200 protein-coding genes and 2 tRNA genes (2 of these 202 only partly in view) are annotated in these 230,686 nt (G+C 38.0%); 73 read left to right on the top strand and 129 right to left on the bottom strand.

Annotation, left to right across the window (positions count from 1 at the left end):
• The 6 genes from G521_RS0114725 to G521_RS0114700 form a co-directional block, all read right to left on the bottom strand.
• A protein-coding gene (locus G521_RS0114725) for a bifunctional metallophosphatase/5'-nucleotidase (protein ID WP_026899201.1) crosses the window boundary here: on the bottom strand, positions 1-841 show its 5' portion. It extends 701 nt beyond the left edge of the window; 841 of the gene's 1,542 nt are visible here — the first part of the coding sequence; its start codon is at positions 839-841; its stop codon lies off the left edge, out of view.
• A gap of 273 nt (positions 842-1,114) precedes the next feature.
• The gene (locus G521_RS0114720) at positions 1,115-1,357 is read right to left on the bottom strand and encodes a YtxH domain-containing protein (RefSeq protein WP_026899200.1); all 243 of its coding nucleotides are present in this window, start codon (positions 1,355-1,357) and stop codon (positions 1,115-1,117) included.
• Between the two features lie 120 nt (positions 1,358-1,477).
• Positions 1,478-1,864 carry a hypothetical protein gene (locus tag G521_RS0114715; RefSeq protein ID WP_026899199.1) on the bottom strand — a complete coding sequence of 129 codons (387 nt, stop codon included), beginning with the start codon at positions 1,862-1,864 and terminating at the stop codon, positions 1,478-1,480.
• 142 nt (positions 1,865-2,006) lie between these two features.
• Positions 2,007-2,129, bottom strand: a complete 123-nt coding sequence (locus tag G521_RS18445; RefSeq protein WP_262496289.1) for a hypothetical protein — start codon at positions 2,127-2,129, stop codon at positions 2,007-2,009.
• 78 nt (positions 2,130-2,207) lie between these two features.
• Positions 2,208-2,417, bottom strand: coding sequence for a DUF1456 family protein (locus G521_RS0114705; protein ID WP_245580881.1), 210 nt, complete (start codon positions 2,415-2,417; stop codon positions 2,208-2,210).
• Positions 2,418-2,445: 28 nt separating this feature from the next.
• Complete coding sequence (locus tag G521_RS0114700; RefSeq protein ID WP_026899197.1) at positions 2,446-3,747, bottom strand: DEAD/DEAH box helicase; 1,302 nt, start codon at positions 3,745-3,747, stop codon at positions 2,446-2,448.
• A gap of 183 nt (positions 3,748-3,930) precedes the next feature.
• Here G521_RS0114700 and G521_RS0114690 point away from each other — a divergent pair, with 183 nt between their 5' ends.
• From G521_RS0114690 to G521_RS0114670, 5 genes are all read left to right on the top strand, one after another.
• A complete protein-coding gene (locus G521_RS0114690) occupies positions 3,931-4,797 on the top strand; it encodes a polysaccharide deacetylase family protein (protein ID WP_026899196.1) in 867 nt (288 codons plus the stop codon).
• A gap of 73 nt (positions 4,798-4,870) precedes the next feature.
• Positions 4,871-5,386 (top strand): DUF2911 domain-containing protein, encoded by a 516-nt coding sequence (locus G521_RS0114685; protein WP_026899195.1) that lies wholly within the window; start codon positions 4,871-4,873, stop codon positions 5,384-5,386.
• A gap of 111 nt (positions 5,387-5,497) precedes the next feature.
• On the top strand, positions 5,498-6,385 hold the full coding sequence (locus tag G521_RS17900) for an alpha/beta hydrolase family protein (RefSeq protein ID WP_051189783.1): 888 nt from the start codon (positions 5,498-5,500) through the stop codon (positions 6,383-6,385).
• 26 nt (positions 6,386-6,411) lie between these two features.
• A complete protein-coding gene (gene rluF / locus G521_RS17420; protein WP_081675093.1) occupies positions 6,412-7,170 on the top strand; it encodes a 23S rRNA pseudouridine(2604) synthase RluF in 759 nt (252 codons plus the stop codon).
• Between the two features lie 60 nt (positions 7,171-7,230).
• Complete coding sequence (locus G521_RS0114670; protein ID WP_026899194.1) at positions 7,231-7,746, top strand: pyridoxamine 5'-phosphate oxidase family protein; 516 nt, start codon at positions 7,231-7,233, stop codon at positions 7,744-7,746.
• A gap of 34 nt (positions 7,747-7,780) precedes the next feature.
• Here the strand turns inward: G521_RS0114670 and G521_RS0114665 are convergent, their stop codons facing one another.
• Complete coding sequence (locus G521_RS0114665) at positions 7,781-8,233, bottom strand: hypothetical protein (RefSeq protein WP_026899193.1); 453 nt, start codon at positions 8,231-8,233, stop codon at positions 7,781-7,783.
• 84 nt (positions 8,234-8,317) lie between these two features.
• On the opposite strand from G521_RS0114665, the gene G521_RS0114660 reads away from it, so the two are divergent.
• Positions 8,318-8,890, top strand: coding sequence for a HupE/UreJ family protein (locus G521_RS0114660; protein WP_036679456.1), 573 nt, complete (start codon positions 8,318-8,320; stop codon positions 8,888-8,890).
• A gap of 144 nt (positions 8,891-9,034) precedes the next feature.
• Positions 9,035-10,663 carry an ABC-F family ATP-binding cassette domain-containing protein gene (locus tag G521_RS0114655; RefSeq protein WP_026899191.1) on the top strand — a complete coding sequence of 543 codons (1,629 nt, stop codon included), beginning with the start codon at positions 9,035-9,037 and terminating at the stop codon, positions 10,661-10,663.
• A 212-nt stretch (positions 10,664-10,875) separates the two neighbouring features.
• Here the strand turns inward: G521_RS0114655 and G521_RS17415 are convergent, their stop codons facing one another.
• The 3 genes from G521_RS17415 to G521_RS0114640 all read right to left on the bottom strand — a co-directional run bounded on the left by G521_RS17415 (position 10,876) and on the right by G521_RS0114640 (position 15,233).
• Positions 10,876-12,297 carry a PQQ-dependent sugar dehydrogenase gene (locus G521_RS17415; protein ID WP_051189782.1) on the bottom strand — a complete coding sequence of 474 codons (1,422 nt, stop codon included), beginning with the start codon at positions 12,295-12,297 and terminating at the stop codon, positions 10,876-10,878.
• A gap of 363 nt (positions 12,298-12,660) precedes the next feature.
• Complete coding sequence (locus tag G521_RS0114645) at positions 12,661-13,158, bottom strand: FKBP-type peptidyl-prolyl cis-trans isomerase (protein WP_026899190.1); 498 nt, start codon at positions 13,156-13,158, stop codon at positions 12,661-12,663.
• Positions 13,159-13,208: 50 nt separating this feature from the next.
• Positions 13,209-15,233 (bottom strand): thioredoxin domain-containing protein, encoded by a 2,025-nt coding sequence (locus tag G521_RS0114640; RefSeq protein ID WP_026899189.1) that lies wholly within the window; start codon positions 15,231-15,233, stop codon positions 13,209-13,211.
• An 81-nt stretch (positions 15,234-15,314) separates the two neighbouring features.
• Here G521_RS0114640 and G521_RS0114635 point away from each other — a divergent pair, with 81 nt between their 5' ends.
• Complete coding sequence (locus G521_RS0114635; protein ID WP_026899188.1) at positions 15,315-16,412, top strand: mandelate racemase/muconate lactonizing enzyme family protein; 1,098 nt, start codon at positions 15,315-15,317, stop codon at positions 16,410-16,412.
• Positions 16,413-16,454: 42 nt separating this feature from the next.
• Here G521_RS0114635 and G521_RS0114630 read toward each other — a convergent pair whose 3' ends face one another.
• The 6 genes from G521_RS0114630 to G521_RS18180 form a co-directional block, all read right to left on the bottom strand.
• Positions 16,455-17,306: a glycoside hydrolase family 25 protein gene (locus G521_RS0114630; RefSeq protein ID WP_026899187.1), complete on the bottom strand. Its 852-nt coding sequence runs from the start codon at positions 17,304-17,306 to the stop codon at positions 16,455-16,457.
• A gap of 38 nt (positions 17,307-17,344) precedes the next feature.
• Positions 17,345-18,715 (bottom strand): dipeptidase, encoded by a 1,371-nt coding sequence (locus tag G521_RS0114625; protein WP_026899186.1) that lies wholly within the window; start codon positions 18,713-18,715, stop codon positions 17,345-17,347.
• Positions 18,716-18,798: 83 nt separating this feature from the next.
• A complete protein-coding gene (locus tag G521_RS0114620) occupies positions 18,799-18,999 on the bottom strand; it encodes a hypothetical protein (RefSeq protein ID WP_026899185.1) in 201 nt (66 codons plus the stop codon).
• A gap of 56 nt (positions 19,000-19,055) precedes the next feature.
• Positions 19,056-19,193 (bottom strand): hypothetical protein, encoded by a 138-nt coding sequence (locus G521_RS18190; protein ID WP_155975817.1) that lies wholly within the window; start codon positions 19,191-19,193, stop codon positions 19,056-19,058.
• A 54-nt stretch (positions 19,194-19,247) separates the two neighbouring features.
• Positions 19,248-19,385: a hypothetical protein gene (locus tag G521_RS18185; protein ID WP_155975815.1), complete on the bottom strand. Its 138-nt coding sequence runs from the start codon at positions 19,383-19,385 to the stop codon at positions 19,248-19,250.
• 54 nt (positions 19,386-19,439) lie between these two features.
• On the bottom strand, positions 19,440-19,577 hold the full coding sequence (locus G521_RS18180; protein ID WP_155975815.1) for a hypothetical protein: 138 nt from the start codon (positions 19,575-19,577) through the stop codon (positions 19,440-19,442).
• 189 nt (positions 19,578-19,766) lie between these two features.
• On the opposite strand from G521_RS18180, the gene G521_RS0114600 reads away from it, so the two are divergent.
• From G521_RS0114600 to G521_RS0114535, 13 genes are all read left to right on the top strand, one after another.
• Entirely contained in the window at positions 19,767-20,183 is a 417-nt protein-coding gene (locus G521_RS0114600) for a hypothetical protein (RefSeq protein WP_026899184.1), read from the top strand.
• A gap of 158 nt (positions 20,184-20,341) precedes the next feature.
• Entirely contained in the window at positions 20,342-21,787 is a 1,446-nt protein-coding gene (locus tag G521_RS0114595) for a tetratricopeptide repeat protein (RefSeq protein WP_026899183.1), read from the top strand.
• Between the two features lie 110 nt (positions 21,788-21,897).
• A complete protein-coding gene (locus G521_RS0114590; RefSeq protein WP_026899182.1) occupies positions 21,898-24,174 on the top strand; it encodes an ATP-dependent helicase in 2,277 nt (758 codons plus the stop codon).
• An 84-nt stretch (positions 24,175-24,258) separates the two neighbouring features.
• Positions 24,259-25,215: a CvpA family protein gene (locus G521_RS0114585; RefSeq protein ID WP_026899181.1), complete on the top strand. Its 957-nt coding sequence runs from the start codon at positions 24,259-24,261 to the stop codon at positions 25,213-25,215.
• A gap of 274 nt (positions 25,216-25,489) precedes the next feature.
• Positions 25,490-26,164: a DUF4290 domain-containing protein gene (locus G521_RS0114575; RefSeq protein WP_026899180.1), complete on the top strand. Its 675-nt coding sequence runs from the start codon at positions 25,490-25,492 to the stop codon at positions 26,162-26,164.
• Between the two features lie 12 nt (positions 26,165-26,176).
• On the top strand, positions 26,177-26,710 hold the full coding sequence (locus tag G521_RS0114570) for a GNAT family N-acetyltransferase (protein ID WP_026899179.1): 534 nt from the start codon (positions 26,177-26,179) through the stop codon (positions 26,708-26,710).
• A gap of 22 nt (positions 26,711-26,732) precedes the next feature.
• Positions 26,733-28,058, top strand: a complete 1,326-nt coding sequence (gene murA / locus G521_RS0114565; RefSeq protein ID WP_026899178.1) for a UDP-N-acetylglucosamine 1-carboxyvinyltransferase — start codon at positions 26,733-26,735, stop codon at positions 28,056-28,058.
• 78 nt (positions 28,059-28,136) lie between these two features.
• On the top strand, positions 28,137-29,681 hold the full coding sequence (locus tag G521_RS0114560; RefSeq protein WP_026899177.1) for a glycosyltransferase family 39 protein: 1,545 nt from the start codon (positions 28,137-28,139) through the stop codon (positions 29,679-29,681).
• A 120-nt stretch (positions 29,682-29,801) separates the two neighbouring features.
• Complete coding sequence (locus tag G521_RS0114555; RefSeq protein ID WP_026899176.1) at positions 29,802-30,578, top strand: DUF547 domain-containing protein; 777 nt, start codon at positions 29,802-29,804, stop codon at positions 30,576-30,578.
• 54 nt (positions 30,579-30,632) lie between these two features.
• Positions 30,633-31,928 (top strand): NAD(P)/FAD-dependent oxidoreductase, encoded by a 1,296-nt coding sequence (locus G521_RS17410; RefSeq protein WP_036679453.1) that lies wholly within the window; start codon positions 30,633-30,635, stop codon positions 31,926-31,928.
• 16 nt (positions 31,929-31,944) lie between these two features.
• The gene (locus tag G521_RS17405) at positions 31,945-33,267 is read left to right on the top strand and encodes a 4Fe-4S binding protein (protein WP_036679450.1); all 1,323 of its coding nucleotides are present in this window, start codon (positions 31,945-31,947) and stop codon (positions 33,265-33,267) included.
• A 42-nt stretch (positions 33,268-33,309) separates the two neighbouring features.
• Positions 33,310-33,996 carry a glycosyltransferase family 2 protein gene (locus G521_RS0114540; protein ID WP_026899175.1) on the top strand — a complete coding sequence of 229 codons (687 nt, stop codon included), beginning with the start codon at positions 33,310-33,312 and terminating at the stop codon, positions 33,994-33,996.
• A gap of 174 nt (positions 33,997-34,170) precedes the next feature.
• Positions 34,171-35,487 carry a cellulose synthase family protein gene (locus G521_RS0114535; protein WP_245580880.1) on the top strand — a complete coding sequence of 439 codons (1,317 nt, stop codon included), beginning with the start codon at positions 34,171-34,173 and terminating at the stop codon, positions 35,485-35,487.
• 52 nt (positions 35,488-35,539) lie between these two features.
• Here the strand turns inward: G521_RS0114535 and G521_RS0114530 are convergent, their stop codons facing one another.
• The 8 genes from G521_RS0114530 to G521_RS0114495 all read right to left on the bottom strand — a co-directional run bounded on the left by G521_RS0114530 (position 35,540) and on the right by G521_RS0114495 (position 42,758).
• Positions 35,540-36,901, bottom strand: a complete 1,362-nt coding sequence (locus G521_RS0114530) for a pyridoxal-phosphate dependent enzyme (protein ID WP_026899173.1) — start codon at positions 36,899-36,901, stop codon at positions 35,540-35,542.
• Positions 36,902-36,987: 86 nt separating this feature from the next.
• Positions 36,988-37,851 (bottom strand): AMP nucleosidase, encoded by an 864-nt coding sequence (locus G521_RS0114525; protein WP_026899172.1) that lies wholly within the window; start codon positions 37,849-37,851, stop codon positions 36,988-36,990.
• 93 nt (positions 37,852-37,944) lie between these two features.
• Positions 37,945-39,180 (bottom strand): ATP-dependent Clp protease ATP-binding subunit ClpX, encoded by a 1,236-nt coding sequence (gene clpX, locus G521_RS0114520; protein WP_026899171.1) that lies wholly within the window; start codon positions 39,178-39,180, stop codon positions 37,945-37,947.
• Positions 39,180-39,878, bottom strand: coding sequence for an ATP-dependent Clp protease proteolytic subunit (locus tag G521_RS0114515; protein WP_026899170.1), 699 nt, complete (start codon positions 39,876-39,878; stop codon positions 39,180-39,182). Before G521_RS0114515 ends, clpX begins: the two co-directional genes overlap by 1 nt.
• A gap of 170 nt (positions 39,879-40,048) precedes the next feature.
• Positions 40,049-41,395, bottom strand: coding sequence for a trigger factor (tig, locus tag G521_RS0114510; protein WP_026899169.1), 1,347 nt, complete (start codon positions 41,393-41,395; stop codon positions 40,049-40,051).
• A gap of 70 nt (positions 41,396-41,465) precedes the next feature.
• Positions 41,466-41,550 (bottom strand) — tRNA-Leu (locus tag G521_RS0114505).
• A gap of 132 nt (positions 41,551-41,682) precedes the next feature.
• A complete protein-coding gene (locus G521_RS0114500; RefSeq protein WP_026899168.1) occupies positions 41,683-41,931 on the bottom strand; it encodes a putative signal transducing protein in 249 nt (82 codons plus the stop codon).
• A gap of 20 nt (positions 41,932-41,951) precedes the next feature.
• On the bottom strand, positions 41,952-42,758 hold the full coding sequence (locus G521_RS0114495; RefSeq protein ID WP_026899167.1) for a helical backbone metal receptor: 807 nt from the start codon (positions 42,756-42,758) through the stop codon (positions 41,952-41,954).
• 30 nt (positions 42,759-42,788) lie between these two features.
• Between G521_RS0114495 and mptB the strand changes: the two genes are divergently transcribed.
• Positions 42,789-44,135, top strand: a complete 1,347-nt coding sequence (gene mptB / locus G521_RS17400; protein ID WP_051189781.1) for a polyprenol phosphomannose-dependent alpha 1,6 mannosyltransferase MptB — start codon at positions 42,789-42,791, stop codon at positions 44,133-44,135.
• On the opposite strand, the gene G521_RS0114485 is transcribed toward mptB, so the two are convergent.
• From G521_RS0114485 to G521_RS0114455, 7 genes are all read right to left on the bottom strand, one after another.
• On the bottom strand, positions 44,132-44,980 hold the full coding sequence (locus tag G521_RS0114485; protein ID WP_026899166.1) for a hypothetical protein: 849 nt from the start codon (positions 44,978-44,980) through the stop codon (positions 44,132-44,134). The two genes, mptB and G521_RS0114485, sit on opposite strands and share 4 nt — an antisense overlap.
• Positions 44,981-45,010: 30 nt before the next feature.
• Complete coding sequence (locus tag G521_RS0114480) at positions 45,011-46,630, bottom strand: response regulator (RefSeq protein WP_026899165.1); 1,620 nt, start codon at positions 46,628-46,630, stop codon at positions 45,011-45,013.
• 2 nt (positions 46,631-46,632) lie between these two features.
• Complete coding sequence (locus tag G521_RS0114475; RefSeq protein WP_051189780.1) at positions 46,633-47,250, bottom strand: chemotaxis protein CheB; 618 nt, start codon at positions 47,248-47,250, stop codon at positions 46,633-46,635.
• Entirely contained in the window at positions 47,243-48,067 is an 825-nt protein-coding gene (locus G521_RS0114470) for a CheR family methyltransferase (RefSeq protein ID WP_026899163.1), read from the bottom strand. Before G521_RS0114470 ends, G521_RS0114475 begins: the two co-directional genes overlap by 8 nt.
• A gap of 13 nt (positions 48,068-48,080) precedes the next feature.
• The gene (locus G521_RS0114465) at positions 48,081-51,560 is read right to left on the bottom strand and encodes a response regulator (RefSeq protein WP_026899162.1); all 3,480 of its coding nucleotides are present in this window, start codon (positions 51,558-51,560) and stop codon (positions 48,081-48,083) included.
• A gap of 51 nt (positions 51,561-51,611) precedes the next feature.
• Complete coding sequence (locus G521_RS0114460; RefSeq protein ID WP_220096079.1) at positions 51,612-53,618, bottom strand: penicillin acylase family protein; 2,007 nt, start codon at positions 53,616-53,618, stop codon at positions 51,612-51,614.
• Between the two features lie 68 nt (positions 53,619-53,686).
• Positions 53,687-54,067, bottom strand: a complete 381-nt coding sequence (locus G521_RS0114455; RefSeq protein ID WP_026899160.1) for an SRPBCC domain-containing protein — start codon at positions 54,065-54,067, stop codon at positions 53,687-53,689.
• Between the two features lie 165 nt (positions 54,068-54,232).
• On the opposite strand from G521_RS0114455, the gene G521_RS0114450 reads away from it, so the two are divergent.
• Positions 54,233-54,526: a hypothetical protein gene (locus tag G521_RS0114450; protein ID WP_026899159.1), complete on the top strand. Its 294-nt coding sequence runs from the start codon at positions 54,233-54,235 to the stop codon at positions 54,524-54,526.
• A gap of 149 nt (positions 54,527-54,675) precedes the next feature.
• Here the strand turns inward: G521_RS0114450 and G521_RS0114445 are convergent, their stop codons facing one another.
• From G521_RS0114445 to G521_RS0114430, 4 genes are all read right to left on the bottom strand, one after another.
• A complete protein-coding gene (locus tag G521_RS0114445; RefSeq protein WP_026899158.1) occupies positions 54,676-55,518 on the bottom strand; it encodes a universal stress protein in 843 nt (280 codons plus the stop codon).
• 4 nt (positions 55,519-55,522) lie between these two features.
• A complete protein-coding gene (locus tag G521_RS17395) occupies positions 55,523-58,249 on the bottom strand; it encodes a cation-translocating P-type ATPase (RefSeq protein WP_036679446.1) in 2,727 nt (908 codons plus the stop codon).
• A gap of 150 nt (positions 58,250-58,399) precedes the next feature.
• The gene (locus G521_RS0114435) at positions 58,400-59,155 is read right to left on the bottom strand and encodes a carbonic anhydrase family protein (RefSeq protein WP_026899157.1); all 756 of its coding nucleotides are present in this window, start codon (positions 59,153-59,155) and stop codon (positions 58,400-58,402) included.
• Between the two features lie 54 nt (positions 59,156-59,209).
• Positions 59,210-59,914, bottom strand: coding sequence for a DUF2490 domain-containing protein (locus G521_RS0114430; protein ID WP_220096078.1), 705 nt, complete (start codon positions 59,912-59,914; stop codon positions 59,210-59,212).
• A 280-nt stretch (positions 59,915-60,194) separates the two neighbouring features.
• Here G521_RS0114430 and G521_RS0114425 point away from each other — a divergent pair, with 280 nt between their 5' ends.
• On the top strand, positions 60,195-60,872 hold the full coding sequence (locus tag G521_RS0114425; protein WP_026899155.1) for a TetR/AcrR family transcriptional regulator: 678 nt from the start codon (positions 60,195-60,197) through the stop codon (positions 60,870-60,872).
• A gap of 418 nt (positions 60,873-61,290) precedes the next feature.
• Here the strand turns inward: G521_RS0114425 and G521_RS0114420 are convergent.
• The 12 genes from G521_RS0114420 to G521_RS0114365 form a co-directional block, all read right to left on the bottom strand.
• A tRNA-Leu gene (locus tag G521_RS0114420) sits at positions 61,291-61,370 on the bottom strand.
• Positions 61,371-61,377: 7 nt separating this feature from the next.
• Positions 61,378-61,911, bottom strand: coding sequence for a Fe-S protein assembly co-chaperone HscB (hscB, locus tag G521_RS0114415; RefSeq protein ID WP_026899154.1), 534 nt, complete (start codon positions 61,909-61,911; stop codon positions 61,378-61,380).
• 104 nt (positions 61,912-62,015) lie between these two features.
• Positions 62,016-63,341 carry an RIP metalloprotease RseP gene (gene rseP / locus G521_RS0114410; protein ID WP_026899153.1) on the bottom strand — a complete coding sequence of 442 codons (1,326 nt, stop codon included), beginning with the start codon at positions 63,339-63,341 and terminating at the stop codon, positions 62,016-62,018.
• 30 nt (positions 63,342-63,371) lie between these two features.
• The gene (locus G521_RS0114405; protein WP_245580879.1) at positions 63,372-64,577 is read right to left on the bottom strand and encodes a 1-deoxy-D-xylulose-5-phosphate reductoisomerase; all 1,206 of its coding nucleotides are present in this window, start codon (positions 64,575-64,577) and stop codon (positions 63,372-63,374) included.
• 4 nt (positions 64,578-64,581) lie between these two features.
• A complete protein-coding gene (locus G521_RS0114400; protein WP_026899151.1) occupies positions 64,582-66,084 on the bottom strand; it encodes a GH3 auxin-responsive promoter family protein in 1,503 nt (500 codons plus the stop codon).
• Between the two features lie 18 nt (positions 66,085-66,102).
• Positions 66,103-66,852 carry a DUF975 family protein gene (locus G521_RS0114395; RefSeq protein ID WP_026899150.1) on the bottom strand — a complete coding sequence of 250 codons (750 nt, stop codon included), beginning with the start codon at positions 66,850-66,852 and terminating at the stop codon, positions 66,103-66,105.
• 6 nt (positions 66,853-66,858) lie between these two features.
• Positions 66,859-67,827, bottom strand: coding sequence for a glycosyltransferase (locus G521_RS0114390; protein ID WP_026899149.1), 969 nt, complete (start codon positions 67,825-67,827; stop codon positions 66,859-66,861).
• A 61-nt stretch (positions 67,828-67,888) separates the two neighbouring features.
• Complete coding sequence (locus G521_RS0114385) at positions 67,889-68,842, bottom strand: glycosyltransferase family 2 protein (RefSeq protein ID WP_026899148.1); 954 nt, start codon at positions 68,840-68,842, stop codon at positions 67,889-67,891.
• 139 nt (positions 68,843-68,981) lie between these two features.
• Positions 68,982-69,554, bottom strand: a complete 573-nt coding sequence (locus G521_RS17390) for a DUF4199 domain-containing protein (RefSeq protein ID WP_051189779.1) — start codon at positions 69,552-69,554, stop codon at positions 68,982-68,984.
• Between the two features lie 48 nt (positions 69,555-69,602).
• Positions 69,603-70,271, bottom strand: coding sequence for a hypothetical protein (locus G521_RS0114375; protein WP_026899147.1), 669 nt, complete (start codon positions 70,269-70,271; stop codon positions 69,603-69,605).
• 11 nt (positions 70,272-70,282) lie between these two features.
• Positions 70,283-71,548, bottom strand: coding sequence for a dihydroorotase (locus tag G521_RS0114370; protein ID WP_026899146.1), 1,266 nt, complete (start codon positions 71,546-71,548; stop codon positions 70,283-70,285).
• Positions 71,508-73,601 carry a BatA domain-containing protein gene (locus G521_RS0114365; RefSeq protein WP_026899145.1) on the bottom strand — a complete coding sequence of 698 codons (2,094 nt, stop codon included), beginning with the start codon at positions 73,599-73,601 and terminating at the stop codon, positions 71,508-71,510. The genes G521_RS0114370 and G521_RS0114365 overlap by 41 nt, the downstream gene beginning before the upstream one ends.
• Positions 73,602-73,893: 292 nt before the next feature.
• Here G521_RS0114365 and hisG point away from each other — a divergent pair, with 292 nt between their 5' ends.
• From hisG to G521_RS0114315, 10 genes are all read left to right on the top strand, one after another.
• On the top strand, positions 73,894-74,745 hold the full coding sequence (gene hisG / locus G521_RS0114360; RefSeq protein WP_026899144.1) for an ATP phosphoribosyltransferase: 852 nt from the start codon (positions 73,894-73,896) through the stop codon (positions 74,743-74,745).
• Positions 74,746-74,781: 36 nt separating this feature from the next.
• Positions 74,782-76,068, top strand: coding sequence for a histidinol dehydrogenase (gene hisD / locus G521_RS0114355; protein ID WP_026899143.1), 1,287 nt, complete (start codon positions 74,782-74,784; stop codon positions 76,066-76,068).
• A 28-nt stretch (positions 76,069-76,096) separates the two neighbouring features.
• A complete protein-coding gene (gene hisC, locus G521_RS0114350) occupies positions 76,097-77,167 on the top strand; it encodes a histidinol-phosphate transaminase (protein WP_026899142.1) in 1,071 nt (356 codons plus the stop codon).
• The gene (hisB, locus tag G521_RS0114345; RefSeq protein ID WP_026899141.1) at positions 77,164-78,255 is read left to right on the top strand and encodes a bifunctional histidinol-phosphatase/imidazoleglycerol-phosphate dehydratase HisB; all 1,092 of its coding nucleotides are present in this window, start codon (positions 77,164-77,166) and stop codon (positions 78,253-78,255) included. Before hisC ends, hisB begins: the two co-directional genes overlap by 4 nt.
• Before the next feature lie 21 nt (positions 78,256-78,276).
• Complete coding sequence (gene hisH / locus G521_RS0114340) at positions 78,277-78,870, top strand: imidazole glycerol phosphate synthase subunit HisH (protein WP_026899140.1); 594 nt, start codon at positions 78,277-78,279, stop codon at positions 78,868-78,870.
• Positions 78,871-78,874: 4 nt separating this feature from the next.
• A complete protein-coding gene (gene hisA / locus G521_RS0114335; protein ID WP_026899139.1) occupies positions 78,875-79,624 on the top strand; it encodes a 1-(5-phosphoribosyl)-5-[(5-phosphoribosylamino)methylideneamino]imidazole-4-carboxamide isomerase in 750 nt (249 codons plus the stop codon).
• 86 nt (positions 79,625-79,710) lie between these two features.
• Entirely contained in the window at positions 79,711-80,466 is a 756-nt protein-coding gene (gene hisF / locus G521_RS0114330; protein ID WP_026899138.1) for an imidazole glycerol phosphate synthase subunit HisF, read from the top strand.
• Positions 80,467-80,476: 10 nt separating this feature from the next.
• Positions 80,477-81,070 carry a bifunctional phosphoribosyl-AMP cyclohydrolase/phosphoribosyl-ATP diphosphatase HisIE gene (gene hisIE / locus G521_RS0114325; protein ID WP_026899137.1) on the top strand — a complete coding sequence of 198 codons (594 nt, stop codon included), beginning with the start codon at positions 80,477-80,479 and terminating at the stop codon, positions 81,068-81,070.
• 10 nt (positions 81,071-81,080) lie between these two features.
• A complete protein-coding gene (locus G521_RS0114320) occupies positions 81,081-82,007 on the top strand; it encodes a WD40 repeat domain-containing protein (RefSeq protein WP_026899136.1) in 927 nt (308 codons plus the stop codon).
• A gap of 15 nt (positions 82,008-82,022) precedes the next feature.
• Positions 82,023-82,313 carry a hypothetical protein gene (locus G521_RS0114315; RefSeq protein ID WP_026899135.1) on the top strand — a complete coding sequence of 97 codons (291 nt, stop codon included), beginning with the start codon at positions 82,023-82,025 and terminating at the stop codon, positions 82,311-82,313.
• Here the strand turns inward: G521_RS0114315 and G521_RS0114310 are convergent, their stop codons facing one another.
• On the bottom strand, positions 82,314-83,105 hold the full coding sequence (locus G521_RS0114310; protein ID WP_051189777.1) for a C40 family peptidase: 792 nt from the start codon (positions 83,103-83,105) through the stop codon (positions 82,314-82,316).
• Positions 83,106-83,198: 93 nt separating this feature from the next.
• Here G521_RS0114310 and G521_RS0114305 point away from each other — a divergent pair, with 93 nt between their 5' ends.
• Complete coding sequence (locus tag G521_RS0114305; protein ID WP_026899133.1) at positions 83,199-83,687, top strand: universal stress protein; 489 nt, start codon at positions 83,199-83,201, stop codon at positions 83,685-83,687.
• 62 nt (positions 83,688-83,749) lie between these two features.
• Here the strand turns inward: G521_RS0114305 and G521_RS0114300 are convergent, their stop codons facing one another.
• On the bottom strand, positions 83,750-84,100 hold the full coding sequence (locus G521_RS0114300) for a 4Fe-4S binding protein (RefSeq protein ID WP_026899132.1): 351 nt from the start codon (positions 84,098-84,100) through the stop codon (positions 83,750-83,752).
• Between the two features lie 107 nt (positions 84,101-84,207).
• On the opposite strand from G521_RS0114300, the gene G521_RS0114295 reads away from it, so the two are divergent.
• The 5 genes from G521_RS0114295 to dnaJ all read left to right on the top strand — a co-directional run bounded on the left by G521_RS0114295 (position 84,208) and on the right by dnaJ (position 88,373).
• Positions 84,208-85,251 carry an acyl-CoA reductase gene (locus G521_RS0114295; protein WP_185095053.1) on the top strand — a complete coding sequence of 348 codons (1,044 nt, stop codon included), beginning with the start codon at positions 84,208-84,210 and terminating at the stop codon, positions 85,249-85,251.
• Positions 85,252-85,326: 75 nt separating this feature from the next.
• Positions 85,327-85,530 (top strand): hypothetical protein, encoded by a 204-nt coding sequence (locus G521_RS0114290; RefSeq protein ID WP_026899130.1) that lies wholly within the window; start codon positions 85,327-85,329, stop codon positions 85,528-85,530.
• 2 nt (positions 85,531-85,532) lie between these two features.
• The gene (locus G521_RS0114285) at positions 85,533-86,216 is read left to right on the top strand and encodes a cell division ATP-binding protein FtsE (protein ID WP_026899129.1); all 684 of its coding nucleotides are present in this window, start codon (positions 85,533-85,535) and stop codon (positions 86,214-86,216) included.
• A gap of 232 nt (positions 86,217-86,448) precedes the next feature.
• Positions 86,449-87,072, top strand: coding sequence for a nucleotide exchange factor GrpE (locus tag G521_RS0114280; RefSeq protein WP_245580878.1), 624 nt, complete (start codon positions 86,449-86,451; stop codon positions 87,070-87,072).
• Between the two features lie 131 nt (positions 87,073-87,203).
• Complete coding sequence (gene dnaJ / locus G521_RS0114275; RefSeq protein WP_026899127.1) at positions 87,204-88,373, top strand: molecular chaperone DnaJ; 1,170 nt, start codon at positions 87,204-87,206, stop codon at positions 88,371-88,373.
• Positions 88,374-88,428: 55 nt separating this feature from the next.
• Here dnaJ and G521_RS0114270 read toward each other — a convergent pair whose 3' ends face one another.
• Both G521_RS0114270 and G521_RS0114265 read right to left on the bottom strand, forming a co-directional pair.
• Positions 88,429-88,740: a protease inhibitor I42 family protein gene (locus G521_RS0114270; protein WP_026899126.1), complete on the bottom strand. Its 312-nt coding sequence runs from the start codon at positions 88,738-88,740 to the stop codon at positions 88,429-88,431.
• 13 nt (positions 88,741-88,753) lie between these two features.
• Positions 88,754-89,647 (bottom strand): C1 family peptidase, encoded by an 894-nt coding sequence (locus G521_RS0114265; protein WP_026899125.1) that lies wholly within the window; start codon positions 89,645-89,647, stop codon positions 88,754-88,756.
• Positions 89,648-89,936: 289 nt separating this feature from the next.
• Here G521_RS0114265 and G521_RS0114260 point away from each other — a divergent pair, with 289 nt between their 5' ends.
• From G521_RS0114260 to G521_RS0114245, 4 genes are all read left to right on the top strand, one after another.
• A complete protein-coding gene (locus G521_RS0114260) occupies positions 89,937-90,689 on the top strand; it encodes a DUF5995 family protein (protein ID WP_026899124.1) in 753 nt (250 codons plus the stop codon).
• Positions 90,690-90,769: 80 nt separating this feature from the next.
• Entirely contained in the window at positions 90,770-91,678 is a 909-nt protein-coding gene (locus G521_RS0114255; RefSeq protein WP_026899123.1) for an ABC transporter ATP-binding protein, read from the top strand.
• A gap of 6 nt (positions 91,679-91,684) precedes the next feature.
• Positions 91,685-93,001 (top strand): ABC transporter permease, encoded by a 1,317-nt coding sequence (locus G521_RS0114250; protein ID WP_026899122.1) that lies wholly within the window; start codon positions 91,685-91,687, stop codon positions 92,999-93,001.
• Positions 93,002-93,016: 15 nt separating this feature from the next.
• Positions 93,017-93,940, top strand: a complete 924-nt coding sequence (locus G521_RS0114245; protein ID WP_026899121.1) for a Ppx/GppA phosphatase family protein — start codon at positions 93,017-93,019, stop codon at positions 93,938-93,940.
• Here G521_RS0114245 and G521_RS0114240 read toward each other — a convergent pair.
• From G521_RS0114240 to G521_RS0114185, 12 genes are all read right to left on the bottom strand, one after another.
• Entirely contained in the window at positions 93,925-94,608 is a 684-nt protein-coding gene (locus G521_RS0114240) for a hypothetical protein (protein ID WP_026899120.1), read from the bottom strand. The two genes, G521_RS0114245 and G521_RS0114240, sit on opposite strands and share 16 nt — an antisense overlap.
• A 21-nt stretch (positions 94,609-94,629) precedes the next feature.
• Positions 94,630-95,205: a Maf family protein gene (locus G521_RS0114235; RefSeq protein ID WP_026899119.1), complete on the bottom strand. Its 576-nt coding sequence runs from the start codon at positions 95,203-95,205 to the stop codon at positions 94,630-94,632.
• Positions 95,206-95,223: 18 nt separating this feature from the next.
• Positions 95,224-95,757: a KdsC family phosphatase gene (locus G521_RS0114230; RefSeq protein WP_026899118.1), complete on the bottom strand. Its 534-nt coding sequence runs from the start codon at positions 95,755-95,757 to the stop codon at positions 95,224-95,226.
• A 45-nt stretch (positions 95,758-95,802) separates the two neighbouring features.
• Positions 95,803-96,048 carry a Fe-S cluster assembly protein IscX gene (gene iscX / locus G521_RS0114225; RefSeq protein ID WP_026899117.1) on the bottom strand — a complete coding sequence of 82 codons (246 nt, stop codon included), beginning with the start codon at positions 96,046-96,048 and terminating at the stop codon, positions 95,803-95,805.
• Positions 96,049-96,090: 42 nt separating this feature from the next.
• Positions 96,091-96,423 (bottom strand): 2Fe-2S iron-sulfur cluster-binding protein, encoded by a 333-nt coding sequence (locus G521_RS0114220; protein WP_026899116.1) that lies wholly within the window; start codon positions 96,421-96,423, stop codon positions 96,091-96,093.
• Between the two features lie 33 nt (positions 96,424-96,456).
• Positions 96,457-97,227: a Rossmann-like and DUF2520 domain-containing protein gene (locus G521_RS0114215; RefSeq protein WP_026899115.1), complete on the bottom strand. Its 771-nt coding sequence runs from the start codon at positions 97,225-97,227 to the stop codon at positions 96,457-96,459.
• Positions 97,228-97,296: 69 nt separating this feature from the next.
• Positions 97,297-99,768: a heme lyase CcmF/NrfE family subunit gene (locus G521_RS0114210; RefSeq protein ID WP_026899114.1), complete on the bottom strand. Its 2,472-nt coding sequence runs from the start codon at positions 99,766-99,768 to the stop codon at positions 97,297-97,299.
• Between the two features lie 7 nt (positions 99,769-99,775).
• Complete coding sequence (locus G521_RS0114205) at positions 99,776-100,186, bottom strand: cytochrome c maturation protein CcmE domain-containing protein (protein WP_026899113.1); 411 nt, start codon at positions 100,184-100,186, stop codon at positions 99,776-99,778.
• A 171-nt stretch (positions 100,187-100,357) separates the two neighbouring features.
• Complete coding sequence (locus tag G521_RS0114200; protein WP_026899112.1) at positions 100,358-101,794, bottom strand: Glu/Leu/Phe/Val family dehydrogenase; 1,437 nt, start codon at positions 101,792-101,794, stop codon at positions 100,358-100,360.
• A 156-nt stretch (positions 101,795-101,950) separates the two neighbouring features.
• Entirely contained in the window at positions 101,951-102,166 is a 216-nt protein-coding gene (locus G521_RS0114195; RefSeq protein WP_026899111.1) for a CcmD family protein, read from the bottom strand.
• 79 nt (positions 102,167-102,245) lie between these two features.
• Entirely contained in the window at positions 102,246-102,908 is a 663-nt protein-coding gene (gene ccsA, locus G521_RS0114190) for a cytochrome c biogenesis protein CcsA (protein WP_026899110.1), read from the bottom strand.
• 126 nt (positions 102,909-103,034) lie between these two features.
• Positions 103,035-103,694 (bottom strand): heme exporter protein CcmB, encoded by a 660-nt coding sequence (locus G521_RS0114185; protein ID WP_026899109.1) that lies wholly within the window; start codon positions 103,692-103,694, stop codon positions 103,035-103,037.
• Between the two features lie 99 nt (positions 103,695-103,793).
• Between G521_RS0114185 and G521_RS0114180 the strand changes: the two genes are divergently transcribed.
• Positions 103,794-104,273, top strand: coding sequence for a methylated-DNA--[protein]-cysteine S-methyltransferase (locus tag G521_RS0114180; protein WP_026899108.1), 480 nt, complete (start codon positions 103,794-103,796; stop codon positions 104,271-104,273).
• 3 nt (positions 104,274-104,276) lie between these two features.
• Here the strand turns inward: G521_RS0114180 and G521_RS17385 are convergent, their stop codons facing one another.
• From G521_RS17385 to G521_RS0114145, 7 genes are all read right to left on the bottom strand, one after another.
• A complete protein-coding gene (locus G521_RS17385) occupies positions 104,277-105,305 on the bottom strand; it encodes an alkane 1-monooxygenase (protein WP_051189776.1) in 1,029 nt (342 codons plus the stop codon).
• A gap of 63 nt (positions 105,306-105,368) precedes the next feature.
• Positions 105,369-105,731 (bottom strand): DoxX family membrane protein, encoded by a 363-nt coding sequence (locus tag G521_RS0114170; RefSeq protein ID WP_026899107.1) that lies wholly within the window; start codon positions 105,729-105,731, stop codon positions 105,369-105,371.
• Positions 105,732-105,787: 56 nt separating this feature from the next.
• Entirely contained in the window at positions 105,788-106,201 is a 414-nt protein-coding gene (locus G521_RS0114165; protein ID WP_026899106.1) for a hypothetical protein, read from the bottom strand.
• A 7-nt stretch (positions 106,202-106,208) separates the two neighbouring features.
• Complete coding sequence (gene gldC / locus G521_RS0114160) at positions 106,209-106,571, bottom strand: gliding motility protein GldC (RefSeq protein ID WP_026899105.1); 363 nt, start codon at positions 106,569-106,571, stop codon at positions 106,209-106,211.
• Between the two features lie 75 nt (positions 106,572-106,646).
• Positions 106,647-106,907, bottom strand: coding sequence for a hypothetical protein (locus tag G521_RS18320; RefSeq protein WP_026899104.1), 261 nt, complete (start codon positions 106,905-106,907; stop codon positions 106,647-106,649).
• A complete protein-coding gene (locus tag G521_RS17380; protein WP_051189775.1) occupies positions 106,904-108,274 on the bottom strand; it encodes a DEAD/DEAH box helicase in 1,371 nt (456 codons plus the stop codon). Before G521_RS17380 ends, G521_RS18320 begins: the two co-directional genes overlap by 4 nt.
• Before the next feature lie 223 nt (positions 108,275-108,497).
• Positions 108,498-109,955, bottom strand: a complete 1,458-nt coding sequence (locus G521_RS0114145; protein ID WP_245580877.1) for a PQQ-dependent sugar dehydrogenase — start codon at positions 109,953-109,955, stop codon at positions 108,498-108,500.
• 248 nt (positions 109,956-110,203) lie between these two features.
• Between G521_RS0114145 and G521_RS0114140 the strand changes: the two genes are divergently transcribed.
• A complete protein-coding gene (locus tag G521_RS0114140) occupies positions 110,204-111,538 on the top strand; it encodes a dihydroorotase (RefSeq protein WP_026899102.1) in 1,335 nt (444 codons plus the stop codon).
• Here the strand turns inward: G521_RS0114140 and G521_RS0114135 are convergent.
• Positions 111,521-112,036 carry a DinB family protein gene (locus G521_RS0114135; protein WP_026899101.1) on the bottom strand — a complete coding sequence of 172 codons (516 nt, stop codon included), beginning with the start codon at positions 112,034-112,036 and terminating at the stop codon, positions 111,521-111,523. The two genes, G521_RS0114140 and G521_RS0114135, sit on opposite strands and share 18 nt — an antisense overlap.
• Positions 112,037-112,331: 295 nt before the next feature.
• Here G521_RS0114135 and hscA point away from each other — a divergent pair, with 295 nt between their 5' ends.
• Positions 112,332-114,188 carry a Fe-S protein assembly chaperone HscA gene (gene hscA, locus G521_RS0114130; protein WP_026899100.1) on the top strand — a complete coding sequence of 619 codons (1,857 nt, stop codon included), beginning with the start codon at positions 112,332-112,334 and terminating at the stop codon, positions 114,186-114,188.
• Between the two features lie 64 nt (positions 114,189-114,252).
• Here hscA and G521_RS0114125 read toward each other — a convergent pair whose 3' ends face one another.
• From G521_RS0114125 to G521_RS0114105, 5 genes are all read right to left on the bottom strand, one after another.
• Positions 114,253-114,567, bottom strand: a complete 315-nt coding sequence (locus G521_RS0114125) for a hypothetical protein (protein ID WP_026899099.1) — start codon at positions 114,565-114,567, stop codon at positions 114,253-114,255.
• Between the two features lie 88 nt (positions 114,568-114,655).
• Positions 114,656-115,246, bottom strand: coding sequence for a riboflavin synthase (locus G521_RS0114120; RefSeq protein WP_026899098.1), 591 nt, complete (start codon positions 115,244-115,246; stop codon positions 114,656-114,658).
• 59 nt (positions 115,247-115,305) lie between these two features.
• Positions 115,306-116,787: an acetyl-CoA carboxylase biotin carboxylase subunit gene (accC, locus tag G521_RS17375; protein ID WP_036679579.1), complete on the bottom strand. Its 1,482-nt coding sequence runs from the start codon at positions 116,785-116,787 to the stop codon at positions 115,306-115,308.
• A 105-nt stretch (positions 116,788-116,892) separates the two neighbouring features.
• Entirely contained in the window at positions 116,893-117,921 is a 1,029-nt protein-coding gene (locus G521_RS0114110; protein WP_026899097.1) for a threonine aldolase family protein, read from the bottom strand.
• Positions 117,922-118,067: 146 nt separating this feature from the next.
• Positions 118,068-119,120, bottom strand: a complete 1,053-nt coding sequence (locus G521_RS0114105; RefSeq protein WP_162141798.1) for an alpha/beta hydrolase — start codon at positions 119,118-119,120, stop codon at positions 118,068-118,070.
• Positions 119,121-119,330: 210 nt separating this feature from the next.
• On the opposite strand from G521_RS0114105, the gene G521_RS0114100 reads away from it, so the two are divergent.
• The 5 genes from G521_RS0114100 (at position 119,331) to G521_RS0114075 (ending at position 127,663) form a co-directional block, all read left to right on the top strand.
• A complete protein-coding gene (locus G521_RS0114100; protein ID WP_026899095.1) occupies positions 119,331-120,344 on the top strand; it encodes a LacI family DNA-binding transcriptional regulator in 1,014 nt (337 codons plus the stop codon).
• A gap of 605 nt (positions 120,345-120,949) precedes the next feature.
• The gene (locus G521_RS0114090; RefSeq protein ID WP_026899093.1) at positions 120,950-123,973 is read left to right on the top strand and encodes a SusC/RagA family TonB-linked outer membrane protein; all 3,024 of its coding nucleotides are present in this window, start codon (positions 120,950-120,952) and stop codon (positions 123,971-123,973) included.
• A gap of 23 nt (positions 123,974-123,996) precedes the next feature.
• The gene (locus tag G521_RS0114085; protein WP_026899092.1) at positions 123,997-125,583 is read left to right on the top strand and encodes a RagB/SusD family nutrient uptake outer membrane protein; all 1,587 of its coding nucleotides are present in this window, start codon (positions 123,997-123,999) and stop codon (positions 125,581-125,583) included.
• 67 nt (positions 125,584-125,650) lie between these two features.
• On the top strand, positions 125,651-126,682 hold the full coding sequence (locus G521_RS0114080; RefSeq protein ID WP_026899091.1) for a SusE domain-containing protein: 1,032 nt from the start codon (positions 125,651-125,653) through the stop codon (positions 126,680-126,682).
• A gap of 126 nt (positions 126,683-126,808) precedes the next feature.
• Positions 126,809-127,663 carry an N-acetylglucosamine kinase gene (locus G521_RS0114075; protein ID WP_026899090.1) on the top strand — a complete coding sequence of 285 codons (855 nt, stop codon included), beginning with the start codon at positions 126,809-126,811 and terminating at the stop codon, positions 127,661-127,663.
• A 52-nt stretch (positions 127,664-127,715) separates the two neighbouring features.
• Here the strand turns inward: G521_RS0114075 and G521_RS0114070 are convergent, their stop codons facing one another.
• From G521_RS0114070 to G521_RS17365, 4 genes are all read right to left on the bottom strand, one after another.
• Positions 127,716-130,571, bottom strand: coding sequence for an alpha-amylase family glycosyl hydrolase (locus G521_RS0114070; RefSeq protein ID WP_026899089.1), 2,856 nt, complete (start codon positions 130,569-130,571; stop codon positions 127,716-127,718).
• 90 nt (positions 130,572-130,661) lie between these two features.
• On the bottom strand, positions 130,662-131,570 hold the full coding sequence (locus G521_RS17370; protein WP_051189773.1) for a carbohydrate kinase family protein: 909 nt from the start codon (positions 131,568-131,570) through the stop codon (positions 130,662-130,664).
• 1 nt (position 131,571) lies between these two features.
• Positions 131,572-132,768 (bottom strand): glycoside hydrolase 100 family protein, encoded by a 1,197-nt coding sequence (locus G521_RS0114060; protein ID WP_026899088.1) that lies wholly within the window; start codon positions 132,766-132,768, stop codon positions 131,572-131,574.
• 3 nt (positions 132,769-132,771) lie between these two features.
• A complete protein-coding gene (locus tag G521_RS17365) occupies positions 132,772-134,085 on the bottom strand; it encodes an MFS transporter (protein WP_245580876.1) in 1,314 nt (437 codons plus the stop codon).
• Positions 134,086-134,343: 258 nt separating this feature from the next.
• Here G521_RS17365 and G521_RS0114050 point away from each other — a divergent pair, with 258 nt between their 5' ends.
• On the top strand, positions 134,344-136,530 hold the full coding sequence (locus G521_RS0114050) for a bifunctional alpha,alpha-trehalose-phosphate synthase (UDP-forming)/trehalose-phosphatase (protein ID WP_026899087.1): 2,187 nt from the start codon (positions 134,344-134,346) through the stop codon (positions 136,528-136,530).
• Positions 136,531-136,575: 45 nt separating this feature from the next.
• On the opposite strand, the gene G521_RS0114045 is transcribed toward G521_RS0114050, so the two are convergent.
• The 9 genes from G521_RS0114045 to G521_RS0114010 form a co-directional block, all read right to left on the bottom strand.
• On the bottom strand, positions 136,576-138,357 hold the full coding sequence (locus G521_RS0114045; protein WP_026899086.1) for a glycoside hydrolase family 15 protein: 1,782 nt from the start codon (positions 138,355-138,357) through the stop codon (positions 136,576-136,578).
• A 111-nt stretch (positions 138,358-138,468) separates the two neighbouring features.
• Positions 138,469-138,669 carry a hypothetical protein gene (locus G521_RS18375; protein ID WP_245580875.1) on the bottom strand — a complete coding sequence of 67 codons (201 nt, stop codon included), beginning with the start codon at positions 138,667-138,669 and terminating at the stop codon, positions 138,469-138,471.
• Positions 138,669-139,550, bottom strand: a complete 882-nt coding sequence (locus G521_RS17360) for a mechanosensitive ion channel family protein (protein ID WP_245580874.1) — start codon at positions 139,548-139,550, stop codon at positions 138,669-138,671. Before G521_RS17360 ends, G521_RS18375 begins: the two co-directional genes overlap by 1 nt.
• A gap of 174 nt (positions 139,551-139,724) precedes the next feature.
• Positions 139,725-141,296, bottom strand: coding sequence for an alpha,alpha-trehalase TreF (gene treF, locus G521_RS0114035; RefSeq protein ID WP_026899085.1), 1,572 nt, complete (start codon positions 141,294-141,296; stop codon positions 139,725-139,727).
• Between the two features lie 190 nt (positions 141,297-141,486).
• Positions 141,487-143,031, bottom strand: coding sequence for a phosphatase PAP2 family protein (locus G521_RS0114030; RefSeq protein ID WP_026899084.1), 1,545 nt, complete (start codon positions 143,029-143,031; stop codon positions 141,487-141,489).
• 5 nt (positions 143,032-143,036) lie between these two features.
• Positions 143,037-143,966 carry a hypothetical protein gene (locus G521_RS0114025; protein WP_036679436.1) on the bottom strand — a complete coding sequence of 310 codons (930 nt, stop codon included), beginning with the start codon at positions 143,964-143,966 and terminating at the stop codon, positions 143,037-143,039.
• A 33-nt stretch (positions 143,967-143,999) separates the two neighbouring features.
• Complete coding sequence (locus G521_RS0114020) at positions 144,000-145,325, bottom strand: vanadium-dependent haloperoxidase (protein ID WP_036679433.1); 1,326 nt, start codon at positions 145,323-145,325, stop codon at positions 144,000-144,002.
• A gap of 55 nt (positions 145,326-145,380) precedes the next feature.
• Positions 145,381-145,920 (bottom strand): hypothetical protein, encoded by a 540-nt coding sequence (locus G521_RS0114015; protein ID WP_026899081.1) that lies wholly within the window; start codon positions 145,918-145,920, stop codon positions 145,381-145,383.
• Between the two features lie 18 nt (positions 145,921-145,938).
• Positions 145,939-147,981 carry a glycoside hydrolase family 65 protein gene (locus tag G521_RS0114010; RefSeq protein WP_036679430.1) on the bottom strand — a complete coding sequence of 681 codons (2,043 nt, stop codon included), beginning with the start codon at positions 147,979-147,981 and terminating at the stop codon, positions 145,939-145,941.
• Between the two features lie 169 nt (positions 147,982-148,150).
• Between G521_RS0114010 and G521_RS0114005 the strand changes: the two genes are divergently transcribed.
• Positions 148,151-149,098 (top strand): hypothetical protein, encoded by a 948-nt coding sequence (locus tag G521_RS0114005; protein WP_026899079.1) that lies wholly within the window; start codon positions 148,151-148,153, stop codon positions 149,096-149,098.
• Positions 149,099-149,101: 3 nt separating this feature from the next.
• On the opposite strand, the gene G521_RS0114000 is transcribed toward G521_RS0114005, so the two are convergent.
• The 5 genes from G521_RS0114000 to G521_RS0113975 form a co-directional block, all read right to left on the bottom strand.
• Positions 149,102-152,446 carry a VCBS repeat-containing protein gene (locus G521_RS0114000; protein WP_026899078.1) on the bottom strand — a complete coding sequence of 1,115 codons (3,345 nt, stop codon included), beginning with the start codon at positions 152,444-152,446 and terminating at the stop codon, positions 149,102-149,104.
• Between the two features lie 61 nt (positions 152,447-152,507).
• Entirely contained in the window at positions 152,508-155,810 is a 3,303-nt protein-coding gene (locus tag G521_RS0113995) for a VCBS repeat-containing protein (protein WP_026899077.1), read from the bottom strand.
• A 90-nt stretch (positions 155,811-155,900) separates the two neighbouring features.
• The gene (locus tag G521_RS0113990) at positions 155,901-157,445 is read right to left on the bottom strand and encodes a RagB/SusD family nutrient uptake outer membrane protein (protein ID WP_026899076.1); all 1,545 of its coding nucleotides are present in this window, start codon (positions 157,443-157,445) and stop codon (positions 155,901-155,903) included.
• A gap of 18 nt (positions 157,446-157,463) precedes the next feature.
• Entirely contained in the window at positions 157,464-160,445 is a 2,982-nt protein-coding gene (locus tag G521_RS0113985; RefSeq protein WP_051189771.1) for a SusC/RagA family TonB-linked outer membrane protein, read from the bottom strand.
• A 435-nt stretch (positions 160,446-160,880) separates the two neighbouring features.
• A complete protein-coding gene (locus G521_RS0113975; protein WP_051189770.1) occupies positions 160,881-161,576 on the bottom strand; it encodes an NUDIX hydrolase in 696 nt (231 codons plus the stop codon).
• Positions 161,577-161,693: 117 nt separating this feature from the next.
• On the opposite strand from G521_RS0113975, the gene pfkA reads away from it, so the two are divergent.
• From pfkA to gap (G521_RS0113960), 3 genes are read left to right on the top strand one after another with little or no spacing between them, the layout of a single operon-like run.
• Entirely contained in the window at positions 161,694-162,677 is a 984-nt protein-coding gene (gene pfkA / locus G521_RS0113970) for a 6-phosphofructokinase (RefSeq protein ID WP_026899073.1), read from the top strand.
• Position 162,678: 1 nt separating this feature from the next.
• Complete coding sequence (locus G521_RS0113965; RefSeq protein ID WP_026899072.1) at positions 162,679-163,527, top strand: hypothetical protein; 849 nt, start codon at positions 162,679-162,681, stop codon at positions 163,525-163,527.
• Position 163,528: 1 nt separating this feature from the next.
• Entirely contained in the window at positions 163,529-164,527 is a 999-nt protein-coding gene (gap, locus tag G521_RS0113960) for a type I glyceraldehyde-3-phosphate dehydrogenase (RefSeq protein ID WP_026899071.1), read from the top strand.
• A gap of 111 nt (positions 164,528-164,638) precedes the next feature.
• Here gap (G521_RS0113960) and G521_RS0113955 read toward each other — a convergent pair whose 3' ends face one another.
• From G521_RS0113955 to G521_RS0113910, 10 genes are all read right to left on the bottom strand, one after another.
• Complete coding sequence (locus G521_RS0113955; RefSeq protein ID WP_026899070.1) at positions 164,639-165,664, bottom strand: proline iminopeptidase-family hydrolase; 1,026 nt, start codon at positions 165,662-165,664, stop codon at positions 164,639-164,641.
• A gap of 74 nt (positions 165,665-165,738) precedes the next feature.
• Complete coding sequence (gene glgB, locus G521_RS0113950) at positions 165,739-167,700, bottom strand: 1,4-alpha-glucan branching protein GlgB (protein WP_026899069.1); 1,962 nt, start codon at positions 167,698-167,700, stop codon at positions 165,739-165,741.
• A 131-nt stretch (positions 167,701-167,831) separates the two neighbouring features.
• On the bottom strand, positions 167,832-170,288 hold the full coding sequence (locus G521_RS0113945; protein WP_026899068.1) for a glycoside hydrolase family 31 protein: 2,457 nt from the start codon (positions 170,286-170,288) through the stop codon (positions 167,832-167,834).
• Positions 170,289-170,293: 5 nt separating this feature from the next.
• Positions 170,294-171,643, bottom strand: a complete 1,350-nt coding sequence (locus tag G521_RS0113940; protein ID WP_026899067.1) for an MFS transporter — start codon at positions 171,641-171,643, stop codon at positions 170,294-170,296.
• Between the two features lie 50 nt (positions 171,644-171,693).
• Complete coding sequence (locus G521_RS17355; protein WP_036679427.1) at positions 171,694-173,508, bottom strand: alpha-amylase family protein; 1,815 nt, start codon at positions 173,506-173,508, stop codon at positions 171,694-171,696.
• Positions 173,509-173,518: 10 nt separating this feature from the next.
• Positions 173,519-174,235: an SDR family oxidoreductase gene (locus G521_RS0113930; RefSeq protein WP_026899066.1), complete on the bottom strand. Its 717-nt coding sequence runs from the start codon at positions 174,233-174,235 to the stop codon at positions 173,519-173,521.
• Positions 174,219-176,540, bottom strand: coding sequence for a glycoside hydrolase family 65 protein (locus G521_RS0113925; protein WP_026899065.1), 2,322 nt, complete (start codon positions 176,538-176,540; stop codon positions 174,219-174,221). Before G521_RS0113925 ends, G521_RS0113930 begins: the two co-directional genes overlap by 17 nt.
• A 90-nt stretch (positions 176,541-176,630) precedes the next feature.
• Positions 176,631-177,281, bottom strand: a complete 651-nt coding sequence (gene pgmB, locus G521_RS0113920) for a beta-phosphoglucomutase (protein WP_026899064.1) — start codon at positions 177,279-177,281, stop codon at positions 176,631-176,633.
• Between the two features lie 129 nt (positions 177,282-177,410).
• Positions 177,411-179,264, bottom strand: coding sequence for a glycoside hydrolase family 13 protein (locus G521_RS0113915; protein WP_081675089.1), 1,854 nt, complete (start codon positions 179,262-179,264; stop codon positions 177,411-177,413).
• 174 nt (positions 179,265-179,438) lie between these two features.
• Entirely contained in the window at positions 179,439-182,336 is a 2,898-nt protein-coding gene (locus G521_RS0113910) for a TonB-dependent receptor (RefSeq protein WP_036679421.1), read from the bottom strand.
• A gap of 230 nt (positions 182,337-182,566) precedes the next feature.
• On the opposite strand from G521_RS0113910, the gene G521_RS0113905 reads away from it, so the two are divergent.
• From G521_RS0113905 to G521_RS0113895, 3 genes are all read left to right on the top strand, one after another.
• Positions 182,567-185,011 carry a penicillin acylase family protein gene (locus G521_RS0113905; protein ID WP_026899061.1) on the top strand — a complete coding sequence of 815 codons (2,445 nt, stop codon included), beginning with the start codon at positions 182,567-182,569 and terminating at the stop codon, positions 185,009-185,011.
• Between the two features lie 71 nt (positions 185,012-185,082).
• On the top strand, positions 185,083-185,442 hold the full coding sequence (locus G521_RS0113900; protein ID WP_026899060.1) for a hypothetical protein: 360 nt from the start codon (positions 185,083-185,085) through the stop codon (positions 185,440-185,442).
• A 33-nt stretch (positions 185,443-185,475) separates the two neighbouring features.
• Positions 185,476-186,462, top strand: coding sequence for a LuxE/PaaK family acyltransferase (locus G521_RS0113895; protein ID WP_026899059.1), 987 nt, complete (start codon positions 185,476-185,478; stop codon positions 186,460-186,462).
• Positions 186,463-186,546: 84 nt separating this feature from the next.
• Here the strand turns inward: G521_RS0113895 and G521_RS0113890 are convergent, their stop codons facing one another.
• The 5 genes from G521_RS0113890 to G521_RS0113870 form a co-directional block, all read right to left on the bottom strand.
• On the bottom strand, positions 186,547-187,989 hold the full coding sequence (locus G521_RS0113890) for a Gfo/Idh/MocA family protein (RefSeq protein ID WP_026899058.1): 1,443 nt from the start codon (positions 187,987-187,989) through the stop codon (positions 186,547-186,549).
• Between the two features lie 48 nt (positions 187,990-188,037).
• A complete protein-coding gene (locus tag G521_RS0113885; protein ID WP_026899057.1) occupies positions 188,038-188,613 on the bottom strand; it encodes a gluconate 2-dehydrogenase subunit 3 family protein in 576 nt (191 codons plus the stop codon).
• A 30-nt stretch (positions 188,614-188,643) separates the two neighbouring features.
• Positions 188,644-190,323: a GMC oxidoreductase gene (locus G521_RS0113880; protein WP_026899056.1), complete on the bottom strand. Its 1,680-nt coding sequence runs from the start codon at positions 190,321-190,323 to the stop codon at positions 188,644-188,646.
• Between the two features lie 77 nt (positions 190,324-190,400).
• Entirely contained in the window at positions 190,401-191,297 is an 897-nt protein-coding gene (locus G521_RS0113875; RefSeq protein WP_309425082.1) for a hydroxypyruvate isomerase family protein, read from the bottom strand.
• A 62-nt stretch (positions 191,298-191,359) separates the two neighbouring features.
• Complete coding sequence (locus tag G521_RS0113870; protein WP_026899054.1) at positions 191,360-192,622, bottom strand: nucleoside permease; 1,263 nt, start codon at positions 192,620-192,622, stop codon at positions 191,360-191,362.
• Between the two features lie 273 nt (positions 192,623-192,895).
• Here G521_RS0113870 and G521_RS0113865 point away from each other — a divergent pair, with 273 nt between their 5' ends.
• The 4 genes from G521_RS0113865 (at position 192,896) to G521_RS0113850 (ending at position 196,417) form a co-directional block, all read left to right on the top strand.
• A complete protein-coding gene (locus tag G521_RS0113865) occupies positions 192,896-194,062 on the top strand; it encodes a Gfo/Idh/MocA family protein (protein WP_026899053.1) in 1,167 nt (388 codons plus the stop codon).
• A 23-nt stretch (positions 194,063-194,085) separates the two neighbouring features.
• Positions 194,086-195,138 carry a sugar phosphate isomerase/epimerase family protein gene (locus tag G521_RS0113860; protein WP_026899052.1) on the top strand — a complete coding sequence of 351 codons (1,053 nt, stop codon included), beginning with the start codon at positions 194,086-194,088 and terminating at the stop codon, positions 195,136-195,138.
• A gap of 78 nt (positions 195,139-195,216) precedes the next feature.
• Positions 195,217-195,666: a c-type cytochrome gene (locus tag G521_RS0113855; RefSeq protein WP_026899051.1), complete on the top strand. Its 450-nt coding sequence runs from the start codon at positions 195,217-195,219 to the stop codon at positions 195,664-195,666.
• A gap of 1 nt (position 195,667) precedes the next feature.
• Positions 195,668-196,417 (top strand): 3-keto-disaccharide hydrolase, encoded by a 750-nt coding sequence (locus G521_RS0113850; protein ID WP_026899050.1) that lies wholly within the window; start codon positions 195,668-195,670, stop codon positions 196,415-196,417.
• A 42-nt stretch (positions 196,418-196,459) separates the two neighbouring features.
• Here G521_RS0113850 and G521_RS0113845 read toward each other — a convergent pair whose 3' ends face one another.
• Positions 196,460-197,338 carry a sugar phosphate isomerase/epimerase family protein gene (locus G521_RS0113845; protein WP_026899049.1) on the bottom strand — a complete coding sequence of 293 codons (879 nt, stop codon included), beginning with the start codon at positions 197,336-197,338 and terminating at the stop codon, positions 196,460-196,462.
• 147 nt (positions 197,339-197,485) lie between these two features.
• Positions 197,486-198,769, bottom strand: coding sequence for a tyrosine--tRNA ligase (gene tyrS, locus G521_RS0113840; RefSeq protein WP_026899048.1), 1,284 nt, complete (start codon positions 198,767-198,769; stop codon positions 197,486-197,488).
• A gap of 169 nt (positions 198,770-198,938) precedes the next feature.
• Between tyrS and G521_RS0113835 the strand changes: the two genes are divergently transcribed.
• From G521_RS0113835 to dapA, 4 genes are read left to right on the top strand one after another with little or no spacing between them, the layout of a single operon-like run.
• Positions 198,939-199,499, top strand: coding sequence for an NUDIX domain-containing protein (locus G521_RS0113835; RefSeq protein ID WP_026899047.1), 561 nt, complete (start codon positions 198,939-198,941; stop codon positions 199,497-199,499).
• Positions 199,500-199,557: 58 nt separating this feature from the next.
• Positions 199,558-200,268 carry an ACP phosphodiesterase gene (locus tag G521_RS17350; protein ID WP_051189769.1) on the top strand — a complete coding sequence of 237 codons (711 nt, stop codon included), beginning with the start codon at positions 199,558-199,560 and terminating at the stop codon, positions 200,266-200,268.
• A gap of 43 nt (positions 200,269-200,311) precedes the next feature.
• Complete coding sequence (ligA, locus tag G521_RS0113825) at positions 200,312-202,324, top strand: NAD-dependent DNA ligase LigA (RefSeq protein ID WP_026899046.1); 2,013 nt, start codon at positions 200,312-200,314, stop codon at positions 202,322-202,324.
• 58 nt (positions 202,325-202,382) lie between these two features.
• On the top strand, positions 202,383-203,270 hold the full coding sequence (gene dapA / locus G521_RS0113820) for a 4-hydroxy-tetrahydrodipicolinate synthase (RefSeq protein ID WP_026899045.1): 888 nt from the start codon (positions 202,383-202,385) through the stop codon (positions 203,268-203,270).
• Positions 203,271-203,486: 216 nt separating this feature from the next.
• On the opposite strand, the gene G521_RS0113815 is transcribed toward dapA, so the two are convergent.
• The 18 genes from G521_RS0113815 to gap (G521_RS0113725) all read right to left on the bottom strand — a co-directional run bounded on the left by G521_RS0113815 (position 203,487) and on the right by gap (G521_RS0113725) (position 224,240).
• A complete protein-coding gene (locus G521_RS0113815; RefSeq protein ID WP_026899044.1) occupies positions 203,487-203,684 on the bottom strand; it encodes a hypothetical protein in 198 nt (65 codons plus the stop codon).
• A 256-nt stretch (positions 203,685-203,940) separates the two neighbouring features.
• Positions 203,941-205,182 (bottom strand): aminotransferase class I/II-fold pyridoxal phosphate-dependent enzyme, encoded by a 1,242-nt coding sequence (locus tag G521_RS0113805; RefSeq protein WP_026899043.1) that lies wholly within the window; start codon positions 205,180-205,182, stop codon positions 203,941-203,943.
• Between the two features lie 171 nt (positions 205,183-205,353).
• The gene (gene ftsZ / locus G521_RS0113800) at positions 205,354-207,015 is read right to left on the bottom strand and encodes a cell division protein FtsZ (RefSeq protein WP_026899042.1); all 1,662 of its coding nucleotides are present in this window, start codon (positions 207,013-207,015) and stop codon (positions 205,354-205,356) included.
• 126 nt (positions 207,016-207,141) lie between these two features.
• Positions 207,142-208,491, bottom strand: a complete 1,350-nt coding sequence (gene ftsA, locus G521_RS0113795) for a cell division protein FtsA (protein ID WP_026899041.1) — start codon at positions 208,489-208,491, stop codon at positions 207,142-207,144.
• A 1-nt stretch (position 208,492) separates the two neighbouring features.
• Entirely contained in the window at positions 208,493-209,377 is an 885-nt protein-coding gene (locus G521_RS0113790; RefSeq protein WP_026899040.1) for a cell division protein FtsQ/DivIB, read from the bottom strand.
• Positions 209,370-210,725, bottom strand: coding sequence for a UDP-N-acetylmuramate--L-alanine ligase (gene murC / locus G521_RS0113785; protein WP_026899039.1), 1,356 nt, complete (start codon positions 210,723-210,725; stop codon positions 209,370-209,372). Before murC ends, G521_RS0113790 begins: the two co-directional genes overlap by 8 nt.
• A gap of 6 nt (positions 210,726-210,731) precedes the next feature.
• Positions 210,732-211,841, bottom strand: coding sequence for an undecaprenyldiphospho-muramoylpentapeptide beta-N-acetylglucosaminyltransferase (gene murG / locus G521_RS0113780; protein ID WP_026899038.1), 1,110 nt, complete (start codon positions 211,839-211,841; stop codon positions 210,732-210,734).
• Between the two features lie 2 nt (positions 211,842-211,843).
• Positions 211,844-213,016, bottom strand: a complete 1,173-nt coding sequence (locus G521_RS0113775) for an FtsW/RodA/SpoVE family cell cycle protein (protein WP_026899037.1) — start codon at positions 213,014-213,016, stop codon at positions 211,844-211,846.
• A 38-nt stretch (positions 213,017-213,054) separates the two neighbouring features.
• Positions 213,055-214,401, bottom strand: a complete 1,347-nt coding sequence (gene murD / locus G521_RS0113770; RefSeq protein ID WP_026899036.1) for a UDP-N-acetylmuramoyl-L-alanine--D-glutamate ligase — start codon at positions 214,399-214,401, stop codon at positions 213,055-213,057.
• Positions 214,401-215,642: a phospho-N-acetylmuramoyl-pentapeptide-transferase gene (gene mraY, locus G521_RS0113765; RefSeq protein WP_026899035.1), complete on the bottom strand. Its 1,242-nt coding sequence runs from the start codon at positions 215,640-215,642 to the stop codon at positions 214,401-214,403. Before mraY ends, murD begins: the two co-directional genes overlap by 1 nt.
• A complete protein-coding gene (locus tag G521_RS0113760; protein WP_026899034.1) occupies positions 215,642-217,102 on the bottom strand; it encodes a UDP-N-acetylmuramoyl-L-alanyl-D-glutamate--2,6-diaminopimelate ligase in 1,461 nt (486 codons plus the stop codon). The genes mraY and G521_RS0113760 overlap by 1 nt, the downstream gene beginning before the upstream one ends.
• Positions 217,102-219,204: a penicillin-binding protein gene (locus tag G521_RS0113755; protein ID WP_026899033.1), complete on the bottom strand. Its 2,103-nt coding sequence runs from the start codon at positions 219,202-219,204 to the stop codon at positions 217,102-217,104. The genes G521_RS0113760 and G521_RS0113755 overlap by 1 nt, the downstream gene beginning before the upstream one ends.
• Positions 219,194-219,601 (bottom strand): FtsL-like putative cell division protein, encoded by a 408-nt coding sequence (locus G521_RS0113750; protein ID WP_026899032.1) that lies wholly within the window; start codon positions 219,599-219,601, stop codon positions 219,194-219,196. The genes G521_RS0113755 and G521_RS0113750 overlap by 11 nt, the downstream gene beginning before the upstream one ends.
• Entirely contained in the window at positions 219,598-220,500 is a 903-nt protein-coding gene (gene rsmH, locus G521_RS0113745) for a 16S rRNA (cytosine(1402)-N(4))-methyltransferase RsmH (protein WP_036679556.1), read from the bottom strand. Before rsmH ends, G521_RS0113750 begins: the two co-directional genes overlap by 4 nt.
• Complete coding sequence (mraZ, locus tag G521_RS0113740; RefSeq protein WP_026899030.1) at positions 220,493-220,957, bottom strand: division/cell wall cluster transcriptional repressor MraZ; 465 nt, start codon at positions 220,955-220,957, stop codon at positions 220,493-220,495. Before mraZ ends, rsmH begins: the two co-directional genes overlap by 8 nt.
• A 420-nt stretch (positions 220,958-221,377) precedes the next feature.
• On the bottom strand, positions 221,378-222,568 hold the full coding sequence (locus tag G521_RS0113735) for a phosphoglycerate kinase (protein WP_026899029.1): 1,191 nt from the start codon (positions 222,566-222,568) through the stop codon (positions 221,378-221,380).
• 218 nt (positions 222,569-222,786) lie between these two features.
• Positions 222,787-223,218 (bottom strand): GNAT family N-acetyltransferase, encoded by a 432-nt coding sequence (locus tag G521_RS0113730; RefSeq protein WP_026899028.1) that lies wholly within the window; start codon positions 223,216-223,218, stop codon positions 222,787-222,789.
• Positions 223,215-224,240, bottom strand: a complete 1,026-nt coding sequence (gap, locus tag G521_RS0113725) for a type I glyceraldehyde-3-phosphate dehydrogenase (protein ID WP_026899027.1) — start codon at positions 224,238-224,240, stop codon at positions 223,215-223,217. The genes G521_RS0113730 and gap (G521_RS0113725) overlap by 4 nt, the downstream gene beginning before the upstream one ends.
• Before the next feature lie 201 nt (positions 224,241-224,441).
• Between gap (G521_RS0113725) and G521_RS0113720 the strand changes: the two genes are divergently transcribed.
• The 5 genes in view from G521_RS0113720 to G521_RS0113700 are tightly spaced (at most 51 nt apart) and all read left to right on the top strand, a layout consistent with a single transcriptional unit that may run on beyond the window.
• Positions 224,442-225,557, top strand: a complete 1,116-nt coding sequence (locus G521_RS0113720; protein WP_026899026.1) for an ATP-binding response regulator — start codon at positions 224,442-224,444, stop codon at positions 225,555-225,557.
• Positions 225,558-225,608: 51 nt separating this feature from the next.
• A complete protein-coding gene (locus tag G521_RS0113715; protein ID WP_026899025.1) occupies positions 225,609-229,208 on the top strand; it encodes a response regulator in 3,600 nt (1,199 codons plus the stop codon).
• A gap of 42 nt (positions 229,209-229,250) precedes the next feature.
• Positions 229,251-229,625, top strand: coding sequence for a response regulator (locus G521_RS0113710; RefSeq protein WP_026899024.1), 375 nt, complete (start codon positions 229,251-229,253; stop codon positions 229,623-229,625).
• A gap of 16 nt (positions 229,626-229,641) precedes the next feature.
• Positions 229,642-230,451 (top strand): CheR family methyltransferase, encoded by an 810-nt coding sequence (locus G521_RS0113705; RefSeq protein ID WP_407637175.1) that lies wholly within the window; start codon positions 229,642-229,644, stop codon positions 230,449-230,451.
• Positions 230,433-230,686, top strand: the beginning of a protein-coding gene (locus G521_RS0113700) for a chemotaxis protein CheB (protein ID WP_026899022.1). The gene runs 331 nt beyond the window's last position; the window shows 254 of its 585 coding nt (coding positions 1-254); its start codon is at positions 230,433-230,435; its stop codon lies off the right edge, out of view. The genes G521_RS0113705 and G521_RS0113700 overlap by 19 nt, the downstream gene beginning before the upstream one ends.

Below are 230,686 nucleotides of genomic sequence, written 5' to 3'. Positions count from 1 at the left end.
TATTAATTACATATGCTGATTTTGCATTTGCATGAGCTTTTGTGATGTATACATTCCCCTCTTTCTGAAAACGCATATCATGTTCATGACCGCCTGCAATAACCTGTAAGCCGGGAATCTGACGGGCAAGTTCAACATCATCTTCCATCAGCTGGTGAGTTAAGGCAACAACTGCATCAACCGAATCTTTAATTTGATTATAAACTTTTTTAGCAGTTATTAACGGATCAGTATAACTTACAAAAGAGGCTTTATTAAAAGGCAAAGTAATTCCTATAAATCCGATTTTGGCTGTGGTACCATCGGTATCTCTTACAGATAAAATATAGGATTCTGGAAATTTTTCAGAAGTGATACTGGTACGTTTCTCAAAAGGCTGAACTGTACTATTTTTAACTTGAAAAGTATTTGAAGAAACCCATTTAAAAGTGGATTCATTTATACGATCCTGCAATTCATCTTCTTTAATATCAAATTCATGGTTGCCGAAAACAGCCAGATCTACACCAGCAATATTCATAGCTTCAACCATTTGCCGTCCGCGGATTGATTTGCCTTCGTATTTTAAACTATTGTAAACCGATGGACTGAGAAAATCTCCTGCCATGAGCATATAAGTGTTGGGATTAGTTTGCTTCAATTCCTTTTTCAATTGTCCTACACGTGCCATTCCTCCTATGGAACCATTAGCTAGCGGAGCAATTTCATACACATCATTAATCTGAATAAAAACCACGTTAATTTTTCCGTCGTCCTTAATCAAAGGCAATTTTCTGGTTCCGCATGCGCTTGCAAGCAAAAATACAGGCAGCAAAAGTTTTGTTAAAATTTGAAATTTCATATCCGAAGGTAAAAATAGTTATAATCAGTGTACTGAAAAATAGCATTTCACAAGGGATGATTAAGGAAGAATCATAAACAGTTTTTATAATTAAAAAATCTAAGCGAAGCTACAATGAAATGTAATCTAAAAAGATTTTGATAGATGCTCTAGTATTAAGGGAGAATTGCAATCAAGAAACAACTGTTTCAGAAATAATCAAAACTGAAAAATCAGGCATAAAAAAAACCATCAGAAAAATATTCCTGATGGTTTTTTTATCTTTTTAAAAGCTTAAACGTTGCTTGTTCTGGCTTTCAGATTATCAATTACAGTTTTTGCCTGCTCGGTAACCTGGTTAATGCTATCAGAAGCTTTTTCTTTAAAAGTATTACTTAACTCATTGAAAGTATCTAACAACGTATCTTTCGTTTCTCTCCCTTTTTCAGTTTTTAGCAAATACCAGGCTGCTGCACCTGCTGCTAATCCGATTAATAATATTGGTGCTAATGCTGAATTATCTCTTTTGTTGCTCATGGTGTTAAATTTTGGTTTATACTGTGTTACTGAATAAATACCCTGCCAAAAAACTCATATTCATAATTTTTTTTTAATATTTTATGATTAAAATTCATCTGGCAAATAGTTAAGAAGTATCTACTCTTCTTTAAGACCAGTCTTTCCATTTTCCAAATCTTCCTGAGAAGTTCCGCCGGCATTAGTTACATGGTTTGCTGCTTGATTTTGCTGAGATCCGTTGCTGAGATTTTGATCTCTGAATCCATCAGCACTTCCGGAACCATGCATATTAGAACTTTTCTGTCCATAATTACCTGTCCAGTGATTTTTCTGATTTTCTCCAACACCTTCTTCATTAACCGGTTTTTCAGAATCATCAGTTGATTTACCATCACTACTAAAAGCAGGTTCAGAATCTTCTTCTTTGCCAGATTGGCGGCCAATGTTTCCATTATTATTCTGAGATTGTGATTCATGAGAATCCTGATTATTCACATTTTCCTCTTTATTTTCCTCTGGTATCATAATTATCTTTTTTAATTAACCGATAATTACTTAACAAGTCTGTATCCCCTTTGTTCTGATAAAGGTATTTATACAGGAATCGGAAAGAGTAGAATTAGAATAAGTAGAAATAAACCGGGAAAAAATAAATTTAAAAGGGAGGCTAATTAAATGAGCGGAACAACAAAAAATCATCTGTATCTTCAAGCTCGTCTTCATTAATATAATACCATAATGCTAAGCCCGAAAAGAATCCCGCCACCCCCATGTGCATATATGTTTTCATAATAAAAAGGTTTACCTAAACTTACAAAAACAGAATGATAAACAATCAAAAAAAATTAATAAAATAATGCATTAATACTTAATTAGAAGGCATGGGTCCCCTTTTATAAATAATTAAACCATTTAGAAAATTCCTTAATAACTGATCGCCGCAAGGCTTAAAATTGGGGTGATCTTCCTTACGAAAAATCGCTCCGAGTTCACTTTTTGTAATTGCAAAATTGGCGAGCTTCAGAATTTCAACAATCTCCTCATCATTTAATTTAAGCGCCACGCGGAGCTTTTTCATTATATCATTATTACTCATGGATTTGAATTTAACGGGATATTTCTATTTTGATTTTTTTATTTTTAATTTTTTCATCCTTTAACAGAGATACTAATTTCTCTATTTTATTCCTTTTAACTGCCGCGTAAGATGAATTATCCAATACTTCAATAATTCCTAATTCATCCTTATTCAAACCTCCTTTTTTCAATAAAAGCCCAACTATATCAACTTTATTGATTTTATCTTTTTTCCCTGCAGCAATATATAAGGTAACCCAATCAGACTTCTGGGGTAAGGTATCCTGCTCATTTACTTCAATAATTTCGGGATTAATTTTAAGATATGCAGGCTGCTCATCAGGACTTAAAATTAAATAAGAAGTTCCTGAAGAATGCATCCGGGCGGTACGTCCATTACGATGCAAAAATGCCATTTCATTATGAGGCATCTGGTAATGAATTATATTTTCAATTTCAGGAATATCCAGGCCACGGGAAGCCAAATCGGTTGTGATCAGCAAGTGAAAACTGCCGTTTCGAAATTTCAACAGCGCTCTTTCACGATCCTCCTGCTCCATGCCGCCATGAAAAATATCGTGTCTTAATCCTTTTTCAAATAAAAGATCGCTGATGCGTTCTACAGCATCCCGATGATTGCAAAAAATCAATGTTGGTTTATTTCCAATCTGACAGATTAAGGAAAATAATGTGTCCAGTTTATCTGCCGCCGGAGAGATTACCGCTTTGATTTTCAGATCAGGAGAACTTCTGGCATCCTTTAAAAAATCTATTTCTACCGGATTTTTAACACCGGTAAAAGTAGGAATTTCATCCATTCTGGTTGCCGAGGTGAGCACCCGCTTTTTTAATCCGCTTAATTGACGGATAATGTATGACATATCATTTTCAAACCCAAACTCAAGTGATTTATCAAATTCATCTAAAATAAGAGTATGTATGGAAGAAGGATCAAAATTTTCATTTCTGAGATGATAAGCCAGACGACCCGGCGTACCTATAAGGACTGCCGGAGGATGATTAAAATTATTCTTTTCGATTTTTGTAGAATGACCTCCATAGCAGCAATTCACTTTAAAACCTGTTTGCATAGATTTAAAAACCTGCTCTATTTGCAAAGCCAGCTCCCGCGAAGGAACCAATACCAGAACCTGCACCATAGAACTATCTGCATTAAGCATTTTTAAAACTGGAAGGAGAAAGCCTATTGTTTTACCAGAACCTGTTGGTGAGAGCAAAATAACATCCCGGTTTGATTCTACGTTCTGGGATGCGATTTGCATTTCATTTAAAGATTCGATGTTCAAATTTTCTAATACTTTTTTAGTCATCAGGCTGCTTAATTTAGAGTGCAAAGGTAATGGAATATTAACCGGAATAATAAAGTACTGCGAAACCCCAAATTGGGGTAAATTTATTTTTATTTAATCAAATCGGACTTTATTCATCTGATACCTTTTACGTAATTTAGCCGATAGAAAAACAACAGTCAAACTTTAAAATCCCCTCCATAAATGTTTAAAATTTCTATTCCCGGTTTACTACTGGTTGCTGCGCTATGTAATTCATCATGCCAGTCAACAACAGATGCGAAAACAAGTGCAACTACTAACGCGAAAGACACTTCCAGTAATTTAAAAACAGAAACAGAACTGATCCAGTCTCCTACTGATAAAATTGCTTCTGCAGCTACTATTTTAGCACGCCCGCAGGTACCCATTTTATGTTATCATCAGATTAGAGATTGGAAGGCTAAAGATTCAAAAGCCGCAAAAGATTATATTGTGCCTATTGATCAATTTAAAGCACATTTAAAAATGCTCGCCGACAGCGGCTATCATACAATCTTACCAGATCAGCTTTACAATTATTTAAACAACGGTGCAAAGTTACCCAGCAAACCCATCATGCTTACGTTTGATGATACAGACCTGGATCAATTTACTGTTGCAGCTCCGGAGATGAAAAAATACGGGTTTAAGGGAGTATTTTTTATCATGACAGTTTCATTAGGCCGACCAAATTATATGTCAAAAGCTCAGGTAAAAGAACTATCAGATGATGGGCATGTTATAGGCTCCCATACCTGGGATCATCACAACGTAAAAAAATATCAGGGCGAAGATTGGGTAACACAAATTGAAAAACCTACTAAAACTTTAAAAGAAATTACCGGAAAAGATATAAAATATTTCGCCTATCCATTCGGTTTATGGAACCCGCAAGCTATTCCTGAATTAAAAAAGAGAGGTTTTATCGGCGCCTTTATACTTGCAGAGAAACGGGATGAAAACGATCCGTTATTTACAATCCGTAGAATAATTGCAAGTGGTTACTGGAGTCCGAAAACTTTACATACAAGTATTATCCGGAGCTTTTAAAACTTAGATTTAAATGAGTAATGGTATCAATATTTCTCAATTTTATGCGTTAAATTAATTAAAACCATATTTTATGAAAAAGATAGTAGTATTAACTTTGATTGCAGGCTTGTTTACAGGCATGAGCGCATCATCACAGCAAGATAAAAGTAAAAGACCAAGTCCTCCTGCTAAAGTTTCAGAGACCATTGCCTCTGGCGCAACAATTACGATTAATTACAGTCAGCCTTCTTTAAAAGGGAGAAAAATAGGGACCGATATTGCCCCTTACGGAGTAGTATGGCGTACAGGTGCAAATGAAGCTACTGTATTTGAAACTTCTAAAGATTTGAAGATTGAGGGGAAAACGTTGCCTGCAGGTAAATACAGTTTGTACTCAATCCCCGGCACTGACAAATGGACTTTTATCTTTAATAAAATCTGGGATCAGTGGGGAACTTTATATGAAGAAAACCAGGATGCTTTACGCGTTGATGTGAAGCCCTTAAAATCTGCGGCGAACATGGAAAAAATGACCTTTAAAATTGCTAAAGAAGGAAAAATTTCATTAATGTGGGCTGATGTTCAAGCCGATTTGAATGTAAAGTAATAATTAAATAATTTATAATTTAAAGCTTAGGCTGCATTAGCAGCTTGAGCTTTTTTTATTATATTTTGTTTAATTGATAGATATATTGCTATTTTTCCTAAAAAAAGGAATATGGTGAAAATTTACCCTCAGTTAATTTCTCTGTTTGCATTGATTGCTTTCTGCACTTATTCATGCACTCATAAAGCTAAAGACCCGGGCAAATCCTCCATAAATTTTATAGTTGTTGACGAAAAACCAGATTCAATTAATCCGGCAGGAATTGAAGAACTAAAATTCAACTCTTCCGGCTCCACTATTTACGGCTTTGAATATAAGGCCAATGGTGCAGGGCCCCATCCTACTGTAATTTTATTGCACGGGTTGCCCGGCAATGAACGAAATTTAGATCTGGCCCAGAATTTAAGAAGGGCAGGTTATAATGTTGTTTTCTTTAATTACAGAGGTTCCTGGGGGAGTGAGGGGATTTATAGCTTTTCAAACAGTCTGGCCGATATTGGTTCTGTTATAGACCATCTTACAGATCCGAAGAATCAAGAGCTTTTAAGAATAGATGTCAACCGGATTGCCCTTATTGGCCATAGTCAGGGTGCTGGTTTAGCTTTGATTGAAGGAATCAACGATCCCCGCGTCAAAGCCATTGCCGGCATTTCGGTTTTTAATCCATACACAATTTTTAAAGGCAATGAGACGAAAGGAAATTTAACAAGCCTTAAAGAATATATTTCTTCATTAGGCGTATTAAACTGTGATCCTAACACATATTTAAAAGAACTTTTATCTAATGTAATCAGTTATAATATTGAGGAGCTTGTTAAAAAAACAAAAAAGCCGATTCTAATTATTGATGAGCATAAAAACAATATGTATCTGAACAAGTACAAGGATAAAGAAACTTTAAAATATCAAATCTGGAGTACCGATCATGCATTTACTAATAAACGAATTGCTTTAAGTGTAGAATTAAATAACTGGCTTCTTAAAAATCTATCCCGCTAAATTTTACGATCTCCCTCTTACAACAAATGATTATCCCCGAACAAAAACAAACCCGTTTAAATAAATTCATAAGTGAAACCGGCTTCTGCTCCCGCAGAGAAGCTGACAAATTAATTGAGCAGGGCCGTGTTCTTTTAAATGGAATAATCCCCGAAATGGGCACTAAAGTGAATGATGGAGATGTGGTGCATATTGATGGCAAACCTTTAAAAGCTAAAAAAGAGCCCATTTACATCGCATTTAATAAACCCATTGGTATAACCTGCACCACCGAAAGGGACATAAAAGGAAATATCATTGATTATATAAGCCATAAAGAACGGATTTTTCCTATCGGCCGGTTAGATAAGCAGTCAGAAGGATTGATTTTTTTAACCAGCGACGGAGATATTGTAAACAAGATTTTAAGAGCCGGAAATAATCACGAAAAGGAATATATTGTTACTGTAGACCGGATTATTACCCGTGATTTTATAAAAAAGATGGCCAATGGGGTTGCTATTTTAAACACGGTAACTCAGAAATGCAAGGTTTATCAGGAAAATAAACAAAGGTTTCGTATCATTTTAACTCAGGGACTTAACAGACAGATTCGCCGAATGTGCGAAGTATTGGGCTATCATGTTCTTAAGTTGAAACGTATCCGCATTATGAATGTAAATGTAGCCGGTTTGAGTGCCGGTAAATGGAGATATTTAAGTACAGAGGAAATTACAAATATCAATCAGATGATTTCAACATCTGTAAAAACTGAAGAAGCATCCGTTTTAAACCAATCCGAATAATTTTCCACAAATGATTTAAACAATTCCATTAAAAATGCTGTAGTTATAACAAAACAGACTATGGAAAATCAACAGGATTCGAATTTAAAACATGAGGGCAATATTCAAATGCTTGCCGATAAAATCAAAGATGTAAAGTTGTGTATGCTGGCAACAATTAATGAAGAAGGCAAAATTCATAGCCGTCCGATGTACACCCAGCCAATTAAAGAAGATGGATTAATTTGGTTTTTTATAGATATCAAATCACATAAAGTAGATGAGATTCGTAAAAACCCTATTGTGAATTTAAATTACAGTGATCCCGGAAAAGATTTATTTATTTCGGCCAGTGGCGTTGCTTCTGTAAATCAGGATAAGGCTAAAATAGACGAATTATGGAATCCATTTTTAAAAGCCTGGTTTCCCGAAGGAAAAGATGATCCCTCTGTAGCTTTGTTAAAGGTTGATTTAGACCAGGCAGAAATCTGGGATACGCCCGACACTAAAATTTCTCAACTGATTGGCTTTGTTAAAGCAACAATAACCGGTACAGAATATCATCCGGGAGAAAATGTAAAGATAAATTTGAAATAAAAAAATCAAGCCGGCTAACAGCCGGTTTTTTTATTTACAGAATATCAAGAACAGTAAATTTTTTACCATTGAAATCAAATGTGTCGCCCAAACCAGATTTGATTAGAATCGCTCCTATCGGAGATGACGTCGATACTGCAAAGTAATCTGTACCGTCTATCACCAGGTGGCCTGCACTTATAGAGATATAAAAATTACCATGGTTTGTAATGACCAGGCTTCCGTTACGAATAAAACCTGCAGAATGTTCAGGATTTATAGATTGTAGAATCTGCTGAAGCTTACGTGCTTCATGCAATTGCAGCGTATTTCTGTTAATCTCCTGCTGCATCATTTCTCTGCCCGTTTCATACTTATCTCCCGCACTGCTTTTGGTATCATCATTAGCAGATTCTCTTGCAGCTTCAATCGCATTCTCTGCGGTTTTAATCCGTTCGTTGATATATGTATTGCAAAGTTCGTAAAGCTGTAGTTTTATCAGATTCATAGTACAAAGAAGCAAATTAAAAAAGAGGATTACTAAAATGATATTTATGCTTATAAACAAAGGGATTTTATATTTTCGCCGCGGATGCTAAGCGAATTTTATATTTTTCTGGAACAGGGCTTTTTTCATATTCTGGATCTTCAGGGATATGATCATATTTTATTTCTATTGGCTATATGCGCCATATATTCATTAAATGACTGGAAGACAATACTTTGGATTATTACATCTTTTACAATTGCTCATTCTTTAACGCTTGCGCTCAGTGTTTTAAATTTTATATTCGTCAGCCCTGAATTAGTTGAATTTCTGATAGCATTTACCATTTTTTTTACTTGCCTGGAAAATTTATTTTTCAGGAAGCTGCATCCCTACCGCATGGGATTTTCGTTTGTTTTTGGTCTGATCCACGGCATGGGTTTTTCCAGATTGCTTAAAGACCTTTTTATGGGAATGGAATTTAATGTACTGAATACCCTGCTGCCATTTAATCTGGGATTAGAAGCCGGACAATTTATAATTATCTTATTTATTATGAGCTTTTTAATGATACTGAGAACGTTTCTAAAAGTAAATAAGCAAACAATCAATTATCTAATCTCAATTCCTGTATTGGCTCAGGCCACTTTCTGGATGCTGCAGCGATGGCCTTTTTAAAGCCCTAACTGGCTATATTCAGATTTTATAAACCGGCCGCCATGCCATACTATCAAATTCTGATAAGTTACCTTATTGTCAAAACCTCAAATTGCTTTCATATGTACTTGAGAATCCGTACTTTTGCACCTCATTTTACAAAGCATGATTACAGTATCCAATTTATCTCTGCGTTACGGAAAACGCACTCTTTTTGAAGACGTTAACTTAAAATTTACGCAGGGCAATTGTTATGGAGTTATTGGTGCTAACGGCGCTGGTAAGTCTACATTTTTAAAAATATTATCCAAAGAAATAGATCCATCTACTGGTTCGGTAGCTTTTACACCGGGCGAACGTATGGCTGTATTAACACAGAATCACTACGCTTTCGATGAATTCCCTGTAATCGAAACTGTATTAATCGGGCATAAAGAATTATTCAGCATCATGAAAGAAAAAGATGCTTTATACGCCAAGGAAGATTTTACAGAGAAAGATGGTGAGCGTGCCGGTGAACTGGAAAATTTGTTTGCTGAAATGGACGGCTGGAATGCAGAAAATAACGCTGCCACCATGCTTAGTAACCTTGGAATAAAAGAAGAATCCCACTATAAATTATTAAAAGAGCTGGATGGTAACCAAAAGGTAAGGGTTTTATTAGCCCAGGCTTTATTTGGAAAACCTGACATTCTGCTGTTGGATGAGCCAACCAACGACCTGGATATTCAGACTATTGCCTGGCTGGAAGATTTCCTGGCAAGTTATGAAGGAATAATTCTGGTTGTATCTCACGACAGACACTTTCTGGATACTGTTTGTACCCATGTGGTAGATATTGATTTTAGTAGAATGACCATATACTCTGGTAACTATTCTTTCTGGTATGAATCCAGCCAGCTAGCATCCAGACAAAAATCAGATCAAAATAAAAAATTAGAAGACCGGGTTAAAGAACTTCAGGAATTTATTCGCCGGTTCTCAGCCAATGCTTCTAAATCCAAGCAGGCTACCAGTCGTAAAAAAGCATTGGATAAAATCAATATTGAAGACATTAAACCTTCTAACCGGAAATATCCCGCTATTATTTTTAATCACCAGGGACGCGAAGCCGGCGATCAGATTTTGCAGATTGAAAATCTGAAAAAGGAATTGAACGGAGAGGTTTTGTTTTCGGGCATTAACCTGATGGTTAATAAAGGAGATAAAATTGCTATTCTTTCTGAAAACAGCTTAGCAACCACAGCCTTTTATGATATCCTTACCGGTAGAGATACTGATTATTCCGGGTCTTTCAAATTTGGTGTAACTATTAATATTGCAGATATTCCAAATGATAATTCGGGATATTTTAACGGAAAAGACATGAACCTGATTGATTGGTTACGTGACTATTCTGAAGGCGATAAGGATGAGCAGTTTGTTCGCAGCTTTTTAGGTCGTATGTTATTTTCAGGTGAAGAAGTACTAAAGCAATCATCTGTTTTGTCGGGAGGTGAAAAAATGCGTTGTATGTTTTCGCGAATGATGCTTCAGCAGGCCAATATGCTTTTGTTTGATGAGCCTACCAATCACCTTGATCTGGAATCAATTACCGCTCTGAACAACGGAATGAAAGATTTTAAAGGCGTAATCTTGTTTACCTCCCGTGACCATGAGCTTACTGAAACAGTTGCCAACCGTATTATTGAACTAACACCCGGCGGAATTATTGATAAGCTGATGACTTATGATGAGTATATAAACAGTGATGTAGTAAAGCAGCAAAGAGAAGAACTATATGCTCTTGCATAAGAGACGCAAATAATTTTATAAAAGCCATCTTATTGAAGATGGCTTTTTTTTTAGGACGACTCGGATAAAAGCTGAGATTACAATCCCAGAAGCTAACTTTTCCAAAATCTCATTTTTTTTTGACAACCTCATCCGGACTAGATTTTAAGGTTTCAGAATATTTACCCTTGTTAACAAAAAAATCCTTTAACTCTTTAAAACGTTAACCTTACTCATTCAACCATGGCCAGTTTATAAACCTTACCGCTGTTACCCGAAGGACCCAGCTGGGTAGATCCAACTATATATATCTCTCCCTTCAAATCCTGACCAAATCCTTTTAGAAACAATCCTAAATTATTACTGAAATCTTTAAGGACTATTTCTTCATATGACCAAAGGCCTGAAGATGCAGATTCTGAAACAAAAATCTTTCCGTTTGGGGTAGTAAATCCTGAAGAAAATATCCCGAAAATATACTTTCCCTGAAATTGCGGAATGGTTTTTCCCCGATATACGTTCCCTCCTACAATTGTTGTCGCTATTCCCCCATTAGGATTTGCCACATTATTTACTTCTATTATGGGATCTATTAATTTCCGACCGTCGGGATCTGTATCCGGACACGTAGGTCTTACTACTGAATTATTATCGGTATTAAAACAATGCGTACCTTCTTTAACGTTCCAGCCATAATTTCCTCCCTTGCTAACTATGTCAATTTCTTCATATAAGCCTTGTCCGGCATCACCTGCATAAAGCTGATGCTTGCCTCCTAAATCGAAAGAAAACCGGTAGGGATTTCTAAAACCAAAGGCCCAAATCTCATCCAATCCAGGTTTACCCACAAAAGGATTACTTTTTGGGATTAGATATCCTGTAGCACAGTTGACGTCTATCCGCAGAATATTGCCCTGGAGATTAGCCAGAATATCCTGTCCGTTTCCTCCGGCATTCACTTCATACCAATCAGGTACATGTCCGGCTCCCACATCATCCGCATTGCCGCCGTCTCCAACAGATATGTACAGATATCCATCAGCACAAAAAGCAATCGTACCTCCATTATGATTTCCTTGCGGATGATCAATTTCCATTACCACCCGTTCAGATGCCATATCTGCTTTATTGGGATTTCCAGATAGAACTTTAAATTCGGAAATTCTGTTTAAATGATTCCAGTTTACCCCCGGTGCAGGTCCACCAGCTCGGGGAGAAGTTGTATAAAACAAATAGAATTTCCCATTATTCTTATATTCAGGATGGAAAGCAATGCTTAACAATCCCCTTTCATCATATTGGGGAGAAAGAGAAATTAGCTTAGAACTCACATCCGCAAAAGGCTCGGCCAGCTTTTGTCCATCTGCACCTATAATCCATACCTTACCAACCTGATCAAGTATAAATAATCGATTACTTGAGTCGGGCGCTTGTACCGCAGATAATGGTGAAACTAAATTATCTGCTATCAACTCCAGACCGATGGATGCCGTATTAGTCAATGGCCCGTCTGAGGGAATGCCAGAAAACTTTTCACATCCTGTGATGAACATTACAGCGATTAAAAATGCAAAAGCATACCTTATGCTTTTGGATTTCCTGTCAGAGACCACGTCATTGATCAGGAGTTCTGGTGTTTTGGCTTTCGTTTTCATAGGATATTATTTAAATAATTAATATGTTGAACTACAGATGTTAATCTAATCAGCTAACTATTAAATAATCTTCAACAAAAATTGAAACAGGGTAAAGGATACAACGAGGGGCTCTCAGACTACGACGGATTTTCAAAAAATAACCCGCAATTAATACTTGCAGATTTACGTATGTGGATAATTGTTATAATAATTACGAACATTTAATGTAATGGTTGCCATTAAATATTTTTTTATAATCAGACGTTCGTTTTCACACGCAAGCTATTTGTATTGCCTTCAGTTGGGTTTGTATCTATTGCTATAAACAAAAAGCGCCGGACAAAATATTGACCGGCGCTTTTTTAAAAAATGTAATGAAACTTAGTGAGCAGCATGGCCATCAGCTCCGTGAGCATGACCATGAGCTAATTCATCTTCGGTAGCTTCTCTAACACTAAGAATAAGACCTTTAAAATGAAGATCTTGTCCAGCCATAGGGTGATTTAAATCTACGGTTACAACAGTTTCAGAAACTTCGGTAACGCGGGCACTAAACTGATTGCCATTATTATCCTGTAAAGGTAAAATAGAATCAACCTGAGGTTTTTCCATATCACCAAACATATCTATTGGTAAATCAGTAACCGCATTTTCATCCTTATCGCCATAGGCATCAGCGGCAATCAGATGAAAATCATAACTGTCACCTGCAGCCAGACCTGTTAAATTCTCTTCAAATTTGGGTAGCATCATACTTACACCATATAAAAACACCAATGGATTTTCTTCATTTGCCTGTTCTACAAATTCTTCTTCACCATTCGTTTTAGTGTAAAGATCATAAGTTAGCGCAACAACGCTATTGGGTTGAATATTCATATTGATAATTTGTTGTTTAAAGCAGGATTTATATTAAAATCCGGTAACGCTTAACTGTGGTTAAAAATTTGTTTAATTGCTTCTTCAGTAGTATTAACGGGTAATTTGCATGTTCTGTTTTCACAAACAAAAATCTTGGTTTCTTTTACCCATTTATCCTGGAGCAAAGGTAAACTTCCTGATTTACCGCCCAAAACAATTTTATTGGGAATATAATGTTTTTCTAATTCTGCTCTTCTTAATTCTGCATGGCTGCCGGTTATTGCAATTTCAAATACACCAAAAACTTCATTTAATAATAAGGATGCCCAGTTTGAATATCCCGATGGATACGTTTTTATATGGGGTTTAACATTTCTGAGCATTTGAATGGCCTTGCTGTAATATGTTTCGTTATCGTAAAAGCGAGCTAATTTTATAAGATTATGTGCCATTACCGAATTAGAAGCAGGAATTACATTATCCATTATTTCTTGCTTGCGGGCTATTAACTGTTCTCCACGAGCAGAAGTATAAAAGAACATCCCGCTTTCTTCATCAAAATAATTCTGAATGCTGTAATCCAGATATGATTTGGCATGTTCGAGCCATTTTTCATCAAAGGTGACTTCATATAATCCGATTAAAGCTTCAATTACAAATGCATAATCATCCAAAAAAGCATTTTCTCTAGTGGGATTAACTTTGTTTTTTCGGGGGTCAAAAACCCGTTTCAGCTGCTGATTGTCAGATAAATTCTGAATAATAAAATCTGCATTCCGCAGAGCGAGATCTAAAAAATCTGCAGTATTAAAAACTCTGAAAGCATCTGTTAAAGCCTTCAGCATCATCCCGTTCCATGCAGCCAGGATCTTATTATCTAAACCCGGCCGAATTCTTTTGGAGCGTGCCTTAAAAACTTTTTCCCGGGAAACAGCAATTTTTTCCTTCAATTCCTCCACCGGTATGCCTAATTTCTCTGCAAGCTCCGTGTCCTCCGATTTGCGAAGTAAGATATTTGTATTTTCCTCTTCCCAGTTTCCATCTTCAGTAACATGATAGTAAATACAAAATAATTCAGATTCGTCCTCCAGAATAAGATCAAGTTCATCTTTTGTAAACGTGTAAAACTTACCTTCAACCCCTTCACTATCGGCATCTAAAGCGGAATAAAATCCGCCTTCGGTGGAAGTTAACTCTCTCTTTACAAACTCAATCGTTTCATCAACTACATTTTTAAAAAGTTCATGCGGAGAATATTGAAATGCTTCGGAATACAAAGAAATTAGCTGAGCATTATCATACAGCATTTTTTCAAAATGCGGAACATGCCATTTTTCATCAACCGAATATCTGGCAAAGCCACCGCCTAACTGATCATAAATTCCACCGAAAGCCATTTTCTGAAGCGTTAACCGGCTGATTACATGAGCTGCATCATCATTCATCAAATGAGCATACCTGATTAAAAACTGCCAGTTATTGGGAAGCGGGAATTTGGGAGCACGGTTATAACCACCTTCAGATATATCAAAAGATCTTTTTAGAGGTTCCATAATTTCTTCAAGATCTTTTTTAGAAAACTCCGTTAGATCTTTTACTAAAATCAGCTTCTCACTTTGCCTAACCCCTTCAGTTAATCTTTCTGCATAAGTAATTGCCTCTTCCGGTTTTTCATTCCAGAAGTTAGCTAGGTTTAACAGCAAGCTGCTCCAGTCCGGCTTTTTAAAATAAGTACCGCCGTATATTGGTCTTTGATCCGGCAAACAAAAACAGTTTAAGGGCCAGCCTCCTCTTTCGGTCATCAATTGAACCGCATTCATGTAAATCTGGTCAATATCCGGACGCTCTTCCCTATCAATCTTAATGCATACAAAATGACGGTTCATAATTTCAGCAACCTGGCCATCTTCAAAACTTTCATGTTCCATCACATGGCACCAATGACAGGCAGAATAGCCAATGCTGACGAGGATCAACTTATTTTCAGCTTTAGCTTTCTCCAAAGCCTCATCGCCCCAGGGAAACCATTCTACCGGATTATTTGAATGCTGCAATAAATAGGGAGAAGTTTCATGTATCAGTCTGTTTGCCATAATCAAAGGTTTATGTAAAGTTAAAGGTTGTGAGGTCTAAAAGTTTTTTTAGATTTAAAATTTCAACGAATTGACCGTTTTATGAAGATAACGCACACCGAGATTTACAGATTTAGTATTCCGATGATTCCATTTGTAATTGCAACCGGAACCATGCACTTTGCCCAAAATGTTTTTATCAGGGTTTATACAGATGAAGGAATTTACGGAGTTGGAGAATGTTCCGCGTTTCCGATGATTGTTGGCGAAACCCAGGAAACCTGTCTGGCGATGGCACGTGATTTTGCCGCAATCTGGAAGGGAAAAGACGCATTGGATATGAAAGCACGTATGAAAGATCTGGATAATTTTACTTCTCACAATCATACTATTAAAAGTGCCTTTGATCTGGCCTTGTATGATATTGCATCTAAAGCGGAGAATAAACCGCTTTACAAATATCTTGGCGGAGAAAAAAAACCGGTTGAAACTGATATTACCATTGGAATTGGAAGTGTAAACGAAATGGTTGCAGCTGCTTTGAAATTTAAAGCAAATGGCGCCAGCTTGCTAAAGGTTAAACTTGGTAAAAATGTTCATGATGATGTGAGCAGAATTAAAGCCATCCGCAATGCGGTTGGTACAGAAATAATAATTCGGATTGATGCCAATCAGGGCTGGACTTTTGAGGAAGCGCTACAAGCTTTACAAGCAATGGAAGACGTGAATATCCAGTTTTGCGAACAACCCATGCGCACATGGCATGATGATTTATTACCCGAGCTTCGCCGCAAATCTCCTGTTAAAATTATGGCCGATGAAAGTTGTTTTAATCACCACGACGCCAGAAAACAAATCAATTCCGGCTCATGCGATTATATCAATATCAAATTCTCCAAATCGGGAGGAATTGCAGAAGCATTAAAGATTCATCAGGTTGCTACTGAGGCCGGAATCCCCTGTATGATGGGCGGAATGCTCGAAAGCCGGATTGCTTTAAGTGCTAAATTGCATTTGGTGTATGCCTGTCCAAACATTCAGTTTTATGATTTGGATACCTGCATGATCGGTCACCTTATTGATCCGGTTATTGGCGGGGTAGAATACAAGGGTTATTTTCTGGATTTGCCGGATAAGCCGGGTATTGGTGCAGATGCTGATGAAAATTTTCTGAAGGATTGCGAAAAATGGATCATATAAATTAAAATTGCTCCTGATATTAATCAGGACAATTTTAACATTTTACTTTATCAGCATTTGGCTTAATTCTTCAACAGAACCGTTAAAAACATTCATATCTACCCGATGTTGAATTCCATCAACGCGGCCCCTGTCTGAATGCTGCCAGAATCTTAAATTCACATCGCCCGAAAGCTTCTTTAATTTAGGCCGGTAATAATGAGCTACCCACAATGGATATTCATCAAAATCCCCAGAAAGATAATCCTCATAAAACTTATAACCTGAATAAATAATAGGTTTTACACCTAACTCCCTTTCAATTTCATCCAAGTAAGCTTTTAGATTTGCCTGGAATTCCTGCCTTGATTTTGCACCACGTTCTTCAACATCCACAACAGGCAACAAATCTCCTTTTTTAAAATTAACGGTTTGCAAAAAAAATCTTGCTTGCCAGTAACCAGATTTTGATGGTTTGAAATAGTGATAAGCTCCGCGTATAATTCCTGCTTTGGCCGATTCTTTCCAGTTTCGCTGGAAATGCCTATCTGCTATAAATACTCCTTCTGATGCTTTTATAAATGAAAAATGAATTTTTATCCCATCATCTTCCATACGGGAAACATTTTCCCAGTTTATTTTACCCTGATACCAGCTTACATCAATACCATGGATCTGATAACCCTGTGGAATTCGGATAGTGTAAGAATCGTAATGGGGATAATCTTTGCTTGAGAATGGCTTAAAAAACCACTGATATGCAGCAACTGCTTTTGAATAAATAGTTCCGTAATAGAAAGGAATTAACAATAATAAAGGCAGTATAAGCAGCCAACGGGGAAACCGGATATTCCGTTTCTTTTTACTTCTGCTTTTTTTTCGGGATTCTACGGATTTCTTTTTCAGAAACAGCATATAAAACCTGCCGGAATTACCGGCAGGGATAATTTTAATTATTTACTTAATTCGGCAAAATATTTATGAAATAAAGGGATTGTCTCAATACCCTTATAGTAATTGGCAATATCATATTTTTCGTTTGGAGAGTGAAGATTATCACTATCAAGCCCAAAACCCATTAATACAGTTTTAATTCCCAGTTCCTTTTCAAATAAAGCTACAATTGGAATACTTCCACCGCCTCGGGTTGGAATTGGCTCTTTTCCAAATGAATCGAAAATAGCCTTTTGAGCAGCTTTGTAAGCAATACTGTCTGTAGGTGTTACAACAGGCTCCCCACCATGATGGGGCGTAACTGTAACTTTTACATTTTTGGGAGCAATTTTCTGAAAATGATCGGTAAATAGTTTTGTGATTTTCTCAGACTGCTGATTAGGAACCAAACGCATAGAAATTTTTGCATTGGCCTTTGATGGAAGTACAGTTTTGGCACCTTCTCCAATATACCCTCCCCAAATTCCATTTACTTCCAAAGTTGGGCGGGTTCCGGTACGCTCTAATGTTGTATATCCTTTTTCTCCCCACAATTCATCAACGCCGAGATCTTTTTTATATTCCTCTTCATCGTATGGAGCTTTATTCAGGTCTTCACGTTCCTGTTCGCTCAAAGCAAGTACATCATCATAAAATCCTGGAATTTGAATGTGATTATTTTCGTCATGCAAGGAGGCGATCAGTTTAGCCAGAATGGTTGCAGGGTTAGCAACCGCACCCCCATATACACCTGAGTGCAGGTCCCGGTTCGGACCGGTTACTTCAACTTCAATGTAAGACAAACCTCTCAGACCTGTTTCAAGGGAAGGGTGATCCAGACTGATCATAGAAGTATCTGAAATTAAAACCACATCTGATTTTAATCTTTCTTTGTTATCTTTTACAAAGATCCCAAGATTATTAGATCCCACTTCTTCTTCCCCTTCAATCATAAATTTGATATTGCAGGGCAGAGTATTCGTTCTCATCATCAGTTCAAATGCCTTAACATGCATATAGAACTGACCTTTATCATCGCATGCACCGCGGGCATAAATTTTTCCGTCGCGAACGGTTGGTTCGAAAGGCGGTGTTTTCCATAATTCCAATGGATCCGGCGGCTGAACATCGTAATGTCCGTAAACCAAAACTGTTGGCTTGTCAGGATCTATAATTTTTTCTCCGTAAATAATCGGATATCCGGCTGTCTGGCAAACTTCTACCTGATCAGCTCCGGCTTCTTTTAATTTATCAGCAACATAATCCGCTGTTTTTAATACGTCCTCTTTATATTTAGGATCAGCGCTTACTGAAGGGTAACGCAACAACTCAAATAATTCATCTAAGAAACGTTGCTGGTTATCACTTACATATTTTTTAATTTCTTGCATCGTAAAAGATTTAATAAGCAAATATATAAATCTTAAACTATGAGAAATTTACAATTCTTTTAAAAAGCCAATGGCTATGATAATTAGTCGAAGCTTGCTAATTCTTTACCTTCTTTACGTCCCTGAACCTGATCTGACTGAGACATTTCTGAAACCATTTTTTCTGTAGATACCGCAGATCCTTTCACTTCTGATTTTGGCGACTGGCCTTCGATCATGGTAAATCCTAATGAAGCAAATCCTAAAACAACTAATGCAATTATGGCTAATGTTAAATTTTTCATGTGTATTATATACGTTATAAATTAAATTTTAAATGATTATTGGATTGCGTTTTAAATCAATCGAAACTTCCTAAGGTTTTAGCAGATATCTTATTAGAATCACTTTTACTCTCCGGTTTAATAACTTCTTCTTTTTTACAAGAACTGATACTGATTACGGATAAGGCTACTAAGGATAAGATTAACTTTTTCATGTGCTTTATAATTCTTTTTAGATTTAATTAGTGAGTTTAAATTTCTGATCAAAATCAATCAAAACTGCCAAGTGTTTTTGCTGCTACTTTAGAAGTGTCGTTTTTAATTTCTGGCTTTGCTCCTTCTTCTTTTTTACAAGAACTAATACTGATTACGGATAAGGCTACTAAGGATAAGATTAACTTTTTCATGTGCTTTATAATTCTTTTTAGATTTAATTAGTGAGTTTAAATTTCTGATCAAAATCAATCAAAACTGCCAAGTGTTTTTGCTGCTACTTTAGAAGTGTCGTTTTTAATTTCTGGCTTTGCTCCTTCTTCTTTTTTACAAGAACTGATACTGATTACGGATAAGGCTACTAAGGATAGGATTAACTTTTTCATGTGTGAGTGTTTGATTATATAAGGGTTTAGAGTTTAAATCTTCAATGTTTATTTGGCTACTATTTTGTTTTACTATAACATATTTTAAATAATAAGTTAACCAAATATATAAATTTAAAATACTTCAAAGAAAAAATTTAAAATTTTAACTAACCAATATGTAAATATATATATTTGGTTAGTTATAATATGTCTATAAAGTTAACAGATAAGCAATACGAACTTCTCTCAGATGCAATAAAAAATCGCATTAGTGAGCTTACTGACCTCCTAAACCCCATATTAAGGGAGTTGAAAGAGCATGAGAATTTTCTTACAGAATACAACAAAAAAAAGTTAACCTCCTCCAAGTTAATTAGCTCATCTCAATCATTCGAGCTTCTCACCTGGTCCAAAAAAATTATAAAAGTTTTAGAAGACAATAATAAATCGATGTCGGCAAATGAAATTGTTGCAGAAATTGTTAACCGCATACCGGGTTTAGCAGAGGAAAGCAGTACACGTTCATCAGTTGCATCATTATTAAGCAGAAGAACCGGAAAATTATTCAGAAAATTAAATGGACGATTTGGATTGATAGACTGGCATACGAACCAATTTCAATAAAAGCATATCAATAAGAATACCTTCTTGATTAATATTAAATATATAAGCAAGTATGAAAAGTTCTAAACCAGTCATTCGACTGAAATAACCGAATATTTTTTTGCTTTATATTTTATTTTATATGTAAACTTACCTCTGAATGTTTACAAAATAACCCGATGAAATTTTTTCCATTATTAGCTCTACTCCTTTTAATAAATCTTTCTGCTTTTTCACAATCCTCTTTAGAATCACCGAATGATTCCGTTGAAGTAAATAAGCTAAATAAATTGGGTTATGATATTAGATTAACTGACGCCGAACAAGCTATAGTATATTCTGAAAGAGCCATGGAAATGGCAAAAAAAATTAATTATATAAATGGTATAGCAGAGGCTTACCGAGTAAAGGGTATTGGAAAGTATTATCACGATCAAAGTGAAAGTGCTATCGAGAATTATCTGGATGCACTAAGATATTTTAAGCAAAGTAATAATCAGGAGGGAATTGCTAAAGTCTACAATAACATAGGCAACTTATATTTAGACGTTGATTTTGATAAATCTTTAGAATACCTGCGTCAATCACAGCAAATAGCTGAAAAACTGCAAATCAGAGATTTATTAGCTGGTATTTATGGAAACTTGGGTAATATTCATCAGCGAAAAAAAAATTACAACCTCGCTTTAGCTAATTACGAAAAAAGCGTTGAACTTTTTACCAAACTCAATAACCCCACAGGTTTAACGCAAATTTTACAAAATATTGGTGTGGCCTATTTCAGTCTTAATAAATTTGAAAAAGCAGAAAGCTATTTATTACAGGCTGTTAAAAAAGCAAAAGAGAATGATTTAAATAATACAATTGCAAGAAGTAATATCACTCTGGCTTCTTTATATATAGCAAAAAACAAATTTGCAGAAGCTAAAAATTCAATTCTTGAGGGTATAACTTATTCTAAAATTGTGAAAGATCCCAGATTAGAATATGATTACTTATACATCTCATACAAATTAGAACATAAACAGAAAAATTATCAAAAAGCGTTAGATTATTTGCAGCAGGTTTATACGCAAGACAGTATTGTATATGCAAATAACGTGTCTACCAAAGTTGGCCTTCGTGAAAAGCAATACCGACAAGAGCAAAAGCAAAGGGAAAGCGAGTTAACCATCGCAAGGCAAAGGTATACACAAATACTATTTTGGGCGAGCACCATTGTAGCCTTACTAGCGTTTGGCGTTATTTTCTTGCTGATCCGAAACGTAAAGAGATCCACCAGAGATAATAAAAAACTAACCACCTTAAACGAAGAGGTTTCCAGGCAAAAAGAGGATCTGGATCGAATTAATCATAATCTCGAAGAGATAATTGATGTCAGGACGAAAGATCTTAAGATAAAAAATAAAAAGCTATCTGAATATTCCTCTCACCTCTCCCACCAGATCAGAGGACCGATTGCAACTTTAAAAGGCTTAATGATCCTTGAAAAAGACATGTTAATAGAACAGGAAGAATTTGTTGAACAGCTTAATAAATGCATTCACAATATTGATGATAAAATCATACATATCAACAAAACATTGAATGATGACAGCATCCCAAGTTTAGTAAAAGCCGATTAAAATCCCGCAAAAGACACACAAACGCAAAAAGATACAAGCTTTTCCACAACCTTGCCTTTATTCTATTCCTGTTTTTTAATTTAGCAGAATTAAAAAACAGGAGCAGAATTTTGAATTACTTACAAGGATTAAATCCTTCACAACAGGCGGCCGTTAAACAAACTGCAGGACCAGTGATGATTGTAGCAGGTGCGGGTTCAGGTAAAACACGGGTCATTACGTGCAGGGTAGCATATTTAATTGAAAAAGGAGTCGACCCTTTTAATATATTAGTATTAACCTTTACCAATAAAGCGGCTAAAGAAATGCGGGAACGTATTATGAAAGCCGTGGGACCCGAGGCCAAAAACCTGTGGATGGGGACTTTCCACTCCGTTTTTGCTAAAATCTTAAGAATAGAAGCAACCAAAATCGGATATCCCAGCAATTTTACTATTTATGATACGGATGACAGCAAAAGCCTGATCAGGGCTATACTTAAAGAACAGCAGTTGGACGATAAGCTTTATAATGCAAATTTTGTTTATAACCGAATATCCAACGCCAAGAATAATCTCATCTCTCCTGCAGAATATTTAAAGAATGAACACATTCAGGCAGAAGACAATTCGACCGGCAGAGGAAAATTAGGAGAACTTTATCAGATTTATGCGCAGCGCTGTTTTAAAGCTGGAGCCATGGATTTTGATGATCTCCTTTTCAAAACCAACGTTCTTTTAAGAGAGCATGCTGATGTATTATATAAATACCAGAACAAGTTTAAATTTTTAATGGTAGATGAGTATCAGGATACTAACTTTTCCCAATACTTAATTGTTAAAAGGCTGGCTGCAATTAATGAAAATATTTGCGTTGTGGGCGATGATGCTCAGAGTATCTATGCTTTCAGGGGAGCAAACATTCAAAATATTTTAAATTTTGAAAAAGATTATCCTGATTTAAAGGTTTTCAAACTTGAGCAAAACTACCGTTCGACGCAAAACATCGTTAATGTTGCCAATAGTATTATCGCAAATAATAAAAATCAGCTTAAGAAAAATGTATTCTCCGAGAATGAAACAGGGGATAAAATTAAAGTTGCCAGAGCATTTAGCGATAATGAAGAAGGCAAAATTGTTGCCGAAGCCATTGTTCAACAAAGAGCAACCAGTGGTTGCGCTTACCATGACTTTGCCATATTATACCGCACAAATGCACAATCCAGATCTATGGAAGAAGCTTTGCGTAAACTTAATGTACCTTACAAAATCTACGGAGGTCTCTCATTTTATCAGCGCAAAGAAATAAAAGATCTGATAGCCTATTTCAGGCTAACCTTTAATCCCAATGACGAAGAAGCAATAAAAAGGGTAATTAATTACCCGCGACGTGGAATTGGAGATACCACCATGGATAGAATTATGATTGCCGCAGATCAGCATAATTTAACTATCTGGGATATTATCTGCGAAGCTGACAAATATCTCGATGCCAGAAGTGCGACCTCGGTAGGAAATTTTGCAACGCTAATCCAGAGTTTCCAGGTGATGGCCAAACAACATTCTGCCTACGACACGGCATTGCACATTGCACAGCATTCAACCTTATTAAAAGATTTATATGCAGATAAATCTGTAGAGGGACTAAGCCGGTATGAAAATATCCAGGAATTGTTAAACGGTATCAAAGAATTTAGTGAACGTGAGGACATTGAAGATCGCGGACTGGATATATTTATGCAGGACGTTGCTTTGCTCACAAATGATGATAATGACAAAAATCCAAATGCAGATACGGTTTCATTAATGACCATTCACGCCGCAAAGGGATTAGAATTCGACAATGTTTTTGTGGTGGGATTAGAAGAAAACTTGTTCCCTTCTCAGATGTCATTAAATTCCCGCACGGATCTGGAGGAGGAACGGCGTTTATTTTATGTAGCCACCACACGGGCCGGAAAAAAATTACACCTTTCCTACGCTACTTCAAGATATCGCTGGGGAACTTTAACAAGCTGCGAACCAAGCAGATTTCTGGAGGAAATTGATGCTAAATATCTCGAACTTGATTACAAACCGCAGCAAAAACCTACCGGGAATCCATTTTTTGATGATGAACGATCTGCATGGCAACAGAAAGAAACATTTTCAAAACCTAAACCAGCTGCCGCAATTCCTAAAACAACTTCCATATTGCCTAAGGCACATGTTCCGAGTGAAGGCTTTGCTCCTTCTGACACCTCTGGATTACAGGTAGGAATGGAAGTAGAACATGAGCGCTTCGGCTACGGAAAAGTACTTAATCTGGAAGGCAGCAAACCAGATTTAAAAGCAACTATCTTTTTTAAAGATCTGGGACAGAAGCAGCTTCTCTTAAAGTTTGCAAAGCTCAGAGTTATTCATTCATAAAAATTTTAATTGATCAGTTAGATGATTTTAGCTGATCAATTTTATAATTCAGAACGCTGTATTTCGTTAAGCTATTGAAGTCTCATGAATTTTATTGATGTTCTGTTAATTGTAATTATTTTGCTTTCAGCCTTTTCGGGTTGGAGAAGAGGTTTTATTTTCTCTTTTACAGAATTGGTAAGCTGGATAGGAAGTATTATGATCGGATTTTTAATCTATCCGAATATCACCTCGTTTTTGTCTAAAATTATCTCTGATACTAATTTCTGGACAATTCCCCTGGCATTTTTAATATCCATCATTTTAGCCAGAGGCTTATTATCACTTATTTTAAACAGCCTCTTAAAACAGTTTCCTGAAGATATTCACCATCGTTTTTCAAATAAACTATTAGGTGTTATACCCGGATTTATAAACGGGATACTATTTGCGGCCTTGCTGGCGATCATATTATCAGGCATTCCATTGGGTAACAGTTTTTCTGAACAAGCACAGGAGAGTTCTATAGCTTATAAATTTACATCTCAAACCAAATGGATTGAAAACAAGGTACGTCCAGTTTTTAGCGAAATAATGAACAATCCCGGAAGTATGATCACCATACATCCTGAAACCAATAAACTGATTAAACTGCCCTTTAAAGCCAGTAAAACTTCAATCAGGCCTGACCTCGAAAAACAAATGCTTGAATTAATTAATCGGGAAAGATCAGAAAGAAATTTAGGACCTCTAAAGGCTGACCCTGAATTAAGAGAAGTTGCCAGAAGTCATTCCCGTGATATGTTTAGCCGGGGATATTTCTCCCATTACAGTATTGAAGGAAAAGATCCGTTTGACAGGATAAAAAAAGCAGAAATTATTTTTCTGACTGCAGGAGAAAATCTTGCTCTTTCTCCAAATCTTAAAACTGCTCATAATGGATTAATGGAATCGCCCGGCCACAAAGCAAATATTCTCCATCCTGGTTTTGGACGTGTGGGTATAGGAATTCTGGATGGCGGAAGCTATGGGATTATGGTTACTCAAAACTTTAGAAACTGAATGAAGATAGTTTTAGCCTTATTTTCAACAGAATTTTTGCTGTCTCGCAATTTCCTTTATATTTACAAAATAAAGGAGTAAAAACAACATTACTTAATTAATTCTGCACTGCTGTTCAAGCAGTTTTCTCTCTGAAAATAAGCCTGGAATTGATAATCAAGTTTCCTTATCATTACAAAACACATTAGGAACCCGGTTCCTTTATTAATAGATATTTTCCCCATTCGGCTGTTAGCATTAAAAATTAGACTGCAGGCCGATATAATTTACACAAATGACATTTGATTATAATACCACGCGAAGAAAACTAATTCTTGCCGAATACGGCAGGAACGTTCAGAATATGGTTAAATATATTGTGGAGCTTCCTACTAAAGAGGAACGCAACCGGTATGCGCAGGTTGTGATAGACCTGATGGGCTTCTTAAATCCACACCTTCGGGATGTAGCTGATTTTAAGCATAAGCTCTGGGATCATCTGCATATCATCTCTGATTTTAAAATTGATGTTGATTCGCCCTATCCCAAACCATCCGAAGACGCAATTAAATATAAACCTGCGCCTCTTCCTTATCCGCAGCAGCGAATCAGGTATAAGCATTATGGCAAAACCGTAGAGCTTATGATCAGTAAAGCCAAAGCAATTGAAGAGCCCGAGCGAAAACAACTTATGGTGCAGTCTATTGCCAATTTCATGAAAATGGCTTATGTAACCTGGAATAAAGACACGGTTTCTGATGATACGATTATCAAAGATCTGCGGGAAATGTCTAACGGAGAACTTCAGCTTGAAGAAAATGTAAATTTAAATCGTGTGGAATACAGGGCACCAAACCCGGTTAACCGCCAGCGAAATAATCCGGGTAATAAAAACCGGCAGAATACAAACCGCAATACTCCGGGCAGTAACCGGCAGCGGAATACAAATCCGGGCGGTAAACGTTATTAAAGAGGAAAGGTATTGATCAAGCTCAGACCTGCTGTAAAAGATGACATTGAATTGCTAACCAACCTTGGCCGAACAACCTTCATGGAATCATTTTCTCACCTTAATAATCCCATACATTTTCAAAAGTATTTGGATGAGAATCACGTGCAGAAAGTTATTGAAGCTGAATTCAACAATGAAAAAAATTATTTTTTCATTGCTGAATATGACAATGAACCCGCTGGTTTTTTCAAGATCGTATTCGACGAACATGAAGATCAGCCGTTATTAAAAGACAAAAAATGTCTGGAACTTGAACGGATTTATATCCTGAATAAATTTCAGGGTTTAAAAATAAGCAGTGAAATAATAGATAAAACATTTAAAATCGCTGCTGATCATCAATTTGAATTAGTTTGGTTAGGTGTTTGGGAGAATAATATAAAAGCAATTACAATTTATAAAAAGTGGGGTTTCGAAATATTCGGAAGCCATATTTTTAATTTAGGAGGAGATTTGCAAACAGACCTTCTGATGAGAAAAAATGTAAACCCGCATAAAAATTAAATATTTAAATTTTATTAAATAGATGAACGCATTTGAAATCATTGGCGGAAAACCTTTAAAAGGAGAAATAATCCCGCAAGGAGCAAAAAACGAAGCATTGCAGATTATTGCTGCTGTTCTTTTGACAAAAGAAAAAATGACCATAAGCAATGTACCAGACATTGCCGATGTAAATAAATTGATTGAACTGGTTGGAGACCTGGGTGTTATTGTTGAAAGAATTTCTAAAGACACATATACTTTTGAAGCCCGTGATATCAATCTGGATTTTTTCCGTTCTGATACATTTAAATCCAAAGGTGGAAGTTTAAGAGGTTCTATCATGATAGTTGGTCCTTTACTGGCACGGTTTGGTAAAGCCGCAATTCCAAAGCCGGGAGGCGATAAAATTGGCCGACGCAGATTAGACACCCATTTTTTAGGTTTCGAAAAACTGGGAGCCCGCTTTGATTACGATCAAAAAACTAATTTTTTCAATGTTGACGCAAGCGATTTAAAGGGTGCATACATTCTTTTAGATGAGGCATCAGTTACCGGAACGGCAAATGTCGTTATGGCGGCGGTTTTAGCTAAAGGAAAAACCACGCTTTACAATGCAGCCTGCGAGCCATATTTACAGCAATTGTGCAAAATGCTTAACCGCATGGGCGCAAAAATTACAGGCATCGGTTCCAACCTGTTACATATTGAAGGTGTAACAGAGCTTGGCGGAACTGAACATCGTATGCTGCCTGATATGATCGAAATTGGTTCTTTTATTGGTTTAGCTGCCATGACCGAATCTGAAATCACCATTAAAGACGTGCATTTTCAGGAGCTGGGAATGATTCCTGATGTGTTCAGAAAATTAGGAATTCAGTTTGAACTTCGCGGAGATGATATTTACATTCCTTCTCAAAAACATTATGAAGTAGATACTTTTATTGATGGATCTATAATGACGCTTTCTGATGCGCCATGGCCCGGCTTTACTCCAGACTTACTTAGTATTATGCTGGTGGTAGCAACACAGGCAAAAGGAAATGTATTAATTCATCAGAAAATGTTCGAAAGCAGACTATTTTTTGTGGATAAACTGATAGACATGGGTGCACAAATTATTTTATGCGATCCGCATCGTGCAACCGTTATCGGCCTGGATAAAAAAGTTAAATTAAGAGGTATACAAATGACTTCCCCGGACATCAGAGCGGGAGTATCACTGCTAATTGCTGCTCTTTCTGCACAGGGAGAATCAGTGATTCACAATATTGAGCAAATTGAACGCGGTTATCAGGATATCGATATTCGCCTGCGTGCTTTGGGAGCAGATATTCGCCGGATTACAGCGGTTTCTCCTTCTCATTAATTCTTTAAAACTAAAAGTTATTTCAGCCCTGCAATTCGCAGGGCTTTTTTTATGTAGATTTAATTAAAAAAAATCTATATGTCGTTTTACAGACGAAACAAGAAAAATATCAGGCTTATTATCTTTTTCACCCTTGTAAAAGTCACCCTTCATTTTATTGCGAATAATAACTACGGTTTTCACCGGGATGAATTACTATATAAAGCTCTCGGGGAACATGTGGACTGGGGCTTTAAGGAAGTTCCTCCTTTTGTTGCAGGCTTATCCTGGATAACAACACACCTTTTTGGCGACAGCTTATTTGCAACGCGATTATTTTCTACCTTGTTTGGTGCAGCAATTGTATTTTTAACAGGTTTAATTGTTTTAAATCTGGGTGGAAAACGTTTGGCAATAATCATTGCCTGCACAGCAGTAATTGTGTCTCCCTCTTTTTTAGCATCTCAATATTTATTTCAACCGGTAGTTTTTGACCAGTTTTTCTGGACTTTGACAGCCTATTTTTTTATACGATATATACGTACCCGCGAAGCTGTTAATATTTATTATTCAGGTATTTCAATTGGGTTTGGAATGCTTAATAAATACTCAATGGCATTTTTCGCACTTGCGCTAATTGTTGCCTTGATGATCTCAGCGCAAAGAAAATTATTAGTTAACAGGGCCTGGTTGATAGGCGCATTAATTGCTTTCCTGATTTTTCTTCCCAACCTTTTATGGCAAATAAATAACGGCCTGCCCGTTTTCAGACACATGAAAGAATTGAGAGGAACTCAGCTGAATTATATTAGTCCAGTTGACTTCGGTCTTCAACAGCTGCTGATTCATGCCAGTGTATTATTTATCTGGCTGCCCGGCCTGGTTTACCTTTTCCTATCCAGAACTAACAGGCAATATCGGTTTTTAGGAATAGCCTTCTTTCTGACGCTCATTATGCTGATTGTGTTAAAAGGTAAAGTATATTACAGTTTCGGCGCTTATCCCATGTTGTTTGCAGCTGGGGGAATTGCTTTTTATAAATTGATGAAAAACCTAAAGCCCGTTTTAAATTATACAATCCTGGCGTTTATATTTATTCCATCATTCCTATTTTTACCTATAGTGATTCCCATACTCCCTTTAGCAAATACTTTAAAATTTTTTAAATTCAGCGCCGAAAAATTAAACCTGAAATTCGCCTTAAAATGGGAAGATCAGAAAGAACATGCAACAACGCAGGATTACGCCGATATGCTGGGATGGAATGAAATTGCCGAAAATGTAACTAAAGCTTACAAAACAATTCCTGCTGATGATAAAGATTCATCCACAATCTTTGCTAATAATTACGGTCAGGCCGGAGCCATTGATCATTACCGGAAAAAATATCAGTTGCCGGCGGCTGTCTGTTTAAGCAGCAGTTACGCTTTATGGTCTCCTGCAAGTTTTCCGGTTAAACATATTGTGTATGTTGATGATGAATATCCCGACACATTAGGCACCTTTTACAAATCTGTAGTTAAAATTGGAGAAGTAGAAAATCAGTTTGCCCGTGAAAAAGGAACTGCAATTTATCTATTATCGTATCCGGTTAAAGATATAATGCCGATATATCAGGCTCAGCGAAAGTTGATGTTTGATTAATGGGCACCTTGAAAATCTCTTAAACCGTATTTTACGTAATTTAGCATCAACCAAACCTGCTGCAAGCCGGGTCAACTAAACCTCAAACTGTTAAACTATTCTATTATAAATGATCTAAGAATGATAAAAACATATTTATACATCTTCCTGCTGATTTTAATAAGTAGTCAAAGCTGCATTTCTAATTCTAAGGAATCTACCACTTCCTCCAAGCCGGTGGATCATAAAATCTGGAACGAATTATTAAAAATGCATGTTTCTTCTAATGGAAATGTAAACTACAAGGGATTTAAAAAGGACCGAAATAAACTCGATTCGTATTTAAAATTATTAAGCAGTGCCAATGTTTCCGGTCAATCTAAAAATGAGCGGTTGGCATACTGGATCAATGCATACAATGCATTTACAATTGATCTGATAATTTCTAATTATCCTGTTAAGTCTATTAAAGACATCCGCAACGCCAAATCTCTTGTAGCAAAAGCTACTGGAGACAGTCAGGTTTGGGTAGAAAAACTTCGTTATCCATTTAATGGAGAAGAATTATCATTACATTCTATTGAAAGCAAAAAATTATTAAAAGATCTTTTTGATCCGCGAATTCATTTTGCAATCAATTGCGCTTCTTATTCTTGTCCCCGATTATGGAATCAGGCTTTTACGGCAGCGAATGTGCAGCAGGCGATGGATAATATGGCAGTTGACTTTATAAATGATCCACGCAAAAATAAGCTGAGTGCTAAAAATGTTCAGCTTTCTGAAATATTTAAATGGTATAAAAATGATTTCACACGTACAGGGTCATTAATTGATTTCATCAATAAATTTTCAAAAACGAAAATAAGTAGGGATGCTGAAATCAATTACATACCTTATAACTGGAATCTGAATGAATAAAAACCAATTATTGCAAACTGGTATTTCCTCAGGATCTAAAGCTTAAATCAAAAAATGCACATTGTAATTATAGGAAACGGGATTACGGGAATCACCTGCGCCAGGAACATTCGCAAAGCTGATCCGGAAGCCGAAATTTCTGTAATCTCTTCAGAGAGCGAGCATTTTTTTTCCCGCACTGCGCTGATGTATATTTATATGGGTCATATGAAGTATGAACATACAAAGCCCTATGAAGATTGGTTTTGGAAGAAAAACAGAATCAAACTCATCAGAGGACATGTGCGTTACATTGGTACAGAATTTAAAACTCTTTCGCTGGTAGATGGCAGCATGATTCACTACAGCAAACTGATTATAGCCACGGGCTCAAAACCCAATAAATTTGGCTGGCCAGGTCAGGATCTTAAAGGAGTTCAGGGATTATATTCTTTACAGGATCTGGAATCCATGAACGTTCATACTTCCGGAATTGAACACGCAGTAGTTGTGGGAGGTGGATTAATTGGCATTGAAATGGCCGAAATGTTACTGAGCAGAAATATTCAAGTTACTTTTCTGGTTCGTGAAAAAGCGTACTGGGATAATGTTCTACCTGCGGAAGAAGCCAGCCTGATTAGTCGCCATATACAAAAACACCATATTAATTTATTAGTAGAAACGGAGCTTAAGGAAATAATTTCTGATGAAAATGGCAGAGTAAAAAGCATTATTACAAGCCGGGGCGAAGAAATCAATTGTCAGTTTGTAGGACTTACTGCCGGTGTTAATCCCAATATTGATTTTTTAAAGGATAGCGGTATACAAACAAATAAAGGAATTCTGGTGAATGAATTTTTAGAAACCAATATCCAGAATGTGTTTGCGGCAGGAGATTGCGCTGAATTTAGAAATCCAAAACCAAATCATCCGGCTGTAGAACAATTATGGTATACCGGTAAATTACAGGCAGAAGCCCTCTCAAAAACAATATCAGGAAAAAGAACCGTTTATGAACGAGGAATCTGGTTTAACTCTGCCAAGTTTTTGGATATCGAATACCAGACATACGGATTGATATTTTCAAAACTCAATCAGGATGAGGCTAGCTTTTACTGGGAACATCCAAACGGTCAAATAGCATTTCGTGCGACTTATAAAAAAGCAAGCCGTGAGTTAATCGGCTTTAATTTTTTAGGGCTCAGATTCAGGCAAAATGTTGCGGAGAGATGGATTAATAGTAAAATATCTGTTGACCAGGCTATCAGGAATTTGAAAGAAGGCTGGTTTGATGCAGAATTTTCCAAACCTCATTACATTGAAATTCTGGATGCTTTTTCGGCTTGTACCGATTTTAAAAAAGTAAATTAAAGTTGAACTGATTAGAATGAAAGCAGAAGACTCTTTATCTATAGCCGCACCATCAGAAAGCCATCCTTTACAAAAAGCAGGAACTACGCTGGTAGCTTTAGCTATATTATCGGCATTTATAGCTGCATTCGGCGCCGGGATACAATATCCGGTTTTGTTCTTCTGGCTTATTATATCTCTCTCCGTTTCCGGAGGAATTTTGTATTCAATTCCTGTTTATAAATCCTTAGCGGGGATCAAAAACAATGGAGTTATGTTTGCCAAATCTACCAGTCGCGGGGCTATCGCATGGGGAATTGCTATACTTTTTACCGGCTTTTATATTATACTTTACTGGTTCCCGTCTTTGTTAGAAGGTCTGATTCGGATAATGGATCCGCTTAGTTACGTTTTACGGGGGATTAAGGCTGATCACTGGTTTTTATACGGAACCTTTTACAGTCTTGCCATATTGATAATGGGAATAAAATTTATCGGTAAATACAGGCACAGCCGATATCATGTTATCCGTACATTTTCAGTCATGTTTTTTCAGCTGGGTTTTGCTTTCCTGATTCCGGCATTTCTAATTAAATTAAATCAGCCTGAATTTTACTTCTCTTATTTCTGGCCCTTAAAGTATTCTTATTTATTTCCTAATGATGTACAAAGCCTCATTTCTTCAGGCAACGTGGGATTCTTTATGGTTTTCTGGGGAGCGGTGATGACTTTCATAGCAACACCCATATTAACCTATAATTATGGCAAAAGATGGTATTGCTCCTGGGTTTGCGGTTGCGGAGGTTTAGCAGAAACTTTAGGAGATCCGTATCGTCATCTGTCTGATAAATCATTAAAAGCATGGAAAATAGAACGCTGGATGGTATACTCGGTTTTAGTTTTTGTAACTGTAACCACCCTGCTCCTCTGGTTAAATTCCTGGAAAGGGGGCGCTATCCTCGGTGACTTATCAGGCAGTTTTGCCAAATGGTATGGTTTCCTCATCGGCTCCGTATTTTCGGGTGTTATTGGAACAGGATTTTATCCCCTTATGGGCGGAAGAGTTTGGTGCCGTTTCGGTTGCCCGATGGCTGCCATATTGGGAATCTTTCAGCGTTTCAAATCCAAATTCAGAATTACTACCAATGGCGGACAATGTATTTCCTGCGGAAATTGTTCTACTTATTGCGAAATGGGAATTGATGTCCGGGCTTATGCCCAAAAAGGCGAAAACGTAATCCGGGCCTCCTGTGTAGGCTGTGGAATTTGCGCTTCAGTTTGCCCGAGGGGCGTATTAAAACTAGAGAATCTTGCCGAAGAGGGACGTTTTGATCCGTATATTCGCCCCGAAGACAAATAAATAATTTCATTCAGGAGATGAAATTTTTCGCAAATAACTTTCATGCATAATTTTAAAGTTTTCGCAATAATCCCTGCTTTTAATGAAAGTAAATCCATTGGAAAAGTAATCTACGATATTCCCCAACACCTTATTACCGAGATTATTGTGGTGAATAATGGCTCAACAGACGATACCGCACAGGTTGCTGAGGATGCCGGCGCAACCGTTTTAACTGAACCCCGGAAAGGATATGGCTACGCCTGTTTAAAAGGTATTAATTATTTAAATTCAACAGCAGCGGATAATGATGTTATTATTTTTCTGGATGGTGATTATTCTGATTTTCCGAAAGAAATGGAATTGCTTCTTAAGCCCGTAAAAGAGCAAAATTATCAACTGGTTATAGGATCACGTGCAAATCGCGAGGCCGGTTCTATGATGCCGCAGCAAATTTTCGGGAACTGGCTTGCAACCCGGCTGATCAAACTTTTTTACGGAATACATTTCTCAGATCTCGGACCATTTCGGGCAATTACCTGGAGAGCACTACAACAGATTGATATGCAGGACAAAACTTTTGGCTGGACAGTTGAAATGCAGGTTAAGGCAGCAAAGCATAAGTTGAAATGTACAGAAGTTAAAGTCAGTTATCGTAAAAGAATTGGTGTAAGCAAAGTTTCGGGCACAATTAAAGGAACAATACTTGCAGGTTATAAAATTCTGTTTACCATTTTTAAAAATTTATAATGCATTGATAGTGTTTTAAGTATGTGGGAGATTAGCATTGTTATTTTATATTCAATTTCAGTTTTTTTTGTCATTCTGTTTAGTGTTGGACAACTGGCATTGCTATATAAATTTTTTAAAAATCGGCATAAAAAACAGCCGAAGTTAAAAAGGCAGTTTCTCCCGCTTTTAACTGTGCAGCTACCTTTATACAATGAAAAATTTGTTATCGAACGCTTATTGGATGCAGTTTCAAAACTTAATTATCCTAAAGAAAAATTAGAAATTCAGGTTTTGGATGATTCTACAGATGAATCTGTTTTAATTTGCAGCAATAAAATTAAGCAGTTACAAAAATCAGGTTTCAACATCCGGCATATTAAAAGAGCAAATCGAATAGGCTTTAAAGCCGGAGCTTTACAGGAAGGATTGCTGATTGCCAAAGGCGACTTCCTTGCGATTTTTGACGCTGATTTTATTCCTGAACCTGATTTCTTACTCAAAGCACTACCCTATTTCAGCACGCCGAATATCGGGCTTGTTCAAACACGTTGGGGACATATTAACGGAAATCAGTCCTGGCTAACACGTGCTCAGGAACTGGGCTTAAACGGGCATTTTATCATTGACCAGGAAGGGCGTAATAAATCTAACCTCTTCATTAATTTTAACGGAACAGCGGGCATATGGCGTAAATCCTGCATTGTTGATGCGGGAGGCTGGCAATATGACACACTTACAGAAGATCTGGACTTAAGTTACCGTGCTCAAATGAAAGGATGGAAACTTTGCTATTGTCCTCATATAGTTACACCGGCTGAGCTCCCATTTTTATTAAATGGAGTAAAAACTCAGCAATTCCGGTGGATTAAAGGTGGTATTGAAACCTCTAAAAAAATTATTACCGACCTCTGGAAATCAGAGGTATCTTTAAGCGTAAAGATTTTCGGCTCCTTTCACCTGCTTAGTAACTATGTATATCTGTTTATATTAATGAGCAGTGTTTTGAGTGTTCCGGCTATGTTTGTGAAAAACCTCGATCCCGATTTCGACTTATTTTTTAAACTGAATGCAATCTTCTTTTCTGTATTTATTATAAATTTCAGTTATTGTTTAACAACCATCTGGACAGAAAAAAATACGTTGAGGGAAGCTTTGAGAGAAATAGTTCAGGTGTTCCCTATTGCTATTTTAGTTTCTCTGGGATTATCATATCATAATACCACGGCCATATTTCAGGGCGTTATCGGGAAGAAAACATCATTTATCCGCACGCCTAAATTCAGTATTGATACGGGGAAAAATGCGTTGATCAGCAATCAATATCTCAGTAAAAAAAGCATATTTAAAGAACTCCCGGAGATCATTTTATTTATCTATTTTCTCTTTGCTGTTTTTGCCGGAATCTATTTTATGGATTTTGGTTTCCTGCCTTATCATTTGATCATGTTATCCGGATTCGGGCTGATTTTATATTATGCTTTCAGTCAATCCAAATTAAAAACGGAATAAAAAAGCCCGGAATCGTTTTCACGAAACCAGGCTTAATAAATTTATAAATTTTTTATTCTGAAATAGCACTGATAACATCACATTGCGTGATGATCTGAATCTGGCCATTTTCATCTTCAACCAAAACCGCTGAATTTTCACGGTTAATCAATCCTGAGATTTTTTCAATGGACGTATTGATATCAACAAAAGGAAAAGAAGCGGTCATTATATCTTTAACGCTGCTCGATTTTAATGAAGGATTCTCAATCAAAGCATGAAGAATATCATTTTCTGTGATCTTGCCCACAAACATTCCCTGCTGAGTAACCGGCATTTGAGAAATATTAAGGCTTCTGATGGTGTTTACTGCTTCCAAAACAGATTTCTCACAGTCAATGGTTACAATTTCATGGCTCTCTCTTTTAGATAAGATAGAACCTGCCGTAAGTTTTTCATCCTTTAAAAAACCACGCTCACGCAACCAATCATCATTATACATTTTCCCCATGTAACGCGATCCGTGATCATGAAAAATAATTACCACAACGTCATCTTCTTTCAATTCATTTTTAAGCTGCAGTAATCCGGCGACAGCTGAACCTGCTGAATTTCCGGCGAATATGCCTTCTTTTCTAGCAATTTCTCTGGTCATCAGTGCTGCATCTTTATCAGTAACCTTTTCAAAACGGTCAATAACATCAAAGTTTACGTTCTGAGGTAAGAAATCCTCTCCTATACCTTCGGTTATGTATGGATAGATCTCATTTTTATCCATTACACCGGTTTCTTTATATTTTTTAAAAACCGAACCGTAAGTATCAATTCCCCAAACTTTAATGTTCGGATTTTTCTCTTTCAGATATTTTCCTGCTCCGGAAATTGTTCCTCCGGTACCCACACCTACCACCAAATGCGTTATTTTACCTTCTGTCTGCTCCCATATTTCCGGACCGGTTTGTTCGTAGTGCGCCTGTGAATTAGATAAATTATCATACTGATTGGGTTTCCATGAATTTTTCACTTCTTTCTCCAATCGGCTGGAAACTGAATAATAAGAACGTGGATCTTCAGGTTCTACATTGGTGGGACAAACAATAACTTCGGCGCCGAAAGCACGCAAAGCATCTACTTTCTCTTTTGACTGCTTATCAGTAGTAGTGAAAATACATTTATATCCTCTAACCACAGCTGCAATGGCCAGTCCCATACCAGTATTTCCTGAAGTTCCTTCGATAATTGTTCCACCCGGTTTAAGTAAACCGGCTTTTTCCGCATCGTCAATCATTTTGATCGCCATACGATCTTTAATAGAATTACCGGGATTTGTTGTTTCAATTTTAGCCAGAACAGTAGCTTTTACATCCTTTGTAATTTTGTTTAGCTTAACCAGGGGCGTATTGCCAATGGTTTCTAAAATATTATTATACCACATTTTTTTAAGATTTAAGATGTGAGATGTGAGATATAGAAATTGAAATCCAAGGGCTCCAATCTCATATTACAAATCTCCTATCTATTTTAGAATTTCAAATGTTTAACGGTTAAACCGTGATTAATAAGTTGCTTTAATGAATCTATTCCAACTTTTAAATGCGTTTCTACATACACTTCAGTTACTTTAGAATCACTCTCAGCAGTTTTTACGCCTTCCGGAATCATCGGCTGATCTGAAACAAGCAATAATGCACCTGTAGGAATTTTATTAGCAAATCCCGTAGTGAAAATAGTTGCTGTTTCCATGTCTACCGCCATGGCTCGCAAACTTTTTAAATATTTTTTAAAGCTTTTATCATGCTCCCATACCCTTCTGTTGGTGGTATAAACCGTTCCAGTCCAATAATCTCTTGAAAGATCGCGAATGGTGGTTGAAATCGCCTTTTGCAAAGCAAATGCAGGAAGCGCCGGAACCTCAGGCGGAAAATAATCATTGGAAGTTCCCTCCCCCCTGATCGCCGCAATAGGCAAAATTAAATCGCCAATATTATTTTTCTTTTTTAAACCTCCGCATTTACCTAAAAACAAAACGGCTTTAGGATGAATAGCGGTTAATAAATCCATCATGGTAGCCGCCATTGGGCTTCCCATTCCAAAATTAATTAAGGTAATTCCATCCGCAGAGACACTTTGCATAGGTTTATCTAAGCCAATGATAGGCGCATTATCATGCCATTCAGAAAAGAGTTTTAAGTATCCTGAAAAATTGGTCAGCAGAATAAAGCCGGTAAAGTCTTTCAAAGGACGCCCGGTATATCGCGGAAGCCAGTTTTCTACAATATCTTCTTTTTTCTTTAACCCTTTTTTAACGGGAGAATTTACCTCTTTAATCTTTTTAGAGATTTTCTCAATTTCAGGATCTTGTTTTACCTCTTTTTCTTCATTCATATTTATTCATTTAGGTTAATAAGCAAATCCTGTATGAACTTGCCTGCAAAATATTTAATTATACAAAAAACCCCGGTATTTCCGGGGCTCTTTTTATGCTACTTTTAATTTTTTGAGATCGGATTTTTCAAATTTATTCATTGCATAATCGAGCGTTATGAAAAGCTCCTTGCCATTTTTTTCTGAAGGAGATTCATACATCGCGTCAATCATGATGGCTTCACAGATGGATCTTAATCCTCTGGCTCCAAGCATAAATTCCATTGCCTTATCTACAATAAAGTTTAATACTTCTTCATCAAATTCAAGCTTTACATTTTCGTATTCAAAAAGCTTTTTATATTGCTTGATTAACGAGTTTTTAGGCTCTTTTAAAATGCTCAGTAACGTTTCGCGATCCAATGGATTTAAGTGCGTAATTACCGGCAAACGTCCGATAAGTTCAGGAATCAATCCGAAGGATTTTAAATCCTGAGGAGTAATGTATTTATAGAGATTATCCATATCTATATCCTCATCTTCCTTATCAACTTTATATCCAACGGTCTGGGTGCGCAAACGATTGGCAATTTTTTTCTCAATCCCATCAAAAGCTCCTCCGGCAATAAATAAAATATTGCTGGTATTAACCGCAATCATTTTCTGATCAGGATGCTTACGCCCACCCTGAGGCGGAACATTTACCATTGTACCTTCCAGAATTTTCAGCAAAGCCTGCTGAACACCTTCTCCGGATACGTCACGCGTTATGGAAGGATTGTCACTTTTGCGGGCAATTTTGTCAACCTCATCAATGTACACAATACCTCTTTCTGCAGCAGCAACATCATAATCCGCAGCCTGTAATAAACGGGTTAAAATACTTTCCACATCTTCTCCCACATATCCGGCTTCGGTAAGAACCGTTGCATCACAAATACAGAAAGGAACATTTAATATTTTGGAGATGGTTTTGGCTAATAATGTTTTACCTGTACCTGTTTCTCCAACCATGATGATATTGGACTTTTCAATTTCCACTTCATCCTTCTCAACTTTCTGGTTAAGTCTTTTGTAGTGATTGTAAACAGATACAGATAATATTTTCTTCGCCTGATCCTGACCAATAACGTACTGATCCAGGTGAGATTTAATCTCCATCGGTTTCAGTAAAGTTACTGCAGTAGTCGACTTAGTTTTACGAACATTCAGCTCTTCGGCCAGAATCTGATTAGCCTGGGTTACACATTTGTCGCAAATGTGAGCGTCCAGACCGGCAATCAGCATAAGTGTATCCTGCTTGCCCGAACCGCAAAATGAACATTTAATCTCTTTATTACTTTTACTCATTATTTTTTATCTGCAGTACTCCCAAGCACCTCATCAATCATACCAAATTCCTTTGCTTCTGTAGAGATCATCCAGTAATCGCGGTCCGAAGCTTTTTCCACCCACTCATACGACTGTCCCGAATGCTTGGAAATAATATCGTATAATTCCTTTTTAATCTTAAGCATTTCACGAAGATTAATCTCCATATCTGATGCTACTCCCTGAGCACCTCCGGAAGGCTGGTGAATCATCACACGAGAGTGCGGTAAAGCTGCTCTTTTTCCTTTAGTACCTGCACATAGTAAAACTGCAGCCATAGAAGCCGCCATACCAGTACAGATAGTCGCTACATCCGGAGTGATGTATTGCATGGTATCATAAATACCTAATCCGGCATAAACCGAACCTCCGGGAGAATTAATGTAAATCTGGATATCGCGTTTATTATCTGTTGACTGCAGAAATAATAACTGAGCCTGTATAATGTTTGCAATTCCCTCATGAACAGCATCGCCTAAAAAGATAATGCGATCCATCATTAATCTGGAAAAAACATCCATTTGAGCAACGTTTAACTGACGTTCCTCAATTATATATGGTGTCATAGAGGTTGGCATTGCACTTTCTACTCTGCCAATAAAACTATCTACATGCTGGCTGCCAATACGGTGATGTTTGACAGCATATTTACGGAATTCGTTTTTATCAATATTCATATTTCTGCGTGGAGCATGGCGCAAGCGCCTGTTTAATTAATATAAAATTTAAAATGTTTTAAAACTTAAATCTTGCAAGCCAATTTAACTAATTCCTGAAAAGATTTCTGAACTTAAATGTCAAATTATTAAAATCTTTTTGCTCAGGCTATACTCCTCTCCCGCTATGCTTAAGCCAATTCGTTAAATCTATTGTAAGCTATTTCTTTGTTATCTAATGTTACTACAGTTTTCAGATGATCAAATACTTTTTGTGCCTTCACTTCTTCGAAAATACGATTAGCATTTTCCTTGTCCTGAAGAAACTGAACAGTGTATTGCCCTAATTGTTCTTCTGATACCGGCTGAGGACTATACATTTTGAATTGGGCTTCCAGCCGTTTTTTAGCAGTCTGGAAAACTTCTTCATATTTTATTTCAATGCTGTTGTCTTTTATAATCTTGTTTTCTATCAGCGTCCATCTCAGGTTACGGGCAAAATCCTCATATCCGTTTTCTAATTCTTCTGCAGATATTTTTTCATTGGTAGCCTTTAACCAACGTTTCAAAAACTCGTCAGGTAAATCCATATTCACTTTATCTAAGCTGAATTTGAACAAATCATTCTGAAGTTTTTGTTCTGAATTCTGAACCATCATTGATTCTAATTCTTCAGTAATCTTCGCTCTGAATTCCTCTTCAGATTTAACGATATCTGCCCCAAATAATTTATCGTAGAACTCCTGATTTAAATCTCCTTCTTCTAAACGATTTATATTTTCTACCGTTAACTGGAATTGTGATTTAAGTTCTGCGGCATCTTCCTCAGAAATACCTAATACTTTGGCTACCTGAACGGCATCATTGTTAAATGCTTTCTGAATATCAAAAGTTACCACGTCTCCTTTTTTCAAACCAATTAACGATTTGTTAATAGTTTCGTCATTAATCAGATCCAGTCTTACCGATCCTTTATTGCTAATGCCATCTTCAAAAACAGAACCATCTGCAGAAAGCTGTTTTAATTCAGAATAAATAACATCATTTTCTGCCGATACGTCCGGGTTAGACATTTTGCCATAACTTTTTCGCAGGTTTGTAATACGGGATGCCAGTGTTTCTTCATCCACTTTAATGGTATATTGATCAATCTTATCTTTATCAGAGAAATCCAAAGTAAACTCCGGAGCCAGACCTAATTCATAAATAAACTCAAACTCGTCATTATAATCCCAGTTGAATTCTTTACTATCATCAAGTCTGGGTAATGGCTGACCTAAAACCTCAAGTTTATTTTCTTTAATATAATTAGTTAAAGAATCATTCAGCATATTATTAATCTCATCCACTAAAATGCTTTTACCATACATTCTCTTGATATGAGCAGGAGGAACCATTCCCGGGCGAAAGCCTGGAAGTTTTGCTTTCTTAGCCTGATCTTTAATCGCTTTTTCAACTCGAGCTTTGTAGTCTTCAGGGTTTATTTTTACAGTTACCACCGAATTCAGGTTGTCAATTTTGTCCTGTGTGATGTTCATCTTTTGAGGTTTATATATCGTTTGCGTTTATACAAAAATTCCCCGGTTTTGAAGCCGGGGAATTATTTCATGGTGCGGATGGAGGGACTCGAACCCACACGCCTCTCAGCGCCAGATCCTAAGTCTGGTGCGGCTACCAATTACGCCACATCCGCATTATTAGGATTATTTCAGGTCGGCAAAACTAACATAATTCTCTATTAATGCCAAATGTTATGTTGTATTAATTTGGCAATTTGCCGGAAGAGTGGATTCTAAAAAGATAAGACACAATCATCCAGCTATTTCTAGTTTTCAGAATCAGCTTTATTGGCCAGATATTTTTCTACTATGATGCTTGATGCAGCATAATCCTCGGCGTCAACCATTATTTTAACGGCCGCAGTTCCAGACTCTGTAACATCAAACGGAAAAACCGTTCCGGCATTATTTATCAGAAATCCGTTAATCCCCTCACTTTCCAGTAAAGACTTTACCATTTCTGATTCCCAGATTGTTCCGGAAAAAACTTCGATCGGTTCCTTTTCAATATTCATGATGTGTAATTATAAGTAAGCTATAACTTAAATTCATTAATAAGGTTTTTATAATATGATGTCGCTTGTAGCAAGCGGCTTCCATACCATGAAAACATTTCTCCGTCAACAATCCTGATTTCGGCCTGAGGGCAAATTTCCCTGAACTCTTTAATATGTTTATCCTTAAAGGGATAAGGTTCTGACGATAAAAATATAACATCCGGATTTGAATACGCCAGATCAGATATTTTAATCTCAGGATATCTTTTCAGATCAAATGCATTTTCAAATCCCAGTCTATGTAAAATATCATTTATAAATGTTCCGGAAGCCGCAACCATATATGGATCTTTCCAGATAAAATAAGCAACCCGCACTGACTTTGTAGAAACGGAAAGCTGATTGAAATTAAATTCATCAAATTGGGACCGGATTCCGGAAGCAAGATTTTCTGATTCAGCAGATTTATTAACCAGCTTACCTGTTCTAACAATCATATCCAGTGCATCATCCAACGTATAAATATCGCTCATCCACACCGGAAATTCCTTAATTAATTCTTCAATCTGAGCCTGATCATTTTCCTCTTTATTCCCGATGACCAGATCAGGCTTCAATTTACTGATCATCTCAAGATTGAGTTTTTTTGTTCCTCCAACCTTTGAAACGGTTTTAAATTTTTCTGCGGGATGGATGCAAAACTTGGTAATGCCCACTATTTCTTTATCCAAACCAAGGTAAAACAACAATTCTGATTGTGATGGAACTAAAGATATTATCCGGACCGGAGGATAGGAAATTGAAACCTGCCGATTCATTTGATCGGTAAATGTTCTGTTTTGCATACTTTTACAAATCTAAAGCAAAATTTACGAATGCCTCAAAGGCTTAGCTATTCCCTTTTATTATTATCTCTGCCGGCTTATATTCTGATGGGATATGATTTAGAAAGAAGCAATTTTCTCTATCTGTTTAGTATATACGGCAGCTTATTTATCATCTACTTTTACCTCATACGTTTTCCGGAATGCTTAAATTTAAAAACAGCAGTTTTTGCCGGGATGATTTTCAGAGTTGTTTTTTTGTTCTGTATCCCTAACCTTTCTGATGACATTTACAGATTTATCTGGGATGGACGAATACAGCAACTGGGCATTAATCCTTTTACGTATACGCCGCGGCAACTAATCAGTATTCAGCAGGATACGTATTTGCAAAGCATTTTCCCCCATTTAAATTCTCCGGATTATCATAGTGTTTACCCTCAAATTCTGCAGGCATTTTTCAGAATCGCAGTAGAAATTGCAGGTGATAGTATGGCGGCAACTTCCTTTATTCTAAAGTTAATTATCTTATTTTTTGAAGCGGGATCCATATTTCTAATAATTAAGCTGCTTAAGCTCAATAATTTAAATCCCAATGGGGTTTATATATACCTTTTGAATCCGCTTGTAATTATTGAATTAACGGGCAACATTCATTTCGAAGCAATCATGATCTTCTTCATACTGCTTGCAGCTATTTTCATCAGCCAGAAAAAATATAAAACCTCTATTGCAGCGATGGTGATGGCTATTCAGGCCAAACTGATTCCTGCTATTGGAATACCTCTTTTAATTCGTGAGATCGGGTTTTGGAAAACTTTGCTTTACGGATTGGCTTGTTTGATTTTATTTTTGGTTATAAGCCCGTATTTGTGGGGCGGACCTGAAAGTTATCTCAACTTCCTGACAAGCCTGAAATTATATTATGGCAAATTTGAATTTAACGGAAGTATATACAGCATTTTGCGAGGAATTGGCTGGTATAAAATCGGGCATAATCCAATTGAAACGGTCAGCAAAATCATGATTGGTTTAAGCCTGGGAGGTTTTGCCCTGGTCTACTATAAAAATAGGCATTTCCTTTCCGGGATGTTCTGGCTCTTAATCGTATATCTGTTGTTCTCAGCAATAGTCCATCCCTGGTATCTCGCTGCATTAATTGCTTTAAGTCCCTTTGTACGTTTTAGATTTGCCTTGCTGTGGACAGCATTAATACCCCTGACGTATATAACTTATCAAACCCGTAACTACCAGCAAAATTATTGGATTATTGCCTTTGAATATAGCATGGTGCTTATTTTCCTTGTGTACGAATGGCAAATAATGAACAAGGAAAAAAGTTCATTAAGGGGAGTAAAAATCTGTACAATTGAACCCTCTGCGAAAACACTAAATTAATTCTGCCAGTAAGCATATCTGGATGTTTTTTTCAAAACCAGATCCTGCTTATCCCATGAAGTTTTTTTCAACAGAATATTAGGGTATTCTTTCTTAAACTCGTATACATTCCTTTTTTCCCGATCCAGCTGAACCGTTACTTTCCATGAACTGTCGCTTTCAGACACCCTGAAATCTGCGTCATACAATTCTAGTTTTCCTACTTTACTGCTAACCTGTGAAGCCAAAACCCGGGCAGAAAACTTAAGGTCGTTTTTAAAATTCAGACTCCGTAAAGTATAAATAAGCTGATCTTCAAAAAGGACATTGGCCGGAATTTTCTTTTCTCCATCTCCTTCCCCATCCCAGTAACTATGGTAAAGTAATTTAAACCCATTGGCTTGATTTAGAAATTCCTTAAACGAATTACCGCACCATTCCTGAGAACCCATGGTCATTTTTTGTAAAAACAAGGGATCATTTCTCAATACGAAAATGCTGCTTAAAAAGTGATAAGGATAATTATCGGTTTGAATCTCCGCGAAAGCATTAATTTTCATCACCCTAATGAGATCTTTACGGCTATAATCATCTGTTTTAACCATAAACTCTTTATTAAAATCTTCTGAGACGGTAATAAAAGTATAATCAAAAAGCCGCTTCTTTTTATAAATTTCCCTGCTGGCATCGTAATGGGCTACCTCGGCCTTGCCGTCATCCCAATACGAGCTATCTGCCCACTGATTATTAAAATTTTGTTCAATGCTTTTGAAACTCACAGATTCATCTGCAGATGATTCAGCAGCTTGTTTACAGCCCTGAAAAATGAAAAGCACAACTAAAAAACTAAAAAAAACAGGTTTCATATCAGCCTTTTTTTAAATTTAATATTCCTCTCAGGAAAGTACCGAAAGGTTTTTTTGAACAAGCTGAATAATCTTTTGACGAAGTACATCGGGATCAAAAGGCTTGGTCAGCACATCATTTACTCCCGCATCCATAGCGGCCTGCTGTTCATCTTCCATAACAGCAGCAGAAAGTGATATAATCGGGGTATTTCTTTTCGGCTCCTCAAATTCGCTCCTGATTTTTACGGTAGCTTCCAAACCATTCATTACTGGCATGTGCATATCCATTAAAATCACATCGTAATTATTATTCCTTAAACTCTCTACTGCCTTGCTCCCGTTATCCACTACTTCGACATTTACACCCCAGTTTTTAAGCATTTTGGTGATCATGAACTGATTGATTTTATTATCCTCAGCAACTAAAACAAATAGATTTTCAAGCATTGGTATATAATTTTCAGATGGAGTTGATTCAGATAATTCTTGATTTACAAATTGGTAGGTATTACTGAAAGAAAAAGTGCTTCCCTTATTTAATTCGGTAGTTAAAGACAGTGTGCCTCCTTTGAGTTCAACCATTTTTTTAACAATAGAAAGTCCCAAACCTGTTCCTCCAAACTTTCTTGCGGTATCCTCATCAGCCTGTTCAAAGGAATTAAAAACATTATTAACATGATTGGGTGCTATACCAATTCCGGTATCGCTAACTAAAAATTTGAGGTCTACAGTATCCTGCTTTTTATCAAGAAGCATGACGCTGAGATCAACATTTCCTGCTTCAGTAAATTTAATGGCATTACTAAGCAGGTTCATTAATATCTGGTTTAAGCGCAATGAATCTGCCAGAATAAGTTTGGGGATTGCCGGATCTACATGAAGAGTTAATTCGATACCTTTCTCAATTGCACGATATTTCATTAATCCGGTAACCGATTTACATAATTCATTCAGATCTATTTGAGACCTTACAATTTTAAATTTTCCGGCTTCTATTTTAGAAATATCCAAAATATCATTAATAACTCCTAAAAGTGATTTTGAAGATACATCGAGCAGATCTACCATATCAGACTGTTCTGAATTTAAGTCTGTCTTCTTAAGCAAATGTGTTAATCCGATAATCCCGCCTATAGGCGTTCTTATTTCGTGGCTCATATTGGCAAGAAAATTTTCCTTAATTCTTTTTTCACGCTCGGCCAGTTCTTTAGCGGCAATCAGCTGCTTCTGAAAAATCTCTAATTCGCTATTCTTCTTTTTTATTTCACGCTGAGTTTTAACGATGGTAATTAAGGAATCAATTTTTGCGATCGTTACATACGGATCCAGTGGTTTGTATAAATAATCTATTGCTCCTGAGCCAAGACCTTTAACCACGTATTTAGTTTCTTTAGATATGGCGGTTACAAAAACAACGATAATATCTTTGGTTTTGGGATTACTTTTTAAGATTTCAACTAGTTCAAAACCATCCATTTCGGGCATCTGAACATCTATTAACGCAATAGAGATATCATTTTCCCAGCATAATTTCAAAGCATGATTTGGTGACGTTGTACTAATCAGGTTCACCTGATCACTTTTTAACAAAGCTTCTAATGAAATGATATTTTCTGGTCGGTCATCAACCAGCAAAATATTCACAATATCGGTTTCGTCTCGGCTCATAATTATAGTATAGTTGTATTAATCTTATTTATTGTATTCATTATTCCGGCAATCTGTTCATTATTCAATATCAAATCGACATTGGCTTTATTTATTGCGGCTTGGGGCATCACCTTTACTTCGGCAACCTGCGGATCCTGCACTATGGTTAATCCATTAAGTTCTGAAACATACGCAATTCCTTCGGCACCATCTTCATTTGCCCCTGAAAGTAATACAGCAATGACATTTTTTTTATAAACATCGGCAGCAGCCTGAAATGTAGCATCAATAGCGGGCCGGGAATAATGAACCGGCTCCGAATTATCTAAAGATAATGAACCATCCTGCTCAACCAGCAAGTGGTAATCCGGAGGAGCAAAATACACAGTTCCTTTTTGTATCCGTTCCTTATCTTCCGCCATTTTCACTCTCAGCTTGCCTTTTATATCTAACTGCTCTTCAATTACAGACTTGTATTTTTTACTTCGGTGAATAACCACCAAAACCGGTAAGGGAAAACTTTGCGGAAGCCGAAGCAGCAAATCATAAATAATAGCAAAACCGCCTGCTGAACCGCCTATTAACAGGATCTTCGCATTCTTTATTTTGGCGCTTATGGCTGGATTTAAATTATTCAATTTTTTGATAAATATTTTCGGTTTTGTCGATTATTCTAAATTTACGGGCCAGGTTTTCATCCCTCAGAAATTCTTTGGAACCCAGACAAAGAAAGCCCAGCGGACATAAACTTTCGTAAAAAAGGTTTAAAACTTTTTCCTGAAGTTCTACATTAAAATAGATTAATACATTTCTGCATGATATGATTTGAAACTCATTAAAAACGCTGTCGCTAACTAAATTATGAATAGAAAATAAAGTATTCTTTTTTAAAGAACTGTTGATAATTGCTGCATCGTATTTTGCCACATAGTAATCAGCCAGTGTATTAATTGATCCGGAAGCAATGTAATTCTCAGAATTCTGTTTCATTTTGCGGAGGTCATAAATTCCCTTTCGGGCAGTTTCCAGAACTTCAGAATTGATATCTGTTCCATACAAAAATGATCTGCCGTAAAGTTTCTCTTCATCAAGCAAAATAGCAAAAGAATACAACTCTTCGCCGGATGAGCAGCCTGCATTCCACACTTTTATTCTTGGATAAGATGATAGATATGGCAATACCTTTTCTCTAACTGCTTTGTAAAATCCTGCATCGCGAAACATCTCCGTTACATTCACAGTAATTTCGAGTAAAAATTCTTCGAAAAAATCGCTGTCATTTATGATCTGAGATTTAAGATCAAACACCGAAAGGTTTTTCAAAATCATAATTCTGACCATGCGGCGCTTTAAGGATGCACGGGAATATCCTCCAAAATCGAAACCATAAACTTTGCGTACCAGGTCAATTATTTCTTCGACCAGCTCGAGAGTTAACAGGTTATTTAATGGCATACTTTTATAGAATTTAGCTTAGCCATACCCGCATCATAGAAACCAATTTATTAATATCCACCGGTTTTGATATATAATCATTTGCACCTGCTTCGATGCATTTTTCACGGTCGTTTTTCATTGCCTTGGCCGTTAAAGCCATAAGCGGCAGTTTTGCAAAGCGACTTTGCTTCCTGATTTCCTGCATGGCTTCATATCCATCCATTTCGGGCATCATAATATCCATCAGCACCAAATTGATATCCGGATTTTCATCCAGCTTTTGAAGCGCTTCCAATCCGTTATTGGCAATCTCTATCTGCATATTGTAATCCTGCAATGCGCTGGATAATGCAAAAATGTTCCGCATATCGTCATCAACTATCAGAACAGTTTTATTCATCAATGATTTCTCTAAAGTGAGAGCGCTTTTAACAACAACCGCCGAACTTTTGGGAGTAGTATTTTTTGATGAATTCAGCTTATTCATAAACAGGTTTACTTCATCAAGCAGGCGCTCATTTGATTTATTATTTTTAAGAACCATGGCGTGCGTATGCTTTAAAACCTGTGCCATCGTATCCTTATCCAGTTCCATTGCTGTATTAATTATGACCGGAATTTTTTCAAGATCCGGGTCCTTCTTAATTTTATCCAGCAATTCCAGGCCTGAAATATCCGGAAGATTCATGTCCAGAATGATGCAGTCAAACTGATTATCTATTCCCAAAGCCTGCAGAGCCTGCCGGCCATCAAATGCCTGAACGACTTCTACCGAATGCTCACTTAATTGCCGCCTCAGATTTTCACTCTGTATCTCATGATCCTCGATAATCAAAACTTTGGTGAGCTTGAAATCAGAATTTCTGATAAGCTTATCAAACGCTTCATCCAGTTTCTCCTTTTCTACAGGTTTTTTAAGAAAGCCAATAGCTCCATTTTGTTTCACACTTGCCGGCATTTCATCACTTGCCGACATCATATGCACCGGGATATTTTTGGTTGCCGGATTCTCTTTCAATTTCTTCAAAACCGCCCAGCCATCCATTACCGGAAGCATGATATCCAATACAATAGCATCCGGCAAATGTTGCAGGGCCATTTCCAGACCTGTATCTCCCTGGAATGCTACCATAGGTTTAAAGCCACGGTTAATGGCATAATCCTTTAATACTTCTGCAAAATTTTCATCATCTTCAATAATCAGCATCACGTGTTCCTTTTCGGGTTCTGAAAACTGAGCAGGTTCTGCAAAATGAATATCCAATGATTCCAGGCTCTTCACTTCTGAATCTGCAGAAGGCTGCAAATCATAATCTTTACTAAAATCAACCGGTACGAACAAAGAGAAGGAGCTGCCTTCGCCCGCTTTACTCTCTATCTGAATTTCACCGCCCAAAATATTGGTTAGTTCACGACTTATAGACAAGCCTAAACCGGTACCTCCGTATTTTCTGCTGGTAGAGCCATCGGCTTGCTGAAATGCCTCGAAAATTACTTTTTGCTTATCTGCAGGAATGCCGATACCTGAATCTTTAACCTCAAACTTTAAAACTTTTTTATCTTTTAATAAATTCAAATTATCGCTGAGGTAGTTTGCAGCAGAATTTGATGCAGTGATATTTACAGAGACTGAACCCTGATGCGGTGTAAATTTAAATGCGTTTGAAAGCAGGTTCTTAAGAATCTGCTGCAATCTCATTCTGTCAGTGGTTAAAAATGAGGGAACATCATCCCCAATAGTAATCTGATATTCTATTTTTTTATTGTTGGCTACTTCGCTGAACAAAAGCTCCAGATCAGTTTTAATTGAATCTACCTGAACCTGTTCAATGTCCAGATCAATTTTTCCGGATTCAATTTTAGACAGATCCAGAATATCATTAATCAGCGTAAGCAAGTCATTTCCTGCATTGTAAATCACGCTTGAATATTTCAGCTGTTCTTCATTTAAATTATCTGTTTTATTATCGCTAAGAATACGGGCCAGAATTAAAATACTATTCAGCGGAGTTCTTAATTCGTGACTCATATTGGCCAAAAATTCAGACTTATATTTACTCGTTTGCTCCAGCTCCAAAGCTTTTAAGCTGATTGCTTCACGGGCCTGCTCAATAGAATTATTTTTCTCTTCAAGCTGTTCGGCTTTTTCTTCCAGCTCAGAGTTAATTTGTCTTAACTCTTCCTGCTGAACACGCAATTCTTCTTCGGAAGCCTGCAGTGCGGCAGTTTTAACAATCAAATCATCGTTTGTAGTTCTGAGCTCTTCCTGCTGACTTTCCAGTTCTTCAGCCTGCTGCTGAGTTTCTTCAAGCAGAATATTTAATTGCAGCCTGGATTGTGCAGTATTAATTGCCACACCCAATCCATCAAGAACCATGGTGATAAAATCCATTTTAAGCTGACTAAGTTCAGATACAAATCCAAATTCAATAACGCCTTTTACATGGCCGTTAAACAAAAACGGCTGAACTAATATGGTATGCGGAGTCACTTCTCCCAAACCTGAACAAACTTTTACATAATTTGCCGGCACATCGGTAAAAACGAATGGTTTTTTATCTAAAGCTGCCTGCCCGACAAACCCGTCGCCAATCTTAATTACCGCATTATTTCCTTTTTGAAATCTGAAGGCATAACTTCCCGATAGATGCAAACTGCTGTCATTCTCATTATATACATAGATTGCCGCAACGTGAGCATCCACATAATCAGAGATTTTTTCAATGATGGTTGTAGCCAGCGACTGAACACTCTGCTCTCCACGCATACTGTCATCCAAGGCGGCAGTTCCTTTTAACAACCAGTTCTGATCTTCATTTTCTTTGGATATTTTAAGTAGCTGAGAATTAGTATGCCTAACCCGCTCCTCAACCATTTTTTGTTTTTTAAATGTTTTGTTGATAAAGTACAATAGGATCAGCACCAGCGTTAAAATTATTACAGAACCCGCAATAATGATTGCTATAGTTTTACGGGTATTTGCATCACTTTTCAACTTAAGCTGAGCAGACTGAAGTGATTCTTCCTGTTTGATTTGCTTTATAACGTTTCTGGTTTGGTTCATTAATAACCTGCCTACTCCTGATGAAACCTTTACTCTGGCTAGTTCATAATTCTGTTTACGCAGTTCAATTAAACCCCGCATATCCACCATCTTTTGTCCGGAATATACATCCAGAGAATCCAGACGCTTTAATTGTGCGGGTTTGCTTTTAAGCATCTGCCGTAACTCCTGCATTATAAAGGGCACTTTACCAACCGAATTATTATAAGGATCTAAAAATGCAGGATTTCCCGTTATAACAAATCCTCTTACAGAAGTTTCGGAATTTACCAGGGCTTCAAAAACATCGTATGATCGGGTCACAATTTGTTCTGTATCGTAAACTTCTGAAGCAGAGCTCTGAAGCTCTTTTATGCTGAGGTAAGAAACAATGGCCATGAAAAAAACGAAGGCCAGGGTGAAAGCAAAACCAGCCAGAACTCGTTGCTGGAAATTAAATTTAGACATAAAAGCGTTAATAAATTTTTATTTATAGAGCGGCGTTAAGATTATAAAAGATTAGCGGGGATGATACACTTTAACGGCTTCGCGTAAAACCTGTTCTTTATTTAGGGTCATTTTCTTCGTTTTCTGCTGTACAAAAAGTTCCATCTGATCGTCATAATGCTTAGTACCCGGATTATTAGAAGCTCCGTAACAATTTATAGTTTCTATTTCCGGACCATCTTTAGTAAAGCGAACCAATTCAATATATGATTCTCCTTGTCGGGCTTTTACGCGGCCGCCGGTAAAAGGTTCAGATTCCATAGAAGCAATTACATCGGGCAAACCGGGAACAGCCAGACTTTTGTTTCCTCTAACCAATCGCTGATATTGCCCCAGGGGAACATGTATTGCTTTAAAATTTTGCTGCAATTCTGATTTGATTTCCAATAATACGCGGTAGCAATCGGCTATGGTGGGAATTGATTTTTCTCCTTTCAGCCTGGTATAAGCCATCACAAACACAGTTGCACCTGCACTCAGTGTATCGGCTTTTTTATCCCAGGAATTTAATAAGTTGATTAAATCCGCCGCAGCGGGATATTTTTTCTCATCCAGCATAAACAAGCTGTCGAGTTTCACCGCATAAGCCAGTTTTTGAGGAAGCTGCAGATCATACTTAATCTGTTTAAAATCACTGTACGAAATCTTATCTCTGGAAGAAATCAGTTCCATAAAGCGATTGCTGCGGTTGTTATTATATGTCTCATAATTCATGCTCTGATCATAATCAGATGCTTTGATATTGTCGTTTTTGGCCGTGGCATTAAAAGGCGAATGATTGGAATTAAAAAGATAACCGGAAGGTGGATTTAAAACCTGCGGCAGATCTGCTACCGGATGATACGTTGTCCATAAAGTTTTTGAGGTGTTGCCCGGTAACGTTCCGATCCAGTTATAAGCCGAATCACGTACAGGCAGTTTTCCGTTGCTTAAATAATAGATTGTATCAAATTTATCGGCATAAACTACATTATATCCGGGTATAGCGCCCATATCCAGGGCGGCTTTAAATTCAGTAAAGTTCCTCGCTTTATTCATCCGATACCATTCTTCCAGTCCGCGGATATCTTCCTGCGCACCCAGACGAATGCTATAGGTTCCTTTTTTGGTAATTACAGTAGGTCCATATTTACTCCAATACGTTTTCTTTGTGATTCCCAGAGGAATGCCTGCCAGCTTAAACTTTAACTTCGCTTTTTGCACTTCCAGGTTGATCCAGTTTCCGTCAAACTTATATTGAAGACGATTTTTGGGATTCATCTCCAGTTGATAAGTATCCACTTTATCGGGATAATTTACCGTATGAGCCCAGCCAAGGTTTTCATTTACGCCGTGTAAAATGCTGGGTGCTCCGGGAAATAATGCACCCAGAATATTCCACCCTTCTTCACTGTTTAAATGTGCCTCGTACCAGGAGACCGGTCCTTCTAATGGCTGATGTGAATTAATGTTGAGATACACACTGCCATCAGCGGTTTTATTAGAGTTAAAAGCATAGGCGTTTGAGCCGCCCGGTTTCAGGAAATCAGTGTTGAGCACAGAATTGTCAAAAATGCTTTTCAGGGCCTGATCAGCTCCGGAAAGAACACACAACTGCAATACAGAGAAAGTCAAAATATCTTTCGGACTTACCGGAAAAAGTCTTTTAACCAATACTTCATTGGGATGTTTGGCTGCATAACTGTTAAAACCCTGCACATATCCTTCGAGCACTTTTTTATAATCAGATGAAATATCCGTTTCATAGCGGGCTTCTACCAATTCGCGGGCTCTTAAAAGCTGAACTACATAATCGATACTTAATCCTTCTTTACCTTTAAGAAGACCTAAAATACCTTTACCTGCCAGGTAAGATGTCTGAATAGTAGCAAAATCATCTTCAGAATGCGCCCATGCCAGACCATAAGCTACATCGGCATCAGTTTTCCCAAAAATATGTGGAACACCCCATGAATCTCTGGCTATCTGAACATTCTGCGGATCAATTGTTTGCGCCGCGGAGGAAATTCCGCAAAGCATTATAAACACTATAAAGCAGCGGAACATTAAAAAATGAAATTAAGAAGGAACATGTTGAAAATGACAATCTAGTCTTCGTAAAATTCCTGCAGTGCGCCGAAGTAGCTATCGTTCCAGCCTTCCACAATATCCTCATAATCCTCATCCGGAATATTGGTGTGTTTCAGTTCCACCGAAGTTCCTTTCATGTCCGGGTGCAGAATAATGGTTACAATAGAATCTTCTGGCTGATCTCCGAAATGCCATTTCTGGACAATCTTTCGGTTCTCTTCAAAAGAGATGTTTTGACCGGTTATACTGTCATCCCATAAGGAAAATTCAGAACCGGGCTCGGTACTCATCACCGCTTCAGAACCGGTCCACAAATGCAGCGTTAAAGGGTTTGTTAAAGCCAGATATACTTCTGCCGGGCTTGCTGGAATCGTATAATAATTTTTAAAGTCTTTCATCGAAATTGCTGAGGCTTAAATATACTAAAAGAATTAAAATGCGGGCAAGTGGCACTAATAAACCCGGCTTTGCTTTGATTATTGAACTGAATGTCTTTGCAATGCAAGCTTTAAGATTATAAAGTGGGTTCAGTCTCTTTTGTCATATATTTAAAAAAATTCCATGTGACAACTATAGAAAATATTCAACCATTAAGTGCAGAAACATTATTCGACCTTTTAAAAAAGGAATTTGCAGACTACATCAATGCGAAGTTAGATTCCAACCTGACTATTGAGTATGGTCACGTATACGATGTGATTAACATACTCTTTCCGGAAGTTTTAGAAGGAAATGCATTTACGGTTACCGTTTCTGATAATGAAATTACTTTATTAAATAATGCTGAAGAATCTGAATACAATACCGAATTGCTTGAGCAGCATTTAATTAATTTTCTGAACGAAAAGGCCGGATAATCAATTAGAAAATCTACTATTAAATAAGAGCCTGTAAAGAATATTTACAGGCTTTTTTATTAAAACCCCGATCACTTTAAATAATCCTCTTCAAAATCCAATTCAATTTTCGAAAAGCAATAACCTAGGAAGAGGATGGATAAGCACGATCACTTAAGTTTATTTTTTCTGTAAACCAGCATGGGCGTTTTGCTGTCAAAAGCTATCTCGGCAGCGTCGCTTGATAGAAAAAAACGATCAAACCAACTACGATCTTGTTTTGTAAACAATATTAATAATGACGGTTTAGCTTTCTTAATATCTCTTTGTATATGGTAAGTTAAAGGATATTCGATATCCAATTTTTTGAACTGAAAATGGATAACTTCTGATGAATATTTTGACTCTAATTCCGCAAATTTGTCTTTATTTTCTTTTAAGTGCAGCAAAATTTCGTAATGAAGCACTTTAATTTTTGCTTTTAAAGCACTTGCAAATTTACCAACGCTTTTAATCTCCAACTCAAAATTTTGCAAATCTGAAGCGTACCAGATATTATTAATTGATTTTACGCGGTAAGTGTATGGAACCACAATTACGGGTACACTTGATGTGGCAATAAGTGTTGAAGCGTTGGTGCCAAAAAGCTTTTCTATTTTTCCGGCACCTCTGGTACTTATACAAATAAAATCAGCTTTGATTTTTTCTGCATAAGAAACTACATAACTTCCAAATTCTACCGCGATTTGGACTACGCAAGTATATTTAACCGGAGATAGATTGCTTTTTTTGCAGATTACCGCTATAAATTGTTCAAGTTTTTTCTGATGCCGGGCAATTTCGCTTGCAGCGTAGTTTTTATATCTTTCGGGGCTCCACGATGTTGGTTTGAGGATTTCAGCGGCATAGTAAAAAACCAGTTCGTGCCCGGCCTGAGATGCTAATTGTATCGCAAAGCGGATACCGGCCTTTGAGTTTGACGAAAAATCGGTTGTTACAAGTATTTTGCCCATAATATTAATGTTTTTGATAATATTTTTGCCTTAGCCATTTCTCAATACCAATAATGATCATAATGGAAAAAGCTACAACAGTTGATAATCCCCAGGCGTCGGCCTTTAATGGTGATGAGTGAAACCAGCGATTCATGAATGGTGCGTATACAAAGGCTATCTGCGCCAGCAATACCAGGCTAATTCCAAGGTAAATTGTTGGATTAGAGAAAATTCCGATTTTCCTGACCGAAAACTTAAGCGAACGGCAATCAATCAGATAGAATACCTGGAATAGAACCATTGAGGTTACAGCCATCGTTTGAGCTTCTGAAACGGCCAGAGATTGTTCCGTCCCTCTTGAAAGTTCGATATGATATTCCCAAAGAAATAGCCCAATGGTTCCCCCTGCCATAATCATAGAGACGAGAATCATTCTGAAAATTATAAACGGACTCAAAAGCGGTTTGTCAGGTTTACGTGGCGGACGGTTCATCACATCAGGTTCCATTACCTCCATTGCCAGTGGTAATGCCAGTGACACAGCAGTAATCAGGTTAATCCATAATACCTGCACGGGCTGCATTGGCAACAATAAGAGGCCATTTTCAGAAGGGAAAAATAACACGGCGATAAAAATGACGAGACCCAGTCCGATGCTGGTGGGCAGCACAAAAATGATAGATTTTAAAAGATTATCAAATACCCGGCGACCTTCCTCCACGGCTGCTTTAATACTTTCAAAATTATCATTGGCCAGAATCATATCTGACGCTTCTTTGGAAACAGCTGTTCCTGTAATGCCCATTGCCACGCCAATATCAGCCCGCTTAAGTGCAGGTGCATCATTCACCCCGTCGCCAGTCATCGCAACAACTTGACCATCAGACTGGAGTGCTTTAACCAGGTTCAGCTTATCTTCCGGAGATACACGTGCAAAGATATTGGTATTTTTTACCTCATAAGCAAGTTCTTCTTCGCTCATATTCTGAAGCTCTTTCCCTGTAACTACACGCTCTGGATTTATCAAACGAAGCTCTTTTCCTATGGCTACGGCCGTTGCCGGGTGATCGCCGGTGATCATTTTTACTGTAATTCCGGCATGATGACAGGCATTAATCGCCTCTTTTACTTCCAGCCTGGTCGGGTCGCTCATAGCCTGAATTCCCAAAAAATCAAATTCATTAAGCTCATCTTCCGTAATGACTGATGAATTGGCATTCTGTAGTTTTTTTGAAGCAAAGGCTAATACTCTCATCCCGGTTTCTGCCAGTCTGAGGGACTCTGCCCTCACCTCATCTTTTATAGCTCTTCCGGATAATTTTTCAGAATGCTTTAACAGCGGAATAACAGACTCGGGTGCGCCTTTGAGGTAAATTATTTTTTCTCCTGAAGGAGACTTGTGGAGTGTAGCCATTATTTTTCTTGCGGAGTCAAAAGGTAATTCATCCAGCCGCTGCCACTCATTCTTCAGATGTTCTTCTTTTAGTCCAAACTTTCCGGCGGCGGCTATCAGAGCCACTTCCGTCGGATCTCCAACTGCTGTCCAATGGCCTTCTTTATATTGTAGTGTAGAGTCATTGCACAAAGCAGCCGCCCGTATAAGTTCTTCTATTTCTTCCCCAGTAGCAACCTGGTCCGTATCTAAATTTATAATTTTTCCATCGGGATTAATGCCTGCTCCACTGACTTTGAATTTCTGCTTTCCATTCCAGAGTTCGCGGACGGTCATTTCATTGAGAGTGAGCGTTCCGGTTTTGTCAGAACAGATAACCGTGGTGCTTCCCAGGGTTTCAACGGCAGATAAGTGCCGGATGATCGCCTGCCTTTTGGCCATTCTCATCACACCAATTGCTGATGCAATGGTAATTATTGCCGGTAGTCCTTCAGGAATAGCGGCTACAGCAAGTGTTATTGCAGAAAATACCGCATCGATAATGGTATGTCCACGAAAGATACCGATGAGGGTGACTAAAATACCAACCAGTAATATTGAATAGGTAATTCCTTTAGCAATCTTTTCCAAAGATTTGGTAAGTGGAGATTTTACTGAAGTCGTGTTTTGCAGGAGTTTGGAGATTTTACCGATCTCTGTTTCAGAGCCTGTTGCTACTACCACGCCTTCCGCTGTTCCTGAAGTCACTAATGTCCCGCTAAAAACCATGCACTTTCGATCTGCGATTCCAGCATCCGCATTCGTCGCCTCCGTGTATTTCTCCACCGGCAAAGATTCTCCGGTAAGAATAGACTCATTACACTGCATGTTTTTTACAAATGTGAGCCTCATGTCTGCAGACACCTTGTCGCCCGCCTGAAGCAAAATATAATCCCCCGGTACTATTTCCGCAGCTGCACTGTTTTTCTTCTTGCCATCCCGCATAACGGTTGCATTTTCTGGCACCAGCTTTAGCAAACCCTCAATGGTCTTCCCGGCCTGGTACTCCTGAATAAACCCGATGATGGCATTAACCATGATTACTGTAAACACCACGATGCCATCGGTAACCTTACCCAGCGAAAAGGCCAGAACTGTTGAAGCAAGTAGAATATAGATTAAAGGATTAAAAAATTGCCTTAGAAAGATCTTAATGGCGCTTTCCCCACCTTGCCTCATCAGAATGTTTGGTCCGGTCTTCTTTAACCGTATAGCAGCTTCATTTGAAGAAAGACCATTCGAAGAGGTGTTGAGAATTTCTAACACCTGACTGTATGGAAGCCGATGCCAGTCTTCGCTTTGCTGCACACTATTCATGATTACTAAATTGCTAACTCTTTAATTCACAAAAACAGGTCTTACTAGTTATTCATTTAACTGATTCAATCTACGCATTCTATGTCAATCTGAGTTAAATAATTTGAGTCACATCTGTGCCTTTTCGAACTCATATCGTACGTGGAAGGTTTAATTTAAAAATTCTATAGTTCCATCTGTTAGTCTGTAAAATACCCCCACAATTTTTACCTGGCCTTTTTCTTCCAATTCTTTGATGATGGGACTCTTTTCGCGAATTTGATTCATCGCATAGCGTACATTATTCTCAGAAACATATTTCACAAATTCCTCATTTTTTGATGTTTTTTCCCCTTTAAAATCCTGACTCATTGCTACAGCTGGCTTGATTTTAGAAAGCATCACTGTAATATTTCCTAACTTAACATCATCTATAGCAGCTTTTACAGCACCGCAATGTTGATGACCCATTACCAAAATGAGTTTAGCGCCAGCCACTTTAGAAGCAAATTCCAAACTTCCCAAGAGGTCCTCATTAATAAAATTTCCTGCCACTCTGCCTACAAAAACATCCCCAATTCCCTGATCGAATACATCTTCAACCGTGACTCGACTGTCCAGGCAACTTAATACTACTGCTTTTGGAAACTGGCCTACAGCAGATTTTCGAACTTGCTCCGAGTGGTCTCTTTTAGTGATATCTTTATTGTGAAAGCGGGTATTGCCGGCCTTAAAGTCCTGCAATACTACATCAGGTGTGAGTTTTTCTTGTTCTTCTTTTGTCATTACGCTGTTCACCACCCTATCTTCATTAGATACTATGGTTTCGGCTGAGGAAACGTTCTGTTTGTTCGTGCCCGAATTACAAGCACTTAAAGTTGATGCTATTGTTAGCATCATTCCGAATGTAACTGCTGCATTTTTCACTTTTCTTAAAATTTAATCTACCTATTACCTAATCGGGTTTCCGGCCTTTCTGCATTATTTCTTATTAAATGGTAAATTGTTAAAAAGTATTATCTGAAATTGATTACGGTTTGTGTTTTCCAGAGTTTGTGCCATAAACCCACCTTCTACTCTAAAATTTTTGTTAATTATATATCCCAATCCTCCATACAAGCGGTTTCTGTCGAAAATGGCATTCTGAGCATTCAGAAAAATCTCATTATAAGCCGAAGCATAAATTGTTTTTTCAGTCATCGTTTTTTTATTGACCGGGATATTTATCGATAAAAAATACCGGAAGCGCGTTTGAAAATCATCTGGTAAAAATCGTTCTTCAACCCTGTACCGATGTTGTACAAAGGCTCTCCCGAAGTTTTGCCGCGTGATAAACTGCTGGTAAATTCTATGTTCTTTTATACCGATTTTTTCATCTGAATCCGGCAGATAATTTTGAGAATTAATAAAAGCATAACCCAGTAAAACATTATTGTTGTCTTCGGTAAGGTTATAACCAATTCCAGTTCTTAAAAGCAATTGCTGCAAATCGCCGGCAAAATTGTAATTGCGGTATTGGGCTTCATTCCACCAATTCCATTTGCTATTTATTTTTTGATTGCCAAAGTAGATAAACCAATTTCCAACATCTGATTTTTGGGCATGGGCAAAATTAGACAACAGTAGAAATGAAATTAGAATTAATGTTTTCGGGAATTGTATTCGCATAGAGCAATCGGATTTCATAAATATTTACTTTAAATGTTTAGCAGCGTAAAGATTAGGTTCATTTCTTTTGTTCATAAATTTCTGTTGCTGAAGCCTCCCAAACAACTTTTACCTTATTGAAAATGCAATAGAAAAGGATTCATTTATTCAGTAACATTCTTTTAATTTATTTCTGTAAATATATGATTACTATTTTTAATAGTAGTAATACTATTGTAAATAATTGTTTTTATATCTTTTATAAAACAATTACTTTTTAAATTATATATTATAGTATCTTTGGGTAAAAAATGTTTATATGGATTTTCAGGTAATTTTTAAAGTAAATGAAAAGATCTATTTACGGGATCCGGAAAGCAGCGAATTAGGTAAGCATATAATAAAAAGTGCCATTGACCTGATTTATGAATTGGGGTTTGAACACTTTACTTTTAAAAAACTGGCGCTCGAAATAAAAACTACCGAAGCAACTATTTACAGGTATTTTGAAAATAAGCATCGCCTGCTTTTGTACATTCTTAACTGGTACTGGTCTTATCTGGCCTATTTAGTTATGTTTCAGCTTCAGAACGTAAGCGATACAAAAGCTAAACTGAAAACTATTGTTCATTTACTCACCCATGAACTCCCGGATAGCGGTGGCAGGCTCGACTATAACAAAAATTATCTTAACAAAATTGTAATTGCCGAGAGCAGCAAAGTTTATTTGGTTAAAGAAGTAAGGGAGATTAATAAAAATGAAGTATTTAAACCCTATAAAGATTTATGCGCTAATATTGCTGATGTAATAACTGCTTACAACCCGGATTACCAATATCCCAAATCGTTGAGCAGCACACTGATTGAAACTGCACATCATCAGCAGTTTTTCAGTAATTTCCTCCCGAGACTTACAGATGTGGGAACAGTAGAAAATAAGGAATTCACAGCATTATTTATGGATGATATGCTGTTTAAAATTCTGGATAAGTCCTAATTATCCAGTTAGATTTGAGAAGGCGAAACCAGCTACGAAAACTAATTTCACTAATTACCTGAAAAATTAATGGTGGGATGACTTAGCAACGGGCCGACTGGCGCAATAAGACATCTGCATCCCAAATCCCTGAACATAAAATCTTAATGCCACTACCGCATATCCCTTTAGGCGATGCATGTGTCAGATCCTAATTACCCCAGTTTGGCGGCTCTATTTGGCAACAGCGGAAATTTTTGAAAATTCGAGTGTTATTATACTTTCAAAGCCTTGCCATCATGCAGGGCTTTTTAGATAAGCCCTTTATAAATGGAAGTCTTTCTTGTAGGTATTGCCGACTACATAGAGAATCCATTAAATAGTATGTCTTCCGTAGAAAATAAAAACCGCCTTCAGATAATTCTAAAGGCGGTTAATGTACCCAGCGCCGGAATCGAACCGGCACAGTTTCCTATCGGTGTTTGAGACCGACGCGTCTACCAGTTCCGCCAGCTGGGCATTTTCCTTATATGCGGGTTGCAAACTTATGTAAACTCTCTCTAATTCGCAACAAATACTTTTGCCGATACCAGATGTCTTTGATTTTCAGCAAAGTGTTTTCATGCTGCTCCAAAGGTTCGCGGTCAAAACTCTCTGTATTGACCTTTAATTCATCAAACAATTTCTTTTCAATTTCATCCACCTGACGGCTTATTGAATCAAGAGCTGCAGCATCAGGCTCGAATTCCTGTTCCATCAAGGCTTCATTCACATCCATCATATCCATCAGAAAATCCTGCGGAAGCTGGTACTTATCACCTTCGGCCATCAGGTTATTTAATCCCAATATATATTCTATTCTTTTTAAGGGATGCGATAGAACCTGGTAAGCTTTATTATTTAATGTAGAGAGCTCGAGTATTTCCTGTTGCCTGGCTTCACTTTCATTGGCAAAAAAGTCGGGATGATATTTTTTGCTCAATTCGTAAAACTTCTTTTTCACCTCTGTTTCATTTACATGGAACAAAACCGGCAACTCGTAAAACTCAAAATAATTCATTCTTTAAAATAGAAATTTGAGAAGCAGATTCAGGAAATCAAATCTGCTTCTTATTATAAGTGGATGAACCAGCTTAAAATACCAATCGAACCGATCGGATACTATTAGTTGATTACGTGTTTAATAATATCATTACCGAACACAAATACCATGAGGGTAATCAGGATTACAAAACCTACCATTTGTGCCCGCTCCATAAATTTATCACTTAAAGGCTTTCCTTTAACCATTTCAATTAATAAAAATACAGCATGTCCGCCATCCAGAGCAGGAATAGGCAATAAGTTCATTAAAGCTAGCGCCATAGAAAGCAATCCTACCAAACTCCAGAATTTAACCCAGTCAACCGTTTTACCAAACATAGTGGCAATACCAATCGGACCGGTAAATGCTTTATTCGCTTTCACTTCGCCGCTCACGACCTTGCCCAAACCTTTGGCATTATCCATAAATGAACCCCATGCTTTGGACGCTCCTACCGGCAATGCGGCCAGAAAACCATATTGCTGATTTTCATGCGGAACACCTAATTGCGGAATTACCACTCCTAAAGTTCCCTCATCGGTAACGCGGGAGTTTAGAGCAATCGGCTGGTTATTACGTAAAACTGACAGCGCAACTGATTTACCACTTTGTGCCTGCACCTCGGTTTGAAATTCATCAAAGAATTTTACAGGCTTGGCGTTTACAGCTAAAATACTGTCGCCAACCTGAATACCAGCTTTCTCGGCATTACTTGCAGGAGCAATTGCAGATACTTTACCTATAATAGCACGCGGACTGATAAACTGGTTGATTCCATAATCAGAAAGTTCTTCAATAATATCACCTGGAACAGTAATCATTTTAGTCTTTCCGCCCCTGTTCACTGTTAACTCGGTATTACCGAACAACACTTTGGAGCTGATCAATTCTTCAAATCGTACAATTTTTTTTCCATTAACTGCCGTTATATTATCTCCGGCCTGTAAACCAATGTTTCTGCCGATTATGCCGGGAGCAATTCCATATTCAAGTTTATCATTCGGTGTAAAGGTTTCACCAAATTTCAAGGTAAGCATCCAGAAAATGAAAATACCTAATACAATATTTACAGTTACACCTCCAAGCATGACAATAAGTCGTTGCCAGGCTGGTTTAGATCTGAACTCCCATGGTTGCGCCGGGCCTGCCAGCTGATCGGTATCCATAGATTCATCTATCATTCCGGCAATTTTCACATAGCCGCCCAGAGGCAACCATCCGATGCCGTATTCACAACCTTTATAATTGAAACTGAAAAGTTTAAAACCCCAGGCATCAAAAAACAAATAGAACTTCTCTACTTTGATTCCGAAAGCACGGGCTGCAAAAAAGTGCCCTGCTTCATGTAAAATAATTAAAATAGATAATCCAAGCAGCAGTTGTCCTGCCATTACTAATCCGTCCATGCGTTTATTTAAATTTTATATTGGATATTTTTACCAACGATTTGTTACTAATTCTTGTGCGTAGATCCGGGTCTCGCGGTCGGTTTCAAGGTAATCTTCTAATGAAGGATTTTTAACCAATGAGGCCTTTGCCATGCAGCTCTCTATCACATCGCTCATTTGTAAAAACCCAACCCGATTGTTCAAAAACTCTGCCACAACCACCTCATTGGCAGCATTTATGACACAAGGCATGTTTCCGCCCGAGTGCAGCGCCTCGAAGGCAAGACTTAAATTCCTGAATGTTTTGCTGTCGGCCTGCTCAAAAGTAAGATTGGGATAATTCAGAAAATTAAAGCGTGGAAATGTATTTTCTATCCTTTCGGGGTAAGCTAAAGCATATTGAATGGGCAGTTTCATATCGGGAAGTCCCATCTGTGCTTTCATGGAACCATCTTTAAACTGAACGATAGAATGAACGATAGATTGCGGATGAACGATGACATCAATCTGCGAAACATCCAGATCGAACAGCCATTTGGCTTCGATAACTTCCAGCCCTTTATTCATCAGCGTAGCCGAGTCAATGGTAATTTTAGCTCCCATTACCCAGTTGGGATGCTTTAAAGCTTCAGTTTTAGTTACTGTTGACAAAAATTCAGAGGTTTTGCCACGGAAAGGTCCGCCGGAAGCGGTGAGATAAATCTTTTCGATCGGATTATTTTCTTCGCCGGCAAGGCACTGAAAAATTGCCGAATGCTCAGAATCAACCGGAAGAATCCTGACATTATATTTTGAAGCCATGGATGTAACCAGTTCGCCGGCTACCACTAATGTTTCCTTATTTGCTAACGCGATATCTTTGCCGGCCCGGATGGCGGATAATGTGGGTTGTAAGCCTGCAAAACCTACCAGGGCGGTAAGAACAATATCTATTTCGGGACTGGTTACTACAGCGGCCAGTTCATTCAAACCACACAGAACTTTTGAATTTGTGCCAGCAAGTGCAGTTTCAATTTCGCGGCATTTAGACTCATCACCGATAACTACATACGCCGGATGAAATTCCAGAGCCTGCTGAATAAGTAATGCTGCATTAGACTGGGCGGTAAGCACAAAAACCGAAAACCGATCCGGATTTTGCCTGATCACTTCTAAAGCTTGTGTTCCTATACTCCCGGTAGAACCCAGGATCGCTATATTCCTTTTTATCAAAATTGTATTTTCTATTTCATTCCCGGCGTTAATGAACGGCAAATGATTATTTTATTATATACGGTTTCAGCTCGTTTGCAATTTTTCGGTCATTGCTGAGTCTGGGGACTTTATTCTGGCCACCAAGCTTTCCCTGCGATCTCATGTAATTAATAAACGCATCTTTTTCAAGATTACGAATAATTAATGGCTGTAGAATTTTTCCTTCTATCAGATCAAAGTAATAACTATTTTTCTTTTGCAATGCAGCATCTACTTTTAAGCGAAATGCTTCTGCATTTTCCGGAGCTTTTGCAAACTCAACAAACCATTCGTGATATGGCAAGGATCCATCTTCCGGATTCACCTGTGGAGCCACTGTAAATTCTGTTATTTCAATTCCTTCTTTTTTTGCTTCAGTTAAAAGGGCATGTTCCACTTCTTCGGCAATAACATGTTCGCCGAATGCGGAAATATAATGTTTAATACGGCCGGTTACCAAAATTCTATAGGGATCCTTTGAAATAAACTTTATTGTATCGCCAATACTATATCCCCATAAACCTGCACTGGTATTTAAAATAAGCGCATAATTTTTATCCAGTTCTACATCCTGCAAAGATAAACGAGCTGGGTTTTCATTAAAATATTCATCTGTTGGAATAAATTCGTAAAAAATCCCTGCATCTGCCAACAGTAATAATCCCGGCTCTTTTTGCGAATCCTGGAAAGCAATAAAGCCTTCTGAAGCAGGATAAGTTTCTATAGAATCTACCTTTCGACCAATACTTTCCTCAAGTTTTGCCCGGTAAGGTTCAAAATTTACTCCTCCGTATACAAAGAGTTTTAAATTCGGGAAAATATCCTTGATCTTTTTAGAACCTGATTTGGAGATGAGCTTATCGAAATACATTTGAACCCATGGCGGAATTCCTCCGATCAGACTCATGTCTGAATGAAGAGTTTCATCCACAATTGCTTCAACCTTTTGTTCCCAATCTTCGATACAATTGGTTTTATAGGATGGCATCCTGTTTTTTTGGAGATAATCCGGAACATGATGAGCTACAATACCAGATAAACGACCTGTTTGAATACCGGCAGTTTCATCCATAATCGGGCTTCCCTGCAGAAAGATCATTTTGCGGTTCACAAAATCAGCTTTACCCGTCTCATTGATGTAACATAAAAGCGCATTGCGTGCAGCTTTAATATGCTCGGGCATAGATTCTTTGGATATGGGAATATATTTCATTCCGGAAGTAGTACCCGAAGTTTTTGCGAAATACAGCGGTTTACCCGGCCATAAAATATTTTTTTCGCCTTTTACGACCCGATCAATATATGGCCGCAGATCTTCATATTCACGAATCGGGACTGCCTTTTTAAAATCGTCGTACGTTTTTATATTTTCAAAACCATGATCCTTACCAAATTCTGTTGATTTGGCTGTAATGAGCAGCATTTTGAAAACATTCTGCTGAGCAGTAAGCGCATTTTTCTTCCATTTGTTAATTTGCCATACTACAAAGGCAGCAAACGGTTTACTTAAAGCCGATTTGATGTTCATCATTATATGTTAAACACACTATTTGTTTTCTGGATTTTCCAGTAAAACCTCTTCTTCATCTGTATAATTATTTACCATATGTCGATAAGCGATGATAATGATAAGGCTAGAGAAAGGAACAGTAAATAACAATCCGACAAAAAGTGCCATAGCTCCTAAAATATTTAATCCAAGAATCACCAGGAATAAAACCAGAATCATCCAAAAATTTCCGCTTGTAAGCGTCCAGCTCTGACTGATGGATTCTGATGAACCGGAATCCTGATCAACAATAAAGCAAACCACAAAGCACAAACGAACTGTAAAATAAGCGATAGGAATTGCAATCAGGATGAATACCGGAAGTAATTCCCAGCTAAACGTATTTGTCGTATCAATATGAGGCGTATTGAAAAAATAAACAGAGCTGATGATGGCAATAATAAAAACCAGTATCAGTCCTATAATTAATTTTACAAGGAGAAAGTTTAACGCTTTCATCAGGTTGGGAATGAAATCCGGGAGTTCGGGTTCGCCTTCCTCGTCAATTAATTTAAAAATAACCTGATAAAATGCAACTGTAAAAAATGCATCGAATAAGGCCAGTATTAAGTTCTGAGCTATTACGCCCGCCCCCGTTTCGCCACCAAAAATGCCTCTCAGCAGGGTGGTTATCATAATAATTACTACGAACTGTACGGCTGTAAACCCAATTAAAATCCAAATATTCTTTTTTGCAAAGCTCCAGGCATCTGCTAAAATCTCGTTCACCGAGAAGGGCTTATTCATAGTAATTTATCCTTGTTTTAATATAATGCGCTTCCAAAAATCCTGCAAAAAACCCAAGCCGTAAGCAGTTAGCTGAACAAATGCAGCTATAATGCTCAAAAATGCAACTTTTGCTGATTTGTTTGTACTCCAGGAGTGAAAAAATATCAACAAAATATAAATTGCCAGAAAAACATTGCATAATTCGGCCAAAGGGCTTTTAACCAGATTGAGAACTATGCTTGCTGCAAGGAAGAGAGTAAATAATGCAGGAAAAAAATGCACCATCTTTAATTCGGAAGGAAAATGTTTATAAATATTTATGCGTGCTCTGCCGAAAAAATGTAATTGCTTAAAAAATTGCGGGAAATCTGTACGTCGCTTATGGTAAACTATCGCATCGGCAATTAAACCAATTTTAAATCCCAGAGAATGGATGCGAATACTAAATTCAATATCCTCACCCAGACGGGTTAAAATAAAGCCATGACTTTTTTCCCATACTTCCCGTGATATACCCATATTAAAGCTTCTGGGATGAAAAGTTCCGATATGTTTTTTATTTCCGCGAATTCCTCCTGTTGTAAAAGGAGAAGTCATGGAATAACTGATTGCTTTTTGTGTGGGAGTAAAAGATTCATGCGCTGCATCCGGACCACCAAATGCATCGAGGTGATTGTTCAGGAGCGAATTTTTAACAGTTTCCAGATAGTTTTTCGGAATCAGGCAATCAGAATCAAATACAATAAAATAATCTCCCTTGGCTCGCTCAAAACCATAATTGCGGGCAAATCCCTGTCCGGCATTTTCTTTAAAATAATAACTGATATCCAGTTTATCGCTGTAGCTTTCTACAATTCCCCTGGCGTCTGTTGTAGATCCGTCTTCAATAATCAGCACCTCAAACTGAGTGTATTCCTGCTGGGTTAATGTATGGAGTAATTCATCAATTTCCTGCGGACGATTATATAAAGGGATAATGATGGAAAAAAACATTCTTGATTCGGGTATTATAGAAATTGATTAAGGAAGAAACTGAATTAAACTGCTAATATTTTTATACTGTTTTTGCAATTTGATATGAATTACGCTCGGGTGCATTTCTGGAAACTAATTCAGCAATAAAGCCCGTCAGGAAAAGTTGAAAACCAACAATTATAGCAACAAGAGCTATAAAAAATAAAGGTTGTGAAGTTACTTCCCGGCTGTATTTTATATGATTTGCAATATGAAACAACTTTTCGCCGATAATCCATAAGGCGATAACCGTTCCGGTGAAGAAACTTAAAACACCCAGAGTTCCAAAAAAGTGCATTGGCCTTTTGGCGAATTTACCGACAAAGAATATGGAAAGAAGATCCAGAAATCCGTTTACAAAGCGACTGAAACCGAACTTTGTTTTTCCGTATTTCCGTGCACGGTGCTCTACCACCTGCTCTCCAATATTTTTAAAACCTGCCCATTTCGCAATTACCGGAATGTAGCGGTGCATTTCTCCGTAAACCTCTATGCTTTTAACAACCTCACTGCGATAAGCTTTTAATCCGCAATTGAAATCATGCAGATTATGAATGCCGGACATCTGGCGTGTTACCGAATTGAAAAATTTGGTTGGGATAGTTTTGGTTAAAGGATCATATCTTTTTTGCTTCCATCCGGATATAAGATCAAATTTTTCTTCGCGAATGCGTCGGTAAAGTTCCGGTATTTCATCCGGGCTGTCCTGAAGATCGGCATCCATGGTAATTATAACATCACCCTGTGAAGCCTCAAACCCTACATTCAGAGCTGCAGATTTACCGTAGTTGCGCCTGAATTTAATTCCCAGAATATTGGGGTGATTATATTTTAATTCCTCGATCTTTTCCCAGGAACCGTCATCACTGCCATCATCAACCAGGATTATTTCATAACTAAAACCGGCTTTATTCATTACCCTTCTGATCCACTCAGTAAGTTCGGGCAAAGATTCAACCTCATTATATAAAGGCACTATTACAGAAATATCCATTTAAGGGCTGTGAAAATTTAAGACCCGCCCTGCGGCAGGCAGTTTATCAGAAAGGAGACCATTCTCCTTTACAAACAAAAACGTGCAAATTTCATCAATAAAATTGATAAAATCTGCACGGGAAAATATTGAAAATATATTATTCTTCGGGACTATTTAAAAATACAGGCCGATCCTTTTTAAAAATCGCTGCAAAAATCAGGGCTCCCACAAAATACATAATTGCTACCGTAGCCAGACCAATTAATATTTGCTTGATACCCGGGTTAAATTGTTCCTCCAGGCGCTTATCACTTTCTGCCATAGCTTCATCAATCTTATCCTGATCCATACCCATCTTTTCAAGCATTTCCTGGGTGCTTACAGAAACAATTTCTTTCATTTTAACAGCATAATCAGGCTCTAAAAATTTTGCAAAAATAATTGTGAAAAAGAAAACGATGATTGCCTGTACAAAAAACATCAAAAATATACTCCCTAAAGCTTCTTTAAAAGACCAGTATCCTCCCACCTGCTTGCGCATATCTAAGCAAAAATAAACTGCCAGACCAATACCTATCAAAATTTGAATTCCGGTGAAGACAAATGAGCCCATCAATTCCGGCTTTACATAATAGATCAGTAAAAAAATAGCAATGTTAATAGCGGCCCAAATAAGTGCATTATTAATGGCAAGTTTCTTTGGATTAATAGTTTGTTCGGTTAATTCCATTTGTTTAGGGTTTGGTTAAGGTTTATGATTGGTTAAGTTGATTAAAATTTATTTATTATAAGAGATCAGCAAGGAATAAACAGCAGCATCGAAAGCGGCGTTCTGACTGTATTTTTTAAAGCTTTCAAACTCTGCGTCAGCAGGTTTTTGATCCCGGAAGAAACTGATTAAAGGATAAAATAATTCTTTAAGCTCTGAAAATTCAGGAAGATCATTGGCAACACGGGCAACTTCTTCCAAAGAACTGTCTACCAATACCTGATTGGCAATTACATCTTCATATATGCGGTGCTCGTCCTGAAATTCATCCTCATCCACCAACAAAAATTCTTTCAGAAAATCTCCCAGTTCCGGCTCCAGATCTTCATCTTCACATTCTTTAATGTATAAAAGAACATTTAAAAGTTCTGTACCACGATCAAGCGTTTCCTCTTCGATGTCTTCCCATTCCTCAGAATCTAGATAATCTTCTTCCAATTTCTGGACGTCTTCTGTAAAAAAATTAATGAGTAAAAGGTCAAATACAACTTCGCGTAAAGCCTCAAATGCAGGTTGGTCATCAAATGCGTCGTCCATTTCGGCAACTTTATCAAGATAAGAAGCATCCTTGTCAAAAACCATTTGCAATCTGGTATATAAGTCAGCACTATCCTGACCACCTATTTCTGCAAACTGCTTTAAAGCAGCTTTCAAGGCACTTTCTACTTTTGTATTCATAATATTAATAGTTAAAATAATATATATTCATCATTATTGAAAACCATATTGACTTTCCCTTTTAATGATTGCCCAAATAAAGGCGAGTTTTTAGATTTGGATTGGTTTGTTAGGTTATTAAATTCCCATTCGGCTTCCGGATCAAATAAAACCAGATTTGCTTTCTCGCCTTCTTTAATCGTTGGAATAGCAAGATTCAAAATTTTCCGGGGATTGACTGCCAATTTTTCGACGATCTCTTCCACAGACAATCCTGCTTTTAAAACGGTACTCAACAAGGTTTGTAAGCCGGTAATCCCATCTTCAGCAATCTCAAACTCCACATTTTTAAATTCAATTTCATGAGGAGTATGCTGAGACACGATGGCATCAATGGTTCCGTCACGAAGTCCTTTAAGAAGAGCTTTGATATTAACTTTGGTTCTGAGTGGCGGCTTCACTTTATAATTGCTGTCGAAACCTTCCAAATCTTCATCTGAAAACAGTAAATGATGTGCCGCTACATCACAGGTAACTTTAACACCATTTTTGCGTGCCTGGCGAATTAGTTCAACACTGCGTTCTGTACTTATTGCAGAGAAATGAATCCGAGCCTCGTTGTATTCCGCTAAATAAAGATCACGGGCAACCATTAATTCTTCCGCTAAAGCGGGATTTCCTTTCATGCCAAGTAATGTGCTCATTACCCCTTCATTCATTTTTCCTTTAGCGGAGAGCCCAGGATCTTCTGCGTTTGAAAAAATTAATCCTCCAAAACCTTTGACATACAATAACGCCCGGCTCATTAAACCTGCATCACAAACCGGCCTGTTGCCGTCACTAAAAGCAATAGCACCGTTCTGCTGCATATCGTACAATTCAGCAAGATTTTTGCCTTCCCTGTTTGCACTAATAGTTCCAACGGGCAGCACGTCAACAAGGCTGTTTCGGGTTTTATTAACTATGTAAGAAATTTCAGCTTTAGAATGAATTGGAGGCTCGGTATTCGGCATTAAAGTCAAACCTGTAATTCCTCCTGCCGCTGCAGCAGCGCATCCTGATTGAATATCTTCTTTTGTTTCCAGACCAGGTTCTCCGAAATTAACATTCAGATCAAAAAAGCCTGCTGAAAGGTATTGTCCTTTTCCATCGATAAGGGTAGCATCGTTGTCTTTGGCAATAAGCTTTTTCGAAATTTCAGAAATGCTGCCATTCTCAATTAAAACATCAACTTGTTTACCATGATGCGGGCTTTGTTTATCCAGGATAGTTACGTGTTGAAGGAGAATTCTTTTCATAATTAATAACAGGATGAGTCGAAGTTGTTGTGTAAAAACGAATTAATAAAATTTCTGCGGCAAGACATATCAATGACAAAATTAGACAAAGTTTCCACAACTGAGTTCCGAGGTTTGCCGTTTTAACCTGATTTTGAATAGAGCCTTCTGCAGAATTCAGTATATCAGGCTTATTTCCATCAAATTGTTTACGTAAATCACCGTCTGAAGCATAAGTCAGATCAGATTCTGACCCCGAATTATTAAATGAAATGTTCACCATCACACTGTCGCCTTTTGTTATTTCATAATTTCCTGCATCTTTTATCTGGTCGGCGATGAATAAGCGTGTGGCATTTTCGGTTTGGCGAACATCAGGTATTGCCTCAAATTCTTTATTTTTAATACGGAGTGTTTGGTTGGCATTTAAATTTAATCTGGGAATTTCTATACTTTGATCCTTTCCGATAGTGTAAAACAAACGGCTATCCTGCAAACCTAATAAGGCCACACGATACATTAATGGTACAAATACCGAATGCCGGGCGAAATTTCCCGCCTCATCCTGTAAAGGAACTGCAGAAATATAAATTTTCCCTTTTCCAAGAGCATACTCTCCCATAAAAACCCGTTTTCCCGGAAGCTCTAAAATAGTTTGTCTGCCAGACCGGCTCCTGGATGAAAAGCGAATATATTTTTTGACTGCCGGAAGATCCATCTTTTGAGGCAGCCGTTCAAAAACATCTTTGAAAACCAGATGACTTAAGTTTATAGAAGCAACCCTGGTTTCTGAATCAATTATCTGTTCAGGAATATCAGTTCCTAAAGTGTTTAAAAAATTAGAGAGCTGTACGAAATCAGAATTTAAAGCCGGAAAAACTATAATGCTTCCACCACGTTCGGCATAAATTTTTAACTGTTGAATTAAACCGGATGAAAATTCGCTGATTTCATTTAAGATAATCAGCGGATAATTGCCCAAATTAGAATAATTGATATTTCCTGAGGAGACGTTCTCGAGCCTGAAAAAAGGATCTGACTGATAAACCGCCTGTAAAAAAGGATTGAATTTAACACCGTTTATGGCCAATATCTTTAAACTTTCCTGAACATGGTAAGAAAAATAAAAGCGGTCATCAAATATCACCGGATAATCAGTTATATTAATTTCTGCTCCCTGCCATCCGGCAGTTGAAGAACTGAACGAAAGTGTATCTGAGCTGCTCGCCCTGGGTTCTAAGCGAATGCTGCCAATTGCCTTTTGCTGTTTATTTATTAAAAGCTTAATCGGAATATTTTCAGATTTAACATCCGAGTTATTCCGAAGTTTAACAACCAGCTTTTCAGCCTGACCGGTTCGGTGTATGGGAGATGTAAACCAAACAGAATCAATTGAAATATTGGGTAATGTATTCGATTTTAATCTCAATAAACGAAATTTCACAGAACTATCTCCAGGTAAATCAGTTTGGCTTAACATGTTTTTCTGAAAATCAGAAATAACATAGCTTGTTTTTAATGAATTAGGATTGCCATCAAAAATATCTTTCTGCCGTTCTATAATATCTGAAATAGTGCGATTATTTGGACTGATCTTAATTTCATCAACCGCATTATTAAACTCATCCAAATTTAACAGCCGCTGATGTCTGCCTTCAAAATCATTATTTATTACCTGAAATTTATCATTCAGATTGTAAGCCGCAGCAATTTCTTTGGCTCTTCTTTTCGCTTCATCTAGTAATGAACCCTGCTTGCTTACAGTTTCCATACTGTAAGAATTGTCGATAAATACACTAACAATTTGTGAATTATATGCGCTTGCGTTGTTTTTCGCTGGAAAATAGGGCTGGGCAAAGGCAAAAACCAGAAATATAATAGCCAGAATTCGCGAAGCTAAAACCAGGAGGTTGCGTAAATTTTTACTGGATGATGTTTGCTGTTCTATCTCTTTAAGAAACTGAACATTGCTGAAATACACTTTTTTAAATTTCCGGAAATTAAAAAGATGGATAATAATTGGAATGGCTACCGTCAGTAAGGCAAATAAAAATCCGGGGAAGAGGAATCTCATTGATCAAAACTAATGATATTTCGCTTGTACCCAAATTTTTAATAGCAATACAAATTAACTACAAAGAACATAGAAAAGTCAAAATTGCTTGAATATCAATTATTATGCATGTTTTTAGTTTCAATTAGTATATTTGCACACTTCCTGTTTATATGGGACCAGAAATTATGAATACAGTTTTTACTCATCAACTACATCTGCATCATCGCCACGAGTGGCGTTAATGATAAATTTGTACGTTTCTAAGTGAAACTCTTTCTTAATATATTTTCTGGTCTAATTCATATAAAAATTGAAAACACTCAAAATTGCTATCCAAAAATCGGGTAGGTTGAACGAAAAATCTGTTGAACTTCTTAAAAATTGTGGCTTAAGTTTCGAAAACTATAAAAGCTCCCTAATCTCAACAGTATCAAATTTCCCTTTAGAAATACTTTTCTTACGTGATGATGATATTCCTGAATACGTACAGGATGGCATTGCCGATCTTGGAATAGTTGGTGAAAATGTCATCAGCGAAACTGAAGTTGAAGTAAGCTTTTTACAGCTGCTGGGTTTTGGCAAATGCACCTTAAAATTAGCTGTTCAGAACAATACTGAAATAGAAACTTTACAGGATCTGGAAGGCAAGGCAATTGCTACCTCCTATCCGGTAATCCTTAAAAAATTTCTTGATAAAAATCAGATCGATGCTGAAATCAGAACGATATCCGGTTCAGTTGAAATCTCTCCCGGACTGGGATTAAGTGATGCCATTTTTGATATTGTTTCTACAGGTGGTACCTTAAAAAGCAACGGCTTAAAACCATTTGCAGATGTGATGTCCTCCCAGGCGATTTTAATAGGCCGAAAAGGCGAAGAAGACAATCCGCTGATTCAGGAATTAATTCAGAGAATACAGTCGGTGTTGAGGGCTAAAGAAACTAAATATGTAGTACTGAATGCCGCCGCTGAAAATGTTGAACAAATCATTAAATTGTTACCCGGAGTTAAGAGTCCAACTATAGTTCCATTAGCCGAAGAGGGCTGGGTTGCCATCCATACTGTTATTCCAGAAAGAGACTTTTGGGAGAAAATAACCTTATTAAAGGCTGCCGGAGCACAGGGTATTGTCGTGATGCCGATAGAGAAAATTATCCTTTAATTGCATATTAACCAATAGTTAATACATACATTTAAAATGCTTAAAATCTACAACTTAAATGAATTAACTAAATCAAAAGTTCAGGACTTATGTCAGCGGAACATTGATTCTGATCATTCGATTTCGTCAGCTGTTGAGAACATTATTTCAACTGTGAGAGAGAAGGGAGATGAGGCATTAAGGAACTTCGCCAAACAATTTGACAGAGTAGATTTGGAGAAATTATATCTGGAAGAATCAGAGCTAGCATCTCTTGCTGAATCTGTTGCTGACGATGAAAAAAAGGCCATCATCACAGCCTATAACAACATTAAAAAGTTTCATGAGAGTCAGATATTTGCGGAGCCAAAAGTAGAAACAACTCCCGGTGTTACCTGCTGGCGTGAAAACCGGGCGATTGAACGGGTTGGGCTTTATATTCCGGGAGGAACCGCCGTTCTGCCAAGCACTTTCTTAATGCTTGGTATACCAGCTAAGTTAGCCGGCTGCAAGCAAATAGTAGTTTGTTCTCCTCCTCAAAAAGACGGAAAAATAAACGGTTACCTCGCCTTTAGTGCGCAGTTACTCGGGATAGATAAAATCTTTTTAGCAGGTGGTGCACAAGCTGTTGCTGCTATGGCCTATGGAACTGAAAGCATCCCAAAAGTAGATAAGATTTATGGGCCGGGAAACCAGTTTGTAACAAGGGCAAAAACCTTTATCCAGGCCAATTCACAAACTGCAATTGATATGCCAGCCGGGCCCTCAGAAGTTTTGGTAATTGCAGATGAGAGTGCCAATCCGGTATTTGTAGCTGCAGATATGCTGGCACAGTGCGAACACGGGATTGATAGTCAGGCGGTTTTAGTAAGCACTTCAACTGATCTGATAACTAAAACTATCAGGGAGCTGCAATTGCAAATTCAGGCTTTGCCCCGTGCTGAGATTGCTGCAAAAGCTATTTCCAATTCATATGCCCTTTTGGTAGATGATCTTAGCGAAGCGATGAATTTTAGTAATGAATATGCCCCGGAGCACCTGATCCTGGCAACAGATCAATGGGAAACTATTACAGAAAGTATCATCAATGCCGGTTCAGTTTTTCTGGGACATTTAACTCCTGAAAGTGTTGGAGATTATGCCTCAGGAACTAATCATACGCTTCCGACAAGTTCTTATGCTAAAGCGTATTCAGGAGTTTCAGTTGATTCTTTTGTTAAGAAGATTACCTTCCAGCATATTACCCAAAGCGGAATTAAAAATTTGGGACCCACAGTTGAAATTTTAGCAAATATGGAACAGTTACAGGCACATAAAAATGCGGTAAGTGTGCGTCTAAAATAAGATCCGGTTCCTCAAAAAAATAAATAAAATGTTTAATCTAAATGATATCCTTCGGGAAAATATTAAAAAACTAATCCCCTACTCTTCTGCCAGAGATGAGTATAAGGGTGAAGCTTCTGTATTTTTAGATGCTAATGAAAACAGTTTTGGATCTCCGCTTGAGACAAATTACAACCGGTACCCCGATCCTTTACAACTGAAAGTAAAACAAAGAATTACGGAAATTAAAGGCGTTCCTGCCAAAAATATATTTCTTGGAAATGGAAGCGATGAGGCGATTGACCTCTTGTTCCGGGCATTTTGCCGTCCGGGTATTGACAACGTAATTACCGTTCCTCCTACTTACGGAATGTATGAAGTTTCGGCAAATATTAATGATATAGAAATCAGGAAAGTCAATTTATTACCCGATTTCCAGTTAAATCTGGAAGGGATTGCTGAAGCTATTGATGAACATACAAAGCTGATTTTTATATGTTCTCCAAATAATCCAACCGGAAATTCCATAGACCGGGATGCCATTCAAACCATCCTCACTAATTTCTCAGGTTTAGTCATTGTGGATGAAGCATACATTAACTTTTCCAGACAAAAGACTTTTATTCAGGAACTGACCGAGTTTTCAAATCTGGTTGTTCTGCAAACTCTTTCTAAAGCCTGGGGCCTTGCCGGATTACGGGTTGGAATGGCTTTCGCCAGCGAAGAGATCATTGAGGTGTTGAACAAGGTCAAAGCTCCATACAATATTAATCAAGCCTCTCAGCAACTGGCTCTGGATGCATTACAAAATATAGATCAGGTTAATGAGTGGATCAGACAAACTATTTCTGAACGTGAAAAGCTGGTCAGTAATCTTTTAAAACTTGAATTTGTAAACAAGATATTCCCTTCGGATGCAAATTTTCTGTTGGTTAAATGTTCTAGCCCCCGGGAAATCTACCAGTTTCTTGTTGATAAAGGAATCATCGTCAGAGACCGATCGAAAATAGAATTATGTGAGGGATGTCTCCGCATAACCGTTGGAACTCCTGAAGAAAATAATTTATTGATTCAAAATCTTCAAACTTATACACCCAAAACTACAAACCTTTTAAAATGAAGAAAGTACTTTTTATAGACCGTGATGGTACTATTATTAAAGAACCTGCTGATGAGCAGATTGACAGTCTGGAGAAACTGGAGTTTTTCCCCTATGCTATTTCTTCACTAAAACGCCTTCAGGATTTTGGATACGAGCTGGTTATGGTAAGTAATCAGGATGGACGCGGCACCTCGAGTTTTCCCGAAGAAACTTTTATCAAGCCTCATCAAAAGATGATGGATATTCTGGAAAATGAAGGAATAACTTTTGCCGAGATTTTTATTGATCCTTCAATGCCGGCAGAAAACAGTCCTAACAGAAAACCCAATACAGGCATGCTTACCCAATATCTGATTGGAAATTCTATAGATCTTTGGAATTCATATACCATCGGCGACCGCGAAACCGATACGCAGCTAGCATTCAATTTAGGTTGTAAAGCCATTCGGTTTGCGTCAGAAAATGATCCGAGAGCAGTTTTGTCTAGTTCAGATTGGCTACTCATAACCAACTACCTCACAGCAAAAAAAGATCGGCTAGTTAAAGTTGAAAGAAATACCAAAGAAACCAGTATAAAGCTCGAATTGAACCTCGATGGAAGCGGAAAACACGATATGGATACCGGCCTCAAGTTTTATGACCACATGCTTGATCAGCTGGCGAAGCACTCAGGAATTGATCTGAGCCTGAAGGTAAAGGGAGATCTTGAAATTGACGAACATCATACAATAGAAGACAGCGCCATCGCATTGGGAAAAGCTTTTAAGCAAGCTTTAGGAGATAAAAAAGGAATTGAACGGTATGGTTTTTTATTACCTATGGATGAATCATTGGTTCAATGCGCAATCGACTTTTCTGACCGGGCTTATTTTATTTACGAAGGCGAATTTAACCGTGAATATGTTGGGGATTTCCCTACAGAAATGTTCGAACACTGGATGAAGTCGTTTTCAGAACATGCCGGCATGAATTTAAATTTAAAGATCATTGATGGAACCAACACACATCACCAGATAGAGGCCAGTTTTAAAGCCCTTGCCAAATGCATTAAACAGGCAATTCAAATAACCGGAACCGAGTTACCAAGCACCAAAGGAGTATTATAGTCACAAATCATCCGCAAAAAAATGACAGGAATTATAAACTACGGAGCCGGAAATATATTCTCATTAACTGCCGCTTTAAACCGACTCGGCATTCCTTACGGGATGATTAATGAGCCCGGGGAACTGGAAAAATACGACCGGTATATCATTCCGGGAGTTGGGCATGCCGGTGCTGCCATGCAAAAACTAAATGACAGCGGCATGGTTCCATTTATCCGTGAGATAAAAAAGCCGGTTTTGGGGATATGCGTTGGTATGCAGCTTTTGACTAATTTTTCTGAAGAGGGTAATTCCGTTCTCACCGGAATAATTCCGTTAAAAACTATTCATTTTGAAAACAGTATAAAGTTGAAAGTGCCTCACACCGGCTGGAATACAGTAGAATATTCCTCAAACAATCATTTATTTGATGATATTCCTGCTGTTGCATACTTTTATTTTGTACACTCCTTTTTTATTGAATTTAATCCTAAATTTACTATCGCCTCAACTGAATACGGGATAAAATTTTCGGCAGTAATTCAAAAAGACAACTATTATGGTGTCCAGTTTCATCCCGAAAAATCAGGTTTAGCAGGGGAACAACTTTTAAAAAATTTCTCACTCTTAGTTTAAATACATGTACATCATACCAGCAATTGATATCCTTAACGGCAAAGTAGTTCGTTTACGTGAAGGAGATTATGAACAAGCCACTTTTTATGGTGTAACTCTTGAAGAAATGATAGAGAAATATCAGAGCAAAGGCACTGAGTTTATTCATATTATAGATTTAAACGGAGCAAAAGGCGATTTTAGCAATCAAAAATTCCTTTTTGATATCATCAATAAATCTGAGATCAAAGTTCAGTATGGCGGCGGTGTCCGGAGTATTGAGAAAGTAAAAGAACTCATTGATTTAGGCATCCACCGGGTTATAGTGGGAACACAGGCCATTACGAATCCCGAATTTCTTAAGGATCTCAGTTCTCAAATTTGCGGAACCGAGAAATGCTCGGATCAAATAGTTGTAGCTATTGATGTATTGGATGAAGTGATTAAATATTCGGGATGGATGGAAAGCTCTCCTATCAAACTGATGGAATATGTTGACCGTTGTCTTGATTTAGGATTTTTTCGCTTTCTATGTACTGATATAAATAAAGACGGAAAGCTTGGTGGCGCTTCGGTAGAACTTTACCAGAAACTGTTGGATCATTCACCATTTATTAAGCTGATTGCATCCGGCGGAATCAGCTCGATGGCTGATATCGAAGATTTACAAAAAATCAAAGTAGAATCATGTGTGGTTGGTAAAGCCATTTATGAAAACCGTATTTCTATAGATGAAATTAAAGCCTGGAACCTGAAAGCTTTAATCAGTTTTTAGTCAGAAAATTGAGTCATCCCTGTTCTTTAGAATTTAATCTGAATTTTAAAGATTCTGTTCTAAACTGGATGACAAATGAAAGAATAATGTTAGCAAAAAGAATAATCCCCTGCCTGGATGTAAAAGATGGCAGAACCGTTAAGGGCGTTAATTTTGTAGATCTGAAAGATGCCGGCGATCCGGTGGAACTGGCCTGGCAATATTCTCAACAAGGTGCTGATGAGTTGGTGTTTCTGGATATAACTGCCACGCACGAACGCCGCAAAACCCTTGTAGAGCTTGTTAAATCAGTGGCCCGGCAAATTAATATTCCTTTTACTATTGGTGGCGGTATTAATGAAATAGCCGATGCAGACATCCTTTTGAATTCAGGAGCTGATAAGATTTCAATTAATTCTGCTGCCGTTCGCAATGCCAACCTAATTGATGAATTTGCTGCTGCTTTCGGAAAGCAATTTATTGTGGTTGCAGTTGACACTAAAAATATTAACGGGAAAAACTATGTCCATTTAAATGGCGGGCGTATTGCTACCGAAATGGAAACCGAAGATTGGATCATGCAGGCACAAGAAAGAGGTGCAGGCGAGATTCTCCTCACATCTATGGATCACGATGGAACGAAAGCCGGGTTTGATTGCGACTTATTAAAAAAAGTGAATAGCATGGTTTCAATACCAGTTATAGCATCCGGCGGAGCCGGAAACAGTCAGCATTTTGTAGATGTGTTTCAGCAATGCGATGTGGATGCTGCATTAGCGGCTTCTGTTTTTCATTACGGAGAGATTCTAATACCCGAATTAAAAATGATTTTAAAAGACAAACAGATCGAAATCAGATCCTAAATATTATATCATGAACATCGATTTTAATAAAAGCGGAGGGCTTATACCTGTTATTATTCAGGATGACCAAACTCTGGAAGTGCTGATGCTTGGCTATATGAATGAAGAAGCCTATGAACAAACTCTTTCTGAAAATGTAGTCACCTTTTTTTCACGTACTAAAAACCGGTTGTGGACCAAGGGAGAAGAAAGCGGAAATATTTTAAAAGTAACTTCCATAAAGCTGGATTGTGACAACGATACTTTACTGATAAAAGCCAACCCACACGGACCAACCTGCCATACCGGATCCAGAAGTTGCTTTTCTACAGATTTTAACCAAAACTTTCTTTTTAAACTGGAAGAGATCATTGATGATCGTTTTACAAATCCTGCCGAAGGATCTTATGTTAATAAATTACAAAAAAAAGGTCTGAATAAAATTGCTCAGAAAGTTGGCGAAGAAGGTGTTGAAACTGTAATTGCCGCCTTAAATGAAACCGAAGAAGACCTGATTAATGAGGCCTCAGATTTACTTTTCCATCTTTTAGTATTGCTCAGAGCCAAGGATTTGAAGCTGAAAACAATCGCCGAAAATCTGGAAAGAAGACATACTATAAAATAATTATTCCCGAATGAAAGTTGAACAATCCGGAATATTGGCGGGACATCAAAATCCGGTTTATACAGTAGAAGCTTCTCAAAAATCAGGCATTATTTTTACCGGAGGAAATGATAAAGGTGTTGTGGAATGGAGTCTGGATAGAAAAGAGTTTATTAAGGTAATTTTCCCCGTTCAAACGTCTGTTTATGCATTACACTGTCCAAATTTTGCGCCATTATTAATTTCGGGAGAACGCAGCGGGCAAATAAGTATATGGAATTTCGATCTGCAAAGTTTACAGCGTATTCCCTTGCATCACCATAAACCCATATTTGACATAAAATCTGTCAGTTCTAAAAAAGAATTACTGGCTTCATCAGAAGATGGAACTGTTTCGGTGTATAATCTTGATTCAAATCAAACTGATTATCCCCTTTTATACAGTTTCAAAGTTTCGAACGAAATGGTGCGGGCCATCAGTATCAGTCCTGATGAAAAACTGGCGGCTTTTGCATGTAAGGATAACAGTATCAGGATTTACGCTCTCGAAGATTACAGTTTAGTATATAATTTCCAGGCCCACAGTCTTCCTGTTACCTCTATTCAGTTTTCTCCGGATGGGAAATATTTATTCTCCGGTAGCAGAGATGCTCAGATAAATATATGGAACACCAGCGATTTCTCTCTTGAAAATTCAATTCCTGCACATTTATTTGCAATCTATTCTTTAGCTCTTCATCCCAGCAAACCATTCTTTGCAAGTGCCAGCCGTGATAAGAATATAAAGATATGGAGCACAGAAGATTTTTCTCTCAAAAAGATTATAAGTATTGAAAAAGGTTATCAAAGCCATCGGCATTCTATAAATAAAGTAATATGGGATGCCAATAATGAACAGCTGATATCCGTTAGTGATGATAAACTAGTCATGATCTGGGATGTTCAGATCGATGTTTAATCTCAATAATATCTTATGAAAATTTTAACAACTATCCTTTTGGGTGCTTCTTTATTATTCAGTGCGTGTGATAAAAAGGAATCAGTAATTGAAAATCAGCAGGGAACTATTCGCTTATTTAGTAATTCAGCATGCAATGTGTATATCCAGTTAGATGGCGGCCAAAATATTTATCCAGTAAATGCTGATAAAGTAGAAAGCTATTTATCGGAAGGCCGACGGGTTACTGTTAGCTATCGTACAGCTTCAGACTATGCTTCGCCTTGCTCCAATGCATCTTCTGCAATTATTGAAGAAATCAGGTAATCAGTTTTTAAAGCGCTTTATGATCCGTAACTGGTGAGTGTAGCGCTTTAATTCTTCACTATAAATTCCGGTAGTATCAATCTTATCAATTTTAACCCGGCCCGAAGCATGAATGATATGTTCATTATCCAGCATAATTCCTACGTGAATTATTCTTCCTTCTTCATTATCAAAAAAAGCAAGGTCGCCGGGTTTCGTTTCCTGTAAAAAATCTACCGGAAATCCCTGCAAAGCTTGTTGCCAGGCATCCCGCTGAATACGGATGCCAAATTGCTTAAAAACCATTTGAGTAAATCCGGAACAATCAATTCCGAAAACTGAGCGCCCGCCCCACAAATAAGGTGTATGGAGATAAAGCTTAGCAACATTCTCAATCTCATCTTTAAATGTATCTAAAACCGGATGGATGACTGCTTCCTTCCCGATAGAATATTTAGTGGCATTAATCACAAAAACACCGTCATTATATGCCGGCAAATTACTTCCGGCCACTAAATTTAAAACTTCATTTGCCTTAATATTTTTAACAGGATGATATACAAAAGGCCTTAAAATATTTTGCAGGTAATTCAACGCATTAAAGCTTGCCAAATCTGTTTCAACAAACTGTTTTGAATCAATCCAACCTTCATACTGATCATAGGAGGTAATAATGCGGGTCCATTTTTCAGTCATTTCTAATACTTCAAAATTATCTCCGAACAAAAGCTGTGAGATCATTTCACTTTTATCTGAAGCAGCGGCTCTTAAGGGTATTAAAGAAAGATTACAAACACCAAAAATTTGATTCATAGTCGCAAATAAACTAAATTTAGATTAAACATAGGAGTAATAATCTCCTGGGAATTAATATAAACTTTACCTTAAAACATCTGTTAGGAATTTATGATTAGTCCGGATAACCTTAAAAAAATTTTAATTGCTGTTGAAGACAGTATTTACTCTGACAGTGCTGTGAATTATGGCCTGGCGCTGGCTCGCAAATTTGGGGCAGAAGTAGTTCTGGTTCATGTAAATGAAATCCCAACGGCTACCCCATATATTGCCGACCCCATGTTAAATGAAACTTCATTTATGATGCCCGAAATGATGAATATTCAGGAGGAAGCCAGCAAAAAACTGTTTGAAAGAATTCAGGCTCAGGCCGGAGAAGGAATTGTATTGCATACTTACAGTAAAATAGGAACGCCAAAAGTTGAAATTTTAGCTACCGCAGATGAATGCAATGCTGATCTGATTATATTAGGTACGCACGGCAGAACCGGCTTTGATCATTTTATTTCCGGAAGCGTTTCTGAAAGTGTACTTCGCAAAAGTAAATGCCCGGTATTAATCATTCCAAGTAAAGATAAAGACCATACCGATGATGAATAATCATTGTACAAAAAAAGCTTTGATGACTCAAAGCTTTTTTTGTTAAGGGGTTAATTATTTATTTATTCCACATGAAGCCATGCTTTTTTGGCAAGTAATTCCTCTTCAGTTTCGCGAACATCCTCATTATCAACGCAACAGTCTACCGGACAAACAGCAGCACATTGAGGTTCATCATGAAATCCAACGCATTCTGTACATTTATCAGAAACGATATAATATACTTCATCTGAGATTGCCGGCTGCACTTCCCCTGCATCCATAACTTCACCAGTCGGGAAATTAATCATCCCTTTTAAATTGGTACCATCGGAGAAACGCCATGCGGCTCCCGCATCGTAAATAGCATTATTGGGGCATTCAGGTTCGCAAGCTCCACAGTTAATACACTCGTCGGTGATTTTAATTGCCATGTGTGTCTAAAAGTCTAATTCTAAAGTTATTTTTGTAGCGTAACAATCATTGCCACGTTACTGTTAAAACGGCACAAATATAACATTATTTGAGGGATTAAAGTTTGATGAATACAATTTTGACAAGCAAAAATAAGATTAATGCGCTGGTTCAACTCGGCTTAAAATTAAGAAACCCGGATGCAGAATTAACCAATCTGATAGATTCTGCAAAACACTTCAATGCCTGGTTTACACCTGAAAGCACAGGGAAGGCCATTGAATCAATCGCAGCAATGCTTAATGAAAAAGATCTTCAAAAATGGTTGAGTGATTCTATAGATATTGAACCCGAAAAAGCCAATCGAATTCAGTCAGTTGGATTGGTGCTGGCCGGAAACATTCCCCTGGTAGGTTTTCATGATATCCTTTGCGTTCTTGCCACGGGTAAAAAGGCATTAATAAAACTGTCTTCTCAGGATCAAAAGCTTATACCCTATATATTAAACCAGCTAATTAGTATTGAACCCGCTATTGCAGATCAAGTTGAATATATAGACCGCCTAAAAAACTTCGATGCTGTAATAGCTACAGGAAGCAACAATACCGCAAGATATTTTGAATATTATTTTAAGCATGTTCCGCATATTATCCGTAAAAATCGAAATAGTGCAGCGGTTATTCAAGGAACAGAAAATGCAGATCAACTGGCAGAACTTGGAAATGACATCTTTGATTACTTTGGGTTGGGCTGCAGAAATGTTTCAAAATTATACGTACCAAAAAATTACAATTTCAATTATTTTTTCGAATCAATTGAAAAGTTTAAAGGTATTGCAGATCATCACAAGTACATCAATAACTATGATTACAATAAGTCGATTTATCTGGTTAATCAGGACAAGCACCTGGACAATGGCTTCTTATTATTGAAAGAAGATACGCGTTTAGCTTCGCCCCTTGCAGTTTTGTATTATGAAGAATATGACAATCTAAATGATCTTAAAAGCAATCTGAATATTATTGCGGGGCAAATTCAATGTTTAGTATGTTCAGAAAATCTGGACTTAGGTTCTAACCAGGTTAATTTCGGCCAAAGCCAGCAACCTAAACTTTGGGACTATGCAGACAGCATTAATACTTTGGAATTTTTGAAAGATTTACCAAATTGATTTCCCTAAATTCATATTCCAGAATTTAAACCTAAGATGCTGTTCTTATACAGAAAACTATAACTTTACCGGCTTATGTATATCATCAAAGTAAAAGGGGTAGCCAAAATACCTGATTACGTTCAGCTTCGGGATGAAAAATTTACACTTTTAGCTTATTTCAGAGTTGACAGACCTGAAAAAGCATTAGATAAAGTTGGGCTGGGCAGCCATACTGACTACATAATGAACCAAATTAAAGATTTACCATTTGGTAAGATTTTAAAATTAGATATTTAAGAATGAGTGGTAATTCTATAATTAAACTTGACGGAGTTGATGTATATCAGCAAAAACACCTGGTTTTAACCAATGTTAATCTTCAAATTGATAAAGGCGAATTTGTTTTCTTAATCGGGCAAACCGGATCGGGTAAAAGTAGCTTATTGAAAATTATTTACGGCGACTTATTAATTGCCAACGGAGAAGGGAACGTAGCAGGATTTGAACTAAAAAAATTAAATGAAAAAGACATCCCCTACTTACGCCGTAAGCTTGGAATTGTTTTTCAGGATTTCCAGTTGTTAACAGACAGAACTATTGAGCAGAATCTTGATTTTGTGATGAAGGCTACCGGCTGGAATGACAAAACATTAATTGCCGAACGAATTAGAGATGTTCTTGATAAAGTCGGACTTCGTTCCAAAATAAAAAAAATGCCTCATGAACTTTCAGGAGGTGAACAGCAGCGAATTGTTATTGCCCGTGCATTATTAAATGACCCGGAAATTTTACTTGCCGATGAGCCTACAGGAAACTTAGATCCGGAAACTTCCGAAGAAATTGTAATGCTTCTGAAACAGATCAGTCAATCCGGTACGGCTGTGTTAATGGCCTCACATGATTATCATATCATCCGTACGTTTCCTTCCAGGATTATCAAATGCGAAGGGGGCTTAGTACATGAAGGTGCCCAAATTGTTTAATTATAGGAGCACCTTTTAACAAAAGCGATCATACTGTCAGTTTATTAATTTATCAGCCACATTAAGCTGTTTGAATGCAAATTGGCTGACAGCTTGACTGAAATTCATACTTGGCAAAAAAATTGTCAATCGAGTGAAAGAATAAGCCAGATTTTGGAAACTGATTTATAAGAGATGATCTCTGTTTATAAATTGCTGTATGAGTTACATATAGCAACAAATACATTAACTCATGAAATTTTCTGATATGTTGAAGAAAAAAAAGAATAGTGCCGAAGAAACTCAAAATCCTGACATTCAGGAACAACAGGAGATTCTGGAAGAAATACAGTTTGTAAATGATGCTCTTCAAAATCATAAAAATGATATGGAAGAAGGCCTAGAAGACGAAAAGGAAATTTCTCCTTCTCAGGAAGAGAAATTAAAGGCGGAAGTGGAAGAATGGAACAATAAATACCTTCGCCTATATGCAGAATTCGACAATTACAAACGTCGTACTGTTAAAGAAAGAATGGAATTATTACAAACTGCGGGTAAAGATGTAATTGTAGAATTACTTTCAGTATTGGATGATTTTGAAAGAGCAGGAAAAGCGATGGAAACTGCCAAAGATATTGAAGCAGTGAAAGAAGGCATGACACTTGTTCAGAATAAATTAAAAAACATCCTTACTCAAAAAGGATTGAAAGAAATGGAATCAAAAGGAAAAACTTTTGATGCAGACATCCACGAAGGGATTACGAGTATTCCTGCTCCTTCTGATGACATGAAGGGTAAAATTATTGATGAACTTGAAAAAGGATACTTTTTAAATGATAAAGTTATCCGTTTTGCGAAAGTGGTTATTGGAGCATAAAAAATAAATATCAGGGTCAGGAGAATAAAATAACTGTTTAAATCTGCCTTGATGAGTACAATTCATATATATTGATCTGATGATCCAGAGCCTTAAAACAGCAAAAAAGAGATCATCAATCTAACAAAAAAATGGCGAAGAGAGATTATTACGACGTTCTGGGTGTTTCAAGAAGTGCAAATGCTGATGAGATAAAAAAGGCTTATCGCAAAATGGCCATAAAATACCATCCGGATAAAAACCCCGGAGATAAACAGGCCGAAGAAAACTTTAAAGAGGCTGCAGAAGCTTACGAAGTTTTAAGCAATGCCGAGAAGAAACAGCGCTTTGACCAGTATGGTCACGCTGCCAATGCAGGAAGTGCAGCAGGTGGTGGATACGGCGGCGGAAATATGAACATGGATGATATTTTCAGTCAGTTTGGAGATATTTTTGGCGGCGGAGGAGGAAGTCCTTTTGATAGTTTCTTTGGAGGTGGTCAGCAATCTCGCGGTGGTGGCCGACGTGTTTCCCGCGGAAGCAATCTGCGCATTAAGGTTAAATTAACTCTTGAAGAAATAGCCAAAGGAACAGAGAAAAAGGTTAAAGTTAATAAGCAGGTAGTTTGTAATAATTGCGATGGCTCAGGAGCTAAAGACAAATCTTCTTTTCATACGTGCCATACCTGTGGCGGAAGCGGAGCGGTAAGACGTGTAACCAATACCATTTTGGGGCAAATGCAAACTACCAGCACCTGCCCTACGTGTAATGGTGAAGGAACGGAGATAACCGGAAAATGTACCGTTTGCCATGGCGAAGGTCTTACCAGAGGAGAAGAAACCATCACGATAAATATTCCTGCGGGGGTAAGTGAGGGAATGCAGCTTTCTATGAGCGGTAAAGGTAATGCTGCCCCCCGTGGTGGCGTTCCCGGAGATCTGATCATTCTGATTGAAGAATTACCTCATGAAAAGCTTAAACGGGAAGGAAATAATATAATTTACGATTTGCATATCAGCTTTATTGATGCTGCAATTGGATCTAGTGTTGAAGTTCCCACTATTGATGGAAAAGCAAAAATTAAAATAGAGCCTGGAACTCAGGGCGGTAAAATCTTACGTCTGAAAGCTAAAGGTGTGCCCGAAGTTAATTCATATCACCGCGGAGATCAGCTGATTTACGTGAACATCTGGACACCAAAGGTTTTATCAAAAGATGAAAGAGATCTGCTTGAAAAGTTGCAGAACTCTCCGAACTTTAAACCACAACCCGGTAAAAACGAAAAAAGCTTCTTCGACAAAATGAGGGAATATTTCGAATAAAATTAAAATCAAAAATCCTGTTACAAAATGACAGGATTTTTTTTGACCTATATACTCAGGTATATGAAAGTTTAAGAGTTTTATAAATCTCCCTGCTCCATTTTTGTCTGCTTTCGAGTACTAAATCACCTTTAGATTTTTTTATAACCTCGAAAACCATTTTTCGTAAACCTCCGGCTCCGGCGGCATTTCCATCCGGTGTCTTAAATTCATTTCCAATGATTTTAAGGTCTTTAACGTTAATGTTCCCTATTTCCCACAAATACCCGGTGGTGGGATTTTCATTAAGTTCAATTTTGATTCTGTCGCCCGCCTGAAGATCCAGATTTGCTCCATCATCCTTTTCGCCAATTTCTAAAAATGCCATAATATAATTTTATCTACAATCCAAATTTTCCAGAATCAACCCATTCACATTTTAACAGAACCCAGAAATCAACAGCCAGGCCTTTTAAAATATACTCATAAGGCAAATAACCATAGCCTTCCATTCCCCATTGCTCACCCCATGAATTTCTGATCATTAAAGCGCCGGTTGTTTTAACATCTCCATTTTTAATAACTATAGAATCATCATATCCAATAGCCACAATTGCATGGCCTCCAACTACTTTCTCGGTTTTAGCTGGGAAAGGTATTTGTCCATTCTGCCCGGTATATAAAGATGAATAACAGGTAAAACCAAACATTGAAGGTAAACCAGCCTGTAAATGTATTTTTACAGAATTTAATATAGTCTGCGGATCTGTTCCTATGGGGTCAAGCCGGTAATAGGATAAAGCCTGATAATTTTGAGCAATGGCATATAAAAATGCGCCCGGCTCTTCTTCGAATCGCTTGATATCATACGGCCAATACTTTTCCAATGCAATACCAAACATTGCCATAGCCGCCATTGTAGATCTCAAATACGCTCCTGTATCACCTTTCCAGTTTAAAAGATTGCGTGTTGTCTTGTATAAAAAGAGATGAGAGCCATCCAGATGTTTACCAAACGCCCTGTTTTCATAATATTCTACAACTCCAATTCCGGCATGGGCGGTACATGAGCCTAAAGGCCCCTGATTTTCAATTGGAGAACACCATTGCCTTAAATCTATTTTTGAGGGCGTTGTTTCTTTTTTTCGTGAACTCTTAATCCCTACGGAATTTAACATATCCTTTATAGAATCTTTTTGCCCTTTTACTTTTAATTTTTCAGATACCTGATCTGTTGAAATAGCATAATCACGGAAGTCAGGGTAATCCTTCATCCATCCCATTGAGTATTCCATAGCCTTTGTTTAAGCAATAATTTATAATCATTAATTTACAAATAAATAAGAAATTTATTTGTGTAAAAGCCTGTAAAACAATATAATGTACATACATGTGAAATTCTGGATAAACTAGAAACTGGCTTTAAATGACCTATCCGGAAAAACTGATTTTTACAAAATAATTTTTTAAGTACTGGCGAAATAAAACTGAATTAAACTTTATAAATTGAGAATATCCACCTCATGAGGCTCTTAGCAAGTTGATTTTTTGTTACCTTATTGTGCAATTTAATATCTATGATTTATGACCTACACTAACATAGATGAGATAATTTTTGAGTTAGAAACTATCATAGAAAATTGCGTTCAATCTAATAGCCGCATTGGTTACTTTGCTATTCTCTATTTGAAAGTTACCTGCCGGGTTAAAGAAGAAATTTCAAAAAAAAGTTTCCAGGATTGCATACGAATGGAAAAACTGGATATCGTTTTTGCACAGAGGTTTATTGAAGCTTATTATTCCTGGAAAAAATCTGAGCAAGTAACTGCTTCCTGGGAAATAGTTTTTAGAACTGCTACTTTACCTCAGCCCATTGTTATTCAGCATCTGCTGCTTGGAATAAATGCACACATCAATTTAGATTTAGGCATAGCCACTGTTGAAACCATGCAAAATGATTCATTTCAAAATATACGGCAGGATTTCAACAGTATAAATAATATCCTTAATGACATGATCAGTAAAGTTGAGGAAAATTTAGGAAAAGTTTCACCTGCTATACGCCTGCTTAATCTTCACAAAAAGAATTATGACGAAATGCTTGTTCAATTTAGTATTAAAACAGCACGGGAAGGTGCATGGATATTTGCGACTGAGCTGGCCGGCAAAACAGGTAAAGCATATGTGCAATGTATAGCTGAAAGGGATAAGAAAATTTCTTATTTAGGAAATTGCATTTCATTTCCAGGAAAATGGCTCCATTTAACACTCAAAATAATACGAATATTTGAATGGAGACAGCCATCTGAAATCATCAGAATTTTAAGAATTGTATAGCTAATATTATTTCCAATGCTGTAACTTATCAAAATAAAATTAATCTAAAATCAAAAACTACTTAAACAACTCAAAACTTTATGCTCAGTATACGAAATATTGTAAAGCAATATGCTAATCATCGTGCCTTAGATGATGTGAGTATTGAAATTGAAAAAGGCTCTATTTTTGGGCTTTTAGGTCCTAATGGAGCAGGCAAAACTTCTCTTATCCGGATTATTAATCAAATAACTGCTCCGGACTCAGGTGAAATTCTCATCAATGGTGAAAAATTAAACTCTTCGCATATCTCTCAAATTGGTTATTTGCCCGAAGAACGCGGACTTTATAAAAAAATGGAGATCGGCGAACAAATGTTATACCTCGCCCAATTAAAAGGTATGTCAAAAAGTGAGGCCACCAAAAAGATAAAATACTGGTTTGAGAAAATGTCAATGGAAACCTGGTGGAAAAAGAAGGTTGAGGATTTGAGTAAAGGGATGCAGCAAAAAGTTCAGTTTGTGGCCACTATTGTTCATGATCCCCAATTAATTATTCTGGATGAGCCATTTTCAGGGTTTGATCCGGTAAATGTCGAAATCATTACCAAAGAAATATTGGATCTGAATAAAAATGGCGCTACCATTATTTTCTCTACCCACCGTATGGAATCTGTAGAGAAACTGTGTGACAATATTGCCCTCATTCATAAATCTCATAAAATACTAGACGGGCGGGTAAAAGATATCAAGAATTCGTACCGCAATAATACGTACCGGATAGAGTTTTCTGCTCATAACAGCGACCTTAATCTTGAAACAGAAATCTTTGAAATTCTTGAACAAAAAGAGGTTGAAGAAGGAACACAAATAACGATAAAGATCAACGATAGCAGGAACTCAAATGATGTTTTAGCCTATCTTATTCCAAAAGTTCAGATTACTCAGATGAACGAAGTGATACCAAGTATCAATGATATTTTCATTCAAAATGTAACAACTCTTAATTAGCAAATTATGAATAAAATCTTACTCATTATACAGAGAGAATATTTTAGCAGGGTTAAAAAGAAATCATTTTTACTGATGACTTTCCTGGTGCCTACACTGTTTATAGCTATGTATGCGGTGGTTATTTTTATCTTCATAAAAGGTGACGATGATATAAAAAACATTCGCGTACTGGATGAATCCGGAGTGTTTGCCAACAATCTTCAGAATAAGAAAAACTTAGATTTTAAATATATAAGTGGCTCTTATAATCAGGCAAAGGAGGATCTTTTAAAATCAGATGCTGATTTTTTATTATACATTCCTAAAAGCTACGAGGCAAAAAATAGCATAGAAATTATTTCTGAAAAAAAACCAGGTTTAACCATTCTGGGAGATATTGAAGGTCAGATGGCAACTGTTCTTCAGAATAAAAGATTAATAGAAGCTGGTATTGACACCGCCATTATTAATAAAACCAAAGCAAAGGTATCCATCAGCGCAAAGCAATTAACTGCTGAAGGCGAGAAAGATGCCAGCGTAGGTGCTACTTTTGTAGTAGGATTTGTCGCCGCATTTTTAATCTATATTTCATTATTTATTTATGGAACGCAGGTTATGCGGGGAGTTATAGAAGAAAAAACTACCCGTATTATTGAGGTTATTGTATCCTCCGTTAAACCTTTTCAGCTCATGCTGGGAAAAATTTTAGGAATTGGAATGGTTGGTTTAACACAGTTTTTATTGTGGATCATACTTTCTGTCGGACTGGCAACAGTAGCGGGAACGCTCATTTTAAAATCGGATTCAAGTAAAGAAAAGATTGAACAGATGAAAAACAATCCGGACCAGGCTTTACAGCAAAGCGACGGGCGGGCAGATGCATTTTTAAACTTTTCCAAAGCAGCAGATACGGTAGATTTTCCCTACATCCTTACTACTTTCCTGTTTTATTTTTTAGGTGGTTATTTAATTTACAGTGCACTATTTGCCGCAGTGGGTTCGGCTGTTGACAATGAAACAGAAACGCAGCAATTCATGCTGCCCATTACGCTTCCTCTCATTTTTACTTTTATTATAGGGATGAATTTTATCGTCAATAATCCGGATAGTCCTCTCTCCTTCTGGCTTTCGATGATTCCATTTACATCTCCAATAGCAATGATGATCCGAATTCCTTTTGGAGTTCCGGTTTGGGAATTGGCTTTATCAATGGCGTTGCTGGTTGCTGGCTTCATATTTACCACATGGGTTGCTTCACGTATTTACCGGGTAGGAATTTTAATGTATGGTAAGAAAACCAGCTATAAAGAAATAGCGAAATGGTTTATGTATAAAGAGTAATTAAAATATTAATCAATGAAAGCAGCAGTTATAGATATCGGGACCAATACTTTTCATCTTTTAATTGCTGAAGGTAGAAGTTCCGGCATCTATAACTTTTTACATCAGGAAACAATCCCGGTTAAGTTAGGAGAAGGCGGAATTACAAAAGGAATTTTGACGGATGCGGCAATAGAAAGAGGGATTGCTGCAATCAAAAAATTTAAAGGTATTATCGAAGATCATCAGATTTCAAGCATTAAAATAATTGCTACGGCAGCTGTCAGATCCGCCTCTAACGGTCAAAAGTTTATCGACCGAGTTTATACCGAAACAGGTTTAAAGATTAACATAGTTAACGGAAATGAAGAAGCAGAACTCATTTACACAGGAGTTAAATGGGGTCTGAATCTAAAATCTGAAAAGTGCCTTATTATGGATATAGGAGGCGGAAGTGTTGAGTTTATCATCTGCAATTCTACCGGCTTAATCTGGAAAAAAAGTTATCCGATAGGTGCCGCCAAATTGATGGCCTTATATCATCGCAGTGATCCTATAAGCCCGGATGAAATTAAGACCATTCAAAACCATCTTGACGAAATTCTGGTTGAACTTCAGAAAGAATGCGCTTTACATTCTCCTCAATTGTTGATAGGCTCATCGGGAGCTTTCGAGACATTCGCAGAATTACTTGCCCGAAAATTTGCGAAAGAAGAGAACCCTCATTATCAAAAGGAATTTGAAATGAATGTAGGGCAGTTTAAGGAAATGGCTTCAGAATTACTCAGGAGTACCCATAATCAGCGGGCTTCAAATCCCGCAATAATTCCTGTGAGAGTAGACATGATTATTGTTTCAACTGTATTAACGCTTTATATTTTAGATAAACTACAACTTACCCAATTAAAACTTTCTGCTTATGCCTTAAAGGAAGGAGCCTTATTTCATTTACTTAATTGATTTTGAGTAGTAAAATCAGAGGTATATTTGCTTACATTATTATAATGAAGCATAAAAAAAACAAAACAGATACTATAAATAAATTCTCCGATTTCTTCTTCCCGGCCGGTAATAAAATCAAGCATCATGATGGTGCCCAAAATAAATCCCATACTTAGATAGGCCGGTGGAACTATTATTTGACTTTTCTTTATCCAGGCAAATTTTCCCTTACTAATCATCCAGGGAAGAATGACTCCGTAAATAAATAAAGCATATAAAGCCACGTGTTTTGTTTTCATCTTAAACATTCCCTGCAAAGTATTATGCAGATTTATTTCATTCTGATCACTGTATTTAGCAAATACACCTGTGGTTTCCATACCGAAAACCCGTTGTCCATAGCTGATTTCTTCGAGACCGGCAAATACATTAAATGCAAAAAATAAGATGAAAAACCAATGAAAATAGTGATACTTTTTTTTAATCCGGATGGCAATTAAAAGCGAAATAATTCCGGAAATAAGTAAACAAACAAAAGTCAGCCATTCAGCTATTCCGTCTTCCTGCAGAACAGAAAGGTATACTGACTTATTAATAAATAATATGATAAGGAAGGAAAAAATTAATAAAGGGAAAAGCAAGGTTGCTTTTTTCAGCTTTCCTGTTTTTTGTATTATATCATCCATATAATGAAATCTGATTTTCAATTAGTCCGCCAGAATGTTCAATTCTGCAAACAGCCGTTCTGTGGGCAACCCAACTACATTGGTATATGATCCAACAATTTTTTCAATACCTATTAAGCCAATCCATTCCTGTATACCGTACGCCCCGGCTTTATCCATTGGCTGACCTGTTGAGATATAATATCTGATCTGTTCTGGAGTAAGTGCTTTGAAATAAACTTCAGAAACTTCATAAAAGCTGTGAATTTTGTGATTTTTCAGCAAACTTACAGCGGTGATTACCTGGTGCATATTACCTGATAATGCAGATAATATTTCAAATGCATGCTCAGCATTTTCCGGTTTGCCCAAAATCCGCCCGTCAATACAAACCAATGTATCAGCCGTAATTACAATTTCATTGCTGATTGTTTCATCAAATGCTTTCGCTTTTTGCTCAGAAATAAATATCGCAATTTCTTCAGGAGAAAGTTCTTCTGGAAAAGATTCATCTACCTCTTTCAAAACTACCCGAAAATCAATTCCCATTAATTTTAGAAGTTCCTGACGGCGTGGAGATTTTGAAGCCAGAATAACCGGAGGTATGTTTTTGATCATAAAGAAATTTTAAAATTTTCAGGAAGAAGGTAAGCCATCTTTAGCAGATGGAGTTTCATTCATCCATTTATTCTGGAGCTTTAAAACCTTTTCAATTACATCTCTTACACAGCCTTTACCACCGTCTCTGTGAGAAATGTAAAGTGAGATTTCTTTAATTTCTGATACAGCATCTGCAGGACAAACCGGTATACCAGCCATTTGCATGGGGGGCAAATCAGGAATATCATCTCCCATATACATTACCTGTTCAGCTGACAGCGAATTTTTGGAAAGGAATTCTGAATATATTTCAGTTTTTGAATCGGCTCCTAAAAAAACCTCATCGATGCCTAAACCATTAAGACGAATCTTTACACCCTGTGAATGCCCACCAGAAATAACAGCAATTTTGAAACCCCGTTTTATGGCGAGTTGTAACGCATAACCATCTTTAATATTAAACTGGCGCAACTGCTCACCACTTTCGGTTACATGAACTATCCCATCGGTAAGAACACCATCCACATCAAATACGAATGCTTTGATGAATTTAAATTTTTCGAGCACCATTTAAACAGGAAGTTTAGTGGAATGATTTACATTCATTACTGCTGATTAATTCTGATTATCACGCCATTCATAAACCCATGCAGATTGAATCTGCTCTAAATGGCCTTCATTACATTCTTCACGAGTTCCTGCAAAATGTGGCAAAGTAAGTACCCATTCTACTAATTCGGTAAAACGAATACGATATATTTTTGATTCTCCGAATTCATCACCAAACTTCTCATAAAGTCCCATGGCAATATCTTCATGATCTTTCCAATAAATAGGCAATTCAAATTTATTTTGAGTCATATGGCTAGTAAATTAGGTTATAATATATTGGTAAAACGATGGTTAGTGACCTAAAAATTGGTTTTGATCCGGTAAGGTTACTTCAATATCTCCATCGACCACTACGCATTGGCAACCCAGCCTGGAAGTGATACGTGGATTAACTGCCCGGTCAATAAAATCTTCTTCCTTATCTGAAATTTCCTGAAGATTATCCATGCCCTGATTCACATAAACATGGCAGGTACTGCATCCGCAAACACCGCCACAATTATGCTGTAATTCTATACCATTATCAAGGCAAACATCTAAAACAGATTCGTTCTGGCTAATAGGCAATTCCACAGATTCTTTTCCCGCTTCCTCGAAATTGATTTTTATCTTATAAATACTCATTATGCCGCAAAATTAACAAATTTAACGGGGTCGTTAGCCCTGCTTATCATAATTGATGATACTCTGACTTATTTTCTCATACAATTCAAGAGTTGATTCATCCTGAAGCAATAATTCTTTTTGCTTTTCAAGTGTATTGTAGTCTTTACGAACAGCCGGACCGGTTTGCATATCTGCCGGATCGTTGGTTTGCACCTTTAATGCAGTTTCTAAAATTAATGGTCTTAGCACATCGAAACTGAGATTTTGAGTTTTCAACAACCTGGAGGCAAGTGCATACATGTGGTTGCTGAAATTTGAGGCAAATACAGCAGCGATGTGCAATGTTCTTCTTTCCAATGAATTTAACTCGATCACTTTTTCTGACAAGCGGTCTGCTATTCCCTTTAGAGTTGAAGTTACTTCTTCCGTATTTCCTTCTATAGCTATTGGAATTTGTCTGAAATCAACAGCCTTTGATTTAGAAAAAGTTTGCAATGGATAAAAAACTCCAATTCTGTCAGATATTCCATCCAGAATATTCATATCTGTAGTTCCGGACGTATGAATTACCAGCTGATCTGTTAATGAAAGACCGGCGGCAACTTCACGGATAGCATCATCTTTTACCGCAATAATATATAAGTCAGCAGTGGAGGTAATGTCTTCCAGTTTTTCTACCGCCTCGGCAGCTAATGAATCTGCAAGATGATAAGCATTTTCTAATTCGCGGCTGTAAACCTGCACTATATCCTGACCGGCCATTTTAAATGAGCGACCCAGATGTGTGGCCACATTTCCACTTCCCAAAAGCACAATTTTCATCTTAATAATATTGTAGTAATCCAGCCGATCTTTATCCTTTTTGGATCTAAGAATTATCAGCTAAGAAAATCAGGTAGTTTTATTTTCCTTGTTCCTTCTAAATATCGAAAGTAAAAATCCAACAACCATGATTATAGTACCGCCCCAAAACAGGTTAATGTAGGGAAACTCGATGGCTTTCATCACGATCCATGTTTTTTCAACTTTGGGTTTCTGATAAACCTGTAATTCCAATTTATCTCTGTCTGGATATACATTAGTAAATCTTACTTTCAAACCAACTTCTTCAACAGTTTTACCGAAATCATACAGAGAGCCCCCTTTTAATAAATACACAGGCTCTGCAGTATATTTTTTACCCTCAGTGTTCACTTCAACCTGCATGCCGATAGCTACATCGCCACTGGCAACCGGAATATTTTGAATGCTGGCGTTTCGGTTAATGGCTTTTACAACCATAAATCCATCGCGATAGCGAACCGTATCTCCTACGTTAACTTCATGAATAACCGGTTTTTCATAATTCTCTTCGTCCGTGTGTCCTTCATGATCGGCATGTGTTTCTTCTTTCAATGGAACACTGCTTACGTGTGTATAAATATCATGAAACAGATAATGTCTTGTATCCGGTGAGGCAATGATCTGTTTCATCTTCGCATTTTGCTGCGCATTTGGATAGAGATCAAAATTCTCTTTTATCTTACCTGTTTTTTCATCTATTACCTGATAATTTACCCGATAATATGTATTCACGCCTTCTGTAGAATCGCCACGATAAGTTACAGTGTAGCGATCCATTTTAATCGGCTCATCCTTGTAAAGAAGAATATTTTCTTTAGGATCATTGCTTTTAGCAAATTCATCTCCAAAGCCCCCACCTGTATTATTGATAGAAACAGTTTTACTTGTGGCAGCGGCAACAAGCGCACCGATAAGCAGCATGGCAAAACCAATATGAGCAACTGAAGAACCAGCCAGTTTCCATTTCCCTTTTAGAGCTTCGCCAAGTATTTTAGCGTTTGCAATAATAGAAAATACTGATGCATAGGTCAGCAAAATATACATTGCATTATTGTATACTTTAGTTATGTATACCGCAATTGCTGTAACAATTAGTGCTGCAATCAATGATACAGCAATACTGATAAAGAACTTTCGGATATCGGTATTCTTGTATTTTAAAAACTGCGAAAAAGCAGATATCATGGCTATAACGATGGCAAAAGGAACCTGCCATTTATTATAATGCTTTATAACATCTGCCGGAGGCGCAACTTTAGTCCCGAAAACTGCATTAAATACAGGGATTGATGTTGTAGCGATGATTTGCACACAAGCGATAGTCAGAATTAACGCACCAATAAAAAGCCAGAATTCACGGGAATAAGTTTCCTCATCTTTTTTAGTAATCGGAAGTTCTTTCCAGCGGTAAATAATTAAGCCAACAGATAGAAATAAGAAGGTTAGCATGTATATAACCAAATGCCAGAACATTCCAAGATCCGTAAAAGCATGAACAGAAGTTTCACCTAAAATTCCGCTTCGGGTTAAAAAAGAAGCATACAGCACCATGAAAAAACTGATCAGAACCAGGAAAGTTGCTGTAAAATATGAGTGTCCGGAATTTTTATAAGCGATTAAAACATGTATTGCGGCAATTAAAGTAAGCCACGGAATGATCGATGCATTTTCTACAGGATCCCATGCCCAGAAGCCACCAAAGTTAAGAGCTTCGTAGGCCCAGAATGAACCCATAATAATTCCTGTTCCCAAGATCATTACAGCGAACAAAGCCCAGGGTAAAGCAACTTTAACCCATTCGCTGTATCGTTTTTCCCAAAGACCCGCTATTGCGTATGCAAACGGAATAATCATGGAAGCAAAACCAAGGAATAAAGTAGGAGGATGAATTACCATCCAGTAATTTTGAAGCAATGGATTTAAGCCGTTTCCATCCTGAATGAGACTTAAATAATCGGGACGTGAAAATATCGGACCTTCAATTGCATCGCGTAAAAGAATAAATGGAGAACTTCCGATGCGGATATCGAAAATTTCAATTCCAATAAGCATCGATGCCAGAAATGTTTGTGAAAACATAACTGTAGTCATCACAGAACCTTCCCACGATTTACCTTTCCAGAAAATAACACTTCCTAAAACACCCTGCCAGAACATCCAAAGCCAAAAACTTCCTTCCTGTCCTTCCCAAAAACTGGATATTATATAATAAACCGGAAGTGTTTTAGATGAATGTGCCCATGCATAGTGATACTCAAACAGGTGGTTGTAAATGATATAAAATAAGCAGGAACCTATACCGATTATAGCCAGCAAATTTAGCAGAAAGGCAATACGCCCAATTCGCTGCCAGGATGCGGCAAGCAAATTAAACTCACCTCCAAGAGGGCTTTTATTTTTATTTACAGTTGCAAAGTAATAGCTGATTGTTGCAAGAAGAGCAGAACAAAACGAAAGTATAACGAAGAACTGACCTAACTTACCAGGAAGAAGGTTTTCTCCAACAAATTGTATATCCATTTATAATTTAACTTTTTACGGTAACAGCATTGGCTTCCGTGACCTCTATCTGGTCTTTTGTATATTTTGAGGGGCACTTCATCAGTATTTTAGAAGCGTGAAACTCATTTCCTACCATTTTACCGGTTAGCACGATTTGCTCGGAGCGTTCAAAATCCTGAGGTTTTGTTCCATTAAAAACAACTTTGCATTCTCCGCCTTTATTATCTTTCATATAAAAAGCAAAATAATTAGCGTCTTGCTGAGGCTTATAGAATAATTCTTTCTCTTTATTTAACTGTCCAACCACATGCAATTCTGATTGCGTATCGCGGGCATCAGTAAAGTTACCATAAGTACTGGAATCTGCATAAGTGCTTATGATAACGCAGATAGCAATTGCAATAATTACAATTCCTACTATCGAGCTCTTCTTCATATTTAATTTGCTTAAACGATTAGTCTATGCGGTTACAAAAGTACAAAATACTACACTTTAGCCCTAACTATAACAACATTGTTATTTATTAAGAACCATTCTAAATAAGAAAACAAAAAGGGCAGCTGAATAAACCGCTGCCCTTTTTAATATGTTCTGAATTATATTTGATCAGGGCCAGATTCCCATATTCATATAAGAAACAGCGATTTTATCAATAGAACTAACAAAAGCAGCAGTTCTTAAACTATCTATTTTAGGATTGTTCATTTTGATTTCGCGAATTTCATGGTAAGAGCGAATCATGGTATCTTCCAAACCAGAATTAACCAATTCTAATTCTGTAGCACCTTTAATAATCAGATTACGCTGAACGCTATCTAAGGTAACACCGGTAGTTTTTTCTACCATATTAACCAGATTCCGGTTAGCGGTTTCTTCGTAACGCTTATCCATACGGCCAAATGCCACGTGAGAAAGATTTTTCAACCACTCAAAATAAGATACAGTTACACCGCCGGCGTTACAGTACATATCCGGAATGATGATACATCCGCGTTCGATAAAGGCTGCAGCTGCTGCCGGAGTTGTTGGACCGTTAGCACCTTCGGCAATAATCTTTGCCTTGATGTTGCCAATATTATGTTCTGTGATTTGGTTTTCTAATGCTGCCGGCACCAATATATCGCATAGCTGCTCTAAACCTTCGGATGAATTTGTAAATTCTACCTGCGCTCCGCTAAATCCTAAGATAGATCCGGTTGATTTACGGTGATTAAATACATCATCAAGATCTAAACCGTTTTCATTATAAATTGCACCTTCGTACTCGCAAAATCCAACAACCGTAGCTCCAAATTCAATCAGATATTTTGCAGAATGATATCCTACGTTACCTAATCCCTGCACAATTACCTTTTTTCCATCTAAACCGGGAGTTAATCCCAATTTAATCATATCCTCAGCTACGTCTACACATTCCCTGATAGATATTGCAACACCACGTCCGGTAGCTTCTCTTCTTCCGGCAATACCGTGTAATGCCAATGGCTTTCCGGTAACACAACCCAAAGCATCTAACTGACCAGGGTTCATGGTTTGATAAGTATCCGCAATCCAGCTCATTTCACGTTCGCCTGATCCATAATCCGGCGCAGGTACGTCAATACCGGGACCAATAAAGTTTTTCTTAATCAGTTCTACCGTATAACGGCGGGTAATATTTTCTAATTCGGCTACAGTATAATTTTTAGGATTAATTTTAATACCGCCTTTTGCACCACCAAAAGGAACATTTACAATAGCACACTTATAGCTCATAAGGGCGGCCAAAGCCATTACTTCATCCTCATTCACCATATCACTGTAACGGATACCACCTTTTGTAGGCGATTTATGATGAGAATGTTCAACACGCCATGCATCAATTACCTCAAATCCGTTGCCCCTTCTTATCGGGAAACGAAAGCGGTAAACGCTGTTACATGATCTGATCTGGTCCAGCAATCCTTCGGGATGCGAAGTGAACTGGGCTGCATGATCAAAGAACTCGCACACATCACCAAAAAAATTGGTTTCTAAATGGGCAGTTTCTGTAGACTTAGCCATAACTATTTCTTAGAGTTTATAGATTTAATTGTTTTTCTGACGCAAATTTGAGTTAAAAAAAAGGATTCCTGCAAATGAAAAAATCTTAGTGTATGTGTTACACTCCCGGTTTTTTCATTAAAATCCAGATTTAAATACCTTTAAACCTTGATTATTCTATCCATTTCCCTTTTCAACTTTTTTTACTCTTTTATCGATACTGAATAAATAGGCTACAATTCCAATAAAAATAATGCTGATTACAGCAACTACCACGTAAATTTTACCGGAGTCACGCATAGTATCAGCCATTTCAACTGCTCCAGAATTTTGTGCTAATACAGTTTGTGCAAGCACAATTATTGTTAAGAAAAGGAATACTGATTTCTTCATTCAACTAATTTTATAAATATTGATATGCTTTACAAAGCTTTTGATGATTTAAATTGGCGGCGATAAAGGTTAGCAAAAATCAACTATCAAGCTGACTGTTTTCTAATTTACGAATACGGTAACGTAAAGTTGCAATCCACACTCCCAACATAATCCAGCCCAGGCAGGCCGGATAAAAAACCCAACGCATATTGTCATCCAGATCATATCCACCAAAACCGGGATTACCTCCGTTACCGGGATGCAGGGAATCTGTCATTCTTGGTAATATGAACAAGAGAACAATCATCACCGGAAAGGCGAAAATATTATATATGGCAGATATACGAGCCCTTTTTTGTTCTTCCTCCAGAGAATTTCTTAATACGAGATAAGCCATATACATCAAGGTGCTAATGGCTGCACTGTTTAATTTCGGGTCATTAGGCCATGGATCTCCCCAGGTATAATTAGCCCAGATCATCCCTGTTAGTAAACCTAAAAATCCAAAAATAATACCTGCATTAACGCTTTCTACGGCTAAAAGATCATCATTTTCATTCCCCGAACTCAAATACTTGATACTGTAAATTACAGATACCAAATACAATATGATCATGGTAAACCACATCGGAACATGAAAATATAAATTACGGATGCTCTCATGAAGAATAGGCAAGCTTGGAACTTCAATTAATAACCCTCCAATAATGGAGTAGAGAACAAGAACTGAGGCTATAATTTTCCACCAGTTTTTAGTCATAGATAGCATGATTTATGGGCCAAAGGTAATGAAATATCAATAAGTACGCAGCAAGCGGATTAAATTTAAATGGCCTGAAATCTCTTAAATAAACCCCTAATTCTCAACATTCTAAATCGAACAAATTTATTCTCGCCATAAATAAGGAAAAAGAATTAGTGATACGGCAATCACAATTACGTTAATTCCACCCAGAACTCCGATCTCATCCATTGAAACTGAACGATCTAATCCATCCATTGCATTCTTAGATAATTTGATCAATACTATTAATAACGGAATAATGACCGGGAAACTAAGAATTGCCATCAGCGCACCGCTGTTATGAGCTTTGGAAGCAATCCCCGAAATCATCGTAAAAACAGTAGCAAAACTTATACTTCCTAGTAAGACCGATATGAAATAAAATAAAGGGTCGCCCACCGGGTTTTTAAAAACGAGCGAATAAAATGCAAGAGCAATTACTGACAATAAAAGCATCAGCAGGATATTGTAAATTATTTTAGAAATGATAATAGCCTGCGGACTTGCAATAGTATAATAGTACAATTGCCTTCCTCGGTTCTCCTGCACAAAACTTTTGGTTATGGCATTAACAGAAGCAAATAACATGATAATCCAAAACAAAGCATTCCAGGTAATTGGCTGAATGGATTTAAATGCCAGAAAGCAAACAAATACTGTAGAAACCACATAGAGCAATATGCCGTTAAAAGCATATTTTGAACGCCATTCGAGCACAATTTCTTTGCGGATCAAAAATTTAACCTGGTTTAGTAAATTCATTGGCCACAAATATATAGTTTGAATCTGAGTTTGCCGATATCCTTTACGGATTGGAACCTCAATGCCATTTAAGTAATTTCAGCTTGTATATTTGGCTGTATGTTTTGTTCATCATTAGACTCTCCTATCGGGAAGATTTTTGTTAAAGCCAATGAAAGTGCCGTTTGTTATATCGGATTTGCCGAAGAAATTTCTGAGGAGAATTCAAACGAGCTGACTGAAATGGCTATAAGTCAATTATCCGAATACTTTGCATCCAAAAGAACCGAATTTGATTTTCCATTCGAACAGCCCGGAACAGACTTTCAGCAGAATGTATGGAAAGCTTTATTGAGTATTCCTGCCGGGAAACCCATTAGCTATGCTGCACTTTCTAAAAAAATGCATCATCCTTTAGCAATCAGAGCGATTGCGGCGGCAAACGGAAAAAACAATTTAATGATCCTTATTCCTTGCCACCGGGTAATTGGCAGTAATGGCGATCTGGTAGGTTATGCCGGAGGTTTGTGGAGAAAAAAGTGGCTGCTGAACCATGAAGCCATGACCACACAAAGCGGCCAGTCTTTTCTGATACTTTAAAAATCAGATTTCTAATTTTCTTGTAGGAATTCGATTATTAACCAGTTTAAACCAAAGCGGTGGAATTAAAGCAGGCAGAAACATGCTGGCATATCCGCCGGGTAATACCGGACTATTAGCATGCGACAGCAGCTGGTTAAATGGCTTGGAAGCATGATAATGATGATCGGCATGCCGGCTCAGATCGATCAGAAAAAAACGGCTTATTACCTTATCACTTTGCCAGGAGTGCTGCTCATTTACCCGTTCTTTACTTAATCTGCTCAGGCCGTAGTGCTCAATGTAATTGGTGTACTCCAGCAATAAATTGGCAAATACAGCCTGAAGAATCAATGCTGTGGAAACCTCAAATCCAAAAAAAATGCCAATGAATAAAAGAAAGGCACTATATCCTGCAAGACAAGCAATAAAATAATTATGAAAGCCGTAAGGCAGATATCCCTTTTTATTACATCGTTGTTTTTCGGATTGTAAAGATTGCTTAACCTGCCCCGCAATTGAGCGGACGAGATAATGATAATACGTTTCACCATATCTGGCCGTAACAGGATCTGCATCTGTTCCAACATGTTTATGATGAATTTTTAAATGATGTACATAGAAGTACGGATTAAATACACTGAACAATAAAAATCTCCCCAAAAAATTCCACCATTTTTCCTTGTGATGAATCAGTTCATGCGCAACAACAATGGCTAATGTACCGGAAGAGCTTCCGGTGGAGAGTGCAGCAGAAAATAGATAAAAACCGGTTATGCGACCAGATGCAATTCCAAATACAAGACTGGAGATGGATACAATTTGCGCAACAACGCAAAGGATTAATAAAACATCGGGTAGATTATCTTCTGAAATATCATCATTCGATTTGTCTTCAGGCAATATTAATTCTGCAATCCCTAAGCCAACAAAAGAAAAAATAAAATTGATGAGTGTATACCATCCACCCATCAGGTTTCCAAATACCAGCAATACTACCGGAAATAGGATAAAGAAATATTTCCAGTTTCTGAAAGATCCGGTTTTGTTCATTTTAATTGAATTGCCTTAACTCATTTAATTGAGCGCAACAAATTATTCAAAATAATTGAATTATTACTTGGATGAAAAGTTAGCTACAAACATTGCTGCAGCCATTAATGAAAAGTCTTTAAGAAGGCTTCCCATCGCGTTTTGATCGCCACCCAATAATGCCGGCAAATGAATAGTGAGTATAAAAACCAATAGCATTAATGCCAGGAGGTAGCCGGCAATCTTTGCAAATTTATTGATTACTAATGCAAGGGCCGCCAATATTAAACAAGCTCCGGTAATGTAAACCCAAATTACTCCGCCAGGTATATAAGCCGGAACCATGCCCTGCATATTCTCAGCATACATAAAATGCATTACGCCGAATACCGCAAAAGGAATGGCAAAAAGAACTCTTAAAACGCCGGGAGGTAATAATTGATTCATATTTATTTATTTAAGTATAGTAATCCTGTGAATTGACTATACCTAATTTAAATAAATTATTTCTTCCTTATTCCTATTTCCTTTTTTCTTGAAAAAATAATTAAGGTTAATGAACCAAGAACCATTAACCCCCAGCCCAGCCAGCGGTAATGTATAATTGAGCTGGCTGCGGCGGCCAGTTTTTTTAATGGAATGAAGCTAAAATAGTTGTTCACCTTAAAATAAACTGCTGCCAGTGTAAAAATGATAACCGTAAGCGAAAGCCATCCTGAAAGTTTAAGCAAAGAATTTTTACCAAATGCCCCGCCAATTAAACCCAGTGCAGCAAGCACAAAAACTATGCTTGCCAGAACAACATCTATATCAAAATAATTCCAGTTACCAATAATTGGAATATGCAGCATGGGGCTTAAGCCACCTGCAATGATTAAAAGAGAGCCGAATATACCGGCGTAATTACGGGAATTCATCAGAATTTTATTTTTTACCTAAAGCCGATTGAGGAGCGTTACCTTCCGTCAGTTCCATTTTTTCTGCAAAATGAGCACAGTAATCACGCAAATCTTCTACAATATTTTTTTCCCCTGTGGCTCTTAAAAAGCTGTCGCCCATTGTCTGAAGGGTTTCATAAAAGAAACGCTTCATTTCATCGGCAGGCATATCTTTTGTCCAGAGATCAATACGTAATGAATTTTTATAATTGTGATCCCATAAAGCGAGCATCATGGATTTAACAGGCAATGCCTCTTTATTGGTGCTATCTGTTGATTCCCACAAAATATTTTCAGGAACATTCTGATCATCTAATTCTATTGTAAGTTTTATTTCTGCTTTTTTCATTTAACTAATTTGCTTAAGCAAGCTGGAAGCGTCATTTCTGCTTGTAATTTTTTTATTTTATTGAGACCGTGAGTGCTAATTGATAACTACCCTAATTATTGTTATTAATGCAGCCACAAAGATGATAAATAGTAATTCAAATAACCAAATCCGTTTGGTATCCGAAAGTAATCTTCTAAAAACTAGATCAGCCACAAAACAGATTAGCACCATAAACAGAAGAGAAATGATTCCGTATAATTCAAATCCTGCAGAAGCATCAAAGAACATGAAATATATGCCACCAACCAGTAATAACGCAGATATTACATTGAGAGGAGTAAACCTGATGTTCATTTCCGTTTCCGATCTTTTTTATGAACTGCATCAAATTTCGGGCTCTTTTTTCGTCTTGCTGCGCCGGGCTTATTATTATGCAGAGAAGTTGCTTTTACAGGTTTAGCATTGCCAATATTTTTCGCCTTCTTTTCATGAAATGCTCCTTTAAAATCGGGGTCATCTTTACGCTTTTGCATATCAACGTCCTTTGCAATATTCTGGCGTTCTTCATACGGGGTTTCCTCAATAAATACGCCTTCCGGGATATTAAAAACAGGAATTTGCTGGCGAATGAGTTTCTCAATTCTGCTCACATAATACTCTTCGGCCGGACTGCAAAAAGTTATGGCATCTCCGCTTTGAAAAGCACGACCTGTACGACCAATACGGTGAACGTAATCTTCGATAATGATGGGAACATCAAAATTAATCACATGACTTACATTACTTACATCTAATCCGCGTGAAGCAACATCGGTGGCAACCAGAATCCGAACCTCTCCTTCCTTAAATGCATTAATGGAATTAATACGGGTATTTTGGCCTTTATTTGCGTGAATAACCCGCACTTCTTTTGCACCATATCTCTTCTCCAGAAAATGGAAAATATTATCGGCAACTGTTTTGGTTTTGCAAAAAATAATGAGCCTTTTTACCTCTTCATCCTGTTTCAGCAAATGCTGAAGAAGGTTTAGCTTGGTTTTTAAATTAGGAACGTGATATAAAGACTGGCTTATCGTTTGAGCCGGAGTGGCCTGTGCACTTACTTCAATTACTGTCGGATGCTTTAAAAAATCACCGGATATTTTATGAACAAGTTCACTCATAGTGGCCGAGAACAATAAGTTCTGACGCTTTCTGGGAACAACTTCCAAAATGCGGTGAATGGAACCAATAAATCCCATATCCATCATTTTATCAGCTTCGTCCATTACCATAAAGCTGATGTACTGGGTATTTATGTGACCCGCCAGATAGAGATCTAAAAACCTCCCGGGAGTAGCTACCAGTATATCCACTCCTTTTTTCAATTCTGCGATTTGAGTTTTGGGACCAAGGCCACCATAAATCACAACTGTTCTCAGATCAGTAAATTTGGCAAATGTGCGGATGTTTTCTTCTATCTGCATAGCTAGCTCCCGTGTTGGAGCAATAATCAGCGCACGGGGATCGATTCCTTGGGCATATTTCAGCTTCATTAAAATAGGCAAAACAAACGCGGCAGTTTTACCTGTTCCGGTTTGTGCTACTCCCATAATATCCTGTCCGGATAAAATAGGCATAATAGCTTTTTCCTGAATGGGTGTTGGTATAGTATAACCAGCATCGGCAACAGCATTTAATATCTGTCGGTTCAGCTTAAAGTCTTCAAAAGATTGAGGCATAAGCGCAAAGATAGGCTTTTTGTCTTGAGTCAGCCCTCAAAGCTGAGGCTTAACAGAAATTGCGTCTTTTTGGGACTCTGGAAATAGACAAAAGAATTTCATTCCAATTAATGAATGCAGGTTTTAAATCGTTAATCGTTGTTGAAGATCGTATCCTATAAACAACATAAAACCTGCATTTCAAAAATTACTATGTTTATAAATGCTTATTCCAATTAGGTTATTAATCTACAGGAGTCAGTTTATAAATTATTCCGGGGCTCTCTACGGCAATGTAGAGATAACCATCCGGTGCCATTCTAACATCCCTAACCCGGCCAATATTCTTAAACAGGATTTCTTCTCTTACAACTTTAGTATCTTTTAATACACTCCTGTTAATATATTGAAAACGCAAAGATCCCGACATCAGATTTCCTTCCCAGCCTTTATATTTGTTACCGGTTACAAAAGCTAAACCACTCGGGCCAATTGATGGAGTCCATTGATAGAGCGGCTGCTCCATACCTGGTTTTTCAGTTTTTGTGTTCGGACTCATTGGTTTGCCGCTATAATTAATTCCATAAGTAATGTCGGGCCAGCCATAATTTAATCCCGGATTAATGATGTTGATTTCATCCCCGCCTCTTGGCCCATGCTCATTAGTCCATATTTTTCCCGTTTGCGGATGAATACTCATTCCCTGAGGATTGCGGTGACCGTAGGAATAAATCGAAGCCTGTGCACCTGCTGTTTTCACGAACGGATTATCTGCAGGAATTGACCCATCAGACTTGATCCGATGGATTTTACCTAAATCATTCCCTTTTATTTGCTGAGGATTTTGTTTTTCGTTCCCTCTCTCTCCTACAGAAAAATATAAATAACCGTCTTTTCCAAACTGCATTCTTGATCCATAGTGATGTTTGGTTGGAGAATAAGGCTGGGCTATAAAAATATCTTTTTGGTTAGTCAGAACGCCGTTTTCAAACCTGGCTTTTAATATAGCTGTTGTTGCTAATTCTTTACCATTGTCGTCTTTTTTGCCTCTTGAATAAGAAAGGTAAATATTTTTATTAGAAGCATAATCCGGATCCAAAACTACATCCAGTAATCCCCCCTGACCGGCTGCGACAACTTCAGGAGTTCCCTTAACAAGGGTAAAAGAACGATCTTTTTTTACATAATAAAATTTCCCGTTCCTGTCTGTTACAAGCATTTCACCGGCGGGCAAAAAAGCCATTCCCCAGGGAACGTCTAAGCCTTTCAGCACTGTATCTAATCGAATAGTTAATTCTTCTGTCTTAAAAATATTTGACTGGGGCTTGTCAGATGATGAATAACGATCCACGTTTTTTATACCGCTCAAAATATAATCTGATAGCTGGTATATCTCCTTTTCATTAAAAGCAGAATCAAATGAAGGCATACCTTCATTTTCATAACCCATTTTAATAGCTTTAAAGAGATCATTTCGGCTGTTGCCGTGTTTCCATTTCCGGTCGACAAAAGCGTTCATTTTTTCACCATGGCAACCTCCGCAATAAGTTTGGTAATGAGCCGCTGCATTTCCAAATGCACTATCCTGAACAGGAGAATTTCTGTGAATTAATTCAGGTGCTTTTTCCCATCTATTAAAGCTTACTAAAATAAATGTGAAGGCAGCAATTATGGTAATGGTTATGATATATTTTAGCATCATTTTTTATTTAAAACTATGTATAATTAATAATCTAATACAGAATTTGTTTGGTTTAACATTCAAAACCGTTCATGTTATCTTTATAAAGATTTAAAATAGCCCAAAACAGAAATAATATTATGCTGACAAAAATTTTTCAGCCTTGTGGAATCAATTATCTATTCCACATTGTAACTATATTTGAAATATAAACAGGTTGAAGAAATTCGATTGCTCTTTATTTTTAATTTAATTAATCTCCAGTAACTATGTCAAGTATCCTTATAAAATCTGCTAATCTGGTTAATGAAGGAAAACAATTTATCGCCGACGTATATGTTAAAAACGGCATTATTGAAAAAATTGCTCCACAGCTTGATGTAAAAGCCGACCGTGAAATTAATGCAGAAGGATTACATCTTTTCCCGGGTTGTATTGATGATCAGGTACATTTCCGTGAACCGGGATTAACTTACAAGGGAGATATTTATTCGGAAAGCCGGGCTGCCGTGGCCGGAGGAATTACCTCTTATATGGAGATGCCCAATACGGTACCAAATACGTTGACGCAGATTTTATTGCAGGATAAATATGACATCGCCTCTATTAATTCTTTAGCCAATTACTCCTTCTACATGGGTGCCGGCAATAACAATCTGGAGGAAGTTTTAAAAACAGATCCAAAAAAAGTATGCGGTGTGAAAGTTTTCATGGGTTCGTCTACCGGAAATATGCTGGTCGATAATAAAAAAACCCTCGAAGGACTTTTCTCTAAAGTGCCGATGCTTATAGCTGTTCATTGCGAAGATGAAGGAATTATACGGGAAAATTTTAGCCGATTTACAACACTTTACGGTACAGAGATGACTCCGGAGATGCATCCCATGATCCGCAGTGCCGAAGCATGTTATAAATCATCTGCTTTTGCTGTTGAGCTGGCCAAAAAACATCAAACCCGATTACATATACTGCATATTTCTACAGCCATAGAAACAGAGTTATTTGAAAATTCAAGCTCACTTGCCGATAAAAAGATTACCGCTGAAGCCTGCATACATCATCTGTGGTTTTCTGACGAGGACTATGCTGAAAAAGGTAACATGATAAAATGGAATCCGGCTATAAAATCCAAGGAAGATAGAGAGGCTATTTTAAAAGCTGTACTCGACGGGCGTATAGATGTAATTGCAACCGATCATGCTCCGCACACACTTGCAGAAAAGTCGCAGCCGTATTTGATGGCTCCATCGGGCGGGCCATTGGTACAACATGCGCTTCAGGCAATGATTGATCTGTATCATCAGGGTAAAATTTCACTGGAAATGATTGCCCAGAAAATGAGCCATAACCCGGCTATTTGTTTCCAAATAGAAAAACGGGGCTTTATTCGCGAAGGTTATTGGGCAGATCTGGTATTAACGGATCTGAATAAACCAAAGCAGGTAACTTACGACACTCTTTTATCAAAATGCCGCTGGAGTCCGTTTATAGATCATACTTTCAAATCCTCTGTCAGTCACACAATCGTTTCAGGCAATCTGGTTTATGAAAATGGGATTTTTCATGAACAACACTGTGGCAAAAGATTAATTTTCAATAGATGATTCGGCTTCCTGCTCTCTTAAAAACATTATAAAATCACTTGCCGACTGATCTGTATAGCCTACATGGCGCAGCATATTAATTACCTGTCCGCGATGAAAAGTAGAGTGATTCATGCAATGCAAAATTATTTCGGCATTATTCTGTTTAAAATTTACACCCTTTAAATTGATATATTCAGTATTATCCTTAAAAAAAGAATCCTTCTTTTGATCAGCAAATTCTATAAATAATTTAGAATTATTCAGAATTAAGTGGCAAATACTTTTAAAAGATCCATTTAAATCAAGGTTATGCATATGAGGAATATTTTCGCCATTTAACCTCGAAAGCCATGTTTGTTCTCCATCTGCAATGTGTAACATGATGTTTTTAATAGCAAAATATTCATCCTGTTTAGAGCTGTTTTCTTCCACATAATCAATGGTACTTAAATAATTACACATCTTTTGGTTGGCCCAGTGATTATAACGCAGGTAATTAACAAGGATAGATTTCATCGGTTAAAATTTAAGTTCCTTAAATGTAAGAATATATTGGAGTATTCTGTTTTAAGAAAAGACCAAAATTCCGATCATCTAATAGTATGGTATTTAAATCAGGCTGCCTGAGGAAATTTCTGACTATCATCCGAATAGAATTAACATCGATTGGATTATGTTATTTAATAATCTGTAGCATAGCTCTCTAGTCAAAAACTAGCCAACTATTTTATCACAGGCAAGTCAATACCGTTCCTACCTTTTCAGAATCATTCTAAACTGATTACATTTGCGGCTTGTTGAATATTGTGATATGGCCAAAATTTCTATAAATCTGACTACAGGTTCTGTTCAAAAAGAAGATATTATTGTAGGTATCGATCTGGGAACCACTAACAGTCTGGTTGCTTTTATTAACCCTGAGGGAAATCCACAGGTTATTAATGACACCGGTAAAGGAGTTCTGGTTCCTTCAATAGTTCACTTTCAGGCGGATGGCAATGTTGTAATTGGCAATGATGCCAAAGCTTTTCTGATATCAGATCCCCAAAACACTATTTTTTCTGTCAAGCGATTATTGGGTCGGTCGTATCATGATATTGAAAATCATAAAGACCTGTTTTCATACAAAATTATTGATGATGATACAGAAAGCCTGGTTAAGATTATGGTTGGCGATAAATTTTATACGCCAATTGAGCTTTCGGGAATGATTCTGAAAGAGCTTAAAGATCGAACCGAACACGCATTAAAAACTTCGGTTAACCGTGCGGTGATTACCGTTCCTGCTTATTTTAACGACAGCCAGCGTCAGGCAACACGTGATGCGGGCAAACTTGCCGGGCTTGATGTACTGCGAATTGTTAATGAACCAACTGCCGCAAGTCTGGCTTACGGAATCGGATTAAATCCGGAAGAGGAAAAAACTATTGCGGTTTATGACCTTGGAGGAGGAACTTTTGACGTATCGGTTCTAAAAATCCAGAACGGAATTTTTGAAGTTTTATCAACTAATGGAAATACATTTTTGGGTGGCGATGATTTTGACCGGGCTATTGTTAATTACTGGATCGAAGCAAATGAGCTGGATCGAAATTCAATATCCGAAAATCCGGAATTTATGCAGGCTTTGAGGCTTAAAGCAGAAGAAGCCAAAATAGCGCTGACCACCCAAAATATTTTTAATGGGTTTGTTGATACAATCCCCTGTGAAATTACCCGTATCAAATTTGAAGAACTGATTAGCGATAAAATACAAGAAACTATAAAATGTTGCCAGAATGCTCTTAAAGATGCTTCTTTAACATCTGAGGATATTCAGGAAGTGATTATGGTAGGTGGCTCAACCAGAACTCCTTTGGTAAAATCAACGGTATCTGAGTTTTTTAAAAAACCGGTGCACGACAAAATAAATCCGGATGAAGTGGTGGCTTTGGGAGCAGCTATACAATCTGATATCTTGGCGGGCAACAGAAAAGATATTCTTTTGCTGGATGTTACTCCATTATCTCTGGGAATTGAAACAATGGGCGGATTAATGGATGTAATTATTCCCAGAAACGCAAAAATTCCGACTAAGGCCGGTCGACAGTATACAACTTCTATTGACGGCCAGGTAAATATGAAAATTTCTGTTTATCAGGGAGAACGTGATCTGGTTAAGGAAAATCGAAAATTAGCTGAATTCGATTTGAAAGGAATTCCGTCGATGCCGGCAGGTTTTCCGAAAGTAGATATCAATTTTCTTTTAAATGCCGATGGAATTTTAAAGGTACACGCAACCGAAGTTCGTTCTGGAGTAAAACAGGAAGTGGAAGTAAAACCGACCTATGGCTTAACAGATGCTGAAGTAGAGCAAATGCTGATTGATAGTATACAACATGCAAAAGAGGATGTAAGCCAACGGATGCTGATTGAAGCCCGGACAGAAGGAGAACAAATGGTTTACACCGTTGAGCGATTTCTTGAAAAGAATAAGAGTTATGTTTCTGATGAGGAAATTGCAGAAACAAATATTTTCCTTAACGAATTGAAATCCGCTTTAAGTTCCGGAGATAAGGATCATATCCTGAAAAAAATTGATGAAATCAATGAATTTACAAGGCCTTTTGCAGAACGTTTAATGGATCAGGCTATTTCAACTGCAATGAAAGGTAAAACAATTGATTAAAAAAAGTGACGAATAAAGTGTATTGTTACTCTTTATTCGTCACTCCAATTGATAATTATTTAAATTAAGATTGTTTTTCTCCGCCTTCTGTTGCTTCGCGGATAGCTTCCTGCTCACGTAAAGCATCTACATTTATATCCTTACCGTAATTGTTTTTGGTATCTTCAAAATCCTGAAGAATCTCTGCAATTTTATCCAGATTGTCAGCCACATTTTGATGCATTGCTGGTAACAGACGATCCAGAGCTTTGTTACCTAATTCAATATTATCTACCTCGATTTTACCAATTTTTTGAACAATAGCCGTTTGACTATTCTTTAAATCCTCGAGCTCACGGGTAATTTTTTCCATCAGGTCGAATTTTTTTAACTTATCCATAGTTGGTTTTTGAGTTTATTTAATTGATGAATAACAATTATAGAGCCAACACAGTTTTAAGAAAAATTATAAATGAGGAATTTGGTGCTTATTCAGATTTTCTGAGTAGACGACTTACATATTTCCCGATGATATCAAATTCGAGGTTGACCACTGATCCGGGACCTACTTTCTGCAGGTTTGTATGCTCAAAAGTATAGGGAATTATAGCTACCGAAAAATGATCATCAGCAGAATTAACTACCGTCAAACTAATTCCGTTAACACACACAGATCCCTTCTCAACCGTAACATTTCCCATAGAAACATCATACTGAAAAGTATATAACCAGCTTCCGTGCATATCTACTAAAGCGATGCAAACAGCTGTTTGATCTACGTGTCCCTGTACAATATGTCCATCCAGGCGCCCGTTCATTTGCATGCAGCGTTCAAGATTTACCAAATCACCAACGCTTAAATTTCCCAGATTGCTTTTTTCTAAAGTTTCAGAAATAGCTGTAACAGTATGCTCGCCTGGTTTTAATTCAACAACCGTTAAACAGACACCGTTATGCGATACACTCTGATCTATTTTTAATTCTTCTGATATAGATGACCCGATTGTAATGTGAAGATTGCTCTCCTCTTTTTGCAGGCTAATCACCCGGCCCAAAGTTTCTATAATTCCGGTAAACATTTTTACTATATGATATTATTCTATGTATTAAAATGGAGTTAAACAGATTAAACTTTTGACTATCCCCGTCTGTTTTTTTTCCAGCCGGATGCAGTTGTTTGGGTTAATTGTTCCATTTTTTCTGGATTCTGCTGTCCTATATATTTTGCAGCAATTAAAGCGGCAATAAAGGCTTCCTGCTCATCAGCGTTTTCCAAATTCTCCAGACTAAAATATTTCTCTACAAAATGAGTATCAAAATTTCCGGAAACAAAAGCCTGGTGCTGCAAAACAAACTTTCCGAAAGCCAGTGTAGTTTGAATTCCCGTGATCTGATATTCATCAATTGCCCGCAACATCCGCTCAATGGCTTCCGTTCGATCCTTACCATACGTAATCAGCTTAGCAATCATCGGATCATAATAAATTGGAATTTCCATCCCCTGCTCAAAGCCGTCATCCACCCGTACTCCCGGGCCTTTAGGTGTTACATAGGTTTGCAGCGTGCCAATATCCGGCAGGAAATTATTTTTAGGATCTTCGGCATATACCCGAACTTCTATGGCATGACCGGTTATTGAAAGATCTTCCTGCTTAAAAGATAAAACCTCACCTCTTGCAACCCTTATCTGCTCTTTTACAAGATCCACCCCGGTTATCATTTCCGTAACCGGATGTTCTACCTGTAAGCGGGTATTCATCTCCAGAAAAAAGAAATCGAGATTCTCATCCAGAATAAATTCAACGGTACCGGCACCTGTATAATTACAAGAACGTGCTGCATCAACAGCACATTTTCCCATTTTTGCTCTTAATTCAGGACTTAGAACTGACGAAGGAGCTTCTTCTATCACCTTCTGATGGCGACGCTGAACGGAGCAATCCCGTTCAAAAAGATGAACTATATTTCCGTGCGTATCCCCCAAAACCTGAATTTCTATATGACGGGGCGATGAAACATAGCGTTCAATAAAAACAGAACCATCCCCAAATGCCGAGGTAGCTTCAGATATAGCTGCATGCATCTGTTCTTCAAAATCAGAGGCCTTTTCTACAATTCGCATTCCCTTACCACCACCACCCGCAGCAGCTTTAATCAGGATAGGAAATCCAACTTCCTCTGCCCTGTCTTTCGCTTCCCCCATATCTGTGATGGCTTGTTCCGTTCCGGGAACCATGGGTATATTATATTTTAATGCGGCAGCTTTTGCAGATAATTTGTTACCCATTATTTCCATTGCCTCCGGCGATGGGCCAATCAACGTAATTCCTGCTTCTGAAACCTGCCGGGCGAAAGATGCATTCTCTGACAAAAAACCGTAACCTGGATGAATAGCATCTGCACCTGATTGTTTGCAGGCATCAATAATTTTATCAATTACTAAGTACGATTGACTGGAAGCCGCCGGACCAATGCAAATTGCTTCGTCAGCATACCGAACATGCAAGGCATTACGGTCAGCTTCGGAATATACTGCAACTGTTTTAATGCCCATTTCCCGGGCAGAGCGCATAATTCGCAATGCAATTTCGCCGCGATTTGCTATCAGGATTTTCTTCATTGGCACAAATGTAGTTTTTTTAAAATATTTGTGCACTTCACAATCCTCCGGATTATATGCCAAATAAATCAGTGTATTTCCCGGAAATCAAAATGAAAGACTTTATTAATGGATTTTCTTTAAGACTTCAATGGTATGATTAATCATGTCTGTATTGATATCCAGATGTGTTACAAAACGGATCATTTGTTTACCAAACGTATTGCATTTAATGCCGTGATTAAGAAGTTTATCAACAAAATCTTCTGCATCATGCTTTTTATCGAGTTCAAAAATTACAATATTGGTATCAGCAGGCATAACTTTTATTACAAACGGAAGCTCTTTTAAAGCAGCTGCCAGCGCCTTAGCATTTTTATGATCTTCGCTTAATCGGCTTATATTATTATCAAGCGCATAAATACCGGCGGCAGCTAAAAAACCGGCCTGTCTCATTCCGCCTCCTAATACTTTACGAATACGTTTTGCCTTTTCAATAGTTTCTATGCTCCCTAAAAGTACTGAGCCAACAGGCGCTCCCAAACCTTTTGATAGGCAAACAGAAATTCCATCGAACAGTTGTCCGTAATCTTTCGCATGATCACCGGTTTGTGTAAGTGCATTAAATATCCGTGCGCCGTCTAAATGGAGTTTAAGATTTTTTAGTTTACACAAATGGTAAATTGGCTGAATATCTTCCAATGTATAACAACTTCCGCCGCCCCTGTTTACTGTATTTTCCAGAACAACCAGGGTGCTTTTGGGATAATGAATATTATCCGGATTAATATTAGGTTCGATCAGATCCGGGTTAATTCTGCCCCGATCTCCGTACAGCAGTCGAACCGATGCCATTGAATTATAAGCAATTCCGCCACCCTCATAACGGTAAACGTGAGCTGTTTCATCGCAAATCACCTCGTCCATCGGGTTGGTAAAACATTTGATAGCGATCTGATTGGTCATTGTTCCCGAAGGACAAAACAAACCTGATTCCATCCCAAACAAATGAGCGGTTTTTTGCTCCAGTTCATTAACAGTTTCGTCTTCACCAAACACATCATCGCCCACTTTGGCATTCATCATTGCGTCAAGCATTCCTTTTCCGGGCCGGGTTACGGTGTCACTGCGCAGATCAACAATCATATTTTTCATTTATTTTCGTATTGTCCGAGGGATGTTTCGGATTTGATTAGCATTGAAATTAAATTCCTTTTCCCAAACCCTAATTAAAAGATTTAACCCTTTTTAAATGTGAGCTTAGTAATTTCAACAGGCTAAGATAAAGCGATTAAACTTTATTATTTACTGATCCAGTTATAAAATTCCGGAAATTCACGATGCCAGAACCATTCGCTGTGCTTTCCATCAGCAGCAGTTTTAAAATGCATGTATTTTTTGTTCAATCCCTGAGACACCAGCTGATCATACATTTTTTTCATATCAGGCACCATTTCTCTACTCTCCTGTTCTCCTGCAAGGAAATATATCTTAGACTTATGAATATTGCTTTGGGAAATATACGTGTAGATTTCGGGTGCAAGCCAGAACGAAGGCGAGAAAATTCCCGCTTTACCAAATACCCGCGGATATTTGGCAACCGCATACATTGAAATTAAACCTCCCATTGAACTTCCCGCAATAGCGGTATGTTTTCCGGATTTTTTAGTTCTGAATTTCTGATCGATATATGGTTTTAATGTCTTAGCCAGAAATTCAACATATTCCTGGCCTCTGCCCTTTCCAAACCTACTATTACTGTAAGGATTATATTCCGTTAAACGGTGCTGGTCGCCATGATCTATACCCACAATAATAGCCATTACTTTGTTCTCACTGGCCAGACTGTCCATTGTTTCGTCAATGTTCCATTCTCCATAGCCCGAAGTGAATGCATCAAATAAATTCTGTCCGTCATGCATATAAACCACCGGATATTTCTTTCCGGAAGTTTGGTAATCCGGAAGTAGATAAACCCAGATTCTCCTTTTTCTATTCAGCTGAGGAATATTAAATGCGGTATCCAATACTTGAACATTCTTGCTTGCCGTATGGACCTTTTCCGGTGATTTAAAACTATCCTGCCATTGTTTAATAGTTAAATTAATAACTGTATCCTTTTTCAGGAAAAAACTCCTGTTAGATATCGGTTGTCCGTCCAATTTTGTTTCAACTGTTCCCCAGGATCCCCTTGTTATTTTAAATTCCTTTAATCCCGGTAGGAGATCCAAAACCAATTCATACCGGTCTGATTTTTTTTTAAACCGGTAATTGCTGTCAGATGGATTCCAGTTATTCATATTTCCGGCTGCAAAAATATCCGAATCAACGTTAATTATTGCGTCCGAATTCATTATTATAAAGCTCACTTTGTTTGTTTGGGCAGTGCTAAGCAGGGAAAATAAAATTCCGGGCATTAAAAACGTAAAGAATAATTTCACAGAAGGCATACAAATATCGAATGGTTAAATTATTAAGATCGGCTAAAGTAGATATATCAGATTTTTTATTTCTTGATTAACTTAGAAAAAAAAATCCTAACATCGCCCTGCTTTAACTATTATATGGACAGTATTAACATCAAAAAATTAGCAAAAGAGCTTAATTTATCTACTTCAACCATATCGCGGGCTTTTAGAGGAAGCAGCGACATTAATAAAGCAACCAAAGAACGGGTTTTATCTGCTGCTTACGAGTTAAATTATGAGCCAAATCATTACGCCAGTAATTTACGTGAGCAAAAAAGCAATACTATTGCCGTTATAGTACCCGAAATTGCAAATAACTTCTTTTCTCAGGCAATTAACGGAATTGAAAGGGTTGCCCGCGAAAAAGGATACCATATTTTAATTTACCTGACTTACGATGACTTTGAGAAAGAAATCTCTTTTATAAATAATTTGCACAGCGGACGTGTGGATGGAATAATCATGTCGGTTTCCGGTGAAGCAAATAACCATGATTACCTCAATAAATTAAAGAAAAAGAAAATTCCGCTGGTATTTTTCGATCGGGTATATGAGGATATTGATACCGCTAAAGTAACCAGTAATGATTATGAAAGCAGTTTTTCTGCAACAGAACATTTAATAAACAACGGCTGCAAAAATATTGCCTACCTGGTGGTAAACAAAAGCCACTCCATCGGGAAAATGAGGATGCGTGGCTATACAGATGCTCTTGCCGCACATCAAATAAGTTACCGCGACGATCTTATTATTGATTGCAGCAATGATTTGGAACAAACCCAGGAAATTCTTAAGCAGGTATTTAATGATTTAAAACCAGACGGCATTTTTGCTTCGGTTGAGAGATTGGCCATTGCCACTTACCAGGTTTGCCAGGATCAGAACATCCGAATTCCTGAGGATATAAAAATCATAAGCTTTTCCAGTTTAGAAATTGCCGCTTTGTTAAATCCTTCCTTATCTACCATTACCCAGCCGGCATTGGAAATGGGTATTGAGGCTGCGAAATTACTTTTTAAAGCCATTAACTCCGGTGATGAGCAAATGGTAACTGATCAGGTAGTTTGCAAATCACAGATCATTGGGCGAAAATCCTCCGCTTCTAAATAGCAGGATAGTATATTCTGGAATTTTTATTCTCCATGCGGTCTACATAAAAATCTCTTGTTGGTAAGAGTAGAATTTTTTTGACAAAATATGCTGATTATCAAAAGAAAGTACTCTCCGGATTGCTTTAAAATCCTGTCCCGATTTCGACTTAAAACGGGCCAAACAACTCCCTGATTTTCCATTTTTTTCTTCATCATTTTTCGTTTGATTTTGATAAAATTCATAGCCGAATTTCCGAAAATAAGCAGAATTCCGGTTGAATTTATATGATGAGATTTCGATTTCTGTTCCTTTTTCGGGAACGTTACCGGTACCGTTCCCGAAAAAGCGTTCAAATTAAACTTAGTGTAATTTTTACACTTACAAATCGAAATACGCTTTTTCAATTAGCTCTTTTTCAGTCATTTAAATTTTACAACAGTTAAATAATTATAATAAAACAGAATATAATAAAGGTGAATTTCGCTTAAAAAAAATGATTGTTTGGAAGCGACAAATTATTAATTCACAAAATTTGGAATTGTGATGCAGTAACGTAATTTTAACCATAGTGTATTCAACACAATTAGCCACAAACATTTTAAACTAACTAAACAAGACTTTACATGAAAAAAAATTACTTGATGAAGCTTATGCTTTCCTGTATTTTTCTGATGTCAGCAATTATTGCATCAGCTCAAACCGGAAGTGTAAGCGGACGTGTGATGGACGAAACAAATCAGCCCTTACCAGGTGCTACCGTATCGTTGAAAGGAACTGACCGCAGTACATCTACAGATGTAAGCGGAAATTTTAATTTCAACAATGTTCCAACCGGATCGGCTACGCTGGTAGTAAAATTTATCGGATACTTACCTTTTGAAAAACTGGTAACTATCAGCAATACTAACCAGGTTGTAAATTTCACTTTAAGTCCTTCTTCAGAAAATTTAAATGAAGTAGTGATTGTTGGTTACGGAACTCAGCGAAAAGCTGATGTTACAGGTTCAATAGCCACTTTAACCACTAAAGATTTCGTAAAAGGTCAGATTACAACCCCTGAGCAATTAATCATGGGTAAAGTAGCCGGTGTTCAGATCACTTCGAATGGTGGTGCGCCCGGTGCGGGAAGTACTATCCGTATTCGTGGCGGAGCCTCTTTAAATGCAAGCAATGATCCTTTAATCGTAATTGATGGAGTTCCAATTGACAACAATGGTATTTCCGGATCTCCAAATGCACTTTCTCTGATCAATCCAAATGATATTGAATCAATGAATATTTTAAAGGATGCATCAGCAGCTGCAATCTACGGTTCAAGAGCATCTAATGGTGTAATTATTATCACCACTAAAAAAGGTCAGACAGGTAAACCACAATTAAGTTTCAATACCAACTTATCAGTAGCTAATACCGGAAATAAAGTTGATATTTTATCGGCTGAGGAATTTACAACCTTAATTAACAATACCAACAGCCCACTGGCAACACCCGCATTAAAAACCTTAGCAGGAACGTCTTCTACAGACTGGCAAAATGAAATCTATCAGTCGGCAGTTTCAACAGATAATAACTTAAGTTTAATTGGTTCGGTGAAAAATCTGCCTTATAGAGTTTCACTTGGTTATTTAAACCAGGATGGTGTATTAAGAACCGGAAACCTTGAAAGAACTTCATTGTCATTAAACGTAAATCCGCGTTTCTTTAATGATTTGCTAAAAGTTAATGTTAATCTGAAAGGAAGTTTAAGCAACAGCCGTTTTGCTGATCAGGGCGCTATCGGTGCCGCTGCAAGCTTTGATCCTACTCAGCCTGTTGAATCAGGAAATGCCAATTACGGCGGGTACTATGAATGGCTTGATGCTGCTTCAACTAATGGATTAAGAAGTTTATCTCCAAAAAATCCACTTGGGTTGTTAGAGCAAAGAGATGACAATAGTAATGTTAAAAGAAGCATTGGTAATATCCAGTTTGATTATACTCTTCCTTTCTTAAGAGATTTAAGAGCAAATCTTAACCTTGGATATGATGTATCCAAAGGCTCTGGAACTATCTTTGTTCCTGAAGCTGCTGCTTCAAACAACATGAGATTTAAAGATGCTGACGGAACTTTCAGAAGCGGAACCAACAACGAATATCTTCAGGAAAAAACCAACAAGCTGGTTGATTTCTATTTAAATTATACAAAAGATCTAACATCAGCTAAAAGTCGTATTGATTTAATGGCAGGTACTTCTTTTCAGGATTTCTATGCTACTGAATATGCATTTGCTGATTTCAGTACTGATGGTGTTAAAAGACCAGGATCAGATCCGAATTTCGCATTTGATAAACCACAAAATCGTTTATTATCATATTACGGAAGAATGGTTTATTCTTTGAACAGTAAATATATCTTAACCACTACTGTACGTGCGGATGGTTCATCACGTTTGTCACCTGAGAATCGCTGGGGTGTATTTCCTTCAGCTGCTTTAGCCTGGAACATCAGCGAAGAGGCTTTTATTAAAGATTCTAAAACTATATCAAACTTAAAATTAAGAGTTGGTTACGGTATTACCGGTCAGCAGGATGGAATAAACAACTATTCTTACCTTGGTAACTATGGATTAAGCGGTGCAACTGCTCAGTATCAATTAGGAGGAACATTTTTCAATATGTACCGTCCATCAGCATACAATCCTAACTTAAAATGGGAAGAAACTGCTACTGCCAATGCAGGTATTGACTTTGGTTTTGCAAAGAATCGCGTTACAGGTAGCTTAGATTATTACTTCAAAAAAACCAAAGATCTTTTAAATGTTATCACTCAACCTGCCGGAACAAACTTTATTAATGAGTTTATTGCGAATGTTGGAAACATGGAGAATAAAGGTTTAGAATTTTTAATCAACACAGAAGTTATTCAAAAGAAAGATGTTAGCTGGAATGTTGGTTTTAACGCTACTTACAACAAAAACACCATTACTAATTTAACTTCTGTTGCAGATCCTAACTACATCGGTGTTACACACGGTGGAATTAGCGGAGGAACCGGAAATAATATTCAAATTCACAGTACTGGTTTTAACAGATCGGCATTCTATGTTTATCAGCAGGTTTATAATGCAGAAGGAAAACCAATTGAAGATACGTATGTAGATAGAAACCTGGATGGTCAAATCACAGATAAAGATTTGTACCGTTTTAAAGGACCTGATGCACAAGTATACTTAGGCTTTAACAGTAATGTAAGCTACAAAAAATGGAATGCAGGTTTTGTAATGCGTGCCAGCCTTGGCAACTACGTGTACAATAACGTAGCTTCAAGCACAGGTACCTTCAGAAACATTTTCAATCCGTTAAACTTTTTGAATAACGGTTCAAGCGATATTCTTGAAACTAACTTCTCCGGATCTGGAACAAGATATTTCAAATCTGATTACTACATTCAAAATGCTTCGTTCTTAAAGATGGATAATTTGAATGTTGGCTATACTGTTGGAAAAGTGTTTAACAACAGCGCTAATCTTCGGTTAAATGCTAATGCTCAGAATGTGTTTACCATCACCAAATACAAAGGAATCGATCCGGAAATTAATGGCGGAATAGACAACAATTTCTATCCACGTCCAAGAACATTTGTTTTAGGTTTAAATCTTGATTTTTAATTCTAATACATAGATAAACAGATATGAAAAAATACATATATCAGGCAGCCTTAGGATTATCCATTGCTGCTATAACCTTAACATCCTGCGAAAAGGTTTTAGACCTGCAGCCTCTAAATGATGTAACATCAGAAGTGGTTTACAGTAATGCCGCAGGATACAAACAATCATTAGCTAAAGTTTACGGAAGCTTTGCTTTAACCGGAAACAGCGGTCCTGCAGGGTCAGCAGATATCGTTGGTTTAGATGAAGGAAGCAACGGTGATTTCTTCAGAACTTACTGGCAGGCTCAGGAACTTAGCACAGACGAGGCAGTAATTGCCTGGGGTGATGCTGGTGTTCAGGATTTTCATAACATGAACTGGACTTCTGACAATCCGTTTTTAAAAGGTTTATATTTCAAAAGCATGTACCAGATCACGTTGGTAAATGAGTTTTTAAGACAATCTACCGATGAGAAATTAAGTCAGAGATCCATCAGCGGAACTGAAGCAGATGAAATTCGGAAATACCGTGCTGAAGTACGGTTCTTAAGAGCTTTTCAATATTGGGTATTGATGGATATGTTCGGAAATCCTCCTTTCATAACAGAAAATGATCTGGTTGGCGGTCCGCTTCCAAAACAAATATCCCGTGCAGATTTATTCGCATACGTTGAATCTGAGTTAAAGGATATCGAAACGGTATTACCGACCACCAAAACCGCAGATTATTACGGTCGCGTTAACAAGTTTGCAGCTCAGGCTTTATTGGCCAGAATTTATCTAAATGCTCAGGTTTATACCGGAACAGCAAGAAATAACGATGCCGTTACTTATTCTAAGAAAGTAATTGACGGAGGTTACTCTTTAATTCCAAACTATCGTCACTTGATGCTGAACGATAACAATGTTAATAATACAGAGTCTATCATGACGATTAATTATGATGGAGCTAAAACACAATTATACGGAGGAACAACATTCCTTGCACATGCTTCGGTAGGTGGAAGTATGAACGCATCAGATTATGGCCTTGATGGTGGATGGGGTGGATTACGCACCACAAAATCACTGGTTAATCTTTTCCCTAATGCAGATGGTTCTACAGATAAAAGAGCTCAGTTTTATACAAACGGACAGACATTGGAAATTTCCAGCCTGACTACTTTTACTGATGGCTACGCTATTACCAAATACCAAAATAAAAACAGAGCAGGTGCTGCTGGTGCTAACGCAACTTTCGTAGATGCAGACATTCCATTATTCAGACTTGCTGAAATGTACCTGATCTATGCCGAAGCAACTTTAAGAGGTGGCTCAGGAAATGCGGCAACTGCTTTAACGTATGTAAATACATTAAGAGCCAGAGCATATGGAAATACTTCAGGAAACGTAAGTTCTATTAACCTTGATGTGATTTTAGATGAGAGAGCACGTGAGTTATACTGGGAAGGACACAGAAGAACTGATTTAATCAGATACGACAGGTTTACAACAGCCGGATATTTATGGCCATGGAAAGGTGGTGTTAAAGCAGGTAAATCGGTGGAATCGTTTAAAAACATTTTCCCATTACCATCTGCAGATGTGACTGCCAATCCAAACTTAATTCAAAATTCAGGTTATTAACATACAATTGGCGGAACTCGACATTCCGCCTTTATTAAATTAAATAATTAACCCTAACCCTTTTTATATGAAAGCGTTGTTTAACAAATTTTTCTTACTCAGTATTATGTCCATGCTGATCTGGTCTTGTAAAAAAGACGAGGTAAGAGTAATTGCAGCTGACGGTAAAGCAGCCGTGCTTACAGCCTCCTCCTCTAATTTAGTTTTGACCAAAGCTAATGCTGCAAATACAGCTATTACTTTTACAATCACAGCTCCCGATTACGGATATGATGCTGCGGTTACCTCTACCCTGCAGCTTGGGGTTAAAGGAACTAACTTTGCTAACGCAAAGGAATTTGATATGGATGCGAATGCTCTTACGAAAAGCTTCACTGTAATTGATTTCAACGCTTTGTTGTTAAGTATGAACTTAGCACCCGAAGCTACAGCTGATATCGAAGCCCGTATTAAATCTTCAATTTCTGCAAACATTGCACCTGTATTCTCAAATGCAGCTGCTATTAAAGTTACTCCTTATGCTTTAATTTCTTTTCTTTATGTACCAGGAGCTTACCAGGGCTGGACTCCTTCCTCTGCAGAAAGTTTAATATCTGCAACCAGTAATGGAATTTATGAAGGCGTTATCAATTTCACTCCCGGAAATACAGAATTTAAGATCCTGACCAAAAGAGACTGGGGAACACCAGAATATGGAACGGGCGCATCAGCGGGAACCATTTCAGTAGGTGGCGGAAACCTGGCTGCTCCCGGAACAGGAAATTACAAACTGGTTGCTAACTTAAATGACAATACTTTAGAATTCATACCTTTTTCATGGGGATTAATTGGAAATGCTCCGGTGGGAAGCGACTGGGGTGGCGGTAAAGATATTGTGATGAAGTATGACAATAGCAAAATGCTTTGGACAGTTACTGCAGAAATGATGGTTGGTGAATTTAAATTCAGACTTAACAACGACTGGAGTAATAATTTCGGAGATAACGGAGATAACGGTTCTCTTGAAGGCGGTGGAGACAACATCAAAATCACTTCGGCTGGAACGTATACTTTCGAGCTGAATCTGGTGAACAATACATACAAAAAGACTAAAATTTAATCTAAATTTAACTCTGTATTTAAATCCCGCTTCCCAGGAAGCGGGATTTTTTTTATAAAAAAACTCTAAGTGTTAATTGCACAATAAGTAATTTTCTTACATTTAGATTTCTTATCAAAAAAACCTATGATAATTATCGCAGACGGAGGGTCAACAAAAACAAATTGGTGCTTAATCAATGAGAAAGGCCAAAAGATCTATTTCAATACAGAAGGCTATAATCCATATTTTTCTGATACGGATTATATAATAGATTCATTACGAAAAACGATGCCTCAGGATATTGCCTATGAAAAGGTAACTGAAGTTGACTATTATGGAGCCGGTGTACACAATGAGGAAAAGGCAAATATTGTTAAAAAAGCTTTAGAAATGCACTTTCCTAAAGCTGACGTATTTGTAGGACATGATCTGTTAGCCGCAGCCAGAGCCTTATTGGGTCATAAAAAGGGTTTCGCAGCTATCCTGGGAACAGGCACTAACACCTGTATTTATGATGGCAGGGATGTGGCGCTGAATATTGATTCTTTAGCTTACATTTTAGGAGATGAAGGAAGCGGCTGCTATATTGGCAAGAAATTGATTGCCGATTACCTGCGTGGATACATGCCACCGGAAGTTAGAGATGTTTTCTTTGAAACTTACAAACTATCTCATGATGAAATTCTGGATAACGTGTATACCAAACCTCTTCCAAACCGGTTTTTAGCAAGCTTTAGTAAATTTGTTTACGACAATCCTGTTAATATTGAATATTCAAGAAACATTGTAAGAAATTCGTTCATTGATTTTTTCGAAAATCTGGTGATTCATTATCCCAACTACAAGGAATATACTTTTAACTGTATAGGTTCTGTAGGTTACAATTTCAGAAATGTGCTCGAAGAACTGGCGCATCATTACGGAATGAAAGTGGGACGAATTATACGCTCACCTATAGATGACCTGGTTAAATACCATATAGAAACTAAAAAGAAATAACTTCAAAACATAAAAAACCTGCAGCTTGCAGGTTTTTTTATGTCTGGTGTTTTTAGTTGTTCACTATTATTTTCTGTATCCTGGTTTGATTATCAGACTGCAGCTTCAGAAAATACACTCCTGTTGTAATTTTTGAGCCATTATTTAAATTCCATTTAAGTTGATGTTCTCCTTCTGACTGCTGTTTAGAATCAAGCAATGTTTGAACTTCTTTCCCCATGAAATTATACAGCTTGATAGTTACCTGCGAAGATTTCAGTAATTTATAAGCAATTGTTGTTTCATCATTTACCGGATTTGGGAAATTAAAGAAATAATCTCCCTCCTTATTAACATCAGGTTCAGAATCAACAACCGGTAAACCGTTAGATGCATTTAAATTTTTAGATGTATATACATGGTATTCGCCGGGCTGCATACTCATACTAAAAGCGGTATTGGTTACATTTATACTGTCTTGTGTTAAATAATCATACCATTTTCCGGTATTAGAAAAGTTAACTACAGAAGTCTGCGGCGTTACATCAAAATTTCCTACAATGGTAATATTTACTGCCGCATCGTTTAAATGAATTGTTTTTATTCCACCGGCAAGTGAATACGTAAAATTGGTATTCTCAAACGCATCATGCGCTGTACGAAGTTTAATAAGTTTGGAATATACATTGTACAACTGCTTTCTGTTTGGCTCATTCATATATTCCCAGCGTGGAGGCTTGTTGGATAACCGGTCATTACTCGTTCCCGAAGGATAATTAATAGACAGATCATATCCCCTTTCGCCAAATTGCCAGATCATTTTAGGGCCGGGCAGAGTTAAAAAGAATGCAGCTACCAATTCCTGGCGTTTTAAAGCCGTAGCCGGATCTTTCACTGAATAATTTGCAGAGCTATTTCCAAACTGAATATTCTTGAACATCAACCGCTCCTCATCATGACTTTCCATATAGGTGATCAGGTTTGGTTTAGTCCATCCCCTTTCGCTGTAAATACCTCCCGAGAAATTAGATTCCGGGAGATATCCCATGGAAGCTTCATTATAGCTATGGTTCATGTTTCCCCACAGCATCATACCATAATCTGATAAAACTTTTTCTTCAGAATTATCGGCAAAATGCTCCAGGATAACCAGTGCTCCGGCATCCACAGAAGTGATAAAATCATAATAATCTTTCCATATATCAATACGGCTCTGGTCAAAATTACCCCAGGCGCCTACATTATTTGGATTATTCTTTTGTGTAAAACCCTTGGAAAGATCGAAACGGTAACCGTCAATTTTATACTCTTTAAGCCAGAATTCCATCACTTTTTTAGAGAAGTATTTGGTTTCTGCGCTTTCGTGATTAAAATCATAGCCTACATTAAACGGATGCGTGGCATCACGATTAAACCAGGGACTATTTAATGAGGGTTTGCCTGTTGCATTATCAAAATACAACTCCACCATGGGCGATTGTCCGAAAGAGTGATTTAAAACCATATCCAGAATTACAGACATTCCGCGTTTGTGAGCCTCATCAATAAAAGCCTTCAATTCATTTTTGGGACCATAATATTTATCAGGAGCAAAATAAAAAGAAGGATTATAACCCCAGCTTTCATTTCCTTCAAACTCATTTACGGGCATCATCTCGATGGCATTAATTCCCAAATTCTGAAGATATCCCAATGTATCGATTAGAGTTTGATAATTATGAGCGGCTAAAAAATCACGAAGGTGCAATTCATAAATTACCAGATCTGTTTTTTTAGGTCTTGAAAAATTGTTGATATTCCAGGAATAAGGAGTGGAATTGCTCTGCAAAACACTTACGATTCCGGTTGTTTTTCCGCTTGGATAGGCTTTCAAAGCAGGATAATTACTGATGTACTGATCATTATTGGGATCCAGTATTTTTTCGCAATAAGGATCTGCAATGCGTAAATTTCCATCAACCAGAAATTGATAGGCGTATTCTGTTCCGGCAGTGAGGTTATCAATTTGTACCCACCATCTTTTTCCATCGGGTGTATTTTTCATAAAACCTTCAGGACTTGGCTGCCAGTTATTAAAATCTCCTATTACATAAACATTGCTTTTTAATGGTGCAAGCAAATTAAACAGAACCGAAGTACCGTTATTAAGATAAGTTACTCCATCTTTTGCCCCTGCAGGAAGTTCTGCATTTTGAACTGCAGAATTAACAACAAAAGAAAACGAATCAGTAACTGCAGAAGTGCCGTTATTCCCGGTTATTTTGATAACCTGTTTACCTGTAGTGCTGATCATGACATTGCCATTAATAGTGGTTGAAGAACTTGCAGACGCAAACTGAATATCATTTAAGGTTAAACTTAAATTGGAAGCAGATGATGAAACTGCAGTAACATCTAAACTTTCACCAAGTTTTTTGCTGATTGTAGCAGGAATCGGGTTAAATTTTGGCTCGGGTTGAGGTGACTTAAACTTAACGGCCAAAACTCCTTCCGGATAAACTGAAGCATAAATATCACTGTTATCCGAATTTTTTGCTTCTCTGGTTCCATCAGCATTTCTGAAAACCATCGCCAGTTTTAAAATCTTTTCGCCTGAAGGAACCGCATAATAAGAACGGGGATTAGTAATGATGATCTCAAACAAATTATTTCCTTTGGGTGTCATTTTAATATCCGAAAAAACAGTTGCCCAGGGATGCTTAACGTATTTCCAATCTGCAGGACTTGTGCTCTTATCCGTAATTACACCGGTATGAATGTACACATCGCCCGTAAAATTATTTAATCCTCCGCTTCCTTTGGAGGCATCAAATGTCAATGTCAGGGTACTTGTTTCGGTAGGGAAATCTGGGGAGAGAGTTATTAATTGAGCTTTTAGATGGAAAGATGTAATTAAAAACAGGATAATTAATAGTAAGCGTGTTCTCATAGATAGAATGAAGGTGAGTGTAAATATAACACTTCCCAACTTCAATCAAACTGAAAATGAGGATTAAGCAGTAATTAAGTGTACCAACGTTTAAATTAATCCGGTTAACCTTTTTGCTGCTGTTTCAATACCTTTATTAACGCAATTTAAAACAGGCAATTTATTGAGATAGGCGGATATAAATCCGGACCAAAATGCATCACCTGCCCCGGTTGCATCTTTTACTTCAACGGGCTTTGCCGGCTGATGTTCCCATCCTTTTCCGGCTGATTTGTACCAAACACCTTCGGCACCACAAGTTAAGCAAATTACGGAAGCATTAACCGATGACAATAGATTTTTTGCGTCCTCAATACCAAGTGATTTATTATAAAAGCGTTCGGCATCATCCAAACTGAATTTAAGGATGGGATTAAATGTCTCCAGAATTTTAAATACCTCTGAAGAAGAATTGGTAGCGCCCCAAATTTTTTCTGCATAATTCCAGTCGACAGAAACAGGTTTGCCCAGAGCATATGCCTTATGAAAAGCATCCAGAATTACAGTCCTGGCAGGTTCATGACTCAGAGCAAATGCAGTTGTATGAACTAAAATAGAATCTTCCAAAAGCTTGTCTTCAATAGGCTGAAGATATTTATCTGCGTCCCGGTAGGGCAAAAAATCAGGCGTTTCTTTAGTTCGTGCCACAATAATAACTGATGTGAAATGCCCTTCAAGCTGCTGAATATGCGTTGTAGAAACCCCCGCCTTTTCCATTGCCTCCAACAGAATTTTGCCCAACCCATCTTTTCCAACCGCTGCAACCAGTTTGGACCGAATATTATTTGAAGCTAAAAAACGACAGAAATTTGCGGGGCTTCCCCCTGCAATCAGGTTTAAGCTTTTCGCCTCAGAAAGATCATTGATAAATTCACCACTTACAGCATCGATCAAAGATTCGCCAATAGCCAGAACGTAGCTTGAGTCAGAAGATGAAAAATTGGTTTCGGCAATCATCATATTAAATTATAAGCTTTTTACCATTTATATATTCACTGGCAATAATTTGTCCGCTTGCGCTCCAGGTACAATATTGAACGCCAATAGGTTCAAATGTTGAGCCATTGCAGTTTTCGTAAAAACCCCAAGACTTTGCATCTGTGTTCTTTAAATTAGCCTGTTTTATATATTCCAGAACTTTTTCTGCCTGATCAACCTTACCGGATGATACCAAGGCTGCGGATAAAAATCCATTCCAAACCTGCCATAATCCTCCATTATGAAATTCATCCGGAAAATTCCGGAATTCGTAAGCATAATTATGTCTTAAATCTTCATATAAAATATCGCCTTCTTTGAGTGAAGGATAAAACGAAGGAAGAAGATTTTGCTGTCGATCAATAAATGTAATGATGTAATTAAGCAACTTATCTTTTTGCTCCGTATTGCCTATGTTCAGTAATAGAGCCAGGCTGTTTGCCTGAAGATCAAACTGCGGATAAATGCGTGATGGATTAAATCCCATAACCCAAAACTCATCGGATATATCTTTCGACTGATGAATCATATTGGGTGCATAGTTCATGGTGTTCTCCGTATTCTTCCAATAATTAAGTTCTACAATTAACCTGATCTCATCTGCCTTTTCCAGGTATCTTGAATCGTGATAAACCTTACCGGCCAGTTCCAGCGCCCAAATTCTTAACAACTGGTTATATAAAATGTAGCCATGCTGCATGTATTCGTCAGCCCAATCGCCGCTTTGAGGCACATAAACCAAGCCTTTTCCATTATATTCCCAGGCATTTAATAACGCAAAACATTTGTCTACCTCAACTCTGTACTGGGTACTTAGCGAATAATCACCTGTAAATAGTGTATAGGATAATAGCCCTACGGGTGCCCAGCAAACATTGTCTGTACGGCCCACAGTTCCGCCATAGCTAACTTTTCCGTTTGCCGGATCAACATTCGAAGGCATAAATCCAACCTGATGCTGATGATCAAAAATGGTTTTAATGACATTTTTAAAAGTCTCTGTCAACTGCTTATCGCCGGATAATAAAGATGCCAAGCCGGTTATTGTTGCATCCCTGGTCCATACCCGGGTGTAATTGCTTATTTCATTAATACTGGCAACAAAACCAAAAGGTGTTGACGATGATTTGAGGAGCTCAATGCTCTTTAAATAAGCTTCCGTTTGTTCTGGACTGGTCATCGTTTAATCTTTTAATCTGTCATATTCTTCAACAGCTTCATCAATCCCGTCAAACTGTGTCTTTTTAAGCCTAATAAATAATACCGCAATTGCAGCGATAATAATTAAAACACCGGCAAAGTATATGGCATTTTCTGCATTTGAGTTTAACAGGTGTTTGTAGATAAAACTAAAAGTTAAAGTTTGCAGAAGCATGGGAAGTACAATAAACATATTTAAAATTCCCATGTAAACCCCGGTTCTGTGTGGAGGAATACTGCCGGCAAGCATGACATAAGGTGTTCCCATCATGCTTGCCCATCCTATACCAAAACCAATCATCGGCAAAAGCAGAAAATACTCGTTTTTGATAAAGGGAATACTGATCAGGCCGATACCTGCTAATAATAAACTTCCGAAGTGAACACTTTTAGCACCCACTTTCCGTGCAAAATATGCCAGGATAAAAGCAACACAAAATGTTACAATATTGTAAGTTCCGTTCACTTTTCCGGTTAATATTTGAGCATTGCTAAATTCTATTGAATTATGGTCGGCGGTATTAAAAATAGTTTTTGCCAGGCAAAGAGTAATGTATTGCCAATAGCAGAACATGGCATACCAGTTAAAAAGATATACTATTGCCAGCTGTTTCATGGTTGGGGGCATATCTTTAATAGCCTCGACAATTTCTTTGAAAACGTTTAACATACCTTTAGGCTTACGTTTAATTTCTGCGATTTCCTGGGGTGTTAAAGGATTTTCTTTGGTAGTGATGAGAGAATAAACAATAGCAACAATAGACGCCACTGATCCAATAATAAATGCTGCGTAGGTAGTATAAGTAATGTTATTACTGCTGCGGGCATTGATACTTATCAATCCTAAAGAGACTACAATTGCAGGAGTAAAATTTGCCAGCGTAATGCCGAGTCCGGTAAAGAAACTTTGGGTTAAAAATCCCAGCGAGTGTTGTTTGGGAGGAAGCTTATCACTTACAAATGCTCTGTAAGGCTCCATCGTAATATTATTAGCTGCATCCAGTATCCATAATAAGCTAGCTGCCATCCAAATGGAACTGCTGAAAGGCATTGCAAACAAACATAAACTGCAAATTATAGCTCCAACCAGAAAATAGGGTCTTCGTCTGCCATAAGGACTCAATGTACTATCACTCATTGCGCCAATAATAGGCTGGACAATTAAACCTGTCATGGGTCCTGCCAGCCACAAAAAAGGAAGTGTTGCTTCATCGGCTCCCAGATAGGAGTATATGGGACTCATATTGGTTTGCTGAAGTCCAAAACTGTACTGGATCCCAAAGAATCCAAAATTCATATTTAAAATTTGCCAGAATTTTAGAGTAGGCTTTTTATAAATCATAGGCACTGATTGATAGAACTTAAGAACATTTCTGAAAAGAAATTTAGGAAAAATTAATGAAGGAAACGGTAGTGTTTTACAGCTATTTAATCCATAAAAAATGGATTGTAAAGAATCCAATAATTAAAAAAACACTCTTAAATCTATCAATTTTGCTATTTTTTTGTTATTATGAACTGAACTGCTATCCCAAGCAATCAAAAATTAAAAATTATGGGTAAAACAATTATCGTTTCAAACAGGCTTCCTGTTAAAATTATTCAGGAAAATGACAAATATTCTTACACTCCCAGCGAAGGAGGATTAGCTACCGGTCTCGGATCAATTTATCAGGAAGGAGATAACTTATGGATTGGTTGGCCCGGTCTTGAGGTAACAGATCCTGCGCAACAAAAAGAGGTTATTGATGAGCTTAAGCCCCTAAGATTATTACCGGTTTTTTTAGACCAGGAAGAAATTAAAGAATATTATGAAGGATTTTCCAATGAAATTCTATGGCCTATTTTTCATTATTATGCCTCCATCTTCACTACTTACCAGCAATCAAACTGGGATTTTTATCAGCAGGTAAACAATAAATTTAAAGAGGCGGTGCTCAGCGTTGCTGAACCCGGAGATACCATTTGGATACATGATTATCAGCTTCTGCTGCTGCCGGGAATGATCCGGGCAGAGCAAGCCGACCTGACCATCGGGTTTTTCCTGCATATTCCTTTTCCTTCTTATGAAATGTTCAGGCTCATTCCCTGGCGTACAGAACTTTTAGAAGGAATGGCCGGGGCCGATTTGGTGGGATTTCATACCTATGATGATGTACAACATTTTTTAAATGCGGCTACCCGAATACTTCCGGTTAATTCGCATTCAAATATCATCAGCATAAATGACCGCCAAATTGTTGCAGAGGCTTTTCCATTGGGCATTGATAATCAGAAATTTGCTGGTTTAACTAAAACTCCTGAAGTACAAGAACAGATTGATCTTTTAAAGGAAAATTTTAAAGATTATAAGGTGATACTTTCTGTCGATCGCCTGGATTACAGCAAGGGGATTTTGCAGCGCCTTCAGGCAATTGAGCTCCTGCTGGAACTGCACCCGGAATATATCGGGAAAATTGTAATCTATATGATTGTTGTTCCTTCGCGGGATACAGTTCCCCAGTACAAAAAGCTTCGGGATGAAATTGATAAACGCGTTGGAAATATAAATTCATTGTACCGTACAATGGACTGGACTCCTATCCTGTATTTCTATCGCTCATTTGCTGTAGAAACAATTTCGGCTCTTTACTCCATGGCCCATATCGGTTTGGTAACGCCCATGCGTGACGGCATGAATCTGGTAAGTAAAGAATATGTAGCCAGCCGTGTACAAAATAACGGCGTACTGATTTTAAGTGAAATGGCGGGCGCTTCCAAAGAATTGCTTGACGCGATTATTGTAAATCCCAACAATATCGGCGATATAACAAGAGCGATTGTTAAAGCGTTAAGCATGCCCGAATCAGAGCAAAAACACCGAATGGCGCAAATGCGTGAACTTGTTTCTAAATTTAACGTGTACCATTGGGTTAAAATCTATATGGAAAAACTGAAAGAAGTGAAGCAGATGCAAATGACTATGAAGTCGAGGCACGTGGATCAGCAAGTTGCTGACAAGATTAAGATAAGATATGATGAAGCTAAGAAACGTATTCTGTTTTTAGATTATGACGGCACTTTGGTGGGTTTTCAAACCAATATCAACCAGGCAAGTCCTGACGAGAAATTGTATCAGTTAATAGAAAGTTTAACAGCCGACGAAAAGAATGAAGTAGTTTTAATAAGCGGCCGGGATCACCAAAAATTAGACGAATGGTTTGGACATACCAATGTTCATATGATATCTGAACACGGAGCATGGCAAAAATCAAAAAATCAGCAATGGAAAAGCATACGCGGATTGAATGATCTTTGGAAGGCTGATATTCTGCCCATTCTCCATACCTATGTAGATCGTACACCCGGTTCATTTATTGAAGAAAAAAGCTTTTCGCTGGTATGGCATTACCGCAAGGCGCAGAAAGGACTGGGCGAATTAAGAGCAAACGAACTGATTAACAACCTCGTTTATCTTACTAAAGACCGTGGACTGCAATTATTACCCGGAAACAAGGTTATTGAAATCAAAAATATAGAAGTAAATAAGGGCAAAGCGGCCTTGTCCCGTTTATATCTTGAGGATTATGATTTTGTATTTGCCGTTGGCGATGATCATACAGATGAAGATATTTTTAAATCCCTGCCGGAAGCGGCTTATACCGTAAAGGTTGGAAGCACGGTTTCTACTGCCCGGTTTTATGTGCGTAATCCCGAAGAAGTAAGAAGTTTCCTTACCAAACTTTCAGGAAGCACAAAATAAGTATCAAAACAAAGCCCGGAAATCTAAATCCGGGCTTTATGGTAATTACAAAAAATTAGGTCGGTCCAGTTTAATTGCAATTCTGTAAGCGGCATTCATTAAGCCGACATGACTGTATGCCTGCGGAAAATTACCCCACTGACTACCTGTTTCTTCATCCACATCCTCGCTGAAAAGCAATAAATGATTGGAATATTGCATGAGGCTTTCAAATTCACGAATGGCGTCATCAAGACGACCAATGCAGGCCAGTGCTTCAACATACCAGAAAGAACAGATTAGAAAAGTTGTTTTTGGTTTCCCGAAATCATCTGAATGGAGATAACGGTAAAATAATCCGGCAGGAGTTTTAAGTTCCTTTTCTAAAGCGATTAAATGATCTTTAGCACGATCGGACTGCGGATCGAGATAATTCATCATAATTAATTGCAGCGTACTGGCATCCAGATGAGGACTTCCTACAGCATGAGTATAAACTTTTCTAACCGGATCATAACAATCTTCGATATGTTTGGCGGCTCTTGTTTTCAGATCGGCAGCTTTTTGCATCAGGGCTTCGTCGCCTATTGCTTCAGCCATTTTTTCGGCGGCAGAGCAACCTGCCCACTGAAATAAATTACTGTAGCAGTGTGTATTGGCAATATTTCTGAATTCCCAAATCCCTGCGTCTTTTTCATCAATGGTACGTTCTACTTTTGACAATAAATAACCAATCCATCTGGCAGAATCTTTACGCTCCGAAAAAACAAAACGATGATCGGTATATAAAGGAAGCAGCGAAATTAAAACCTGCCCATAAATGTCGTTTTGTATGTGTTCATATGCCTGATTCCCAATACGAACCGGCTTATTTCCCATATACCCATCCAAATGATCGAGGGTGGTTTCATATAATTTTTTTTCACCCGTAATTCCGTACAATGGCTGATACCTGAAATCTTCAGAAACAGAAATGTCAGTAACATAATTAAAATAACGTTCCATTTCTTCAAAATGGCCGATATGATTTAATGAGGTAAGTACGTAAAAAGTATCACGCAACCAACAATATCGGTAATCCCAATTTCTTCCGCTTCCCGGAAATTCAGAAAGGCTGGTGGTACTTGCCGCTATGATAGCACCGGTATCTTCATACTGGTGAATTTTAAGTGCCAGCGCAGACCGGATCACATTCGGTTGAAAAAAAGCAGCAATGGATGAATGCTTAATCCAGATGCGCCAGTACGATATAGTTTCTCGCAAAAACTGCTCAGCTGTACTCACCAAAGGCGCTTCCAGAGGAACGCCATAAGTAAGAACCAGGTATTTTGGTTCATTAAGTACTGTTAGCTGCTCATCCAATACATAATTTATAGGAATATTTGTGGTCAGCCGGATATTTTCATCTGCTCCCCGGTATTCTATGTGACTGCTACCGCGATGTGGGCTTAGTTTTTGTTTACCGTAATTATAAACCGGATTGCATTTAATCCGCACTCTTGGATTACCCTCGAGCACTTCAATCTTCCTGATCAGCATTAAAGGTTTATAAAAACGATCATACTGATTAAAACGAGGAGCAAAATCGGTAATCCGGTAACTACCCTCAGAGCTAATAATATCTGTACACAACACATTCGTATTTTCCAGATAAAATTGACTTGAAGTATATTCTCCCTCGGGCAAAACAGTAAACGAACCACCTTTATCCTGATCAAGCAGTCCGCCGAAAACAAATGAGCTATCGAAACGCGGCCAGCATAGCCATTCTATATTTGTATTTTTATGAACATGCGCCAGAAATGCGCAGTTACCTATAATTCCTGTTTGATAAATGTGTCTTTCCATGTTTACTATTGTATTTAAAATCATATCCAACCTGTACTTAAACAGATTAAATGATTAGATAAAAAATTAAATTGAATCCTTCAATTCAGCAACAATTAATCCAACAAAATCTTACGATAGATTTTTTGAAGGTTCAGGCCCGATTTCTGCCCGGGTTTTAGGCAGGCATTCCGGATGATTTTTCTGAATAAAATCAATCAGACCTTCCCTAATCTCACAACGCAAATCAAATACTTCGGATGAATTTCTTCCGCTCACCAAAGCCCTTATTTCGATGCTATTCTCCCTTGTTTCAGTGACCTGAAGGGCCATTACCCGCTTATCCCACAGCGGATTAAATCGAGCAAACGACTTAATTCTGTCCTGATCTTTTCTACAGGCGCTGTATAATCCAAATATAAAAATACAGTGCCGATAAGCTCTGATGATATGCGTGTCCAGTTTTGAAAAGGTTTTTCTATAAAATAATTAATAGGTAAGATCAGGCGACGCTGATCCCAAATATTTAATACCACATAGGTCAAAGTAATATCCTCCACTTTACCCCATTCTCCCTCCACTACCAAAACGTCATCAATCCGGATGGGTTGTGTAAAAGCAATCTGAAATCCTGCCAGAAGATTTCCCAATGATTTTTGAGCGGCCAAACCAATTATAATTCCACCGATACCCACACCTGTAAGCATACCCGCTCCTATTTTGCGCAGGCTTTCGAAACTTAACAGGATAATTCCCGCAGTAATTAATACAACCAGTGAGATGAGTACTTTCCGAACAAACTGTAGCTGAGTCCTGATTTTTCGCTCTTTTAAATTATCATCCTTATGAAAATCATAACGGTGATAAAAGTAATCTTCCAGAATTCCAATAACCTGGATAACTACTATGGCAAAGAAAATTGTAAAAAGAATTTCAACTGATTTACTGACCGGAGCATAATATCTTTCCTCCATCCTCATAAGAGGTAAGGCTAAATTGAGCATGAGCAAAGGCAGAAAAAAACTCATCGGCCTGCGCAATCTTTTTATAATAATTTTAATGAGGAAATTATCTGAAATACGGGCGTAATAATTAAATATCTGGCGAAGAAAAAATTTCAGAACCAGCCCGGTAAGAACCGCAAGGAATGCTATTAAAATGTTAAAAAAAAGGTCGGGTAAATTATTTACAAATTCATTAATCTGGCTTATCATAGAATTTTAACGCTTAAAAGCCTGGACTGGTTTAATAAAAGGTATAAAAGATTGCAAAACCTGGCATATCGTAAAAATTACGATAAATACCAGTAATCACAACAACTGCAAATAATCCGATAGTTGTATGAATTATTTATTAAATCTTTCTAGGCAGAAAGCTTAACCAAATAATTAATCCGGCAGTTTATATTTATTCATCAGCTTTAATAAAACCCCATTCGTCCAGCCAAATCCATCCTGAGACGGATATTCTCCGCCACCAGCTTCCAGATTAGTATCCATCACATTATATTTTTCCATTAATTTTCCGGTACGATGAAAAACCTTAATATTCAAGCTTGTCCATCGCTCTGCGATATCTTTCGCTAAATCATGCTGACGGTAATTTTCTAATCCCTGAATGGTCATCCATTGTAGGGGAGCCCATCCGTTAGGCGCATCCCACTGCTGACCGGTATTGTTCAGCGTGGTAGTGAGTCCACCAGATTTAAGGAATTTCGACCTGATATTTCCGGCCACTTTTTTCGCTTGTTCGGCGGAAGCCATTTTAAAAAATAAGGGATAAGTGGTTGCTAAACTTGGAATTTTTACCTGCTTTTTAGTTCTGAAATTGTAATCATAATATAATCCATCTTCATTGTTCCAGCAGTAAGTATTTAAAAATTCAATGCGCTTATTTAAACGGCTTTTGAAAATAGCAGCTTTTTTTGTGTCGGCATTTTTCAAGTAGGTGGTGTAAAGCGTTTGTTCAAGTCCATATAACAGACTTACCAGATCAACCGGAATAATGTCAGCAGTTTGAATAGTTTTGATTTCTTTAGAATCAGCAAACCAGCGACTGCTAAAATCCCAACCGCTGGCCGCACCGGAGCGCAGATGACGATACATTTCCTGAACATTTCTGCCGGATTCTCTGGCAGTTAAACTGTCTTCGCGATAGCTCTCCTGACGCGGAATCTCCAACTCATCCCAATAGCGGTTCATAGTAAATCCGTTCAGCTCAACAACAGAACGATCGGCCGAATTTGATTTTAATTTCCCTTCATCAGCATTCATCCAATATTCGTATTCCTTTTCCAAAGCAGGCAGATAAGTTTGATAGATGCTGTCGCCTTTTGATTCAGCAAGCAAACCCACCATCAACGAAAAAAACGGAGGTTGAGACCGGCTCACATAATAAGAACGGTTGCCGTTAGGAATATGGCCGTAGGTATCAATCAGGTAAGCAAAGTTTTTAACCATGTTTTCCATAAGCATGATTTCTTTACTCTCCTGTAATCCAAGCATTGTAAAATAAGAATCCCAATAATATATTTCGCGAAAACGGCCACCCGGCACCAGATACGGGTTTGGCAGAGCAAGTAATGAACTACCCTCAATAGCAATATCAGGCTTTCTTTGCAGTAATTCCCACAAATGTTCAATATGATATTTTACACTTTTGGAGGTATCTGATTTATAAGCATTAACCGGATTGGCCGGAAGCGTAAAATTGCTGTCGATAAACAATTTCAGCGAAAACTTTACGGCCGGATTAGCTTTAATTTTCCGATAATCAGCCATAATTGCCGACGGATCACGCCGCGGAACACAATCTACAAATGATTTACCATCACTAAAAACCTGCTGCATCTGTACGTCTCTAAACAATTCTCCGTAGATCTCATCAGGAGTTTTAACAGTTTGAGAAAAGAGCTCCGACCCAATAAATATAAAGAGTAGAAATAAAGTTAGTTTACGCATTACGGTAGTTTTAAATAGTATGGTTAAGATAACAGAATTATTTCATAAGCTTGAGTACTGATAACGATCAAAATCCAAAAGAAATACCACTATAGATTCAATAAGCCACTAAAAAATAACTCCAATCACAGATATGATTCCATGAACGGAGTTATTTAAAAGTTTCAAATTAAGTTCTATACTCAGTTATTTAATTCGCACCATCGATCTGTGCCCTGGCTACCGCAAAGTCACCAACTTTTTTACCGGTAACTAAGCCCTGTTCACAATCTGCACGATAATGAATGCCCCCATACATTCTCGAGTTAGAAGCTTCAAGAGCCATTGCCTCAAAATCAGTCCTGCGCTGCGGGAATAAATAGCCCAGAATTGTTGCTGCTGCACCGCTAAAAGTGGAATGACCGGAAATATATGCCGGAAAATTGGGCAAACCTGTAAGTGTTTTAATAGCCGGATTTAACTGGCAGGGACGAGGATTAAAATAATAATTCTTGGTATTCCAGCAAACAATTGCTCCGTCCATCATAGCGGCATTTAATAAAGCATAATTACGGGCCCAGCGCACTTCACTATATTGATTTTTTATAAATTCTTCAGTTGCTATAGCATTCCAATGCCCGGGCGGGGTATACGTACCGGCCCCATCAGCCCAAAAATTAATTATTCTCATGCGTTCCTTTGTAGGATTTTGAGTAAAATTTAAAACTTCATCCAGCTCTTTTCGCATTTGGTCGCTGTTGGTTGGAGGAGGCGGAACAGCTCTTAAGGAAGGAACCAATGAAGCCTCGAACAGTACAGGTTTAACATTTCCAAAAACCGGAAGCATTGGTGGTCTTTTTGGCGATTCAAGAGATAGCCATGGTGTTTCTCCTCTCGCTACACAATCATCCTCCAGTTGTTTCCAGATAGCCGGACTTCCGCCGGCAACACCCATCCCGTCTGTTTTTGCCCGCTGTATAACTTTCCGTGCAACCCATCTTCCCAGTGAATCTCCGGCAGAGATATCACTTTTCACATTAGCTCCACTCCATAAACGGTAATTTTTTTCATCCTGTGCCATTTTGGAGATAAGCTCTATATCCGCCGGGAATAATAATTTCATTAGTTCAAAAGACGCTCCTGCAATCACTGCATCCTCAGAAGGATAAGATGAGAGTTCACTTTTAGGAATACTCACCATTATACTTGCATCTGTTTTATAAGGCGCGGGCCGGTTAAATTGAGTTTTAAATTTCCAGGCCATAATTAAAGCATCATATTGAGCAATGCTTACATACGCATACGCCCGTGCCGCATAGGGCGGAGTTGAAAAAGGAAACTCCGGATAAGCGAATGGATTAGCAGCACTGGGAACCGGATACGTTCCATCCTGATTTTGATAAGGCGGTAAATTATGCTTTGCTACCAGCTCCCGCATAATTTCATTCCATCTTAAAACACTACCCACCTTCCAGTAATTAATGATACTTTTCTGTTCCTCGCTTAAATTTGAAGATAGTGTCTTTAAATCTTTTAATTCATTCTGATAGGCCTCAGAATTAACAGCTTCTGGTGAGGGTACAGGAAATTCTGCTGACGAGGCTACAATAAAAGGTTTCCAGTTGCCTGCGTCCAAATCTAATTTAGATGGCTGCAGTGCTTCATAATTAGAATTGATTTCAATTATATCTTTATTGCATGATAATATACTTAATAAGCATATACCATAAATGAGGTTAATTATAATTCTTTTCATGGTATTTATTTAGCGATAGTTTTTGATTTAAAATTGATTGTATAAAGTATGCCCGCAGAATATCCTGTAGACTGACCTACATTCCGACCTTCTAACGTATGCCATACGGATGCATTCAATCCAAGAGTATTATTTACAGGATAATATTTAGCTTCTACCCCAGCGCTGGTAGCATTCATTTTATTACTTACAAAGGGCATATCATTTTTCCGTATATCAAAACCGCCAAGGGTGGTCATATTTACTAAAGAGGCCTCTGCAATTAATTTTGAGGACCGGTAGCCGGTTCTGAACTGAAAGCTACCCACATTGGGCATCTCAACTTCATTAGAATTAATCTGACGGTTTGTATAATACGCCGGGCGGTCTATTTTAACATTGCCCCTTAATAAGTATCCGGCAGATATCGTCGAATAAAACTTATTCCTCTGAATATCAACTATCATTCTTGCACTTAACATTGTACTTCCCAGACCTACCGACATAGGCAAAAAATCAATATTATAATCATTTGAAGGGGTAGAAAAGCCACCCACTCCAAATAAGGAAATATTTTGTTTACCCAACTGCTTTTGAATGGGCCGCCATTTTACATATAGTGCCAGATCTTGAAATCCCTCTAAACCACTCAAAGTTCCCTGTGATGCTTTGGTAGATACATAGGGCAGCGAGGCAATTAAATTTACATTTTTATTGAGTCCATAATTTAATCCCAGCATAGCAGATGTAGTTGACAGGCGCCCAATATTGGCATTGTCTCTTTTAAAAGTTCCTTCGTAATAATTGGTCCAGCTGGAATATCCCACAATACCTGCAACGCATAAATTCCGTTGGGGCATCATCAAGGCATCCTGTTCTGTTTGTGATTTACTCAGCAAAGGGATATTTACTAAGATCAGTAGGATCAAAATCCTTATATTTTTAGTGTAATACATATCAATCTATTTAATATTACCAGATGCAGAATTCTATATTTTTTTTAGTTTAAGCCGGCTCAAAATAATTCCGGCAACCTGTTTACCTTGTTCTGTGCCCATTAAGCACGAATTAGTATAATGAATTCCGCCATAAACTCTTGACATTCCCGCTTCCGCTGCAGCCGCCCTGAATGATTTAAATTCTCTGTCTGCGATACCAAATTCAGCCTCTGACGTATCGCGGAAAGCAATATTATCCCCCAATCTTGCGGTTAATATTTCGGCTGTGGCCGATGAAATTACGGCGTGGCCACTGCTGTATTCCGGAAAAGGCGGAGTTTGAAGATATGTGCGCCAGTCTGAATCCAAATGCTTATTAATCACCGTTTCAGGTCGCACGTAATTGGTTGTAAATTTTGTGTGCCAGCAACTGATAAAACCATCAAACAATGCAATGGACGCTTCTGTATAAATGCTTACCGTTGTGTTAAAATCTGATTTTTGACTTTCTGTAGCAATTCCAACAATATTCATCCAATGCCCGCCGGGAGAGAATTTTTTGGTGGCATACATTACATGGCCAATCACGTTTAAACGGAAAGGGTTATCATCCCAGAAATCGGCAATATGCTTTTGCTCCTCATCCAAACTATCTCCAATTATTTTTACTTCCAACGCGTTTTTATAAAACTGACTTGTTGTATCCTTCATATTGTAAACCGGTGGCGCCGGCGGGATAATTTGAGCAGCAGAATCTAATACCATCGGACGAATTTCTTTCCAATGAGGTTCAAGTGCCTGTGAATACATTGGCGGAGTTGGAATCCAGCGACCATCTTCTGTTTTTACGGTAAATTTGCTGGCAGAACGGGTTTGTAAATAATTATCTCCCTTACTCCAATTCATTATATGTTTGGAAACCGTATCGGCATATTCAACCGACTGCTTAAAAACATCAGAAGGCATTCCGGCATTTTTTACCCTTTCTTTTAAATCCTCAACATATAAATCCATACTTCCTTCTGGAAAAGTAACGGCGTTGCCAACCGTACAAAAAGCCAGAAGCGAAGCGAAATGAAAATCAATTTCAGGTAAAACCGGTTTAGGAACGGGCGTTAAATGTTTAATCTGTCCGGCCAGAGAATGAAATTTTTGAGGATTTCCGGCTGCAATCACTTCATACGCTGCAATATTTGCGTAAGCATAATTTCGTGAAGCAATTACAGGTGGAAAATTATTCTCTAAAACGATATCGTTCAGTTTTTTAACAGTTACACGATACAGGGCAGGATCTGAGGTAAATGATTTATAATCGGATTTAGAACAGGCCGTAAATAAAATACACAAGCCTGCAATCCATAATAGAAAGCGATGCATACAAATAAATTAAGTTATAGATAAGAAATAAGGGGCTGAAACAGCCAGATAAGGATCAGCTTAAGTGATCGGGCGGCATTTCTATCGAAGATTTGTATGTGGAGGTTTTCAGAACTCTGCTGAAAAGAGAATGATCAAAAAGGATGATAGGATAATCTGGAAAAGACAGTTTTACAGATTTCTCAAAAAAATCATCTTTACTTTGCTTTAAAACCTGTTTGGATTTATCAGTATTCAGATCATTTACCTTTTTAAAATAATCGTCACTATTTTTTTGAATGAGGGATTTCTCCTGATGGTTTACACATAACAATATCAATGTATCTCGAAGTACCTTCCGTTTAACGTATTTATAGGTTGTATTTTTATACGTCATCTCCCCTTCTATAGACTCAAAATCTTTCCAGTCCGTATGGTAGGGTAATCTGATAGGAATTTTGATTGTAAATAGGCTCCTATCCGTTTCATGCATCGTTTCAATTTTACTTTGCATCCGGGAATCAGCTACGGCAATCTGATAGTAGAAAAAAAGCTTATAGCCTATTATATTAAACAGGAAAAATCCTAATAACAATATAGAAACTCCTTTTTTCAAGTTTTTTGGATGATATTTTTATTTAACAATATACGTTTTTTTCTCAAGTCCTGCTCCGGTAATTTTTAGTGATTTCCAGGCTTTCGGCAATGTGCCTTTTTTCTGAACAATTCCCTGGGGAGTAATATCCAGACCACCAAATCCCATTAGTAAACTCTGTATTATTCCGCCGGCACCGGTGGCAAAGTAAGGGTTGGTTCCGCCTTTGGTTTCTGCAATTACTCTGAAAGGCGGATTTAGATTGGGTTCATAGGAATCCTTAAAAAAATGATGCGCCTTTTCTCCATCACCCAACCGAGCATAAAGAAGCGTAAAAATTGCCTGTGTCATGGCTGGAGTTCCTTCATCCGGAACCCGTGTTTCATAATATTCCAAATCTTTTCTGATCTGATCCGGATCTGTAATTACTCCCAAAGGATAGGGCAGTAAATTAACATCGGCCTGTTTAATTCCTTCTCCTTTGTAAGTTGCATGTTCCTGGGTTACTCCGTTAGCCATTTTTAAAATGGGAATATTTTGTGCTACATGCACCCAGTCGCTGTCAGCGGGTAATCCTAAAATCTTTGCAGCAGCTGCTGCATTCTGCAGATTTACTTTAGCAGAGGCATTTGTGAAAGCATTATTATCCACATTCTCTGCCCACTCATCGGCAGCCACCACATTTTTTATGTCGTAATGCCCGGGACCATTACGCTCTACTCTACTGGCCCAAAAATCGGCGGTAGCTGATAAAATTGGCCAGCCTTTTTCCCGAAGCCATTCTTTATCCTGTGTTACGCTATAATAATTCCAGGCTGCCAAACCCACACAGGCCGTTATGTGGTGTTCAAAAGGACCACTTAATGCCCATACGGGCGTTTCCTCAACTCCAGAATCAGCACTTTCCCAGGGAAACATTGCACCTTTAAATCCATGTGCAAATGCATTTCGCTTAGCCGCATCCAGTCGGCGGTAACGGTATTCAATCAGTGAATGAGCTATTTCAGGCTGCAGCACCAGCAATGCCGGAAACATCCATACTTCGGTATCCCAGAAAACATGACCGTTATAACCCAATCCTGAAAGTCCCATCGGAGAAGGTGATAAATCAGTACCCGCACGTGAGAAAGAATATAAATGGTACAGCATGCTATGAACATCCTGCTGTGCCTGCGCATCGCCTTCTATTTGAATATCACTTTTCCAGAGTTCGTCCCAAGCCTGATTGTGGAATTTCAATAATCGGTCACGGCCTTCCAGTTTGGCAAAAATGGTTAAACGCTCCGCTTCATTTAAGGGATCATCGTGATGAGCAGAAGTAATAGAGGAACCGGCAATTGCAAATTGATAGGCTTGCCCCGCTTTAACAGCTTTTGTAAATTTCATTAAATGCAGGTTATTATCCCACATTTCGTGAATAACACGGGGTTCCTTTCCATGGCCCTCATTAAACAGAAATGTATTGGATGCGCAAAGCTGCAATTTGCCGGTGGGGCTTTTTGCTGTTGAAGTTAATAGTGCAAGGGTTACATGCGGACGATCGATTTCGTTATAATAATTTTGAACTTCTTTTAATGCATCCGGAGCTTCCATCACGCTGGAAGGTGAAATATTGATATCCTTTTTTGCAGTTACTGTAATATCCATTAAAACTGTATAAGGCAGTTGACGCAAAGAGTAATACGTATATTTAATGCTTGCCTTATCGGCATAATCAAAAGTGGTGGTAAATGAAGCGTGCTTCATATCCAGTTCCTGTCTAAAATTAGTTACCGATTTAGCATCCAGCCTTTTGCCATCAATATCAAAATTCATGTTCAGAAGGTTAAAGCTATTCAGAAAATTGCTCACCCGACCTCTTCCATACAGATCATAAGCTCCGGCAAGAACTACATTTTTAACTTTAAAAGGTTCAGGAGAAGAAATAATCCCGATCATACCATTTGCTACAGTTATTCCATAATAATCTGATGGATTTATTTTATCAGCCTTTATTTTCCAGGCATCCGGTTTGGACTGGCCAAAAAGATTAGCAGAAATTAGAATAAATATAGATGCGAGCAGCTTTTTAAATAAACACATAAAATGGTATTTAATTTAAAAATATAAAAATCTGCCTGATATTCAACCGAAAATAATATTTACCCAATAGTTATTTTTAAAATCTAAATCTGATAATTAATTTGAGATTCTAATTGCATGGACATTTAATGATTATAAGAATGTTTATGTTTATCGGTATTATTAAATGATGAGAAAATTACTTTTAGCTTTCGGAATACTAACAGCGCTTTTTTTATCCGGCGTTTATCTATTTATTCCTGATACAATTTATGTTCAACAGAATATCATTGTCAAAGCGAGTGATTTCAATTCTTTAAAGTATTTAAGTTCTGCAAAGGGCTGGCAAAAATGGTGGCCGGAAAAAGGCTCTGCAAAATCTGGCAGAAATAATATGGCGGAATATTGTTTTGATTCTGTATGCTACAACCTTATTAAAACAACAAATAGCGGAGCTCAGATCCTGCTGAAAACTAAAAATATACATAGTAAGGCTAATCTGAATTATATAGGCACGAGTACAGACAGCATGAATATAAGTTTGGTAACTGATTTTCCGGCCGGCCGGTTTCCTCTGGAACGAATTAGCAATTATCAAAAAGGAACCCTGATCAGCAAAAATTTCAAGGTCATATTAGAGCAAATAAAAACTTTTTTTGATCATGAAAATCGGGTGTATGGTATTACTATAAAGCAAGAAAGGGTTAAGCATATGATTTTGCTGACGATGGTAAAAATAAGCCCTGTATATCCGGATGTTAACTTTGTTTATCAAATGGTTACTGATCTCCGGAAAATTCTTGAATCCGGCAATGTACCGGCAACTGCTTCACCCATGCTCAGTGTTCACAAACCCTATAAAAAAGACTTTGAAATCACGGTGGCGATTCCTACAAGCAAAGAAATCCCTTCTACAAATAATGCATCTATAACAAAAATGGTGGAAGGAAAATTACTTGTAACAGAGGTAAAAGGCGGACCGCAAACCATTAAGAATGCATTTAATTCTTTTCAGCAATACGTAAAAGATAACAGACTAATTTCACCCGCTATGCCTTACGAAATGATGATTACGGATAGAAAGGCCATAAAAGATACCAGCAAATGGATTACTCAGATTTATTATCCGGTTTTATAAAATCTATTTGAGGGAAGCAATTACTTTGGGTTTCACGCTTCTATCTGATACCATAAATACTTTTCCGTCATAGGTCATCATTAACCAGTTAAATTTACTGTTGTTTTTAAACGGCTTAATAAATTCAATTTCTTCAAAATTTATTGAAGGATTAACCCAGTATTGTGGACTTAAAAACTGATTTTTGGCTTTATTTAACTCTAATGTGGCTATGCCTAAAGCATCATATTTTCCCTCGTAAGGAATTACCCCAGAAAAATTACCACTAATTACAACCTTATTTTGAGATTTATTTCCGTCCGGTAAAATATGGCGTATAGGTGCCTGCTGATATAAATATGGGAGATTAACCGCCTTTTCTGCGTGCATCAAATCACTAATAAATATACTGTTAAAGTTATCAGCCCTTAGTTTTACTATATTATCAAGCCTGCCTTTAAAAATTTCTTCCGTGGTTTTATCAGCCATTTTCTGGTAACTAAGCCATTCTTTTTTAAGATACGGAAGCTCCTGCTCGAGGTCATTTTTAGGTCTGAAAGGATAATATTTCTCCTTGTAACTGTACGAAAGAATCAAATCATTCTTACCCGATTGATCCAAATCACTATTGTAAGCTATTAAAGGTGTGGCTTCAGTGACATTATATTTATTGTTTAAGCCCCAGTTACCGGCAATAAGATCAGGCTTACCATCTGAGTTTAGATCGGTAACCATTACATTCTGCCACCAGCCCTGCATTTTATCCAATAGTGGCGAAGACCATTTTTCAAATTTTCCGGCTTTATTCAGAAAAACTTGCAACGGTTTCCATTCTGCGGCCATGATCAGGTCTTCTCTCCCATCGCCATTTACATCTGCAACAATAATATTCCGGATATACGGAACAGTTAAAAGATCAGCGTATTGTTTCTGAGATGCAGGTCTGAAGTTTCCTTTACCGGAGTTTAAAAACAATGCAGAAGGCAAATCTTCTGTATAATTTCTGTAAGATATTGCACCGCTTAAAAATATATCTCTTAAACCATCACCATTAAAATCCAACAGGCATATTTTTGAGGTCTGAGTTTCTAATTTCGGCAAAGATTTATATTCAAATTTTAAATTTCCCTGATTGATATATACTCTGGCAGGCTGAATTTTATCCCGGTCTGAAAAAGGATGATTGGCGCTTTGGACCACCAGATCCATATCCCCATCATTATCCAGATCGGCCCACTGAGCCTCTGAATCGGAATAGTCTAAAAAGCGGGCAAATGCCGGAATTTGTACTTTCTTAAATTTTCCGTCAGGCGAACTGATCATCAGATACTTTTCCTGTCCTGAAATTCCTCCAACATACACATCATCCTGACCATCAGCGTTTAAATCACTTATTGCCAAAGGCGGCGTCTTTGGAAGATAAGCATGCGGAATTAAGGAATTGTAGTTAAAATCGGGGGTTTCATTTGTAGAAACCGTTGTTAAAAGACTTGCCTCCACCCTTTTACTATCAAATTGCTTATGCTCTTTGATAAAAGAATCGATTAGATTAGACACGTCTGCTGAACGATTAATTTTCTGGCTGTCATAAGTTATAACCTCAGCTTTGCCTGAATTAAATTTGTTGATTCTTTGCCATGAATTATCAGGCCAGATTACTAACAGCTCTTGGGGCTTTTCTCCTGTAGAAAAAGTAAAATTAAGATTAAGGTCATGGCTGCTCTGAAAGGCATTGCTGGTTTGTACTTCCTGATGATCAACCCCGCGGTTAGTTTTCAAAAATAACTTAGTCCCAATTCCATCAGGGTTATTTTTAGAGTATTTAACTTTCAACTTTAAAAATTCAGGCTTTGTTCCCTGATCTTTTAGGATAGTAAGATTTTGATAAATAAAAGCAGGTTCATCTATATTATTTGTGATAATTTCCAGATCGCCATCATTATCCAGATCAACCATTATTGCTCCCGAAGACGAAGAAGGCTTAATCATATCATTATTTACAGATATATCTCTGAATTTGAGAAGACTGTCTCCCTTATACAGGAAATTATGGACTTTCCCGTCCGGCATCCTGTTAATATTATCACGATCAAAAACTCGGTTGGTTTTATATTCCTTTACCACATTAGGATCTCCCAAATATTTAAGATAATCCAGATCATTTAGCCTTTTTTTAATTCCATTGGAGAAAAACAGATCTTTTTTGCCATCCATATCAAAATCATGGGCCAGAGGAGACCATGTCCAGTCTGTTGCGGAAATACCCGAATACAGAGCCAAATCAACAAATTTCTCGCCTTTTCCCACATTAAGTTGTAGCGAATTTTTGGAGTACTGATAATAAAACCCACTTTTCACTTCCAGATTATACACATCCAGAGGCTCGTCATTAATAGTTGATTTAAGCACCTTCATATCTTCAGGCAGCATATCAGTAGAAATTACGTCCAAATGCCCGTCCTTATTCATATCGCTAATGGTATTTCCCATCGAAAATAAGCTGGTATGGCCGAATGCATCTTTTAATTTTTCCTTAAAAGTCCCGTTTTGCTGATTGATGTAATAGTAATCCTGTTCAAAAAAATCATTGCTGATATAAATATCATCCCAGCCATCATTATTCAGATCTGCAATGCTAATACCTAAGCCATAGCCAATGGGTGCGGCATAAATTCCAGAGCCCTGAGTAACATCCTTAAAAGAGTTATTGTCATTTCTGAAGAGATGATCGCCGGCATCATGACTGTATTTAAATCGCTGAGTAGAATCACCATATGTATCGTTACTATGCACCGAATGTGTCAGAATAAACAAATCCAGGTCGTCATCTTTATCATAATCAAAAAAAGAAGCCTGGGTTGAAAGTCCGGCGAAATCTATACCGTATTTTGCAGCACTTTCTGTAAAAGTAAGGTTGCCATTATTTATATAAAGCTGATTTTTGCCTTTAAAATTTCTGTATCCGGAAACTACAGACAGATAAATATCTTTAAAACCATCTCCGTTAATATCGACTATAGTCACACCGGTTTTCCAGTCGCCCGTACCCCTAACCCCCGACTTCTCCGTAATATCTTCAAACTGCAGATTTCCTTTATTCAGATATAATTTGTTGCTCTCCTGGTTTGATATAAAATAAAGGTCTTCCAGCCCGTCATTATTAAAATCTGCTGAGGCCAGGCCCGCACCATTGTAGAAATACAGATAATCCAGAATATTTAAAGAATCACTTTCCGTAATCGTATTAATGAAATTTACGTTGCTTTTTGAAGGATCAAGCAATGAAAATGTCTGTTTATCTACGTTTTTTTCTTTGCAGGAAAAGAGAAACAAAGCGGAAATAAGGAGTGTAAAGGATCTGAAATTCATCTACAAATAGATTTGAGCTGCGAAGTTTGAATGTATAAGTGGTTCATGTTATATCAGAAATTCAGTTTAAGCGGTAACTTAGCAGACTATCGTTATTCCTTCCGAACAAATAATATTTTTCTCCGGATTTATTTTTTATCACTATTGAAGACCTTACCTGGCCATTGATCTTTAATCCGCTTTCGGCCGATTGAACAAAAATGAACTTGTTATTTTTAAATGTAAAAACATCTCCGTATCCGGCATCTAATCTGCCAACCTCTGGCTTAAACCCATAAAAGTTTCCGGTAAGGATAATTTCGGTATTGCCATCTCGGTTTAAGTCATCCACCAAAATACTGTTTACAGATGTAAACTGAGCTCTTGCCGGAAAAGGACTAACCGCATAATTCCCTTTTCCTTTATTGAAAAAAACTGCAGATTGTAAAAAATTAATTTCATGAGACTCCGCTCCTTTAAGCAATTCTGGAGTAAACACCTCGTCAAACGTTTTACCGGCATAATCTTCATATCGTAAAAATCTCTTTTTAAGGGAAGGAAGTTGGCCAACCAGATCAGGTTTGAGATGAAATACGTATGATTTATGATCTGATTTATATATTGAAGTGATGCATTCCTTCGTTCCATTATTGTCAAAATCTTTAACAAATATGCGTAAGGGCTCTTTTTCTGTTGCTTTAAACTTAGAGTTAGTCCCCAGATTGCCTGCAAGGATGTCTAATTTTCCATCCTTGTTGATATCAGAAATTTGTAGACTGCTCCACCATCCTTTAAATTTTAACAAAGAATTATCAGGACTAAACTTTCCTTTGGTATTCATAAAAATCCGTATTCCCATCCAGTTACCTGCTATAACCAGATCCTCTGAACCATTTCCATCCAGATCTGCCCATTTAGCATCTGTTACCATTCCTAAATTATTCTGATTTTTACCAAAAACCAGGGATGAAACATCTTTAAAATTTCCGCTGCCATCGTTTTCGAGCACATAAGATTTAGGAGCGCTTCCATAAACCCCGGGGGTGCTGCGGCCTCCAATAAGAAGATCATCATCTCCATCATCATCAAAATCAGATTTTATGATTACTGATGCATTGATTGAAAATTTAATGGATTTTTCAGAATTCCACTTTAATTTTCCTCTCCCGTCATTCTCATAGAACCTGGGATATAAAACTTTGGAGTCTGCTTCTTCCTGATTCCCACCGTATGTGCACATAAGATCTTCATCGCCATCTTTATCAAAATCTCCGAAAACAGCACCGGCATTTTCCAGGTAAATATGCTTTTTGAAATCATCCGGAATGTATTTCAAAAATCGTCCGCCGGATTGTTGAACATAGATGGCTGCCTCAGAATCCTGGGAATTACTAAAATAGAAATCTTCCAAACCATCGGCATTTAAATCTCCTTTAGCCATATATGGATTTTCCGTTGATAACATTTGCAGCATTAACCGCTCATTGTCAAAATCTATAAAATCATTTTCAATGTGCCTTGGTATGCTATCAAATAATTCGGAAGTATTCTGGCTTAAGAACGGTTTTCGATTATTGCTTTTAAAGGCATATTGCTGGTTATCAATTTCATAACTGTATTTATACACCGAATCAGCTTTGAGATTTTTAATTGTTTTATACTTTCCATCCGGCCAGATTATCTGTACAGAATCAATCGTTTTTTCTTTTCCAAGCCCAACAGTGATCAAATTTGGAGAAATACTGCTCTGAAAACCTCTGGCTGGCTGATGGTAATAAATTAGAGAATTTCCTGCTGTAAATACTTTAACAGTACTTCCCACAGCATAGGTATTTAATCTATCGCCCTGCAGCTTAAACTGAATAGAATGGTTGTTTAATTTTTCAGCGTTATTCTTGTAAACAAATAACGGCATATTCACATTATTGATCACCAAATCATCATCTCCATCATTATCCAGATCCCCGTAAGCGGCACCGTTGCTAAATGAAGGCTGGTCTAAACCAAGCTCAGAAGATTTACTGCCAAATGTTAAATTTTTATTATTGATAAATGCATAATTAGGAATAGGAGTCGAGGTCATTTTATCAGTAAAATCCTTGTGATCGAATTTTTTACCTGCAGCTATTTTCTCCATATTTTCCTTATTAGCAAGGAACTCTATGTAGTCCTGATTGGTTAAATCTTTATAAATTCCGTTGGAAACGAATATATCTTTCCATCCATCATTATTCATATCAAAAAACAAAGCGCCCCAGCTCCAGTCAGTAGCCGCTACCCCCGAATAAAAACCGATTTCTGAAAAAGTGCTGTCGCCATTATTGAGCTGGAGACAATTTTGCATGTATTGATTATAAAAACCGTCGCGTTGTTTGAGCCGGCCAACATCATAGGATTCAAACGAAGTCATTGATTTAAGTCGCTGATCTCCTTCGGGAAGCATTTCTGTTGTAAAAATATCAAATAAGCCGTCATTGTTAATATCTGCAATATCAGACCCCATAGAAGCAAGGCTTAAATGTCCTGTCATAGACTGAATATTCTCTTTAAAAGTTCCGTTTTTCTGATTGATATATAGATAATCACGTTCAAAAAAATCATTGGAAACGTAAATATCCGGATAACCATCCTGGTTTATATCAACAACCGAAACACCAAGGCCAAACCCAATATCACTTGAGTAAATATTAGCCAGTTTATTTACCTCTTTGTAATATCCATTGTTATTTTGATATAATCGGTCACCACCAAGTTCGTCCACTACATTCCGGATATCTTTTGAAAAATCAAAACTCCCGATAGGCCTGAAGGAATTATTTAGAACATAACAATCCAGATCGCCATCCAAATCATAATCAAAAAATACAGCGTGGGTAGATAGCCCCCTATCAGCTAATCCATACTTTTTTCCTTCTTCTTTAAATTTCCCGTCTTGCTGATTTATAAAAAGTTCATTCTCAGTCTCGTTTCCCTGAGCATTCCCACTATTACAAACATAGATATCAAGCCATCCATCCGCATTTATATCTACCATGGTAACTCCTGTACTCCAATATTTGCTGCCTTTTACACCTGCCTTTGCGCTAACATTGTCAAACTGCCAATTCCCTTTATTTAATAAAAGCTGGTTCCCTTCCTGATTGGATGTTAGAAATATATCATTTAAACCATCATTATTAACATCTCCTATGGCAACTCCGCCCCCATTGTAATAATTTCGGAAAGAAAATATATTGGTACCTGTTCGATCGCTCAGCTGATTGCTAAATTCAATTCCTATAGATTTATTATCCTGAAGAGTAAATAATTGATCCTTATTAGTACGGGTGCAGGAGCCTGATAATATTAGTAGGATTAAGCTTAAAAAATAAAAGTTTCTGTACATCTGCTATTAAAAATGGCCTAAAACAAATGTAGCGAGATAAATCCCGCTACATTTTAAATATAAATATTATAAACTTAAATAAATCAGAAATTAATATCCAGGATTTTGTTTCAAGTTAGGATTTGTATCAACTGCACGCTGTGGAATTGGATACAAAGTCCGTGTTTTATCAGAGGCATTTGGACGCTGATCAACCGGATTATTAAATGTTCCGAAACGTATCTGATCATTTCTTCTCCAGCCTTCATAATATAACTCACGACCTCTTTCAGCAAGTAAAGTGGCTTCGTCAACTGAAGTTAATGCAGTAGCTCCACGCGGCGTACGAATAGCATTTACAATTGCAAGCGCTGTCTGACCGTTTGGATCTGTTCCGCCTCTTAAAATTGCCTCTGCTTTCATAAGCATAACATCTGCATATCTCAGGAAAATATAATCATTACCTGCTTGGTCATCATTAACTTTATTATCTGCGGTTGGCTTTGGAAAGTATTTGATAACCCTGATACCCTGGGCTTCTGTAGAGAAATTAATATTCACATTTTCAGTAAATACTAATGGTTGTCCGCCTCTTTGTTTCAAAGCTACATTACCCGGACCAAATTGCTGACCAATTAAAAAACCAGTCTTTAATCCAATTTTATCAGTTAATCCAGGATAATCTCCCCCTCTACGCTCATCACCTGCTTCGAATGATTTATAAAAATCAGCTAAAGTGGTAAATCCATTCCATCCGTCAGGCGTTTGATTATAGTGCAGTCCCATTCTCCAACGATTTCTTGTAGTACCTGGTGCTTGAACATCTGTATTCTCAATACCAAAAATTATTTCTTTTGATAAGGTTGCGTTATCCCATGAAAAATTATCAAAATATTTTCCTGAACTGGCTAATTGAAAGCTTCCTGCGGCAGTAATTTTATTAGCATACTCAATCACCTTATCCATATCTGCTTTAGCAAATGTAAAAGGTCCGCCTACTGTAGCAGCATTATACACTGCTCTATTCAGATAAACTTTTGCTAAAAGCGCCTGAGCTGCTGCTTTACTCGCCTTTCCGAGAGTAGCTGTTCCTAAGTTGGCTTCAGCAAACTCTAAATCTTTAATTATAAAGTCGGTAGCTTCTGTACGGGTCTTAACCTCAGGATTTTCATCTGGAGCGCTTTTAGGATCTCTGTATGGTTGCTGACCAAAAAGATCAGTTACCTGAAACATAAACCAGGCTCTTAAAAAACTTGCCTGAGCTTTTATAGAAACATCTGTAGCCCCATCAACAACTTGTGTTGCCCGGTAAACTCCTGTATTTAACTGATCCCAGGTATCATTAATTTGATTATGCGAAGGATCCCAGGTATGCTGATGTAACTTGCGCCAGGTACCAAAATCACCCCAGTCAGTTCCACGGGTTGGTCCCATCATTTCATCAGTGGAATGTTCCTGTAAAGCATATGTGTTCGCCTGATCTGTTTGACCATTCAATTGGTCATAAACGCCCTGTAAACTTGCTGCTGTAGCAGCACCACCTTCATCAATAGATCTTGACCCAAAGGTTTCTTCATCCAGCTTCGTGCAACTAGCGGCAGACAGGACTAAAGCTATACCGGCCAAAGCAGAAATTTTTGTGATTATCTTTTTCATTTTCTTTATCCTTTAATATTAAAAGCCTGCATTTAAACCAAGAGTAAATGTACGAGCGCTTGGATATGCGGTATAGTCAATTCCTCGTGAAGGCACTCCGTTTCTTTGCTTATTCGTGTTAATTTCCGGATCTATACCTGAATAATTGGTAATCAGGAATAAATTCTGACCTGACAAAGAAAGACGTAAACTTTTAATTGTCTTCATATTAGTTACGTCAAAAGTATATCCAAGGTTTGCATTAGACAGTCTTAAAAAGTCGCCTTTTTCCAGAAATCGTGATGAAACTTCACCCGAGTTAAGTGGATTCTCATTACTATTTGCAACTTCAGTAGTGACATTTCTACCGGTTACTAAATTTCCCTTAAGAAAATAAGCATTGGCTGTGTTGTTGTAAATGTAAAATCCTGTGGCAGCATTCAGGAAAATGCTTGCAGTAAACTTGCCAAAACTAAAATTATTGGTTAAACCAGCGGTAAACGTAGGAATTGCACTTCCAAGAATTGTACCAGCATCAGCATTTGGATAGATTCCTAATCCATTTGCATCATATCCACCAAAAATTGGAACATTAAAGGAAGCAAGAGGCTGACCGTTTGTGATTATCTGCGCATATGCACCAGATAATCCCTGTCCGTCGATATTACCCGTGATCACGTTTCTATTACCAAAGTCTTTTACTTCGTTTTTAAGAATCGTCATGTTATACATTACTTCCCATGAGAAACCGGAATTTCTTACAGCATCAAGATTCAAACCAAGTTCCAGACCTGAGTTAATTACTTTACCAGGTAAGTTTACCCATCTTCTGGGGATTGCTGCAGGCTGTGCATAATCCTGTAGGAATAATAGATCTTCTGTTGATTTATTAAAATAATCCAGAGTTCCAGACAATTTGTTTTTCAAAATGGCGAAATCTATACCCGCACCATACTGAGTAGTAGTTTCCCATTTCAAATCAGGACTGGCAGCGGTTATAGTATTAGAACTACCGTTAAAATTAGCTTGTTTAATAGCTAATGAAGCATATGCAGGAAATTCCTGGTTACCGGTTATACCAAAATTTAATCGAAGGCTCAGATCATCAAAAGATTCTTTTGGTGCAAAACTTTCATTCATAATTTTCCATTTAACAGCGAATGCTGGAAAAGTGGCGTATTTATTATTTTCTCCAAATTTAGAGGAACCATCCGTACGTACAGTTGCTGTAAATAAATACTTATCGTTCAGATTGTAGTTAGCACGTCCGAAGAAAGATTGCAACTCTGATTTGGTGCTATCTCCGAAAAGTGGCAATCTGTTCGTAAAAGAATTCATATCCTTAACTAATACATTGGGAGTTGAAGTCGTATACGCTACTTCATTTAATGGATTAGTTTTGAATTGCTGATAAGAAAATCCTCCTAAAATATTTAAAGAACTGCTATTACTTAATTGCTTATCATAGTTTAGTGTGTGCTCTGTAATGTAAGAGGAAAGTTGCAAATTTTGAACAATTCCGCGTCCGTTACCTGTAACCTGATTAATATTTATTCCTCTAATATTCTGACCACCAGTATATCCGGTGAGGTTTGGATCAAGGTAGGTTGTTCTTACGGCTTTTGATTCATCAATACCAATTGTACCTTTATAAGTAAGATTTTTCACAAAAGTATAAGAGGCACTAAAATTACCAAGGTATCTGTTTATATTATCCGTATCGTCAATCAATTCAAGCATAGCAACCGGATTTCTGAAACCTCCGGCTTTTGTATCGAAGAAGGTTCCGTTCGGATTTCTGACAGGTACTGTTGGATTAGCCTGAAGAACTGCACCAATTAAACTACCTTCAAAACCTGCATTGTCTGATATAGGAGCAAAATCATTTTTGATATTAGATGCAGTAAACTGGAGATCTAACTTAATTTTATCGCTTAATAACATCTGAGAGGCATTTAAACGTCCTGTCAAACGCTGTAACCCGGAATTTTTAATTGTTCCGTTTTGATTATCATAGCTAAAAGAGGCACGATATGATGAGGCACCTTTTGCACCTCCGAATCCTAAATTATAATTCTGGGAAACTCCTGTTCTGAAAATTTCATCCTGCCAGTTTGTTTCACCACCAAAATTAACAGCAGTTGCATCTGCGCCAGTAGCAGCTACTGCAGGTAAGAACTGACCCGCATTTAATAAGTCGTATCTTTTGGCTACTGTTGAAATACTGGTATTTGCCCCAAATTGAATTCCCTGAGAAGACGAGCCTTTTCGGGTAGTAATTAACACTACCCCGTTAGCTCCCCTTGATCCGTAAATAGCAGATGCTGACGCATCTTTCAAAATACTGATATTCTCAATATCACTAGGATTAATAAATGACAAAGGATTTCTTGCTGAAGAAGTACCCGCACCAGCATCTAGTCCGCCGGATGTACCACCACCATCTAAAGGAACCCCATCCACAACATACAATGGACCATTTCCCGCACGAATAGAGCTGGTTCCACGTATATTAATAGTCGCTCCGGATCCGGGTTCACCACTTGCCGGCGTTACCTGAACACCCGCCACTCTACCTTGTAACAATTGCTCAGGTGAAGCAATAACTCCTTTATTGAATTCTTTTGTTCCAATTGAGGATACGGATCCTGTTGCATCTTTTACTTTTTGAGTGCCGTAACCTATTACAACCACCTCGCTTAACGAAGTGCTGCTGGGGTCAAGCGATACATTAATAGTTGTTCTACCGCTAATTGCCACTTCCAGATTATTATATCCCAAATAGGAAAAAACCAGTGTAGCAGAATTATCGGGCACAGAAAGCCGGAAAGTTCCATCAGCACCTGTACTGGTGCCGCTGGGAGTTCCTTTAACTTTAACAGATACTCCAATTAAGGGTTCCTTATCCTTGCTGTCAGTTACTAATCCGGAGATAGTAACATTCTGTGCAAATACAGAATTTACCAGCAGAATTAGAACTATACCAAAGAGAGACCTCGATAGTAAAAATTTTAAGTTCATAATAGGTTAGTGTTTAGGGTAAAATAATTATAGGTTGGACTATTTCAAAATGCTCATTAATATAAAGTTAAGTAATTGTACTTATTACACAAAGAATAAACAATAATTTTTTATCGCTGTCTTAAGCCTTTTTTTTCACCGTTATTAAATAGTTTAACGCAAGTATTTTTATTTATCAGCCATTTAATTACACCACTGTATATCTCGATTTGATTATACTTAACTGAGTTAGAAAATTAATAAATTCAAGTTACATAAAAACTAATTTATTAATCACATAACTTTTGTCAAAAAATCAAGAAAAAATAATTTTAACCAATGACTTTAGATGTCAAAAACTATTAATTGATAATAATGGCAGAATTAGTTATAATATAAAAGGCCTGATATTACTCAGGCCTTTTCTCAGAAAATTAAATGGTTATGAAAAGATGGTTATTTACCAAAAGTAAGTTCCTTCTGAAAAAGCCGTGCATACTTTCTTTTATCAAACTTGTATAATTTAGCAGCCCTGTACGACACGCCTTTTTGTTTCTCATCAAGTTCTTTTAAAATGCCGTAATTGAGCATTTTCTTTCGAAAGTTTCTTTTATCTAAACTTTTATTCAAAATAACTTCATACAAATGCTGGAGCTGGGTTAGAGTAAATTTTTCTGGAAGTAATTCAAAAGCGATTGGCTGGTAGGTGATTTTATTTCTGATCTTTAAAAATCCACGTTCAAAAATCTTTGCATGATCAAAAGCTAATTTAGGAAGGTCTTTTATTGGAATCCAAACTGCCCGGCGTGCGTAAGAAGTAACAGGTTTTAATTCTTTCGGACCATTAAGCCTTAACATTGCATAATATGCAACAGTTACTACACGACCCTGAGGATGTCTGTCAACATCACCGAAAGTATAAAACTGATCCATATAAATATCCCGTAAGCCAGTTAATTCATATAATATCCGTTCGGCAGCATGATCTAAACTTTCATTTTCTTCGACCAAATAACCCGGCAATGCCCACCAATCTATAAAAGGTTCTACATTACGCTCAATTAATAGTATTTTTAACTCTCCTTCATCAAAGCCGAAAATTACACAGTCAATAGAAAATACAGAATCAAATTTAGGTAATATAGTTTCCAAAATTCATTAGGGTTTTAATCGTTAAATATATAACGGATTACTAATATGGGAGAAATTTTTTACAAAAACTACTTAGTGTAATAATTACACCTTATATTCGTACTTAAAAAAAAATTATTGGCAGCTATAAATAAAATCGGTGTATTTACTTCGGGTGGCGACGCTCCTGGAATGAACGCCTGTATTAGAGCCGTGGTTCGCTCTGGTATATACTTAGGAAAAGAAGTGGTTGGTATCCGCCAGGGATATCAGGGAATGATAAATAAAAATTTTTGGGATATGGACGCCCGGTCGGTTAGTAACATAATCCACCTTGGAGGAACCATTCTTAAAACTGCCCGGTGCATGGAATTTTTAACTCCCGAAGGCAGAGAAAAAGCGTATAAAAATCTTCGTTCTCATGGTATTGATTCGCTCATTGCTATCGGCGGTGATGGAACAGCCACCGGGGCAGAAATTTTTTCCGAAAAATATGACATCCCTGTAATCTGTATTCCGGGCACAATTGATAATGATTTATACGGAACTGATTTTACTCTGGGTTTTGATACCGCTAATAACACTGTTATTGAAGCGATTGATAAAATAAGAGATACAGCAGCATCACACGATCGCTTGTTTTTTATTGAGGTAATGGGTAGAGATTCAGGATGTATTGCACTCAGATCTGGAATTGCAGGCGGGGCAGAGGCCATTTTACTTCCAGAACGAGACACTGCGATTGATGAACTGATTAAAAAACTGGAAACCGGTGCAAAAAATAAAAAATCATCCAGTATTGTAATTGTTGCCGAAGGTGATAAAAACGGCGGTGCATATGACGTTGCCAAACGGGTAAAAGAAAAGTTTGATTTTTATGATGCCAAGGTTACTATCCTAGGACATCTGCAGCGTGGTGGAAGTCCCAGCAGCTTTGACCGGGTATTGGCATGTCGTTTTGGATATGCCGCAGTTAAAGCTTTGATAAATGGAGATACTAGAAAAATTGTGGGAATTAGAGGCAATTCTATAGCGTTAACTGATTTACACGAGGCTCTAAATTTACACGAATTTAAACTTGAGGAAGATTTAATGGAACTTTCAACTATTTTATCCATTTAATATGATTGCAATAGTTTATAGCGGATCCAGGTATGCACATTGGCAGCTGGCTGAAAAAGGTGGTATAAGTTCAGAATTTAAAACTCCTGGAATTAATCCCTTCTTAAATGATGAGAAGTTTATTCAAAACATCTTACATAAAAACTCAGAGCTTATAAACTATGCAGAAAAAATCAAACAGATTTATTTCTTTGGTGCTGGAGCATCTTCTAAAGAGCGCAAAGATATTGTAGCAACTGCTTTTACTAAGTTTTTTAGATTTGGAAAAATTGTTGTAGAAAATGATCTGTACGCCGCTGCTCTTGCAAGCTGTAATGATCAGCCGGGAATAGTGGGAGTTTTAGGAAGCGGTTCGAACGCTGCTTATTTTGATGGTAAAAAAGTAAAAGCAAATAATTTTGGACTCGGTTATATTCTTGCAGATGAAGGCTCTTCAAATGATATGGGCAAAATGTTGCTTAAATCTTTTCTTAATGAAACATTGCCTGAAGAGCTTGAACAAAAGTTTAGAAAAAAATACGACCTGGACAGAAAACAAATTCTGGACAAAATTTACAGGCAAAAACAGCCGGCACTATTTCTGAGTTCGTTTGTAGATTTTCTGATCGAAAACCGCCTCGATCCTTTTGTAAAAAAACTGGTTTGCAATGGCTTTAACAATTATTTTCAAACGTATATTCTCCCATTAAAAAAACAATATCCGCTCGTTCCTATTCATATAGTAGGAACAGTTGCTGCAAATTTCGAAAATTGGTTGCATGAAGTTGCCAGTAGCAATCACTTAAGCATATCAACTGTAATTAAAGAACCTATATATAATGTATTAACTTATTATTTTAACAAAATATAATATGAAGATTGGAATAAATGGATTTGGCCGGATAGGCCGTTTAGCTTTCAGAGCTGCAATTGAGCGTGAAGGTGTAGAAATTGTTGGTATAAATGATTTGGTAGAGCCGGATTATATGGCCTATATGCTTAAATACGATTCAACTCATGGATCGTTTAAGGGTACTGTTGAAGTTAAAGACGGAAATTTAGTAGTTAACGGAAAATCAATCCGCGTAACCGCTGAGAAAGATCCGGCAAACTTAAAGTGGAATGAAGTAGATGCTGAAGTAATCATTGAATGTACCGGATTGTTTTTAACGCAGGCTGATGCACAAAAGCATATTCAGGCCGGCGCAAAAAAAGTAGTTCTATCTGCTCCTGCAAAGGATGATACCCCAACATTTGTAATGGGTGTAAACCATAAAAACTTAAAAGCCGATCAGAATATCGTTTCTAATGCATCATGCACTACTAATTGCCTTGCTCCTATTGCAAAAGTTTTGAATGACAAATTCGGAATTGTGGAAGGTTTAATGACCACTATTCATGCCGTAACAGCTACTCAAAAAACTGTTGACGGTCCTTCTGCTAAAGACTGGCGTGGTGGCCGCGGGGCTTTTCAAAATATCATTCCTTCATCAACCGGTGCCGCAAAAGCAGTTGTCTTGGTAATCCCTGAATTAAAAGGGAAATTAACAGGAATGGCTTTTCGTGTTCCTGTTGCTGATGTTTCGGTTGTTGATCTGACTGTTCGTCTGGAAAAAGGAGCTTCTTATGAGGATATTAAAAAAGCAATGAAAGATGCTTCAGAAGGCGAGCTTAAAGGAATTTTAGGATATACAGAGGATGATGTGGTTTCTACTGATTTTCTGGGTGATGCACGTACATCCATTTTCGATGCAAATGCAGGTATCGCATTAAATGATAATTTCGTTAAAATCGTATCATGGTATGATAACGAATGGGGATATTCTAGCAAGCTTATTGATCTGGTTCAGCATGTATCTTCAGTAAAATAATTTTTGTTAAAACACAAAGCCGTTTATCTTAACAGATGAACGGCTTTTTATGCAATTTAATTTAGATCAGGATATTTCAACAACTAAATTAATAACAGTGTAAATCAGATTCTAATTTTCCTTTTTAAAACTCCCATCATCAACATCTTTAATAAATTTAATTACACCATTCATAAACGTTTGCTGATCATCCCACATGGCTAAATGGCTACCGTTGGGACAATATAAATAACGACCGTTTTCAACTTGAGTACTCATCCATTTCATATGTTCCGGATCCATAGAATCATATTTTGCTCCTACCGTTAAGGTGGGAATTTTAATCTTATTCAAATCAGATTTTCGATCCCACTTAATTAACCGGCCTCCGGTTTTAAATTCACTTGGCCCCTGCATCATGACGTATATTTCTTCATTTAAATGTTTAAAACTCCGCATTACCGGATCGGGCCAAACAGGCAAACGACAAATATGCTTACTGTAATATTCACTGAAAATAAGCGACTGGTAGGTGGAATCTTTATACATGTTACGGTCTTCATATGACTGAAGGGAATCGACCAGGGAAGCCCTCATCTGCTTTCGCAAAACACCATTATATTTTTCATAATCTGGGATACTTGCCATCATATTGCAAATGATCATGCCTTTTAAGTTTTCCTGGTATTTTAATGCATACTCCATTGCCAGAATCCCGCCCCACGAATTTCCTAAAAGATAAAAATTCTCTTTGTTCATGTTTAAGGCCTGGCGAACCTGCTCCACTTCTTCAACAAATCTTTCTGTAGTCCACAAAGTACTGTCCTGGGGCTGATCACTGTAATAAGATCCTAACTGATCATACTCTATCAGTTCGAAACCCTGTTGGGGAAAGAAGCTTTCAAAACATTCCATATATTCATGCGTCATGGCCGGACCACCATGCAACAGCAAAACCTTTATCCGTGGATTATTGCCGATCCGTTTTGTCCATACTTTAAAATTTCCTTTTGGCGTTTTTACTTCAACCATTTTTACCCCACCACTCTGTACTCCACTATCAGCAGATAAAAAATATTCCTGCAAAGACATTTCTGTTTTCTGTTTACAGGATGTAATCATTAAAATCGAGCATAATAGCACTAACAAATATTTCATCGTAATAAAATTTAAGCTGTGAATAATAAAGCAGGTTCTAAAACTTAAATAGGTTATTCGTTTTATGGTTATAATTAAACTTGTTTTAAAATAAGTCCGGATAAAGGAGGCAAATTTAGAACGATAGACTGCGGTTTACCCTGCCAGGCAATTGCCTCTGTGGTATAAATTTCATCCTGATAAATTCCGCTACCGTAGAACGATAACATATCCGAATTTAAAATAACTTGCCATTTTCCTTTTAACGGTGCGCCTACGCGATAGCCATCCCTCGGAACAGGTGTCATATTCAGGACAATGAGCAATTCATCTTCAACCAGGTTTCCCTTTCTCAGATAAACAAGTACAGAGGCTTCTGCATCAGTATTTTCAATCCACTCAAATCCATCTGAAGTAAAACTTTTTTGATATAAACCAGGCTGATCCCGGTAAACTTTATTTAAGTTTTTAACAAATTCTTTTAAACCCTGGTGAGGAGCATGCTCTAGCAAATGCCAGTCTATGGAATGGTCATGGGTCCACTCTTTGCTTTGCCCGATTTCATTCCCCATGAATAATAATTTCGTTCCCGGATGAGTGAACATATATAAGTAAAGCAAGCGAAGATTTGCAAATTTCTGCCATTCATCACCCGGCATTTTATTTAAAAGGGAACCTTTTCCATGAACTACCTCATCATGAGAAAGCGGAAGCATAAAGTTTTCCGTAAAAGCATACTCAGTACTAAAAGTTATTTTTGAATGATAATATCTTCTGAAATATGGATCCTGCTCGAAATAGCTAATAGTATCATTCATCCATCCCATCATCCATTTCATGCCAAAACCCAGTCCGCCCAAAAAGGTTGGCTTGCTTACACCGGGAAAAGCAGTTGATTCTTCGGCAATAGTTTGAACATCCGGAAAATTAGCGTAGACCACTTCATTAAATTCTTTTAAAAAGCTTATTGCCTCGAGGTTTTCCCTGCCGCCCTCTTCATTGGGAACCCACTCTCCTGCTTTACGTGAATAATCCAGATAGAGCATGGAGGCAACCGCATCCACCCGAATTCCGTCGGCATGATACCGGTCTAACCAAAAAATGGCATTGCTAATTAAAAAAGCCCGTATTTCATTTCTTCCGTAATTAAAAATATACGATTTCCAATCCGGATGAAAGCCTTTGCGCATATCTGCATGTTCGAATAAATGGCTTCCATCAAAGCGATACAAGCCATGTGCATCGCCCGGAAAATGCGATGGAACCCAGTCAAGAATAACTCCTATGCCATGATTGTGGAGAGATTCTATCAGAAACATAAAATCCTGAGGTGTCCCGAAGCGTGAGGATGGTGAAAAATAACCGGTTACCTGGTATCCCCAGGAGGGGGAAAACGGGTGTTCCATAATGGGCATAAATTCTACATGAGTAAAATTCATTTCTTCCATATACGGAATCAGCTTTGCTGCCATATCCCTGTAACTTAAAAACTCATCCGGAGATTCAAGTCCGCGGGCCCAGGAACCAAAATGAATTTCGTACACCGAAAACGGTTTGTTCAGTCCGTTTTTCTCGAACCGGTTTTTCATCCATTTCTGATCATTCCACTCATACCAGGTATCCCAAACCATTGATGCAGTGAGAGGCGGCTCTTCCCATCTCAGGGCAAAAGGATCTCCTTTTTCCAGCTCATCTCCATCATGAGGAATAATGAAATATTTATAGAGATCGCCATTTCCAGTATGCGGAACAAATATCTCCCAGATACCGGAGCCATCCCAGCGGACTTTCATAGGCAGGGAGTTGCGATCCCAGCCATTGAAACCTGCCATTAAATTTACTGACCGGGCATTAGGTGCCCAAACAGCAAAATAAGTTCCCTTTGCACCTTCATGTTCAACAACATGAGATCCTAATTTTTCATACAGTTTGTAATGCTTTCCAGCCTTAAACAGGTTTATATCGAAATCGGTAAAGCGGGTGTAATAGCTTAACTCCCTTTCTTCTGGAGTAGCTGTTGCTGGATTGGACTTTGCAGGATTAACTTTTTTAGCCATATAATTGGGTCTTAACCATTTTCACTTATAATCATCCTGAGTTAAATTAAGGAAATAACTCAGGATGACGATAACTGTGATTAAGTTAACCTAATTATTTGAAGGTTTAAAGTTTTATGCAAAAGATCAGACTATGAGGCAAAAATCTGGATTCTCTTAAAATTTTTATTCGACTTAAATCGTAGGCAACCTTTTTCATCTATATGAAAATCGTTGATTTCATGACCATCAACAGTAATGCGGCTCACCTGAAACGGCAGACCTATTACATTATAATCATAAGATTCATATTGAGGAGTAAACATGCCTTCAATACTCTGCTTTAACACCAGCGATTTCGAATCACCGCGAACGATAAACTTCTTTTCAAGGTAAATGTCCTGTTCGTAAGCAAATGTATCTCCATGATCTTCATACAAGAATGAGTTAACTTCATAATCAGAATAGTAAATATTTAACCAAACTTCGGTTATCTCAATCTCATTTACATACTGCATAACAGGATACTCTGGCAGAACTGACCCGGCTTTCACAAAAACGGGCATGCTATCAATAGGCGCATGAATGTGATGTTCTTTACCGCCATCGAGTAACTGGTGAGTCCAGAAATGATACCATTTACCCGGAGGAAGATACACGTTCTTAGATTCTGATCCGGGTTCCATAACCGGCGCAACCAAAATCTTATCTCCGAAACTAAATTCGTCTTCTCTGTAATGATTGGAAATATTTTCCTGCTCATGCATCACTACGGGTCTTAAAATAGGGAATCCGTAACGGTGATGCTCCCAGAAAGCAGAGTAAATATATGGCATCAGCCGGTACCTGAGCTCAATAAACTTGCGGTTTATAATTTCAAATTCAGGTCCGAAACTCCATGGTTCACGTTCTTTTGTATCTCCCGCAGAATGCGCCCGCATAAATGGAGAAAATACACCCAATTGAATCCAGCGGGTAAACAATTCTGCATCCGGCTCGCCGCTGAAACCACCTATATCTGTTCCGCAAAAAGAAACCCCTGAAATAGAAAGACGCTGGCACTGAATATTTCCCAGCTTTAAATGCTCCCATGAGGCCACGTTATCACCGGTCCAAACAGAGGTGTACCGCTGCATTCCTGAATATCCTGCACGGGTAATTGTAAAAGGACGTTTATTTTTCTGATGCTTTTTTAAGCCGTCGTACGTTGAACGCACCATTTGCATTCCGTATATATTATGCGCTTTGCGGTGTGAACCGCGAAAACCATCATAGTTATGGCGGACATCATCCGGGAAAGTTCCTGAACCAAAAACAGCAGGCTCATTCATGTCGTTCCAAACTCCAGCCACGCCAACTTCTACCAGTTCCTTAAATAATCCTCCCCACCATTCGCGTACTTTTGGGTTCGTAAAATCCGGAAACTGACAGCGTCCGGGCCATACATGACCTTCCATAAAGTAATCATCGCAACGGCGGCAAAAATAATTATTAGCCTTACCTTCTTTAAAAACCCAGTAGTTATCATCCACCCGAATTCCCGGGTCAATAATTACAACAGTTTTAAACCCATCATCGGCTAACTCTTTGATCATCCGCTTTGGATCAGGAAAATGCTTTTTGTTCCAGGTAAAACAGCGGTATCCGTCCATGTAATCAATATCCAGATATAAAGCATCACAAGGAATTTTGCGTTCGCGGAAATTACGGGCAACGTCCTTTACTTTAACTTCGGGGTAATAACTCCAACGGCACTGATGATAACCCAAAGCCCACTTTGCAGGCATTGGATGGGTTCCGGTTAATGTATGATAGCGTTTAACCACATCCATCATATGAGGACCGTGGATATAATAATATTGCATTTCTCCACCATCGGCCCAAAAACTTGTTTTATTATTCTCCTGGTGGGCAAAATCAAAATGAGAACGGAAGGTATTATCAAAGAAAATCCCGTAGCTTACTCCTTCCCGAATCCCAATATAAAAAGGGATTGTGCGATATAATGGATCCTGACCTTTAGAAAAGGAATAGGCATCTGTATTCCAGTTGGTAAACCGCTTTCCGCGGATGTTGAATTCAGTTGCCTTATCTCCAAGTCCGAAAAAGTTTTCTGAAGCATGACAGGATTTGGTAGAATAAACATAATAACCACCAAATTCTGTATTCTCTTCCCAATGCATGGGAGTTAAATCTTCGTTAATTAAGCGATCTTCATTATCCGCAAAGGAGATTAAAAAATCCTTTTTCTGAATAATACAGGTAACCATATTGGTTGAGACCTGATAAGTATCCTCTGTTTCGGTCAGCTTAAAAACAGTGACTCTAAGTTCGGGTTGAACAACTGCGTAAGAAAATTCCTCTAAAAACACTCCATGCGGAGCAAGTTTAATACGGATGATCTCATCACTTACTACACGTACTTCTACCTTAGCATCTCCATCCGAAAAATAAAAATTATTCTGATCCTGTTTTACTTCTGTAACACGGGTTAAATATTTCTTTACAATTGGCTGCAGATTGAGAACAGGGTTATTCAGGTGCTGAACTGCCTCTTCCAATTTTTCAATATTCACATCATCTGTCACCAGAGGTTTATTCCCTTCCATACATTTTAAATTACTGTGGGAGCCGGCACCACTTTTTCTGCAACACCATGCTCATCTTTAACAAACAGGGTTAATATACCTGCCAATACCATACAAAAACCGCCCAGCATTATTGTTTTAACGGTGTGCCCGGCAAAAAAATGCTGGGTTAAAAATCCCAGTAATAATCCGCTTACAATTTGAGGAATTACAATAAAGAAATTGAAAACACCCATGTAATAGCCCATCTTATTAGAAGGCAAGGCTCCTGCTAAAATGGAATAAGGCATTGTTAATACACTTGCCCAGGCAATTCCTACCCCAATCATCGGAATGATCAATAACTCTTTTTGAGTAATCATGAAAATACTGGCTAAACTTAAACCGCCAATAATCAAACAAATAAGGTGCACAAATTTCCTGCTGGTTGATCTGGCAATTACCGGAAGCAGAAATGCTGCCAAAGCTGAAACCCCATTATAAACTGCAAACATGGTTCCCACCCAGTTACCCGCTTCCTGATAGGCCGGAGATTGCGCATCGGTTGTATTGAAAACATTATCGGCTACAGCCGAAGTTGTGTAGATCCACATAGAAAACAAGGCAACCCAGGTAAAAAACTGAACAAAAGCCAGCTGAATCATAGTTTTTGGCATTTTGCCAAAACCGCCTATAATTTCAGAAAAGGCTTTACCAATTCCACCGGAATTTTTACGCTCTTCTTTAAATTTTTCTAAATTCTCAGGCGGAAATTCATCAGTTGTAAATACTGTCCACATAACAGAAAGCAGAAAAATCAGACCACCAATATAAAATGAATACCTCACAGAGTCCGGAATTGTTCCATCTGCTGCTGAATTACTTACTCCAAATCCTTCTGAAAATATGGTGGGAAGTAATGATGCGATTACAGCGCCGCATCCTATAAAAAAAGTTTGCATAGCAAAACCTGCGGTTTGCTGTCCGGGATTTAATTTATCACCAACAAAAGCTCTGAAGGGTTCCATAGAAATATTTATCGATGCGTCCATTAACCAAAGCACGGCAACAGCCATCCATAAAACAGTGGAATTAGGCATCAAAAATAATGCAATAGCGGCTAATACAGCTCCAATAAAGAAGAAAGGACGGCGGCGACCCCAGAAAGGATGCCATGTATTATCACTTAAATAACCAACAATAGGTTGAACCAATAAGCCGGTAACCGGAGCAGCCAGCCAGAAAAGCGGCAAATCATCCGGGGATGCACCCAGAGTTGAAAATATACGGCTGGTATTTGCATTTTGAAGAGCAAAACCAAACTGGATTCCGAAAAATCCAAAGCTCATATTCCATAGTTGCCAAAAGGAAAGCTTTGGCTTAAAAAAATTACTCATAAATTGGTTTCGGGTTAAGGTTAGTTGGTTAAAATTAGTTTAATGTATTATTAAAAACTTAAAATCCATGCATCAGATGGTTTTACCATCACCGGAATTCCTCTTGAAAGATCTCTGATTGTAAATGTTTCTCCGGTTAACAAATTACGGAATTGAAAATTATTAGTCTTAATCCCTTTCATACGTATTAGAAACTCATCCGGAAAACTGATCGTGGTATCCAGTATCTTTTCCCGGTCAAAGTTTGCAATTACTAGGGTTTGTTGATTATTTGTAAAGCGGAGGTATGCATAATTGCGATTGGAAAAATTCTGCTGGTCAGTTAATTCTAAAAACTCACCCGTTCTTAGAGGATTATCTATCCGGATAATATTCAACAGGGTTTTATAAAAATTCCTGAGTTCATTTTGATCTGAATTTAAACCAGCTCCGTCAAAAGCGCCATTGTTCATCCATTTTTGATGATTGGGAACTCCCCAGTAATCAAAAATTGTAGTGCGGTTATCTTCTCCGCCAAAACCTTCTGCCTGATGTGCAGGTTCACCAACTTCCTGGCCGAAATAAATCATGACCGGACTGCTTGATAAAGTGGCGCTTATTACCATTGCAGGTTTAGCCAGCCATGGATTTTGAGCAAATCCGGTGGAAGCAATTCTTTCCTCGTCGTGATTTTCAAGAAACCGAACCATTCTTGAAGAGAATCCCTTACTTTCTACGCTCCATACATGCGTAATGTCTTTAACATCTGCATGATCTTCATTCTTGATTAAGCGTTTTAAACCATCATATAATCCAACTTTATCATACAGATAATCAAATTTTCCAACTGTCAGAAACTTTTGATATTCCTGCGGATTATACGCTTCTGCAATAAAAATAATCTCCGGTTTTACTTTTTTTACTTCGGGAATTACCCAGTTCCAAAATTCTACCGGAACCATTTCGGCAACATCACAGCGAAACCCATCTACATTTTTATTGGCCCAGAAAATTAAAATATCACGCATTTTATTCCAAACCGGAGGAATTGGATCAAAATGATTCTGGTTTCCCTGATTATCTACCCCGTAATTTAATTTGATGGTTTCTGACCAGTCATTTAATGATGGAGATTCCGAAAAAACATTATTACCTGTAACACGTGCAGGATTTTCATCGAAACGTCCATCTTTCATCGGGTGATTAAAGCCATCACCACCAGCATTGGTTCCCTGAGGAACTACAAATGCCTTTCCGGGCAGATAGTAAAAATCGTTCATAGGATCGAACGCTTTACTCTTATCATCGTTTTCACCAAAATCAGCAACACCAGCGGGCTTTGAATCTGAATTGTAGGTACGTGCCACATGATTTGGAATAAAATCGATCAATAATTTCATTCCGTGATTATGCGTTCTGGAAACCAGAGACTCAAATTCGGTCATCCGGTTTGGAACGCTCACAGCCAGATCCGGATCTACATCATAGTAATCCTTAATTGCATACGGTGAACCGGCAATGCCTTTGACAATATCCGGATCGTCCATTTTTATTCCGAATGAAGTATAATCGGTCATGGTAGCATGTTCTAAAATACCCGTGTACCACACATGCGAGATTCCCAGTTTCTTTAATTCATCTAAGGCTTTATCAGTTACATCATTAAATTTACCAACACCGTTTTCATCACGGGAACCGTAAAATTTATTGTTTGTATTTTTATTGCCAAAAAGACGAACCATCATCTGGTAAATTACCAGTTTATGATCCGTGATTTCTTCTTTAGTAGTAGTTGTGTCCATTGTTGTATTCTTCTGCACGATAGGAGAACATGATCCCGCTACCAGCATAGTTGATAATATGTATGGGTAAAATTTTTTCTTCATAAAAGCTGAATTAATAATCCTGTGAGATTGGATGAATCATTAATTCATCAATTACAACATGCAAGGGAGCTGATAAAATATAATTTACTGAACCAGCTATGTCATCCGGATGCAGACGGTGATGATCTTCATTAACACCCGGAATACTATTATTAAAATAGGTTTCTACCTTCCCGGGATAAACTACACTCACTTTTATATTATTCTGGCGAACTTCTTTTCTTAAAGCAGATGAGAATGCATCCTGTGCATATTTACTAGCACAATACATTGCTCCTTCTGCAAATGTTCTTTTAGCAACATCCGAAGCAATGTTTACAATGTGGCCATGCTTTTGTTTTTGCATAACAGGCACTAAATGCTTGCACATTAAAAAAGTACCTTTTACATTCACATCCATTACCTGATCCCAAAACTGAGTTTCCGTTTCTGTAACCGGGGCAAAACTTCCAATTCCGGCATTATTGATCAGTATATCCACGGAATCAGTAATCTTTTTTATTTGATCAATGAAATTTCCTACAGCTTTTTCATCACTTATATCCAAAGAAAATGCCGTGGCTTTACCACCTTCGCGGCCAATTGATTCAACAGCTTCATTTAAATCCTGCTGATTGCGGGCTGTTAGAATAACATGCACGCCATCCTTTGCCAGATTTTGAGCAATGGCTTTGCCAATACCTCTGGAAGCTCCGGTAATGATTGCAATTTTATTTTTGAGACTCATTAAATGCCAGGATTTGTGTATGTGCGCTTATTTCAAAATGCTTGTTGTAAACCAGGACTTGTATATCCTGCTTTGACTGATTGCTGATTTGAACTCCTTCTTTATCCACTTTGATGGTTAATAATGCTCCGCGGAAGCCGACTTTAAATGAAAACGATTTCCATTGTTTAGGCAGAAAGGGATTAAATACCAGCTGATTATTTTGAACCCTCATTCCGCCGAAGCCTTCCACAACACTCATCCATGTTCCGGCCATGGAGGTTATGTGACAACCATCTTCTGTATCATTATTATAATCATCCAAATCTAAACGGGCGGTTCGAACATAAAATTCGTATGCCCGCTCGTGGTCGCCCAATTTGGCAGCTAAAATAGAATGAACACATGGCGACAAGGAACTTTCATGAACTGTACGCGGCTCGTAAAAGTCAAAATTCCGACGTAGAGTTTCAATGTCGTAGTTCTCTTCAAAGAAATACAATCCCTGTAAAACATCTGCCTGTTTTATATAGCATGACCGAAGAATACGGTCCCAGCTCCATTTCTGATTTAATGGACGGGCAGAAGCAGGAAGATCTTTAACCAGGATTTGCTCCTTGTCTAAATATCCATCCTGCTGCAGGAAAATACCGAGGTCTCTATCCTGAGGGTAATACATATTTGAAATTATATGCTTCCATTTGGATGATTCAGATTCCACATTAAAATTCACTTTTTTAAGAATGGAGCTATATTTTTCAGGTGCATTTTTCTGAACTATTTCCATAGCTTTTACAGCGTACTGGATGCTCCAGCTGGCAATAGTATTGGTGTACCAGTTATTATTTACATTATTTTCGTATTCATTAGGGCCTGTAACACCAAGCATTACATACTGCTTACGCTCTTCGCTCCAGTTAACGCGTTGTGCCCAAAAACGAGCAATGGCAATTAAAACCTCGAGTCCGTAATCATTTAAATAGCTTTCATCACCGGTGTACCGGATGTAATTAAAGATTGCAAAAGCTATTGCACCATTTCTATGAATTTCTTCGAAAGTAATTTCCCATTCATTATGGCATTCTTCCCCATTCATGGTAACCATCGGGTATAATGCCGCACCATTGGAAAATCCTAGCTTTTCAGCATTTTCAATAGCTTTATCCAATTGCTTGTACCGGTAAATCAATAGGTTTTTTGTTACCTGTTCATCGGCCGTAGCCAGATAAAACGGCACACAATACGCCTCTGTATCCCAATAGGTAGAACCCCCGTATTTTTCACCGGTAAATCCTTTCGGACCAATGTTTAAACGGGCATCTTCACCTGTGTACGTTTGATTTAACTGGAAAATATTAAAGCGGATAGCCTGCTGAGCAGAGACATCTCCTTCAATAACAATATCGCTTTCAACCCATTTATCAGCCCATGCCTGAGCCTGCTCCTGCATCATTAAAGCGAAACCTTTAGCCGAAATCCTCTCGATAAGCTCTTTACAATTTTGGACCAGATTTTCTTTATCGTGATTTTCTGAAGAAAGGTTTGCTGCAAACTTAAAAATCACGGTTTCCTGGCTCTCTTTAACTTCCAGAGATATCTTATTAGCAACGTATTTTTCTTTTTCAACCGGCGTTGATGAAAATTCAACAGGCTCGCCATCCTGCTGAATACTCATTTTCATGCCTGTACATACATGAAAGCCGGTTTTCTTGGTACGCATAGTTAAAAATGCATTCCCATGATGAGTTTCTTTATTTACTTCATCCCAAAACTTCTCGTCATAATTTGCGTCCTGATTTTTTACATCGCCGTCAATAGAGGAAGTTATGCTTAAAGTCCCCGAAAAATTTAAAGGCGTTATGCTGTATCGAATCGCTCCGGCTTCATCATCCACAATGCTGCAAAAACGACGTGCATTAATTAATACCTGTTTTCCACTTTTTAATTCAGCAGTAAAAGAACGCTCCAGATATCCTTCTTTCATATTCAGAATCCGCTTAAACCCGATCACTTTACAATGATTCAGATCCAGAGTTTCATAATCGATTTTAACATCGATGCCAACCCAGTTTGCTGCATTTAAAACTTTGGCAAAATATTCCGGATATCCATTTTTCCACCATCCCACACGGGTTTTGTCGGGGTAATAAACCCCGGCTACGTAATTTCCGGGCAGAGTTTCTCCAGTATATGTTTCTTCAAAATTTGCCCGTTGGCCCATGCGGCCATTACCAAGGCTGAATATACTTTCAGAAATCTTATTCAGATGCGGATCAAATCCTTCTTCTATAATATTCCACTCGTCAATTTTTATATAATCTTTCATTTAAAAAAATAGTATTTAAATATTGGCCTTCCAGCTTTTGAGCAAATCTGATAAATTGAAATTCAGATTCTCAAGATTGATTAGCACTTTTTATAATCCTTTTAATGTTTCTAAGTTCACCTTGTCCAATCCGCTAACTACCAGATCAGCTCCTGTTAATGTTTCTGCCGAACCAATGCCAACCACTTTCATTCCGGCTGCTAAAGCAGCTTCCACGCCTGCAATGGCATCTTCAAAAACTACACATTCATCCGGATTTACATTTAATCCCCTGGCTCCTTCTAAAAACACCTGCGGATCAGGTTTAGACGCGGTAACCTCATTGCCGTCTACAATTACATCGAACAAATTAATGAGATTTACTTTCTCCAGAATTTTAACAGAATTTTTACTGGCTGAACCAAGAGCGGTTTTATAACCTGCATCCCTTACTGATTCAAGAAATTCGCGGGTGCCCGGCAAAATTTCTTCCGGATGCATCTCATCAATCATCTCTACATACCATTTATTTTTGAGCGTGGCCAATTCCAATTTATGTTCGTCAGTTTTGGAGACTCCGCCCCAACCTAAAATTAATTCTAAAGACTGCGTGCGGCTGATTCCTTTCAACTTTTCGTTATCCTCTTCTGTAAAGTCAAAACCTAACTCGTTGGCCAGTCTTTTCCAGGCTTTAAAATGGTATACTGCTGTATCTACGATAACCCCGTCAAGGTCAAAAATGCAGGCTTTAATATGAGACATAAAATTATTGTTAACGATTATGTATTTACAAAATCCGGCGTATCCTCCGGATAAGGTGCAGATTTTGCTTAATCATTTGATATGATTAAGCATTTCCACAGAATGAGATCTATAAAATTAAATACTTCTCTATTTTAATTCGAAAACCGATGTTGTTTTTGCCGGAACTTTAAAGTTATTGATTGTATTTAATGATTCACCGGTAATTACATTTATTGCTTTTGAGAAACCCTGAAGTCGCTCAGTAAAACGGTCTGCAGCCAAATTGATTTCTTTATCATTGCTGTTCATCACAACCATAACCGTTTTAGAAGAATCATATCTGAAATAAACATAAGTTCCATCTTCGGGAACAAACTGCATTAATTTTCCGGTTTGCAGGGCCGTAGAGTTTTTGCGGTAATTTGCTAATTTCTTAACATAATTAAACGCTTCATTCTCCTGCTCTGTTCTTCCGGCAGCTGTGAATTTATTTTCTTTATCTCCAGACCAGCCACCTTTAAAATCTAAACGCACCAAACCATCCGGATTTGTAAATCCTTTCATCAGAATTTCATCACCATAATAAAATTGGGGAATACCGCGTGTAGTTAATAGCCAGGCAATGCCGGATTTATACTTATTGAAATCTTCACCTACAACCGAATAGAAACGGGCTAGATCATGGTTATCTAAAAACACTACTAATTTAGTCGGATCTTTATAAATGAAATCACTCGCAATTGTTGTATAGAGCTTATTTACTCCATCATTCCATCCAAACTTTCCGTTAAGAGCTTCATTAATTCCCCACAATGCCTGAAAATCAGTTACAGATTGTAAGCCGGAATCAAATCCCTGATTGATCGTTTTTCCTTCTGTAAAGAAAGCTTGATTTGGCAAACCCTGAACCCAGGTCTCACCAAAGAATGTAAATTTCGGATATTCTAATGTAATGGCTTTTGCCCAATCTGCCATGTAAGCAGGATCATTATAAGCATAGGTATCTAAACGGAATCCATCTAATCCGGCATATTCGATCCACCAGATATGACTTTGGGTAAAATAGTTCTGAACGAACAAATTAGACTGATCTACATCGGGCATATGGAGATCAAACCATCCGTCGGTCATTCTTAACCGATCTTTTTTTGAAGCGTATGGATCAAAAAGTACCTGATCTTTATAAGTGGTACGGGTAAACTCAGGCCATTGGTGTATCCAGTTTTTTGAAGGCAGATCCTTTATGGTCCAGTGCTCACTTCCAACATGATTGTGAACCAGATCCTTTATCATTTTCATTCCACGTTGATGGAGTTTATCTACCAATTCTTTATATAAGGCGTTTGTACCATATCGACGGTCGATCTTATAATTTTCTGTGTTGGCATAGCCATGATAGGAAGTTTTTGGCTGATCATTTTCCAAAACGGGATTTAACCATAGGGTTGTAACTCCAAGTTCCTGCAGATAATCCAGGTTGTTAATAATTCCTTTTAAATCTCCGCCATGACGAAGATACATGGAGTCTCGGTTCAATGAAGTTTCTTTCATCCCTGCAACCACATCATTGGATTTGTCGCCGTTAGAAAAACGATCCGGCATAATCAAATAGATAAAATCTTTATTGGTTACGCCCTGAAATTTACAATCTGATTGCTCTCTTGCTTTTAGTTCATATTTATATTTCAAGGTCTTTGATTTTTTCTTTTCAAAGAGTATCGAGAACGTTCCCGGAACTGTTTCAGAACTAATTTCCAGATCCAGGAATAAATAATTAGGGTTTTCGACTTTATGAACTTCAAGCAAACGAACACCGGGATAATTCAAGGTAACGGATCTGTCAGAAATCCGGTTTCCGTGAACAATCAGCTGAAGCTTTGGATTTTTCATTCCGACCCACCAGTTGGCAGGCTCTATGCGCTCTAATTCAGGAATTTGAGCAGAAATTGTATTAATAAAAAAAACACAAAAAATGGCAAATAAAATGGTCTTTAATCTCATCAATAAGGTGTTAAATAAACACTAAGTTAGCCTTATATTAAAGAATGCGAAATTATAATTTGAATTTTTAAAGAGGTAAAGAATATTACTATAAATAAACAGGAGAAGAAATTAAAAAAAATGTCCCGCTCTTTTTTGAAGAACGGGACATCTAAACAAATTATTTAAGATATTCTATCTCATAAACTGATCAAACAGAATTGAAACGTAATACATCCCGCCTATCTGTGGGTTACCGAAAGAAGTTCTGTAATACTTATTTAAAAGGTTAGAACCACCAACTTTTAAGGTTGATTTATACGTCGGGATTTTAACACTAACCTGTGCATCAACAGTTCCGAAAGCAGGCACTTCGCCGGCTGCAAAAGTTGAAGACCACATAAATTTATCCTGCCATCTGTAAACCGCATTAAAACCTACATTTTTAATTACTTCACGATTAGATAAGCCGATATTGAAACGGTATTCAGGAGTGTTGAATTCGCTTTCTAAAGCGCTGTTATTTTCCTGTAATTTATTATAAGAAACGTTACCGCTCAGGTTAAATTTACCATAAACATAATCTAAACCTAAAGCAGCTCCCTGAGATTTAACTTCCTCAGGATTATTCACAGTAGTAGAGAATGTTTTTGCCGGATTGCTTGCACTTGGCAACTGTCCGTTCTCTGTTTGAAGAATAATAATAGAAGAAATAAAATCCTTGTACGTATTAAAGTAATAATAAGCATCAAGAAGTAAATTACTTCCCAATAAACCTTTATAACCTACTTCATAAGCGTTTACACTTTCCGGTCTGAAATCACGCTCAAATGCATATTTCTCAGGAGCTCCGGCACGCACGCTTGCCAATGTGTAACCCGGATTTGATTTCAGGTTGTATTTATCCAGTAATGATGGCAGGCCTCCAATTAAACGGGTACCACTGCTACCTCCAACTAAAAGATCAATGTATTGGTTTTGTGTAGTTGGATTTCTGAATCCGCTTTGGTAAGATGCACGAATGTTATTGTTTGGTGCTACAGTAAATACTCCCGAAATTCTTGGAGTAAAACGACCTTCGAAGTTTTCATTCTTATCATAACGTACCGCTGTAGTTAATTTTAATTTGTCATTAAGCAATTTCTTGCCTAACTGAGCAAAACCACCGTATTCATCAATAGTTAATTTTTTACCAAGATCGTCAAATATGGTTCCGTCAGAACGAAGATCATAACGACGGTAAGAACTTCCTACCTGAAACTCAACCACATTATTGAATGCATTGGATAAATTATACATTCCTTCAAAATGATTCATATTGGTTTTATCATTGAATTTGGCTCCGCCGGCAGGACCGATAGTTCTTGAAGCAACATCTTTTTTAACAGCTTCGAATCTCTGCGTTCCCGGCAAAGCACGGTTTCTGTCAGCATACTGACGGGCTGCAACATTAGCCTGATCTTCTGTAGCTCCTGATAAACGTGCTTGTGAATATACCGCGGTATATTCTGCAAACCAGCCTGGCCCGGCTGCAGATGGGGTTGATGGATTAGTATACTCATTAATATAAGTACCCAGTAAAGTAGCATTGTATGCTTCTCCGGAACGCTCCTGAGTTGTGTAAGCCCTTAAAAAGAAATCACTTCCTTTAATCTCAGCTTTATATTGCCCTAAGTTGAAATTACGCAGTGAGTAGCGGTCAGAACCTGTATAAACAGAAGTTCCTGCACCCCAGTTTGCCTGCAAAACGGCTTCAACTTTATCGTTAAATTTATAATGAACAGAACTTAATGTTTTAAACGATTGAGTATTGTAATCAACCAGATCTTTTTCTGCATATCCAGTACGGGTTACAGACTGGTTTGGCAAAACATTATTTCTTAATCCAAAATAGAACGGAATCAAATTAGTTACTGTGGGTCTCAGTTGCGCTGGTAAACTACCGACGAATGCCCCAATTTGCGCTGCACTTGCATTTGCAGGTAAAAAAGCATTTAAAGCGGCAACAATATCCACTGTATTTGATGTTGCGGCTAAAATTCCAGCACGGGTTTGAGCCTGAACTTGCTGAGCAACATTACTTAAAGTAGGATAAGCTGCGTTCGGTTCATCACCATAAACGTTTACGCCATCATATCTTGGATCTGATGCACGGTCACCTGCTTTTGCAGTATTTGCGGCACGGTTAAAATTAGAATAATCCTGTCCTTCCCAATCTTTTGCTTGCAGGTAAGAAACGTTTACTTTGAATGCAAATTTATTGTTCCATGATTTGGCATAACGGAATGACATATCTTCAAATCCGGTCTGATTCCGTTGGTAGTCATCCACATGATTTAAACCCTGTTTGAAGCTCATGCTTAAACCAGGATAAGTGAATGGACTTTTTGAGGTTAATATCAAAGTACCGTTTGTACCACCCGCACCGTATAAGGCAGAGGAAGCACCCGGTAATAATTCGGCACTTTCAACATCAAGGTCTGAAATACCTACAATGTTACCAACGGCAAAGTTCAAACCAGGAGCCTGATTGTCCATACCGTCAACATACTGATTGAAACGAACGTTTCCGTTTGCGTTAAAACCACGGGTGTTAATAGATCTGAATGTTAAACTCTGGGCACTGGTTTCAACACCTTTTAAGTTTGTTAAACCATCATAAAATGACGGGGCCGCAGATTCGCGAACAGCCTGTGCTCCAACACGCTCAATAGAAACCGGCGATTCTAATATTCTCTCCGGAGTACGTGACGCTGCAACTACCACTTCCTGCCCTAAAATAGACTGGCTTTCTAAAGAGATTGCCAGGTTTGAGGCTGAACCTGTTACCAATTGCTCAACAGATTTATATCCTAAATAACTTACAACAATTGTAAAAGGAGTTTTTTCTGAGGTCGTAAATGAAAACCTGCCGTTTTCATTAGTAGAAGTTCCTATAGATTTACCTTTCACTGTGATGGCAACGCCCGCCAGACTCTCTTTTGTAGCCTGATCTGTGACTGTACCCGAAATGGTTGTTTGCGCAAACACCATTGATCCTGATAAGAGGATAACGAGCAGAATACTGGCTAAACGGGTAAAAATTTTACACATAAATTCGATTTTAGTTGGTTAAGGTGGTTACTGTGATTTTTATGTCATAAACTTAGTATTAATTTTATTTTAAGCAAAGTGATTTTTAATTTAATGCATGCATAATAAAATTTGAAGTAAAATAAACTTCATTTGAGCAAATTAACTGTTCCATATCTTCAATTCTCACAAACAACATTTGGGGAAGGCCATGAATTTTTACATATTTAGACCCTGATATAATTACACCGATGAAATTTTTTAAAGCAATTTTTTCTCTGCTGTTTGCCCTGGCTTTAGTTATTACCTTAAATATTAAACTGGGCGACATCCCTCCTCTCGGAAAATTTCTTGATCCTTTCCATGGATTCTGGAAAAACGCGGAAGAGAAAAAAGTTGACAAGCAAAAAGACATCACTCTATCGGGTTTAAAAGGAAATGTAGAAATCAGGTTCGATGATCAGATGATCCCGCATATTTTTGCTGATAATAATTACGATCTGTATTATGCGCAGGGATATATGACCGCCAAAGACCGTTTGTGGCAAATGGATTTTCAAACCCGTTTTGCCTCTGGGAGACTTTCTGAAGTAGTGGGTCCGAAAGCTATTGAACTGGACCGGTATCAAAGACGTATGGGAATGATGTTTGGTGCAGAAAATATGGTCAGGGAAATGAAGAAAGATAAGCAGATCCAGGAAACGATGGATGCCTATACTGCAGGTGTAAATGCATATATCGCCTCATTAAATCCTGAAGATTATCCCATAGAATTTAAACTTCTGAATTATAAGCCGGAGAACTGGAATCCGGTTAATTCTGCATTGCTTTTAAAATTAATGTCGGCAACACTTGCAGGCGGATCTAATGAATTTTACATGAGCAACATCCTTAATAAATTCGGTCCGGAGGTTGTTAATGACTTATTTCCTGATTATCCATTTCGCGAAAGCCCCATAATCCCTCAGGGAACAAAATGGAATTTTAAGCCTGTAGCCGTTCAACAGCAACCGGCTGTAACTGTTAATCCTAAAATCTCATATAATATTAAAACCCGTCAGATTAAAGAAGGTATCGGAAGTAATAACTGGGCCTTAGCCGGATCAAAAACTTCTACAGGTTCTCCTATGCTGGCCAATGATCCGCATCTTGATTTAACTTTACCGGCTATCTGGTATCAGATTCAGCTTATTTCAAATGACATGAATGTTTGCGGAGTTTCTATTCCGGGAGCACCCGGAGTAATTATCGGATTTAATCAGCAGGTAGCATGGGGAGTAACGAATGTAGGAGCTGATGTTCTGGATTGGTATCAAATTAAGTTTAAGGACGATTCTAAAAAAGAATACTGGTATAATAACAAGTGGAATCCGGTAAAAATCAGAATTGAAAATATCGCGGTAAGTGGTTCAAAAAATATTATTGATACGGTATATTACACACATCACGGGCCGGTAGTTTACCTGGATAACCAGAAACCTGAAAAATTTGGAAAGGCTTCAAACATCCCGGCAGGACATGCTTTAAGATGGATTGCTCATGATGCTTCAAATGACACGCGAACATTTTACATGCTTAACAGGGCTAAAAATTACGACGACTACCGCCAGGCGTTAAAGTATTATACCGCACCTGCACAAAACTTTGTTTTTGCAAGTATGGAAGGTGATATTGGCATTACCGCAAATGGTTACTTCCCTTTAAAATGGAAAAATCACGGCAAATTTTTGATGGATGGAAGCGATCCGGTAAATGACTGGAACGGTCGCATTCCTGCCGAGCAAAATCCTACTGTAAAAAATCCGCCGAGAAATTTTGTTAGTTCCGCCAACCAGTTTTCTACAGATCCATCTTATCCGTATTACATCAATTGGGAATTCAGCGGATATGAGCGCTCTAAACGTATTAACAGCAGGCTCACGGTTATGACAAACGCTACAGTAGATAGTTTAAGAAGTTTACAAAATGATAACTACAGCATTCTGGCAGAGAATATTTTACCTCTATTGTCGAGCTCGGTTAATACCCAAAAGTTAAATGCAAGCCAGCAGCAAAGCTTCGACATCGTTAGTAAATGGAATAAATTTTTCGATGCAGATCAAATAGGAGCAAGTATTTTCGAAATCTGGCAGAAAGAACTGATCAATCAGATATGGAGTGATGATTTTACTGTAGAAAATGTACCGATGCGTTATCCATCCCGCGACCGTACGGTAGAAATATTATTAAATGAACCCAATTCCAAATGGTTTGACAATATCAATACACCCTCTAAAGAAACTCGTGAAGATGTGATTTTAGCTTCATTTAAATTTGCGGTTGACAGCCTGGAGAGAAAATTTGGGCCGATGGATAAAGACTGGCAGTGGGGAAATGTAAAACATAGTTATGTACCTCATCTGGCAAAAATTGCAGGTTTTAATTCAGCTTTCATAAACAACGGCGGTTCTAAAACTTCTGTAAATGCCATGAATGAAACCAACGGACCATCCTGGAGAATGATTGTTGCACTGGGTAAAAACGTAAAAGCTTACGGAGTATATCCGGGAGGCGAATCAGGAAATCCGGGAAGTTTTTATTATGATGATATGATCAGCACCTGGGGAAATGGCAAATTAAATGAACTGCTCTACTTAAAATCAAAAAATGAAAATTCAAACAGAATTATTTCAACCTGGAAAATGGAGAAAGAATAGCATTGATTTATAATAAATAAAATACCTTAACAGCAAGCAATCATTAAACGAATCCTTTAATATTACATTCCATGCTTTTTATACTCATTTTCATCATTTCACTTGTTTTGCAATTCTTTCTTCCATGGTGGATTATTGCACCAATTGCAATAGGTATGTCTTACTGGAAAGCAACCAGCGGACGCAATGCGTTTACATCCGCATTCGGCGCCATTTTTCTTTTATGGATTTTAATGGGATTATTAGAAAGCATCCCTAATGAAAATCTGCTGGCTAACCGTGTGGGCCAGTTACTAATGCTTCCGCAATCATCTTTTAACTGGATTATTGTTTTACTGATTACAGGAATCATTGGCGGTTTAGCAGCGGGGTTCTCTGCTCTTTCGGGATATTATTTACGACTTGCTTTTATAAAACCGTCAACAATTTAAATATTGCTAAAACCGGAATTGTATCTTTAGAGCGTGAACGGAATTTCTTCAGATCGACTTTTTTCAATTTCAAATAACGAGCAATTTGGGCAATTGGCTCTTGAAGTTTTTAAATTTCAGGCTGTTCATTGTCAGATTTATTCAGATTTTGTAAAAAATCTGGGCATCAATCCTGAAGAGATTCATTCAGTTTCTGAAATCCCTTTTTTGCCAATAGAATTCTTCAAAACGCATACTATTCTTTCAAATCTCGAACAAATTGAATGTACTTTCAGCAGTTCAGGAACTACGGGTTCTGTTCAAAGCAATCATCATGTAACAAACCTTTCCATCTATAGAAACAGCTATTTAAAAGCTTTCGAATCTTTTTATGGGAATATAGAGGAGTATGTTATACTGGCATTGCTACCCTCATATCAGGAGCGTGAAGGATCATCTTTAATTTTTATGGTTGATGATCTGATCCAACAAAGCGGTCATCCAAAAAGCGGGTATTTTCTTTACGATCACCAAAAACTTGCAGAAACTTTATTTGAATTTAAATCAACCAGAACCCGGACATTATTAATCGGGGTTACGTACGCATTGCTTGATTTTGCTGAAAGTCACTATCTGGAATTCCCTGAGTTAATTGTAATGGAAACCGGAGGAATGAAAGGAAAACGCAAGGAGATGATCAGGGAAGAACTTCACGAAATTTTGTGCAACGGATTTGGCGTTCCTTCAATTCATTCGGAATACGGCATGACGGAGCTACTTTCACAGGCTTATTCAAAAGGAGGTGGAATTTTCCATTGTCCGCCATGGATGCAGGTTTTAGTTCGTGATACAAATGATCCGCTTGAGTTATTAAAATACGAACAAACGGGAGGAATCAATATAATTGATCTGGCCAATCTTAATTCCTGTTCATTTATTGCCACGCAGGATCTGGGCAAGCTTTTACCCGACGGAACTTTTGAAATTTTAGGACGCTTTGATAACAGCGACATAAGGGGCTGTAACTTACTGGTTCAATAAGTTTTATAGTTCAGTTCAAAAAAAACGCTGACTAAATCAGATTTTTATTAAATCAGACAAAGTCAGCATCATTGCTATCATAGTTTAAACTCCCAGGCTCCAGCCTTTTCTGTATTCCCGTTTTACAAATTGGTTAGCGTCATCAAAATTCGTCACTTTCATATTCGGTCCATCCCACAATAATTGAATATATCGGCCGGGATAAGAGAATCCGTTTCCGCTATTTGCTTTGCGTATATCAAATCCGCGAATAGCAAGATTACCCATTAAAACTGTTTCGGTGAGCGGGCCTGCAATAGAGAAATCAGAACTTAATTCCTTTTTTCCATATCCGGCAATTGCAGCCTCTACCCATTCGGTATAATGGCCATCTTCGCCACCCGGAACAAGGGGAATGCTGCCTTTAAATTTCACCTCATTTGTACGGGATAATGGAAGCAATTTAGGATCGCGGCCATACGTACTGCACATCATTTTACCTTTGGTACCGATGAAAATAACGCCGTTTCCGCCGTCTCCCATTCTTTCATTCGGACCTAGTTCTTCGGGCCTTTCAGGCTGTATTCCGCCATCCATCCAATGAAGCTTAATGGGCTTTCCACCTGCAGTTTTACTTTCAAAGGTCATAATTGCGTGAGAAGAAGGAGGACAACTTTCTGGAAAATATCCTCTTTTAAATTCATCCACATACACGCTTCCAACACTTGCTTCAACTTGTGTAGGATAATTCAAGCCTAAAACTCTGAATGGTGCTTCTACTAAATGACATGCCATATCGCCCAGGGCACCTGTGCCGTAATCCCACCAGCCACGCCAGTTAAAGGGTACTAATTTATCAATGTAATCTTTTTCAGGAGCTGTTCCCAGCCATAAATCCCAGTTCAATCCTGCCGGGATTTCGGCCTTTTTAGCTGGCCACGGAATCCCCTGTGGCCAAACCGGCCGATCTGTCCAGCAATAAACCGTATGAACATCTCCTATTACCCCGTTGTTATACCATTCTCTCAGTTGTCTTACTCCATCGCCGGAAGCGCCCTGGTTTCCCATTTGTGTTACAACCCTGTATTTTTTTGCCCCTTCAGTCAGCATACGGGCTTCGTAAATATCATGGGTTAAAGGCTTCTGAACATATACGTGTTTTCCCATTTGCATGGCAGCCATAGTAATCACAGCATGATTATGATCCGGGGTAGCAATGGAAACTGCATCGAAGTTTTTCGATTCTTTTTCAAAAAGTTCCCGCCAATCCTGGTAATATTTAGCCTTAGGGAAATTCTTTCTGGAAGCAGCGGCACGGCGGTCATCCACATCACATAACATTGAAATATTTGCCTTGCCTCCCTTCATAAAACTTGTCAGATCGGATTGTCCTTTACCACCTACTCCAATTCCCGCTATATACAGCTTATCGCTGGGAGCCAGAAAACCTTTACCGCCTAAAACATGGCGTGGAACAATCATAAATCCTGCTGCGGCTATTGCTGCGGTTTTAACAAAATCTCTTCTTGAAGTTTTATTTTCAGACATATACTAATGTTTAGTCGTGATTAATTATTTAAATGAGTTTCAAAAATTTTAGGTTGCCCAGGCATGATCGCCTTTTTTATAAGGCATATCTCCATCATATTTTCCTGGAATAGCAATGTAACGTAGTGCCTTGGTGGCGCCTACTTCAGATGTAAAAAATCCTAACAGCGTTAATTCTTTAATCATCCGGAAATAATGTGAAGGTTGTTCCGGAGTTTTATTCTTCATGTATGCTTTTTGTTTTATATCCACTTTAGTGAAAAATGAGGTGCGTTGCTCAGGCGTGCAGTCCATAAATGCTTTACCGTTTTCTTTACGGCATTGCTCATCCAGTCTTTCTAAACCTTCCAGAAAAATCTTCTGATCTCTTTTGGTATAGCAATCCTGAACCATTACGGCCATAAATGCTCCAACATTTGCTTCTTTTGCACCAGGAGTACTGGTAGCGGGCAGTATGGTTTCGCCCATTTCATTTAATAAAGTAACCTGATCCTGGTTAAACAAGGCATTTACTTTTACTTTTTCCGGAGTTGGCGTACATCCAATTTCCAGAAAAAGGTTGGCACCAATTATGGTACCTCCAAGTAACCAGCCTACTTTTGTGATGGCTTCTCTTCTATCCATGATAATATATCAAATCTTGTTAGGTTCGTATTAAATATTTCCTTTTTTCAATTCATTAACTGCATGATCTACTGCCCTGGCAGTCATGGCCATATAGGTTAATGAAGGATTTTGACAGGCAGCCGAAGTCATTGCAGAGCCGTCTGTAACATACACATTGGTAGCATCCCAAACCTGGTTATTGCCATTCAATACCGAAGTTTTAGGATCTCTTCCCATACGTGCAGTACCCATTTCATGAATTCCCATGCCCATGGTATATCCGGCATCGTAAGTGGTTACGTTTTTTAATCCCGCAATTTCCAGCATTTCTTTCCCGTCGTTCATCATATCTTTGCGCATTTTCAATTCGTTATCTTTTATTTCGCAATCGATAGATAAAATATTTAGTCCCCACTTATCTTTTTTAGTTTTGTCAAGGGTTATTTTATTCTCATGATACGGTAACGTTTCTCCAAAACCGGTAATTCCTACTTTCCAATTACCAGGTTCACATAAAGCATCTTTAAAATCACCTCCAATATTCATTTCGGCTATTTCACGACCCCATCCATCCCGGCTGGCAGATCCCTGGTAACCAAAACCACGAATATAATCCCGCTTCTCTCCATCCAGATTTCTAAATCTTGGAATATAAATCCCGTTAGGGCGACGGCCATAATAATATTTATCATCATAACCTTCAGCTTCGCCTGAGGCTCCTGCCCTGAAATGGTGATCCATCAGGTTATGTCCCAATTCGCCGCTGCTGCTTCCTAATCCGCCATCCCATACATCGGTAGCCGAGTTCATCAGAATCCAGGTAGAGTTTAAAGTAGAAGCACACACAAAAACTACTTTTGCATAATATTCATACGTTTTATTTGTCTCGGCATCCATAACTTCAACTCCTGTTGCCTTTTTGGTGTCCTTATCATACAGGATTCGGGTCACAATAGAAAAAGGCCTTAAAGTAAGATTGCCTGTTGCAACTGCAGCCGGTAAGGTAGAAGACTGAGTGCTAAAATATGCTCCGAACGGACAACCCAGCCAGCATTTATTACGATACTGACAGTTTGTTCTGTTTTGCAAAGGCTTTGTAATATTAGCTACACGTCCCATAATCATATGGCGATCACCTTTATAGTGAGCTTTAATTCTGGCCGCCACATCTTTCTCAACCACATTCATATCCATTGGTGGCAAATAGTCGCCATCCGGAAGATGTTTAATTCCATCACGGGAACCGCTGATGCCGGCAAATTTTTCAACATGGCTGTACCACTTTTCAAGATCTTTGTAACGAATTGGCCAGTCAACCGCAATCCCATCTTTTGCGTTCGCTTCAAAATCGATATCACCCAGGCGATAGCTTTGACGGCCCCACATTAATGATCTGCCGCCAACCTGATAACCTCTGAACCAGTCGAACCGTTTTACTTCAGAATATGGGCTATCTTTTTCGTTGGCCCAAAATTCAAGGTTGGTTTCGTTCAGCGGATAATCTCTTTTTAAAACCGGGTAATTTTTGATCATTTCCTGCGTACGGCCGCCACGATGGGGAAAATCCCATGGATGCTTATTCGCATTTACATAATCTTTAATATGCTCAACATCCCGTCCACGCTCAAGCATGATTGTTTTCAATCCTCTTTCGGTAAGTTCTTTAGCTGCCCATCCGCCGCTAATTCCAGATCCTATTACAATTGCATCATAAGTGTTATCAGCCATTTTTGTTATCCTGTTTAGACGTTTATAATCGGTTAAATTAAATTTTGAATATAGTTATTTTATACTAATTAATGATTTCAGACATCACAAATTGCAACCGCTTTTTCAAGAGATTCAATTTTATTTTCGTTTACGGGAATAAATTCCTGAGCTACTGTTCCTTTAAAACCGGTCGCCAGAATCGCTTTCATTATGGCGGGATAATTCAGCTCCTGAGTTTCGTCAATTTCATGCCTTCCGGGAACACCCGCCGTATGGTAATGAGCGATATATTTACTGTTTTCTCTGATTGTTCGGATCACATCACCCTCATCAATCTGCATATGATAAATATCGTAAAGAAGTTTAAAATTCTCTGAATCAAGTTTTTTAGCCAGATCGACGCCCCATTTTGTATGGTCAGCCTGATAATCCGGATGGTCAATTTTACTGTTCAAGAGTTCCATAACAATCACCACATTATTCTTCAGGGCCAGCGGAAGTATTTGCTGTAATCCAACCCTGCAGTTCTCCATTCCGGTTTCATCATCCATGCCGTTTCTGTTTCCGCTAAAACAGATCAGGTTTTTATATCCTGCTTTAGCCACCAGCGGAATCATTGCTGAATAATTTTTTATTAATTGAGCATGATTCTTTTTATTATTCCAGCCGTCAACTAGGTTAATTTCGGCGCCATTACACATGGTAGATTCAAGACCGTATTTTTTTAAAACGGGCCAGTCGGCCGGACCAACCAGATCAATTCCTTTCAGGCCAATCTCATTTGCCAGATTACAAAGCTCATCAATCGATAAAAAATTATAACACCAGCGGCAAACCGAATGATTGATATTTCCTTTTAGCTTTTCTTTAAACGGAACACCTGATTTTTCGGGCATAAAAGACATTAGACTGCCTGCTGCAGACGCAGTAAGTGTACCGGCAATCAGGTTTTTTATGGCCTTGCGGCGATCGTGGTTTAATGCCATCTTCATTAAATACTTTAATCAGCAATAAAGATTCAAATCTTTATTTATTATCATCAATTGATCATTTATTATGAACCTAATATGGTTGGTTCTTTAAATACTTCGATCGGCTTATTTTCCTTTTCATTTTTAAAAAAGACCAGAAACAAAATAGTAACCACACCGGCAATTGCTGCTGGAATTAACCAGATTGTTTGCCAGTCGTGAGTTGTATCAGATAGTTTATAAGCGTCTGTAATTAAACCGGCTACATAAAAACCTATCAGCATCCCCACGCCGTAAGTGGCTAATGTTATTAATCCCTGGGCAGCACTTTTAAATTTTTCGCCTGCTTTAGAATTGGTATAAATCTGACCAGATACAAAGAAGAAATCGTAACATATTCCGTGAAGGGCAATTCCCAGTAACAGCATGAAGCTAAGTTCATCTGCATTTCCGAAAGCAAAGAATACATATCTGATTACCCAGGCAAGCATACCTACCAGGATAGTTCTTTTAAATCCAAACCGCTTAAAGAAAACTGGCAGAAGAAGCATAAATAATACTTCTGAAACCTGGCCGATGGTCATTTTACCTGTTGGATTGGCCATTCCACTATCTGAAAGGAAGGGGTTTGCATTCTGGTAATAAAACGCAAGGGGAATACAAATAAGAATTGAGGAGATAAAGAATACCAGAAAGTTTTTATCCTTTAATAATTTTAAGGCATCCAAACCTACAATATCAGAAAGTTTTACTTTTTCATCTTTGCTAACTTTTGGCGGAGTTTTAGGAAGGAAAAAGCTGAACAGGCCCAATACCAGCGAAGCTATTGATGCCATCATGAACGTATTTCTTAAAAACCCTTCAGAAATCCCTTCGGCAGAATCCCAATGAAATAAAAAGCTAATTAATAATCCTGCTACAATCCATCCGATAGTTCCCCAAACTCTGATAGTAGAAAATTCCTTTTCAGGATCTTTCATCTGGTTAAAAGATACCGAATTCACTAAAGCAAGAGTTGGCATGTACATAATCATATATCCCAATACATATGGATAAAACGATCCAAAATCAGTTGAATTATACATTTGAAACATTAAGAATGCTCCAATAAGATGCAAAATACCAAGTATTTTCTCTGCGTTAAAATACCTGTCGGCAATTAAACCTATAATAAAAGGTGCAATAATGGCTCCTAATGATTGTGTAGAAAAAGCAGCGCCGATCTGTGTTCCGGAAGCTGCTAAATTTTTTCCTAAAAAAGTTCCCAGGGTTACAAACCACGCTCCCCAGATAAAAAATTCAAGGAACATCATTAATGAAAGCTTTAAGCGAATAGAAAAGATCATAGATTTTAAGGATTTGGTTAGAGATTATAAGAATATTTAAGATTACAGATTCTATTGGTTAAAGGAAGATTAAGCTATTTTGAAAACTTACCTGAAGGTGAATTAGTTATATTCAAAAATAAAGTGTTGTTTATACACCAACAGGCATTGATATTTTCGAAAAACTTCAAGTAAATAGCTGATTTCATTAGTATTATTTAGATTAGTACTATTAACTAAATGTAAATTTTTATTTTTAAAAATCATATTCAATAATCATTCAATAGAAATTATATGAAAAGAAAATTACGGATGGGCATGGTTGGCGGAGGTAAAGACGCCTTTATTGGTGCCATTCATCGTATAGCTGCCAATATGGACGGCCTTGTAGAATTGGTTTGCGGAGCGCTGAGCATTAATCCCGATGTTGCTAAAGAAAGCGGCGAAATGTTATTTCTATCACCGGAAAGAACCTATCTCAATTTTGAAGAAATGATAGAGAAAGAAAGCAAACTTCCCGAAGGAGAAAAAATGGATTTCGTAACCATTGTTACACCCAACTTTGCTCATTTTGCACCGGCAATGCTCGCTCTTGAAAAAGGATTTCATGTGGTGATTGAAAAACCAATTGCCTTTAATCTGGAAGAAGCGAAACAGCTGAAGCAAAAAGTAGAAGAAACAGGGAAAATTTTATTGCTGACTCATACCTACTCAGGATACCCGATGGTTAAGCAGGCAAAAGCCATGGTTAAAGATCAGGTATTTGGAAAAATCCGCAAAATTTATGTAGAATATCCTCAGGGATGGCTGAGCAAACTTTCTGAACGGGAAGGAAATGCCCAGGCGGCCTGGAGAACAGATCCCAAAAAATCCGGTAAAAGCGGAAGCATGGGAGACATTGGAACGCATGCCGCCCATCTTGCCGAATATATATCCGGATTAAAAATAACCAAATTGTGCGCTGACCTCAATATTGTGGTAGAAGGCAGAAATCTGGATGATGATGGAAATGTGTTGCTGAAATTTGACAATGGGGCCAATGGGGTATTAATGGCTTCGCAGGTAGCTGCAGGCGAAGAAAATGCTCTTCGAATCCGTTTATACGGAGAAAAAGGAGGACTGGAATGGGCACAGCACGAACCCAATACTTTAATGGTAAAATGGCTTGACCAACCTGCTCAGATTTTGAGAGCCGGATCAAATTACACCGGAGTACTGTCAACTTACGCAACTCATAATTGCCGTACTCCCGGAGGTCATCCCGAGGGTTATCTGGAAGCGTTTGGAAATCTGTACCGCAATTTTGCCCTCACTCTTTCTGCAAGATTAGATAATACAGAACCATCCAAAGAAGCACTCGACTTTCCGTCTGTTGATGATGGAATACGTGGTATGGCTTTTATTGACAGCGTAGTTAAAAGTAGTCTCAGTACAGAAAAATGGACTGATTTCGAAATGTGATCACCAAACAAATCTTAAACACCATGACAACGATAAAAGGACCAGCCATTTTTCTTGCCCAGTTTATAAGCGATCAAGCGCCTTTTAATAACTTGAAATCTATTTGCGAATGGGCCAAAGGTTTAGGGTTTGAAGGGGTACAGATTCCAACATTAGATCCCCGATTTATCGATCTGCAAAAAGCAGCCGAAAGTAAAACCTATGCAGATGAAATTAAAGGAACAGTTAATGAATGCGGTTTAGAGATTACCGAACTTTCTACACATTTACAGGGACAATTAGTTGCTGTCAATCCGGCATTTGATGATTTGTTTGATGCATTTGCCCCTGCGGAGTTAAGAGGAAATCCTAAAGCCCGAACAGAATGGGCAATCCAGCAATTAAAATACGGTGCGCAGGCTTCCCGTAATTTAGGATTAACGGCGCACGCCACTTTTAGCGGTTCGCTGATGTGGCATACATTTCATCCCTGGCCGCAACGCCCCGAAGGATTAGTTGAAGCCGGATTTACAGAACTTGCCAGAAGATGGACTCCAATATTAAATCATTTTGACGAGCATGGTGTAGATGTTTGTTATGAAATTCATCCGGGTGAAGATCTCTTTGATGGTATTACTTATGAGATGTTCCTGGAAAAGGTAAACAACCACCCCAGAGCATGTTTATTATATGATCCCTCACACTTTGTACTTCAATGCCTGGATTACGTTCAATATATTGATCATTATTATGAGCGCATTAAGGCATTCCATGTGAAGGATTCAGAATTCCATTCTACCGGCAAGCAGGGAACATTCGGGGGCTACCAAAGCTGGCTCAAGCGTGCGGGGAGATATCGCTCACCAGGCGATGGACAGGTTGATTTTAAACGGATATTCAGCAAACTTACCGAATATGATTTCAAAGGCTGGGCAGTAATGGAATGGGAATGCTCTTTAAAACATCCTGAAGATGGAGCCCGTGAAGGCGCTGAATTTATTAAAAATCACATAATACGGGTTACCGAAAAAGCTTTTGATGATTTTGCTAAAGTAGATAGTGATGAGAAACTGAATCGTAAAATTTTGGGAATTTAATTTCAAACTTTAATTTGAATTATACTGTTCTGATAAAATCCGTATTAAAATAACCATTTTAAAAAACCAATTATCCTGATGAAAAAATCGCTGATCATTCTTACCCTAAGCCTGTCAATTATTTCCTGCAGTCAGGAAAATAAATCTGGAACTACTAGTGCTGCAAATGACACAGTTTCTGCAGGCGAAAACCAAAGTGCAACTGCACAGCAATCCAGTGTTGATACTAATATCAATAAAATAGGCACCGGGCCCGAAACCGGAGGCAAATCTAAAGGAGAAGTTCTAATCTCAAATTCAGATTGTTTAGGCTGCCACAAGGTTAATGAAAAGCTGGTCGGACCTTCCTATATGGAAGTAGCGGCCAAATATCCAGCCACCGAAGCAAATAAGGAACTTTTGGTTAGTAAAATCATCAACGGGGGTTCCGGGGTTTGGGGAGAAATTCCGATGGCGGCACATCCTACTATTTCTAAAGAGGATGCAAGAGAAATGGTTAATTACATAATGTCTTTAAAAACTAATTAATATGCGGAATATCTTAATTCTAATTGCAGTTTCATCAGTTCTTAGCAGCTGCGGAATAACTAAAAACACAGGAACTATGACCTCAGGTTCTACAGGAAACACAAACCAAACTTCTCAGGAAGAAGGCTGGATTTCTTTATTTGATGGAAAAAGTTTAGATAACTGGCATACTTACGGCAAAAGTTCTGCAGGTGCTGCATGGAAAGTAGACGATGGAGCCATCCATCTCGATGCCAGCAATAAATCAAACTGGCAGGTACAGGATGGAGGGGATATTCTAACAGACGAAGAATATGATAACTTTCATTTAAAGATGGAATGGAAAATTGCCGCCAATGGAAACAGCGGAATTATATTTTATATCCACGAAGACACAACTCAATATAAATATCCCTGGAATACAGGTCCCGAAATGCAGGTTTTGGATAATAACGGTCATCCGGATGCTAAAATCCATAAACACAGGGCGGGTGATTTATATGATTTAATTCCGAGCAGCAAAGAAACCGTTAAGCCTGCAGGTGAATGGAATCAGGTAGAAATTATATCCAATAAAGGTAAACTTGATTTTTACCTTAACGGAACCAATGTGGTTTCAACAACTTTATGGGATGATCAGTGGAAGAGCCTGGTTGCAGGAAGTAAATTTGCCACTATGCCCGGTTTCGGAACTTATAAGTCAGGACATATAGCTTTACAGGATCACGGCGATAATGTGTGGTTCAAAAATATAATGATTAAACGCCTTTAATGAATACCCGTCATCCTGCAAAAGGATGACGGGTATATAATATTATAATAAATTAGCTCTTACATATTTATTGCTTTTAGCAATACTTTCAAACGGATCAGCCTCTTTAGGCAGCTCATCATATTCTACGAAATAATACTTTGCTCCTGCTTGTTTTGAGCGACTCAGAATGGTTTTAAAATCAATGATTCCTTCACCGATATTCGTATTTTGAACTTTATCCTTACCCATGTCTTTAATGTGGAAAGAAATAAATCGTCCGGGATATTTCTCAAAATAGGCTAAAGGATCTTTGCCGGCACGTGTAATCCAGTACAGATCTAATTCCATTTTTACGTTAGCAGCCTCTGTTTCATCCAGCAAAATATCATAACCGGTTTTAGAGCCAAATTGAGTGAATTCAAAATCATGATTATGATATGCCAGCTCCAGATTAGCGTCTTTGCAAAGCAAGGCTGCCCTGTTTAATTTTTCTGCAATACGTTTGTAATCATCTTCGCTGTCTCTAAGGTCGGCCACCAAATAAGGAACAATTACACACTTCTGATTAATTGCGTTGGCTGCTTCAATAGCCATTTTTATCTCATCATCGCTATTACTTCTTATAAAATCATTTGAATTATAATGACCACAGGAAGAAATCAAATTATTATCGCTTAGCAGCATTTTAAACTCTTTAGGAGTTAATCCGAAAAAGTGATTTTTTCTGTCGTATCCAAACGTCTCTACATCATTATACCCGGCGGCAGCAATCTTTATTATAGTGTCCTTTGCATCTTTAAAAAGTTGATTTCGCAAAGTGTAAAGCTGTATCCCCAAAAGTTTTTCCCGTTGCGAGGATAAAACAGAGCAGGAATTGAAAAGTAAAGCTGCCGCAGATAATACTCCTGCCTGCTGAATAAAAGTCCGTCTGGTTGTCATTCTTATTGATTTTTAAGATTCATAAAATATTTAAAACATAATAAAAACAAACCGGAGCATGAATTTCACTTCTTCCTATTTATTTTCAAATTGAAAAATAGCAATAAAACACGAAAGACAACTTACTAATTCGAACGGATTTTAAAATTATTCTGCCATAATAAGAAAATAGTTTTTCTTTCCTTTTTGAACCACAATATATTTATGATTCAGTAAATTTTCAGAATTAAGAACTTTTAATGAATCAGTCATTTTTTCTTTGTTCACCGAAACTCCCCCACCCTGAATCATTTTTCTTGCTTCGCCTTTAGATGGAAAGATGGAAGAATGTCCAGCAAATAAATCCAGTGCACTGATGCCTGAAGTAAGTTCTTCTTTAGAAACAGAGAACCGGGGAATGCCTTCAAAAACATCCAGAATTTCATCATTACTTAAATTATTCAAAAACTCCAATGATCCGTTTCCAAAGAGAAAATCGGATGTTTTTAGAGCAGTTTGCAATGCTTCCTGATTGTGTGTACGAACAGTAATTTCCTCGGCCAACGCTTTTTGAAGAATTCGCAGATGCGGAGCTGCAGAATGTTCCTGCTCCAGTTGCTCAATATCCTGCTTAGATTTAAGGGTAAATATCCTGATCCAGCTTTTTGCATCATCATCACTTGTATTTAACCAGAACTGGTAAAAACGGTAAGGAGATGTTTTTGCCGCATCCAGCCAAATGGCACCACTTTCTGTTTTGCCAAATTTTGTACCATCTGCCTTTTTAATCAACTTGGTAGTGATTGCAAACGCACTTCCGCTGCCTTTACGGCGGATAAGTTCAGTGCCCGTAACAATATTCCCCCATTGATCTGATCCGCCCATTTGAACCTGGCAGTTCTTTTCTTTCCAGAGATAATAAAAATCATATCCCTGAACCAGCTGATAGCTGAATTCTGTAAAAGACATACCGGTTTCACCTTCCAAACGCTTCCGGACAGAATCTTTAGCCATCATATAATTAACCGTTATGTGCTTTCCCACATCACGGATAAAATCCAGGAAACTAAAGTTCTTGAACCAATCGTAATTGTTCACCATCTCTGCGCTATTTTCTCCGCAATCGAAATCGAGGAATTTACTCAGCTGATTTTCGAGGCATTTTACATTATGATTCAAAATATCTTCTGACAACAAATTGCGTTCTGCCGACTTGCCCGAAGGATCACCCACCATGCCGGTTGCTCCGCCTACCAGCGCAAAAGGTTTATGTCCGGCCCGCTGAAAATGGATCAGTGTCATGATTTGAGTCAGGTGACCAACATGTAAAGAATCTGCTGTTGGATCGAAGCCAATATAACCCGAGGTCACATTTTTATTTAATTCTTCTTCGGTACCAGGCATTATATCGTGTAACATGCCACGCCAGCGTAATTCTTCTACAAAATTCATATCGAAAGATTTTTAATAAGGATTGCAAAGATAATAGAATTAGTAAATTCAAAACAGCATTTTGCTGAGCCCTGCAACAAGTCAATGCTACAGGAAATTGATTAACTTACCTCGGGAAACTGTTATGATTGGCCCTGAACATTAACTTTTACAATTTAAATGAGGAGATATGGCTAACGTTAAGATCTTTAGAAAAGATATTCTTTCTGATAAGAAATACCTTTTGGAGCTCATTTCTTACGAGATAAAAGGCGCACTTATAAGCCGTGAGGTTTATCACCGGAAAGAAAGTTGCGCTGCCCTGCTGATAGATAAAAATCGAAAAACTGCGCTGCTAACTCAGCAATTCAGATTACCTGTATTTCTGAATGGAGATGGGGAAGAATTATTTGAATGCTGCGCCGGAATGATTGAAAAAGGTGAAACACCCCGGGAATGTATGCTCAGAGAAATAGAAGAAGAAATGGGTTACCAGGTTACAGAAGTTACAAAAATTGCAGAAGCTTATTATTCTCCCGCTGCATTAACGGAGAAAGGACATTTATTCATTGCAGAATATTCTCCTGCAATGAAAAAGAGCCGCGGTGGCGGCAAAGAAGAGGAAGGTGAGTACATTCAAATTATTGAATTTACCGCGGAAGAGCTTAAAGCAAAATTAGTGGCAGGCGATTTTAAAGACGCAAAAACAATCATATTAATACAGCATATTCTGCTTTATAACCTCATTTAAAGCATTTCAGCAAATTTTCTGTAACTTTCTAAATTAAAACCAATGAAGAATAAACTATATGAATTTTTTGTCTCATTATTACTTTGACCGCAATACATCAGATCCGCACCAGGTTTTAGGATCCGTATTGCCCGATCTGGTAAAAAATGCAAATAAATCATGGAATCTTCATCCCGAAAAAAGAAAAGAAGAATTTACACAGTCAGATCATTTAACTTCCATTCTTTGCGGCTGGAGACGACATATTTTTGTTGATAATTACTTTCACAATTCACCGTTTTTCACAGAACATACCAAAAATATCCGAACGGCAATCGCACCAATTTTAGAGCATTCTCCGGTGCGGCCTTCCTTTATGGCTCATATTGCGCTAGAAATTATGTTAGACAGTTTATTACTGACCCGTGAAATTGTTGATCCCCAGCATTTTTACAACCATCTAAGCCAGTCAGACAGGCCTTCAATTTCGCATTTTTTAGAAATAAATCAGTTACAGGACACTACCCGTTTTCTAAAATTCTTTGATCACTTTATACAAGTAAATTACTTAAACAGCTATCGCGAATCACATAATGTAATGTATGCTCTTCATAGAATATGCATGCGCATTTGGGAAAACCCGCTCAATGAAACTCAGAAAATTCAGCTTACCGCGGTTTTAATAGATTATCTCAAACATCTTGAAATCAGCTTTATGAATATTTTTGATGATATCGAACAGCGTTTAAATCAGCCAGTTTCTCCAAACACTCTGATCATTTCAAATTAAAGATCTTATTTCCATTCAGGGCAGAATTCATATCTTCGTTTCCATGTCAATTCCGGAGATAAAAGAACGCATGGATAAGCTGATAAAAGAACTTAATCAGCACAATTATAGCTATTATGTACTGGCTCAACCGGTTATTTCAGATTTGGAGTTTGATAAAAAACTAGAAGAACTTTCTGAACTTGAAAAGCAGCATCCCGAGTTTCTGGATGCTGATTCGCCAACTCAGAAAGTGGGCGGAGACATTACCAAAGTATTTAAAACCGTAAAACATAAATATCCCATGCTTTCGCTGGGAAATACATATAATGAGCAGGATCTCAAAGATTTTGATGAACGCATCCGCAAGGCAATTGGCGATGATTTTGAATATGTGTGTGAGCTGAAATTCGATGGCCTTTCTATCAGCCTAACTTATCAGGATGGGAAACTGCTTAGAGCCGTTACCCGCGGAGACGGAACCAAAGGTGATGATGTAACTAAAAACGTGAAAACCATCCGCACGATTCCACGCAGTTTAAAAGGCAGCGGATTTGTTCCGGAATTTGAAATTCGGGGAGAAGTTTTTATGCATCGACCAGCCTTTGAAAAATTAAACCGAGAACGTATTGAAAACGATGAAATACCCTTTGCAAATCCACGAAATTTTGCTTCCGGAACTTTAAAAATGCAGGATTCAGCCGAGGTGGCAAAGCGCCCGCTGGATTGCTTTATGTATTTCCTGTATACCGATAAAAAATTGTTTAATTCTCATTGGGAAAGTTTAACTGCCGTAAAAAACTGGGGATTCCATGTTTGTGAACACAATGTATTATGCAAAAACATAGAGGAAGTTTTTGAATTTATTCGACTGTGGCAGAACAAACGTTTCGAACTATCCTATGATATTGACGGAATAGTTATAAAGGTAAACAGTTATGCGCAGCAGAATGAACTGGGTTTTACCGCCAAATCTCCAAGATGGGCCATTGCTTACAAATATAAAGCCCAGGAAGTTGAAACAGTTCTTGAAAAAGTTACCTATCAGGTTGGCCGCACAGGAGCCGTTACGCCGGTAGCAAATTTAAAGCCCGTGCAACTTGCGGGCACAACGGTTAAAAGAGCCACCTTGCATAATGCAAATGAGATCATACGCTTAGATCTGCATGAAAAAGACACCGTGCTGGTAGAAAAAGGTGGAGAGATCATTCCAAAAATCATCGCCGTTAATGCAGAAAAACGTAAACCCGGTGCTTTAAAAATAATCTACCCGGAGATTTGTCCTGAGTGCGGAAGTAATCTTATCCGACAGGAAGGCGAGGCAGTCTTTTATTGCCCGAATGATGAAGGTTGCCCTCCACAAATTGTGGGCAAAATCCAGCATTTCATCAGCCGTAAGGCTATGAATATTGAAGGCCTTGGTTCCGAAACTATTGAATCTTTTTACAGACATGGCTTTTTAGAACACATTAGTGATCTGTATATCCTGCATGAAAAAAGTGATCAGTTAAAACAACTGGATCGTTTTGGAGAACGTTCTATCAACAACATGCTCGAAGGAATTGAAAGGTCTAAACAAACTCCATTTGAGAAAGTGCTTTTTGGGCTTGGAATCAGGTATGTTGGAGAAACAGTAGCTAAAAAAATTGCAGCTCACTTTAAGAATATCGACAGTATTATCAACGCTAGTTTTGAAGAATTAACTTCGGTTGATGAAATTGGTGATCGTATTGCCCAAAGCCTATTAGTTTATTTTAAAGAACCCAGGCACCTGGAGCAAATTGAAAAATTGCGCAGTCACGGTTTGCAATTTGAATCAGAGGATATAGAGATCGAGCTCAAAAGCAATAAACTGTCAGATAAAACTTTTATTATTTCAGGCGTATTTGAAAAATACAGCCGGGAAGAATTAAAAGAAATCATTGAAATAAATGGAGGAAAAATTCTGAGCAGCATTTCATCCAAGCTAAATTACCTTGTAGCAGGAGATAATATGGGTCCGGCAAAACTAGAAAAAGCCAATAAACTCGGAGTTCCGATAATTTCTGATGAGGAACTTCTGGCTATGATCTTGTAATGCTTCAATTAATCTTAGTTTTGTATTTTGTTCAGAATTTAAAGCATTAAAAGTATATATGAATAAATTTCACGGTACAGGTGTTGCGCTTGTAACACCATTCAACTCTGACCGTTCTGTAGATTACACAGGACTTAAAAATCTTATCGACCACATTATCAGCGGAGGTGTAGAATACCTGGTTTCTTTGGGAACAACAGGTGAAACAGCTACTTTAAGTAATGACGAAAAGAAAAAAGTTTGGGAATATACTGTTGAGTATGTAAATGGCAGAGTTCCGCTTGTTGCCGGTATTGGTGGAAACAATACCATGGAAGTTGTTGAAACCATTAAGAATTTTAACACAACTGGATTTGATGCCATTCTTTCTGTAAGTCCGTATTACAATAAACCAACGCAGGAAGGAATATACCAGCATTACAAATTGGTATCCGAAGCGTCGGCTCTTCCGATTATACTTTATAATGTACCCGGTCGTACAGGCAGTAACATGAATGCCGAAACCATTTTGCGATTAGCTCACGATTTTGAGAATATTATTGCAGTTAAAGAAGCTTCAGGGAATTTTGATCAGTTTAACCAAATAATTAAAGATAAACCCGAAGGATTTTTGTTTATATCCGGAGATGATCCGATAACCCTGCCATTGATTTCGATGGGTGCCGCAGGAGTTATTTCGGTTGTTGGCAATGCGCTTCCGGGGATGTTCTCCACTATGGTAAGAATGTGCCTGGATGGCAAATTCATCGAAGCCCAACCATTGCATTACAGCATGATCGATATTACTAATTTGTTTTTTACCGAAGGAAATCCGGGAGGTGTAAAAGCGGCACTAAAACTATTGGATATTTGCGGCGATGAAGTTCGGTTACCTCTTGTGAGCATCAGCAAAACTACCTTTTCTAAAATTGAACAGGAGTTAATAGCACTACATTTGATTGATTAACCGGGGGTAAAATGTCATATTCAAATTGATCAACACTTATTTTCAGTTGATATTTAGATAGAAATGCAGCTGAAAATTTATTAAAAGCAGATTTTGAGCAATAATAAACAGATGCCTGCTTATCCCGGCAGGTTCAAGTCAAGAATCCTGGCTTAATTAAAATAAAAAAGCCCGCTATGATTATCATACCGGGCTTTTAAGTTTTATTAAAGAAAATTATTTCTTTGCAGCTTTTTCAGCTTCTTTATTTTTCATGTCCTGAACTTCAAGACGGATAGCCTGTGCTAAGTTTTTTAAGTCCTGCATTCCTTTTCTTACACGAGTTCCAGCAGCGCTGTTAGCTTTGTTATAAAACTTATCAGCATCAGCCTCTAAAGACTCGATTAAATTTTTTGCTTCGGTAAATTTTTTCATTTTCTTTTAGTTTTGTGAGGGTTTGTATTGATTATAATAGTACTAATGTATAATCTTTTTTTTAAAAAAGAAACTTTTGAAAAAATAAAAATTATGCGTTTACATATGTTTTTTTCAACATTTACAGGGTTTCGAACCATTAAATCTCAACAAATCCCAACCAACTTTCTGATAATAACCGAGTTACAAGTTCTTAGAATATAAAAAATGCCCTTCACAAGCAGTGAAGGGCATTTTTTACGCATAAGAAAAAATTTTAAGCTGTTGCAAGCTTAACTTCTTTATAAACTCCTTTTTTAAGTTTTGCACCTACTTCGCTGTAAGCATCCAGAGTCCTTTTAACATCATCCATGCTATGCAATGCTGTTGGAATTAAACGAAGCATGATTAATCCTTTAGGAATAACGGGATACATTACTATAGAACAGAAAATAGCATAGTTCTCCCGAAGGTCCATAGTTATGGCAGTTGCTTCATTTAAATCACCCTCAAAAAATACAGGAGTAACCATGGTATTAGTAATACCAATATTAAATCCGCGTTCTTTTAATCCTGTTTGCAGAGTTGTAGCAACTTCCCAAAGCTTAGCTCTGAGTTCAGGTTTGTTTTTCAGTAATTCTAAGCGCTTGCGTAAACCTAAAACCATTGGCATAGGCAAAGATTTAGCAAAGGTTTGTGAACGCATATTGTAGCGTAGAAAGTTTGTAATTTCTTCTGTTGAGGCAATAAACGCACCAATTCCGGCCATTGATTTAGCAAATGTGCCAAAGTAAATATCTACACCGTCAATGCAATTCTGCGCTTCGTGAGTTCCGGCACCTGTATCTCCCATTGTTCCAAAACCGTGTGCATCATCAATAAGCAAACGAAATTTGAATTTTTCCCGCAGATCAGTAATTTCTTTCAGTTTTCCCTGAGCTCCTGACATACCAAATACACCTTCGGTTATTACCAGAATAGCTCCTCCTGTATTTTCAACCCAGCGGGTGGCCCGTTCCAGTTGTTTTTCCAGGTTATCGATGTTATTATGCGTGTAAACAAAACGTTTACCTTGGTGCAAACGAACCCCATCAATGATACATGCATGCGATTCAGCATCATACACAATTACGTCATGGCGGTCTACCAGTGCATCAATGGCCGACATAATTCCCTGGTAGCCATAATTAAGCAAAAAGGCGTCCTGTTTGCCAACAAATTCTGCTAAATCCTTTTCTAAAGCTTCATGGTGATTCGAATTTCCTGACATCATGCGGGCTCCCATTGGATATGCCATTCCAAATTCAGCTGCTGCATTCGCATCAGCTTCACGCACTTCGGGATGATTTGCCAGCCCTAAATAATTATTTAAACTCCATACCAGGTGATCCTTACCCCTGAACTTCATATGAGGACCAATCTCACCTTCCAGTTTCGGGAAGGCAAAATAACCGTGAGCCATCTTTTGATGCTGACCCAGAGGGCCCATATTCTTCGAAATCTTATCAAATAAATCCAATGCTATATTTTTTTAATGTTTTATTTTCAATTGGCAAAGTTAGCCTTTAGACGGCTGATTATCAATATGGATTATACCATTTTTGAGATTGGTTCAAAAAGACTTTGTACTTAACCAAAAAGCCTTTATTCCTGGTCGGGAATAAAGGCTTTTCAGTGTTTTCAATTATCCTTAATCTACATTGTCATGCAAAAAAGAATTGTTCGGCCTGATCTCTGTCCCATTTTCATCAGAAGACAAGGTAAATCTTGATATCTGTGATTCGGATGAATGAGGTACCTGATGTAGAGCCATCTGCTTACGCTTGTATGCAGGTTCATTTTCGAGTTCCTGAAGACCATTACTGGTTCTTAATTTCATACTCAGATCTTTTAAACGTAGAATCCTCTCTTTCGATTTGCGTAATTGCTCTTCGATAGATTCGTCTGTTTTATGTTCATCAGGATTGTATGCCTGCGGCTGCGGTACAGCCGGAGCTGTTTGTTCTGGCTTTGGCGCTTCGTTTACGGCAACAGGTTCCGGACGGACAGGCTCAGAATACTGAGATTCTGTTTCCCGGATACTCATATCCAGTTCGAACGTAGTAACATTACGTTCCGGCTGTTCTATTTCCTCACCAAGTGTATGGCGTATAACTGTATCATTGTTTACAGGCTGAGCTTTTTGTTTTTCTTCTACCTGTTTTGCTGACTGAAAATACCCGGCAAAAAGATCTGCCTGACTGTCTTCTTTCACTTTTAAAACCGGCTCAGAAATTTCTTCTTCCTTTTTAACCTCGATGAAAGAGTTAGTATTAACAGGCTTAATTAATGGAGCATGATCAGGAGTTAATACAGAAACTTTACGCTGCTGACTTTTCTCTACCTGTCTTTCTTCCATTGTCTGAAATCCGGTTGCAATAATTGTAACCGATAGTTTCTCACCCAGAAGTTCATCTGTACAGTTACCCCAGATAAGGTCTGCCGCCAAACCTGCTTCCTGCTGAATGAAATCAGTAATTATGCTTACTTCATCCATTGTCACTTCCTTAGTTCCAGAACTGATATTTAACAGAATATAGCGGGCACCTTCAATTTCATTATCTTTTAATAATGGCGAAGCTAAAGCTCCTTCTACAGCACGTAAAGCACGGTGTTCACCTTCTGCAGAGTAACTTCCCATGATGGCTACACCGCTCTCTTTCATTACGGTACGCACATCCTTAAAATCCACGTTTATATAACCCGGAATGGTGATTATCTCGGCAATTCCTTTGGCTGCAGTTGTTAAAATATTATCCGCCTGTGCAAAAGCAGAGCCTAGGGTCAGGTTTCCAAAGATCTCACGTAAGCGATCATTTGAAATAACCAGGTAAGAATCTACATATTTTTTGAATTCATCCAAACCTTCTTCAGCCTGAATTTTACGACGTTTTCCTTCGAAAGAAAACGGAGTAGTTATAATTCCAACGGTAAGAATATCAAGTTCCTTAGCAGCTTTAGCAATAATCGGACTGGCACCAGTTCCGGTACCTCCACCCATTCCTGCCGTAATGAACAACATTTTGGTGTTGCTGCCAAGCATCTGTTTAATATCTTCAATATTTTCTATAGCGGAGTTTTTTCCTACTTCGGGAATTGAACCAGCCCCCATTCCTTCGGTTAAACTGGCGCCCAATTGAACCTTGTTTGGAATCGGACTTAATTCCAAAGCCTGGGCATCGGTATTACATATTATGAAATCAACACCTGTAATTCCCTGGCGGTACATATGGTTTACGGCATTGCCACCTCCACCTCCAACACCAATCACTTTGATGATTGATGATTTTTCTTTGAGCATTTCAAACTGCATAGGCTTAATAATCAGTTAGGTAAATCAGAACAACCCTAAGGCAGTTCTTTTTGTAATTATAGCTAATTTTCAACAGGAGTTTTCCACAATTGTTAAGTATGTGGAAAAGTTCTTTCTTGTTGAAAATTAGCGGATATAATCTTCGTCCTTAATATCGTCCTTAATAAATTTAGCGCCCGACTGTAACAGCTTATCAAACAGACCAAAAGCTTTTTTCGCCTTTTCGGCCGGCACTATTTTTACGGCAGCTACACTGCTGTATTTACTTGCTTCTTCCTGCTGCTCTGCCTTTTGAATTCCTTTAATCAGTAATCCGATGCCGGTAGCGAATAAAGGACTTTTCAATTCATCATAAATGTTTTTAGCGAGCAACTCATTTTTTGCAAGATGTTCATTAGGGTAACCGATACGTGCGTCGAGTCCGGTTACATATTCAACCAGCTGAGGTAAATGTTTCAACTGCGCACCACCGCCGGTAATTACAATTCCGGCAATAAGTTTCTTTTCGTACCCGGAAGATTTGATCTCGTAATATACGTGTTCAATTATTTCTTCCATCCGTGCCTGGATCACAAAAGCAAGATTTTTAACAGAAATCTCTTTATGATCCCGGCCACGCAAACCCGGTACACAAATGATTTCGTTATCCTTATTTTCTTCTGCCAAAGCAGATCCGAAACGGGTTTTTAAAGATTCTGCCTGATTGCGCATCACCGAACAACCTTCGCGAATATCTTCTGTAACACTGTTTCCGCCGAAAGGAATTACTGCTGTATGGCGAATAATTCCTTCATGGAAGATTGCCAGATCTGTAGTACCACCACCTATATCAACCAATACCACGCCCGCTTCTTTTTCTTCGTCGCTCAAAACCGATTCCGATGAAGCCAATGGTTCCAGAATTAATTCCTGAGTTTCTAAACCGGCATTTCCAACGCATTTTAATATATTTTTTACGGCGCTGACATGGCCTGAAATAATATGGAAATTTGCTTCCAGGCGAACACCGGCCATCCCGATAGGATCTTTGATTCCGGGCTCATTATCAACGGTAAATTCCTGCGGAAGAACATGGATAATTTCCTCTCCGGGAGGCATCACCAATTTGTACATGTCCTCAATAAGCTTATCAATATCTTTGCGCTGTATCTCAGTATTTAACTCTTTACGGGTTAAAATTCCGCGATGCTGCAGACTTTTTATATGCTGGCCGGCAATACCAACGTTCACAATTTTAACATCGACATTAGATTGCGAACCTGCTTCCTCTACAGCCTGTAAAATTCCCTGAACCGTTTTTTGAATATTAGAAACTACTCCGCGGGTTACTCCCGCCGATATGGCTTTACCAATTCCCAGAATCTCTATTTTACCATGATCGCTCCTACGGCCTACTGTTACGCAAATTTTGGTAGTGCCGATATCTAATCCTACTACAATTGGTGAATTTTTAGTTGAAGTGATGCTTTTTTCCATATTAAAATGCGTTAATTTTTGTTGTATCCTGAGGTATTTTGGTGCTGTCTTTTATTACTGAACTAACAATAACCGGGCTTGCAAGGGTACTTTTAAGCTGATTGCTGTCAATTATATTTTTTTCGCAAACTATTTGATTGGCGTACTTTACATTAATGGTTTTATAGGTTTCCCATCCCAATTTTGGCAACGCATTTTTATAGAAAACATACAAATTCCTGAATTTAACTTCCAGTGAATCTGCATTTCCTAATATAATTTTATGATCTCCAACCCTTGGCACCAATTCAATTTCACTTTGCTGATTAACATACAGCTGCTCGATCTGATGGCTCCAAAGTGTATCCCGGGCAATATAATTAGCTGTGCGAAATAAATCTTTAACCAGCTTACTTTTTAATGTATCTACATTTCCGGTAAAATTTTCAGGAATAAATCCATTGGCTACTAACACATCTGCAGTAAAATTATCAGATGTAGGAATTTTAAATCCATTGTAATCGATATAAAAATCCTGATTCTGCATATTAAAAACACGCAATAATGGCTCACGCTGACGGATCTGAACCTGAATCACGCCATCCATATCGGCATAAACTTTTGCAAATTCTATAAAAGGATTTGCTTTTAATGCGGCTTCCAGCTTTTGAATATTAATATTTTTAAGCTGCCGGCCAATCAGCGGCCCTCCGTTTACCTTCAAAATACCGTTCACTTCGGCACGTTCAATAAAATTTTGATTTCCGGGAATAATGATGCGTATATCTTTACAAACCGTACTAACTTTTTGGGTTTCAATGAAACTCATAAGCACCAGCAAACCACTGAGGGAAATTACCCAGGCAAAAACATAAAAAACCGCTTTCCAGTTTATCCGCTTAAGCATTTTCCAAAATATTTTTCAATGGTTTAACCAATGTATCAATATCACCCGCACCCACGGTTAATACTAGTTCGGGCATTTCAGACTGTATCAGATCAAGAGTTTCCTGTTTGCTGCATATCTGTTTTTTCCCGGCCGGAATTCTATTCAGTATCATCTCTGAATTAACTCCTTCTATAGGAAGTTCTCTTGCGGGATAAATATCCAGCAAGATCAAATGATCCGCAACAGAAAGTACTTCCGCAAACCCATCAGCAAAATCTTGCGTACGTGTAAACAGATGAGGCTGAAAAATTACAGTTAGCTTTTTATGCGGATAAAGACTTTTCACAGCCCCGATACAAGCTCTGAGTTCTTCCGGATGATGCGCATAATCGTCTATATACACATGCTTTTCATTTCTTAGAACATATTCAAAACGGCGTTTCACGCCTTTGAAATTGGCCAATGCAGTTTTTATTTTATCAACTGGAATTCCCAGTATCAAAGCTACCTCTATAGCTGCAACCGAATTTTCTATGTTGTGGAGTCCGGGCAAACCGAATTGAATATTTTCTATCGTTATGGAGCTATTTTTAAAATCAAACCAGAAATTTCCATCCTTAATTTGAATGTTCAAAGCCTGAACATCGGCATTTTCATTCGCTGCGTAGGATATTCCGCCCTTTAAATCCATCCCTTTGCGAGAAATTAATGTTCCGCCCTGCTTTAACTGCGAAGCAAACAATTGGAAAGAACGGGTAAGGCTGTCTTTATCTCCATAAATATCGAGGTGATCAGCATCCATCGAAGTTACGATAGCGATATCGGGATGAAGCGTTAAAAATGAACGGTCATATTCATCGGCTTCAACAACCAGGGTATTGTTATTTCCTAACAGAAAATTAGAATTGTAATTACTTGCAATTCCACCCAGAAAAGCAGAACAATCATATCCGCTATCTTTTAAAATATGTGCAATAATACTTGAAGTAGTTGTCTTACCATGAGTTCCGGCTACCGCGATGGTAAACATGCCTTTGCTGATGATCCCTAAAACTTCTGAACGCTTTTTTAAGGTAAAATGAGTCCGTAGAAAAAAGTTGAGAATTTTAGAATCCTTTGGAATAGCCGGAGTATAAATAACAAGCGTCTGTTGATCGGGCAGGTTAAACATGGCCGGAACTTCTTCAGCAGAATCGTTAAAAGAAATCTGAATGCCTTCTTCAATAAGCGCAGAAGTTAAAACCGTTTGGGTTTTATCATAACCAAAAACATCGCAGCCGCGTTTTTTAAAGTAACGTGCAAGGCCGCTCATTCCGATGCCTCCGATACCAATTAAATAAACACGTTTGATATTTTGTAATTCCATTTTATTCTAATTCTTATTTGCCAGTTTAAAAACTTCTGAGGCAATTATTTCGTCGGCATTCGCTAATGCAAGCTTTCCGATATTTTCACTTAATTCATTACATTTTTCCGGATTGTTAACAAGACTCAATGCGATGTCAACCAGTTCTTTTTCTGCTATCGTATCTGCAACTAAAATTGCTGCTCCATTCTGAACCAGAGCCATGGCATTTTTAGTCTGATGATCTTCTGCAACATTTGGTGAAGGCACCAGGATCACAGGTTTTTTAATGAAACATAACTCTGCAATTGTGCCTGCACCTGCCCTTGATATAATAACATCCGAAGCGGCGTAAGCCAGTTCCATGCGGTATAAAAATTCAAGAACCTTAATATTTTCGGTATTTCTACCCTCCATTTGCTCTTTTACAAATGAATAATAGAATTTCCCGGTTTGCCAGATCAGCTGAACATCGGCCTTAATAATTTTATCAATTCCGGCCAGCATGCTTTTATTCAGCGTGCCTGCTCCCAAACTTCCGCCGGTTACTAATATTGTTTTTTTTCTTGGAGAGAGGCTTAATAATTCGGCGGCAGAAAAACGAAGGTTTGCTATCTCCACAGCCTCCCTGCGAATAGGGTTTCCGGTTTTAATGATCTTATCTGCCGGAAAAAATTTCTGCATCCCGTCAAATGCAACACAAATACGCTCGGCTTTTTTGCCCAGCCATTTATTGGTAATGCCTGCGTATGAATTCTGCTCCTGTATCAGGTATGGAATATTCATCTGTCCTGCTGCATACAGCAAAGGACCCGAAGCATAACCTCCAACTCCAACAACTACATCCGGCTTAAAATCTTTAATAATCGAACGAGCTTTTAAAACGCTTTTAAAAAGTTTAAAAGGCAAGAACACATTTTTCAATAAAGAATTGCGCTGAAAACCCTGGATATCCAAGCCGATAATTTTGTACCCGGCAGCAGGAATTTTTTCCATTTCCATCCGGCCCGTAGCTCCCACAAATAAAATTTCTGTGTCAGGATCTGCTCTTTTAAGTGCATTAGCAATTGCTACCGCTGGGAAAATATGCCCGCCGGTACCGCCTCCACTAATGATCACTCTTATTGCCTTCTTCATGGTTATGATGCTACAGAAATCTCTCCAACAATTACTTTTTCTTTATCTTTTAAATCTTTTGCTTTCTTTTCATCATTATCCCGGCTAACACTCAAAATAATTCCGAATGCAATACTTGTAAATAAAATGGACGTACCTCCCATACTTACTAAAGGCAAAGGAACCCCTGTTACCGGCCCCAATCCCACAGAAACTGCCATGTTTGCAAATGCCTGAATAGTTAAACTGAAGCTTAAACCTGCCGCAAGCAAAGCACCAAAAGCTTTGGGGCTCTGGGTGACAATAAGTACACACCGATACAGAAAAAGAAGATACAGGAAAACCAGAAACACTCCTCCCACCAATCCGTACTCTTCTATGATCAATGAAAATACAAAGTCGGAATATGGATGCGGCAGAAAATTACGCTCTGTGCTGTTACCCGGACCTTTACCAATAATTCCGCCTGTTGCTATTGCTATTTTTGAATGATTAGACTGGAATGATTTGTCAGGATCCACTCTTTCGGGATGCATATAGGTTTCGATCCTTGAAATATATGTGGCACGTCGTGGACCAAGCAACATTACGCCGCTTAATAATATCAATCCGCCAAGGCAAACCAGGGATATTTGCTTAATACTGATCCGCCCCATAATCAGCAATAAAATACTTACTCCAAAAAGCATAATGGCTGTAGAAAGATTGGCCAGAGCAATCAGCACAAAGATGCCGCAAACAGAACCCATTATCGGGATAAACGCTTTACGAACATCCTTTATATTTTCCTGCTTTTTGGTTAATGTTCTGGCCAAAAATGTAATCAGGGCCAGTTTAGCTAAATCTGAGGTTTGAAAAGTTTGATTTATTACCGGAATTGTAACCCAACGACTTGCATCATTTACATTAGTACCGAAAATTAAAGTGTAAAGTAATAATGGAACAGTAATCACCATTAAAATTTTCGAGATTCCGGCATAATACCGGTAATCCAGCAAATGCGAAAAATACATTAGAGCCAGTCCGCCAACAATCATCACCAGGTGCTTGATGAGAAACTGCTCACTTCCAACTCCTTTTTTGTAAGCTAAAGTTCCTGTTGCACTGTATACAGCAAGCAATGACCATACGGAAAGCAGGATCACAATGAGCCAGATCCAACGGTCGCCTTTAGTTTTACTAATGATTCTTTCCATTTTTTTATACTAACCTTCTGAACAGGAAGGATTATGATTTATAATTCTTTAACAGCCTGTTTAAACTGATCACCACGATCCTCGTAATTCTTAAACAAATCAAAACTGGCACAAGCCGGTGAAAGTAATACCGTATCGCCTTTTTGAGCCAGGTGATACGCTATCTGAACCGCCTCCTGTGCTGTGGTTGTATTAACAATTACTTCCACATCATCCTCAAATGCATCATGAATGCGCTTATTATCCTTTCCCAGACAAACAATGCTTTTCACCTTGTTCTTAACCAGATCCTTCAGCATGCTATAATCGTTACCTTTATCCACTCCGCCTAAAATCAAAACCACTTTAGAAGGCATACTCTCTAAAGCATACCATGTAGAATTTACATTGGTGGCTTTTGAATCATTTATAAAATCGATTCCTGATATTTTTGCAACATGCTCAAGGCGATGTTCAATATTGCGGAAATCACCCATGCTTTCGCGGATACTCTCATTTCGCAATTCCAAAACTTTGGCAACAATGCCCGAAGCCATAGAATTGTAGATATTGTGTTTGCCCTGAAGTGCTAAATCTTTTATTGACATAATAAATGGTTGAGTATTCTGTAGATGGATGTAAATGTTATTATTTTCTAAACAGGCGCCATTCTCAATCTTTTTCTCAATTGAAAACGGGTAGGCTTTTGCTTTTATAGAATGTTGCTGCAAACCTGTCATGGTTTCAGTATCATCAGCACAATAGATAAATATGCTATCCTCTGTCTGATTCTGAATAATTCTAAATTTGGAATTGCGGTAATTTTCCATGTTGTACTCATATCTGTCCAGATGATCAGGAGTGATATTTAACAACACTGCGATGTCTGCTTTGAAACTGTACATATTATCCAGCATAAAGCTGCTGAGCTCCAAAACATAGTAGTCGAAATTTTCACTTGCCACCTGGGCAGCAAAGCTTTTACCAATGTTCCCGGCTAAGCCTACATTCAGGCCCTGATTTTTTAAGATGTGATACGTAAGCAAAGAAGTTGTCGACTTACCATTTGAACCGGTAATGCAGATCATTTTTGCGTTAGTATACCGGGCCGCGAACTCAATTTCAGATATCACGGGAGTTCCTTTTGCCAATAGCTTTTTAATTATATCTGCCTTATCAGGAATACCGGGGCTTTTAACTATTTCTGAAGCGGCAAGAATTTTTTCCTCGCTATGCTGCTCTTCTTCAAAATGAATCTCCAGGCGCATTAATTCCTGCTTGTATTTCTCTGCAATTTTTCCTGCATCAGAAACAAAAACATCATAACCCTGCTTTTGGGCAAGCATTGCTGCTCCCACTCCGCTTTCACCGGCTCCCAGAATAACGATATAATTACTGTTTCCCATTATCTTAGTTTAAGGGTTACAATAGTTAAAATTGCCAGCAGAATACCTACGATCCAAAACCGGGTTACGATCTTAGATTCATGGTAGCCCTTTTTTTGGTAATGATGATGCAAAGGAGCCATTAAAAAAACACGTCTGCCTTCGCCAAATTTCTTTTTGCTGAACTTAAAATAGGAAACCTGTATGATCACAGACAAATTCTCAATCAGGAAAACGCCGCATAAAACCGGAATAAGCAGTTCTTTACGAATCATTATAGCAAATGCTGCGATAATTCCGCCAATGGCTAAACTTCCGGTATCGCCCATAAAAACCTGTGCCGGATAGGAATTATACCATAGGAATCCAATACAGGCTCCAACAAATGCACCGGCAAATACCACCAGCTCACCAGATTCGGGGATATATATAATATTGAGATATTCTGCAAAAATGGTATTACCAGATACATAAGCCAAAATTGCCAGTGTAATACCCACAATAGCAGATGTGCCCGTAGCAAGACCGTCAATTCCATCGGTCATATTAGCTCCGTTAGAAACGGCAGTAATAATTATGATCACTACCAGCAAAAATACCAGCAGGGAATATTTTTCATATTGATCTCCGAAAACCGTTAGAACTTTGGCGTAATCAAACTCATTATTCTTATAAAAAGGAATATTAGTCATGGTTGACTTCACATCCTGGGTGTAATAATATTTATCTCCCTGCTTATGAACTTCCAGTGGAGCTGTATTGAACGTTGGCAAAGTAACCTGCTCACGAACTACAATATCCGGATGAAAATACATTGTCCAGCCAATAATCAGCGCCAAACCAACCTGGCCCATTATTTTAAACCGGCCTGCCAAACCTTCTTTATCTTTTTTAAATACTTTAATATAATCATCTACAAAGCCAATGGCTCCTGTCCAAACGGTGGTAACCAGCATTAAAATAATGTAGATATTCTCCAGTTTGGCAAACAATAGAGTTGGAACCAAAATACCAAGCAAAATAATTAAACCTCCCATTGTTGGAGTTCCCTGCTTTTGCATCTGACCTTCAAGTCCAAGGTTACGAACAGTCTCACCAACCTGCTTGGCTCTTAAAATTCTGATCAGTCTGTTACCATATACAGTTGTAAGTATAAGCGATAGTATAACAGACATCCCGGTACGGAAAGAGATATACTGAAACACACCGGCACCCGGGAAATTGTACTGCTGATCCAGCCAGGTAAATAGGTAATACAGCATTAGCTCATCAGGTTTAAAAGTTCTTTCAAAATTTGCTTGTCATCAAAAGGATTTTTTACACCCTTAATTTCCTGGTATTTTTCATGCCCTTTTCCGGCTATCAGAATAATATCTCCGGGTCTGGCTAAATGGCACGCAGTACGGATGGCCTCTTTACGATCAACTATGGATAATGCTTTTCTTTTATTTGAAGGCATTATTCCTTCTTCCATGTCTTTAATTATCTGATCGGGATTTTCACTTCTTGGATTATCTGAAGTCAGGATTACTTTATCACTCCAGTCGCAGGCCACCTGAGCCATAACCGGCCTTTTGCTTTTATCGCGATCGCCACCGCAGCCGATAACAGTAATTACCTGCTCTGTACCTTTACGAATGTCCTGAATTGTACTTAATACATTCTGCACAGCATCAGGGGTATGGGCATAATCCACAATCCCGATTATCCCGTTAGGAGATGTGATATAATCAAACCTGCCTTCTGCGCCATTTAACCGGCTCAGAACAGTTAAGACTTTATTTTTATCCTGATCCAAAAGCAATGCGGTTCCGTAAGCTGCCAAAAGGTTGTAAGCATTAAAAGCGCCCACCATTTTAAACCAGACTTCCTGGTTATCTATGTTCAGCAATAATCCGCTGAAATGATTTTCAATTAAACGGGCCTTAAAATCTGCAATATTTTTTAATCCATAGGTTTTTTGGTGAGCCCGAGAATTTTGGACCATCACACGCCCGTGTTTATCATCCACATTGATTAACGCAAAAGATGATTTATCTAATCCGTCGAAAAATGCCTTTTTTGCTTTCAGGTAAGAATCAAATGTCAAATGGAAATCCAGATGATCATGTGTAAGATTTGTAAAAACAGCGCCTGAAAACTGAAGGCCTTCTATCCGGTGCTGGGCAACGGCATGAGAACTAACTTCCATAAAGCAGAAATCACATCCTGTTGATACCATATCATTCAGTAAACTGTTTAATGCAAGCGGATCTGGTGTTGTATGCGTGGCCGGGACTACTTCTCTGTTTACATAATTTTGAACGGTGGATAACAATCCTACTTTATAACCTAATTCCAGAAAAAGCTGGTAAAGCAACGTAGCAACCGTAGTTTTACCGTTTGTACCGGTGATGCCTACCAATTTTAATTTGGATGAAGGATGATCGTAATAATTTGCCGCCATCAAACCCAGGGCCGCTGCCGAGTCTTCAACTTCTATATAGGTAACGTTTTCCTGAATATCGTTTGGAAAAGTTTCACAGATAACGGCGATTGCACCCGCTTTTACAGACTGTGAAATGAAAATATGTCCGTCAGAGGAAGTTCCCGTAACGGCGACAAATGCTACTCCCGGTTTTACCAGGCGGGAATCAAAACACAGATCTGATACTTCCACGTCGGTAGAACCAATTACCTTTTTAAGGGCTACTTTATATAATATATCTTTTAATAATTTCATTAATTCAATTCCAATAAAATAAAGGCGCCTCTGGCTACACGTTCACCTGCATCCAAAGATTGCTTTACTACTTTTCCGCTACCCTTAACATGAACCTTCAAACCGGAATTCCCCACTACATACAATGCGTCTTTTAAACCCATCCCTTTAACATCAGGCACTGTGCCTTCATCAACTTTGAGTGGACTGTCCTGAACTCCGGTATTGCTATCTGAAGAACTTACATATTCGCTGTTGGAAATCCGCATGGATGGAATTCCGAAGGCTTTAAATACCTGCTGGGTAGATTTTTTCTTTCCGGCTTTTGTAGCAGGCTTGGAATTGGAAACCAGCGTACGCTTCTGATCCTGAAGCGCATCATACATTTCCATATCATTGGCATAAACCCTGTCGGCAATTTCCCTGAACGGCGGGCCGGCAACCTGAGCACCATAATATCCGTTCTTAGGATCATTAATAACCACAATTAGAGAATACTTGGGTTTATCTGCAGGAAAATATCCGCAGAAAGAAGCCTGATATTGTTTTTTAGCCCGATAGCCTTTGTTGGCATCTGCAACTTGTGCCGTACCTGTTTTACCGGCAATTTTATACAGCGGATTATAAATAATATTTTTACCTGTTCCTTCGGTGATAACGCCCTCAAGCATTGCCTGCATTTTGTTGAGAGTTTCATCAGAACAGATTTTATCATTGATTACCCTTGACTCAAACCGTTCAATGGTATTCCCTAATTTTCTGATCTCATTTACAAAAATAGGCGCTACATATTTCCCGTTATTAGCAATCGCATTATAAAAGGAAAGCATTTTAAGCGGGGTTAACTGCATCTCATAACCGTAAGCCATTTGTGGCAAAGTCATATTTTTATTCCAGCTTTTATTCCCCGGATTTTTTACTACCGGCTGCGCTTCACCCGGTATCTGAAGTCCCATTTTTTCATTCAAATGCCAGTCATACAAATGATCTGTAAACTGCGACTGGTTTTCACGGTATTTGGTATTTACGAGCTCTGCAATGGCTGCATTAGATGATTCTTCAAAAGCTTTTTTAACGGTTACAACACCTATGCTACCATGTGAATCTTTAATGAGATGACCCGGAATTTTATAATTTCCGGTATTTACCAGTGTATTGGTATCAATTAGTTTGTCTTCAAGCAAAGCCATGTATGAAGCAACTTTAAAAGTAGAACCCGGATCCTGATTACCAGCGATGGCGTAGTTAAACTTCTCCTTATACTCTCCATCGCCAACTTTGGAGAAATTGGCAATAGCTCTTATTTCGCCTGTTGCTACTTCCATCAAAATCACACAACCATGATCGGCATTGCTGGCTATTAACTGTTTTTTCAGGGCTCTTTGTGCCAGATCCTGCATATTGATATCAATGGTAGCAATGATATCAGCTCCATCTTTGGGGGCAATTTCTATATCCTGATTAACAGGCATCCAAACTCCGCCGGCTATACGCTGCATTAAACGCTTACCGCTTTCTCCATCAATATAATCTCCATAAGCACCTTCCAAACCTACGGGCTGGACATTTTCATTTTTGTATCCGATAGTTCTGGCTGCAAGAGTTTTAAAAGGAAGAATCCGCTTGTTTTGCTGAACCGCGATTAAACCACCCTTATATTTTCCCAGGTTAAAAATTGGGAATTTGCGGATTTTTTTAAGATCCTGGTAGGAAACATTTCGCTTCAGGAGAACATAACGGGCTCTGTCCTGACGGGCATCACGCAGCATCCTTGAATATTGACGCGGAGATTTATCCGCAAAAAAAGCTGAAAGTTTAGCAGCAAGTGAGTCTACCTTTTCATTAAATATTTCTTCTTTCTCCACACCTCCGGCAAGCATGTCCATCCGCAACTCATACTCGGGTATCGATGTGGCCAGCAAGCTTCCGTCAATAGAATAAATATTTCCTCTGGCTGCCTCCACATTTACATACTGAATTGATAAACTGTCGGCCATTGCACGCCACTTATCTCCCTGCACCAGCTGCACATGAAAAAGCTTAAACAGAACCGCACCAGCAAGCAGTACAATTAGCCCGAAAGCTATGTACACACGCATCAATATGTCGGTTCTAATATTCATTACTCGTTATAACAATTTTTATAGGGGGAGCAACCGGCTCTTTTAAACCTAAAGTATCAACCATTCGGCCTACTTCGGTTTGGGTACTTTTAAGCATGAGATCAGATTTGATAGACTTAAAATCCCAGCTCAACTCTTTAACTTCTTTATTTAACTTATCAATATCGCGGATATTATTCTCTGCAAAATGACGGTTACCAATGTAAATCATTCCCAGAAAAGCCATATAAATAATAAAAGGGAGCATGTCTGTTGCTGCCTGCTTAGACAACATACCTTCTGTAAAAAACTGCGTTAAGAAGTTTCGCGGAAGCTCAGATTTTTCAGCCTGCTGCTCCTCCTGAACTTCCGGTTCAACTTCCCCCTCTTCTACTATATGTCTAAAATGATTGCTCATTTTTTCTCTGCTATTCTAAGTTTTGCACTTCTGGCCCTGTTATTTAATTTTATCTCTTCATCGGTTGCTGTTACTGCCTTGCGGGTAACAGCTTCAAGCGGCTTTAACTGATTTCCAAAAAAATCTTTCTCTACTTCACCTTTAAATTTCCCTTTGGCTATAAAGTTTTTTACCAGTCTGTCTTCCAGCGAATGGTATGACATTACTACCAATCTGCCACCCGGTTTTAACACCTCTACAGATTGCTCCAGAAATTCCTGCAGAGCCTCAAGTTCCTGATTCACCTCAATTCGAAGAGCCTGGAAAACCTGAGCCAGGTACTTATTCTCTTTTCCTTTCGGAGTTAATTTTAATATGGCAAGCTTTAATTCAGAAACTGTTTCTATTGGCGCATTCAGCCTTACAGTTACAATTTCCTTAGCCAGCGATCGGGCATTTTTAATTTCACCATAAATCCCGAAGATTTTATGCAGTTTATCTTCGCTGTAAGAATTGATAACTTCTTTAGCTGTCAGGTTTGTGCCCTGATCCATCCGCATATCCAGATCGGCATCAAAGCGAATAGAGAACCCCCGTTCCGGCTGATCAAACTGGTGTGATGAGACACCAAGATCAGCCAGAATACCGTCTACAGACATGGCACCCTGTAAGCGGCAATTGTTTTTCAAATAGCGGAAGTTCTGATCAATAAAGGTTAACCGATCATCTTTTGGCAAATTCTTCTGCGCATCTGCATCCTGATCGAATGCAAGCAGGCGCCCGTTTTTATTTAAATGTTTTAATATTTCGAGTGAGTGGCCGCCGCCACCAAATGTTACGTCTACATATACACCATCCGGTTTGATATTTAAACCTTCGATACATTCATTAAGCATAACGGGCTGGTGATATTCAGACATCCGTCCTCCTTCCTGCATTTCCCATTACCTCTGCGGCAAGGCTTGCAAAGTTTTCAGGTTCGTTATCCAGATGAGAATCATAGGACTCCTTGGCCCAGATCTCTATTTTATTGAACAAACAAAGCAATGTTACTTCAGATTTTATGCCCGCATAATCCATTAAGGATTTAGGAAGCAGCACACGATTGGCCGAATCAAGATTCAATTCTGTTGCACCACGATTAAAATATCGTATAAATTCTCTGTTTTTAGGCTCGTAAGGATTCAGTTTTGCCAGCTCTCCGGCAATCACGTCCCACTCCTGCTTAGTGTAAACCACCAGGTTTTTTTCGAAGCCACGATTGACTACAAGTCCTTCACGCTCAGCTTCGGGAAGCTGTTTCTTCAGGTTAGATGGGATTACCATCCTTCCTTTAGCATCAAGTTTACAATCAAATTCTCCTAAAAAGTGGGACATATTTACGTTTTACCTTTTTATCTAAAGTAAAAGTAGAAATTTATACCACTTTTTCCCACTGTGCCCCACAAAAGTTTTCCACAAGTTTTATAATCCTCATTCCGGGTTAAATAGAAACTTAACGACTTAAATTTCCGGCTTGTCAATAATTTTGAAAACAGTTTTAAAGCTGTCTTTTGCAATCCGGAAATAAGCAATTATTCAAATTTAACCCCTCATTGAATGTTCTTATTATGGGTTTTCAGTGATGGGATTTGTAAAACGAAATGTCAAATATCTATTCAGGAGGAATTCCGGGACTTAAAATCAAAGCCCTGATCTAAAGAATTTCAGACCAGGGCTTTACGGAATATTTTAAACTTAAAAATCAGAAAAATGGGAATGATAATTATTGGAAAGCTTCAAGTAAGGTTTAAAGATTTAATCGTTAATTGCCTTCACTCCCGGCAATTCCTTTCCTTCCATATATTCAAGCAGGGCACCACCGCCTGTTGAAACATAACTCACATCATCATTAAAACCAAACTTGGCTACAGCTGCTGCAGAGTCTCCTCCGCCGATAAGCGAAAAAGCTCCATTTTTTGTGGCTTTTACAACAGCTTCCGCTACTGCTTTTGTTCCTTTTTCAAAGGTTTCCATTTCAAAAACACCCATGGGCCCATTCCATAAAATAGTCTTAGAATCCGCAATTACATCAGTAAAAGCTTTGATTGATTCCGGACCGATATCCAGACCCATCCAGCTGTCTTTTATAGATTTATTAGGTGAAACTTCTGTTTTGGCATCATTAGAAAACGCATCTGCAATGATTGAATCAACGGGCAAAATCAGTTTTACATTTTTCTTAGCCGCTTTTTCTATCAGGCTTTTTGCCAGATCCAGTTTATCTTCCTCTACTAATGATTTACCAATTTTACCACCCTGTGCCTTCGCAAAAGTATAGGCCATACCTCCGCCAATGATGAGGTTATCAACTTTATTCAACAATTTTTCGATGAGCTCGATTTTATCAGACACTTTTGCGCCTCCCATAATTGCGGTGAATGGTTTTTGAGCATGATTTAGAATCTTCTCAGCATTTTTCAATTCTCCCGCCATCAGGTAACCGAAATATTTAGCTTCGGGAAAGAACTGTGCGATTACCGACGTAGAGGCATGGGCACGGTGTGCGGTTCCAAATGCGTCATTTACATATACATCTCCCAAACCGGCTAACTTCTCAGCGAAAGCCTGATCACCCTTTTCCTCTTCTTTATAAAAACGAAGATTTTCTAACAGCAAAACTTCGCCATTTTTTAAATTCTTAGCCTTACTTATGGCATCTTTACCAATACAATCATCTGCAAACTGAATGGGACGATTGAGTTGAAGTGATAAATAATCTACCAGATGTTTAAGCGAGAATTTTTCTTCGGAACCGCCCTTTGGACGCCCAAGATGCGAAATCAGAATAACTGCCCCGCCATCTTTCAATATTTTCTCAATGGTAGGCATTGCTCCCTGAATCCGGTTATCATCCGTAATGGAGTATTTGTCGTCTAAAGGAACGTTAAAGTCAACACGAATAAGCGCTTTCTTTCCTGAAAAATTTAAAAAGTCTATCGTTTTCATAATTATAGCTATTCTTTAATGCGATTTTTTCTCATGCAAGGTTAAGGTATTTCGTGCTATTGTCATACACCATCCATACCTAATCTATGCTTTACACCCGGCAAATCGCTGCCTGATGATTGTAAATTAAAATCAGGATTAATAAATAAGATGTTTGCTAAGAACCCTGTAACATTCGGAATGTTCTGTAAAAACAGTTCCTGATTTTATTGGGATCATTATTTTATTTTAAGATACATTTCATAATGAGCGCCAATTCCCTCTATTTCAAATTCTTCAGAAACAATTTCAAAACCCAGGCCCTTATAAAATGACAGTGCCGCTTTACGTGCATTGCACCAGATATAATTTGCATTCTGTCCTCGCAGATAAGTAATTGCGAAATTAACCAGTTCATTGCCGGCGCCTTTTCCCTGGTATTCAGGAAGCGTGGCCATTCCACGAAGTTGATAGCCCTTACCTTCAAATTTACGATGATTTGCAGCGTGGAAAGTGACCACCGAAATAATATCATGATCACGGGTATTAGCCAGATGAAATGAACCTTCGGCATCATCAAAAGGAAAAACACATTCTTGTAATGGTTTACCGTTTCGCAGAACCAGGCTCCGTAAAGGCAATACATCAGTTGAGCGGACAAATTTTATCATACCTTTTGAATATGAGGTAAACTAATCATTTTATGAAAATAAATACGCTCAACCACATCGGCTAAACGGCTGGAATAGCCATATTCATTATCGTACCAGCCCACTACTTTCACTAATCCTCCAATTACCGATGTTAATTCAGAATCAAAAATACAGGAATGGCTGTTCTCTAAAATATCCACAGATACAATTGGATCTGATGTATATTCCAGTATTCCTTTTAAATAACCCAGAGAAGCTGATTTAAAAGCTTCATTAATTTCTGCAACGCTTGGTTTCTTTTCAAGGATGCACGTAAAATCAGTTAGAGAACCGTTCAGAACGGGTACCCTAATGCCGGCTCCTCCCAGTTTGCCTTCCAGATGAGGGAAAATATGAGTTATAGCTTTGGCTGCTCCGGTTGTTGTGGGAATTATTGAAGCCGAAGCCGCACGGGCTCTGCGTAAATCTTTATGAGGGGCATCATGCAAGTTCTGGTCGCCGGTCATGGAGTGCACCGTGGTAATATACCCGTTTATAATTCCCCAGTTATCATCCAGAACTTTTACCAGAGGCGCAACATTATTTGTAGTGCAGGATGCATTCGATAAAACCGGAGCATCCAGATCAATATCATCATCATTAACACCAAGTACCCATGAAGGTACATTCTTATCAACCGAGGGAGCAGATATAATTACCTGGCGGGCCCCTGCTTGTAAATGAAGTGAGGCTTTTTTTGCAGATAAAAATTTACCTGTGGATTCAATCACAATATCAATACCCAGATCGGCCCAGGGTAACGCAGACGGATCGGGTTCAGAAAAAACCCGGATCTTTACGCCATTAACAATCAGGTTCTGTTTATCGCAGCTAACCTCGCCATCAAAACGCCTGTGAACTGAATCATATTTAAAAAGATGAGCCAACGTAGCTGTATCGGTAAGGTCATTAATAGCTACAACCTGAATGCCCCGCTTTTGCAATAAAGTCCTTAAGCATATCCGGCCGATTCTCCCAAAGCCATTAATTGCAACCTTCATATTTTAATCTGTATAAGCTCAAAGTTATTAAATGATTTACAAGAGCAATAAGAATTGATCATGCTTTAGCACAATATGTATATAATTACAGTTTAATCAAACAGATACAAGTGTATGGCATTTTAATTGCGGGTTTACAGGTATATTTTTTTAAGTTTAGCCCCGGTTAAAACCCTTTGACAATTCCCCTTATAACAAAGCATGATTTTAATTGTAGATGATATTCCTGAAAACATTTTTTCTCTAAAAAAAGTACTGGAATTAAACAATTTTTCGGTTGATACGGCCTCATCAGGAGAAGAGGCATTAAAAAAGATTTTAAAAAATTCTTACTTTCTCATTATTCTGGATGTTCAGATGCCCGGGATGGATGGATTTGAAGTAGCCGAAACCATTTCGGGATACAGCAAAACAAAAGATATCCCCATCATTTTTTTATCAGCAGTTAATACGGATAAAAAATTTATTACCAAAGGTTATGAGTACGGCGGACTGGATTATGTAACCAAACCCTTCGATGCAGATATCCTGCTCCTGAAAGTAAAAACGTTTTACAGACTTTACAAACAAAAAATAGAATTAAAATTTACTCAGGAATCTTTAAGGGAAGAGATTGAGGTTAGAAAAGCAGCGGAGAATAAAAAGGATGAATTTATCAGTATTGCAAGCCATGAATTAAAAACGCCTTTAACCAGTATTAAAGGATACGTGCAATTGCTTGACCGCTCATTAACTAAATATAAAGATCCGGTTCTATCTAATTATATCACCCGCACTAATTTACAGATCCATAAATTACAAAGCCTCGTTAATGATCTTCTGGATATTTCTAAGATAGACAGCGGTCAGATCGAATTTAATATCATGCCTTTTGAATTTTCGGCAATGGTTAAAAATGCCATCGAAACCATTCAGCAAACTCATGATTGCAAAATTTCTTTTTCCAAAACCATGGATGCAATTGTTTTTGCTGATGAACAGCGAATTGAGCAGGTCATTATTAATTTCCTCACCAATGCTGTGAAATATTCTCCGGATTCGAAAGATGTGGAAGTCAGCATTACCGGCGGATCAGATCAAACCATATTATTAACTGTTAAAGATTACGGGATCGGGATACCTGAAGAAATGCAGGCAAATGTTTTCAATAAATTCTACAGAGTTGAAGAATCCTCTACAAAATTCCAGGGTTTAGGTATCGGCCTGTATATCAGTGATGAAATCATCAGACGTCATAAAGGCTTTTGCGGATTGCGGAGTGAACCAGGAAAAGGTTCTGAATTTTTCTTCAGTCTTCCCATCAATGGCCATCAATAACAGCATTTAATTCTTCGACCTATAACCTAGCTTATCCTCAAAATAACCTTAATGAAACTATCAGTAAATCGCAATCTTCAGATCGGCTTCGGATTTTCACTGCTCCTGCTGATCATCAGTTCGGCAGCTTCTTTCATCAGTATCCAGAATCTGCTTTCAAGTTCCAGAATGGTTAACCAAACCAATACCATTTTACTTGAGCTTGAGAATGTTATTTCTATTATGAAAGATGCCGAAACCGGGCAGAGGGGATACCTTTTAACCAATGATGAAGATTTTCTGGAACCCTATACGGGAGCAAAAGTTAAATCGCTTCAGGCTGTTAAAAGAATCCAGGAGCTTACTTCCAATGATGCCGATCAGCTTCAAAACAGCCTCCTGTTAGAAAAATTAATTCTCATCCGGCTAGACTATTTAGAAAAGATAATTGTAGAGAAAAAAGCCGGCAATGGTATCAGTGTTTCGGCCCTTAAACTGGGTAAAAGTCACATGGACCAAATCCGGAATCTGGTTACAAAAATATGGTCCAACCAGAATTCAAAGCTTGATACCGAGACTAAAGAAATGAACCGCTTTGCAGGATTTACTCCCCTGCTTATCCTTTTTGCTGCCCTTTTATCCATTGTTATTTCCATTTTTTCATACCTGAAGGTTAATAAAGATTTTGCAGAGAAAAATAAATTGCAGGAAGACCTTTTAAAGAAAGATGAAGAAATAAGCAGCCGCATTGATATTATTAAATCTGTTGCGGGAGATATTTCAGAAGGAAATTACAACATACGAATAAATGATGCCCAAAAAGATGGCCTGGGAAGTCTTGCATTATCCTTAGATAAAATGGCTACATCTCTTCAGACTTCGTTTGAAAAATTAAAAGAAAATGAATGGCTTCAGACCGGCATTGCCAATTTGAATGAAAAAATGGTTGGCGAAAAAGATCTGCAAACTCTAACCTCGCAGTTAGTTGAATTTGTTGCAGAATATACCCAAAGTCAGGCCGCTGTAATATACCTGAGAGAGAACGACCAGTTGCTGAAGTTTCAAAGCGGGTACGCTTATTCTCCGGGTTCCCAAAAAGAATTTATTCAATTAGGTGAAGGTTTGATCGGACAGAGTGCACTCAGCCACAAGCCGATGCTTATTAAAGATATTTCTGCAGATGATTTGTCTATTCACTTCTCTTCCGGAGTTTTAAAACCAAAGAATATTTTAGCCATCCCAATATTTAACGGCATTAAACTTAAAGGCGTTATTGAACTTGCTTCAGTTAATGAGTTTACAGAAAACATGCTTCACTTTCTTAACCTGGGATCGCAAAATATAGGTATTGCTATTGCCACTGCATTAATACGTAAAAAGCAGCAGGAACTTTTAGAAGAAACACAGGCTCAGTCGGAGGAATTGCAGGCACAGCATAGTGAACTTGAAAACCTGAATACGGAATTAGAAACGCAAACACAAAAAATCCAGGCTTCTGAAGAAGAATTAAAAGTACAGCAGGAAGAACTCCTTCAAAACAATCACGAACTCGGTGAAAGAAGCAGGCTTCTGGAAGAAAAAAACCAGGTTATTGTAGAGCGAAATCTGGAAATTCAGCAAAAAGCCGAACAGCTGGAACTCAGCACCAAATACAAATCGGAGTTTCTGGCAAATATGTCGCATGAATTACGCACACCTCTCAATTCAATTTTATTGCTTTCGAGGATGATGTCAGAAAATAAAGAGCTGGATACCGAACATGTAGAATATGCCGAAGTTATTCAAAGTGCCGGACAAGGACTATTAAGTCTGATTGATGAGATACTGGATCTTTCCAAAATCGAATCCGGAAAAATGGAGCTTGAATATGTTACCTTAACTATTGAAGAGGTTATAAAAAATATGCGTTCATTGTTTGAACCCATGATGAAGCAAAAAGATCTGGAGCTTAAAATTGATGTTGAATCCTCTGTGCCTGTCTCTCTGCTTACAGATAAGATGAGGTTGGAGCAAATCCTGAAAAATCTGCTTTCTAATGCGTTAAAATTTACTTCCAAAGGATCAATAACGCTTAAAATTTGGCAGAATGAAAATAAAAAGCTGGTTCATTTTAGTGTAATAGATACCGGAATAGGTATATCAGAAGATAAACAGCAATTGGTATTTGAAGCCTTTCAGCAGGCAGATGGTTCAACCCGAAGAAGATTTGGCGGAACAGGTTTAGGATTATCCATTAGTCGCGAACTTGCCAAACTACTGGGAGGAGAAATTAAACTGGTTAGCAAACCAGGGGCTGGGAGTGAATTTACGGTCAGCGTTCCGGTTTCAAAACCCGTAGCAGAAGAGATTATAGCAATAACCAAAATGCCCGAGCCGGATGTTACGCCAGTTACTATATCATCCCTTGAAATAAAAAAAGCTGAAAACTTTACGGTGCCCGTTATACCCGAAGAAATTCAGGATGACCGTAATTCTCTGGAAGAAGGAGATAAAATAATTCTGATCATCGAAGATGATACGCTGTTTGCGAAAGCTTTGCTCGACTATACCCGCAAACAAGGCTTTAAAGGAATTGTACGGGTACGCGGAGATGAAGGCTTACCTTCTGCCATTCAATATCAGCCTCTGGCTATTTTGCTGGATATTCAACTGCCAATAAAAGATGGCTGGATGGTTATGGAAGAGTTAAAAGCAAATCCCAAAACCAGACATATTCCTGTTCATATTATGTCATCAATGGAAATGAAAAAAGAGAGTCTGCTTAAGGGCGCTATCGATTTCATTAATAAACCAGTGGCTTTAGAACAGATGAATCAGATTTTTAACAGAATTCAGGAGGTTATCAGCCGGAATCCTAAAAAAGTACTGATCGTAGAGGAAAATCCTAAACATGCCAAAGCACTGGGATTCTTCCTTTCAAATTTTAATATAAACTCAGAGATCAGCGAAAGTGTGAGCGGAGGAATCGGCCTGCTTAATAAAAAAGAAGTGGATTGTGTGATTCTCGATATGGGCTTGCCGGATAAAAACGGCTACGAAGTTTTGGACAGGGTGAAGAAAAGCCCGGGAATGGAACATTTACCCATCATTGTGTTTACAGGTAAAAATCTTTCCAAAGCAGAGGAAAGCCGCATTAAACAATACGCCGACTCTATAGTTGTAAAAACTGCACATTCTTACCAGCGGATTCTGGATGAAGTTGGCTTGTTTCTGCACGTAGTTCAGGATAATAATCAGGATCAGATTTCCTTAAAACAACAGAACCTGGGCGCACTGCAGGAAGTATTAAATAACAAAACAGTGTTGGTGGCTGATGATGATGTACGCAATATTTTCTCACTCACCAAAGCCCTGGAAAAACATGGAATGAATGTAATCTCGGCCACAGATGGTAAAGAGGCTTTATTAAAATTACAGGAGAATCCGGAAATAGACATTGTACTGATGGATATGATGATGCCCGAAATGGATGGTTATGAATCAACCAGGCTGATCAGAAAAGATCCGAAATTTAAAAATTTGCCTGTACTTGCCGTAACCGCAAAAGCCATGATGGGAGATCGTGAGAAATGCATACAGGCTGGCGCCTCAGATTATATTTCTAAACCGGTAGATATCGATCAGTTAAGCTCTTTGCTCAGAGTGTGGCTTTACGAGGCCTATAAATATTGATAAATAATTTACAGCTTAATATTTTATAAAGCCTGACACAGAATGGCCGAAAGAAAAAGTATTCTAATAATTGATGACGACAGCCGGAATATTTTTGCGCTGAAAGCAGTATTGAAAGCCAAAGGATTTAAAACAGTATCCGCATTTGGTGCTCAGCAGGGAATTGACATGCTCCTTGCAGATCAGGAAATCGGAATTGTTCTGATGGATATGATGATGCCCGAAATGGACGGCTATGAAGCTATTGATAACATCAGAAAAACGGAGGCTATAGCGCACATACCGGTTATTGCGGTTACTGCTCAGGCCATGGTTGGCGATAAGGAAAAATGCCTTCAGGCAGGTGCGAGGGATTATGTGTCAAAACCCATTGATGTGGATGCATTAATGCAAATAATTAAATTTCATTTAGGATAATATTGTGCAGGAGAGTTTGATTACAGATGAGAATGTAGAGCTGTTACTGGCCGACCTGCTGGAAGTTTACGGCTATGATTTCACAGATTATTCGCGTGCTTCACTTAAAAGGCGGATTAACCGCCTGTACTCCCTGGATAAGTTTCCAAGCTTTGCCGAATTCAGATACCATTTACGTTCTGATGCCACCTATCTGAAAAGATTTGTTGAACAGATCACAGTAAACGTGACCGAAATGTTTCGTGATCCCGGTTTTTATAAAGCATTACGAGAAGAGGTTCTTCCAAATCTGGGCACCTATCCTTTTATACGGATCTGGCTTGCCGGCTGCTCTACGGGCGAAGAAGCCTATTCAATGGCTATATTATTACAGGAAGCAAACCTGTTTCATAAATCACTGCTGTACGCAACAGACATAAATCCGTCTGTATTAGAAAAAGCGGGCAAAGGAATTTTCCCTTTGAGCCAGATGAAACAATATTCTGAAAATTACATTCTTTCCGGAGGCAAAAAAGATTTTTCAAGCTATTACTCGGCAAACTACGATCTGGCAAAATTTGATGAGGTGTTAAAAACTAAAATGATCTTCTCCACTCATAACCTGGTCTCAGATCATTCTTTTAACGAGTTTCAGCTGATATTATGCCGCAATGTGCTCATCTATTTTGATAAAGATCTTCAGGCAAAAGTTTTTAAACTCTTCGACGAAAGTCTGGACAATTTAGGATTTTTAGCTTTAGGAAGTAAGGAAACCCTTCAATTCTCGCCAATCGCATCAAAGTTCAAAAAATCTGGATCAGAGAAAATATGGCGCAAGATATCCTAAATAAAAAAGCTACTGAAGTCCTGATTATTGGTGGTTCTGCAGGAAGCCTGGAAGTTATTCTTCATGCGCTTCCACTTTTATCTAACCCGCTTAAAATTGCCATCATTATTGTGCTTCACAGAAAAAGCAGTTCAGAAAGTATTTTAACAGAGTTGCTTTGCATAAAAACCAGTATTCCGGTAAAGGAAGCTGATGAAAAAGAATTTATTAAATCAGGGACCATCTATCTCGCACC

Source organism: Daejeonella oryzae DSM 19973, assembly GCF_000422945.1.
Taxonomy (GTDB): Bacteria; Bacteroidota; Bacteroidia; order Sphingobacteriales; family Sphingobacteriaceae; genus Daejeonella; species Daejeonella oryzae.
The sequence above is the reverse complement of the archived record's forward strand: the minus strand, read 5'-3'. Positions and strand labels throughout refer to the sequence as shown.

What these genes read in the sequence shown, in the direction of transcription:
- G521_RS0114720 (WP_026899200.1), bottom strand. Translation starts at nt 1,357, where the DNA reads ATGAGCAACAAAAGAGATAATTCAGCATTAGCACCAATATTATTAATC.
- G521_RS0114715 (WP_026899199.1), bottom strand. Translation starts at nt 1,864, where the DNA reads ATGATACCAGAGGAAAATAAAGAGGAAAATGTGAATAATCAGGATTCT.
- G521_RS18445 (WP_262496289.1), bottom strand. Translation starts at nt 2,129, where the DNA reads ATGAAAACATATATGCACATGGGGGTGGCGGGATTCTTTTCGGGCTTA.
- G521_RS0114705 (WP_245580881.1), bottom strand. Translation starts at nt 2,417, where the DNA reads ATGAAAAAGCTCCGCGTGGCGCTTAAATTAAATGATGAGGAGATTGTT.
- G521_RS0114700 (WP_026899197.1), bottom strand. Translation starts at nt 3,747, where the DNA reads ATGACTAAAAAAGTATTAGAAAATTTGAACATCGAATCTTTAAATGAA.
- G521_RS0114690 (WP_026899196.1), top strand. Translation starts at nt 3,931, where the DNA reads ATGTTTAAAATTTCTATTCCCGGTTTACTACTGGTTGCTGCGCTATGT.
- G521_RS0114685 (WP_026899195.1), top strand. Translation starts at nt 4,871, where the DNA reads ATGAAAAAGATAGTAGTATTAACTTTGATTGCAGGCTTGTTTACAGGC.
- G521_RS17900 (WP_051189783.1), top strand. Translation starts at nt 5,498, where the DNA reads ATGGTGAAAATTTACCCTCAGTTAATTTCTCTGTTTGCATTGATTGCT.
- rluF (WP_081675093.1), top strand. Translation starts at nt 6,412, where the DNA reads ATGATTATCCCCGAACAAAAACAAACCCGTTTAAATAAATTCATAAGT.
- G521_RS0114670 (WP_026899194.1), top strand. Translation starts at nt 7,231, where the DNA reads ATGGAAAATCAACAGGATTCGAATTTAAAACATGAGGGCAATATTCAA.
- G521_RS0114665 (WP_026899193.1), bottom strand. Translation starts at nt 8,233, where the DNA reads ATGAATCTGATAAAACTACAGCTTTACGAACTTTGCAATACATATATC.
- G521_RS0114660 (WP_036679456.1), top strand. Translation starts at nt 8,318, where the DNA reads ATGCTAAGCGAATTTTATATTTTTCTGGAACAGGGCTTTTTTCATATT.
- G521_RS0114655 (WP_026899191.1), top strand. Translation starts at nt 9,035, where the DNA reads ATGATTACAGTATCCAATTTATCTCTGCGTTACGGAAAACGCACTCTT.
- G521_RS17415 (WP_051189782.1), bottom strand. Translation starts at nt 12,297, where the DNA reads ATGAAAACGAAAGCCAAAACACCAGAACTCCTGATCAATGACGTGGTC.
- G521_RS0114645 (WP_026899190.1), bottom strand. Translation starts at nt 13,158, where the DNA reads ATGAATATTCAACCCAATAGCGTTGTTGCGCTAACTTATGATCTTTAC.
- G521_RS0114640 (WP_026899189.1), bottom strand. Translation starts at nt 15,233, where the DNA reads ATGGCAAACAGACTGATACATGAAACTTCTCCCTATTTATTGCAGCAT.
- G521_RS0114635 (WP_026899188.1), top strand. Translation starts at nt 15,315, where the DNA reads ATGAAGATAACGCACACCGAGATTTACAGATTTAGTATTCCGATGATT.
- G521_RS0114630 (WP_026899187.1), bottom strand. Translation starts at nt 17,306, where the DNA reads ATGCTGTTTCTGAAAAAGAAATCCGTAGAATCCCGAAAAAAAAGCAGA.
- G521_RS0114625 (WP_026899186.1), bottom strand. Translation starts at nt 18,715, where the DNA reads ATGCAAGAAATTAAAAAATATGTAAGTGATAACCAGCAACGTTTCTTA.
- G521_RS0114620 (WP_026899185.1), bottom strand. Translation starts at nt 18,999, where the DNA reads ATGAAAAATTTAACATTAGCCATAATTGCATTAGTTGTTTTAGGATTT.
- G521_RS18190 (WP_155975817.1), bottom strand. Translation starts at nt 19,193, where the DNA reads ATGAAAAAGTTAATCTTATCCTTAGTAGCCTTATCCGTAATCAGTATC.
- G521_RS18185 (WP_155975815.1), bottom strand. Translation starts at nt 19,385, where the DNA reads ATGAAAAAGTTAATCTTATCCTTAGTAGCCTTATCCGTAATCAGTATT.
- G521_RS18180 (WP_155975815.1), bottom strand. Translation starts at nt 19,577, where the DNA reads ATGAAAAAGTTAATCCTATCCTTAGTAGCCTTATCCGTAATCAGTATC.
- G521_RS0114600 (WP_026899184.1), top strand. Translation starts at nt 19,767, where the DNA reads ATGTCTATAAAGTTAACAGATAAGCAATACGAACTTCTCTCAGATGCA.
- G521_RS0114595 (WP_026899183.1), top strand. Translation starts at nt 20,342, where the DNA reads ATGAAATTTTTTCCATTATTAGCTCTACTCCTTTTAATAAATCTTTCT.
- G521_RS0114585 (WP_026899181.1), top strand. Translation starts at nt 24,259, where the DNA reads ATGAATTTTATTGATGTTCTGTTAATTGTAATTATTTTGCTTTCAGCC.
- G521_RS0114575 (WP_026899180.1), top strand. Translation starts at nt 25,490, where the DNA reads ATGACATTTGATTATAATACCACGCGAAGAAAACTAATTCTTGCCGAA.
- murA (WP_026899178.1), top strand. Translation starts at nt 26,733, where the DNA reads ATGAACGCATTTGAAATCATTGGCGGAAAACCTTTAAAAGGAGAAATA.
- G521_RS0114560 (WP_026899177.1), top strand. Translation starts at nt 28,137, where the DNA reads ATGTCGTTTTACAGACGAAACAAGAAAAATATCAGGCTTATTATCTTT.
- G521_RS0114555 (WP_026899176.1), top strand. Translation starts at nt 29,802, where the DNA reads ATGATAAAAACATATTTATACATCTTCCTGCTGATTTTAATAAGTAGT.
- G521_RS17410 (WP_036679453.1), top strand. Translation starts at nt 30,633, where the DNA reads ATGCACATTGTAATTATAGGAAACGGGATTACGGGAATCACCTGCGCC.
- G521_RS17405 (WP_036679450.1), top strand. Translation starts at nt 31,945, where the DNA reads ATGAAAGCAGAAGACTCTTTATCTATAGCCGCACCATCAGAAAGCCAT.
- G521_RS0114540 (WP_026899175.1), top strand. Translation starts at nt 33,310, where the DNA reads ATGCATAATTTTAAAGTTTTCGCAATAATCCCTGCTTTTAATGAAAGT.
- G521_RS0114530 (WP_026899173.1), bottom strand. Translation starts at nt 36,901, where the DNA reads ATGTGGTATAATAATATTTTAGAAACCATTGGCAATACGCCCCTGGTT.
- G521_RS0114525 (WP_026899172.1), bottom strand. Translation starts at nt 37,851, where the DNA reads ATGAATGAAGAAAAAGAGGTAAAACAAGATCCTGAAATTGAGAAAATC.
- clpX (WP_026899171.1), bottom strand. Translation starts at nt 39,180, where the DNA reads ATGAGTAAAAGTAATAAAGAGATTAAATGTTCATTTTGCGGTTCGGGC.
- G521_RS0114515 (WP_026899170.1), bottom strand. Translation starts at nt 39,878, where the DNA reads ATGAATATTGATAAAAACGAATTCCGTAAATATGCTGTCAAACATCAC.
- tig (WP_026899169.1), bottom strand. Translation starts at nt 41,395, where the DNA reads ATGAACATCACACAGGACAAAATTGACAACCTGAATTCGGTGGTAACT.
- G521_RS0114500 (WP_026899168.1), bottom strand. Translation starts at nt 41,931, where the DNA reads ATGAATATTGAAAAGGAACCGATCGAAGTTTTTTCCGGAACAATCTGG.
- G521_RS0114495 (WP_026899167.1), bottom strand. Translation starts at nt 42,758, where the DNA reads ATGCAAAACAGAACATTTACCGATCAAATGAATCGGCAGGTTTCAATT.
- mptB (WP_051189781.1), top strand. Translation starts at nt 42,789, where the DNA reads ATGCCTCAAAGGCTTAGCTATTCCCTTTTATTATTATCTCTGCCGGCT.
- G521_RS0114485 (WP_026899166.1), bottom strand. Translation starts at nt 44,980, where the DNA reads ATGAAACCTGTTTTTTTTAGTTTTTTAGTTGTGCTTTTCATTTTTCAG.
- G521_RS0114480 (WP_026899165.1), bottom strand. Translation starts at nt 46,630, where the DNA reads ATGAGCCGAGACGAAACCGATATTGTGAATATTTTGCTGGTTGATGAC.
- G521_RS0114470 (WP_026899163.1), bottom strand. Translation starts at nt 48,067, where the DNA reads ATGCCATTAAATAACCTGTTAACTCTCGAGCTGGTCGAAGAAATAATT.
- G521_RS0114465 (WP_026899162.1), bottom strand. Translation starts at nt 51,560, where the DNA reads ATGTCTAAATTTAATTTCCAGCAACGAGTTCTGGCTGGTTTTGCTTTC.
- G521_RS0114460 (WP_220096079.1), bottom strand. Translation starts at nt 53,618, where the DNA reads ATGCTTTGCGGAATTTCCTCCGCGGCGCAAACAATTGATCCGCAGAAT.
- G521_RS0114455 (WP_026899160.1), bottom strand. Translation starts at nt 54,067, where the DNA reads ATGAAAGACTTTAAAAATTATTATACGATTCCAGCAAGCCCGGCAGAA.
- G521_RS0114445 (WP_026899158.1), bottom strand. Translation starts at nt 55,518, where the DNA reads ATGGGCAAAATACTTGTAACAACCGATTTTTCGTCAAACTCAAAGGCC.
- G521_RS17395 (WP_036679446.1), bottom strand. Translation starts at nt 58,249, where the DNA reads ATGAATAGTGTGCAGCAAAGCGAAGACTGGCATCGGCTTCCATACAGT.
- G521_RS0114430 (WP_220096078.1), bottom strand. Translation starts at nt 59,914, where the DNA reads ATGAAATCCGATTGCTCTATGCGAATACAATTCCCGAAAACATTAATT.
- G521_RS0114425 (WP_026899155.1), top strand. Translation starts at nt 60,195, where the DNA reads ATGGATTTTCAGGTAATTTTTAAAGTAAATGAAAAGATCTATTTACGG.
- hscB (WP_026899154.1), bottom strand. Translation starts at nt 61,911, where the DNA reads ATGAATTATTTTGAGTTTTACGAGTTGCCGGTTTTGTTCCATGTAAAT.
- rseP (WP_026899153.1), bottom strand. Translation starts at nt 63,341, where the DNA reads ATGGACGGATTAGTAATGGCAGGACAACTGCTGCTTGGATTATCTATT.
- G521_RS0114400 (WP_026899151.1), bottom strand. Translation starts at nt 66,084, where the DNA reads ATGAACATCAAATCGGCTTTAAGTAAACCGTTTGCTGCCTTTGTAGTA.
- G521_RS0114395 (WP_026899150.1), bottom strand. Translation starts at nt 66,852, where the DNA reads ATGAATAAGCCCTTCTCGGTGAACGAGATTTTAGCAGATGCCTGGAGC.
- G521_RS0114390 (WP_026899149.1), bottom strand. Translation starts at nt 67,827, where the DNA reads ATGTTTTTTTCCATCATTATCCCTTTATATAATCGTCCGCAGGAAATT.
- G521_RS0114385 (WP_026899148.1), bottom strand. Translation starts at nt 68,842, where the DNA reads ATGGATATTTCTGTAATAGTGCCTTTATATAATGAGGTTGAATCTTTG.
- G521_RS17390 (WP_051189779.1), bottom strand. Translation starts at nt 69,554, where the DNA reads ATGGAATTAACCGAACAAACTATTAATCCAAAGAAACTTGCCATTAAT.
- G521_RS0114375 (WP_026899147.1), bottom strand. Translation starts at nt 70,271, where the DNA reads ATGAATACAAAAGTAGAAAGTGCCTTGAAAGCTGCTTTAAAGCAGTTT.
- G521_RS0114370 (WP_026899146.1), bottom strand. Translation starts at nt 71,548, where the DNA reads ATGAAAAGAATTCTCCTTCAACACGTAACTATCCTGGATAAACAAAGC.
- G521_RS0114365 (WP_026899145.1), bottom strand. Translation starts at nt 73,601, where the DNA reads ATGAGATTCCTCTTCCCCGGATTTTTATTTGCCTTACTGACGGTAGCC.
- hisD (WP_026899143.1), top strand. Translation starts at nt 74,782, where the DNA reads ATGCTTAAAATCTACAACTTAAATGAATTAACTAAATCAAAAGTTCAG.
- hisC (WP_026899142.1), top strand. Translation starts at nt 76,097, where the DNA reads ATGTTTAATCTAAATGATATCCTTCGGGAAAATATTAAAAAACTAATC.
- hisB (WP_026899141.1), top strand. Translation starts at nt 77,164, where the DNA reads ATGAAGAAAGTACTTTTTATAGACCGTGATGGTACTATTATTAAAGAA.
- hisH (WP_026899140.1), top strand. Translation starts at nt 78,277, where the DNA reads ATGACAGGAATTATAAACTACGGAGCCGGAAATATATTCTCATTAACT.
- hisA (WP_026899139.1), top strand. Translation starts at nt 78,875, where the DNA reads ATGTACATCATACCAGCAATTGATATCCTTAACGGCAAAGTAGTTCGT.
- hisF (WP_026899138.1), top strand. Translation starts at nt 79,711, where the DNA reads ATGTTAGCAAAAAGAATAATCCCCTGCCTGGATGTAAAAGATGGCAGA.
- hisIE (WP_026899137.1), top strand. Translation starts at nt 80,477, where the DNA reads ATGAACATCGATTTTAATAAAAGCGGAGGGCTTATACCTGTTATTATT.
- G521_RS0114320 (WP_026899136.1), top strand. Translation starts at nt 81,081, where the DNA reads ATGAAAGTTGAACAATCCGGAATATTGGCGGGACATCAAAATCCGGTT.
- G521_RS0114315 (WP_026899135.1), top strand. Translation starts at nt 82,023, where the DNA reads ATGAAAATTTTAACAACTATCCTTTTGGGTGCTTCTTTATTATTCAGT.
- G521_RS0114310 (WP_051189777.1), bottom strand. Translation starts at nt 83,105, where the DNA reads ATGAATCAAATTTTTGGTGTTTGTAATCTTTCTTTAATACCCTTAAGA.
- G521_RS0114305 (WP_026899133.1), top strand. Translation starts at nt 83,199, where the DNA reads ATGATTAGTCCGGATAACCTTAAAAAAATTTTAATTGCTGTTGAAGAC.
- G521_RS0114300 (WP_026899132.1), bottom strand. Translation starts at nt 84,100, where the DNA reads ATGGCAATTAAAATCACCGACGAGTGTATTAACTGTGGAGCTTGCGAA.
- G521_RS0114295 (WP_185095053.1), top strand. Translation starts at nt 84,208, where the DNA reads ATGAATACAATTTTGACAAGCAAAAATAAGATTAATGCGCTGGTTCAA.
- G521_RS0114290 (WP_026899130.1), top strand. Translation starts at nt 85,327, where the DNA reads ATGTATATCATCAAAGTAAAAGGGGTAGCCAAAATACCTGATTACGTT.
- G521_RS0114285 (WP_026899129.1), top strand. Translation starts at nt 85,533, where the DNA reads ATGAGTGGTAATTCTATAATTAAACTTGACGGAGTTGATGTATATCAG.
- G521_RS0114280 (WP_245580878.1), top strand. Translation starts at nt 86,449, where the DNA reads ATGAAATTTTCTGATATGTTGAAGAAAAAAAAGAATAGTGCCGAAGAA.
- dnaJ (WP_026899127.1), top strand. Translation starts at nt 87,204, where the DNA reads ATGGCGAAGAGAGATTATTACGACGTTCTGGGTGTTTCAAGAAGTGCA.
- G521_RS0114270 (WP_026899126.1), bottom strand. Translation starts at nt 88,740, where the DNA reads ATGGCATTTTTAGAAATTGGCGAAAAGGATGATGGAGCAAATCTGGAT.
- G521_RS0114265 (WP_026899125.1), bottom strand. Translation starts at nt 89,647, where the DNA reads ATGGAATACTCAATGGGATGGATGAAGGATTACCCTGACTTCCGTGAT.
- G521_RS0114260 (WP_026899124.1), top strand. Translation starts at nt 89,937, where the DNA reads ATGACCTACACTAACATAGATGAGATAATTTTTGAGTTAGAAACTATC.
- G521_RS0114255 (WP_026899123.1), top strand. Translation starts at nt 90,770, where the DNA reads ATGCTCAGTATACGAAATATTGTAAAGCAATATGCTAATCATCGTGCC.
- G521_RS0114250 (WP_026899122.1), top strand. Translation starts at nt 91,685, where the DNA reads ATGAATAAAATCTTACTCATTATACAGAGAGAATATTTTAGCAGGGTT.
- G521_RS0114245 (WP_026899121.1), top strand. Translation starts at nt 93,017, where the DNA reads ATGAAAGCAGCAGTTATAGATATCGGGACCAATACTTTTCATCTTTTA.
- G521_RS0114240 (WP_026899120.1), bottom strand. Translation starts at nt 94,608, where the DNA reads ATGGATGATATAATACAAAAAACAGGAAAGCTGAAAAAAGCAACCTTG.
- G521_RS0114235 (WP_026899119.1), bottom strand. Translation starts at nt 95,205, where the DNA reads ATGATCAAAAACATACCTCCGGTTATTCTGGCTTCAAAATCTCCACGC.
- G521_RS0114230 (WP_026899118.1), bottom strand. Translation starts at nt 95,757, where the DNA reads ATGGTGCTCGAAAAATTTAAATTCATCAAAGCATTCGTATTTGATGTG.
- iscX (WP_026899117.1), bottom strand. Translation starts at nt 96,048, where the DNA reads ATGACTCAAAATAAATTTGAATTGCCTATTTATTGGAAAGATCATGAA.
- G521_RS0114220 (WP_026899116.1), bottom strand. Translation starts at nt 96,423, where the DNA reads ATGAGTATTTATAAGATAAAAATCAATTTCGAGGAAGCGGGAAAAGAA.
- G521_RS0114215 (WP_026899115.1), bottom strand. Translation starts at nt 97,227, where the DNA reads ATGAAAATTGTGCTTTTGGGAAGTGGAAATGTGGCCACACATCTGGGT.
- G521_RS0114210 (WP_026899114.1), bottom strand. Translation starts at nt 99,768, where the DNA reads ATGGATATACAATTTGTTGGAGAAAACCTTCTTCCTGGTAAGTTAGGT.
- G521_RS0114205 (WP_026899113.1), bottom strand. Translation starts at nt 100,186, where the DNA reads ATGAAGAAGAGCTCGATAGTAGGAATTGTAATTATTGCAATTGCTATC.
- G521_RS0114200 (WP_026899112.1), bottom strand. Translation starts at nt 101,794, where the DNA reads ATGGCTAAGTCTACAGAAACTGCCCATTTAGAAACCAATTTTTTTGGT.
- G521_RS0114195 (WP_026899111.1), bottom strand. Translation starts at nt 102,166, where the DNA reads ATGAAGAAATCAGTATTCCTTTTCTTAACAATAATTGTGCTTGCACAA.
- ccsA (WP_026899110.1), bottom strand. Translation starts at nt 102,908, where the DNA reads ATGACTAAAAACTGGTGGAAAATTATAGCCTCAGTTCTTGTTCTCTAC.
- G521_RS0114185 (WP_026899109.1), bottom strand. Translation starts at nt 103,694, where the DNA reads ATGAATTTACTAAACCAGGTTAAATTTTTGATCCGCAAAGAAATTGTG.
- G521_RS0114180 (WP_026899108.1), top strand. Translation starts at nt 103,794, where the DNA reads ATGTTTTGTTCATCATTAGACTCTCCTATCGGGAAGATTTTTGTTAAA.
- G521_RS17385 (WP_051189776.1), bottom strand. Translation starts at nt 105,305, where the DNA reads ATGAACAAAACCGGATCTTTCAGAAACTGGAAATATTTCTTTATCCTA.
- G521_RS0114170 (WP_026899107.1), bottom strand. Translation starts at nt 105,731, where the DNA reads ATGAATCAATTATTACCTCCCGGCGTTTTAAGAGTTCTTTTTGCCATT.
- G521_RS0114165 (WP_026899106.1), bottom strand. Translation starts at nt 106,201, where the DNA reads ATGAATTCCCGTAATTACGCCGGTATATTCGGCTCTCTTTTAATCATT.
- gldC (WP_026899105.1), bottom strand. Translation starts at nt 106,571, where the DNA reads ATGAAAAAAGCAGAAATAAAACTTACAATAGAATTAGATGATCAGAAT.
- G521_RS18320 (WP_026899104.1), bottom strand. Translation starts at nt 106,907, where the DNA reads ATGAACATCAGGTTTACTCCTCTCAATGTAATATCTGCGTTATTACTG.
- G521_RS17380 (WP_051189775.1), bottom strand. Translation starts at nt 108,274, where the DNA reads ATGCCTCAATCTTTTGAAGACTTTAAGCTGAACCGACAGATATTAAAT.
- G521_RS0114145 (WP_245580877.1), bottom strand. Translation starts at nt 109,955, where the DNA reads ATGATGCTAAAATATATCATAACCATTACCATAATTGCTGCCTTCACA.
- G521_RS0114140 (WP_026899102.1), top strand. Translation starts at nt 110,204, where the DNA reads ATGTCAAGTATCCTTATAAAATCTGCTAATCTGGTTAATGAAGGAAAA.
- G521_RS0114135 (WP_026899101.1), bottom strand. Translation starts at nt 112,036, where the DNA reads ATGAAATCTATCCTTGTTAATTACCTGCGTTATAATCACTGGGCCAAC.
- hscA (WP_026899100.1), top strand. Translation starts at nt 112,332, where the DNA reads ATGGCCAAAATTTCTATAAATCTGACTACAGGTTCTGTTCAAAAAGAA.
- G521_RS0114125 (WP_026899099.1), bottom strand. Translation starts at nt 114,567, where the DNA reads ATGGATAAGTTAAAAAAATTCGACCTGATGGAAAAAATTACCCGTGAG.
- G521_RS0114120 (WP_026899098.1), bottom strand. Translation starts at nt 115,246, where the DNA reads ATGTTTACCGGAATTATAGAAACTTTGGGCCGGGTGATTAGCCTGCAA.
- accC (WP_036679579.1), bottom strand. Translation starts at nt 116,787, where the DNA reads ATGAAGAAAATCCTGATAGCAAATCGCGGCGAAATTGCATTGCGAATT.
- G521_RS0114110 (WP_026899097.1), bottom strand. Translation starts at nt 117,921, where the DNA reads ATGAAAAATATGATTGTTGATCTGCGCAGTGACACCGTAACCCGGCCC.
- G521_RS0114105 (WP_162141798.1), bottom strand. Translation starts at nt 119,120, where the DNA reads ATGAATTCGGACGCAATAATTAACGTTGATTCGGATATTTTTGCAGCC.
- G521_RS0114100 (WP_026899095.1), top strand. Translation starts at nt 119,331, where the DNA reads ATGGACAGTATTAACATCAAAAAATTAGCAAAAGAGCTTAATTTATCT.
- G521_RS0114090 (WP_026899093.1), top strand. Translation starts at nt 120,950, where the DNA reads ATGAAAAAAAATTACTTGATGAAGCTTATGCTTTCCTGTATTTTTCTG.
- G521_RS0114085 (WP_026899092.1), top strand. Translation starts at nt 123,997, where the DNA reads ATGAAAAAATACATATATCAGGCAGCCTTAGGATTATCCATTGCTGCT.
- G521_RS0114080 (WP_026899091.1), top strand. Translation starts at nt 125,651, where the DNA reads ATGAAAGCGTTGTTTAACAAATTTTTCTTACTCAGTATTATGTCCATG.
- G521_RS0114075 (WP_026899090.1), top strand. Translation starts at nt 126,809, where the DNA reads ATGATAATTATCGCAGACGGAGGGTCAACAAAAACAAATTGGTGCTTA.
- G521_RS0114070 (WP_026899089.1), bottom strand. Translation starts at nt 130,571, where the DNA reads ATGAGAACACGCTTACTATTAATTATCCTGTTTTTAATTACATCTTTC.
- G521_RS17370 (WP_051189773.1), bottom strand. Translation starts at nt 131,570, where the DNA reads ATGATGATTGCCGAAACCAATTTTTCATCTTCTGACTCAAGCTACGTT.
- G521_RS0114060 (WP_026899088.1), bottom strand. Translation starts at nt 132,768, where the DNA reads ATGACCAGTCCAGAACAAACGGAAGCTTATTTAAAGAGCATTGAGCTC.
- G521_RS17365 (WP_245580876.1), bottom strand. Translation starts at nt 134,085, where the DNA reads ATGAATTTTGGATTCTTTGGGATCCAGTACAGTTTTGGACTTCAGCAA.
- G521_RS0114050 (WP_026899087.1), top strand. Translation starts at nt 134,344, where the DNA reads ATGGGTAAAACAATTATCGTTTCAAACAGGCTTCCTGTTAAAATTATT.
- G521_RS0114045 (WP_026899086.1), bottom strand. Translation starts at nt 138,357, where the DNA reads ATGGAAAGACACATTTATCAAACAGGAATTATAGGTAACTGCGCATTT.
- G521_RS18375 (WP_245580875.1), bottom strand. Translation starts at nt 138,669, where the DNA reads ATGGCCCTTCAGGTCACTGAAACAAGGGAGAATAGCATCGAAATAAGG.
- G521_RS17360 (WP_245580874.1), bottom strand. Translation starts at nt 139,550, where the DNA reads ATGATAAGCCAGATTAATGAATTTGTAAATAATTTACCCGACCTTTTT.
- treF (WP_026899085.1), bottom strand. Translation starts at nt 141,296, where the DNA reads ATGCGTAAACTAACTTTATTTCTACTCTTTATATTTATTGGGTCGGAG.
- G521_RS0114030 (WP_026899084.1), bottom strand. Translation starts at nt 143,031, where the DNA reads ATGAAAAGAATTATAATTAACCTCATTTATGGTATATGCTTATTAAGT.
- G521_RS0114025 (WP_036679436.1), bottom strand. Translation starts at nt 143,966, where the DNA reads ATGTATTACACTAAAAATATAAGGATTTTGATCCTACTGATCTTAGTA.
- G521_RS0114020 (WP_036679433.1), bottom strand. Translation starts at nt 145,325, where the DNA reads ATGCATCGCTTTCTATTATGGATTGCAGGCTTGTGTATTTTATTTACG.
- G521_RS0114010 (WP_036679430.1), bottom strand. Translation starts at nt 147,981, where the DNA reads ATGTGTTTATTTAAAAAGCTGCTCGCATCTATATTTATTCTAATTTCT.
- G521_RS0114005 (WP_026899079.1), top strand. Translation starts at nt 148,151, where the DNA reads ATGAGAAAATTACTTTTAGCTTTCGGAATACTAACAGCGCTTTTTTTA.
- G521_RS0114000 (WP_026899078.1), bottom strand. Translation starts at nt 152,446, where the DNA reads ATGAATTTCAGATCCTTTACACTCCTTATTTCCGCTTTGTTTCTCTTT.
- G521_RS0113995 (WP_026899077.1), bottom strand. Translation starts at nt 155,810, where the DNA reads ATGTACAGAAACTTTTATTTTTTAAGCTTAATCCTACTAATATTATCA.
- G521_RS0113990 (WP_026899076.1), bottom strand. Translation starts at nt 157,445, where the DNA reads ATGAAAAAGATAATCACAAAAATTTCTGCTTTGGCCGGTATAGCTTTA.
- G521_RS0113985 (WP_051189771.1), bottom strand. Translation starts at nt 160,445, where the DNA reads ATGAACTTAAAATTTTTACTATCGAGGTCTCTCTTTGGTATAGTTCTA.
- G521_RS0113965 (WP_026899072.1), top strand. Translation starts at nt 162,679, where the DNA reads ATGATTGCAATAGTTTATAGCGGATCCAGGTATGCACATTGGCAGCTG.
- gap (WP_026899071.1), top strand. Translation starts at nt 163,529, where the DNA reads ATGAAGATTGGAATAAATGGATTTGGCCGGATAGGCCGTTTAGCTTTC.
- G521_RS0113955 (WP_026899070.1), bottom strand. Translation starts at nt 165,664, where the DNA reads ATGAAATATTTGTTAGTGCTATTATGCTCGATTTTAATGATTACATCC.
- glgB (WP_026899069.1), bottom strand. Translation starts at nt 167,700, where the DNA reads ATGGCTAAAAAAGTTAATCCTGCAAAGTCCAATCCAGCAACAGCTACT.
- G521_RS0113945 (WP_026899068.1), bottom strand. Translation starts at nt 170,288, where the DNA reads ATGGAAGGGAATAAACCTCTGGTGACAGATGATGTGAATATTGAAAAA.
- G521_RS0113940 (WP_026899067.1), bottom strand. Translation starts at nt 171,643, where the DNA reads ATGAGTAATTTTTTTAAGCCAAAGCTTTCCTTTTGGCAACTATGGAAT.
- G521_RS17355 (WP_036679427.1), bottom strand. Translation starts at nt 173,508, where the DNA reads ATGAAGAAAAAATTTTACCCATACATATTATCAACTATGCTGGTAGCG.
- G521_RS0113930 (WP_026899066.1), bottom strand. Translation starts at nt 174,235, where the DNA reads ATGAGTCTCAAAAATAAAATTGCAATCATTACCGGAGCTTCCAGAGGT.
- G521_RS0113925 (WP_026899065.1), bottom strand. Translation starts at nt 176,540, where the DNA reads ATGAAAGATTATATAAAAATTGACGAGTGGAATATTATAGAAGAAGGA.
- pgmB (WP_026899064.1), bottom strand. Translation starts at nt 177,281, where the DNA reads ATGTCTCATATTAAAGCCTGCATTTTTGACCTTGACGGGGTTATCGTA.
- G521_RS0113915 (WP_081675089.1), bottom strand. Translation starts at nt 179,264, where the DNA reads ATGAGATTAAAGACCATTTTATTTGCCATTTTTTGTGTTTTTTTTATT.
- G521_RS0113910 (WP_036679421.1), bottom strand. Translation starts at nt 182,336, where the DNA reads ATGTGTAAAATTTTTACCCGTTTAGCCAGTATTCTGCTCGTTATCCTC.
- G521_RS0113905 (WP_026899061.1), top strand. Translation starts at nt 182,567, where the DNA reads ATGAAATTTTTTAAAGCAATTTTTTCTCTGCTGTTTGCCCTGGCTTTA.
- G521_RS0113900 (WP_026899060.1), top strand. Translation starts at nt 185,083, where the DNA reads ATGCTTTTTATACTCATTTTCATCATTTCACTTGTTTTGCAATTCTTT.
- G521_RS0113890 (WP_026899058.1), bottom strand. Translation starts at nt 187,989, where the DNA reads ATGTCTGAAAATAAAACTTCAAGAAGAGATTTTGTTAAAACCGCAGCA.
- G521_RS0113885 (WP_026899057.1), bottom strand. Translation starts at nt 188,613, where the DNA reads ATGGATAGAAGAGAAGCCATCACAAAAGTAGGCTGGTTACTTGGAGGT.
- G521_RS0113880 (WP_026899056.1), bottom strand. Translation starts at nt 190,323, where the DNA reads ATGGCTGATAACACTTATGATGCAATTGTAATAGGATCTGGAATTAGC.
- G521_RS0113875 (WP_309425082.1), bottom strand. Translation starts at nt 191,297, where the DNA reads ATGAAGATGGCATTAAACCACGATCGCCGCAAGGCCATAAAAAACCTG.
- G521_RS0113870 (WP_026899054.1), bottom strand. Translation starts at nt 192,622, where the DNA reads ATGATCTTTTCTATTCGCTTAAAGCTTTCATTAATGATGTTCCTTGAA.
- G521_RS0113865 (WP_026899053.1), top strand. Translation starts at nt 192,896, where the DNA reads ATGAAAAGAAAATTACGGATGGGCATGGTTGGCGGAGGTAAAGACGCC.
- G521_RS0113860 (WP_026899052.1), top strand. Translation starts at nt 194,086, where the DNA reads ATGACAACGATAAAAGGACCAGCCATTTTTCTTGCCCAGTTTATAAGC.
- G521_RS0113855 (WP_026899051.1), top strand. Translation starts at nt 195,217, where the DNA reads ATGAAAAAATCGCTGATCATTCTTACCCTAAGCCTGTCAATTATTTCC.
- G521_RS0113850 (WP_026899050.1), top strand. Translation starts at nt 195,668, where the DNA reads ATGCGGAATATCTTAATTCTAATTGCAGTTTCATCAGTTCTTAGCAGC.
- G521_RS0113845 (WP_026899049.1), bottom strand. Translation starts at nt 197,338, where the DNA reads ATGACAACCAGACGGACTTTTATTCAGCAGGCAGGAGTATTATCTGCG.
- tyrS (WP_026899048.1), bottom strand. Translation starts at nt 198,769, where the DNA reads ATGAATTTTGTAGAAGAATTACGCTGGCGTGGCATGTTACACGATATA.
- G521_RS0113835 (WP_026899047.1), top strand. Translation starts at nt 198,939, where the DNA reads ATGGCTAACGTTAAGATCTTTAGAAAAGATATTCTTTCTGATAAGAAA.
- G521_RS17350 (WP_051189769.1), top strand. Translation starts at nt 199,558, where the DNA reads ATGAATTTTTTGTCTCATTATTACTTTGACCGCAATACATCAGATCCG.
- ligA (WP_026899046.1), top strand. Translation starts at nt 200,312, where the DNA reads ATGTCAATTCCGGAGATAAAAGAACGCATGGATAAGCTGATAAAAGAA.
- dapA (WP_026899045.1), top strand. Translation starts at nt 202,383, where the DNA reads ATGAATAAATTTCACGGTACAGGTGTTGCGCTTGTAACACCATTCAAC.
- G521_RS0113815 (WP_026899044.1), bottom strand. Translation starts at nt 203,684, where the DNA reads ATGAAAAAATTTACCGAAGCAAAAAATTTAATCGAGTCTTTAGAGGCT.
- ftsZ (WP_026899042.1), bottom strand. Translation starts at nt 207,015, where the DNA reads ATGCAGTTTGAAATGCTCAAAGAAAAATCATCAATCATCAAAGTGATT.
- ftsA (WP_026899041.1), bottom strand. Translation starts at nt 208,491, where the DNA reads ATGGAAAAAAGCATCACTTCAACTAAAAATTCACCAATTGTAGTAGGA.
- G521_RS0113790 (WP_026899040.1), bottom strand. Translation starts at nt 209,377, where the DNA reads ATGCTTAAGCGGATAAACTGGAAAGCGGTTTTTTATGTTTTTGCCTGG.
- murC (WP_026899039.1), bottom strand. Translation starts at nt 210,725, where the DNA reads ATGGAATTACAAAATATCAAACGTGTTTATTTAATTGGTATCGGAGGC.
- murG (WP_026899038.1), bottom strand. Translation starts at nt 211,841, where the DNA reads ATGAAGAAGGCAATAAGAGTGATCATTAGTGGAGGCGGTACCGGCGGG.
- G521_RS0113775 (WP_026899037.1), bottom strand. Translation starts at nt 213,016, where the DNA reads ATGGAAAGAATCATTAGTAAAACTAAAGGCGACCGTTGGATCTGGCTC.
- murD (WP_026899036.1), bottom strand. Translation starts at nt 214,401, where the DNA reads ATGGGAAACAGTAATTATATCGTTATTCTGGGAGCCGGTGAAAGCGGA.
- mraY (WP_026899035.1), bottom strand. Translation starts at nt 215,642, where the DNA reads ATGCTGTATTACCTATTTACCTGGCTGGATCAGCAGTACAATTTCCCG.
- G521_RS0113760 (WP_026899034.1), bottom strand. Translation starts at nt 217,102, where the DNA reads ATGAAATTATTAAAAGATATATTATATAAAGTAGCCCTTAAAAAGGTA.
- G521_RS0113755 (WP_026899033.1), bottom strand. Translation starts at nt 219,204, where the DNA reads ATGAATATTAGAACCGACATATTGATGCGTGTGTACATAGCTTTCGGG.
- G521_RS0113750 (WP_026899032.1), bottom strand. Translation starts at nt 219,601, where the DNA reads ATGAGCAATCATTTTAGACATATAGTAGAAGAGGGGGAAGTTGAACCG.
- rsmH (WP_036679556.1), bottom strand. Translation starts at nt 220,500, where the DNA reads ATGTCTGAATATCACCAGCCCGTTATGCTTAATGAATGTATCGAAGGT.
- mraZ (WP_026899030.1), bottom strand. Translation starts at nt 220,957, where the DNA reads ATGTCCCACTTTTTAGGAGAATTTGATTGTAAACTTGATGCTAAAGGA.
- G521_RS0113735 (WP_026899029.1), bottom strand. Translation starts at nt 222,568, where the DNA reads ATGAAAACGATAGACTTTTTAAATTTTTCAGGAAAGAAAGCGCTTATT.
- G521_RS0113730 (WP_026899028.1), bottom strand. Translation starts at nt 223,218, where the DNA reads ATGATAAAATTTGTCCGCTCAACTGATGTATTGCCTTTACGGAGCCTG.
- gap (WP_026899027.1), bottom strand. Translation starts at nt 224,240, where the DNA reads ATGAAGGTTGCAATTAATGGCTTTGGGAGAATCGGCCGGATATGCTTA.
- G521_RS0113720 (WP_026899026.1), top strand. Translation starts at nt 224,442, where the DNA reads ATGATTTTAATTGTAGATGATATTCCTGAAAACATTTTTTCTCTAAAA.
- G521_RS0113715 (WP_026899025.1), top strand. Translation starts at nt 225,609, where the DNA reads ATGAAACTATCAGTAAATCGCAATCTTCAGATCGGCTTCGGATTTTCA.
- G521_RS0113710 (WP_026899024.1), top strand. Translation starts at nt 229,251, where the DNA reads ATGGCCGAAAGAAAAAGTATTCTAATAATTGATGACGACAGCCGGAAT.